Below are 226985 nucleotides of genomic sequence, written 5' to 3'. Positions count from 1 at the left end.
CTGGTGGAGTGGCCCGCGGCGAAGACCACCCGCACCATCAGCGACGGGCTACGCACGCAGTCACTGGGCAAGAGGAACTTCGAGCACATTCTGCGCTATGTGGACGGGATTGTGACCGTGTCGGAGGATGAGATTCTGGAGGCGATGCGGGTGATGCTGCGCCACTCCGACCTGGTGCCGGAGCCGAGCGGCGCGGCTACCACGGCAGCGGCGCTCTTCCACGCCAAGGAGCTGCCTCAGGTGGAGAAGGTCGTCGTGGTGCTGAGCGGGCGGAACGTGGAGCCGGTGCTGCTGGAGAAGCTCCGCGAAGAGGTTGCGACTGGGTAAGAGAAGGACAAAGCAAACGGGGAAAAAGGGATAAAAAGGATCAAGACGGATTAAAACAAAAGCAACATCAAGAGGGATTTGGTCGTGGCCAAGGGTCAATCACTTGCTTTTGCTTGATCCGTTTTAAGTTTTAATCTGTTTTTGCATGACCTGTCTCGGCTTGTTTTGATCCGTTTTGCTTTGTTTTTGCTTGATCCGTCTTGATCCTTTTTATCCCTTTTTCCCCGTTTGCTTTGTTCTTGCATTTGCTTATTTTGTTCTTCGATACCGGAAGGCGAGGATGATGCGAGTCTGGATTGCGGTTGCGTGGGTCTGCCTGCCTTGTGCGCTCGTGGCGCAGAAGAAGCCGAAGAACGGGGAGCCGGATAATCGCTCGGGGTACGACCGCTCGGCGCGGGCCACGCTGCTGCACGACGCCATCGTCTACGTCGGCGCGGACGATGCTGCGCAGAAGGTCTCCGAGGTGACGCCCGGCCACGAGGTCGTGGTGATCCAGCGCAGCGGCCCGTGGATCAAGGTCTTCGCCAACTCGGACACACCGGACCAGCCGGAGGATCGACCCGAGTTTGCGGAGGAGCAGGTGCAGTCGCCGGAGTCGGGCTGGATCAAGGACAAGGGTGTCGTGGACGCGCATACCGAGGGTGGCGACGCCATTCTCTTCGGAACGGCAGCGAACCTCGAGGAGGAGGCCAGCGAGCCTCACGCTCCGAAGGACGCCGCGAGTGCCGCTCATCTGCTGTATCGGCGGGTGTGGGAGTACTTTCCGGATTCGCCCCTGGCATCCGAGGCGGCCTTTCGCTCGGCCGATATCCGCTGGCAGCTCGAGAAGCGGGACGTGAGCACGCTGCCCTCGGCCAAGGAGCAGGAATCCTACCTGCGGCCTCAGCTCTACGAGGGCGAGATGAAGCGGGTGATGAAGATGTATCCGGGGTCGAAGCAGGCGATGCTGGCGGCGTACGACCTGATCGACAACAAGCTGTGCGGCGACTGGCAGGGGCTGCCCAAGTGTCCCGAGATGGAGGCCGTGCTGTACCTGAAGTACGCCGACCAGTTCCCGGAGTCGCCGCGCGCCGCCGAGGCGATGTACCACGCGATCTATCGCAAGGGCGTGCTGGTCTCGATGTACAACTTCGACGAAGACAAGAAGCGGGCCGACGACGCAGCCAAGCAGGTACAGGCGCTGGCGGCGGAGATGAAGGACCGATTCGGCAAGACGGACTACGCGGCCCGCGCGCAGAGCATCGCCTATAAAGTACGTCAGGGCATCCCGATCTTCGGCAGCGACCGGGACTGATAACTAGACACTTACCCCTTCACGGAATCTTGAGAATTCACAGCTAGAATGGCTGCATGACTCTTCTCAAAGTGATCCTCCTCGCGATTGTGCAGGGGCTGGCGGAGCTGCTGCCGGTCTCCAGCTCGGCGCACGTGATTGTGGCTGAAAAACTGATGGGCCTCGACCCGTCTTCCCCGGCGATGACGCTGCTGCTGGTGATGCTGCACACGGGCACGATGTTCGCGGTGATCGTGTACTTCTGGAAGCAGTGGGTGAAGACGTACTTCGCCTCGGCCGACGCCTTCAAGCGGTTCGCGATCCGGGTCATCTGGGCGACGATCCTGACCGGCGTCATCGGCGAGGTTATCAAGAAGATCATCGAGAAAACGCTCTTTCACGGCGCTCCCAAGGCCGAACTGGAACAGCTCTTCGGGCGGCTGGACCTGATCGCTCCGGCGCTGGCGGCGGCGGGCGTCATCATCCTGATCGCCGGGCTGCGTGAGCGGAACCAGAAGGCTGCGGCCTCGTCGTCCACCTCCCTGCTCTCGACGGCGGGCACCAGCGTCACCATGAAGCAGGCGGGCTGGATGGGCGCGGTGCAGGGGCTGGCGCTTCCCTTCCGTGGCTTCTCGCGGTCAGGCTCGACGATCTCGGCGGGAATGTTGGTGGGCGCGAAGAAGGGACCTGCGGAGACCTTCAGCTTTGCGCTGGCGGTGGTGCTTACACCGGCTGTGGTGGGGATGGAGGCGCTGCGGCTGCTGAAGGCTTCGCACGAAGCGGCGGCTACCGGCGCGGCGATTGACCTGAAGGCGAGCCTGGTTTCGAGCCTGTTGGGAATGGTGTTCTCGTTCCTGGCCGGGCTGGTAGCGCTCAAGTGGCTCAGCTCGTGGCTGGAGACGGGCAAGTGGTGGCTCTTCGGGATTTACTGCCTGGTGGCCTCGGGTGTGGTGTATTACCTGTTCACCGCAGGCTATTAGCACTTCGTGCCGTCCCTGGGGCGGCATAGGCGGGTGATCTTCTGAGGTCCTCCCGTTGGCCGGAAGCGAGTATTCTTCGTTTTCGACCAACGGGAGGATTTTGCATTTCAACGTGCTTATTTCGTCTCGTCGCGATGAAGCTTCACGTAACCGTGCGAGGTCTGGATGTGGGCGAACTGCTCGGTCAGCAACTGACGCAGAGGCAACGGCAGCTCCTGCTCGAGCGCCTCGGTGTAGGTCTTCTTGGCCACGTCCTCGCCCTGCTCGGCTGTAGCCAGCAGCTCATGGTCGGAGGAGCCGAAGACCTTGCCCTTCAGATCGCCCCACGCCCGATGGAGAGTGCCGGAGACGGTGCCCGTCTCGTGGACATCCTTGACGCCGTGGCGATGCAGCTCGTTTTCCAGCTCGGCACGGAAGCGGGCACGTTTGAGGCTCTCGGCCAAGAAGTAGCGCTTCAGGGTCTCATCCTTCAGGTGCTCGCCGATATCGGCAAAGCCCTTCTGGCTGTCCTGGAGAACGTTGATGACTGACTTCACGGTGGATTCAAGCGTGCTGTTTTTAACTGCATCGGTCGACATGATGGGTACCCTTGGCTACTACGGATTTGCCAGATCGGGGCGGGTTCGCCGGCTGGGCGCGATTCTCCTGCGCCGGCGGCAAGCGGAAGAAATCGCGAAAACCCCGCGCCCCGCAACCCGTGTTCTGGAGACCGGATCGCATACGCCGCGGTCCGGCTTGCACTGCACAAGGTAGATGCCCGGCGGGGGCAAGGGTTTGCATCCTGATTCCGCAGCTTGCGTAGATCCCCGAAACAATCGGGGCTCTGCTGTAATTGAGACTGGCACCGCTGTCGGCATCCGCCGAGGGCTCTGTCGCGCTTTTCGGGCTTGTTTCAGGATTGGAAGGACTCCCCCATGAAGACCATGCAGACCGTTCGATTCGTCTCCACACCGACCCGCTACCGACGCGTGAACGAGATCCTGGGCATGATCGTGCTGGTGGCCGCCGGGCTGCTGCTGCTGGCGCTGGTCAGCTACACGCCTACCGATCCCTCGTTCAACACCGTGGGCGGCTACGCGACGGGACGGCCTGCGCACAACTGGACCGGCATCGCCGGGGCCTATCTGGCCGACATTCTGCTCCAGATCATCGGAATCGCGGCGTTCTTCCTGCCTCTGCTGCTGGGGCGCGTGGGTATCTGCTGGATGCGGTCGGTCGCGGCGGGCTCGGGCGTGGCCAAGGCCATCGGGATGCTTCTGTGGGTGCTCTTTGCTCCCGCCGCCATCGCGCTGCTGCCGGGACACATGCTGCTGCACAAAGCCCTGCCGATCGAGGGCATGGTGGGCCGGATGGTGGCCGACGGGATGGTGCACTTCCTGAACCTGCCGGGAGCCTGCATCGTCGTGGCCCTGATGGTGGCTCTGTCGCTGTACCTGGCGACGACCTTTACCTTCAATACGGCGCAGGAGTGGACCTCGACGCGCTTCGCCTTTGTGGGCGTGCTGCGCGAGCGGTGGATGGCCTTCCGGAACCGGAAGAGCGAGGCGGCGATCCCCGGCTTCGGCGACGAGGACGAAGAAGAGTACGGCAGCAAGCGGGCCAAGCAGCTCGAAGCAACCAGGAAAGAGCGCGAGAAGACCGAGCGCGAGGCCGCGAAGGAGGCGGCGCGGGCGGCGGGCGCGAACAACACCCTGCTGGGAAGCCTCTTCGGCTGGTGGAGCCGTCGTCGCAAGGGCGAGGTGGCCGCCACGGCGGAGGATGAGGCGACGGTGGAGGCTCCGGCGCAGAGCGTCTGGAACGCCATGCCGCGGCTGATGGTCGATGCGGCCCCGGTGACGGCGCTGGGCACGGCGGCTGCAGCGGCGGCTCCGTATGCGGACGCGCTGGCGGCTGCGGCCGCTCCCCTGCCCCCGCAGATCGACGAGATCAGCTACGAGTACGATGGGCGCGAGTTCGGCGAGCCGGTGGTGGAGGAAGAACCGTTCGGATTTGTGAGCAAGCCGCAGGCGACGGCATGGCCGGAGCCGCAGCGGGTTGCGCCTGAACGGGTTGCTCCCGAGAGGATTGTTCCCGAGAGAGTTGCCCCGCCGGTTCAGGCTCCGGCGTATCAGGCTCCCGCGCCCCAGGCCGAGGCGATCTCGTTCGGACGGCGGGCCGACACCGATATCAAGCCCGTGGCCATGACGGCGAAGTCCGTGCGCGGCTACAAGCTGCCGCCCTCGTCGCTTTTGTACAAGAGCGGCGAAGAGGCCATCGTGCGCGAGGAGGCTCTGCGCGAAGAGGCCAAGGTGCTGGTGGAGAAGTGCGGCGAGTTCGGCGTGGACGGGCAGGTGACCCAGATCAACCCCGGCCCGGTGGTGACGACCTTCGAGTTCCGGCCTGATGCGGGCGTGAAATACTCGCGCGTGACCGGGCTGGCCGATGACCTGTGCCTCGCGATGGCCGCCGAGTCCATCCTGATCGAGCGCATGGCGGGTAAGTCCACCGTCGGCATCCAGGTGCCGAACCACGACCGCGAGACGATCTGGCTGCGCGACGTGGTCGAGTGCGAGAGCTTCGCGCAGTCGAAGAGCAAGCTGGCCATCGCGCTGGGAAAGGACATCAACGGACGCATCGTGACCGCTGATCTGGCCAGTATGCCGCACGTACTGATCGCCGGTTCTACCGGTTCGGGTAAGTCAGTCGCGATCAACGCCATGATCATGTCGGTGCTCTTCAAGAGCACGCCTGAGCAGGTGAGGATGATCCTGGTCGACCCGAAGAGGGTCGAGCTGGGCATGTACGAGGGGATTCCCCACCTCTTCACCCCGATCATCACCGAGGCCAAGCTGGCCGCCAATGCGCTGCGTAACGCGGTGAGGGAGATGGAGCGGCGGCTGAAGCTGCTGGCCGCCAATCACGTCCGCAACATCGACCAGTTCAACAAGCTCTTCGATAGCGGCTCGGAGTACCTGTTCGAGGACGTGAACCAGGAGCCGCTGCCCTACATCATCATCATCATCGACGAGTTGGCTGACCTGATGATGCTGGACCGGTCGAACGTGGAAGAGTCTATTACGCGACTGGCCCAGATGGCCCGCGCGGTGGGCATCCACCTGATTCTGGCGACGCAGCGGCCCTCGGTGGACGTGATTACCGGACTCATCAAGGCCAATGTGCCCACGCGTATGAGCTTCCGGCTGGCGACCAAGGTGGACTCGCGGACGATCATCGACTCGAACGGTGCGGAGAGCCTGCTGGGCAGAGGCGACATGCTGTACCTACCGCCGGGGACGAGCCGTTTGCAGCGGGTTCATGCTCCGTTTGTGACCGAGAAGGAGATCTCGGCGGTGACCGAGTTCTGGCGCGCGCAGGGGCAGGCGGAGTACGTCGAAGGCTTCCTCGAAGGGCCGAAGGACGAGAAGGATAAGGGCGGAGACGGCGAGTCGGATGGGAATGACGACGACCCGATGTACGACGATGCGGTGCGGCTGGTCTTCGAGTTTGGCAAGGCGAGTACTTCCCTGTTGCAGCGTCGGCTGCGCGTGGGTTATGGACGGGCGGCGCACCTGATCGACCTGATGGAGAAGGATGGGCTGGTGGGTCCGGCGGACGGGAGCAAGCCGCGGGAGATCTTGAAGTCGCCGAATTACTTCAGCGAAGTAGACGCGGCTCTGCGGTAGGCGCTTGACGTCTTTACGCGAAGCGTCCAAAGACCGCACGAAGAGCTAGAACAGTTTTCCGGTGGACTTCCTCGAGGACGTCTCCTGGAGCAGCTTGCGCAGCTCCGGGGCCGTCAGGGGTTTGCTGTAGAGCCAACCCTGGCCCGCGATGCCGGGCAGCGTCCTGCGGAAGTACTCGGACTGCTCCGGAGTCTCGATGCCCTCGACGACCACCTGAAGCTCCAGCAGGCGCGCCATCTCGAGGATCTGCAGCACGACCGAAGAGGTAACCGACCTGCTCCCGTCCGCCTGAGCCCCGACCAGGTGGGTGAACGTCCGGTCGATCTTGATGGCGTCCGCCGAGAGCTGGTGCAGGTAGGCCAGGCTGGAGTAGCCGGTGCCGAAGTCGTCGATATACAGGTAGTAGCCCGCCTGCTTCAGCCGCGCGATGGCCCCGGACGACAGCCCGTGGTCAGCGGTAGACCGCTCCGTCAGCTCCAGGCCGATGAGCGAGTGGTGGATCTGGGCCGTGTCCATGCAGAGGTTCAGCTCCTCGAGCAGCGACGGGTTCTGGAGATCCTGCGCGGTGATGTTGAGCGAGATGCGGAGACGGCCCTGGGCAAGCAGGTCGCTCAGCTCCTCGACGACCCGGTGCATCACCAGGCGGGTGATCCCCGTGACAAACCCCTTGGACTCGGCCAGCGCGATGAAGACCTCGGGGCCGATCTCCTCGCCGTCCTCGTCGACCCAGCGGACGAGCGCCTCGGCCCCAGTGACAACTTCGGTAGCCAGGTCCACGATGGGCTGGTAGACCAGCGTAAGGCAGCCGTGGCGGATGGCCCGGCGAAGCTGCGACTCCATGGAGCGGCAGCGGATATCGAGCGTGATGACCGAAAGCGCGAAGAGCGCGCCCAGAATCGCGCCGCCAAGCGTCCGCAGGACCACGCGCGAACGGGTGCGGGCCTCGTACTCCCGGCAGCGCTCGTAGACAACGGTACAGATCGTCGAGGTGGGGGTGCAGAGCGGCTGATAGAAGACGTGGTCGCGCACGAGGAAGCGGCTGGCGGCGATCTCCGCCACCGAGAGCGGGACCGGCTCGCCCGAGACCCGGACCATGCGGCCGGTCGGCTGGTCGTAGAGAAAGCCGGTGGCGTGGTGCGGTGCGGGGTCGAGCACCTCCGTCAGGGTCTCCGGGTTGAGCACGACGAAGACGCCGCCCTGCTCGATCATGAAGCCGTGGGATGCGGGTGAGGCCATCAGGTTGGCCGCAGGCCAGACCTGCGCTCCCCGGACGGTGAAGCTGGGAGCGCCGGGGTCCACCGGCTGGGCCAGCCGCCCCACACCCGCCGCGCAGAGGAGCCTGCCCTCGTGCATACGGCCCACGTCTCGGATGTGCAGCGAGCTGAAGACCAGGTCGCGCATAAAGGCGATGTCGCTGTCGGAGCAGGCGGGCGGAGGGTTCTGGGTCAGGTGGTCGAGGCTCTGGCGGATCTCCATGCCGAGCAGGTTGCCCTGGTCGAGCAGGCGATGGGAGCCGCGAGCCAGCGCGGCCCGTTCGGAGTGCAGCCCTATCAGGCGCGAGAGGGTGAAGGCCAGAAACGCGCCCAGCAGGGTGGCGGAGAAAAACAGGAGGATACGCGCCAGGGGTGTTCGGCTCAACATCAGCACAGGCCTTCGGCTCATGACCAAACATCCTCGCTGCGCAATGTTACCTCACCACTCCTTCGATCCATTTTCAATGAGGTAGCGCCTTTTAACGAAGCTCTTTTACCGGGGCAGGCGTCGCGCAGCACGAAAGGCGACGCCGCTGAGTACACCGATGACGGCGAGAAGAACGATCCAGAGCAGCTCGGGATGACGCTCGGTGAAGGGGCGGGTGTCGGCTCGGGGGGTGAAGGCCGGGTTGACCTGCTCAGGTGCGAGGCGGGCTGTGCGGATGGCGGCAGAGGGCGTGAAGAGGCGAGCGTAGTCGTACACAGGGGCATGGAGGTCGGGGTCGCCGTAGAAGAGCACGGGTTGGGCGGTAGCGCGGGAGGGCGAGCCGGGATCGAAGCAGAGCTGGCGCTGGCGCATCTCGAGATGGACAGCGGCAAGGGGGAGGGGGTGGTCGTCGCCATCGTCGATGGCGACCTGGACAGTGGCGTCCGATTGCAGGTTGGCCCCGAGCGTGGCTGGGACGGTGAGGAGCTGCTCGCGGACGGGGTGGCCTGCGGCGTCGAGGTGGACGCGGCTGATCTCGCCGGAGACCACCTCGTGGGCGGGGTTAGGAGATTTGTCGGCGTAGGCGGTGATCTGGACCGGGCGGCTGAAGTTGGCTTTGAACTCGGGCGGAAGGCGGAAGGCGACGCGCTCCACGGGGACGCGGGCGGGAATGTGCAGCTCGGCGATGGTCTTGCGGTCGCGGTGCGTAAAAGAAGTTACCTCGGCGACCGGAGTGTAGAGGGTCTGGGCCTCGCGGCTGGGCGGAACCGAGGCTCCGGTGACGATGCTTGGCGCGAAGCTCTGGGCGGGGGTGCCGGGCGCGGGGGTGAGGGTCAGCTCGACATGCAGGCGGGGGAAGGTGGACTCCGCGAGGGCCAGCGTGGTGCTGCGGGAGAGGTGCTGGGCGGTCAGGTCGAAGAGGGTGAACTCGCCGAGCTGGGTGCCGGAGGGGGTGGAGACTTTGGCGGTGGCGAGGAAGTCCTTGGCGGCCAGGCCGAGGTCCACGCTGGTGTAGGAGCGGGCGGGCATCTGGAGGTCGAAGACGATGTGACCGGAGCGAGAGCCGAGGTTCTGGACGGTGGCGGGGTCGTCCGTGGGCGTGGCGGCCTCGGACATCGTGAGGGCGTAAGGCTCCTCCGCGGCCCCGTTGTAGAGGCGCAGGTCGGCGAGCGAGCCGGAGGCGTGGGCGAAGAGGTCGGCTCCGAGGACGGTGCAGGCCTGCGGCGCGGCTCCGGGGGCGACGATGACCGGGCGCTGGTAGCGGAAGTGGAGCTGCTCGGGCGGCGGGGCAGCGGCGAAGAGGAAGAGCAGGAGTGCAAGGAAGCTCATGGCTGCGCCTCCTCTGCGTGGGTCGGCTGGGGGGCTTCGCGCAGGCCGAGCAGGTTCTTCTGGTAGGCGAAGCTGACGGCCAGCAGCAAGGCTCCAAGGCCGAGGAAGCTGGCGACCCGATAGCCCTGCGAGAGACCGGAGACGTCGTAGAGGAAGACCTTGGCGATGGTGAAGACGATCAGCGCCAGCGCCTGCCAGCGAAGGAAGGCGGAGCGCCGCCAGAAGCCGATCGCCAGCAAGGCCGCGCCGTATCCGGCCAGAAAGAAGGAGATGGAGAGATCGGACTTGAGTGCCCGCTCCAGGCCGGTGGTGGTGTGCCAGAAGGTGACAATCTCGGTGACGCCGGACTGGAGCGCGGCGAGGTTCAGGGCGAGCGTTCCGGCGATGGCGGTGCGGGTCCAGAAGGGTTCGGGAGCGGCCGTGCGGGCGATGAAGACGCAGAACGCGAAGGCGGCTATCCCCACGAGCGAGGTGGCGAAGCGATCATTGAAAAAAGCCGTGGGGACTTGTCCGAAGAGCCAGAAGGGCAAACTGACGAGGCCGCAGAAGCCCAGCGCCAGCGCCGCCAGGGCCAGCAGGCGCAGGGCTTGGTAAGTAAGCTGAGCGGCGGAGGCCAGGCGGCTGGCCGACCAGAGCAAGGCCGTGCCCTCTACCAGCCAGCCGATGGTGATCCAGCGGCCGCTGGCCTTGAGCGGGATCGCGATGGTGAGGAAGGCGATGGCCAGCGAGAGGTGGACGGCAGCGGCGGCGGCTGTCTTGTGCAGGCGCATCAGGCCCAGGTAGGTGGCGGCGAGCAGGACGGCAGCCCAGGGCAGCAGGGCATGGTGGCCGCTGCCGTCGAGCACCGCGTAGGCCGCCAGGGCCGTAAAGAGGGCGTTGGCCAGCGGGAGCGCGATCTCCAGGATGACGGGGGAGTGGCGCGCGAGGTTGGGTTTGGACGTGATGGAGGCGGCGGCAAAGAGCGCGAAGAAGAGGCCCAGAAAGATGAGGGTGGTGGGGAGCTGGTCCTGCGCGGCGGTTACAGTGGGCGAGAAGAACTGGATGTACCAGCCGGTGAAGTAGACCACGGTGGCGGCGAAGGCCGGGACCAGCAGGCGCGGCCAGGGCTTGAGGCGGACGAGCGCGACTGTGGCCAAGTCCGTGGCGGCGAGATAGGCGAAGAGGAATAGCTCGTTGTTACCGCCGGTAGAGAGCAGTACCGGCGTGGCGAAGGCTCCGATGAGCGCATAGGCGGCGAGCAGCTCGGCGTCCTGAGCCCACGCCATCCACGCGTTCCACGCGGTGACCAGCAGCATGGCCGCGAGCGCGACCGGAGCGGGCAGCAGGTGGTAGAGCTGGAAGGCCGCCCAGAGCGAGAGATAGAGCGCTCCGGAGCCGACGGCCTTGAGGGTGTAGGAGAATGCGGAAAAGCCGGTGCGGCGGAAGCGCTCGGACCAGAGGATGAGAGCCGCTCCGGCCAGAAGGCCGATGAGCACGCGGCCGGTCTGGCCGATCCACTGGTTGTCGATGGCCCACTTGAGGAACCAGGTGGTGCCGACCAGCAACGCGATGATGCCGACGCGGCTGAAGACCTGGGAGCCGAGGCGGTTTTCGAGGGACTGCTTCGGGGGAGGCGGCGGCAGCTCGAGCGGCGGAGCGGGCGCGGCGACAGGCTTTATGGGCAGGCTGGCGCTGGGCCGGAGGCTCACGGGCTGCTGGCGAAGCTCGGCTAGCTGGCGCTCCAGCGATTCGACGCGGGCGGTGAGATCGGCGAGAACGGAAGCCTCCGAAGGGGCTTCCGGCTGGCTGGGCTGCTCCGGTTGTGGATGCTGCGGGGCCATCGCCCTACTGTAACGCGTTGGGATTATTTTTTGCTGCTATGTTTGGCTGTACCGGATGGAACAGACTCCGCATATGCCGGAGTGGGAAAGGGTTATGGCGAAGCGGCTGATGATTGTGGATGACGATGCGGTGAGCCGGGAGGTGCTGTGCCTGTTGGCCGAGGAGGCCGGATTTCAGGCTACAGCCGCCGAATCGGGCGATGCGGCGTTGACGATACTGGCCGAAGGATCGCCTGCGGAGATCATCCTGACCGATCTGCGGATGCCGGGGACCAGCGGCGCTGCCCTGGCTTCGGCCCTGCGTGAGGTCTGCGCGACGGGAACCCGGATCATCGCCATGAGCGCGAGCGGCGATGGCGGAGGCGAGGTCTTCGATGGCTTTCTGCGGAAGCCGTTTGCGATGGAGGAGCTGTCCGCGCTGCTCGACGGCAAAGCGCAGGTGCTGAACGAGAGCACCCTGCGGAGCCTGACGGAAGCGATGGGCGTAGAGCAGCGCCGGGCGATGTATGCGATGTGTCTTGAAGATGCTAAAAAGCGCGTGGCGCGGATGCGGCAATCAGCCGAGGCAGACGACCATGCGGCCTATGTCCGCGAGGCTCACGCGCTGAAGGGCGGATGCGGGCTGGTGGGCGCGACCGAGCTGCACAAGCTGGCGGCGGCTATGGAGGGCATGGAGGAGAATGTCGACCGGGATGTCCGGCTGCGGGCGCTCGACGGATTCCTTGCAGCCTGCGGCAGGCTTCAGCGTATGCTGGACGCTCAGGAATAATGTACTTCTGCTGTACCTGCAGGTTCTCCCCGGATTCAATACAGGAGCGATATAACGCATGAATCCTACTGTTGGCAGCGTCTCGGCGCTTAGCACCCCGGCGACGGCCACGGCTCATACGATACGGATCGTCGTCGCGGACGATCACCCTGTGGTGCGCTTCGGTGTAAAAAACATGCTGCTGAGCGAGCCTGGCTTCGCCGTGGTCGGCGAGGCCGAGGACGGCGACGTCGCCATCACGCAGACGCTGGAGCTGGAGCCGGATATCCTGCTGCTCGACCTGATGATGCCGCGCCTGCCGGGGCTGGAGGCCATGCGGGCCATCATGGCGCGGTCGCCACGAGTGAAGATACTGCTGCTGACGAGCACGATCTCGACCCAGCAGGTCATCGAGGCGTTGCAGATCGGCGCACGCGGCATTCTGCTGAAGGACTCGGTGGCCGGGGATCTGGCGAACGCGCTGCGGGCGGTGGTGGGCGGAGATTACTGGATCGGCGGCGAGCGAGTGGCGAACCTGCTGAAGGCGCTGGCCGAGCTGACCCAGAGGGCCGCCGCGGCGACCGAGCGGAAGACCTACGGGCTGACACCCCGCGAGCTGGAGGTGGTGCGGTGCATCGTGGAGGGGTGCAGCAACAAGGACATCGCTAAGCAGTTCGGCATCAGCGAGGAGACGGTGAAGCGGCACCTGTCGAACATCTTCGACAAGACCGGCGTCTCGACGCGGCTGGAGCTGGCGCTGTTCTCCATCGCGCACAAACTGGTGGAGATGGATTAGGGATTAAGAGCCGCCAGAGCCTGTGCGACCGTGGCTTCCAGCGCGGGGAGTTGATCGTGGATCGCATCCCAGATGATGCCGTCGTCGATGCTGTGGTAGGCATGCCGCAGTACATTGCCCAGATCGCGAATCGCCCTCCAGTCCGGCCCCGGACACAGCAACTCGGCGTCGTCCCCAAGCCTGCGGGCTGCTTCGGTCATGATCTGGAGCTGACGCTCCACGGCGGACTTGGTCTTGATATCGAGCCGATACTCCTCCAGGCTGAGATCAGCTGCGAAGCTGCGTATGAGGGCGATGCTGTCGAGAATGTCCTGAAAGTGTGTGCGGGGATCTCTAAAAGGCAATAATCGCCTCCCGCAGGGCACGCTGGCGGATAGGCTCGCGCATCATCGCGGTGAAGGTCAAGTCGACCTCGGTGCCGAGCAGGGTGTTGACCTGGTGCTGCAGGCCGCCGAGGGTGAAGAGCGTGACCTTCATCGCGGGATCGAGGTCGGCCATCAGGTCGATATCCGAGTGCTCGTTGGCCTCGTCGCGGGCTATCGAGCCGAAAAGGCGCAGGTGAGCTACCCCGGCGGCCTTCAACTCGGGGGCGTGAATGCGCAGAATCTCGAGAACGGTATTCTTGTCCATAATCCAGCCCGACGCTTTCATTTTCGCCCTCTTCTGGCGCGGGAACAAGAGCTATCCCTAGAATAGACACATGAGCATGGATGCGCGAGTTGAGAACCGGATCTACGATGTGCTGGTGATTGGGGCGGGGCCGACGGGGTTGGCGTGTGCGATTGATGCGCAGCGGGCGGGGTTCTCCGTGGTGGTCGTCGATAAGGGCTGCCTGTGCAACTCGCTGTTTCACTACCCGGCGCATATGACCTTCTTTACGACGCCGGAGCTGCTCGAGATCGGCGATATGCCCTTCGCCAGCCCAAACCAGAAGCCCAACCGCAATGAGGCGCTCGAATACTACCGCAAGGTCGCCGAGCACTATCGGCTGGACGTGCGGCAGTACCTGACGGTGGAGCGGGTCTCGGGCGCGGATGGCGAGTTTACCGTGCATATGTCCGATAAATTCGGGCGAGCGGTGGAGGTTCGGGCACGGAAGCTGATCGTCTCGACCGGGTACTATGACCTGCCGAATTACATGGGTATCGAAGGTGAAGAGCTGAGCAAGGTGAAGCACTACTATCACGAGCCTCACCCGTTCTTTGGGCTGAACGTGCTGGTGATCGGGGGGAAGAACTCGGCTGCGATTGCCGCATTGGACCTGTGGCGGCATGGAGCCAAGGTGACTCTGGTGCATCGCGGCGCGGAGATGCACCGGCATGTGAAGTACTGGATTCTGCCGGATATCAATAACCGCGTGAAGAACGGGGAGATTACGGCTTACTTCTCCAGCTCGGTAAAGAAGATTGGAGAGGATGAGGTAGTGCTGTCTACCCCTGACGGAGAGGTAACGATTGCGAATGATTTTGTGTTCGCGCTGACGGGGTATCACCCGGACTTCGAGTTCATCGAGCGGCTGGGAGTGAAGCTGGATGAGGCCAATGCGCGGTGCCCGGTGTGCGATCCGGCTACGCATGAGAGCAATGTGCCGGGGATCTATCTGGCGGGCGTGATCGTGGCTGGGGAGCGGACGAACGAGGTGTTTATCGAGAACGGACGCTTCCACGGGAAGCTGATTGCGGACTCGCTGCGTGCCTCGCTCAGCACTCTAGCGAAGGGCTAATATTTCTCGGGCCTCACGCTGCCGACCAGCGGGAGGCCCTCGGATATTGACTTACCCACGCCCGCCCCGAGGACCGCACGAAGTGCCGCCCGCCCGGCGCGAGGGCGCTTTTTATCTTTACCCGATTACCCTGCGCAGGAAACCGCGCATCCCCAGCCAGCTCAGCAGCACAAGGAAGAAGCAGAGCATCCCGAGGATGAGCGGCTCGGGCATGTGTGCGCCGGGAATCAGTGACGCGCGGAGACCCTCGCTCATGTACACGATGGGGTTGATGAGGACTCCATATTGCAGGTACGGGATCGGCTTGAGCGCGGCCCAGGGGTAGTAGACGCAGCCGAGGAAGGTGATCGGCATGACGACCACGCCGAAGATCAGGCCGATCTGCTGCGGCTTGACCGAGGTGCCGATGGTCAGGCCGAGCGCCCCGGCAGTGAGGCTCGCCAGCACCAGCACCAGCAGCAGGAACGGCCAACTGGAGACGTGGGCGACGACCGGCGTCGAAGGCACGTAGTAGGCCAGCGGGAAGACCACGGCGGCGGCGATCATGCTCTGCATGGCCGAGAAGACGATCTTCTCCGCAGCCACGGCGGCCACGGGCAGCGGGCACATCACGCGGTCGTCGATCTCGCGGGTGATGCCGAACTCCTGCGCCAGCGGCAGGGCCACGGCGGCGATGCCCGAGAACATGATCGCCACCGCCATCAGGCCCGGCAGCAGGATCGTCGAGAAGTTAGAGCCGGTGGCCTCGGCCATGTGGGCCGTGGGGTTCATGCCCGCGCCAGCTCCGCCGCCCGAGATATGCGGCATGATGTACGTGAAGACGAAGAGGAAGAGCAGCGGGTTCATGCAGACGCGGATGACGAAGGGAAACAGCTCGCGGCGCAGCACGTAGAGGTCGCGCAGGAAGAGTCCGGCGAAAGCGCGGGTGTACTGGGTGAGGTTCGAGGCGGGGCTCTCGATGGTGGCCGTGCGGATGGCGGTGGTGCTCATGGGGACCTCTTGGGAGTCGGATTACTCGCGAAGATCGCGGCCGGTCAGTTGGATGAAGACGGTCTCGAGGCTGGTCTCGGTGATGGTCATGTCGCGCAGCCCGAAGGGGTTCGCGGCGGTAACGACTTCAGAGAGTAGCCCGTCGGCCCCGTGAGCTAAGACTCGGATGCCCTCGGGAGTCGGCTCGGCCTTCGTAACGCCGGAGAGCAACTTGAGCGAAGCTGCCAGCGTGGCGATGCCCCGCGAGTCGCGGAGCTGAAGCTCGTAGACCTTCTGCGCACCGACCGAGTTCTTCAGGTTGGCGGGGGTGTCCTCGACCAGGATCTTGCCGTGGTCGATGATGGCGACGCGGTCGCACAGCTCGTCGGCCTCCTCCATGTAGTGCGTGGTCAGGACGACGGTGATTCCCTCCTCGCGCAGGCCGCGCACGGCCTCCCACATGGCGATGCGGGACTGCGGATCGAGGCCCGCAGATGGCTCGTCGAGGAAGAGCACCTTGGGCCGGTGGGCGATAGCGCGGGCGATCTGGACGCGCTGGGCCAGCCCTCCGGAGAGCTGCGAGGGGTAGGCGTTGACGCGCTCGGAGAGATGGAACTGATCGAGGAGCTGGGCCGTGCGGGCCTTGGCCTCGGCGCGGGAGAAGCCGAAGTAGAGGCAGTGGAAGTTGATGTTCTCGGCGATGGTGCAGGCGCGGTCGAGCGTGTTGTACTGGGGCACGACGCCGATAGAGCGGCGGGCAACGGCAGGGTTGGCGACGACGTCCACTCCGGCGATGCGGACCACCCCGGAGCTGGGCAGCACGCGGGTGGTGCAGATGCTGATGGTGGTCGTCTTGCCCGCGCCGTTGGGGCCGAGCAGGCCGAAGATCTGGCCGGAGCCTACTGCGAGGTCGATGCCATCGACGGCGACGACGCGCTGCTTACCTTCGTAAATCTTGTTCAGTCCCTGGACTTCTACGATCACTCGGATTCCCTGTTCTAGTTCCCGGTCTGGGCCTATCTCGCGTGCCTGACCCGATTATAGGCACCTTCGTTGAATCGGAAGCGGTAGAATCGGGATATGGCGCAAGGATGGGAAAGCAAATCGGTCGAAGGACAGCAGGCGGAAGCTACGCAGGCTAAGGCGGCAGCGGCTGAGAAGGCTGCGGCGAAGGTTGTCGCCGAAAATAACATTGTGGCCGACGCGAATCGCCGGCGGAAGGTGCAGGAGCTGGAGTTGCAGCGGGAGCGCATCCTTTCGGAGCGGACGTCGAATGTTCATCGGCGGACGGCGCTGACCAATGCGCTGGCGGATATTGAAGAGAAGCTCGCCGAGCTGGGCTGGACGCTGCACCTGTAGGCGAGAATCTCAGTCCCGACCAGCGGGAGGCCATGCGAAGCAGTAAAAAGGCGTGTGAACGCCCGCCCCGCGCGTAGCGGGCCCGTCCGGCAGGACGTCTTTCCTCTTTTGAAGAAAGCATACCTCGGGGGCTAAAGCCCGCATTGTGCATGGCTTTAAGTGTCCGGGCTAAAGCCCGGACCTACCCCAGAGGCAACAGCAACAACAAAAGCAACGGCAAAAGCAAAAACAGAAGCAGATTCCTCCGCTTCGCTCCTGAATGACAACCAAAAGAACAAGCAACGACAAGAACAGGAACAGGCAACGGCTGGTCGTGGGTGGGGATTGTTTGCTTCCCCACCCGGTTCTGTGGCCGTTTAGGAGTGGCGGTTGAAGACCGTTGAGTTGGCCTGATCGACCGTCGTCATCACGATGTCGTGGATGTTGACGTGAGCGGGGCGGGTCGCTACCCAGACGATGGTATCGGCGACGTCTTCCGGCTGTAGCGGCGTGATGTTGGCGTAGACCTGCGCGGCGCGCTCCTTGTTGCCACGGAAGCGAACCTCCGCGAAGCTGGTCTCGGTCATGCCGGGGTCGATGGAGGTGGCGCGGACGGGGGAGGCGATCAGGTCGATGAGGAGGCCCTCGGTGATGGCCAGCTCGGCAGCCTTGGTGGCGCAGTAGACGGCCCCGTTGGCGTAGGTCTCGTGGCCCGCCGTGGAGCCGAGGTTGATGACGTGGCCCGCACCGCGCGCGACCATGCCCGGGACCACCGTGCGGGTGACGTAGAGCAGCCCCTTGATGTTGGTGTCGATCATCTCTTCCCAGTTCTGGACGTCGTCCTCCCAGAGCTTGGTGAGTCCGCGGCTGAGGCCTGCGTTGTTGACCAGAACGGCGATCTCCTGCCACTCGGGATCGAGGTCGGCGCCCAGCTCGGCCTCAACGGCGGCGCGATCCTGCACGTCGAGCTTGATGTTGAGCACATCTTCGGCTCCCGCTTCGAGGAGCTGGGGCGTCAGCTCGGTGAGGACTTCGAGACGGCGGGCGCAGAGGATGAGTTTAGCTCCGAGAGCCGCGAAGGCGAAGGCAGTGGCACGACCGATGCCCGAGGTTGCGCCGGTGATGAGGACGATCTTTCCGCGAAGAGATAGCATGGTCATACCTTTGTACCAGCTTTGACCATTGCCGTGCATCAATAAGTATCCCCACTGCGGCTCAAGGGTGCGGAGGAGCAGTGGGGACAGTGTTTTACCGAATGGTTACTGAGCCGGAGGAGCCGAGGTCGGCACGCCGATAGCCGCTCCCGAGACGATCAGGTCGACACGGCGGTTCTGCTTGCGGCCAGCGGCGGTGCCGTTATCGGCCACCGGGTTGGCCTTGCCGTAGCCCGCCGAGGTGATGCTGCCCGGGTCCGTGCCCTGGGAGATCAGGAAGTCCTTGACCGTGTTGGCGCGGTTCTCCGAGAGCTTCTGGTTATAGTCGTCGCTGCCGACGCTGTCCGTGTAGCCCTCCACCTGCAGCTTCAGGCTGGGGTACGCCTGCAGGATGACCGCAACCTTGGCGAGCGAGATCTTGGTGTCCTGCTTCAGGGTGTAGCGACCGGTATCGAAGAGCACATCGGACAGGTTGACGATGAGCCCGCGAGCGGTCTCGTTGGTCTGGAGCACCTTGTTGAGCTGAGCGCGCAGGCGCTCGCGGGCGGCGGTTACCTCCGCAGCGGAGCGGGCAGCGGCGTCCTGAGCAGCGGCGGCGGCGTGCTGGGCGCGTAGACGCTCGGCTTCCGCCTGGGCCTGTGCGGCAGCGGACTGGGCGGCAGCAGCCTGGGCCTGGGCAGCCTGGAGCTGCGACTGCTGAGCGGCAAGCTGGGACTGCTCAGCCTCGCGCTGCGCCCGCTCCTTAGCTGCCTGATCGTTGCGGCGGCGCTCGTCGGCCTTCTTGCGCAGGGTGCTGATGCGGGCATCCTCGGCGCTCTGAACGGCTCCGCGGGCGAAGGTGATCTCCATCTTCAGGTCACGCTTCTTGTTCGAGTCCATGTCGGCCGCGTTCTTCAGCGCCAGCTTGGCCTTGGCCATAATGTCGGGAGCGTACTGGTCGGCCCCGGCTGCCTGGGCGATGCGGACCGCGTTATAGGCCTCATACAGCTCCAGCGGCGACTTCTCATTGCGGGTGATGGGGTTCTCGTTGGTGCCCTGGAAGGTGTAGATGCCGCGCGGCATCAGGGTGGCCTTGGTGTTCACCTTCTCGAGCACGCCGTTGGTCTTGTCGTTGATGATGACGTTCTTGACCACGATGACATCGGAGGGCGTGCTGACGGCGAAGTAGGGCTCGGCCGTGATGATGAGGCCGAAGGCCTGGAGCGCGGTGGTGACCTGGATGCTGGACTTGCCGCCCGACGAGGGCAGGATCTCGCCCAGGTTGACGGGGCGGCCCTCCGGCGTGATGGCCCAGAGAACGTAGGTCAGGTACTCGGCGCCGAAGCTGTTGGCGGGGGTGAGACCGGAGAACTTCGCGTCGATGCTGGTCTGGCCGTTCTGGCTCTTGACGACAGCCTCGCCCTTGGCGGCCTGGAGCAGCTCGGTGCCGACGAAGCCGATCTTGGTCGAGCCGCTGCGGTGCAGGTAGTTGACGGCGTCGATGTCGCGCTGGACGACCTTTACCTGGTAGAAGAAGACGTCGCCGTTCTGGGTAACGACGGCTCCGGCGGGTGCGGGAACGCTGGTCGGGTTCGGCTCCTGCGCGGAGACCAGGGCAGGCAGCGAGAGCGAAAGAGCGAAGGCGGCGCCAAGGAAAAAGGCGGGGGTACGGCGGCGTGCGATCGTGCTGAGATTCATGAGTCGTAGTCTCCTGGAGCGGAACCGGCAGTGCTTGCAGACAACGCTGCTTATACGGATGCCCGGAAGAGAGGAAAGGTAGTCCGATGTTGCAGATGCACGTTCGTAGCAAAACGCTCAATCCCGCCCAGAGGGAGGGTCACGCGAAGCTTTAAAAAGGCGTACAAACGTCCGCCCACCGCGCAGGAGACCCGTCCGGGATGACATATCTTTGCAGACACCAAAAAGCCCGGACCATTTAGTCCGGGCTTTTTGGTGACTTGGGTCATCGACTACGCGTGGTGTGCGACCGCGCTGTGGCGCTGGACGAAGTGGTACGGCGGCCAGGGGCCGGAGAGCTGCATACTGCACTCCTTCAGCTCCGCCGTGGCCGAGGTGTACTTGTTCTGGTAACGCTCGACCGTCTTGTTGTCGATCAGATGAGCGATGTCGAGCAGCATCTTGCCGGAGTCGGTGCGCTTGCAGGTGATCTCCTCAGCCAGCGGCAGGAACATCCGGTGCATCTGGATGGACAGCGCGCGGGCGCGGGACTGGCGCTCGCGCTGACGGCTGGCGCTCTCGCGCAGGCTGGTCAGGTACTGCTGGCCGACGGTCATGTCGCGGGCAGAGGTGCCGGGGCAGGTGTCGTCGACGAGCACCTTCAGGTGCATCTCGGCCTTGCCGCGCAGGCGCTCGACATTGGCCAGGAAGTGACGCTGGTTGGAGCGGACGGAGCGACGGAGGCTGTCGTCGTCCTGAAACGTGGTGGAAAACCGGAAGGGCAGGACGGTGGAGAGCTTGAATACCTCGGCGATGACGCGGGCGTGATCTTTGGCGGCCTGCTGGTCGAGACGGGCCTTGTCGTCTTCAGCGTGCTCGGAGACGATAACGGCCAGGTCTCCGGTTGGAAAGAGGAAGGTCTGGTTGTTGAAGATGCCGGTGACGCCGGTAAGGGGCATTGGACGGCGGTGACGAAGCAGTTCCGGAAAAGACATTCTTTCTGCGATGCAGTAGGCGTACCATGCCATGGCGTTGACGCTCCGAGACGCCTGGGGGGTCTAGTGCCCGATCCGGCGTAAGTTGGTGAAATAAGACGGTTAGTATTACCTGGCCTCGAACGAGTTCACCCTGGCGCGTGCGCGAATACCGTACTGAGCCGAGTGCGAAACGGATAGTAAGCCTATGAGTAAACAATTGGCAACAAATTCCTTTAACTGGAACAAATTTTCAGGATTTGGGCGGTTTTTGCGGGACGGATTGTTGTTACGCGAAGCGTCGAGAACCGCACGAAGTACCGTCCGCCCGGCGTGAGGGCGCTTTTGTTGTTGTCTTTGCTTCTGGGGTAGGTCGGGGCTTTAGCCCCGACATTAAAACTCGCCAAAGAACTGGGCTAAAACCCGGACCTACCCTAGAAACAACGGCAAAAACAATGCCTACTTCGCCGGAGGCCCGTTCAGAATCTGCTGGACCGGGTCGGGCAGGGGCTGATCGGCGTTCTTCAGCAGCAGCGTGACCTGCCACATCTGGGTATCCGAGAGCAGGTGCTGGTAGCTGGGCATTCCCGACAGGCGAATCCCGTTTGCGATCTTCCAGTAAGTCTCGCCCGGCTCGTCGTCCGAGACCCCGACGACGCTGCTCGCGGTGTGTTTCTTCCACAGTTGCGGGGCCTTGGGGAACATATAGCGAGCATACGGGCGGTCGTGGCCGGGGGTACCGTGGCACTCGGCGCACTGGGCCCGGTAGACGCGGGCTCCAGCCTCGAAAACATCCTCGCTGATGCCGAACGGAGGGTGCTTCATCTCCCCGGCGATGCGGGCGTGCAGCGGGACATGGACGACCTGGGCCTCGAACGGAAAGGCCGGATCGCCGGTCGAGACAGGCAGATGGCCAAAATGCAGATACGCCCAACCGCCCGCGGCGACTAGCACCAGCGCCAGTAAAAACCCCAGAAAAAACGGGAGAAAGCCGCCGGAACGTCTACCTGAGCTGGATCGTGTGGCCATGGGAGCAGAAAACCTTTCGCAACGAGGTGACTGAGTTTATCGTGTTTGCCGCCAGAATCGAGCGGCGGGTGTTCTAATACAAAGATGCAGCGGCGAAGAAAACTTACCATCGCCGGACCTGTCCGATTACGGTATCAAACTGCGGGAGCGAAGCGTTGAACTCTGTTGGCACGAAGAAAATTCTGGGCGTAAAACGCGCCCTTGTTGCGGCCTGTCTCGCGGCCGCGGTAGTAGCAGCAACGGTTCCGGCCCAGGCGCAGAGCGCAAGCAGAATTCGGCGCGAGAGCAACCAGAACCGGAAGAACCGGATTCAGCGCACGGTCGACGAAACCTACAGCCATCGCTACGAGGCAGGCGGCGGCGGCGGATTCCTGCGCTTCCGCTCGGGCAGCAACCTGCAGCAAAGCTCCGAGGTCTCGTTCTGGGCGAACAATACCTACTATCTGGACCGGAAGCTCGGCATCACCGGCCAGGTAAACGGCTCCTACGGTAACGCCAAGCTGGGGAACAACGGGCTGATCCAGTACAACCCGAAGATCTCCGAGTACACCTTTATGGCGGGTCCGACCTATCGCTTCCGGATGCGGGAGAAGTACGCGCTCAGCGTCTTCGTCACCGGCGGTCTGGCGCTGGGCAAGTTCGACGGCGACTCCAAGGGATTCACCTCGCAGGACTTCCAGGACGCGGGCTATCACCTGTGGAACTCGGGCTACTCGGGCGCGGTCTCGGCCGGGGTGAACTTCGACTACAACTTCTACCCCAACCTGGCCCTGCGTATCTCGCCGCTCTACAAGGCAACGACCTTCGGCGGCAGCGTCCAGAACAACAAGGGCTTCGACATGGGCCTGGTCTACCGGTTCGGCAAGCTCAAGTAGGTACTTCGTACCGTTCTCGGGGCGGTATGGGGGAACGATTTTCTTAGGTCCTCCCGTTGGTCGGAAGCGAGCATCCTTCCAGACCAGCGGGAGGATCTTGCTCTTGATCGAGCCTCCTCAAAATACCTGAATACCCGCGCTAAAATCTTTTCGAGGGAATCACAAACAATGGTCACGGTTAAGCAAGGCGATCTGGTCGAGTCCGTAGCGGACGCGCTACAGTACATCAGCTTCTATCACCCGGTGGACTACATCGAAAACCTGGCGCGAGCCTACGAGCTGGAGCAGTCGCCCGCCGCTAAAGACGCCATCACGCAGATCCTCATCAACAGCCGCATGTGCGCCGAAGGCCATCGTCCCATCTGCCAGGACACCGGCATCGTGACCATCTTCCTCAAGGTCGGCATGGAGGTCCAGTTCGTCGGCGACGACGGTGGCTCGCCCACGCTCTCGCTACAAGAGATGTGCGACGCGGGCGTGCGCAAGGCGTGGCTCGACCCCGATAACAAGCTGCGCGGCAGCATCCTGCGCGACCCCGCCTTCTCGCGCAAGAACACGGTGGATAACACTCCCTCCGTCGTCGAAGTGGCGCTGGTTCCCGGCGCGAAGGTCGATGTGATCGTCGCGGCCAAGGGCGGCGGCAGCGAGGCCAAGACCAAGTTCGCCATGCTGAACCCGTCGGACTCCATCGTGGACTGGGTGCTGAAGACCGTGCCGACGATGGGCGCGGGCTGGTGTCCGCCCGGGATGCTCGGCATCGGCATCGGCGGCACGGCCGAGAAGGCCATGCTGCTGGCCAAGCAGTCGCTGATGGACCCGATCGACATGCAGGAGCTGAAGGCGCGCGGGCCGCAGACGAACATCGAAAAGCTGCGCATCGAGCTGTACGACAAGGTGAACGCGCTCGGCATCGGCGCACAGGGACTGGGCGGGCTGACGACCGTGCTCGACATCAAGATTCTGGACTGGCCGACCCACGCGGCCAACCTGCCGGTGGCGATGATCCCCAACTGCGCCGCGACGCGGCACGCGCACTTTGTGCTGGACGGCTCGGGACCGGTGGCGCTCGATCCGCCGAACCTGGCCTCGTGGCCGAAGCTGACGTACGACGTGCATACGGCTACGCATGTGAATCTCGATACCGTGACTAAGGATGATGTGAAGTCGTGGAAGCCGGGCGAGGTACTGCTGCTGACCGGCAAGCTGCTGACCGGCCGCGACGCCGCCCACAAGCGCATGACCGACATGCTGAACCGCGGCGAGACGCTGCCGGTCGACTTTACCGGGCGATTTATCTACTACGTGGGGCCGGTGGATGCGGTGCGCGACGAGGCCGTCGGACCTGCCGGACCGACGACTGCGACCCGCATGGATAAGTTCACGCGGCAGATGCTCGAGTCCACCGGGCTGCTGGGGATGATCGGCAAGGCCGAGCGCGGGGATGCCGCGATTGAGGCGATCCGCGACAACGAGGCCGTGTACCTGATGGCGGTCGGCGGCGCGGCCTACCTGGTCTCGAAGGCGATCAAGCACTCGCGGGTGCTGGCGTTTGAGGACCTGGGGATGGAGGCGATCTACGAGTTCGACGTGGTGGATATGCCGGTGACGGTGGCGGTCGATTCAAAGGGCACGTCAGTGCATAAGACGGGTCCGGCGGAGTGGTCGAAACGCATTGCGGCGAGCCAGGAGCTGGCTGGTGTCGCGATCCTGGGCCAGTAACTCTCCGAAGTAGAGAGGTGCGGTCTGGTTCGCGGTCAGAAGATGTCGTCGAATCGCGGATTCGGCTGGGAGTAAGAGCAGGAGGGATAGCCGAATTGCATTCAGTCTGCCATGATTTTGGGCGGAAGAATGGCTTATTTTTTTGCTATTTCAAAACGCAGGAGGGGGCTGCAGCCCCGAGCCGGGCTGGCCACGCCGTCGATGGAAGGGGTTCCATCAAGGGTTAGAAGCCTTCGCAAAAGGCCATGAAGACGCTGCCCACCAGGACAACGACTACGGCGCAGATACCAAACAGAAACGGACCTTGTGACAGAGTACGCATGGTTTCCCTCATTCTCTTGTGACAGTTCTTATGGGGTGTTTCAGGGGTCGATGAACTTACTTCATCGACGGGGAGCGCCGCTTACTTGAGCAGCGATCGCCAAAGATAACTTAAAAGCAAGAGACTTGGCCAGGTCGAAAGTACAAAAACAGCGTCCGGCACAGGACGTCTTTGCTTCTGTCTCTGACAAGCCTTTTGAGCTGATCTGTCCGCTAGGAGTTGCCCGCGATAACGGCGGTCTTGTGGAACGCAGCAGGGGCGAGCGTCGCCGGCAGATAGAGGAAGAAGGTCGTTCCCTGCCCCGGCTCGGAGTGGACCTCGATGCTGCCGTGCAGCTTCTCCACATACTGCCGCACCACGTCCATGCCGACGCCGCGGCCGGAGGTCTCGGTGACCTCCACCGCTGTGGAAAAACCTGGGGAAAAGATCAGGCGGAAGATCTCATCCTGCGAGAGCTGAGAGTCGGCCGCGACGATCCCCTGCTCGACCGCGCGGGCCAGAATGCGCTGCGCATCCAGCCCGCGGCCATCGTCGGCGACGGAGACGACGACCTGCCCCGCCTGGTACCCGGCCATCAGACGCAGGTGGGCCACCGGCCGCTTGCCCCCGGCAATGCGCTCCGGCAGCGTCTCAATGCCATGGTCGAGCGCGTTGCGGATCATGTGCGCCAGAGGGTCGGCCAGCTCCTCGGCGATGCTCCGCTCCAGTTCGACGTCCTCCCCCGCCAACTCCAGCGAGACCTGTTTGCCGCTGCGGCGCGACAGCTCCCGCACCATCCTCGCGGACCTCAGGAAGAGAGCGCCGACGGGCATCATGCGCATGCTCATCGCGCAGTGCCGCACCTCTCCGGTAATGTGCTCGAGCCGCGAAAACTCCTCACTCGCGACGGCGGACCGCATGTGGCTGCGCAGCCGCACCTGCACGCTCGCCATCTCGCCGAGCAGTTCCATCAGCCGCTCGATCTTCGCTGTCTCCACCCGGACCGTGCGCTGCTCGAAGTCTTCGCCGGGCTGCTGGCGCACGGCCGGCGCGGTCCAGCGCAGATGCTCGGGCGCGAGCAGCGCGGTGCCGGGCAAGCCGGCGACAATCTTCTGATTCACCCCCCGCAGCGACTCCAGCAGCGAGTTCATCTCGCGCACCGGAGGTTCGGACCTGTGACTCAGCCTGCACTGAAGCGCCTCGACCTCCTGCTTCAGATACTCCGAGACGCCGAGCAGCAGGTCCACAAGATCGGGAGTGATCGTGGTGCGCAGATTTCTGGCGTGATCGAGCAGGGTCTCGACCTCGTGCGTCACCCGCAGCACCTTGACCAGCCCGAGAAATCCGGCCAGCCCCTTGATGCTGTGAAACGCGCGAAAGACGCTGTGGACAACCTGCATCTGCGCGGGGTTACCCTCGAGCAGCAGGATCTGCGCCTCTATGCCGCTCAGGTGCTCGCCCGTATCCAGCAAGAACTCGACCATGAACTCCGGATCGTCCTTGAAGAGGAACGTCTCGGACACCCCGTCTGCCCCCGCAGCCTCTTCCCCGCTCAAGCTCATCGCCCCCTTCCGTTGCCCAGGACTGGCCTGCTGGCTGGGCTTCCTCCATAAGAGGTGTATCGGCAGAGGAGGCAGAGTACTTCAGCGGGAAGTTGAGCCCTGGAGGTATCCTCCGTAACCTGGACGCCAGAACGGCGAGGCAAGCGGCCTAAGATTATGTAACCGATTACGACTCTTGATGCCGCCGCGCCAGGGCTACGCGGGGAATCCCTTGCAAGTCATCGAGGAACTCGACATCCTGCCAGCCCGTCAGCAACTGCGCAATCGGCTCGCGCTGCCCGAAGCCAATCTCCATTGCGAGCAGGCCGCCCGGCCTCAGATGCCGCTCGGCCTGAGGCACCAGCCGGGCGTACACATCCATTCCCGTCGCTCCGGCAAAGAGCGCCTGCGAGGGTTCGTACTCGCGCACCTCAGGGTGCAACGAGGCTGCATCATCCTCGGGGATATACGGGGGGTTCGAGACGATGGCGTCGAAGAGGGCTTCATCTTTCAACGCAGCCAGCAGATCGGACTCGACGAACGTGATCGCGACCTGATTGTGCGCGGCGTTCTCTCTCGCAACAGCGAGTGCCGCTGGAGAAAGATCGACGGCAGTGACAGCCGCATGGGGCAGATATTTAGCCAGCGCAACCGCAATCGCACCCGAGCCAGTGCCCACGTCCACAATGCGGCCAGCGCCGGAAACCCGCGCCAATACTGCCTCTACGAGCAGCTCGGTCTCGGGCCGTGGAATTAGCACCGAAGATGTTACATGAAACGGAAGCCCGTAAAACTCCTGCTCGCCGGTGATGTACTGGATCGGCTCGAAGGTGAGACGTCGCTCGATGGCCCGCTGGTAGGCGGCCTGCTCGTCACGCGTAAAGATCCGCTCCGGGTGCGCGATCAGCGCCGTGCGCGAGATACCGAGCGTGTGCATCAGCAGCAGCGCCGCGTCCTGCAACGCGCGCTCGCGCAACTGCGGGTGCGCCGCAAGCTGGCCGGTGCCCCGGGTCAACGCCTCCTGAACCGTCATGCCTGTCCTCTGCGATCTGTTTAGTTCAGGAACATCATTCTATAGAGCGGATCACGCTGCGCGGGCTTGAAACCGGCGTCGCGGATGATGCGCCGCAGCTCCTCTTCGGTCGCGCCAGACGTGTATCCCGCCGCGCCCGAGAGCGCGCTGCCCACATCATTGCCGCCGAAGCGCAGCCCCATCTGCACTACCTTCAGCCCCTGCGTCTCGACGCTGGCCTGCACGTTCTCGATGTTGTCGAGGTACATGCGCGCGATGGCCAGGGTCTTGAGGTACTCGACCGCCGTGGCCTCTTCGAGACCGCCTGCGCGCTGCGCGCCACTGGGCTGGAAGGTGTAGGGGACGAAGGACGTGAAGCCGCCGGTCTCGGCCTGGAGCTGACGGATCGCCTCGAGCTGGGCCACGCGCTGCTCCATCGTCTCGCCCGCGCCGAAGATCATCGCCGCCGAAGTCTTCATGCCCAGCCGGTGCGCGGTGCGGTGGACGTCCGCCCAGCCTTCCACGTCGGGCGTGCCGGGGATCGAGTCCAACCCAGCGGTCTGGAGCCGCTGGATGGTATCGGCCACGGAGATGCCTGCACGATTGGCCAGAGCGAGGATCTCGCCCGCGCTGAAGCCCTGTACCCACAGTGAGGTAAAGCGGTCTTTGATGGCGGCGAGCAGACCTTCGAGCCGCTCCATCGTGAACTGGCTGGAGGAGGTGCCCGCGAGCCGTATCCCCGTGCCGCCCGCTTCGACGATGGTGCCAATGCGGGTGTAGATGGTGTCGAAGCTCGCGGTCTCGGCGGCCATCTCCGCCACGTCTACCGTCCCATCGACCAGGTAGGAGACCACTCCCTCGGGATGAAGCTGCCGACGCACGGCGTCCGCCTCCATCCCAATCCCGATCAGATCATCACTTGCAAAGCAATCCAGCGCCTGTTCCCGACTGATACCCATAAGGAAATTTTACGCCTCTCGCCGCCGCAGGATCAGCGCCGCGACCGTCGTCAGCAGCAGCACCGTAACGATGCCCTGCGACCAGACGCAGTAGATGCACCACTTCTCCAGCACGAAGGCCTCAAGATAGCTGAGGAAGCAGGCCGCAGCGAAGCCGATCTCGGCCAGTTGCAGGACGATCCAGAACCGGCCCAGCAGCGCCAGCACCAGCATCAGCGAGTAGCCTGCGATCCCCACCGTCGCCACCGGGATGTGCAGCTTCTTGCTGCCCGCGTCCTCGTCGTAGGAACGCGGCGGGAAGACGGCGAAGCGCGAGTGGTTCACCGCGCCGCAGTCCCAGTGCTCGCTGACGGCGCATGGCGGCGCGGCAGCCGGGTCCATGTTGTGCACCCGCAGGGCCATTACGCTTACCACCAGACCGGCCAGAGCCAGCGCAGCAATCAGGACTCGCAACACCATATTTCGCATCCGGTTATTTTATCCTTCGTCTCTTTTATCGAACGCTCTGCTCCTTTGACAGATCTGTGACGCATTCGGCACCATCGTCCGCTATCATTCCCCACATGCCGTCCTCGTTCAATCGCCGCCAATTCCTCTCGCTGCTGGGCGCTGGAGCCGCCGCCGCTGCGCTGCCCTCTTCCGCGCTGGCCTTTGCCGCTCCGAAGCAGGAGGACTTCAGCTTCCTCTTCCTCACCGACTCGCATCTTCAGCCGGAGCTTCGCGGCGTCGACGGCACCACCATGGCCTTCAAGCACGCGCGCAGCCTCCGCGCCGACTTCGCCATCCAGGGCGGCGACCACATCTTCGATGCGCTGGGCACGCCCAAGGCCACGGTGCTCCAGAACTACTCGCTCTACGACAAGGCCGAGCAGGATCTGGGGCTGAAGGTCCACCACACGCTGGGCAACCACGACGTCCTCGGCATCTACCCCAGCGGCGGGGTGCCGCCGACCGACCCGCTCTACGGCAAGAAGCTCTTCGCCGACCGCTTCGGCCCCACCTGGTACTCGTTCGACCACAAGGGTCATCACTTCATCGTGCTGGACTCCATCGGCATCACGGACGACCACCACTACCAGGGACGCATCGACGCCGACCAGATGCAGTGGCTGGCCAACGATCTGGCCGCGACGCCCGCGGGCACGCCGATCATCGTCACCACCCACATTCCGCTGGTGACGGCGATGAACAGCTACACGCCGCCCGCGCCGCAGTCCTCGCCGAGCGGGTTTACCTTCGTCAACGGGCCGGAGGCGATCAAGCTCTTCGAGGGGCACAACGTTCTCGGCGTGTTGCAGGGCCATACCCACATCAACGAGCAGGTGGTCTGGCACGGGGTTCCGTACATCACCTCGGGCGCGGTGTGCGGCAACTGGTGGCACGGCACGCGCATGGGCACGCCGGAGGGGTTCACCGTGGTCAGCGTCGCGAACGGCAGGCTGACGACGCGGTATGAGACGTATGGCTTCAAGTCGGTAGAGCCGCAGAATACGTAACTAGCGGCTCAAACCGGCACGGCGGTCGAGCCAGATGACGGCGCATCCGCACAGCATGAAGCCGATTGCGATCACGATGGCGTTCAGCGCGGTCTGTTGCCAGCCGAGTACGGACACGTTCAAAAACGGATAGGCATAGCGGCCCGTCGCCGCACCACGCGCGAGCGCATACCCCAGGTAGGCCAGCGGATAGATGGCCCACAGGAGAACGTGTCGCCACTCAAGGCCGCCCTTCCGGTAGAACTCTATCCAGAAGAGGGGAACGAGCACCGGCGTGACCATGTGCAGAAGCACATTCGCGACGGCGGAGCCGCCCGACAGCTCCGTCGTGCCATGCAGCAGAAGGGCGTAGATGACGCCGACGAGCAGAATCGCCAGCATCGTCCCCGCGACCACCCAATCCGCCCGTAAGCCGGAGCGAGCGGACGCGATGCTGGTGAAAACCACCGCCACGAGCAGGTTCGTCGTGATGGTAAAGAACGCGAATACGATCCAGAGGGTGAGCAGGATCGACGAGTTCTCGCGATAGACCACAATGCACTGCACCGCCAGGCCCGTCAGGGCGATGGCGGCGATGCAGGAGGCGGCGATCCGGCCTGCGGCTCCGATCTTCATACGTGGAGTCTCATGCCGGATCTACCTTGGCCGAAGTTACTGCAACAGGTCGATCACGTTCGCGATGAAGTAGCTCACAGGATCGTAGACGACCACGTAGCCGTCGTAGTAGCCCATGGAGTAGCCCGGCGGCGGCGGAGGCAACGTGCCGTACAGATCCGGCGGCAGCGGCGAGATGTACGGGATATAGGCGTACGGGAAGAATCCGCCGATGGCGAAGTGCGGACGGTGCGCCCGGTTGATGGAGGCAAAACGGCCCTGATAGAAGCGGAAGAGCACACTCCGGTCATTGGGACGGAAGTTGTACGACGGACGGTTCCGCGGCGGACGTCCCCACTGCGGAGGCCGACTGGGCCGATTCGGACGGCTGGGGCGATTGGGCCGGGCAGGCGGACGATTACCGCCGGGACGGTTGTTCCCGGGATTTGGACGGTTGTTGCCAGGGTTGGGCCGATTATTGCCCGGATTCGGACGATTATTGCCTGGATTGGGACGGTTGTTCCCCGGATTGGGGCGATTGCCGCCGTTGCCGGGCTGCTGCGGTCTTGCCGCCGGAGCGGGCCGCGTCTCCGGACGCTTCCCCTGCTCCTTGCCCCGATCCTGTGCTGCCTGTGACGGCATAGGCAACATCGCCAACGCAACACAGCCGAGAACTATTCTGCCAGCCAACCGACCAAGCTTCATTCCGCCTCCAAACTCAACGAGCAATTGCCAAGAAGCCTAACCCGTCGCCGGGAAGAACGCAAAATAAAGTTTGCTTGCAGACATTCAGGTACTTCGTACCGTGCTCGGGGGCGGTATGGGAGGACCTTAGAAGATTGCTACCGATACCGCCCCGAGAACGGCACGAAGTGCTCAGGCGGCGTCTACTGTTTCGCCCTTCATCTTCTGGGCCACGTCGTGCGCGATCAGCGCATCAATCGTCGGCTGTAACTGGCCTTCCATCACCATCGCCAACTGGTGGTTGGTCAGCCCGATGCGGTGGTCCGTCAGCCGGTTCTGCGGAAAGTTGTAGGTGCGAATCTTCTCCGAACGGTCGCCCGAGCCGACCTGCTGCTTGCGCTCCTTGGCCTGGAGCTGGTGGATGCGCTCCGCCTCCACCTCGTACAGCCGCGAGCGCAGCACGCGCATCGCCTTCTCGCGGTTCTTGATCTGCGACTTCTCATCCTGGCAGCTCACCACCGTATTGGTGGGCAGGTGCGTGATCCGCACAGCCGAGTAGGTCGTATTGACCGACTGGCCGCCCGGCCCCGACGAACAGAAGGTGTCGATGCGCAGGTCCTTGGCCTCGACCTTGATATCGACCTCCTCGGCCTCGGGCAGCACCGCCACCGTGATGGCCGAGGTGTGGACGCGGCCCTGCGTCTCGGTAGCCGGAACGCGCTGCACGCGGTGCACGCCGCTCTCGTACTTCATCTGCGAGTAGACCTTGTCGCCCTCGAAGATCGCCGTCACGTCCTTCAGCCCGCCGCCGATGCCGGACTCCGACTCCGAGAGCACCTGCACCTTCCAGCGGTGCTGCTCGGCGAAGCGCAGGTACATGCGGAAGACCTCGGCGACGAAGAGCGCGGCCTCGTCGCCGCCGGTGCCCGCGCGCAGCTCCACAATGACGTTCTTATCGTCGTTCGGGTCCTTGGGCAGCAGCATGATCTTCAGCTCTTCCTCAATCGGCTCGAGGCGCGGCTCAAGCGATGCCAGCTCCTCCTCGGCCATGGCGCGCAGGTCGGCGTCGCTGTCGGCCAGCATCGTCTTAGCCTCGGCAATACCCTCCGAAACCTTCTTCCACTCGCGGTACTTCTCGACCACCGGCTCCAGGTCGCGGCTCTCCTTGGCCGTGGCCTGAAACTTCTTCTGATCGGTCACCAGCGCGGGGTCGGACATCTGCTGGCTGAGGGCGTTGTAGCGGGCTTCCATTTGGGCAAGGCGGTCGAACATGGTGTCTCTCCTCCTGCCGGTCGCGGCAGGGTATCCATCTGAATTTTCTAAAGGAAAAGGGGGTGCGGGCAGGCGCAGCTAGGCAAAGTCATGACGCGGGGGCGTCATGCGGGAGCAGCTCACCGGGTTTGCGCTGGCAAAGTTCATCGCTCTTTAGATGATACAGCCTGACTTACGGATTCGAACCAGGCATCTGCCGGGATTCCCGGTGATAATGCTGGTATGCAGATCGGCATCGACAGCTTCGCAGCAACCTCCAAAGACCCCGTCACCGGCATTACCGTCAGCCCGGTGGAGCGCATTGCCAACCTGATGGAAGAGATCGAGCTGGCCGACCAGGTGGGCCTCGACCACTTCGGCCTGGGCGAGCATCACCGGCAGGAGTACCTCGACTCGGCCCCGGTGATGCTGCTGGCCGCCGCAGCCGCGCGCACCAGCAAGATCCGTCTGACCAGCGCGGTGACGGTGCTGAGCGCCGCCGACCCGGTGCGGGTCTTCCAGGAGTTCGCGACGCTGGACCTCATCTCGAAAGGCCGGGCCGAGATCATCGTGGGCCGCGGCTCGTTCATCGAGTCGTTCCCGCTCTTCGGGCTGAAGCTCGAGGACTACGACTCCCTGTTTGCCGAGAAGCTGGACCTGCTGCTGGCGCTGCGGGAGAGCACGCACGTCCACTGGAGCGGCAAGCATCGCACCTCGCTGAACGGGCAGGGGGTGTATCCGCGGCCGCTGCAAGACCCGCTGCCGATCTGGCTGGGGGTGGGCGGGACGCCGCAGTCGTTCGCTCGAGCCGGGGCGCTGGGGCTGCCGCTGATGGTCGCGATCATCGGCGGCGAGACGCACCGTTTTCGGCCGCTGGTCGATCTTTACTACGAGGCGGGCAAGCGGGCCGGGGTTCCGCGGGAGCAGTTGAAAGTCGGCGTTCATGCTCTGGGCTACGCCGCCGATACCAATGAACAGGCCGCCGATGACTTCTTCCCCGGCTACGCGCAGGCCTTCACCGAGATCGGCAAGGAGCGGGGCTGGCCGCCGACGACGCGGGCTCAGTTCGATGCCCTGCTGAGGCCTACGGGGGCGCTGCTGGTGGGCGATGCGGAGCGGGTGGCGGAGAAGTTGTTGCAGCATAGCGAGGCGCTGGGAGGCATCTCGCGGATCAGCTTCCAGATGAGTGTGGCGTCGTTGCCACATGCCAAGCTGATGCGGGCGATTGAGATTTTGGGCACGAAGGTAGCGCCGATTGTGCGCAAGGCAACGGCGTAAAAATCTTAGCTGCCGACCAACGGGAGGCCATCAGAAGATCATCCCTCCCATACCGCCCCGAGAACCGCACGAAGTGCCGCCCGCCCGGCGTGAGGGCGCTTTTTATCCTTTGCGGCCTCTAAGCGATATCTGCCGACATATCTCGCACAGCATCTTCCCCACCGGTTCGGCCTTCTGGCTACGCTTGTTCTTTTCTTCGATCGCCTGATACCGCCTGCAACGATCCTTGATATGAAAAAACTCGCTGCCCTCGGCCCAGACCGGGTCCATATCGGGCACATCGCCGAAGAGCGAATCCAGCCCAGCGGTGGGAACCTCGGGGTCACCGGCTACTTCAGCCTCAGGCCGGGGGAACAGGGAACGGGAAAACGAAGCCATTCCCTTAGGTTACTCAAAAACTCGTTTCCGACCATCTCGGTCGTACTTCTTTGAGAGCAAAAGAGGAATCTACCTAATCAGCACCAATCCACGGAGGTTCTGCCATGCTCTCAGTTCACGACGGTCAATGCGGTCTCTGTAGCCACTTCGGCGAAGAACACGCCAGAAACCAGGTTCTCGTCAGCATCCTCACCACCAAGCAGGCACCCGAGTCTCTGGTAGACGCCTGCGGCCTGCCCAAGAACGCCGCACTCCATCTGAAGGTCACCCCCACCAGCGGATGCGACGGCTTCCAGCCGGCGATGATGTCGTAACCCAGCGCCACCCCGGTTCATACACAGGCGACAGCTTCCCCCGTAGAATGCGGGAGACGCTGTCGTGTTGTTTTGCGGCCGCTTAAACTTTCGCGACCATCCAAATCGAAAGGCATCGAACCCACATGGAATACAGAAATCTAGGCAGATCCGGACTCAAAGTTCCCGAGCTATGTTTCGGGGCAGGTACCTTTGGCGCAGGCAACGAGTTCTTCAAGGCCTGGGGCGAGACCTCCCAGGATGAAGCCACCAACATCGTCAGCATCTGCATGGAAGCCGGTCTGAACTTCTTCGACACGGCCGATGTCTACTCGGACGGCGCCAGCGAGACCATGCTGGGCAAGGCCATCGCCCACCTGCACCGCGAAGACGTGCTGATCTCCAGCAAGACGACCTTCCGCCAGGGCAACCTGAAGGGGCCGAACGACGTGGGCTCCTCGCGCTACCACATCATTCAGGCGGTCGAGAACAGCCTGAAGCGGCTGAACACAGACTACATCGACGTCTACCACCTGCACGGCTTCGACGCGCTGACGCCGCTCGATGAGACGCTCTCGGCGCTGAACCACCTGGTGATCTCGGGCAAGGTGCGCTACATCGCCTGCTCGAACTTCTCGGGCTGGCACCTGATGAAGTCGCTCTCGATCTCCGAGCGCTACGGCTGGGCCAAGTACGTTGGGCACCAGGTTTACTACTCGCTGATCGGCCGCGAGTACGAGCACGAGCTGATGCCGCTGGCGCTCGACCAGGGCGTGGGCGCTCTGGTGTGGTCGCCGCTGGGCTGGGGACGCCTGACCGGCAAGATCCGCCGGGGCCAGCCGCTGCCCGAGAAGAGCCGCCTGCACAAGACCGCGGACTTCGGCCCGCAGGTGGAGGACGAGTACCTGTACAAGGTGGTCGACGCGCTCGATGAGGTAGCCACCGAGACCGGCAAGACGGTTCCGCAGATTGCGCTGAACTGGCTGCTGGGACGCCCGACGGTGTCGACGCTGGTGATCGGCGCTCGCAACGAGGAGCAGCTACGCGCGAACCTCGGCGCGGTGGGCTGGAAGCTGACGCCGGAACAGGTAGCCAAGCTCGACGCCGCCAGCGAGCCGACAATCGCTTATCCGTACTGGCACCAGCGCCAGTTCGTAGAGCGCAACCCCAAGCCGGTCTAACCGGCTCTGTCCTGCCGGACGGGCCCGCTACGCGCGGAGCGGTCACTTCGTGACGCGTATACCTTGTCTGGGTCAAGAAAAAGTAAGGGTCCTCCCGTTGGTCGGAATGAATATCTCAATTCCGACCAGCGGGAGGACCTTTGCTGTTGATCCTACCCAAACCGCCCCGAGAACCGCACGAAGTGCCGCCCGCCCGGCGTGAGGGCGCTTTTAGTTCTTTAAAGCTCTCCAGGCAATATCGCGGCGATACTGCATCCCCTCGAAGCGAATCCCCGCCAATGCCCCATAAGCCTTGTGCAGAGCATCTTCGAGCGTCGCGGCGGCGGCGGTGACAGCCAGCACACGCCCACCTGCTGTCACCAACTGCCCATCCTTGATGGCCGTGCCGGAGTGAAAGACAACTTCATCGGACGAGGGCACAGGGACTCCCGTAATGGCCTTCCCCGAGGTGTAGCTACCGGGATACCCCCCACTCGCGGCGATAACGCAGACACTAGCGCCACGCTTCATCCGGATCGGCAGCGAGTCGATCCGGCCGTCGATGGCTGCCTCAAAGACCGTCAGCAGATCGGTCTCGAGCCGCAGCATCAGGGCCTGGGTCTCGGGGTCGCCGAAGCGCGTGTTGAACTCCAGTACCTTGGGACCATCAGGCGTCAGCATCATGCCGCAGAAGAGCACGCCGACGAACGGCATCCCCTCCGAGCGCATCCCGTCCACGACCTTCTGGGCGACGTTCACGCGCAGCCACTCGATCATATCCGGCGTCACCAGGCTGTCGGTCGAGTACGCGCCCATCCCCCCGGTGTTGGGGCCGGTGTCGCCCTCGCCCACGCGTTTATGGTCCTGCGCGACGCCCAGCGTGGCCGCGTGCGTGCCGTCGCAGACCGCGAAGAAGCTGATCTCCGGCCCCACCAGCGTCTCCTCGATCACCAACTGCCCGATCGGCTCGCCCGTGACCACGCCATCGAACATCTGCCCCGCCGCCTCCAGCGTCTCGCGGTGGCTCTCGCACATGACGACGCCCTTGCCCGCCGCCAGCCCGTCGGCCTTGACCACCACCTGCGAGGCAAAGTCCTTCAGCTCGTGCTCGACGTCGGCCACCGAGCGACAAACAGCGTAGGCAGCAGTCGGAATATCGAACCGGCGCATAAACTCCTTGGCAAACGCCTTGCTGGACTCGAGCTGCGCGGCATCCGCCGTTGGCCCAAAGACCCGCACCCCACGCTTCTCGAGCAGATCCACAACCCCCAGCGCCAGCGGCACCTCCGGCCCAATCACCACCAACCCCGGCTGCTCACGCTCGACCAGCGCCAGAGTGCCTTCCAGGTCCGTTACCGCCACCGGCACGCACCGCGCCAGCTCCGCGATTCCGGCATTGCCCGGCATACAAACCACTTCGCTAACCCGCGCACTCTTCTTCAGCGCCCATGCCAGCGCGTGCTCACGGCCACCGCCGCCAATCACCAACACCTTCATCCCAACTCACCTCGTTTGCAAGCCATCCCTTTGAGCCTAGCCGATTTCGTCGCTCCGCTGTAACCCACAGGGGCGAAATCCACCGCTATACTGGACACAATGGAAGGTCTCACTCCTCGCGATCTGCCGAGCGCCTCCCCCAATACAGCCGCCAACGCGGCTCCACCCCCGACGCCCTTCCGCCGCAACGAGATCTGGACCTACTTCGGCCCGGCCTTCGTCGCCTCGGTCGCGTACATCGACCCCGGCAACTTCGCCACCAACATCCAGGGCGGCAGCGCCTTCGGCTACCGGCTGCTGTGGGTGCTGCTGTGGTCGAACGCCATGGCCATCCTGATCCAGTACCTCTCGGCCAAGCTGGGCATCGTCACCGGCCTGACGCTGCCGCAGAACTGCCGCAAGCACTTCGCGCCCGCGATTAACTTCTCCCTCTGGATCGCGGCCGAGATCGCCGCCATCGCCACCGACCTGGCCGAATTTCTCGGTGCCGCAATGGGCATCTACCTCCTCATCGGCCCCATGATGCTGGCCCACGGGCTCTCGCGTACGGGCAGCCTGCTGGTCTCGGCGCTCTTCTCCACCGTGCTCGTCTTCGCCATCCTCGCGCTCGATCTCGCGGGCTACCGCTGGTTCGAGCGCGGCATCATGTTCTTCGTCGGAGCCATCGGCTTCTGCTATGGCTTCGAGGTCTTCCTGGTGCACCCGGACTGGCGGCTGGCGGCCATCCACGCCCTCATCCCCACGCTCGATACCTCGTCTCCACAGGGCTTTCACGACAGCATCTACCTCGCCGTCGCGATGCTGGGCGCGACCGTAATGCCGCACGTCATCTACCTGCACTCGGCGCTGGTACAGCCGCGCCTGACGCAGATGGCGGCGCACGACGCCATCGTGAAGAAGACTCAGCGCAGCCGCTACCTGCGCTTCGAGCTGATCGACGTCTTCGTGGCGATGAACGGCGCGTGGCTCATCAACTCGGCCATGATCGTGATGGCAGCGGTCGCCTTCACCCATATGGCCGAGCCGATATCCGACATCGAAACCGCGCACAAGACGTTGGGACCGCTGCTCGGTCCGGCGTCGGCGACCGCCTTCGCGGTGGCACTGCTCTGCTCCGGGCTTTCTTCTTCGACGGTCGGCGTCATGGCCGGACAGGTCATCATCGAAGGCTTCCTCGCCATTCGCTTCCCAATCTTCTTGCGCCGCCTCATCACCATCATCCCGGCGTTCGTGGTGATCGGCCTCGGTCTCGATGCATTGAAGATTCTTCTTCTCTCGCAGGTCATCCTCAGCTTCACGTTGCCCTTCGCGCTGGTGCCGCTGCTCATCTTGACCAACCGGACCAGCGTGATGGATTCGTTCGTCAGCGCGCTGCATACGCGTATTGCGGGGTGGGTGATCGTCAGCATCATCGTTGCGTTGAACATCGTGCTGCTGGGCCAGATCGCGCACGATGCCTTTGCACACACAACATAAAAGCCTTTCACGCGAAGCGTCGAGAACCGCACGAAGTGCCGCCCGCCCGGCGTTAGGGCGCTGTTGCTGTTGTCTCTATAACTTACCTGTCACCAGAAACTGTTCGAGCTTCCCATCCGGCATCACGTAGGTCGAGATCGAGACGCTGGCTCCGTCCGAAAACACCGCCACAAACGAGCGTTCCGTCATGCCTCCGCGCAACGATTCCTGCTGCTGGATCACGCTGGTCACAGACCCCAGCGGGCCAAGGCTGCTCGAGAAATCCGTCATCGTCTCCGGCGAAAAGTAGAAGTTCGCATCCGGTGTAAACAGGCTGCGGTCGATCTGCCCATGCGTCAGTCCGTTGAGGATCGTCTTCACCTGATCCTCCGCAGCCGTATGGGGCGCAGGCTCCGGCTTCTTCTCCGTAAGCAGCAACGGCAGCACCGCCCGCGCAATCTGCTGCGCCGCCGGGCTGGCCTCCTGGTTGGTCAACACCGCAACCGCCAGCCCGTCATCGGGAAAGACCACGTTCTCGGCGACGAATCCACCCACCTCGCCGCTGTGCTCGAGCATCCGCTTGCCATCGTGCGTGCGCACCGTGATGCCCAGCCCATAACTCGTACCCTTGCCATCCTTCAACTTCACTTCGCTCTCAAAGGCCGCGTAAGACGCGGGTGAGAGCACCGTCCGTCCCAGGATGCTGATATCCCAGCGCAGCAGATCGGCTACCGGCATCGCCAGCGAAGCGTCGCCGAAGTACCACCCCGGAGCCTCCAAAACAGCGGGCCGCAGCGGAGCCAGCGCGTGCCGTTCATAGCCCTGTACTTGCAGCTTGGCGCGGTCGGTGTCGAGGTTCAGAGCCTCGGTGATCCCCGCCGGCTGCAACACCCGCGTCCGCAGAAAGTCGAAGTACGGCATCCCGCTCGCCTTCTCGACGATGAGCGCAGCCAGCACGAAGTTGGTGTTGCTGTACTGCCACTGGGTGCCGGGCGCGAAGTCCAGCGGCTTCTTCGCCCAGGTCTCGACCAGCGCGTGCGGGTCGTTCGGCTGCATCCACGCGGGGATCGTATAGTCCTGCGGGGCGTAGTCCTCGTAGCCCGAGGTGTGCGAGAGCAGCTCGCGCACGGTCACCTCGTTTGCCTGCGTCAGCTCAGGAAACCAGCGGCTGACCGTGTCATCGAGCTTCAGCTTGCCATCCTGTTCGAGCAGCAGAATGCAGCTCGCCGTGAACTGCTTCGAGATGGAGCCGATGGGATAAGCCATTGCGGGCGTGGACTCAAGTGGAGGGCTCAGGCGAGCCTTGCCGTAAGCCGCAGTCATCACGATGTGGCCACCGCGAACAATGCCCACCGAGGCGCTGGGCACGCCCGTCGACTCGACCACCTGACGAATCGCAGCATCGACACGGCCACGCAGCTCCGGCGTCATATCCTGCGCGCTAACTTCCTGCGCATTGGCTACACCTGCCAGCAGGCAGATCACAGCAATCCATCTCATCGCATCTTCTCCTCTACGCCCTGCGGGTCGTCGATCCGGTCTCCGTGGCTCGGCGGCTGGCTCGTTACCAGAAAGCGCACATCGCCGCTGCTGCGATTCATCGCCTGATGCATGGTCTTGGGGGCAATCTCCAGCCCCTGCCCCGTCGTGAGCGTCGTCACCTGCCCATCTACCTCAAGGGTCAACTCCCCGGCCAGCACATAGAAGAACTGCCGTGCCCTCTCGTGCCGGTGCCGCCGTTCCGCCGTGCCCGCGGGCATACGCTCTTCGATCACGCTCAACTGCGGCGCGCGCACCAGATGCCAGCCATCGCACTCGTGGCCCCAGCGATAGTGCTCGGCGTTATCTCTGCTAATCGCGTTCATGCTTCTTCCCACTGCGTTGGAGGTGCTTTCTCGCCAGCATATCGAGCCCGTCGATCAACCGCCGCCGCGTTTCGTTCGGGTAAATCACCGCATCCACATAGGCACGCTCGGCGGCGTTGTACGGATGCGCAAACCGCTCGCGGAACACTGCAATCTTCTCCTCCCGCAGCCGCGTGAGCAGTTCGGACTTCTTCTCTTCGCTGAAGGCCATCCCCTGCGGCCACATGGCCTGAGCGTGCTTTAGATGCTCCTCAAACTCGCGGCGATGAATCACATCGACCGCATCCTCGGGAGCCATCACGGTAATCTCCGCCGACGGCCACGCAAGGCTCAGACCGGCCTTCGCACCCATCACGCAACTGGCCGCGCCATACGCCCGCCGCATCACTACGGTCAACTTCGGCACCGTCGCCTCTGCATACGCGCAGAGCAGTTTTGCACTGTGCTGAATCGTTCCCGGCAGAAAGCCGGGAGCATCCTCGAAGGTGAGAATCGGAACGTTGAACGCATCGCAGAGACGCACAAAACGCGCCCCCTTGGCCGCTGCATCGCCATCCAGCGCGCCGTCCAGATACAGAGGCTGATTGGCTACGATCCCCACCGTCCGCCCCTCCATCCGCGCAAAGCCAACGATTAAATTGCGGGCGTGGTGCTCCTGCACCTGCAACAGATATCCCTTGTCCACGATCTTCGAGATCGCATCGACCATGTCATACGGCTCATCCGCAATCTCGGGAACGTCCGCATCCTGCCCCGCATAGGCGCTCATCGGCGGCACGTCACGATAGCTTGAAGGCAGGAAGCCGAGCAGCTCACGCACCGTTCGAATACAAGCCTCGTCATCGGCCGCAAAGAGGTGCGCAACATCCGAAACATTTTCTGTTACATAATCCCGAGCCACAATAAAATCCGCGATTGAAGCGGCAAGCAGCGTGCCCTCCGTAGCCGGTCCCAGCAGCACAGCGATCTGCGGCACCACCCCGCTGGCCTTAGCACCACTCAGCAGAACCTCCTGCATCCCAGCTAGTGCAGAGATGCCATCCTCAATCCGGATGCCCTGCGAATCGTACAGGCCGATGATGGGCGCACCCACGCTCATCGCACGATTCATCGTCGCGACAATCTTCGCCGCGTTGGCCTCAGAGAGAGTGCCTCCGAAGACGGAAGCATCCTGCGCGAAGACGAAGACCACCCTGCCCTGCACCTTGCCGTGGCCGGTGATGCAGCCATCACCCGGCACGCGCATCTCCTGCATCCCGAACTCAACGGCGCGGTGCGTGACCAGCTTGCCCGTCTCGACGAAGCTGCCCTCGTCCAGCAGAAGGGCAATCCGCTCCCGAGCCGAGAGCCTACCCGCACCACGCGCAGGAGCACCGACACCCTGCTCTGCGAAGCGGTTGCGAATCTCCAACTCGGCGAGACGAGCCTCTTGCGGTGTAGGTTTAGGCAGCTTGGAAGAAGACGGCATAGGCGGCGATTTTATCAGCCGATCCGCTCGAGATCGCCCGTAAGGAACATCCGGATGGCCGCCACCCCCGCAGCACCCGCGTCCAGACAGCTCTGCACCCGATCCGGCGTCACACCGCCCAGCGCAAGCACAGGCATCTCTCCCGCCTCCAGACAGGCCGACCGCAGCGCTCCAAGCCCCGCCGGAGCAACCACCTGTTCGCCGCTGACAGTCTTGCCAAAAACCGGCCCGAACAATACCGCCGATGCCCGCATCTCTCTCGCGCGCCGCGCCTCGTCGAGGCTGTGGCAGGAGACGCTCACAAACGGCTCCGGCAGCCCGACGCGGCGATACTCCAGCCGAATGGCATCCGGCGAAGCCTGCCCCGGCGCGGAACTAAGGTGAACCCCATCCGCGCCGATAGAGAGGGCAAGGTCCACACGGCTATTGATGAGCACCCGCATCGCACCACCCGCAGCCCGAACCGCCGCCAGCAGCCGCCGCGAAAGCTCGGCCAGTTTCTCCGGCGGTAGATCCTTTTCACGCACCTGCAACAGATCCACGCCACTCTGCGCCAGTTGGACGCACCGTGCAATCAACGCTCCAAACCGATCCGACGAATCCACCGCAAACAGGCTTCGATCGGTAATGGCGTAACGCAGCACGTTAACAGTGTAAAGTCCTGCTGCATTTATAGGTCCGTATATCGGAATGTGGTAGTTTCTAGGCAGCGAGTGTCCGGCAACGCTTCCCAAAAGCCGGCCTCGGTTCGCTGGAACTGGCACTCGAATCGCTTGGCGCACAACGGCGCGGGCTAAGGGTCCACTAACTGCAACTGGCCCGTCCAGATGCATGAAGGAAGAGTCCGACCGCGCATGAGCACAGTCTACGATCTGATCGTCATCGGGTCCGGCCCGGCAGGACAGAGAGCCGCTATCTACGCTTCCAAACTTGGCAAAAAAGTAGCCTTGGTGGAGATGCGTGAGGTCGTCGGCGGAGCCTGTATCTCCACCGGCACCATCCCCTCCAAAACCATGCGCGAGGCCGTTCTCCACCTCTCCGGCTACAACTACAAGTCCATCTATGGCATGAACTACCGGGTGAAGGAACGCATCACCATGGCGGACCTCGCCTTCCGGGTACAGCACGTCATCAAGACCGAGATCGACGTCACCGAGGCGCAGCTCTCGCGCAACAACATCGAGATGCTGACCGGCATCGCCAGCTTCGAGGACACCACCCACGTCAAGGTGACCAACTCCCGCGGGTCCACGGTCTACGAGGCGAAGAACATCCTGATCGCCACCGGCACCAAGCCCGCCGCCTCGGCCAAAGTGCCGATCAACGGCCACTCCATCATCAACTCCGACCTGGTACTGGACCTGGTGAACCTGCCCAAGACCATGATCGTGGTCGGCGGCGGCGTCATCGGCGTGGAGTACACCTGCATGTTCGCCGCGCTGGGCGTCCGCGTCACGCTCATCGAGCGCCGCCCGCGCCTGCTCGAGTTCGCCGACCAGGAGATCATCGAAGCCCTCAGCTACCACCTGCGCGACTCCCGCGTGACCATGCGGCTGAACGAAGAGGTGGAGAGCGTCGAAGAGATGCCGGACGGCACCGTCGTCGCCAACCTCGAATCGAAGAAGAAGGTTCAGGGCGATGCCCTGCTCTACGCGGTAGGCCGCCAGGGCAACGTGGACGAGCTGAACCTCGCCGCCGTCGGGGTCGACTCCGACTCGCGCGGCCGCATCCCCGTCGACAAGGACTTCCGCACCAAGCAGCCGACGATCTTCGCCGTGGGTGACGTCATCGGCTTCCCCTCGCTGGCCTCAGTCTCGATGGAGCAGGGCCGCATCGCCGCCGCCCGCGCCTTCGGCGACGACACCGTCATCTCCAACCCCAGCTTCTATCCCTACGGCATCTACACCATTCCTGAGATCAGCTTCATCGGCAAGACCGAGGAGCAACTGACCGAAGAGGACGTACCCTACGAGGTCGGCGTGGCCTACTACCGCGAGATCGCCCGTGGCCAGATTCGTGGCGATACCACGGGCCGTCTCAAGCTCATCTTCCACCGCATGACCCACGCCATTTTGGGCGTTCACATCATCGGCGAGGGAGCCAGCGAGCTGCTGCACATCGGTCAGGCCGTCATGGCTTTAGGGGGCAAGCTGGACTATTTTGTGGAAACCGTGTTCAACTACCCAACTCTGGCCGAATGTTATAAAGTGGCCGCGTTCAACGGGTTGAACCGCGTGAGTAAGTTCGAGTAGGTTGCACACTCTTGCTCACAGAGAAGACCCCCAAATGGCAGACGGAGTAGAGACATGGCTAAGACCATTGGCGTGACCTTATCGGAGCGAATTCTTGCCGGCCTGATCGTCGATCACAAGCTGGCAGGTCCGCTCCAGAGCTATCCGGAGAGCGTGGAGACCGACGATGCACTCGTCCAGATGCACTCCGAAGCCATGATGCGGAAGATCTGCGAGCAGGTGGTCAAGCTGGCCGATGAGGATCGCGATATCGCCGCCGTGGGGGTCGCGCTGCCGGGCTTCGTGCGCAACGGCGTCGTCGAAGAGGCTCCTAACCTGCCCCAGCTCAAGGGTGCGAAGATCCAGGAGAAGCTCACCGAGATGCTGTCCGAGCATGGGATCCGCACCAAGGTCACCGTGCTCAACGACGCCGATGCGGTGGCCGCGGGGCTGGCCGCCACCAAGGGCAAGCTGGACTCGCTGATCCGGGTGTGGACACTCGGGATCGGCATAGGCTACGGACGCTACCCGTTCTCTCCCGGCGTCTGGGAGGGCGGTCACACCGTCGTCACTCTGGATGAAAAAGAGCGCTTCTGCGGCTGCGGCGGGCGCGGCCATATGGAGGGCATCATGGGGCACAGGGCCATGCGGCTGCGCTTCCTCGACATGGAGCCGGAGGAGGTCTTCGAGAACGCCGCCAAAGGCGATCCGCGTTGCGTCGAGTTCAAGAAGCTCTGGCACCGCGCGTTGGCGGCGGGCAGCGCCAGCACCGTCCACATGAGCGGGCCGGGCAAGATCTACCTGACCGGGCTGAACGTGAAGTTCGTGGACATGGCGCTGCTGAAGGAGGAGATGAAGAACATGGTCAAGATGAGCCCGCTGCTCAGCTACTCCTTCGAAATCTGCGACGACTACGCCGAGACCCGCGTTATCGGCGCGGCGGTGGCGGCGGAGCAGGCGGCGGCGCGATAGTTCCTTCCGATCAGCGGGAGGACCATGCGAAGCAGTAAAAAGGCGTGCAAACACCCGCCCTCCGCGCAGGAGGCCCGTCCGGCAGGACAGTGCCGTGCCGAGTAATAGATCGGGCCTTCAGCCCTCATCTTGCCTCTGTACACGGTTACCTAGGGCGTTGCCCTAGGCTGGTATAGAGTGCGCCTTCAGCGCTTTCCGGCGTCCATTCGGGAATGTTTCCCATCCCGAAACGGTCTCCCAAACACACCATAAAAGCCCACAACAAAACCACGCAGAATTACGGGACAAGAGCGCCAACGGCGCGTCCTATACCAGCCTGGGGCAACGCCCCAGGTAACAATCCCGTGCACGGATGAGGGCTGAAAGCCCGACCTATCCCTACCGTCGAACCCAAAGGCTTAAACCCTACTTCTGGCACCCCGGGCAGTACACCGTCGTCCTTCCACCAATCGACAGCTTCTTCAGTTCTGCCCCGCAGTCCTTGCAGGGTTCCCCGGCGCGGCTGTACACCTTGTGCTCGAGCTGGAAGAACCCGCGCACGCCATCGGCATCCACGTAGTCCGAGACCGACGATCCCCCCAGCTTGATCGCGTGCTTCAGCACCGCGACCAGCGCCGTCCGCAGCCGCAGCAACTCCGCCCGGGTCAGGCTCCCAGCCTGTCGCCGAGGGCGAATCCCCGCCCGGAAGAGGCTCTCATCCGCATAGATATTCCCCACCCCATGCAGCAGCGACTGGTTCAGCAGAGCGGCCTTGATGGGCGTCTTGCGCCCCCGGAAGAGCGCCACAAAGTCATCCTCGGAGACGGTCAGCGGCTCCGTCCCCGGGCCTCCATACTCACCATCCGCAACCGACAGCCGCCCAAACCGCCTCGCATCCACAAAGCGCAGCTCCTGCCCGCTGCTCAACGACAGCGCCGCGTGTGTATGCGGCGGCAGCGGCACGTCCGGCGACGAGACCAGCAGCCGCCCGGTCATCCCCAGGTGCACCAGAAACTGCGCCCCTTTTCCCTTCCGCAGCAGGTCGCAGACGATCGTCTTCCCCACCCGCCGCACCCGCTCGATCCGCGCCCCGGTCAGCGCCGCCTCGATCACCTCGGGGGCCGACTTGAAGGTCTGCGGCTTCCCGCTCGTCCACACCGACACCACCGTCACCCCGTGCACGCGCTCGTGCACCCCATTGGCAACGGTCTCCACCTCCGGCAACTCAGGCATCGCAACAATCCCCTTATACGCAGCAGTCTCTTATCGTAGGCGATTGAGCCGCCCCGGTATAACCCGCCACGGTATAAAATGACTTACGGGCGCGATCGAACCTGAACGCGTACTTCCCATTAGAAGTTCCCCCGGAGCAACCCACCTCGTGAGCCACAACCAGCGCCAGTCCGCCGTCATCCTCGGAGCCCAGTGGGGCGATGAGGGCAAGGGCAAGATCGTCGACGTCCTTTCGGAGAAGTTTTCCGTCGTTGCCCGCTATGCCGGAGGCCACAATGCCGGCCACACCGTCATCATCCACGGACGCAAGTTCGTCCTGCAGCTTATCCCCTGCGGCGTCCTGCGCCCCGGCTGCATCGGCGTCATCGGCAACGGCGTGGTGCTCGACCCCCTGGCCTTCCTGAACGAGGTCCGCAAGCTCAAGGAAGCCGGTCTGCCCGTCGATGGCCAGCTCTTTGTCTCCAACCGCGCCCAGGTGATCCTGCCCTACCACCGCATGATCGAGCTGGCCGCTGAGACCGCGCCCGGCCGCACGCCCATCGGCACCACCCGCCGCGGCATCGGCCCCGCGTACGAGGACAAGATCCACCGCAACGGCCTCCGCGTGGCCGACCTGCTGAACCCCTCGCTGCTGCGCACGCACATCCAGAACGCCTGCCACGAGAAGAACACCATCGCCCACGCCCTCTTCGGCACCGAGCCGCTCGATCCCCGCGCCATGTACGAGGAGTACGCGCGCCTGGCCGAGCAGATCGCTCCCTTCGTCACCGACACGGCCGTCATGCTCAACAAGGCCATCGCCGACGGCCAGAAGGTCATGTTCGAGGGCGCGCAGGGCGCACTGCTCGACATCGACCACGGCACCTACCCCTTCGTCACCAGCTCGTCCTCGACGGCGGGCGGCGCGGTCACGGGCACGGGCGTCGGGCCGACCCGCATCGGCACGGTCATCGGCGTCACCAAGGCGTACGTCACCCGCGTCGGCGAGGGTCCCTTCCCCACCGAGATCAGCGACGACACCGCCGACCTGCTCCGCGCACGCGGTCAGGAGTACGGCGCGGTCACCGGGCGTCCGCGCCGCTGCGGCTGGCTCGATCTGCCGCTGCTCCGCTACTCCAACATGATCAACGCCACCGAGTGGCTCGTCGTCACCAAGATGGACGTGATGGACGAGTGCGTCGAGATCCCCGTCTGCGTGGGCTACAAGATCAACGGCAAGGAGACCGACCAGATTCCCGCCGATATCCGAGGCTTCGAGTCGATCAAGCCGATCTACACCACGCTCAAGGGCTGGAACTGCTCCACCGAGGGCATCACCGAGTTCGACAAGCTGCCCAAACTGGCGCAGGATTATCTGCACTTCGTCGAGCGCGAGTCGAACGCGAAGATCGGCATGGTCTCCACCGGCCCCGACCGCACCCAGACCATCAATCTGCCTGAGTTCGAAGAGGCGCTCAACCGCTAACCGGATCATCTAACCAGGAGACGGAACCATGATCAGCTTTACCGTTCGTATGCGCTTCGATCCGGCCGACCACGCCGAGGTTACCGCTCACCTGCAGGCACTGCAACTGGGCTCCCGCAAGGAGCCCGGCTGCGTCAGCTACATCGCCCACTTCATCGAGGACGATCCCAATACCGTCCTGATCTATGAGCAGTATCTGGACGAAGCCGCAGTCGAGTTCCACGGCACCACCCCGCACTTCGCCCAGCACGCCATCGGCGGTCTCTACCAGAAGATGCGCGACCGCTCCCGGGAAGCTCTCATCGCCATCAGCTAAAAAGCAAAAGCGCCCTCACGCCGGGCGGTCGGCACTTCGTGCGGTTCTCGGGACGGTATAGGCAGGATGCTCTTCTGAGGGCCTCCCGTTGGTCGGCAGCTAAGAATTTCGGCCTGTTACCGAGAACCGCTCGAAGTGACCCCGATAGCGGGATAGCAAGCTTTTGGCTTTGCAACAGAAGTTTGTTTTGACTCTGAGCGCGATCCAGACTACTATCCGGTACTCCTATGCGCTGCGCCGCCCCATCCCGTCGGCTCCCCCTCTTCCTCTCGCTCGCGCTCTGCATTGCCCTGCTCGGCGCGTCCCGCATCGCCTTTGCCTCGCTGCCTCACAGCGATAAAAAAGACGAAAAACGCCAGATAGAACAGCTCGAAGAGCAGTGGCGGGTCGCTCAGATCGCCAATGACGTTCCCACCCTGGAACGGCTGCTCTCGGACGATTACATCGGCATCTCGCTGACCGGGCAGGTCAACACCAAGGTCCAGCAACTGGACCGCACCCGCAACCGCACGCTGGTCATCACCAGCATGGCCCTCAGCGACTCCAAGATCAAGCTGCTCGGCCGCATCGCCATCGTCACCTCGCAGGCCGAGATCGAGGGCACCAACGAGGGCATCAGCATGACGGGCACCTACCGCTACACCCGCGTCTATCTGCGCCTGCCCTCCGGCGTATGGAAGATCACCAACTTCGAAGCCACCCGCATCGCCCAGCGCCACCTGAACCCCAAGTCCTAAGCGTCCTGCCGGACGGGCCTCCTGCGCGGAGGGCGGTCACTTCGTGACTTTCACACTTGTCTTGCTGACTCAAAGTGCAAAGGTCCTCCCGTTGGTCGGAAGCAAAGATTGCTCGCTTCCGACCAGCGGGAGGACCTCAGAAGATCACTTCCCTATACCGCCCCGAGAACCGTACGAAGTACCTCAGACGGTCATTAGTTCTTTTTCTTTGGCTTTGAAGAGGTCGTCCAGACGCTTGATCTCGCCGTCCGTCAACTGCTGAATCTCTTCATTGGCGCGCTTTTCGTCGTCGGCCGAGATCAGCTTGTCCTTCGCGGCCTTCTTCACCTGCTCGTTGCCCTCGCGCCGGATGTTCCGCATCGAGGTCTTGTGCCCTTCGAGCACGCCCGCCAGATGCTTCACCGCCTCCTTGCGCCGCTCCTCGGTCATCGCCGGGATGGGCACGCGGATGATCCGCCCATCATGCGACGGGTTGAAGCCCTGCCCGCTGGTCCGGATAGCCTTCTCGATGGCCGTCACCAGCGAGATCTCCCACGGCTGCACCAAAATGAGCTGGGCCTCAGGCGTGGTCACCTGCGCCACCTGCGCGATCGGCGTATCGGTGCCGTAGTAGTCGACCTTCACCTGGTCCAGCATGTGCACGCTCGCCCGCCCGGTCCGGGTCGAGAGCAGGTTCGCCCGAAAGTCTTCCACGGTCTTCTCGAAGCGGCTTTTCAGCTGCTGGTGAACGTCCTTCAAAGCCACAATACTCGCCATCGCCGATGCCATATCTTTACTTGCCTCACAAAGCGCTGAAGCGCCTCAAGCGATTCTACTGAAAAGCCCTTGCCGCTGTCTTAGCGGAGACAAACTATCCCTGCTCCGGCGTGCTCGCCTCGCCCGGCAGCGGCCCGACTCCGAGCCCGCGCACGCCCTTCTTTTTCTTCTTCGCGGGATACACCTTCGGAGCCTCGACAGGCTCCAGCACACCCTGCACCTGCGCCTCGACCGCGCCCCAGTACTTCACATCCGCAGGCCTCGCCGAGGGCACGGACTGCCGCATCCGCGCATACCAGAGCGACCACTCCAGCTCGCGTTTATTGCCGGTCTCAAGTGCTTTCTCGACCCGGACGACCTCAGAAGGCTTCATCGAATCTCCCTAAGCCAGCCCGGTCGATTCCGCCTGCTCCTGCGCGTGATAGCTCGAGCGCACCAGCGGCCCCGACTCCACGTGCTTGAAGCCCATCGCCATCGCCTCGTGCTTCAGGAAGGCGAACTCCTCGGGCGTGTAGAAGCGGCTCATCACGAGATGGTCCTTGGAGGGCCGCAGGTACTGGCCAATCGTCAGGATGTCCACCTTGCGATCCGCCAGGTCGCGGAAGACCGCCAGCAGCTCGTGCATCTCTTCGCCCATGCCGACGATGATGCCGGTCTTGGTCACCTGTGCGGGGTTCATCGCCTTGGCGCGGGCCAGAAACTCCAACGAGCGTGGATACCGTCCGCCCGACTTCGCAATCTTGTAAAGCCGCGGCACCGTCTCGATGTTGTGGTTCAGAATCTCCGGCGCGGCATCGACGACCAGCCTCAGAGCCTCTTCGTTGCCCTGAAAATCAGGCGTCAGCACCTCGACCCGGCACCCCACAGCCTGCAAACGAATCTCGCGAATCACCTCGACGAACGCCCTCGCCGCGCCCATGTTGTCGTCGTCGCGGTTGACGCTCGTAACCACCGCATGATTCAGCCCCAACTGCGCGACCGCATAGGCCACACGCCGTGGTTCGTCAAAGTCGATCGGCTCCGGCTTGCCCTTGGGCACCGCGCAGAAGCCGCACCGCCGCGTGCACAGGTTGCCGAGCATCATGAAGGTCGCGGCCTTCTGGTTCCAGCACTCGCCGATGTTGGGGCACTGCGCGCTCTCGCAGACGGTGTGCAGGTTCAGCTCGCGCGCCATCTTCTTCAGCGAGTGGAAGGTCTCGCCCACCGGAGCCTTGGCCTTCAGCCACTCCGGCTTGCGCACCGGCACCTTCGGACTCAAATCAATCTGTACGAGTTCCGCCACTGGAGGAGTCATCCTCTAAATTGTAGAGCAAAAGCGCCCTCACGCCGGGCGGGCGGCACTTCGTCCGTTCTCGACGCTTCGCGTGAAGACAGCGACTGCCTACCGCATCCGCTCCCGAACCTCGGTCCTGACCAGGTACAGGAACAGGCAGAGGTCCAACGCCGCCATCACCATCATCGCCGGGTTCTTCGTCATGCGGGACATAGCCGCATAGCCGAACGAAAGCATCAGCGTGCCCGCCATCACCAGCGCCCAACCCCACCGGCGCATCCTCAGCAGCCCGAAGACCCCGACCACCACCAGCGTACACATGGGCAGCACCGCATACTTGGCCGCCGCGCCCGGATACTGGCCCCGGATGACCCCGACCACGCCCACCAGCGAGACCGACAGCATGTAGATCGCGATTCCGGCGACTCCCGGCAGCAACTGCCCCTTCACGATCTTCTTCTCTCCAACCGGCTCCATACCGTCCCCTAATCCCTTACAACGTATGTAGATAGGCCAGCAGATCGTCCAGATCGCCCGGCTCCAGATGCTGCCTCATCGCAGGCATGTTGTTGCGCCCCTGCATGATCGTCGCGCTCACGCGCTCGTCCGTGGCGGCGGCCCCGCTGGGCAGCGCTGGTTTCTTGTACAGCCCGGCCAGCGACGGACCGTGCAACACTCCACTCTGCCGATCGTAGTGGCAGACCGCGCACTGCGTCCCAAAGATGGCGTGCCCGTGCGCCTGCTGCGGATTCAACTGCGCCAACGGCAGCGGCGGTGGAGTAGAGCGGCAGCCGACAGCCGCTACCACCACCAGCCCCAGTCCGGCAAAAAACATTCCAGCTTGTAGCCCTCTCATCCCTCAATTCTCGCATCTCTTACAAGAGAACGGCCGACGGCTGCGTCTTCTCGCCGCCAATACCCGTCTGTTGGATGAAGAGTTCTATTTCATTCACGTTAATGAGAAGCGGGAAGTTGCCCATAACTGCAACGATCGCAAACGTTTCTCGTCTACCTCAATGTCCCACGTCCCGTCAGGGCAGACCTTAACCCATGCGCTCGTAGGCAGATCTTTTTTCACGGGCGTTCTTCTGATTCAAAGATCGTAAGCGCCTCTCAGGGAGAATGACACACCAATGAAAAGACTGGCCTCCGTACTGCTCGGCATCTTTACCTGTTTTTGTCTTCTGATTGCGTCGGAGCATCTCGCCTTCGGCTACGTCGATCCCGGCTCGGGCCTGCTCGCCCTGCAAAGCATCGCCTCGGTAGCGGCCGCCTTCGGATACTTCATGCGCCGCCGCATCTTCGGCTTCTTCAGCCGCAAAAAGAGCGATACCGATCTGCCCATCGCAGCCAAAAAATCCAACTCCGCCAACGCCGCGTGAGCGTAATCTTGCACCAGAACGTTGCAAATCGGGCCCCCAGTCAAAGCCAGGTCACACCCACCTTTCGAGACCCAGCGGGCTCCCTCAGCTTTGAGGCGGATCGAGTCGTCCGCAGCATCCACCCCGCAGCCCGCCAGTCCACGCTCGAGTTCCTCGAGTCGGAGTTCTGCCATCAGGCCCAGCAGCGGGGCGACCTCGTAGCCGCCTGCATCGACGACGCTCCCGGCGGCCTGCGCCTGATCCACCCGCGCATCCCCGTTCCCACATACCCGTGGGAGTGGACGCCGTCACAGTGGCTCGCCGCCGCCGAGTTGACGCTCGCCCTCTGCGAAGAGGCTCTCAGCCACGGCTGGATCCTCAAAGACGCCACTCCCCTCAACATCCTCTTCGTCGGCCACCGGCCCGTCTTCGTCGATATCCTCTCGTTCGAGCAGCACGATCCGCACGCCTCCATCTGGCTGGCCTACGGGCAGTACATGCGCACCTTTCTGCTGCCGCTGCTGATGAACCGCGAGCTATCCTGGCCGCTCGCACTCAGCCTCTTCAAGCGCGACGGCTACGAGCCCGCCGAGCTGTACCAGGCCATGAGCTGGCCGCAGCGGCTCTCGCGCTCGGTCTTTTGGCCCATCACTCTGCCCGCATGGCTCGAGCGCGGCAAAAAAGCCGAGGCCACCAGCTCCAACCCGACAATCGGGCACAAAGACGACTCCGAGTTGGCCGCGCACCTGCTCCACCGCACTCTTGCCGACCTGCGCCGCCGCACTCTCCGCGCAATGCCGCGTAACTCCGGCTCCGCCTGGGCCGAGTACCAGCAAACCCTGACCCACTACACCGCCGAACAGGCAGCCAGCAAGCGCGAGTGGGTCCGCGCCGCACTGCTCAAGCACAAGCCCGCGCGCGTCCTCGACATCGGCGCCAACACCGGCGAGTACAGCGCCCTCGCCACCGAAAACGGAGCCGAGGTCATCGCCCTCGAGCGCGACGCCGCCGCTGCCGAGCGGCTCTTCTGCATGAGCCGCGCCCGCTCGCTGCCGATCCAGACCATCCACGCCGACCTCGCCCGCCCCACCCCCGCCGTCGGCTGGGAGAACGCCGAGTCCAGCGCCCTCATCCCCCGGCTCGCGGGCCAGTGCGACCTGGTCCTGATGCTCGCCGTCATCCATCACCTCATCCTGATGGAGCAGATACCCATCCCGGCTATCGTCGATCTCGCCCACCGCCTCGCCGCACGTCACTGGCTGGTCGAGTGGGTTCCAGTCGCCGACCCCATGTACCAGAGCCTGATGCGAGGCCGCGTCAGCCTCTACGGCGCGCTGGCAGAATCCGACCTGCACACGGCCTGCGACGGCCTCTTCACGCTGCTCTGCCGCCAGACGCTCGACAACGGCCGCGTCCTGCTCTTTTTCGAAAAATCCACTCAATAGAAACTCAGTCCTGCCGGACGGGTCCGCTACGCGCGGGGCGGGCGTTTGCACGCCTTTTTACTGCTTCGCGTGCTCCTCCCGTTGGTCGGAAATAAATATTCTCGCTGCCGACCAGCGGGAGGCCCCATGCAAATAATCCCTCCCATGCCGCCCCGAGAACAGCACGAAGTGCCGAAGTACACGAAGTACGCTATCTTGGGGAGCGATGACTCGTGCTTCCATCTTTGCAACACCCTCCGGCCGCGAATGCTGAAGCGGCTCTGCCAGTGCATCGGCCTCTCCTCACTCATCCTCGTCGTCAACTACGGTGACCTGCTCGGCGGCGGCAGCGACGTGCGGATGCACTACCCGCGCTCGCTCACCGGCGTCTGCCTGGCCTCCATCGCCGACATCCTGCTGCTCGGCGTGGCGATCTTCCTCATCCTGCGCCCGCTCGAGCGCACGCGCGCCTACCGCTGGGTGCGCCTCGTCCTGGCCATCGCGATCCCGCCCTACCTGCTCGTCCGCACGCAGTCCATCCTGCCGCTCCAGACGCTCGGCAGCGCGGTGCCTCTGCTGATGCTGGCCTGGGGCGGCGCGCTCCTGATGCTGATGCTGATGTTCCCCGTCTGGTACCGGGTCGTCATGCGCTTCGCCAGCGGACTGGCCGCCTGCTTCGCCATCTTCGCCTTTTCGAGCATTCTGCAGTTGCTCTGGATAGCCCGCTGGCGGCCCGGCGCGCAACAGATCGACGCGCATTGGTCGCAGCAGCAGCCCCCTCGCCAGCACCCGCGTCTCATTTGGGTCGTCTTCGACGAGCTATCTTACGACCAGGTCTACGAGCACCGCGCCAAAGACCTGCCCCTGCCCTCCTTCGATGCCCTGCGCGACCAAAGCACCGTCTTCACCAACGTGCAGCCCTCCGGCATCCGCACCGTCAAGGTCATCCCCTCGCTCTTCACCGGCCGCGTCGTCGACGACTTCCGCTACAGCCTCTCCAACCAGCTCAAGGTCCACTACACCGGCGTTCCCGGCTGGCATCCCGTCACCGGCCGCGAGACCGTCTTCGGCGACGCCAAGGCCGGCGGCTGGCGCACCGCCGCCGTCGGCTGGTACAACCCTTACTGCACCCTCTACGGCGACAGCCTCGACCAGTGCTACTGGAGCAACCACGACAAGATGGACGGCCCCATGGTGCAGTCCGATCCGATCTGGCGCAACGTCGCCCGGCCATTCGTCCAGATGGCCCGCGAGATCCAGTCGCCCTCGAAGGCCGAGCGCGAGCTATGCACCCTCGACGTGCAGCGCCGCCTGGTCACACACCTCGACCTCGAGCAGCACAGCTTCGACGTCCTCCACGGCGATCAGGCCGACTTCGTCTACCTGCACCTGGCCATCCCGCACAGCCCCAACATCTGGAGCCGCATCAACGACAACTACACCGGCACCTGCGACAGCTCCTACCTGGACTCGCTGGCCCTGGCCGACCGCGAGTTGGGCCGTATGATGACCATCCTCCAGGGCTCGCCGCGCTGGAAGGACACAACCGTCATCATCCAGGGCGACCACTCCTGGCGCACTGAGATCTGGGACGGCCTGCCCGCCTGGACCGAAGAGGACGACGCTGCCAGCCGCGACGTCTTCGACCCGCGCCCGGCCCTCATCATCCACCAGCCCGGCCAGTCAAAACCGGAGTTCAACAACACTCCCTGGCCGCTGGTACAGGTCCATGAAGTCATTGAGCAGACCCTAAAAGGCCAGCCCGTGCACTACTAACGCGCCCTCTATCTTCTCCAAAGAAGGGTGCTGCTGCCAGTGCTTGTTTCGTGGTTGCCGTTGTTTGTTTTCTTGGTTGTCATTCAGGAGCGAAGCGGAGGAATCTGCTTCTGCCTTTGTCGTTGCACTTGCTCTTGCTTCTGAGGTAGGTCCGGGCTTTAGCCCGGACATTAAAGCTCACCACCAAAGCGGGCTTTAGCCCCCGAGGTATGCTTTCTTCCACTCCGCCCAGAACATTAAGAGCACGGCTAAAGCCGTGCCCTTAAAACTCATCCTGCCGGATGGGCCTCCTACGCGGCGAGCGGGCCTTCACACGCCTGTTTACTGCTTCGCGCGCGCCTCCCGTTGTTCGGCAACAAAGCCGACCAACGAGAGGCCCATGCCTCAATTCGCTGCCGCGATCGTCGCCACAATCCGGTCCATCACATCCCTGTCCGCACTCGTACCCGGCGCATGGTTCCCCACCATCACCGAGAACGCCACCGTCCGCCCGCTCGCACACACCACATACCCGCTCAGCGCCCGCGCCTCACCCAGCGTCCCCGTCTTCGCCAATACCTTACCGAGAAGCGGAGCCTTGGCGAAGCGCCCCGACAAAGACCCGTCCACGCCACCCACCGGCAGCGAAGCCTTCCACTCCGCAAACCACGGCTGCCGCGCTGCATAGGTCAACAGCCGCACCGTCGCCCTCGGCGTCACCAAGTCGTGCCCGCTCAGCCCCGAGCCGTCGTAGAACACAAAATCGTCCTTATCAAGCCCCACATTGATAAGAAACTGCCGCACCACCCGCGCCCCCTGCGCCGTCGAGCCGTCATTGCCGAAGCTCTTGCCCAACTGGTGCAGTAGCAGCTCCGCATGCAGGTTCTGGCTGACCTTGTTAGCCACGGTCACGTCTTCGATAACCGTGAACGAAGTATGCTCAACCCGCAGCGGGCAGGCATCCATGCAGACGCCCTTCCCGGTAAGCAGCCTGCTCACGCCTCCCAATGGCTCAACAGGCAGGCCGGGCAGAGGCTCCCGCGTCTCCTTCAAAAAACTCACCGGCTCCGGGATCACCCGATGCTCGCTGCGGGCACGTCCATCCACGCGAATCCCGCGAGCCTCCAGCATCGCCTTCAACGCAATCGCGGCGTACTCCGCCGGGTCCTGAATGGCGATCTCCTCCGCATAGACTCCCGACCGCGCCGCAATCGTCCCCGAGACCCGCAGCACCTTCGAGCCGGGGTCGCGCTCGATCTCCACCGCAGCCGCACTCTTCGCCGCCACCGTCCGCACCGACGCGGCAACCGTGTAGTACGGCACCGCCGGATCAAGCTCCACCGTAGCGGCCTCCCCGGCGCTCACACCCGGCGTCACCTTCAGCCGAATCTGGTTGTCGTTCACGCTCAACGCCGAGACGGGCGCACCGTACCCCCACAGCAGGTCGTCCACGGCCCAGTCCGCCCCGTAGGGCTGCCACGGAAAGCGTGTATCGTCGCCCACAATATCCCCGGTGATCCGCTGAACACCCGCCGCCGCGACACCGTCGGCCAGCTCCTCCAGATAACGCAACGCAGCCGCGTCAGCCCCTGCAGGCCCCGCATATGGCACCGTGCGGCCAGAGAGGTTCGCATCGCCCGCTCCGCGCAACGTCAGGTCGCCCCTCAACACCTTTGCCCCAGCCGAACCCGGCGGCCCCTCTACCACCGTAGTAAACCGCTGCGACTCCCCCAGCAGATGCACCGCCGCCGCCGTCGTAAACAGCTTGGCGTTGCTGGCTGGCTGGAAGAGCTGCCCATCGTTCAGCCCGAAGATCCTCTCCCCATCGAGCCCCGCCACGGCCACGCCCCAGTGCGCCCGCACCACGGCAGGCTCGGCGACCAACGCCGCAATCTGCGCGGCCATGCCGTCCTGTGCCGCCGCCGTGCCGCTCATCATCAGCAGCAGGAAAAAACTCGCAATCCGCTTCATCCGTCGAGTCTACCCGGCAAAACCGCACCCGTAGAATTTATGAATGGCCTTCCCGCTCACCCGCCCGCGCTTCGACTGGCAGCTCCGCACCCGCACCCTCGCGCTCGGCGAAGAGACGCTCCTGATGGGCATCCTGAACCTGACCCCCGACAGCTTCTCGGACGGCGGCCAGTTCACCTCCCCGCAGACCGCCCTCGACCAGGCGCTGTGGCTGCTCGACGAGGGAGCCGCGATCCTCGACCTCGGCGGCGAGTCCACGCGTCCCGACTCCACACCCGTCACGGCGGAGGAGGAGCAGGCCCGCATCCTGCCCGTGCTGGCCGCGATCCTGAAGGCCCGTCCCGATGCCGTCATATCCATCGACACCTACCACGCCTCCACAGCCCGCCGCGCCGCAGAGGCCGGGGCCGAGATCGTCAACGACGTCTCCGGCCTGCTGTGGGACGCGGAGATGGCCTCCACTGCGGCGGAGACGCGCTGCGGACTGGTCCTCACCCACACTCGCGGGACTCCACAGGAGTGGGCCACGCAGACGCGGCTCGCCCCATCTGAGGTGATCCCCATAGTCCTCGAAGGTCTCCGCAGCCAGCTCGCCACGGCCAGCGCCGCTGGTATCCCGGCAAACGCCATCGTTCTCGACCCCGGCTTCGGCTTCGGCAAACGCGGGGAGGAAAACTTCGTTCTGCACGCACATCTCGCTGATCTGCAACAACTTGGCCATCCCCTGCTGGTCGGCACCTCGCGCAAAGGCTTTCTCGGCAAGGAGATCCACGCCACCACCGCCTCGAACGTCGCCGCCATCCTCGCGGGCGCGCACATCCTGCGCGTCCACGAGATCCGTCCCGCCGCCGAAGCCGCCGCAGTCGCCGACAAGATTCTGCTCGCGGCGACGCAATCCTGAGCTATCCTTAGGCGAAGGAAAATCGAATGTTGATCGCTCTGCTTCTCCTCCAGATCGTCGTCCTCATCGCGGTAGCCGCGCTGTTTCTGCGCAAGCCGACCGCACCCGAGGCCGACCCACGCCTAGCCCAACTAGCCGAGACCCTGCCCGCCCAGCTCACGCGCCTCGACACCTATCTGGACGCCTATCTGCGCGAGGCCCTGACCCAGATGCGCAGCGACATCCCCGCCGAGGCCAGCCGCACTCGCAAGGACAACGAAGCCGCCGCCGCCGCGCTGCGCAACGAGGTTATCGGCAACATCACCACGCTCGGCAACACTCTCAAGACCGAGTTGGCCAAGTTCGGCGAGAACAGCACCGCCTCCGCCGAGCGCCTGCGCGGCGACGTCGAGCAGAAGATGCGCTCCATCTCACAGAGTTTTGGCGAGCTAAAAGAAGAGACCAGCCGCAAGCACGCCGCCTTACAGGAGTCGCTCAGCACCCGGCTGATCGGGCTGATGGACAGCAACTCCGCCCATCAGGACAAGCTGCGCTCGACCGTCGAGGAGCGCCTGAACAAGCTCAACACCGATAACTCCGCCAAGCTCGAAGAGATGCGCGCCACCGTGGACGAGAAGCTGCACGCCACGCTGAACACGCGGCTCACCGAGTCCTTCAGCCAGGTGACCGACCAGCTCACCAAGGTCCATACCGGCCTGGGCGAGATGTCGAAGCTCTCCGAGGGCGTCGACGGCCTCTCGCGCATCTTCACCAACGTCAAATCGCGCGGCGGCATGGCCGAGGTACTGCTCGGCCAGCTCATCTCGCAGACGCTCGCGCCCAGCCAGTTCGTCCACAACGCACAGGTAAAACCCGGCACGCAAGAGGTCGTCGAGTACGCCGTCAAGTTCCCCGGCACCACGGGCGAGACCCTGCTCCCGATCGATGCCAAGTTCCCCCGCGAGGACTGGGAGCGGCTGGAGACAGCCTACGAGACCGGCATCCCCGAGGAGATCGCCGTGGCAGGCCGGGCCTTCGAGACGGCGATCCGCACCGAGGGCAAGCGCATCTTCAGCAAGTACATCAACGAGCCGGTGACGACGCCGTACGGCATCATGTTCCTGCCCACCGAGAGCCTGTACGCCGAGGTAATCCGGCGCGACGGCCTGCAGGACGACCTGCAACGCAACTACCGGGTCACCATCGCTGGCCCTAGCACTCTCTCGGCGATCCTCATCAGCTTCAAGATGGGCTTCCACATGCTGAACCTGCAAAAGAAGGGCGACGACGTCTGGAAGGTGCTGGCCTCGACGCGCACCGAGTTCGAGAAGTTCGGCGACCTGATGACCTCGATGGAGAAGCAGGTGGGCACGGTGCAAAACACGATCCAGAAGCTGGGCGTGCGGACGCGCGCCATCAACCGCAACCTGCGCGATGTAGGCGAGACCGATGCGATAGAGGACAACGTGCTCAGCTTCGACGGGATCGCACCGCGACTGGTGGCCAGCGGCGAAGAAGAGTAAGCGCTACTTCCTCAGCCCCAGCTTGGCCGCCGCCTCATCCAGCGCGGCCTGCGTCTTGAAGAACGTCTTGCCGGGATTCGACTTCGGGAAGTAGTGGATCACGATCTCCGGGTCGTCCACCGACTGGTCGATGCCGTCTTTGATGGGGTATCCCAGCGCCTGCACCAGCGCCAGCGAGCCTTCGTCGCCGCGCTCGTTGCCCGAGTCGGCCACAATGGCAAACGCCGACTTACCCGTGCGACAACTGTAGACAGTCGCGTAATCTCCCATCACGACACCGGCCTTGCGCGCCACTCGCCCCTGCACCAGGTAGTTGATCTTCGTGGCGTCCACGTACCGGCGCGGGTCCTCCATGCGCGGATTGTCCTTGTCGGCGAAGTCGGTCTGCGAGACGTAGTAGCCGGGATACGGGTCGCCCGGCTTCTGGACCGTCGGCGGGCCGCCCTCGTACTCGGTCATGTACCCCACCACCGCGCCCGGATGCTCGGCATCGGCGGGAGACAGCGAATGCTCGGCGATATCGAGCGCCTTCTTGCCCGGCGGACCGTAGGCGTTAGGCGCGCCGTCCACATCCACGTTCATCTTGGTCACCATCTCGATGGCCTCGCGCCCGTGGTCCATCACCCGGCGCGACGGCCCGGCGAACCGGGGGCACGGCCTGATTCCCGGCACCTTGCGGGGCGGTTTGTACTCCTCCCCCACGCCGTCCGAAGCTGTCCCCAGCACCATCCCAAGCGCAACCGCCGTCAGCAACCACCGTTTTGCTTCGCGAGCCATACCTGTTGGACGCAGTTCATCCGCCGCAGGACCCTCCTCTGCAAAGATGCTCCCAGATGCTCGCAAAAAGCCTGAAATTGCGTCCATAAGACATCAACAGGGGAAAAAGAATCTTCCCTCAGCCGGAAATCCTCATATTCCTTGCGGGCGATTCCTCGCCGTTTGCTTTACACTCGGCAAGGCTCTCAGTATCCTTTGGACTATGCGTGTTTTTGAACGCAGACACATCCAAACTCTGACCCAAGAACGTTCCAGGAGATATACATGGCAGCGGTAGACGAAAAAGTAAAACAGATCATTGTCGAGCAGCTTCAGGTGGATGAGGCCGAAGTGACCCCCGGCGCAAGCTTCCAGGAGGACCTCGGAGCAGATTCGCTCGATGTCGTCGAGCTCGTCATGCAGTTCGAAGAAGCCTTCGACATCCAGATTCCCGACGAAGACGCCGAGAAGATCAAGACCGTCAAGGACGCTGTCGACTACATCGAGAAGAACCAGAAGAAGTAAGCGGGCTGGTCTGCAGAAGCAACACGGACTGCAAGGGCAAGGTCGTCTGTAGAAGCAACGCAGTAGTCGGGAGCAAGGAAGAGCATGGAACAGCGCAGGGTCGTGGTGACCGGAATCGGTCTCGTGTGCGGCGTAGGCAAAACCGTTCCCGAGGTCTGGGAGGGTCTACTGGCCGGCAAGAGCGGAATGGCCGAGATCAAGGCTTTTGATCTCACCGGCCATTCCGTTCGATTTGCAGCGGAGGTCAAGGACTTCGATCCGCTTCTTTTTGTCGAGAAGAAAGAGTCCCGCAAGATGGGACGCTTCATCCACTTCGCGCTGGCGGCCGCCGCCGAGGCGATGGCGCACTCGGGTCTGGTGATCGACGAGACGAACCGCGACCGCTTCGGCGTACACATCGGCTCGGGCATCGGCGGCTTCGACGTGATCGAGCGTGAGCACTCGGCGATGTTGGCCGGTGGACCGCGCAAGATCTCGCCGTTCTTCATCCCCGGCTCTATCGTGAACCTGGCCGCGGGCCATGTCTCGATCAAGTACAACGCGCGGGGTCCCAATGAGGCCACCGCGACGGCCTGCACCTCATCGGCGCACTCCATCGGCGACGCCTTCCGCATCATCCAGCGCGGCGATGCCGACGCTATGATCGCGGGCGGCACCGAGGCCGCCATCACTCCCATGGGCGTCGGCGGATTCGCGGCCATGAAGGCCCTCTCCACCCGCAACGACGACCCCACGCACGCCTGCCGCCCCTTCGACAAGGATCGCGACGGCTTCGTGGTCGGCGAGGGCGCGGGCATCCTCATCATGGAGGAGCTGGAGTTCGCCAAGGCGCGCGGCGCGAAGATTCTGGGCGAGGTGATCGGCTACGGCATGTCGGCCGACGCCTACCACATGACCGGCATGGCCCCCGAGGGCGAGGGCTGCTATCGAGCAATGGCGGCGGCGCTCAAGGTGGCTGGCATCACGCCGGACAAGATCGACTACCTGAACGCTCACGCGACCAGTACCCCGCTCGGCGACGCGATGGAGTCGAAGGCGATCGAGAACCTCTTCGGCGAGCGCGCCATCGAGGGCGAGCTGCTGGTCAGCTCCACCAAATCGATGACCGGGCACCTGCTCGGCGGCGCGGGCGGGCTGGAGGCGGGCATCACGCTGATGGCGCTGCTCAACCAGATCGCTCCCCCGACCATGAACATCGAGGAGCTGGACCCGCAGTGCCGGTTGAACTACGTGCCCAACAAGCCGCAGCCCGCGCGGATCGACTACGCGCTCTCGAACTCGTTCGGCTTCGGCGGCACCAACGGCTCGCTGGTCTTCAAGCGCTGGATGGAGTAAGCACTTCGTGCGGTCCTCGGGGCGGCATAGCCGGGATTATCTTTTGAGGTCCTCCCGCTGGTCGGAAGCGAGCAATCTTTGCTTCCGACCAGCGGGAGGACCTTTGCACTTTGAGTCAGCAAGACGAGTGTGAAAGTCACGAAGTGACCGCCCTCCGCGCAGGAGGCCCGTCCGGCAGGACAAATGCTTACGAGCCGAACAGCCCCAGCGTCTTGCTCATATCCCCCAGCGGCTCGGGCTGCGCGGCGCTCGGCTCCAGCAGGAAGCAGCAGACCCACTCCCGCGTCTCCTCTCCCTCGTCGTCCAGCCGAATCCCCGCAACCACCGTCACCCTGTACCACCCCGGCGTGACCGTAATCCTGCGATCTACAGCTTCTCCACGCTCGGCGTCCCGATCCGGGGCCACCCGATCGCCGCTCCAAAGCTGCAACTCCCCGCTGGCCGTGCCCAGGATGAACCCGGCGGAAAACACGATGTTCGACAGCAGAGCCATCGCCCCTTCAGTCTCGGTGGAGCGCGCCATGACCGTGTAGTACCCCGGCTCCAGCCCAATCGCTGGCACCGCCGCTCCCTCGGCCAGAGCCTGCGGGGTTCGCCGCCGGTCCCCCGCAACCAGCTCACGCAGCAGCCGATCCCCTCCCAGAGCCTCCAGGCGGGCCGCGTCGGCCAGAAACAGCACCTCACCCGCCGCGAAGACCCGTCGCAGCTCCTGCGGGGCAAAGAACGCCGGTATCGTGCCCTCTGGAACCGTTCCTACAGCCGCCATGCTTCCCTCTTTCCTTCCCTCAAGCAAAAGAGGCCTCCCGCACGGGAGGCCTCTTTTGCAAACCGGCCGATCTTCGTCGATCAGCCGACGGCATTTAGTTCATGCTGACGCCGCCGCCAGCCTTTTCTTCCTTCTTCTTCTCGTTTTCCTTGCGAGCGCCCATCGCCTTCTGGGTCCAGGAGTCAGCCTGAGCGATATCCGCCTTGCGCGCGGCATCGTCGTTGCACTCGAGGTCAGCCTTGCGGCGATACATCAGGTTCAGGTACTGCATCGCGTCGTCGTAGCTGGGGTTGATCTCAACAGCCTTCTGAAGGTTCGCCAGACCATCGGCCACCAGGTTGGTGTTGGCCGCCTGCAACGCCGCGCAGGCCTGCTTGCTCTTCTTCACGTTGCCGTTTCCGTCGTCGGTCAGACCGCCGCCGGGGCCGCCCTCGTTTTGGGCCAGGATCTTGCGGGCGTTGTCATACGCCTGGAGCCAGTCCACCACGCCGATGGTGTAGTACGCCTCGGAGTCGTTGGGGTCGAGCGCGATGACCTTCTTCTCGTACTCTTTCGCCTCATCCAGCTTCTTGATGTTGCGGTCGATCGAAGCGATCTGCTTGAGCGCGGTCTGGTTGGTCGGGTCCTTATCGAGCACCGCGTGGAAGCCGTCCAACGCCTTCTGCGCGATCTGCAGGTTCTCCGGCGAGTCCAGGTTCGGAACTACCTGGTAGCTGTACGCGGTGGCAAGGTAGAGCTGGCCATTCGGGTAGGTCGGATCCAAGTTGATCGAGGTCTGGAAGTGGTTGATTGCTTCCTCATACTTGGCGGCCTTGAAGGCCTGCACACCCTTATTCAGCTCGTCGCGAGCCTTAAGCCGGTTGCATCCAGTGGCGGACAGGGTCAAAAGGGCCAGAAGCGCAGCCGTCACCGAAACTCGTGCGGTCAATTTCATGGGGCGTTGGTTCTCCTTAAGCAAGAAGGGCATAAAGTCTGTCAGACGAGGAAAACGGGAGGCGATTAGTGCTTGCCGTTTGATTGTAAAGCGTGGAACCGGATATGCCTAGAGGTATGACTAGTGTATCCGTTTTTTCTTGCGTCCCCGGGCATTATAAAGGTCTGACCATAAGTAAGAAATAAAAAGAGCCGCCGACTTCGGCGGCCCTTCATTTTTACACCAGAAGCCTAGTCTCCGGCGACTGTCTCTTCCTTGTCGACGGCTGGAGCCTCAACCCGGGGTGCCGGCTTGATGCCGCCGATGGCCACGAAACCGCCCTCGGGAGCCTTCTCGCCCAGCACTTCCTTGCGGTAGAGAGCCGCCATCTTGGCGTTCTCGGCGTCCTGCTTCAGCTTCGCATCGCGCGCCCGGATCTTCTCCTCACGCGCATTCTTCGCGATGCCGCTCTTGTCGAACGTGTCGTTTGCCGCCGCGTTCACGTGGCTGTCGTTCAGCACCAGGTCATAGCTCGACTCCTTCTCGAGTCCGACCTTCTTGCCGCCCGCGAAGATCTCATGCCGTCCATGCTCCTCGTACCACTTGGTGAGCGTGCTCGTCATGTGCATCTTCTCGATGATGTTGCGCCAGCCCACACCCGTGTTGTACGCGCAGAAGCTGATCTCGCCCTCCTGCGTCGCGTACGGGATGATGCACTGCTCGGTGCGGCGGAAGTCGTAGTTGAACAGGTCCTGGAACCACATGCCCGCGATGAAGAGGAAGTTCCAGCGGTCCGAGCGGCGCTGCTGAATGTCGGCCATCGTACGATCGGCCGTCACCTTGCCGTAGCTGCGGCCCGTCGCGCCGAAGCTCTTATCGAACTTCTGCATCAGGTCCTTGATCTTGAAGTGCGTGGGCGCGTTCTCCGGCGTGTAGTTGCGCAGCAGGGCCAGCGTCACGCCGAGAATCGAGAGGAACTTGCCGCGGGCGGCGTCGTTGATCTTGGCGACGTCCTGGGCAAGCTGCACAGCGTTCATGAACGCCGTTACCGGAGCCGCTTCCTTCGTTTCCTTGTCGATCATCAGGCCCATGCCGATGCCGCAGTTCGGGTGGCATCCGCAGGAGAGCTGGCCCCAGTCGCGATCCGGTCCGTGAACCAGGTCGGCCCAGTCGGAGAAGGTGCTCATGAACGAGATGGGGAACCAGTCGCGGGTCGGCTCGCCGAGGCCGGTCTGGTTCTTCACATCGTGCGCCAGGTGCGAGAGCGTGTAGCGCTGCGCCATGCGGCGCTCGTCCGAGATCGCCTCGTCGCGGCCCGTGAACGAGACCGGCTGGAACGAGAGGAAGTTGATCTTCTTGGGGTTGTCGAGCGCGAACTCGATGATGCGGCCAACCTGCTCGTTGTTGATGCCGTTGACGATCGTGGTGACCGGAACGATATCCACACCGGCCTCGTGCAGGTTGTGGATCGCCTGCAGCTTCACGTCGAACGCGTTGCCCACCTTGCGGTGCGAGTTGGCGGCGTTGCCGATACCGTCGAACTGCAGGTACGCATAGCGCAGACCCGCTTCAGCCGCGGCCTTCGAGAACTCCTTGCTCTTGGCGAACTCGATACCGTTGGTGGCCGCCTGCACCGAGGTGTAGCCCACCTTGCGGGCATACGCGACAGCGTCCAGGAAGTAAGGCGACAGCGTCGGCTCGCCGCCCGAGAACTGCACCGACATCTGGCGCTTGGGCTTGATCGTCACCGCGTTGTCGAGCATGGTCTTGATCTCGTCCCACGTCAGCTCATGCACGAAACCGACCTGGTTCGCGTCCATGAAGCAGGGGTCGCACATCATGTTGCAGCGGTTGGTCAGGTCGATCGTCAGCACCGAGCCGCGGCCGTGGGTCACGGTCGAGGTGCCGTGGTTGTGCAGCTTCTCGTCGTTGTGGGCGCGGATATCGCGGCCCGGGAAGACGTCCTCGAGATGCTTCATGAAGGCCGGGTCGATGGACATGACATCCTCGAAGTGGCCGTGGATCGGGCAGTCCTTCACCATCAGGATCTGGCCGTCGCGCTCGATGATCTGCGCCTTGATCTCGCCGACCTTCTCGTTGAGCAGGATCTCGTGGGGCAGCTTGCCGTCCACGATCTGCTGGCGGATCTCCGGCAGGCAGCGCGGGCAGAGGGAGTCGGTCGTACGCGGCCAGCCAAGGGGCGGCTTCTCCTTCTGGTAGCTCTTCAGAAGCGGCTTATCGCTCCACTTGGGCGTAAAGCTGTCGTTGGGGCTGATCGAGTTCAGGCGGCTGAAGACAGCCCAACCAACCTTGGCGATCTGAACCATGGACTTCTCGAAAAACTTAGTAGGCGCGGCCTTAGCCATAATGTTTGTCTCCTGACAGACTCCCCGGCGACGGGGTCGGTATAGATGCAAGATACTGAATCCATTCGTGCGGACTCATTTTTTATGCAGGTCAACCGCACCTTCGCGCAGTGGACATGACTCGCACCAGCTTAGTCAGCTACGGCCAGCATTAGAACCACCTACCGTCGAACGGCGAGAATCCGCAGCGAACGGTATTCTCGGGCACTGAACGGGGAACCGCCCCTCAAGCTTCCACCCGTCATAACCCCTGTGTTTATATTCATGGAGTACCTGAACCATCACCCCGTCCGTGACGTTCTATACTGAAACTCTTGGTCAATAAGCTCATCTTCGCGAACCTCGCCCATCGTCCCCTGCGCACCCTTCTCTCTGTAATCGCCATCGGGGTCGAGGTCACCATGATCCTGACCCTGGTCGGGGTCTCCTACGGCACGCTCGACGCCAGCGCCCGCCGTGCGCGCGGCATCGGCGCGGACGTCTTCGTCCGCCCGCCCAGCAGCTCGGTCATGTCGCTCTCCTCCGCGCCCCTCAGCGATAAGGTCGTCCCCGCTCTCGCCGCGCGGCCCGGCGTCGCCCAGGCCACCGGCACCATGGTCCAGAGCATGGGCGGCTTCGACACCATCCAGGGCATCGACTTCCCCTCCATCAACAAGATGGCCGGGGGCTTCAAGTTCGTCGAAGGCGGCCCGCTCGTGGGCCCCGACGACATGATCGTCGACCAGGTCTACGCGCGCCAGAAGAAAATCCACGCGGGCGAGCACCTGACGCTCCTCAACCACGATTGGAACATCGCGGGCGTCTTCGAGTCCGGCAAGCTGGCCACGGTCCTCGTGCGTATCGACACGCTGCAGAACCTTACCGGCAACCCCGGCAAGATCTCCGCCGTCTACCTGAAGCTCACCGACCCCAGCCACGCCGACGACTTCGTCGAGCAGCTCAAGAAAGCCCTGCCGGGCTACATGATCTATACCGTCGAGGAGTTCACCGCACAGATCAGCGTCTCCTCCGTCAAGATGTTGCAGGACTTCATCTACGTGGTCATCGGCATCGCCTCCATCGTGGGCTTCATCGTCGTCTTCATGGCCATGTACACTGCCGTGCTCGAGCGCACCCGCGAGATCGGCATCCTCAAGGCGGTCGGAGCCAGCTCCAGTTACATCGTCAACATCCTCTTCCGCGAGACCATCCTGCTGGCCCTCATCGGCACCGCCGTCGGCATCCTGATGACCTATGGAACCCAGTGGCTGATGGCCCACGCCGTGCCCGCCTCGCTGGTGCAGGAGACGGTCTACTGGTGGTGGCCCATCGCCGGAGCCATCGCCGTCGTCGGAGCCGTCGTCGGCACCATCATTCCCGCCACCAAGGCCGTCAACCAGGATGTTACCGAGGCGCTTTCGTATGAATAATCAGGCCTCGAACCTCGAGCCGCTTAAGGCTCCGCTCGCCAACCAGCCCATCATCCAGGTCCGCAGTCTGGTCAAGACCTTCCACATCGGCGAGGTGGACGTGCAGGCGCTGCGCGGCGTCGATCTTGACATCACGCGCGGGGAGTTCGTCTCCATCGTCGGCACCTCCGGCTCGGGCAAGTCGACGCTCTTCAACATCCTCGGCGGCCTCACCTCGCCGACCTCGGGCACGGTCAGCATCAACGGCATCGACCTCTCGAAGATGACGCCCGCGCAGCGCAACGACCTGCGCAAGCACCAGGTAGGCTTCGTCTTTCAGAAGTACAACCTGCTGCCCACGCTGACGGCCGAGCAGAACATCCAGATCGTCCGCGACATCGCCGGGCGGCCAGTGGACTTCGACGACAAGTTCCTTGAAGTGCTGAACATGCTGGGCATCGCGCACCGGATGCACCACAAGCCGCGCGCGCTCTCGGGCGGCGAGCAGCAGCGCATCGCCATCGCCCGCGCCATCGTGAACGGGCCTGCGATCCTGCTGGCCGATGAGCCGACCGGCAACCTCGACAGCAAGAACTCGGATATTGTGCTGAACCTGCTGCGCGACCTGAACGAGCGGCTGGGGCAGACGATCCTGATGATTACCCACAACCCCGAAGCCGCCGCCTACGCCCACCGCACGATCCAGATGAAGGACGGCAAAATCCTCTAAAGCCGTGCCGAGTGATAGGTCGGGCCTTCAGCCCTCATCTTCCTACTCGGTCGTTTCCCTGGGGCGTTGCCCCAGGCTGGTATAAAGCGCGCCTTCAGCGCTTTCCGAGGCTCGTACGGAGATGTTCCTCCCCAAGAGTATTCTCCCCGCGAGCACACCGTAAAAGCCCACCCCAAAAGCAAAAATCGCCACGGGTCAAAAGCGCCAACGGCGCATCCTATACCAGCCTGGGGCAACGTCCCAGGTAACCGGATGCGTAGAGGCGGATGAGGGCTGAAGGCCCGACCTATCGGCTCCGCCTCCGAATCCAAGAACGTGTTACTTCAGATCAAACAGCAAAAACTCCCCGCCATCCTGACTAGTCACGGTCAACGAGCTTTCTTCTTCAATCTGCAAACCATCCCCCGTCGTCAGCGTCTTTCCAGCCACCTCGACGCTCCCGCGAGCCACCTGCAACCATCCATTCCCCAGCCTGAACCCATGCGTCACGCTGCCGCCCGCCTCCAGCTTCGCGGCCAGCAGCTCCGCATCGGCGTGAACCCGAAACGATCCATCCCGCGCATCGGTCGAAGCCAGCAGATGCAGCTTGTTCGGCTCATCCTGCACCGCAAAACGCTTCTGCTCATACCGCGGCGCGATGCCAAACGCATTGGGAATCAACCATATCTGCAACAGGTGCAGCGTCTCCGTCTCCGACGGGTTCATCTCCGAGTGCTGCACGCCCGAGCCAGCCGTCATATGCTGCAACTCGCCCGGAACCAGCGTCTCACTCGCGCCCGTCGTGTCCTGGTGCTTCACCGCACCTTCGAGCACGTAGGTAAAGATCTCCATGTCCCGATGCGGATGCTTGCCGAAGCCCGTCCCCGGAGCCACATAGTCCTCGTTAATCACACGCAGCGCACGAAACCCCATCTGCCGCGAGTCATAGTAATCCGCAAAGCTGAAGGAAAACCGCGAATCCAGCCATCCGTGATTGGCATGGCCACGCTCTGCCGCCGGTCGTATCGTCACCATTGTTCTTACCTCTGCCCGAATAGATGTTGAAACATCTAAAAACGATGCAGAGGGGGAACTACAGCCTCAATGCAACGCCGGTCCGTCCGCCGCGGGCTTGATCTTCCCGATCACAAACACCAGCGGGATCATGCAGAGGCAGAACACCGCCAGGATCGCAATGATGTCCATGTACGCCAGCATGGCCGACTGCCGGTGCAACTGCTGGTAGATGAACCCTTGCGCCGTCTGCACGCCGCCAAGATCGCGCGAGCCGAAACCCGCCCCCATCCCATTGCCGCCGCCGTGGAAGATCCCCTTCAGCGCATTCACCTGGTTCATGAACCCCTGGCTCCCCGGCGTCAGGTTGCGGACCATGTACGCCTCATGCCGCTGCTGTCCGCGCGAGAGCATCGTGGCCACAAACGCCGTACCCACCGAACCGCCGATGTTGCGCGACAGGTTCGTCAGCCCGGCGACGTCGTTGTTCTGCGCCTGAGCCACGCCCGTGTAGCTGATGGTATTGATCGGGATGAACAAGAACGCCAACCCCGAAGCCTGATAAATACGCACCCACATGATGTACTTGAAGCTCGAATCGAGCGACAGCGTGTGCATCAGCATCATCGAGGTGGAAAGGATCGTGAACCCGAAGGCGATCAGCCAACGCGGGTCCGAGCGCCCGATCAGGAACCCCACCACCGGCATCATCAGCATGATGCACAGGCCGCCCGGTGAGATGACAAACCCAGCCAGTTCGGCGGTGTATCCCAACAGCGTCTGCACCATCTGGGGGATCAGCACAGTCGTTCCATAGAGCGAGAACCCGAGCACAAACATCAGGATGAACGGGATCGTGAAGGTCTTGCGCTTGAAGAGCGTCAGGTTCAGGATGGGCCGCTTGCCGATCTTGAGCTGGTACAGCTCCCAGAGGATCAGCACCACCAGCGAGACCACGCACAGCACCGTAAAGAACGTGATGACGTGCGAGCCAAACCAATCGTCCTCCTGGCCTTTATCGAGAATGAACTCCAGCGAGCCAAAGCCCGTAGCCAGCAGCCCGAAGCCGAAGAAGTCCAGTTTCAGCCCGAACTTGGCCGCCTTCTTTACCTCGCTGACGATGTGCGGTGGGTCTTCCACCAGCCGGTTCGTCAGGAAGAGCGAAAGAATCGCAATCGGCACGTTGATGAAGAAGATCCAGCGCCAGTCGTAGTTATCGGTAATCCAGCCGCCGAGCGACGGCCCGATGGCCGGGGCGCACACCACTGCCAGCCCATAGAGCGCAAACGCCTGTCCGCGCTGCTTGGGGGTAAAGGTATCGGCCAGAATCGCCTGCTCCGACGGAGCCAGCCCGCCGCCGCCCGCGCCCTGCAACACGCGGCAAAGAATAAGGATCGGCAGCGACGGCGCCAGCCCGCACAGCATGGAGCTGATGCCGAAGAGCACCACGCAGATCATGTAGAACTTCTTGCGCCCGATGAAAGTCGTCAGGTACGCGCTCGCCGGCAGGATCACGGCGTTCGAGACCAGGTAGCTGGTCAGCACCCAGGTCGCCTCGTCCTGCGACGCGCCCAGCGACCCGGCGATGTGCGGCAGCGCCACATTGGCGATGGAGGAGTCGAGCACCTCCATAAACGTCGCCAGGGTGACGGTGAGGGCGATGGCCCAGGGGTTGGCGCGCGGCCGCCACAGAGCGGCGGAGATCTCCTGCGAACTGTCGAGCGATACGGTAGCGGCTGCCATGAATGTCTAATTTCGATTCGAGGCCCCGACCCGGCGATTCACTTTCTTCGGCGATCTCACAGAAGAATCCCGACACAAACGAAGGTGGCAGGAACGAGACACGGCGGAAATGCCACACCAGATCTGAGGAAAAGACTATGAACAAAGGCAAGGTGACCGAGTCTTCCCACAAAATGACATTTCTCGGACAATCCTGAGACACAGTAGCGATGGGATCGCTCTATGGTACCCAAAAGATGAATTTATCCATCCGCCGGTCTCTACTTATCTTCAGCATCTGTGCTGCCTGGGCGCTCATTTCCTCTGCCCCCATCTTCAAGTATCTGACTCATGGCAAAGCCATCTCGGCAATGTTGCTCGGAATTCTGTTCATCGCTCTGGGAATGTACTGGCTCGAGCGGCTCAACCAGCAACAACGTCAGATCAGCACCGGCTGGTTCCTGCTTCTTTTTCTCATCCTCACGACAGCATTTGCAGTGCTTTACCCCATATCCCTGAAACACACTCTTAACTCTGGTTCTGACCGAGAAGATGCTCTCCGCATAGAACTCAATGCCGTCCATCACCATCAGTACCCGTATGACACCCATACCTTCCTGGGCAATCCCCCCACCCCTTTGCCCGGAGCCGTTTTGCTAGCCGCACCCTTCTTCGCGTTCGGGCACATCGCCTGGCAAAACTTCCTCTGGCTCGCCCTCTTTTTCATCTTCACGATTAGCTTCTTCCGCTATCGCGCAACCGCTCTCCTCTTCCTCGCCGTGTTTCTTCTGCTAGCACCTGCAAATCTCAGCGACTTCACTTCAGGCGGTGACTACCTCACCAACTTCTTCTACCTCGCAATCGCTGTCGCTCTCTTCATTCGATCGCTTGACCGCACGTTTTACGTCTGCATTCCCGCCGCGCTCTTTCTTGGGGTCACACTCTCTTCTCGCATTGTCTATGCGCTTATTCTGATTCCATTGCTGGCGCTTACTCTGCAACGCACTTCGCGCTCTCGTACTATCGCATTGTTTGCCATCATTCTTATCGCAGCAGCCGCCATTACTCTTCCAGTCTTTACACCTCACGCCTTCACGCATCTCCTCCAACAGCTTGACCAGAATGCCAGCAAGCTGCGGTATATCCCGAGCGCGCTTCATCCTCGCTGGACCCTTCCGGTGCTCGCCGTGATTGTGGCCTGCACCACTTTTTTAGTGCATATGAATCTCCCGCGTATTTTCCTCACCCTCAGCATTACCAGCTTCGTGATGCTGGCGCCGTTCGTTATCGCCTTCTCCCTCCATGCGAAAAAGCTGTCATACGAATTCTCCTATCTAAGCGTCTGCGTCCTGTCTTTCTCTCTATGGGCACTGTCGCGATATGAGCGCCTGCCTGTCTGCGCCCCTCATGAACTCCCTAAAGTTCATAACAGGCTCTAGATACGCCGTCTCGCGATGAATCATCCCGAGCGCAGAGTAACTAGAAGGTGATTTCGAAGAACACGTACCGGCCAACGTCCTTTTTGCCAATAAGCGATTCCTTCGCTCCTCAGCAACCTGAATCCGATCCTCTCCCCCACCTTCCCTGCCCCTTCCGCCCCAAATCCTTCGTACAATAGAAGTATTGTGACACTCGACTTTCTAGGCACCCTGCAGCGCACACATATGTGCGGAGAACTCCGCCCCGCCGAAGCTGGCCAAACCGTAGTCATCATGGGCTGGGTCAACCGCCGCCGCGACCACGGCAACCTCATCTTCCTCGACATCCGCGATCGCTCCGGCATCACCCAGGTCGTGCTCGACAAAGAGCTGGCCCCCGAGGCCCACGCCCGCGCCGAGGCCGCGCGCCCCGAGTACGTCGTCGCCTGCACCGGCACCGTCCGCCGCCGCGACCCCGCGCTCGTCAACCCCAACATGGCCACCGGCGAGATCGAGGTCGTCGCCCAGACCCTGTTGCTGCTCAACGACGCCAAGACCCCGCCCTTCTCGCCCGCCGAGGACGCCATCGCCAACGAGGAGGTCCGGCTCAAGTACCGCTACCTCGACCTGCGCCGCACCGAGATGCAGAAGAACTTCCGCGTCCGCCACGAGGTCGCCCGCGCCATCCGCAACTACCTTTCGGACGCCGGATTCCTCGAGATCGAGACGCCGTTCATGACCCGCTCCACCCCCGAGGGCGCGCGCGACTACCTCGTCCCCAGCCGCGTCCACCAGGGCGAGTTCTACGCGCTGCCGCAGTCGCCGCAGATCTTCAAGCAGATCCTGATGGTCTCGGGCTTCGACAAGTACTTCCAGATCGCCCGCTGCTTCCGCGACGAGGACCTGCGCGCCGACCGCCAGCCCGAGTTCACTCAGATCGACCTGGAGATGACCTTCCCCCAGCAGGAGATCATCTTCAAGACCGTCGAGGGCTTCCTAACCGCCGCCTTCAAGGCCGCCGGGGTCGACCTGCTGCCGCCCTTCCCCATCATGTCCTACGACGACGCCATCCGTCGCTACGGCATCGACAAGCCGGACATGCGGCTGCCCGCGATGGTCGAGCTGACCGACACGCTGACGCCCGAACTGCGCGTCACACTCAAGATCGAGCCGGAGCTGCCCGTCCTCGGCTTCATCATCCCCTCGGTCGGCGAGCTATCCGGCTCGCAGCGCAAGGCGCTCCTCTCGGAGGTCCGCGCCAGCTTCGGCGAGAGCGGACTCGACCTGCTCGACGTCGCCCGCCTGAAGACCAACGAGACCTTCGCCCCGCTCGCGGCCTCCATCGAATCGCAGCTCGGCGCCGGGCCGGACGACCTCGTCACCGTCGTCACCCCCAAGCTGGGCACGCCCGCCATGTGGAACTACGATCCGCAGTGGATCTACAAGCGCGCCGGCCAGCTTCGCCTGGACCTTGCAAAGAAGTACGCCGACAAGCACAAGCTCTTCGAGCAGACCGGCACCGCGGCCGACTATAAGTTCCTCTGGGTCACCGACTTCCCCATGTACGAGTGGGACGAAGAGGCCAAGGTCTGGAACGCGGCGCACCACCCCTTCACCAGCCCGCACGAGGACGACATCACCTCCGGCCGCCTGGTCAACGACAAGGGCGCGGTCCGGGCGCTGGCCTACGACATCGTGCTCAACGGCACGGAGCTGGGCTCCGGCTCCATCCGTATCCACCGCAAGGACGTGCAGGCGGAGATCTTCCGCTCGCTGGGCATGACGGACGAGGAGGCGCACGAGCGCTTCGGCTTCTTCCTCGACGCGCTGGAGTACGGCACGCCTCCGCACGGCGGCATCGCGCTGGGCCTCGACCGCATCGTGATGATCCTGGCCGGTGCGTCCAGCCTGCGCGAGGTCATTGCCTTCCCCAAGACCGCCAAGGCCATCGACCTGATGGTTGACGCCCCCACGCCGGTCTCGGATATCCAACTGCGCGACCTGAGCCTGCGCGTCATCGCAAGGACATAACCCCGCCACAAATCCGGGTGAAACCCATGTCTCGCTTCTAAGACATGGGTTTCACCCGGGGCACGACCTTCCTTTGGAGTCGGCGGTAGGGATAGGTCGGGCCTTCAGCCCTCATCCGGACACGTGAACATTTACCTGGGGCGTTGCCCCAGGCTGGTATAGGACGCGCCGTTGGCGCTCTTGTCCCGTGGCACTTCCTGCTTTTGGGGAACCCTCACGGTGTGCTTTGGGGAGGGCAATAATCTCCGGATGAGCTTCGAAAAGCGCTGAAGGCGCGCTCTATACCAGCCTGGGGCAAAGCCCTAGGTAACCGAACGCATAAGCAGATGAGGGCTGAAAGCTCGACCCTATCCTTGCCACAAACTTGTCCTGCCGGACGGGCCCGCTCGGCGCGGAGCGGGCGTTTACACGCCTTTTAAAGCTTCGCGTGGTCCTCCCGTTGGTCGGAAACAAGAACCGCTCGCTGCCGACCGACGGAAGGCCCTCAAAAGCTAACTTCCCTATACCGCCCCCGAGAACCGCACGAAGTGCCTAATTCATCCAGCTTCGGTCCTTTGGGTCCCGACGCGCCTCATCCGGGTCCACGTACCGGCCATCCTTATCGAAGTGAACCACCCGGTTCTGCTTCCGCATATACACCTCGAACTTACGAGCAGCCCTCCGCCGCTTCATCCGGTAGTACTCATTCCGCAGCGCGAAAAACTGCTCGCTCACCCCAAACGCGATCCCCCGCCGCGGAGCCATCCGCGCATACACAAACCCCACCGCCGCGCAGCAAAGCTCCGTAAGCGCGCCGAACTTGTCGCCGCCCTTCAACAAAATCGCCAGGCTGAACAGCACATAGATCACCACCATGTACTTCGCCTTGAGCGTCAGCACAAAGAACAGCCGCACCTCCTGCTCGCCCGCGAAGACCGCGAACGCCACCATCAGCCCCAGGATCGGCGGCCACGCCCCCAGCATGGGCACGTCCGGCCGCAGCCCCGGCAGATGCGTAAAGGTCAGCGCCGACGAGATCGCCGCGCCCAGCACCGTGCACGCCAGGTAAAACTCCAACAGCCAGCGGCTGCCGAACATCCCCTCCAGGTAGCTGCCCACAAACCACAGCGCCAGCATCCCGAAGAGCGCCCCCAGCAGATCCAGAGGCAGAAAGGCGTACGTCAGAAGCTGCCACACCTGCCCATGAGCCACCGCCAGCGGCTCCAGCAACAGATGTCCCTCCGCGAAGTCCACCGCCGCCGGGGCGAAGTAGTGCAGAATCGGCAGCGCGAAGAACACAACGACGTTGATAAGGATCAGACGCCGGGTCGCCCCCGCGAAGGGGGGCAGAGTCATCGAGATCGGGCTGGAACGTGCCATGCTGCTCTCATTTCACCATATCGGCGGCCGCACCGTACCCAACAGGCTAAAACTTGTCCTGCCGGATAGGCCCGCTACGCGCGGGGCGGGCGTTTACACGCCTTTTTAAAGCTTCGCGTGGTCCTCCCGTTGGTCGAAAACAAAATGCCCGCTGCCGACCAACGGGAGGCCCTCAGAAGATCACCCCACCCATACCGCCCCGAGAACGGCACGAAGTGCTACTTCAAAGGTGGCGGCGCGTACGGCTTTTTCCCCGGCTTCACGCCCGCCAGCGGGTCCGGCATCGGAAACACTGCCGGGCTGCGATGCCCCTTCGCATCCACCGACCGCACCCCGAAGATCACATTGTCCTTCGAGAACTCGGGCAGCTTGCAGTCCGTGCCCGTCACCTTCACCACCGTCTGCCACAGCGGCGACTCGGTCGTCCGCCACACCACCTCGTAGCTCGTGTCCGCCGGAGCGCCCTTGGGGGCCTTCCACAGCAGCTCGGTGTCGTTGTCCAGCCCGCCGGTGGCGACCTTCACGTCCTCCGGCTTGCCCGGCGCACTCGCAAACGTAGCCAGCGACGCCGCGTTCAGCCTAGCCACCCGAGCCACGTAATCCATATCCACGTACTCGATGAAGTCCCCGTACTTCACGCCGTTCTCGGTCCTCGGCGTGTTGTGCTGGTGGTCGTAGTTCTCGCGCCACTCGGTGAACCGCACCGCCGCGAAGCCCTCGTTGTTGAAGCTCGAGTGGTCCCCACCGCGCAGAAAGCGGTCGCGCCGGAAGACCAGCACCGGATGGAACGCGGGCTTGCCCGCCACCGGCTTAAAGTAGCTCTTATCCACCTCGGCGATGGCTCGCGCCAGCTCGCGCGAGCTGGAGTCGCTCTCCCCGCCCAGCGTCTGGATCTGGTGCAACTGCTCGAGCGTCGCATTCGCGGGCACGCCCTCGGAGAAGACCCGGACCACGTTCTTGTCCTCGAACTTCTCCTGTCCCGGAGTGGTGTCGCCGCCGACGATATCGTCGTTCAGCACCTCTTGCAGATCCCACCCCTCGGCCTTGGCCACCTTCGCCAGGTGCCTGCTGCCGATCAGACCCTGCTCCTCCCCGGCCACGGCAACAAACACAATCGTCGAAGGAAACTTCAGCTTCGAGAGCACCCGCGCCGACTCCAGCGAGACCGCCACGCCGCTCGAATCATCGTTCGCCCCCGGAGCCGATACCTTCGTGTCCATCACGTCGGTCGCTCGCGTGTCATAGTGGCCCGTCACCAGCACCCGCCGGTCGGCCTGCTCCGGGTCCGAACCCCGCATCACCGCGTAGATATTCTGCACCCGCGTCGGCTGCTTCACGCGCGAGTTGCCGGCCGCGCTGGCCGGTTCGATGTAGTCGTCGCGCTTCACCTCCAGACACCCGCCGCACTCCACCGAGATGCGCTGAAACTCCGCCGCGACCCAGTCCGCCGCCGCCGTCACACCCTCGCCCGGAGCCAGTTCCTTATCCATGCTCCCGATCGTCAGGCGCGTGCGAAAGCTCACCAGCTTGGCAATATCGGCGCGAATCTGCACCGGCGAGATCTTCGCGAGAGCCGCCGCAATCGCCGGGTCGGCCGGAGCCGGAGCAATCGCCATAGGCTTAGTCTGCGCAGCCTGAGAAAACAAAGGCGTCACCGGCAGCCCCATCAGCAGCCCCAATGCCGCTATCATGAATCGGTTCGTGTGCTCCATACGGTTGCTGGTCGCGGGCTTCAACGTTTGAGTACCTCTCTTTTTCAGGTCAGTTCAGTTAAACCAAATTCAAGCTCTATAGCCAAACCAAATTCAAGCTCTATAGCCAAACCAAATTCAAACTCTATTGCTTGACGTGTCCGCTACTTCGGGAAAAGATTAAGCGGGTGCTTCCTATGTGTTTCTATCATCCCAAGGAGGCCGGGGCGATGGGAAACCCTCTCACCCAGACTGTGGTGTAGTTCAAAAACGCAAAAAAGACAGTAAGGAAAGACGGAAAGGTGGAACCGAGATGGCTGTTGTTTGTCCCGAATGCGATAACCCGATTGTGGTGGATGCGGACGAAGTAGAAGAAGGCGAAACTGTAACCTGCGACGAGTGCGGAACCGACCTCGAGGTCGTCTCCCTCGACCCCATCGAGCTTGCACCGGTCGATATGGAAGGCTACGACGACGAAGACCTCTCGCACGACGACGACGAGGAAGACGACGAATAACTAACCCCAGACGGTCCCTGAGACGGTGAGGAAAGCCCAATGCTTCCTCGCCGAACCTTTTACGCCGCTCGGCCCCGCAACCAGGCGATGCGGGCCGGGTTCTTACCGGCAGCTATACTGGAGCCTATGATGCCAGTCGCACATTCGGTTCGTCGCCTCGCCTTGATCCTCGCCCTCTCTGCCTCCTTACCGGGCCTGTCCATCGTCACGGCCACACCTATGGCTGCCCAGCAGCGCGGCGCCGTGCAGCGCGTCATCCAGGGCAAGGTCGAAGACAAGGACGGAGCCCCCATCAAGGGAGCCATCGTCTACCTTCGTGATGGCCGCACCTCCTCGGTTCGCAGCGCCATCTCCGACACGGACGGCAGCTACCGCTTCGGCCAGCTCTCGCTCAACACCGACTACGAGATCTGGGCCGCGCTCGAAGGCAAAAAGAGCGACTCCAAATCCATCAGCTCCTTCGACAGCAAGAGCCAGTTCAACATCAACCTCAAAATCGACAAGTAGGTACTTCGTACCGTTCTCGGGGCTGTGCGGGGGAACGATCTTCTGAGGTCCTCCCGTTGGGGTCGGAAGCGAGCATCTTTCCTTTCGTCCAGCGGGAGGATCTTTGCCTCAGATCCTGCCCAGGCAAATCCGAGAACGACACGAAATACCTTTAAAACAAAGAAGTTAAACGAGACCTTTCAGTCTCTGATACGTTAAAGAAAAAGACTTCCGGATTTATCCGTGCGGTGTCCTGAGCTTCTCTTCCCGCGCGCCCGTTCCTCGAAGTCCATCTTCGGAATCTGACCTTCAGCTACAACTGCTAGCTGCTCTACGGGCCGAAGTAGAGGACTCCATGTATCCCAGGCTCCAAAATCTCTTCCTGAACTCACTCGGGGAAGCCTCCGACAGTTCAGTGACGGCACTCGCCGACGTAGTCACCCTGCCCGCGCAGAGCATCCTCATCGAGCAGGGTGCGCCCACGCAGTACGTCTACCTGCTCACCTCCGGGCTGGCCTCCATGGTCAACACCATGCCCGACGGCAGCACCGCGGAGGTCGGCGTCTGCGGCCGCGAAGGCCCCATCGGCGCCGCCGACCTCTTCGGCCAGGGCTCCACCGGCTGCATTATGCAGATCGCCGGCGACGGCCTGCGCATCCCCGTCGACGCCTTCCGCCAGCTACTGCACGAATCCGCGGAGGTCCGTGGCCGCACCCTCGAGTTCATGCAGAACACCATCGCGGGCCTCGGCCAGATCTCGGCCTGCAACCGCCTCCACAGCGCCGAGGCGAGGCTCGCACGCTGGCTCCTGATGGTGCAGGACCGCGTCGAGGGCAAGACCGTGCCGGTCAAGCAGGCCTGCCTGGCCCAGATGCTCGGCTCCCGCCGCACCACCATCACGATGGCCGCAGCCATCATGAAGCGCAACGGCTGGATCGGCTACAACCGCGGCCGCATCCAGATCCTCGACCGCCGCCTGCTGAAGTCTGCGGCCTGCACCTGCTACCCCGTACTCGACCGCCTCTACCGCGAGCTATATTCCACCGCCAGCCTGTAGCCCAGCCCAGAGCAAGGCGAAACGGGGATAAAAAGGAAAAAAGGATAAGAGCGGAGCCTGAAGATTTGTGCTGTTACGCGCAGCGTCCAGAACCGCACGAAGTGCCGCCCGCCCGGCGTGAGGGCGCTGTTGCCTGTTCTTTTGGTTGTCATTCAGGAGCGAAGCGGAGGAATCTGCTGTTGCCCTTGCCGTTGTTTCTTGGGTAGGTCCGGGCTTTAGCCCGGACATTAAAACCCGCCACGGATGCGGGCTTTAGCCCCCGAGGTGTGCTTTCTTTTCTCAACCACAACGGCAAAGGCGCCCTGACGCCGGGCGGGCGGCACTTCGTGCGGTCTTAGACGCTTCGCGTAAAAACCTAAACCCCGCGCAACGCATCCTCAATCCCGGAGTTCACCTCAGCCTCGGCAAACTCCGCAGCCACCCGAATCCCATTCATGATCGCCCGCTCATTCGAAGACCCGTGCCCAATAATGCACACCCCACGCACCCCCAACAACGGCGCGCCACCATACTCGGAGTAATCCAGCCGCTTCTTGAAATCGCTGAACGCCTTCCGCGAGAGCAGCGCCCCCACCTGCGAGGTCACCGTCGACTTGAGCGACTGCCGCAGTGACGAGTTCACCAGCCGCGCCAGCCCCTCCGACGTCTTCAGCGCGACGTTCCCCACAAACCCGTCGCACACCACCACATCGGCAGCGCCGTTATAAAGATCGCGGCCTTCCACATTGCCAATAAAGTTAATCCGCTTGATCGCCCGCAGCAGCGGCAGCGTATCCCGCGTCAGGTTGTTCCCCTTGGAGTCTTCCTCACCGATCGAAAGCAACCCCACCCGAGGGCTCGCCACCTTCAAAATACTCGTCGAGTACATCGACCCCATCACGGCAAACTGCACCATGTTATCGGGGTCGGAGTCCACATTCGCGCCCACGTCCAGCAGCAGCGTCGGATAGCCCGTCGTCGTCGGCAGCGTGGCCACCATCGCCGGACGCTCCACCCCCGCCAGCATCCCCAGCACCATCTTGGCCGTGGCCATGGCCGCGCCGGTATTGCCCGCGGTAAAGAACCCCTGGGCCTTGCCTTCGCGCACCAGCTTCAGCCCCACCCTCATGCTGGAGTCGCGCTTGGACCGGACAGCCTGCGCCGCCTTATCGTCCATGCTGATCCACTCACTCGCATGGACAACTTCGATGGCAGGCTTCCACATCATGCCGCGTGTAGCCGCCTCGAGCGCCGGGGCCACCTGATCCTCGGGACCAACCAGCAACACCCGCACATCGAACTCGCGGCACGCAAGAATAGCCCCGCGAATCTCCGATTCCGGGGCCTTCTCCGAACCCATTGCATCGACGACTATATCGACTGGCATCAGGCGCGTTCTGCTTTCATTCGTCTCTTAAGCCGTTGTAGTCGAAGAGCTTGTTAGCTGGCTACTTCTTTGGCCGCAAGCACTGCACGGCCCTTGTACTCACCGCACTTGGGGCATGCGCGGTGCGGCAGCTTGCGCTCCTGACAGTTCGGGCAGAAACCCGAGTTCACCGGGGTAAGAAAGTCATGGCTGCGGCGCTTGGCAGTGCGCTGTTTCGAGTGACGCCGTTTCGGATTAGGCATTTCAGTTCCCTTTCAAACCAGCCGGCACAGAGCGCAGCATGGCCACACAAAAATCTAAATTCGCAGTACCTTACTTCTCGATGTGTCCAGCCAGCCCGGCAAGCGCATTCCACCGCGGATCGACCACGGTTTCGGCACATTTACAAGTGGCAACGTTCAGGTTTTGGCCACAACGCGGGCATAGGCCCTTGCAATCCGGCGTGCAGAGCGTCCGACCGGGCAGGGAAAGCAACACCTGCTCCCGCACGACGTCCTCCAGCAGAAGACCGCTTTTTCCATAATACCCTATTTCGGTCTCATCTTCGGTAATAGATCGCTCTCCGGCCTCAGCATCTGCACTTTCCGGCCTGAAGATCAGGTCGAAGCTCCCCGAAAGCGGCACCGACACGGGGTCCACGCAGCGCGCGCATAGCACCTCGAACTCGCCTTTGTACCCGGCGCGAACCCGAATATCCGAAACCGTATCCTGCGGCCCCCGGTGCTCGAGGATCAGGTCGGCCCGCCCGCCCACCGGCATCTCGCCGATCTGCCGCGTGTCCTCCTGGTAGTCGATCACGCCCGGAGCGATTGTTTCTTCAAAAAATAACGGTTCCTGTTCGAGTTGGAGCGGAATAATCAGCACACTACAAGCCTATGGAGTCCCAGCCCGCAGGTCAACTACCCCAGGCAATTCCGTATCTGTAGAATGGGCGTAATTATCATGAAAGCAACCTCATCGGCATCTCCTGACACATCACACGTCTTTCTGACGCTGGACGCTCTCCGTGGAGTCGCCGCGATTGCCGTCATGACCTTTCACTACAGTGGCGAGTTCGGCCACCAGTTCTTTCCGCACGGATATCTCGCTGTCGATTTTTTCTTCATGCTCAGCGGTTTCGTTCTAACTTTCGCCTACCAGACGAAGCTTGATCGCGGCTGGACTACCCGTTCGTTTCTTGTGACCCGCCTCGTCCGCCTCTACCCCCTTTATTTTATCGGTCTTGTGCTGGGCATCTTTCTCAATACAATGCACGATCACTCCAGCCATCTCCACCCGGGTGCCCGTACCATCTCCATCCTGATACTCGATGGCCTGCTCCTTCTCCCCGCGGTCGGCGTTCCAACCCGGGATCACATCATCTTTCCTTACAACCAGCCTGCCTGGTCCCTCTTCTTTGAGGTCGCAGCCAATATCTTTCATGCCCTTTTCCTGAGAAGGCGAAGCTGGAAGTTTCTTCTTGGAACCCTCGGCGTCGTTGCAATGGCGTTCATTTATTCCATTCGCAAGTTTGGCACGATCGACTTCGGCGTTAGCCAACCGCATGCTTTCTACACCTTCTCCCGCGTCCTGTTCTCTTATCTCATCGGTATGCTCCTGCTCATGGTTTGGAAGTCAGGAAAAGTTCGCTTGCGCGTTCATCCATTCTTCGTTGCCATTCTGCTCCTCCTCTCGCTGGGGGCTCCGGCCATGCCCCAATTCAAAACGATGTACGATCTGCTCCTTGTGGTTCTATTTTTCCCGGTACTGCTCCTGGTGGGCGCTTCGTCGCAACCTGGCCCGCGCCTCGTGAAACTCTGCCATTGGCTGGGTATCTCTTCCTATGCGGTCTACATGCTGCACGTACCGTGCAGCCGCCTCCTGGACGGTGTCAGACACTCCTTAGCTCGAAGCTCAGACAATCAGCATCCCTGGGCAAGTATCATCTCCATTCTGTTCACGATCATGCTCGCTCTCTTACTCGATCGTTTCTATGACATACCCGTCCGAACTTTCCTCCGTAGAAAGCTCGCCAGTACTACTGCATCACCCCGGATCACCACCACGATCGCATCCTAACCCCGGGCAATTGCTGTGCACATAGCCTTCCCCCATCTGCACGATTTACCCTAGCCAGATGAGTTCTCTTTCGAACGGCCTGCCCATCTCCCTGGCCGACGTCCAAGCCGCCCGCGAACGTCTCCAGGGCTCCATCTATCTCTCGCCCTTCCCCCACTCCGAGATGCTCTCCCGCACCACCGGCCAGTCCATCTTCCTCAAGCTCGAAAACCTCCAGATGACCGGCTCCTTCAAGGAGCGCGGAGCCCTCAACCGGCTCTCCCTGCTCACGCCCGAAGAGGCAGCCCGCGGCGTCGTCGCCGCCAGCGCCGGAAACCACGCCCAGGGCGTCGCCTACCACTCCACCAAGCTCGGCATCCGCTCCAGGATCGTCATGCCCCTGGCCACGCCGCTGGTCAAGGTCACCGCCACCCAGCGCTTCGGCGGCGAGGTCGTCCTGCACGGCGCCAACTACGACGAGGCCGCCGCCGAGGCCACCCGCCTCTGCAAAGTCGACGGCCTCACCTTCATCAGCCCCTTCGACGACCCCGCCGTCATGGCCGGACAGGGCACCATCGCCCTCGAGATGCTCCAGCAGGTCCCCGACCTCGACGCCATCGTCGTGCCCATCGGCGGCGGTGGCCTCATCGGCGGCATCGCCTGCGCGGCCAAGGCCCTCCGGCCCGGCATCAAGATCGTCGGCGTCCAGACGGCGCGGCTCGCCTCCATGCCCGCCGCGCTCGCCAACCACGGCCCGGTCACGCTGCCCCCCTCCACCACCATCGCCGACGGCATCGCCGTCCGCCGCGCGGGCGACGTCACCTACCCCATGGTCGCGGCACTTGTGGACGAGGTCGTCACCGTCGAAGAGGACGAAATTGCCTCCGCCATCCTGATGCTGCTGGAGCAGGAAAAAACTCTAGCCGAAGGAGCCGGAGCCTCCGCTTTGGCCGCGCTGTTGCAGCAGAAGACCTCGCTCAAGGGAGCCCGCACCGGCGTCCTGGTCTCGGGCGGCAACATCGACGTCACGCTGCTCTCGCGCATCATCGAGCGCGGCCTCGTGCAGGATGGCCGTCTCATCCGCCTGCGCATCCACCTGCTCGACAAGCCCGGAGCCTTGCAGGACCTCACCCGCGTCATTGCGAGCCATCGTGCCAACATTGTCGACACCCTGTACAACCGCGCCTACTACGGCGTGAACCTGGGCGAGACGGTCATCGACATCACCATGGAGACCCGAGGCCGCGAGCAGGTCATCGAGCTACTGGCCGCCCTCACCGCCGAGGGCTACAAGCACAGCCGCGTGCAATAAAATCCTAAAACGCAAGAGCAAGGCGAAACGGGGATAAGAAGGGAAAAAGGGATAAGAGTGGAGCCTGAAGGTCTTTGCCTTTCACGCGCAGCGTCCAAGACCGCACGAAGTGCCACCTGCCCGGCGTGAGGGCGCTGTTGCTGTCGCCTGTTTTCTTGGTTGTCATTCAGGAGCGAAGCGGAGGAATCTGCTTCTGTTCTTGCCGTTGCTTCTAAGGTAGGTCCGGGCTTTAGCCCGGACATTAAAACCAGCCACAGCGGGCTTTAGCCCCCGAGGTATGCCTTCTTCAACCCCACCACAAATCTGAAGGCCCTTTGGGATTCGGCAGCAAAACCGATAGATCGGGTCTTCAACCCTCGTCCATACGCGGAAACATTTACCGGGGGCCGGGGGCGTTGCCCAGGTATCCGAATGAGCAAAAAGATGAGGGCCGAAGGCCCAACCTATCACCCGGCACGGTTCTGACGCGCCCTTTCAACTCATGTACCAGCCGCCGTTAAGGTTGATAGTCTGCCCCGTCATAAATCCATTTCCCGCCACCATCACCACGGCCTCGGCGACCTCCTCTGCTTCACCGAAACGCCCCACCGGCAGCAACTCCGGCTTCGCCGCGTTATTTCCCCGGATCATATCCGTCACCACCAGCGCCGGGGCGATCGCGTTCGAGGTGATCCCCTCCTTCGCCAGCAGACTGGCATAGCTGTGCGTCAGCCCCAGCATCCCGGCCTTGCTCGCCGCATAGTGCGGGCCAATCACGCCGCCGCTCTGCGCCGCAATCGACGACACAAAGATCAGCCGCCCCCAGCGACGCTCCCGCATCCCCGGCAACACCGCCTGCGAGACCAGAAACGCCGAGGTCAGGTTCTGCGAGATCGACCGCTCCCAGTCGCTGCTCGTAATCTCCGCCAGCGGCCTGCGGATGCTGATGCCTGCGTTATTCACCGCAATGTCGATAGCCCCACACCGGCTCTCGATCGCGGCAACCATCTCCGCCACCTGCGGCTCGCTCGAGACATCGCACTGCACCGCGAAGCCCTCGCCGCCACCCGCATGGATCGCCGCAACCACCTCCTGCGCGGCAGCCTCCGACGCCAGATAGTTCACCGCGACCACACACCCGGCCTCGGCCAGAGCAATCGCGCAGGCCCGCCCGATCCCCCGCGACCCACCCGTCACCAAAGCGACCCTGCCCTTGAGACCGCCCATCTATCCCTCCCGCAACTGCTCCAGAAACTCTACCAACTCCTTCGCCAGCGGAGCCTCCAGCTCAAGCTCTTTGCCCGTCTGCGGATGCGTCAGTTGCAACGAGGCCGCGTGCAGAAAGTTCCGCTCCAGCTCCAGCACGCCTTCACCGCCATCCACCCGGCGAATCACATGCGGAGCGCCATACAAAAAGTCCCCCACCACCGGATGCCCCAGCGACTGCATATGCACGCGAATCTGGTGCGTTCTTCCGGTCTCGATCTTCACCTCGACCATCGTAAACGCGCCGAACGGCGTAGTAATCCGCTCCAGCACGTGCATGTGCGAGACGGCGCTGCGCCCATCCGGCCTCCGCGTCGTCATGCGGATGCGCCGCTGCAAGTCCCGCGCGATGGGCAGCGTTACCGTCGTATCGTCCTTGGCCAGATGCCCGTGCACCAGGGTCAGATAGGTCTTCTTTACCGTTCGTTCGGAGAACATCTCCCCCAGCTTGCGGTGCGTGCTGTCATCCTTCGCCACCACGATCAGCCCGGAGGTCTGCTTATCCAGCCGATGCACGATCCCCGGCCTAAGCTGCCCGCCGATATCCGACAGCTTGGCCAGATGAAAGAGCAGCGCATTGACCAGCGTGCCCTTGTTCCGGTCGTCGTCGGTCGCGCCCGCGCCGGCATGAACCATCATGCCCGCAGGCTTGTTCACCACCGCCAGATACTTGTCCTCGAAGACGATATCCAGCGGAATATCCTCAGCAGTAGCGTGCAGCGGCTCCAACTGCGGCTGGCCCTCGATCTCGACCGTCTCGCCGCCCTTCAACTTATCCTTGGCCTTGGGCGTCTCGCCGTTCACGCATACCTGCCCGGCGTCGATCAGGACCTGCACCCGCGCCCGAGAGATATCCGGCAGCGCCTGCGCCAGGTAAAGGTCGAGCCGCATCCCCGCGGCCACAGGATCGGCCACAAACGTCCGCACGGTAGCGTCGGTCACATCGCCGTCGTCTTCAAAGTCGAGCACCGGCACCACCGGCGGCATCTCCGGGTCCACGCCGCGCGTGGCCACATACTCCGCCCGCACCGAGTGGCGGCGCTGGCCCTTGGGCAACATATTCTTCGAGGGCATCGAACACCTTTCCTTCTTCGCTGCGATAGCGAGACAAACAAAAATCCGTAGCGACCCGCCACGTTAAGGGCACGGCCTCAGACGAGGGACGCCTCTTCCGCCGGTGTAGTCAGCACATAGACCACCGCTCCGGCCAGCATCATCCCCACAGAGACCCATTGCAGCGGATCGAGCATCGAGGTCGATCCAAACATATCCGGCTGCCGCAGAAAACCGATCAGGAACTGCCCCACCCCAGCCGCAAACAGAGCCGCAGCGGTAACCCCTCCCACCGCCGGACGTCGCCGACGCAGCCAGTAGAGCAGCCCATCGGTCAGCAGCAGCGCGTAAAACGCCACATACAGGGCCACCGGATGCAGCGGGGTCGACTCGCCCGGCATCCTGATCCCGAACCGAGCCGGAAGCCCCGCGTCCGAGCCTTCGGCAAAGTGCCCCAGCGCCAGAAACGCCCACGTCAGCGTCGCGCACGGAGCCCACGCGTCCAGCACCTTCCATACCGGCAGATGCTTCCTGCGCAGCCAGATCAGCATCACCACCAGCGTGGCCGCCATCCCCGTGGCGGTCAGCGAAGGCACCATCAACAGCAGCAGCGGAGCCTGCAAAAAGCTATGCACATTCTCAACCACCAGCAGCAGCCGCGAGAGCACAAACGCCGCGATCACCGCGGACAGCCCCGCGTCCCAAACCTCATCGGGAGCCAGCCCTACCCACGCAGCCGTCCGCTGGCTCAGCAGCAACGCCAGCATCAACCCCACCGCAGCCAATACGCCAAAGGTCGGAATCGAGAGGTGCCCGGAATGAAGGAGGTAGGGATACACGGCTTACAACAGTCTATCTGCTCAACAGCAAAAGCGCCCTGGCGCCGGGCGGGCGGCACTTCGTGCGGTTCTCGACGCTTCGCGTGAAAGAAGAAGAGAAGAAGAAAACCGACCCACTGGGCCGTGCGACGAAGCGCAGGTGAACCCGTCTAAGACGGTGGGATCTAGCCGTGGCTCTTTAGGCTTTCCGAACTGGCGGACCTAGCACACCGAGCCATATCTACGAGCCAAACCCCTGTTCAATGAGTATTGGTTCAACCTGCGTTGTTCGCGCACCTGCTTTGCAGGCCGGCGTTCTGGTTTGGATGCTAACCGTGTCCGCAGACAAGCGCAAGTCAAGCGGTCTGGATACGATTTAGACCAGATTAAGACACTTACTGTTTTTCTTTATCCCGCCCGCCGAGCCTCACGGCCCTCAAGCTCCGCATCCAGCAGCTCATCGAGCATCCCCGAGAGCGTCCGCATCGTCGTCTGGCTCGACTGCGACTCGGCTATAGCACTCGCCAGCTCATCGTGCCGCGCCCGCAGCACTGCCAGCTCATCGGCGATATTCAACGAGGCCAGCACCGCCACCCGCAGCGAATCCACCGTGGCCCCCAGCGCCGAGACGGCCCGCATCTTGGCGTCCACAATGGACGCCAGATGCTGAATATAAGCAGGGTCGGTGCCGCGCAGATGATAGACCTGATCGTAGATCTCGACCGACACTGCATCCGCGCGGGCCTGATCTTCACCCATCGCGACCGTGTCCCGAGCCTCTCTCAGATCATCAAATTCACTCAATCCGCATTCCCCTGGCCCAGTTTTAAATCAACTCATCCATCTGCCGCATCAGCTTCTCCACGCGGCTCCGCACCACATCGCGCTCCTGGTTCAGCGCCGTAAGCTGCGTCTGCGTCTCGTTCGACGCACCGATCAGCGCATCGAGCTGCTCGCGCAGGCTGGCAGCCTCGGCCTCTGCCGCGGCGCGCGCCTCGCGCTCCCGCCGCACAATCTCGACGGCGCGAAGGATCTTCTGCTCGATCGCCTGAAAGTCCTCGGCGCTGAAGCTCTGCTTCACTTCCGAAACAGCAGCGGTGTTTGTGCTCTCGTCCATACTCTTCTCTTCCGTATCCACCAGATTCAAGACTGCCGATGTGCTCACGCGGGTGCTCCCTGTCGCGAGTATAGACTCGCCCTCAGTGGATTTCGTAGCCTTAGCCTCAAGGAGTGATTCCAGGTAGAACCTAGCTTGGTTCCCTCGTCTTCCCTTCAAGACCGCATCACCCCGCCCAGCTTCTCCAGAGCCGCGATAATCGCGCCCTGCCACGCCGTCAGGTCCTCTTCACGCAGCGTCCGGTCCGGCGACTGAAAGACCGTCCGCAGCAGCAGCGAGTAGTGGCCGGGGTTCTTCTTCGCGTCGCGGAAGACCTCGACCGGCAGCAGCCGTTGCAGCTCCGCAAACCCCAGCCCTTCGACTGCCTCGGCCACCTGCCGCCACACGACGGCATCAGAAAATGTAACCGAAAAATCACGTTCGACGGCCTGGAAGCGCGACAGCTCCCGCGCCGTCACATGCCGCAACGGAAGCGCCAGCAGAGCCTCGAGATCCAGCTCGGCCAGATACACCGGCTGCCGCAGCTTGCGCGCCTGCTGCTCTGCCTGGGCAAGCTGGCCGAAGCACCCAAAGCTCTTGCCGCCGATCAAAACCGCAGCCGCACGAGTGGCCTCAAGATACCCCGGCACCCCCTCAGTTGCATACGTAACACCCGAAGTAGCAAATAACCCGAGCACCGCTTCCACCACGCCTTTCAGCTCATAGAACGGCGCGTCCGCAGCACTAGCCAGCGCATTCGCGGCCACCTGCCCGGTCAGCCCCAGAGCCAGCGACCGCGACTCCACCACCTCGGCCGTCGATCCCGTAAACCGCGCCCCCGCCTCGAACAGACGCACGTTCAACACGTCGCGATTAAGGTTGTGCGCCAGCATCGCCACCATGCCCGGCACCAGCGACGGACGCAGCAGCGAAGCCTCTTCGTTCAACGGATTCTCCAGCGGAATCGCCGGGCGATCCAGCGCAAACAACACGCTCTCCGACGGGCTGGCAAAGGTCGTGCTCACGGCCTCCGAATAGCCCAGCGCCAGCAGCCGCTGCTGCACGGCCTTCTCCGCACGAGCCGTGGGATACGCCTCAACAATGCCCGGCGTCGGCAGCGTGTTAGCAAAGCCGTTGTAGCCGTAAACGCGCGCCACCTCTTCGATCAGGTCGATCTCGCGTGTCAGGTCCAGCCGCCAGCTCGGCAGCTTCACCTCAAACGCATCATCATCGACCGCCGTGAGCCCACAGCCCAGCGCCGTCAGAAAACGCACCACCAGCTCCCGCGTAATCCCCTCGCTGGCGATGGTGGTCCCAAGGTGCCGCTGCACCTGCTTCACCGAGAGCGTAATCGCCGGACGATCCGCCGTAACCGAGGCCAGCGCGGGCACAATCACATCGACCAACTCACCATCGAGCTGTCCACCGCAAGCCTCAAGAATATGCCGCGTCACCAGCGTGTTGCCGATGGGCGCCGCGTTGAAGTCCGCGCCGCGCTCGTACCGGTGCGAGGCGTCCGTGTGGATCAGGTGCCGCCGCGAGCTGGCGCGAATCCCCGCCGGCTCGAACCACGCCGACTCCACCACGATGTTCTTCGTCTCAGCCGTAATCATCGAGTCCCAGCCGCCCATCACGCCGGCCAGCGAGAGCGCCTTCTTCTCATCTGCGATCACCAGATCTTCAGCGGTCAGCGTGCGCGTGGTCCCGTCGAGCAGACGCAGTTGCTCGCCCGCGTGCGCCAGCCGCACCACGATCCCTCCCTCGATCTTGTCGAGGTCGAAGGCGTGCGTGGGCTGCCCCATGCCCAGCAGCGTAAAGTTGGTCGCATCGACCGCGTTCGAGATTGCCTTCTGCCCCAGCAGCTCGAAGTACTTCGCCGTGACACCCGTCGAAGGCGAAATCGTCGCGCCGCGAATCACCCGCGCCGTAAACCGTCCGCAGCGCTCGGGAGCCTCAATCCGCACCGGCAGCGGCGCGGCGGGCACAGGCTCCGGCAAGTCCAGAGCGAAGGGCATCAGGGGCACGTCGTAGATCGTCGCCGCCTCGCGCGCGATGCCATAGTGGTTCATCGCGTCCACACGGTTGGTCGTAATGTCCATCTCGAAGAGATGGCCCGCGCCCTCACCGAGATCGTGCACGCCTTCCACCGCGATGCCGCGCAGGGTCAGGTCTTCCGCAAGTTGTTGGTCGTCCACGGTGATGCCGGGGACGGAAGAACGAAGCCAGCTTGTAAGAATCTTCATGGTTTGACGCTTTCCAGTGTAACTGCCCGGAGCAGAGGCACTTCGTTATGAAAACTGCTCCAAAAAGCGCATATCGCCCGAATAAAACTGGCCGATATCCGAGACCCCATGCAGGATCATCGCGAACCGCTCGACGCCCATGCCGAAGGCGAATCCGCTGACCTTCGCCGGATCGTACGCGCCGTCGTCCCGGCCTAGCTTGCGCCGCTCGCCGGTCACCGCGTCGAAGACCGCCGGGTCGACCATGCCGCAGCCCAGCAGCTCGATCCAACCCGAGTGCTTGCACTTGCGGCAGCCCGAGCCGCCGCAGAAGATGCACGAGATCTGCACATCGGCCGAAGGCTCCGTGAACGGGAAGAAGCTGGGGAAGAACCGCGTCTTCACCGACGATCCGAAGAGCGCCCGCATAGCATGGTCGAGCGTCCCCTTCAGGTCCGAGAAGGTGATGTTCGTATCGACGCACAGCCCCTCGATCTGGTGAAAGATCGGCGAGTGCGTGGCGTCGGCGGCGTCGTTGCGGTGCACCTTGCCGGGGATGACGATGCGCAGCGGCGGTTGCTCGGCCACCATCGTGCGTATCTGCACGGGCGAGGTGTGGGTCCGCATCAGTAGCCGGTCGCGCCCCGGCTTCGACTCCTGCCCGGCGATCTGGAGCGTGTCCTGCGTGTCACGGGCCGGGTGGTTCGGAGGAAAGTTCAGCGCCTCGAAGTTGTAAAAATCGCTCTCGACCTGCGGGCCGAGCCGCGTGGAGTAGCCCAGGTGATGGAAGACGGTCACGATGGCATCGAGCGTCGTCAACAGCGGATGCGGAATACCCGGCTTATGCGCCGTGCCGGGCAGGGAGACGTCGATTCCCTGCACTACAGCGGCCTTGGCCGCGACCGGCGCGTCGAGCACGGCCTCAATCTGCTGCTTCAACTGGTTGAAGCGCATTCCGAGCGGCTTGCGGGCCTCTGGCGGCGCGTCCTTCAGCCATGTCTCGCTGATCGACTTGAGGCGGCCCTGCTTGCGTCCGAGCCAGAGCAGACGGAAGGCTTCGGGGTCGTTGGCCGCCGATGCTGCGGCGGACGCGCTCACCTCTTCGGCGAGCACGCTGAAGGCTGTGTCCAGCGTCGGCTCGTCGTAGCCGGAGAGGTGGGGAATCACTTGAGAGATAACGTCTTGCATGATCTTTAGAGTTTAGTACTTCGTACCGTTCTCGGGGCGGCATGGACAGGATGATCTTCTGAGGGCCTTCCGCTGGTCGGCAGCGAGCATCGTTTATTTCCGACCGACGGGAGGACCACGCGAAGCAATAAAAAGGCGTGCAAACGCCCGCGGAGTACTATAATCACGCAGCCTCCCGCTCAAACTGAGGGGTAACGTTCATGCAGACAAGTCAATTCTCTGAAGAGCTACGCAGACGACGGACGCTCTCTCGACCGCAGATACGAGCAGAGTTCTGGAAGTATTTTGTGCTTGCCATCTTGAGCTGGGGCGTGGCGGGCGTCATCATCGACCACCTGATAACGCATGTTCACTCGGCCTTCATCGACATACCGGCCTGCTTGCTCACGTCGTTGGTAGCTGCGTTTTTATCTGTCATTAGCTGGATCAAGTTCAGGAATCTGGGTGCGGTGGACAAGCAAGCGAGCTAGGCATGTCCTCCCAGATTCGGGGCACGTTTAGGAACAAAAGCGCCCTGACGCCGGGCGGGCGGCACTTCGTGCGGTTCTCGACGCTGCGCGTGTTTCCTACAGCGCCGACAACACCACCGCCACCACCAGCACGCCCAGCATCAGCGATTTCTTATCCGTAATCGCATACACCACCGGGTCTTCATCGAGCTGCCCCCGCGAAGCCAGCAGCCAAAGCTGCAACAGCCACAGCAGCAGCACCGGCACCATAAACCAGAGCCGCCCCGGATGCAGGTAGAGCCGCGAGTTCAGGTTCGAGATGTACTGGGTAAACACCACCACCGACGCCAGCGCCGTAGCCGTGCCGAAGCTGCGCAGCTGCTCGAGATCCGAGATCAGATACCCGCGCCCATTCGCCGGAGCCTTATCCCGCAGGCGCAGGCTCTCCAACTCCGCGAAGCGCTTCACAAATGCCAGCGACAGGAAGAAGAACACGCTGAACCCGCCCAGCCACGTCGAGACCGGAACCCCGGTCGCCGCCGATCCGGCCATGATCCGAATCGTGTACAGCCCTGAGAGGACGATCACGTCCACCAGCACCATCCGCTTCAGTCGCAGCGAGTAAGCCAGCGTCGTCACCAGGTAGATCCCCATCCAAGCCGCGAACTTGTACGGAGACCCCAGAGCCTCCGACGGCGAGATGGCGGCCAGAATATACGGCAGCCCCAGCGCTAGAGCCAGCGACGCCAACAGCCCCAGCGCCACCACGGCGACGCCTGAAATAGCCGAAAGATTTCCCGCCGCAAAGGGCCGACGCCGCTTGGTGCGGTGCTTCCGGTCGGCCTCGAGGTCCAGCAGATCGTTGACAATGTAGGTGGCCGAGGCACACAGCCCGAAGCTCAAAAACGCAATTGCAGCAGCGACCAGCAGCCCCAGCGAGCGCACGTGCGCCAGCAGCAGCGGCAGAAAGATCAGGACGTTCTTAGCCCACTGGTGCAACCGGACGGCCTTCAGCCACGCCTTCAGGGTCGAGCTGCTGTCCTCAAAGGTCCGGATCGGAACCGTACCCGAACCGGCCAGCGCCGAGCGCAGACCGGATGTGGGATTGGCCACCATAGGCTCCTTGCAGGCCGCCAGCACCGGCCCGTCCGGCGTGGCGTTGCCGATATAGCTGAACTCGTCGCCGAACTCCTGCCGGAACGCCGCCAGCTTATTGCCCCCGGCCAGGTTCAGCTTGCCGTCCGACGCCAGCACTCCCGAAAAGATACCCAGGTGCAACGCCACCCGGCGCGCCAGCGTGGAGTCGGCCGCGGTCGCCAGGTAGATCGGCCGTCCGGCTGCGTGTTCGGCCGTCAGGAACTCCAGCAGCGGCTGATTGTAGGGCAGATGCTCGACATCCAGCTCGACCGCCGAGGTAACGTGCTGCTTAAAAGCGGCCTTACCCTGAGCCAGCCAGCCCGGAATCCGTAGCAGAAGCTCCGGATGCTGCCTCGCCAGAACCAGCACAGAGTCGACCAGCGTATCCGACTTGACCAGCGTTCCGTCAAGATCCACACACAGGGGTAGAGTCGTCGTGAAGCCCTTATCGGTCAGCGATGTAACGGATTTTTCCAGCAATAGTCTGCTCCCCTTTGGAGGGTAGCGCAGCCGGAAGCTCCGCGCCACCCTCTTCATCCATCCGGCTCCAATTGAAATGAAACCTTCTTTACCGTCGATTCGTCAGTTCACCTATACCATTGACATACGTAGCTGATGTAATTTTGAGACACAGCTTCGCGACAAAAAAATAAGATTCCGGCCCCCAGGCCAGAGAACGGTGAATTATCCCTATGGCGTTATTGGAAACAACTCCACACGATCCTGCCGCCTTGCCTGCGTCCCAGCCGCAGAAATCGCAGCCTGAACCCGAGGGCAAGTCAGGCGGCGGCATCGTGCGCCGCGTGCTGATCGTGCTTGTGCTTGTCGGCGTCGCCGCCTTCGCCGTATGGAAGATCCGCCAGAACCAGGCGGAACAGGCCGTGGAGGCCGATCGGACCGTCTTCACCGCCAACCGTCCCATCCCGGTCCAGATGACCGCGGTCGTCCAGAAGACCATGCCGATCTACCTGACGGCCCTGGGCACGGTCACGCCGTACTATTCGGTCACAGTCAAGAGCCGCGTCGACGGCGAGCTGATGAGCGTCAACGTGCGCGAGGGTCAGGCCGTGCGCAAGGGCCAGCTTCTGGCCCAGATCGACCCCCGCCCCTACCAGGCCGCGCTCGCACAGGCCGTAGGCCAGCTCGCCAAGGACCAGGCCGCCGCCAACTACAACGCCGCCGAGGCCAGCCGCTACACCTCGCTCTACCAGGCCGGAGTCGTCTCCAAGGAGAGCCAGCAGACCCAGATCTCGAACGCGGGCCAGAGCACCGGCACGCTCGACGCCGACCGCGCCGCCATCCAGGCCGCCCAGGTCAACGTCACCTACACCCGCATCCTCTCGCCCATCGACGGCGTGGTCGGTCTGCGCCAGGTCGATCCCGGCAACATCGTCCATGCGGCCGACGCCACCGGCCTGATTCTGGTCACGCAGCTCCAGCCCATCAGTGTCATCTTCACCCTGCCCGAAGACCAGCTCCCGCAGGTGCTCAAGCTGATGCGCGCGGGCAGCAAGCTCGCCGTCGAGGCCTATGACCGGTCTGAGACCACCCATCTTGCCAGCGGCTCGCTGCTCACGATCGACAACACCATCGACACCACCACCGGCACCGTCAAGGGCAAGGCCGTCTACGCCAATCAGGACAACGCCCTCTTCCCCAATCAGTTCGTCAACGTCCGCATCGTGCTGCAGCAGCGTCCGAACGCCCTCGTCATCCCGGCCTCGGCTATCCAGAACGGCATTCACGGCACCTTCGTCTACGTCGTCAAGCCCGGCGCGGGCAAGATGGACGCCGAGACCGCGGCCAAGCTGAAGCCCGTCTCCGGCCACAACTTCGAGGCCGAGGACGACAATCACGGCCGTCCCAAGTTCCACGTCGAGGTGCAGCCCGTCGTGGTGGATCTGATCGAAGGCTCGCAGGTCATCCTCAAGAGTGGCCTGGAGGCGGGCGACAACGTCGTCACCGACGGCCAGGAGAAGCTGAAAGAGCAGAGCAACGTCAGCCCCAAGCAGACCGCCGCCTCCGCGAACGGCCCCTCCACCCAGCCCCTCGACCCCGGCAAGCCCTCGCACAAGCCCCGGGGCCTCGACGCCGCCGACAATGCTGATGCTTCAACCGATGGCCGCGGCAAGGGCCACAAAGGACAAAAACCATGAGCCCCTCAAGGCCGTTTATCCTCCGGCCGGTGGCCACCTCGCTTCTGATGGTGGCCATTTTGCTTGCCGGTGCCGTCGCTTATCTCCAACTGCCCGTCTCCGCTCTGCCCCAGGTCGATTACCCCATCATCCAGGTCATGACCTTCTACCCCGGCGCCAGCCCGGACGTCATGGCCAGCTCGGTCACGGCTCCGCTTGAGCGCCAGTTCGGCCAGATCCCCGGCCTGACCCAGATGACCTCCACCAGCTCCGGAGGCGGCAGCGTCGTCACGCTGCAGTTCTCGCTCTCCGAGTCGATCGACATCGCCCAGCAGGACGTGCAGGAGGCCATCAACGCGGCCTTCACCTACCTGCCCAGCGATCTGCCTAACCCGCCGATCTACAGCAAGGTGAACCCCGCCGACGCGCCCATCCTGACCCTCGCGCTGACCAGCGACTCGCTCGCCCTCAGCAAGGTCGAGGACCTCGCCGACACCATCCTGGCGCAGAAGATCTCCCAGCTCTCGGGCGTCGGTCTCGTCTCGATCGCCGGAGGCCAGAAGCCCGCCGTCCGCATCCAGGCCAACCCCACCGCGCTCGCCGGTTACGGCCTCTCGCTCGAGGACGTCCGCGCCGCCCTCGGCACCGCCAACGTCGACCAGGCCAAGGGCAACCTGACCGGAACCCGCCAGGCCTACACCATCGGGGCCAACGATCAGCTCCTCAACAGCGTCGACTACTCCAACGTCATCATCGCCTACCGCAACGGCTCGCCCGTGCGGCTCAAAGACGTCGCCAACTCCGTTGACAGCACCGAGAATCTCTACCAGGCCGCGTGGATGGGCACCTCCGCCCAGCCCGCGACCTCCGAGACCCCGGCCACGAACCTCTCGCTCAAGCCCGCCGTCATCGTCAATATCCAACGCCAGCCCGGTGCCAACATCATCGGCGTCGTCAACGAGGTGCAGGCGCTTCTGCCCACGCTGCGCCAGTCGCTCCCGGCCAGCGTACACCTCGAAGTCCTGACGGACCGCACCAACACCATCCGCGCCTCGGTCAAGGACGTGCAGTTCGAGCTCGTCCTCACCATCGCCCTGGTGGTCATGGTCATCTTCCTCTTCCTGCGGTCGGTGGCCGCGACCATCATCCCGTCGGTCGCCGTGCCGCTCTCGATCGTCGGCACCTTCGGCATCATGTACCTGCTCGGCTACTCGCTCAACAACCTGAGCCTGATGGCCCTCACCATCTCCACCGGCTTCGTCGTCGACGACGCCATCGTCATGATCGAGAACATCGACCGCTACCTCGAGATGGGCGACACGCCTCTCGATGCCGCGCTCAAGGGCTCCGAGCAGATCGGCTTCACCATCCTCTCGCTCACGGTCTCGCTCATCGCCGTGCTCATCCCGCTGCTCTTCATGGGCGATATCGTAGGCCGCCTCTTCCGCGAGTTCGCCGTCACCCTCTCGGTCACGATTCTCGTCTCGGCTGTCGTCTCCCTCACCCTGACCCCGATGATGGCGGCCAAGCTGCTGCGCCACAAACCGGCCAGCGAGCAGGGCATCTTCTACCGCAAGAGCGAAGAGTTCTTCGAGTGGACCATCGCCAAGTACGGCACCGGCGTCCGCTGGGTGCTCAGGCACCAGCGCATCACCCTGCTGGTCACGGTCGCCACCTTCGTCCTCACGCTCTACCTCTACGTCATCGTGCCCAAGGGCTTCTTCCCTGTGCAGGATACCGGCGTCCTGCTGGCCATCACCGAGGCCCCCGAGACCATCAGCTTCGACGCCATGAGCACGCGCCAGCAGCAGCTCGCCAAGGTCATCCTGCAAGACCCCGACGTGCTCAGCATCTCGTCCTTCATCGGCATCGACGGCACCGACACCACGCTCAACAGCGGCCGCATCCAGATCAACCTGAAGGACCGCGAGGATCGCTCGAGCGACGCCATCGCCGTCATCCGGCGGTTGCAGCCCAAAGTCGACGCGGTCGACGGCATCCAGTGCTTCCTCCAGCCGCTACAGGACCTCACGGTCGAAGACCGCGTCTCCCGCACCCAGTACCAGTACTCCATCGAGGACGCCGACGCCAAGGAGCTGAACTACTGGACCGCGGCGCTCGTCGACGAGCTGGCCAAGCATAAGGACGTCGTCATCGACGTGGGCAGCGACCAGCAGCTCGCCGGACTCGAGGCCCACCTGGTCATCGACCGCGACACCGCCAGCCGCCTCGGCATCACGCCGCAGAACATCGACGACACCCTCGACGATGCCTTCGGCCAGCGCCAGGTCTCGACGATGTTCACGCAGTTGAACCAGTACCACGTCGTGCTGGAGGTCGCCGAGAAGTTCCAGCGCAATCCCTCCTCACTCGACAATATCTACGTGAAAAGCTCGAACGGAACCCAGGTGCCGCTCTCGACCTTCACCCACTTCGAGCAGCGCCAGGCCTCGCTCGCGGTCAACCACCAGGGCCAGTTCCCCAGCTCCACCATCTCGTTCAACCTCGCCGCCGGCAAGTCCATCGGCGACGCGGTCGAGCTGGTCAACTCGGTGAAGGCCAAGCTGAACCCACCGGCCAGCGTCAACGCCAAGTTCCAGGGTTCGGCCGCCGCCTTCCAGGCCTCTCTCTCGAACGAGCCGCTGCTCATCCTGGCCGCGCTCATCGTCGTCTACATCGTGCTGGGCGTGCTCTATGAGAGCTACATCCACCCCATCACGATCCTCTCCACGCTGCCCTCGGCCGGTGTGGGCGCCATCCTGGCCCTCATGGTCTTCCACGTGGACCTCTCGGTCATCGCGCTGATCGGCATCATCCTGCTGATCGGTATCGTGAAGAAGAACGCCATCATGATGATCGACTTCGCCCTCGAAGCCGAGCGCGAACACGGCATGGAGCCCATCGAGGCCATCTACCAGGCCTGCCTGCTGCGCTTCCGGCCCATCATGATGACCACGATGGCCGCGCTCCTCGGCGGCGTTCCTCTGGCTCTCGGTACCGGCACCGGCAGCGAGCTGCGCAGGCCCCTCGGCATCTCCATCGTCGGCGGCCTCATCGTCTCGCAGGTGCTCACGCTCTTCACCACGCCGGTCGTCTACCTCTTCTTCGACCGCATCGGCCGCAAGTATCTGCACACCCAGGAAGCCGACGCGGAGTTCCACAAGCACGCGCATGAGCACGAGCAGCACACGCACGCGGCCGGAGACTAAACCGGCCCGCGCCTCAGGAACAGACCTTCACTAACCGACGCAGCTTTCAGCTCGTCGAAGCAGTAAGAACACAGGGGCGCAGCCCCGGCAGCAAGACCGTAGCAACGTCAGGAGATTTGCCCGGAGGCAGGACGCCGGAGCGAATCTCCTGACAGCACGATCCGGATGCGATATCCGGAAGCAAGGCTTACGGGCAGCCCAGAGCCGTCCCGCAAGCGGAGAGACACCATGGCCGAACCATACCAACCCGGCGACCGTACCCCCACCGACCACGCTCTCCCCGGCGATCAGGCCAAGCTCGACGGCCGCGTGCACCAAGGCGGCGACCGCGCCCCGCACGAACACGCCACCGTCGAGGACCAGCAACGGCTCGACCGTCAGTTCCACGAAGAGGGCACGCCGCTCGAATCGGACGTCAACGGCGTCCACTTCTCCGCGCCCTTTATTCAGCGCCCCGTCGCCACCTTCCTGCTCTCCATCGCCATCATCCTGGCGGGCGCGGTCGCCTACATGCTGCTGCCGGTCTCGAGCCTGCCGCAGGTCGAGTTCCCCGCCATCAACGTCTCCGCGTCCTTCCCCGGAGCCGATCCCGAGACCATGGCCTCGGCCATCGCCACTCCGCTCGAGCGCCAGTTCAGCCGCATCGCGGGCGTCAACCAGATGACCTCGTCCTCGCAGGTCGGCAGCACCTCCATCACCATGCAGTTCGACCTCTCGCGCGACATCAACGGAGCCGCGCGCGACGTCCAGGCCGCCATCAACGCCGCCCGCTCGCAGCTTCCCACCAATCTGCCCTCGAACCCCACCTACCGCAAGATCAACCCCTCGGACTCGCCGATCCTCATCCTCGCCCTCACCTCGGACACGATGACGATCCCGCAGCTCTACGACGAGGCAGACTCGAAGCTCGGCCAGAAGATCTCGCAGGTCCCCGGCGTCGGCCAGGTCAACATCGGCGGCTCGGCCAAGCCCGCCGTGCGCATCGAGGCCAACCCCACCCTGCTCACCTCCTACGGCATCGGGCTTGAGGCGCTGCGCGCCGCGCTCGGCACGGTCAACGTCAACAAGCCCACCGGCTACTTCAACGAGGGCGACCGCCGCATGGCCGTCACCACGACCGACCAGCTCTTCGGCGCGGCCGCCTATGCCCCCCTCATCATCTCCACCGACCGCGGAGCCGTCAGCTCGGCCGCCGCCTCAAACGGCCTGCCCGCAGCCGTGGCCGCAGCCGTAGCCGCGGCTGCCGTCAACCCCACCACCACCACGACCGCCGCCCCAGCCGCGACCACCAGCACCGTCACCAGCGGCACCTCCACCCAGGGTCACGGCGCGGTCCGCATCCGCGACGTCGCCGACATCGTCGACAGCGTCGAAGACATTCACACCGGCGGCCTGGTCAACGGCAAGCCGGGCATCCTCATCACGGTCTTCAAGTCGCCCGGAGCCAACGTCATCTCGACGGTCGACAAGATCATCGCCCTGATGCCGCTGCTGCAGGCGTCGATCCCGCCCGCCGTCAAGCTGCAAGTCGCTCTCGACCGTACCACCACCATCCGCGCCTCGGTCAAGGACGTCACCCAGACCCTCGTCCTCTCGATCTTCCTCGTCATCCTGGTCGTCTTCGTCTTCCTGCGCGAGGTCCGCTCCACGCTGATCCCGTCGGTCTCGGTGCCGCTCAGCCTGCTCGGCACCTGCGGCATCATGTACATGCTGGGCTACACGCTCGATAACCTCTCGCTGATGGCCCTCACCATCTCCACCGGCTTCGTCGTCGACGACGCCATCGTGGTCATCGAGAACATCAGCCGCCACCTCGAGATGGGCCTCAGCCCCTACGAGGCCGCCATGATCGGCTCGCAGGAGATCGGCTTCACCGTCATCTCCATGAGCATCTCGCTCATCGCCGTCTTCATCCCCATCCTGCTGATGGGCGGCATCGTAGGCCGTCTCTTCCGCGAGTTCGCGGTCACCCTCTCGGCGGCCATCCTGGTCTCGCTGGTGGTCTCGCTCACCACCACGCCCATGCTCAGCGCGCGCTTCCTCGAACCGCACAACAAGCGCAAGCACGGCCGCATCTACCGCTTCAGCGAGTCCGCCTTCAACTGGATGACCGACGAATACGACCGCGGCCTGCGCTGGGTTCTGAACCACCAGACCCTCGTCCTGATCGTCCTGATCCTGACCATCGCGCTCAACGGCGTGCTCTTCGTCATCGTCCCCAAGGGCTTCTTCCCCCAGCAGGACACGGGCCGCATGAGCGGACAGATCAACGGCCAGCAGGACGTCAGCTTCGACCTGCTCAAGGCCAAGTCCACCGACCTCGTCGCCAAGGTGCGGCAGGACCCCGGCGTCGAGAACGTGATGATGTTCATGGGCGGCGGCGGTGGCGGCGGCGGCTCCAACAGCTCGCACCTCTTCCTCTCGCTCAAGCCCGACGAGGTCCGGCAGAAGAACGGCGACACCGCCGAGGTCATCCTCGACCGGCTCCGCCACTCCACGCACGGCATCCCCGGCGCGCGGCTCTACCTGCAATCGGCGCAGGAGCTGAACATCGGCGGACGCAGCTCCGCCGCGCAGTACCAGTACACGCTCACCTCCGACAACCTGAAGGACCTGAACGAGTGGTCGCCCCAGCTAATGGCCGCGATGGAGAAGATCACCGCCATCAAGGACGTCAACACCGACCAGATGGACAAGGGCCTGCGCGACCAGATCATCATCGACCGCGACACGGCCAGCCGCCTCGGCGTCTCCGCGCTGGCGGTCGACTCGGTGCTGGCCGACGCCTTCGGCCAGCGCCAGGTCTCGACCACCTACATGCCGCTCAATCAGTACCACGTCGTCATGGAGATCGACCCCAAGTGGCAGCTTGACCCCGGCTCGCTCAAGAACATCTACGTCAAGAGCACGACCGGCACCATGGTCCCGCTCAGCGCCGTCACCCGCTACGAGACCCAGCGCATCCCGCTCTCGGTCAACCACCAGTCGCTGACACCCGCCGCCACCCTCAGCTTCAACCTGAGCCCCGGCGCGGCCCTCAGCGACGCCACCGACGCCATCGAGGCTGCGCGCCTCAAGATCGGGATGCCCGTCAGCATCCGCGGCGGCTTCCAGGGCACGGCCCAGGCCTTCAAGGACTCGCTCTCGACTGAACCTGTCCTCATCTGCCTGGCGCTGGTCGCGGTCTACATCGTCCTCGGCATCCTGTACGAGAGCTTCATCCACCCAATGACGATCCTCTCGACGCTGCCCTCGGCCGGTGTCGGAGCCATTCTGGCGCTGCTGGTCACCAACACCGACCTCTCGGTCATCGCCATGATCGGCGTGATCCTGCTGATCGGCATCGTGAAGAAGAACGCCATTATGATGATCGACTTCGCTCTCGTCGCCGAGCGCGAGGAGGGTAAGACGCCACGGGAGGCCATCTACCAGGCCTGCCTGCTGCGCTTCCGTCCCATCATGATGACCACGATGGCGGCGCTCCTCGGCGGTCTGCCTCTGGCTCTCGGCCACGGCACCGGCAGCGAGCTGCGTCGTCCGCTGGGAATCACCATCGTCGGCGGCCTCATCGTCTCGCAGTGCCTGACACTCTTCACTACCCCGGTCGTCTACCTGGCCTTCGACCGGCTGCGCCTCTGGCTGGAAAAGGTCCGGGGCATCAAGCCGGTCACCCTCGGCCACGCCCACCACCACGACCCACACCCCGTCGCCGGAGACTAAACTCCACAATAGAAAAGCCGCTGTCTCTAAAACGAGACAGCGGCTTTTCTATTGTGGAAAGACTCGTTCTGCCGGACAGGCCCGCTACGCGCGGGGCGGGCGTTTGCACGCCTTTTTAGAGCTTCGCATGGTCCTCCCGTTGGTCGGAAGCAAACAATGTTCGCTGTGCCGACCAGCGGGAGGCCCCATGCCAATGACTCACCCATACCGCCCCGAGAACCGTACGAAGTACCCCCTAGATGGCGGCAGCGACTGGTGTTTCTGCCTCTACCTCCGCCTCAATCGCCGGGGTCGCATACGTCGGTTGCTCCTGCGGAAAGTAAGCATTCGCGAAGTACTGCCCCAGCATCCGGTCCGTGTTGAAGAAGCTGCCGTTCATCGCAATGCAGTGCTGCTGCATCCGCGCCCACGCGTTCGGCCTCTGATACAGCGGAGCCACGCGCTGCTCGAGCTTCTCGTACAAGCTCCCCGCCTCCGCCTCATCGTTGTCGCCGTCGTCGATAGCCCAGCCCGTCACGTCCTCCGCGCAGCCCTCGATCCACCAGCCGTCGAGAATGCTCAGCGACGGCACACCGTTCAGCGCAGCCTTCATCCCGCTGGTACCCGAGGCCTCATACGGACGCCGCGGCGTGTTCACCCACACGTCCACGCCCTGCGTCAGCTTCGCGCCCAGCTCCCAGTCGTAGTTTTCGAGATACAGAATCCGCAGCGAGTTCGTGTTGATCTTCCCCGCCAACTCGAAGACCTCGCGGATCAGCCCCTTGCCCGCCGCGTCGGCCGGATGAGCCTTGCCCGCGTAGATAATCTGCAACCCGCCGATCTTGTTTGCCAGCTTGGCCAGCCGCTTCGGGTCTTCGAGCAGCAGATTGGCCCTCTTGTAGGTCGCCACGCGCCGGGCAAAGCCCAGCGTCAACACCCGCTCGTCCAGAAACTCGCCCGTCCGCTCGGCGATCAGCTCCAGAAGCTTCCGCTTGGTGAGGCGATGGCAGTTGGCGATCTTCGCCGGAGTCACCCCGTACACCGAACGGAAGTACTGGTTATCGTGACGCCAACGCGGAATCTCCTTGTCCAGCAGCTCCTGCAACGGCTGCGCCATCCACGTCGCCGCATGCACGCCGTTCGTAATCGACTCCACGTGATAGTCGGGGAACATCGCCTGCGAGACCTTGCCGTGCTGCATGGCCACGCCATTCACCCAACGCGAGAAGCGCAGCGCCACATAGGTCATGTTCAGCAGGTTGTTGTGCAGCCCGCCAAAACGCTCCAGCGCCTTGCTCCGCTCATCACCCAGCACCGCGTACATCTGGTCCAGGCCGAACTGGTCGTGCCCCGCCGGAACCGGCGTATGCGTCGTAAAGACGCAGCGCCGAGCCACCGCCAGCCGATCCTCCTCGGTCGCCGCCATCAGCGACTTGCTGCCGGTGCGGCTCTCCACCTGCGTCTCCAGCAGCGAGAGCGACAGCAGCGACGCGTGCCCCTCGTTCATGTGATAGACCTTCAACTCGCAGCCCAGCGCCGCCAGCAGCTCCGCGCCGCCGATCCCCAGCACCGTCTCCTGACAGAGCCGATAGTACGTATCGCCGCCATACAGGTGGTCGGTGAGCTTGCGGTCAAAGGGATCGTTGCCTTCAATATCGGTGTCGAGCAGAAAGACCGGGATCACGTGTCCGGCCACGCCCACCACGTCAAACCGCCACGCCTGCACCTTCACAGTGCGGCCCTGCATGGTGATCGTGACCACCTGCTCGGCACTGGGCAGCATGGTCTCGGGCGTCCAGGAGACGTCCTCCTCGGTCTGCTGCCCGTTCGCATCCAGATGCTGCTTGAAGTACCCCCGCCGATGGACCAGCGAGACTGCCAGCATCGGCGCGCCCGTGTCCGCGGCCGAGCGCAGCGTGTCCCCGGCCAGCATCCCCAGGCCGCCCGAGTAGGTCGGCAGCGTTGGGGAGAGCGCGATCTCCATCGAAAAATAGGCGACAGACCGGCTCTTCAGGTCGGGGGTGGAGGAGAACTTCGGGGTGGTCGTGGTATTCGCTAGGCTCGGCGGAAGGCTCATACGGATCGATTCCTCGTGTGCCGGTCACCACTCCGCTCTCCGCTCAGATGGACGAGCGCGACGAACGGGATGAGAATCGGCGGGCTGGTCTAAATTCGGTTGTATTGCGTTTGGGCGTCGTCTCTCGGCTCTGAAAGATGCGGCAGCAAAGGAAAGAAAAGTGCGGCAAGTCGTGCCCGAAACTTCTACAGACTACCAAACCCGCTATGCCCGCCGAGCCCTCTTACAGGCGACTCTGGAGGTAACTCCACCTACCTATTGAGTTACAAAACCAAACTTTGCCGCCAGCCCCAGGGCCAGCGCCAGTAGGAAGGCAATCGTTGTGCTGATCGTCATCCGTTTGGTCACAGCCTGAACCAACAGGATGAGGACGTAGACCGCGAGCGCCAGCAGCAGGCCGCCCGGAGCGAAGAACCGTGTGCTTTCCGGCGTAGGATGAGTCACAAACCACCGCATATGCAGAGGGTTCATGAAGCTTCCGACCAGGAACACTCCAAGGAAGAGCAGAAGTTGTACGAAGCTGAAAAGAACTGTTTTCATCACAAGGACTCGCCTAGAGTCTACCGCGCACTGGTCTAACCAACAGTGAAAATTGAGGAAGAACGAGATGGAAGCTCACGACGACGACCTCCAAAGGTTCGAAGCAGAGGGAGCGCTGCCGCTGCCGGTCGCGGATCGCGAGGGCTACGTGGAACACGCGGGGGTCCGCGTCTGGTACGCCACCTACGGTTCCGGCGAGCCGCTAATCCCGCTGATCCTGCTGCACGGCGGCCTCGGCCATAGCGGCAACTGGGGATACCAGGTTCCGGCGCTGATCCGCCGCGGCTACCGTGCCGTGCTGATCGACAGCCGTGGCCACGGCCGCAGCACGCGCGACGAGCAGCCATTTTCCTATGAACTGATGGCCTCCGACGTCCTGGCCGTCATGGATACGCTGTCTCTGGAAAAGGCTGCTCTGGCAGGCTGGAGCGATGGAGCCTGCACCGCCCTGGTCCTCGCCGCGACGGCTCCCTCCCGCGTCTCCGGCGTCTTCTTCTTTGCCTGTAATATGGACCCCAGCGGCGTAAAGCCTTTTGCCGCCACCCCTACCCTGAACCGCTGCTTGGCCCGGCACACCAGGGACTACGCCGCGCTCTCAGACACACCGGATCGCTTCGAAGATCTCGTCCGAGACCTCACTCTTATGCAGCAGACGCAGCCCAACTACACCGCGCACGATCTTGCGCAGATCGGCGTGCCGGTCACGATCGTACAGAGCGAACAGGATGAGTTCATCCGGCTCGAACACGCCGAGTACCTGGCCCGGACCATTCCAAACGCCGAATTGCTCCTCCTCAACGGCGTGAGCCACTTCGCACCGCTCCAGCGGCCCGAACAGTTCAACGCGGCCCTGTTAGAGTTCGCCGATAAGGTTCTATCGAATCCCTGACCATTAAGGGCACGGCTAAAGCCGTGCCAACTCTCACCTGGGTCGAAGGGTATTTTTGCTGTTGTTGTCGTTGCTTCTGAGGTATGTCCGGGCTTTAGCCCGGACATCAAAACCTGCCACCAATGCGGGCTTTAGCCCCCGAGGTATGCTTTCTTCAAAACGGCAAAGACGTCCTGCCGGACAGGCCTCCTGCGCGGAGGGCGGGCGTTTACACGCCTTTTTACTGCTTCGCGTGATCCTCCCGCTGGTCGGAAACAAAGATTCTTGCTGCCGACCAACGGGAGCCCTCAGCAGATCACTCCCCCTCGCCGGTTCGAGAACCATACCGCTTCTCTCCCGCCGCAATCGCCACCGTCAGCCGGTTCTGCTCCGGCGGCAGCGGGCACGTCGCGTAGGGCGTGTAAGCGCACGGCGGATTCGTCGCCAGATTGAAGTCCAGCTCCACCGTTCCGGCCTGTGTCAGCCCATTCGAGGGCAGCGCCGTGTACAAAAACCGCCCCGCCCCATACGTCGTCGCCCGGCTGGTCGCATCGCGGAAGATGAAGAACAAGGCGTTCTTCTCCTCCTGGATCGGAGCCAACCGGATCGTCTGCCCATTCAGCGTGAACTCCGCCACGCCCGGCGAAGGAGCCTGGCTCACCTGTCCCAGCACATTCGGGATCGTCAGCGTCGTCGGGGTCGCCGCCGGAATCCACTTGGCGATCACATGCAGCTTCGGGTCCACCGGATACCAGTTCAGCCGACGGAACTCCACCCGCGTCTTGGCATAGGCATCCTTCACCCGCAGGTACTTGCGGTCGCCACGCCGAATCACCGTGGCCACCAGACTGCCCTGCCGGAATCCGGCGTCGCCATCGGCCTTCGATACAGGCCCGGCGGCCAGCGGATGCCCATTCGCCGTAGTCCCGGCGGCAACCGAGCTGACCGACACCCCGCCGCCCTCATCCACATGCAACGTCAGCCACGCGGCTGGAGCGTGTTCCAGCCGCACCTTGGACCCGGCAGCCGACCCGACGGTCGTCTCCCCCGGCTTCAGCCACTCCAGCGCCACCAGCGAGAGCCAATCCTCCGGCCCAGCCAGCGTGCTCGCCCTCTGCTCCCGCGCCCGCTCCACCTGCGCACGATATCCCGTCGGCGTCGCATCCGTCGGGGCCAACAGCAAACCACTCAATACCAGAGCCAGCATCTTCATAATGCCTCCTGTATCCCAGTGCCTTATCTTCAGTTGTTCGATAATTTTTGCTGGAGAAGCCGGTGCTACTTACCCGCCTCGAAGGCGGCGAACCGGTGCTCCAGCTCCCACTCTTCCGTAGCTCGCAGGTTCTCTTTCAGAAAGGCCCGACAACCAGCGTTCGGCGTCGCGGCCCCGAGAACCTGCCCCGTACAAGCCGTCGCCACCTTGCCGTACACGCCCTTTTCCGCCCACAGCCCGCCTCCGGGCAGGAACGAAAACTCCAGCGCGCTCCGGGCCATCTTCTTCAGGTCCAGATACCCCAGCCCGAACTCCGTCGCGGCCCGCACGTACTCGTGCGTCAGATCGATCCGCGAGACCCCTTCGTCATCGGTCGAGAGCGCCACCGGCACCCCCGCCGCCCGGTACGCGGGCAGCGAGTGCCGATTCGCGGTCACCCCCAGGATCACGTCGTTCGAGGTCAGGTTGATCTCCACCGCGACCTTCTTCGCGGCCATCTCCTTCAGGAGTGCCTTGGGATCGTCCTCGTACATCACATCGACGCCGTGGCCGATCCGATCCGCGTGCCCCAGCTCCACGGCCTGCCGGATATGAAACCGCAGCCCCGCCGGAGGAACCATCCCCGGAGCCAGCTCGCCCGCGTGCAACGAGATGTGCACCTGCGGATAGACAGAATGCAAATAATCCAGCATCAGCATCTGCCGGTGATACTCGCTCATGGCCATGTAGGCATCTTCGGGCTGCACAAAGTTGATCCCCACCACGTTCGGGTCATGCGATGCCACCTCAAAGGCCAGCAGCGTATGCGCGAAGACCTGCTGCGGCGGGAACGCCCGCAGCACCTGGTACAGGAACCGAATCTTGACCGCGCAGGCGGGCTTGGCCGCCGCCGTCCCGCAGCCCTCCAAACGCTCCCGCTCGACCAGCTCGCCGGTAAACTCGCGGCTGTCCTCTTCCGCCTCGGCCCGAACACCGCCTGCCAGCAGCTTCTCCCGCAGAGCCGCCAGCTCCTCGCGCGACGTCCCCGTCAGGTCGTCCCCCGCGCTGGTCTCCGCCGTGGTCACCGGCTTCAACTGCCCCGGCCAGCCCAACTCGTAGCCCAGCTTGACCGAAGCCTGAAAGCTCGGCGTATCCAAAATCTCAAGATACTGCTCGTTCTGCGAGGCCGCACGCGTCGCCACCTCGTCCAGCCACTCGCCCTTATGCGTCGCCGCCAGAGTCCCGAACCGGCCAAAGGTAGCGAAAAACTGGTCGTGCCCGCTCCACCCCTCGCTCGGCGTGTAGCTCTTCATCGAGAAGCCGTCCACCAGCTCGTCGTACAGCTTCTGATCCTTCAGCACCGAGGCCGCCGAGACACTCCCCTCGGCGCACACCGCCTGCGGAGGCATCCGCCGCGTCGTCCCCACATTCTTGGTCAGGGAGAGCGTCGCCGGGTTCACGCACAGCAGCTCCTCCGCCGCCTCCTTGATGTAGGTCTCGGCGTAGACCGCGCCGCTCAGGTGCATATGCAGCTCGCCGCCCTTGGGCATCTCGCGCAGAAACGCGTTCAGCTCCAGCGGCCCACCCGCCTTGGCCTTATCGAACGCCCTCGCGGTCCGCAACTCCGAAGCTGAGTTAGGCGCATGCGCCGCCACCTGGGCACCCAACGGCACTCCCAGCAGCAGACCAGCGGCAACGCAAACGGACCAGAGCTTCATCGGCGATTCCCTTAAACCTGTGGACTCGCATCAGAATAACCTGCCCATGCCCTGAGTCCCTACTTTTCCGCATCAACTTACCTACTTCCATCCACCCCACCCTGCCCTATACTGTTGATAAGCCAGCGGCAGACCTGTTCGCCTGCCCGAACGTCCGCTTCAACATCGAAGATCCCTGCGGTCCAGTCGTCTCGATTCAGTCAACGGAGAGCAATCGCATGGCCCACCACGAGCCAATCCGAAGAGGTAGCGGCAGCTCCCCCCGCGGCTCGGGTTCGGGCAGCTCCGGCTCCTCCAGCTCTCGTCAGGAGATTCCCGACAAGCTCTACTTCCGCATCGGCGAGGTCGCCAAGCTCTGCGCCGTGCCCGCCTACGTCCTGCGCTTCTGGGAGGGCGAGTTCCCCCAGCTCCGCCCCAACAAGGGCGGCACCGGACAGCGCCTCTACCGCCGCCGCGACGTAGAGATGGCCCTCCGGATCAAGACCCTGCTCTACGACGAGGGCTACACCATCCCCGGCGCGCGCCAGGCATTCAAGCTCGAGCTGCGCAGCAGCAAAGACCCGCAGCAGACCGCTCCGGACGACACCGCAGCCCCCGACACCCCGCCCAACGCGGTAGGCGCACACCATCTCCAGGCCATCCGCAAGGAGCTGGCCGAGCTGCACTCCCTGCTCTCGCGTCCGGCCTCGGCGAAGTCCACCGTCCAGCCCATCCGCCGATCCGCTCCCGAGCCGGCACCTAAGCCCAAGCCCGCCCCGCGCGTACTATCTAAACCGATCCCCTTCGAGAGCCTCTTCGATCAGCTCGACGAGCCTGAACCGAATTCTTAAGCACTTCGTGCGGTTCTCGGGGCTGCGTGGGTGAACGATCTTCTGAGGGCCTTCCGTTGGTCGGCAGCGAGAATCTTTCTTTCCGACCAACGGGAGGACCACGCGAAGCAGTAAAAAGGCGTGTGAACGCCCGCTTCGCGTAAAGGCAACCGCAGTTAGACTAACGACAGTGCCTCCCTCAGCCTCCAAACCGGCCCCCCGCTTCGGCTTCCTGAGCCTCTCTCACCAGCACACAGCCCTCTCCGCAACCATCTTCCTCACCGCCTTCGCCCTGCTCTCGCGCGTCATCGGCCTCATCCGCGACAAGTACATCGCCTACACCTTCGGCGCAGGCCCCGGCACCGACGCCTACAACGTCGCCTTCGTCCTCCCCGACCTCATCAACTACCTGCTCGTCGGCGGAGCCGCCAGCATCAGCTTCGTCACCATCCTGAGCCGCTACAAAGAGGCGGGCAAGCAGGAGGAGGGCGACCGCGCCCTCTCCGTCATCCTCAACACCATGCTCGTCGTGCTCGGCGCAGCCATCCTCCTCGCCGAGATCTTCGCCCCGCTCTTCGGCCGCTTCTACTTCCCCGACAACCCCTCCGAAGCCGCCCTCTGCACCACTCTCACCCGCATCATCCTCCCCGGCCCCATCTTCTTCTTCTCGGGAGGAGTCCTCGCCTCGGTCGCCCTCGTGCGCAAGCAGTTCGGCTACCAGGCCATGGGCAGCCTGCTCTACAACGTCTTCATCATCCTCGGCGGCGTGCTGCTCTCGCGCACCCTCGGCATCCCGTCTCTCGCCATCGGCGTGCTGGCCGGAACCATCGGCGGCCCCTTCCTGGTCAACGCCTACGCCGCCCGCAAGGCCGGTGTCCGCTACCAGCCGGTGCTCGACTTCAAGAACCAGGGGCTCCGCGACTGGGTCGTCATGTCCCTGCCCCTGATGCTCGGCGTCACCGTCGTCTTCATGGACTCGAACATCCTCTCCTGGTTCGCCAAGCACACCGCCGGAGACATCACCCGGCTGCTCAACGCCAAGAAGCTCTTCACCGCACCCATGGCCATCGTCGGCCAGGCCGCCGGAGCCGCGTCCTTCCCCTTCTTCGCCTCGCTCTACAACCGGGGCATGTTCGAGGACTACGCCGCCGCCGTCAACCGCTCGGTCTCCCGCATCCTGTCGGCCTCGTTGCTGCTGTCGTCGGCCATGTTCGCGCTGGCGCTGCCCATGGTCGACCTCATCTTCCGCGGCGGCAAGTACACCCGCACCGACACCGCCTCCACCGCCATCTACTTCGCCGTCTTCTCCATCTCTCTGGCCCTCTGGTCGGCCCAGAGCATCTACTCCCGCGCCTTCTTCGCCGCGGGCGAGACCCGCGCCCCCATGCTTGCCGGAACCCTCATCACCGCGATCTCGCTGCCCGTCTACTGGTTCCTGCACCAGCACTTCGGCTCGCTCGGCCTGGCCTGGGCGTCAAACATCGCCATCCTGATCCAGACCCTCACGCTGGCGGTCCTGGCTCACCGCCGCTACCTGGTCCCGCTCTTCGGCCTCGACCGCGCCGACATCGCCAAGACCGCCGCCGCCGCGCTGGTCAGCGGAGTCGGCCTGCGCCTGCTCTCGCCCGTCATCCCCCACGGCCTCTCGCGCACGGGCGACCTAGCGGTCCTCATCGCCGGAGGTCTGATCTGGGCAGCCCTCTGCTTCGCCACACTGCGCCTCACCCGCGCCACCTTCCTCGACGAGATCCTCCGGAGACTTCATCGCTGACGATCTCGTCTATAAGAAACAAACGTCCTCTTAATCACCGAACGATATACTCGGGGACCAGGAAGCAATCAGGAGCCGCCTTGAGCTTCAACACTGTCCTCCGCCGCCTCGCAGCACTCGCCCTGTTCGCCGCCGCAACCACCCTGCCTGCCCAGCAGCCATCCGAGCCTGCATCCGCCGCCCAGCCCCCAGCTCCCGTTCCCTACACCATCCGCACCAGCACCCGCCTGGTCATACTGGACCTCGTCGTCGAAGACAGCAAAGGGCACGTAGTCGATGACCTCAAGCGCGAGGACTTCCACGTCACCGAGTCCGGCGAGCCGCAGACCGTCCTGAACTTCGATCCCTCCGGAGCCCACACCCCGGCCCCCGAGCTCAACATCAACTCCACCGCCGAGCTGGACCAGCAGGCTCCCCGCGCGCCCGTCAACATCATCCTGCTCGACGAGTTCAACACGCGCTTCGAGGACATGGCCTTCGCCCGCTACTCCCTGAAGAAGTTCCTGGAGCGGCAGCCCGGCAAGCTCGCCATCCCCACCATGCTGATCGCCGTCAGCCTGCAGAACTTCACCGTCCTGCGCGACTACACCCAAAATAAAGACGAGATTATCTCCGCACTCGATCACCACTTCTCCGGCAACCCCTGGCAGGCCCACCAGTACTCCTGGGTAGGAGAGCGCTACGCCACCGCCTTCGAGTCGCTGCGCCGCGTCGCCCAGGCCGTCGTCGGCCACCAGGGCCAGAAGAACATGATCTGGATCGGGCGCGGCTTCCCCGCCGTCAACTTCGCCAACATGCCCGTCGATACCGAAAACCGCGTCTACAACGCCGTGCAGGAGTGCGTGAACGTGCTGCGCGACGCGCGCGTCACCCTCTACACCATCGACCCCGCCGGGCTACAGGTCTACAACACCTACGGCCCCGCCGCCGAGTTCAACGACCCCTTCGGCGGCAACTACCAGTTCGCCAAGCTAGCCACGGCCACCGGAGGCCGCACGCTCTACGGCCGCAACGACGTCGACGCCGAGATCGGCACCGCGATCCGCGACGGCTCCAGCTCCTACACCCTCACCTACCGCCCGACGGCCACCGTGCCCAACCCCACCCGCTTCCGCAAGATCGTCGTTACGGTGGACCGTCCCGGCGTAAAGGTCTACACCCGCGAGGGCTACTACCTGCAACGCGGCCCGGGCCGGGTCGATCCCGTCAACCCGTCGCGCAGGCTGATGGCCGACCTCGCCGCCGCCGACAGCAGCACGATGGTCTACGACGGCGTCCCGCTGCGCCTTGAAAACCTGCCCGAGAAGCCGGATAGCTACGTCATCCACATCGAGCCGCGCTCTCTGGCCTGGACGTACGCCACCGACACGGAGCCGCGCCGCGCCGAGGTAATCCTGATGGTCACCACCTACGACAAGAAGGGCAAGGAGCTGAAGCGCGAAGCCAGGGTTATCAAGGGCTCCGCACCCCCGACCGTGCCGCCCACGGGACGTCTGGAGCGCGGCCTGAACCTGAGCTACGACCTCATCCCAGACCCCAAGGCCGTCCGCGTGCGCTTCACCGTCCGCGTCACCGCCTCGGGCCGGATCGGCACGGTAGACGCCGTGCCCGGCCAGCCGGTGGTGGCCGCGGCCACCACCCACCCGGCAGCCCCATCGCAGCAAAACTAGCTGTTCGAGCGGCGGATTACCCCGTCATCCTCCGGTCTGTTCCAACATCCGCCGCTCGACCGCATCCCACCCGCCCAGCATCACCCGCCGCGACATCCGCCCCGCCTGCACGCCCAGCCACTTTCTGCGCGAGGCGCTCCTGGCCAGAAACTCCCGCATCATCCGCTCGACCTCGGCCGCGCTCCACCCGGTCCAGTTTTTCTCGGCAGCCTCATCGAGCTGCTCATAAAACACCGGCGCGACCTCGTGCACCAGGATGTGCCGCGCCGCCGCCGCATCGAGCCCCGCGCCGCGCAGCACCGCCGAGACGGCATCGTAGTCCGCCCCCTGCATCTTGTTATCGCTGAAGAGCTGCGCCAGCGCGGTCCACACCGGCACCCGCGCCACGATCTCGCTCTCACTCAGGAAGCTCTCATCCGCTGGATCGAAGTCATTCATGCGATGGTCCTCCTTTAGAGGAAGCTACTCGCCTGCCCCGAGAACCGCAATGGAACCACAATCGACGCCCTACCGCGCGTCCTCGTACTCCTCGTTCCACGCCGTCTGGATCGCCTCGAGGATCGGCTCGGTCGACTTCAGCGGATCACCCACAAACCCTTCCAGCTCCGTCACATAGCGATGCAGGTCGGTAAACCGCACGCTGTACGGCTCAACCTCCGGAAACTTCTCCTGCAACTGAATCCCAATCTCCGCCGTATCGGTCCAGCTAATCTCACGCGCCATTGCAATCGCCTCTCTGATGCCAGTCTAACTAAAAACCATGTCCTGCCGGCCAGGGCACTTCGTGCTGTTCTCGGCTTCGCGTGGCCCTCCCGCTGGTCGGGAACAAAGATGTTCACTGCCGACCAACGGGAGGCCCTCAGAAGATCATTCACCTATATCGCCCCGAGAACCGCACGAAGTGCCGCCCGCCCGGCGTTAGGGCGCTTTTTATCCTTGCCACACCGGCGGCCGCTTCTCCAGAAACGCCGCAATCCCCTCACGAAAGTCCGGCGTCTCCCTTGCCGCGGCATTCACCTTCATCGCCTCAGCCAAAGCCGCATCCAGCCAAGCCTCATTCTGCGCCGCCAGCAACCCCTTCGTAGCCCGCAGCGCCGCCGGACTGCACTCCATCAGCTCCCGAGCCACAGCATCCACCCGCGCCCGCAGCTCCCACGGCACCACCTCATTCACCAGCCCCATCCGGAACGCCTCCTCCGCCGTCACAATCCTCCCCGTCAGCAGCAGCTCCCGCACATGCTTCTCGCCCACCTGCAACGTCATATAAGCCGACACCAGCGCCGGCACAAACCCGATCTTCGTCTCCGTATACCCCAGCTTCGACCCCGCCAGCGCCAGCGTGTAGTCGCAGATCGACGCCAGCCCCGCGCCGCCCGCGATGGCGTATCCATGCACCGCCGCAATCGTCGGCACCGGCACCTCGTACAGTGCCTGGAAGACCCGCGCAATCCGCCGCGAGTCCGCCTCATGCTCCTCGGCGCTCTTCGTCGCCATCGCCTGCAACGCCGCAAGGTCCAGCCCCGCGCAGAAGACCTCGCCCGCCCCGGCCAGCACCAGCACCCTCACCTCCGGGTCCCGGCCCGCCGCCTCGAACTCGGCGATCAGCTCGTCCTGCATCTCCGGCGTCAGCGCGTTGCGCCGCTCCGAACGGTTCAGCGTCAACGTCCTCACCCCGCCCTGCTCCGACCGCAACACCAACTGCTCGCCCATCACTTCCTCCTCGAAATCCCTTACTGAATCTTCGGCCCAAACCTCTTCGCAATCTCCGCGCTTCCGGCGATCAGGCTATCGAGCGGAGCCAGCTCCGGCAGCTCCGCACCCAGCCGCTTCAGCTCGGCCAGCAGCGTCTCCGTCGCCACATTGCCCACCAGAGCGTCCTGCGCAAACGGACACCCGCCCAGCCCGCCGATCGCCGAGTCAAACCGGCGGCATCCGGCCCGGTAAGCCGCTTCGATCAGTGCCGGAGCCATCTCCGGCCGTGCGTGCAGGTGCACCCCAATCTCGATGCGGTCGTGCACCGCCATCACATCGCTCACCACGTCCTCAATCTGACGCGGCGTGGCCAGCCCCACCGTATCGGCCAGCGAGATCTGGCTCACCCCGCAGTCCACCAGCAGATCGCACGCCGCCACCACCTCTTCGATATCCCACGCGTCCCCATACGGGTTGCCGAAGGCCATCGAGAGATACGCCACCACGTCCAGCCCCGCCTTGTACCCCAGCGTCCCCACGGCTTCGAGGGCCTCGAGCGACTCCTCCGGCGTCTGGTTTTGATTGCGCTTCAGGAACTCCGTCGAGATCGAGTAGGGGAACCCCAGCGTCGAGACCGCGCCGGTCTTCACGGCACGCTCCGCGCCCTTCTCGTTGACCACGATTCCGATGATCTCCACGCTCTCCGGCGGGTCGAGGTACTCGAGCACCCGCTCCGAGTCGGCCATCTGCGGCACCGCCTCCTTCGAGACGAAGCTCACTGCGTCGATGTGCTTGAACCCTGCCTCTACCAGCACCCGCAGGTAGTCGGCTTTGACCTCGGCGGGCATCACGCCCGGCAACCCCTGCCACGCGTCGCGCGGACACTCCACAATCTTGACCATCTGAAAAACTCCCACCACCACCCTAAACCAACCGCGCGGGATCATCACTAGGACAAAGGACAAAGCAAACGGGGATGAAAAAGGAAAAAGGGGATAAGAGCGGAGCCTTGAAATCTTTGCCTTTACGCAAAGCGTCCAGTACCGCACGACGTGCCGCCCGCCCGGCGCGAGGGCGTTGTTGCTGTTGCCTGTTCTATTTGTTGTCATTCAGGAGCGAAGCGGAGGAATCTGCTTCTATTGTTGTTTTTGCTTTCGTCGTTGTCGTTGCTTCTGAGGTAGGTCCGGGCTTTAGCCTGGACATTAAAACTCACCACAGAAGCGGGCTTTAGCCCCTGAGGTATGCTTTCTTTTCTCAACCTCAAAAGCAACGACAAGAGCGCCTTAACGCCGGGCGGGCGGCACTTCGTGCGGTTCTCGACGCTTCGCGTGTTTCAATCTACTTGCCCGTGTAATACCCATCCCGCGTCTGCACGGTATATCCCTTCTTCGCATCCTTCAGGGTCAGATCGATCTGGTGATACCCGTCCGACGCCATATCCGCATCCGGCGTATATCCCAGCCGGTACTGCGCCCGCAGCTCCTCGCCGATCTGCCCATAGATATCCGCCAGGTTGTTCTTCTTCCCCTCGAACATCCGCCCGCCGGTCTCAGCCGCCATCTGCGACAGAATCTTCTTTCCGTCCACCCGGTTCGGCAGGTTGTTCCCACCACCGCCGCTGGGACGTCCGCCCCCCGGAAACCGTCCGCCTCCACCCGGGTATCCGCCCCCCGGATAGCCCCCGCCGGGATACCCTCCACCCGGATAACCGCCACCGTGCTGCCGCCCGTTGTTGTTGTAATCCTGATGCGGCTCCTCGCCCTTGAAGTAGATCGCGTAGATGATCGTGTCCGCCCGCTGCGCCGCCTCAATCGCCTTATTCAGCGTCTCGCGGCTGTTGCGGTCGCCGCCGTCGGTCAGCAGAATCAGCGCCTTGCGCCCCTTCACCGGCTTCATCACCTCATCGGCGGCCAGAAACGCCGCGTCGTACAGCACCGTTCCGCGCCGCGACGAGCGCGAGTTGCTGTCGTCGTCGTTGCTGCTGGAGCCGGAGGTGCTGCCAATCTCCTTGAGCGCCTGCTGCAGCTTGGGCCGCGAAGAGGTCAGGTCCTGCAACAGCTCCGTCTGGCTGCCGAACTGGACCACGAACGCCTTGTCCCGATCCGGCGCCAGCATCTTGTCGAGAAACGCCGAGCTGGCCGTCCGCTCCTCGTCAATCACGCTGCGCTGGCTCTCGCTGATATCGACCAGCAGCCCCAGAGTCAGTGGCAGATTCGCATCCTGATCGAAGTAGCGGATGACCTGCGGCTTCGCGTCCACCTTCAGGACGAAGTCGTCTTTGGTGAGCGAATGGATCAGCCCGCCCTTCTTGTCCCGCACCACCACCGGCAGATTCACCAGCCGCGCCTGCGTGCTGATCGTCGTAATGGCGCTACTGTCCGCCGTCGCGGGCTTCGCGGCCTGCGCGTGCGCGGCCAAACAAACAACGGACAAGGCAAGACCAACGGAGAAGCAGCGAGCCAGAGAAAACCGCAGCTTGGCAATCATGCGAAGTTAGACGATATATGTCCGGCGAAGTCGCAGCTCAGACGATCAGCCCGTTCTTCCACAACGCCAGAACCACGTCCATCTGGCTGCCGTGCTCCACGTTCTCGCCATCGGTCACCGCAGCCCAAAGCGACGAGACCGTCTTATGCGTCCCGGCCTTCAACAGCTCCACGGCCTGCACCGCGTAAGCCTTGTTACGATTGCCGTTCGAGGTCCAGGAGGCATACTGCCCAGCCGGAATATCCTTCACCAGCCCCGCCTCGCAGAGGCCCAGGAACGCGTTGCGCGGACCCGCCTTCTTCTGCCCGATCGGCGTCGTGGGATACAGCTTGCCGACCGCATCCTGCCAACGCTCCTCCGGCGTATACGCCTTGCCGAAGGTATCCATCTTCACCGCCATCAAGGCGGCCTCACCATACCGATTTGCCATCTCTATAGCGTACCGGAAGGATGGATAGAACGTGGATAGCGGACGGTAAAACATGGTGAGCCGACGTGGTGGATTGCACTTGAAGTAGTGCAGTTCATCTGCCGAGGCAGGGGAGCATGTCGAGGATATGGGTAAGGTCCTTGTCGGTGGCGAGGGGATACCTGTCCTCCACCCCTTCGGAGATGGTGGGGGCCTGCCAGTGGCCCTCGATGTAGAGGAACGAGACCAGCTTGGTCGAGCCGTCGGGGCTGGGATAGGTCATATACCGCCGGGGAACGGTGCCGACCTCGCTGGCGTACTCGCGAACGTTGTTCTTGACGGGATAGCCGCAGTGGTCGATGAGCCAGATCGGCGTCATGGTGTTGAGCTGGCTGCGCCGGATGATCGACCACTCGCGGCGGGCAGAGGGGTCGGATGGACCATAGGCGGTAGCGGGAGCCGCCTTGCGCAGCCTGATTCCAGCTAACACGCCGACGACAACCAGCACTGCGAGAGCCACCAGCCAGCGAAGCTTGCCGGAGTGGAGACTCGCGCTGCCTCTGATGCCGGATGGCATAGCCGCAAGCGTACACCAAGGTCTCGCGCCGCGAACCGGAAAAACGCCTGTTTACGCCACTTTCTTGCGGCGTGTCCGCCTATTTGGTGTTCAGGAAGCCGAGCAGGTTGTTGATGTCGTCGGCGGAGAGCTTGTCCGCGAACGACGGCATGGGCGGCTTGCCTGTGGGGATGCCGGTCGTGACCACGCTGCGGATGTGGTCCTCACCCACCTTGTCCACGATACCGATCAGCGCGGGGATCACGGGAGGCATACCGGCGCGGGTGGGCTGGTGGCACATGGAGCAGTTCTTCATGTAGATGGCCTGGCCCGCCGCGACGTCTCGCTTGGGAGCGGCATGGACCACCGGCTTGGGTTCAGCAGGGGCTTCGGCCTTGGCGGTTGCTGCTCCGGCTGCTGAGGCGGTCTGCTTCGCCGTTGGGATGGGAACCGTGGGGGATGCGGTGGTCGCCGAAGGTGTGGGTGTGGCCGCGGGCGGCATGGGAGTGGAGCTGGCCAGCTCTGGGGTCGCGATGGGAGCGGCGTGGATGGCCTGCACTGCGGTCTGGACGGAGGTCATCGCGGGTGCAGTCCAGGGCTCGGCGAAGCTGTCGGGGAGACCTTCGCGGGCGGCGATGTCCTTCAGGTTCTCGACCGGGGTGCCTGCGGGGACGTCGGCGCGGGTGGCGTGCTGGCTCAGTTGCAGGGCGCGGATGTAGGCGGCGACGGCCCAGCGGTCTTCGGGCGTAAGCTGCGCGGCGTAGTCCGGCATGGCTCCGAGGCCGTTGGTCATGACCGTGAAGAAGTGGCCGAGGGGAGCGGACTGGAGGCGCAGGGTGTGGAAGTTGCCCGCCGGGTAGTAGCCGCGCTGGACGATCATGCCGACGCCGTTGCCGACGCGGGAGTGGCAGGGGGTGCAGTAGATGTTGTAGCGCTCCTGGCCGCGGGCGAGGACGTCAGCCGTCGCGGCGAAGGGCATCACGTCGCCCTCTTTGCCGTCGATCATGCCGGTGTGCAGGTAGCTGGTGGGGTCGCCCTGCGAGCGGGCGACGGTGCCGGTGACCTGCGGGCGGACGGAGCGCCCGTCGGCGTAGAAAGAGGTGCCGCGCTGGGGGAAGAACTTCGGCTGGTCGTGCATGTCCTGACGGCAACCGGCTGCGGTGAGTATGGACAGCAATCCTAGAAAGCTCAGCGTGTTGCGCAAGCCACGGCTCTGAATCTCGAAACCACCCCTCATGCCCACCCCTGCTCCAGCGATTGATGTTCGTGGCCTGATTGTAATTCAGGAGGCGCAACCTCTGTTGCGTCAGATGATGGTCAGACCATTGGCAAAGAGAATATTTGCGTTCAAAGTGGATTTGTCCGGCGGGATGGATTTGTGCCGGGGATAGGTCGGGCCTTCAGCCCTCTTCTCTTTTATGCGTTCGGTTACCTAGGGCTTCGCCCTAGGCTGGTATAGGACGCGCCTTCGGCGCTTTTCGTCCGTCAGGATTTTGGGGTGAGGAGAGGAAAGCATACCTCGGGGGCTAAAGCCCGCTTCTTGGGTGAGTTTTGATGTCCGGGCTAAAGCCCGGACCTACCCCAGGAGCAACAGCAAGAACAACGGCAACAGCAAGAACAACGGCAACAGCAAGAACAACGGCAACAGCAAGAACAACGGCAACAGCAAGAACAACGGCAACAGCAAGAACAACGGCAACAGCAAGAACAACGGCAACAGCAAGAACAACGGCAACAGCAAGAACAACGGCAACAGCAAGAACAACGGCAACAGCAAGAACAACGGCAAAGACAGAAGCAGATTCCTCCGCTTCGCTCCTGAATGACAACCAAGAAAACAAACAACGACAACAGCAACAGTCGAAGTGGAAGTATCAGTGGCAAACCCACCTCTCAGAAGCGAGACATTGGGCATCCGGGCCTTGTGCTTGCACCAGCTCGGAGTGGCAGCAAACAAAAAGCGGGCCGACTCTTTCGAGTCGACCCGCCTTTGTTGTTGCTGTCTTTTAAGGTTTCACGCGAAGCGTCGAGAACGGCACGAAGTGCTATTCGGCGGCCATTTCTTCTTGTTCGCCTTCCATCCGCATCTGCTCCAGCTCTCGCTCCTCGGCTTCGATGGCTGCCGTGACCTCCTGCTGGACCTGGGCGGCTGCCTCCTCGAGTTCGGGCGACAACTGCACGTTGCGGTAGTACTCCATGCCGGTTCCGGCAGGGATGAGGCGACCGACGATGACGTTCTCCTTGAGGCCGCGCAGCGTGTCGATCTTGCCGCTGATCGAGGCTTCGGTGAGGACGCGGGTGGTCTCCTGGAAGCTGGCGGCCGAGATGAAGCTGTCGGTCGAGAGCGACGCCTTCGTGATACCGAGAAGAAGCGAACGCCCGATGGCAGGCTTGCCGCCCGTCATCAGAACACGCTGGTTCTCGCCGTTGAAGCGGAAGCGATCGGTCTGCTCGTCGACGAGGAAGGACGTATCGCCCACCTCTTCGATCTTGACCCAGCGCAGCATCTGCCGAACGATGGTCTCGATGTGCTTGTCCGAGATGGTCACACCCTGCAAGCGGTAGACCTCCTGGATTTCGTTCACGAGATACATCTGCAGAGCACGCTCGCCGAGCACCTCGAGGATGTCGTGCGGGTTGCGCGGTCCGTCGATGAGGGCGTCGCCTGCACGCAGACGCTCGCCTTCCTGGACGTTGACGTACACACCACGCGGCACCGAGTACTCTTCCTCCTGCCCGTTGTCGGCCGTGACGTAGACCTTGCGCTGGCCCTTGGACACATCGCCGAAGCGGACGACACCGTCGATCTTCGAGATGATCGCGGGATCGCGAGGCTTACGCGCTTCGAACAGCTCAACGACGCGCGGCAGACCTCCGGTGATGTCCTTGGTACGGGTGGTCTCACGCGGGATCTTCGCGAGGATATCGCCGGGGAAGACCTCGTCGCCGTCCTGCAACATAAGGTGAGCACGCGACGGCATCAGGTAACGCTTGTTGCCGTTGACGCCCTTGATGATGATGGCGGGCTGACGCTTCTCATCGGGAGAGTCGGCGACGACCAGACGCGAGAGGCCGGTGACTTCGTCGACCTCTTCGTTGAGCGTGACGCCTTCCTGAAGGTCCTTGAACTGGACCGTTCCGGCGATCTCGGTGAGGAGCGAGAAGGTGTAAGGGTCCCACTCGCCGATGACCTGTCCCTGTGCAACCTGCTGGCCCTCTTCGACCTTCAGCTTGGCGCCGTAGACGATCGCGTAACGCTCCTTCTCGCGGCCCTTGTCGTCGATGACGGCGATAGAACCATTACGGTTGAAGGCCACCAGGCCGCCGTCCTTCGAGCGCACCGTGACGAGGTTGATGAAGCGGATCGAACCCGCGTTCTTGGCCTCGAGGTGCGACGCATCGGAGACGCGCGAAGCGGTTCCGCCGATGTGGAAGGTACGCATGGTGAGCTGGGTTCCCGGCTCGCCGATGGACTGCGCCGCGATGACACCGACGGCCTCGCCCATCTCAACCATCTTGCCCGAGCCGAGGTTACGGCCGTAGCAGAGGATGCATACTCCCCGCTTCGATTCGCACGTCAGAACAGACCGGATCTTCACCTTCTCGATACCCGCGGCCTGGATGGCCGAGGCGAGATCTTCGTCGATCTCCTGGTTCACTTCGACGATGGTCTTGCCCTCGAAGTCCTTGAGCTTCTCGAGCGAGACGCGGCCGATGATGCGGTCGCGCAGCGGCTCGATGGTCTCACCGGCTTCGATGATCGGGGTGACGTAGATGCCGTCGACCGTGCCGCAATCGACGTGCGAGATGATGACGTCCTGGGCCACGTCGACCAGACGGCGGGTGAGGTAACCCGAGTCCGCGGTCTTGAGCGCCGTGTCGGCCAGACCCTTACGGGCTCCGTGCGTGGAGATGAAGTACTGGAGCACGGTGAGACCTTCACGGAAGTTCGCCGTAATGGGGGTCTCGATGATCTCGCCCGAGGGCTTGGCCATCAGACCGCGCATACCGGAGAGCTGACGGATCTGCTGCTTCGAACCACGAGCACCGGAGTCGGCCATGATGTAGATCGGGTTCATGGCTCCTTCCTTGTCGGCGCGCTTCATGTTGTTGAACATCTCATCGGCGACGCGCTCGGTGACTCCCGACCACATCTGGATGACCTTGTTCGAACGCTCGCCGTTGGTGATGGCTCCGTCGAGGTACTGCTGCTGCATGGTGAGGACGGTCTTTTCGGCGTCGCCAACCAGCGTGTACTTCGAATCCGGGATGACCATGTCGTCGAGCCCGACCGAGAGACCGGAGCGCGTGGCATAGCGGAAGCCGAGATCCTTGACGCGGTCGAGGGTCTTGACGGTCACTTCGAGTCCGAGGTTCAGGTAGCAGTAGTTGATGAGCTGCCCGATTCCCTTCTTCTTCAGCAGACCGTTGACGAAGGGCATTCCCTCCGGCAGCGAGTCGTTGAGGATGGCGCGGCCGACGGTGGTCGAGATGAACTGGTTGTTGTACTCGACGGCCTCGGTGTGGACGAGATCCTGATCGTCGTACGCGGTGGTCATGTCGAGCACCTTGCCAGTGTAGCGCAGGCGGATCGGCGAGAGCGTCTCGACCTGCTGGGCCTCGAGCGCCATGAAGACCTCTTCGATGTTCGCGAAGACGCGGCCTTCACCCTTGGCGTTCACCTTGGCCTTGGTGAGGTAGTAGAGGCCGAGGACGAGGTCCTGCGTGGGCACCGTGATGGGCTGTCCTGAGGCGGGCGAGAGGATGTTGTGCGCGGCCAGCATCAGGACCGAAGCCTCGATCTGAGCCTCGGGCGAGAGCGGGATGTGTACAGCCATCTGGTCGCCGTCGAAGTCGGCGTTGAACGCCGTGCAGACGAGCGGATGGATCTTGATGGCCTTGCCTTCGACGAGCACCGGCTCAAACGCCTGGATACCCAGACGGTGGAGGGTCGGAGCGCGGTTCAGCAGGACCGGGTGATCCTTGATGACCTCTTCGAGGATGTCCCAGACGATGGGCTCCTGCATCTCCACCATCTCCTTGGCCTGCTTGATGGTGGTGCAGTGGCCGGTCTGCTCGAGGCGGTGATAGATGAAGGGCTTGAACAGCTCAAGCGCCATCTTCTTGGGCAGACCGCACTGGTGCAGCTTCAGCTCGGGGCCGACGACGATGACCGAACGGCCGGAGTAGTCGACGCGCTTGCCGAGCAGGTTCTGACGGAAGCGGCCCTGCTTGCCCTTGAGGGTGTCGGAGAGCGACTTCAGCGGACGGTTGTTCGCGCCACGCAGCACGCGGCCACGGCGGCCGTTGTCGAAGAGCGCGTCGACGGCCTCCTGCAACATGCGCTTTTCGTTGCGGACGATGACCTCGGGAGCGTGCAGGTCCATCAGCTTCTTGAGGCGGTTGTTGCGGTTGATGACGCGGCGGTACAGGTCGTTCAGGTCCGACGTGGCGAAGCGGCCGCCATCGAGCGGAACCAGCGGACGCAGTTCGGGCGGGATCACGGGGATCACGTCGAGGATCATCCACTGCGGCAGGTTGTCGGACTTGCGGAAGGCCTCGACGATCTTCAGACGCTTGGAGTACTTGAGCTTCTTCTGGAGCGAGGTCTCGGTCTTCATTCTTTCCCGAAGCTCGATGCTAAGCTCGAGGATCTCGACGCGCTTGAGCAGCTCCTTGATGGCCTCTGCGCCCATCATGGCCTTGAAGCCGGAGGGGCGGTACTGCTGGTCGAGCTCGCGGAAGCGGTTCTCGTCCTTGATGACCTCGCGCTCCTTGACCGGCGCGTCGCCCGGATCGACGACGACGTAGGACTCGAAGTAGAGGACGGCCTCAAGCTCGCGCAGCGAGATGTCGAGAAGGTGGCCGATGCGCGACGGCAGGCCCTTGAAGAACCAGACGTGCGAGCAGGGCGAGGCCAGCTCGATGTGGCCGAGGCGCTCGCGCCGGACCTTCGAGAGGGTGACCTCGACGCCGCACTTGTCGCAGATGACGCCGCGGTGCTTCATGCGCTTGTACTTGCCGCACAGGCACTCCCAGTCGGTGACGGGTCCGAAGATGCGCGCGCAGAAGAGGCCGTCACGCTCGGGCTTGAACGTGCGGTAGTTGATGGTCTCGGGCTTGGTGACCTCGCCATGCGACCAGCTACGGATCTTCTCCGGGCTGGCGAGCTGAATCTTAATGGCGTCGAAGTCGGCGATGGGGCCGGTCAGTTCAAAGGGGCTGGAGCGAAACATATATGCGTCTCCGTATGGTGCAGCTCCTGGTTGCGGAGCTGCGGGTCTGGTGCGGTTCAATGCTGAGCGATGGAGGTGGTGCTTTAAGTCTCATCGCCTTCTTCTATTTCGTGCCGGGGTCCCTCGGGCGAGCCCTCCTGAACATTGAGCAGATGGCCTTGCTCAGGAGGAACTCGCCATGGGTCCGGCGAGTCTTGCCAGGAGCTAATGGCCTGAGGCCAGTAGCTCGGATTCGTTAGTCGGCGGCCGCAATCGACGGCAGCGGAACCTTCTTCTGGTCCGACTGCTTGATCAGCTCTACGTCCAGGCACAAAGACTGAAGCTCTCTGATCAGCACGTTGAACGACTCCGGCACGCCCGGCTCGATCGCCGCCTCGCCCTTGACGATGGCCTCGTAGATCTTGGTACGGCCAAAGACGTCGTCGGACTTGGCGGTGAGCAGCTCCTGCAGGATGTAAGCAGCGCCATAAGCTTCGAGCGCCCAGACCTCCATCTCACCGAAGCGCTGTCCGCCGAACTGCGCCTTACCACCCAGCGGCTGCTGCGTGATGAGCGAGTACGGCCCGATGGAGCGTGCGTGGATCTTGTCGTCGACAAGGTGCGACAGCTTGAGCATGTAGATGTAGCCGACCGTGGCGGGCTGCTCGAATGGATCGCCGAGCATACCGTCAAAGAGCTGCGTCTTACCCGAGCTGGGCAGGCCCGCCGACTTCAGCAGAGCCTTGATCTCGGTCTCGCGTGCGCCGTCGAAGACCGCCGTGCCGAACCAGATGCCGCGCTTCATACCGGCGGCGACGCGCAGGGTCTGCTCGTCGTCGAGGTTGAGCAACTGGTTGAGAGCAGCCGTGCCCGCGAAGCGCGCCTTGAAGAGCTCGCGAACCTCGTTGGCCGACTCCATCTTCTCCGCAAGCTCGGCGACCTGCTGGCCGAGGGTGTGAGCCGCCCAGCCGAGGTGCGTCTCGAGGATCTGTCCGACGTTCATACGCGAAGGCACACCGAGCGGGTTCAGCACGATCTCGACCGGGGTTCCATCGGGCAGGTACGGCATATCCTCTTCGGGCAGGATGCGCGCGACCACACCCTTGTTACCGTGGCGGCCGGCCATCTTGTCTCCGACCGACAGGCGGCGCTTCATCGCGATGTACACCTTGACCATCTTGATGACGCCGGGCGCAAGCTCATCGCCCTTCGACATCTTGCTGATCTTCTCGTTCGTGATCTTGCGCAGAACGTCGATCTGGCGAGAGGTCATCTCTTCGATCTCGTCGATCTGCTCGTTCACGCGCGGATCCTTGTCGGCGTAGCGGATGCGCTTCAGGTTGCGGGTGCTGATCAGCTCGATCATGTCGCGGTCGAGGATCTCGCCCTTGTTGAGCAGCTTCTTGTTGGTGCGCTCGTCATGCAAATCAGCCAAGACTTCCTTAGCTCCCAGGATCGCCTCAAGACGCTTCAACCGCTCGTCGGTGAGAATACGAATCTCGTCGGCCAGGTTGCGCTCCAGCTTCTCGACCATCTCCTGCTCGATCTGCTTGGCGCGCTCGTCTTTCTCCTGTCCCTTGCGGGAGAAGATGCGGACGTCGACGACCGTGCCTTCGATGCCCGGAGGGCACGTGAGCGAGGCGTCGCGAACGTCTCCGGCCTTTTCGCCGAAGATGGCGCGCAGCAGCTTCTCTTCAGGGGTCAACTGCGTCTCGCCCTTGGGAGTTACTTTGCCGACCAGGATGTCGTTGTGGCCGATCTTGGCGCCGATGCGGATGATGCCCGACTCGTCCAGATCACGCAGCGCGTGCTCGGAGACGTTGGGGATATCCCGCGTGATCTCTTCCGGTCCCAGCTTCGTGTCGCGGGCCTCGATCTCGAACTCCTCGATGTGGATCGAGGTGTAGTAGTCCTCGCGGACCAGCTTTTCGGAGATCAGGATCGCGTCCTCGAAGTTGTATCCGCGCCAGGGCATGAAGGCCACCAGCACGTTACGTCCGAGACCCAGCTCTCCCTGCTCGGTGCAAGGACCGTCAGCGATTACCTGCCCCTTCAGCACGCGGTCACCCTTGCGGACGATCGGCTTCTGGTTGATGCAGGTGTTCTGGTTGGAGCGCTTGAACTTGGTGAGCTGATAGATGTCCGAACCCACCTCACGCGAGAGCTGCGTGGGGTGATGCTCGCCCTCTACACGGACGATGATGCGCTCCGAGTCCACCGAGTCGATGATGCCGTTGCGCTTGGCCAGGATGACGGCGCCCGAGTCGCGGGCGGTGACGCCTTCCATACCGGTTCCGACGAACGGAGCCTCGGCCACCAGCAGAGGCACCGACTGGCGCTGCATGTTGGCTCCCATCAGAGCGCGGTTGGCGTCGTCGTGCTCGAGGAACGGCACGAGCGAGGCGGCCACGGAGACGAGCTGCTTCGGCGACACGTCGACGTAATCGACCTCGGACTTGTTGACCAGGACAAAGTTGCCCTGACGCCGCGCATCGACGATGTTCTGAACGATGTTCAGGTGCTCATCGAGCTCGATGTTGGCCTGAGCGATCGTGTGGCGATCCTCTTCCCACGCCGAGAGATAGAAGCTGAAGGGCTCCAGATCCATCGTGCGCTTGCCGGCCTTGCGCAGCTCTTCGTTCTTGGCTGCGGCCTCGCTGGTCTCGAGGTGATCGCCCTGGCGCAGACCGGACTCGCCCGCGTTGGTGACCGCAACGTAATCCAGCGCCTGACCGTCCTTCACGCGGCGGTACGGGCTTTCGATGAAGCCGTACTCATTGATGCGCGCAAAGCAGGAAAGCGACGAGATGAGACCGATGTTCGGACCTTCAGGCGTCTCGATCGGGCAGATGCGTCCGTAGTGGGTCGGGTGCACGTCGCGGACTTCGAAGCCAGCGCGCTCACGCGATAGACCACCAGGCCCAAGGGCGGAGAGGCGACGCTTGTGCGTGATCTCCGACAGCGGGTTGGTCTGGTCCATGAACTGTGAGAGCTGCGACGAACCGAAGAACTCGCGGATCGCGGCCATGACGGGCTTGGCGTTGATGAGGTCGTGCGGCATCGCCGTCGACATCTCCTGATAGACCGACATCTTCTCCTTGATCGCGCGCTCCATGCGAACCAGGCCGATGCGGAACTGGTTCTCCATGAGCTCACCGACCGCGCGGACGCGGCGGTTGCCAAGGTGATCGATATCGTCCACCGCGCCGATGTTCTTGCGCAGCTTCAGCAGGTAGCGGATAGTGCCGTAGAAGTCCTCGGGGGTCAGCGTGCGGTGGTCGAGCCCCTCGGGCGACTGATCCTCGTACAGCTTGATGTTGAACTTGAGACGGCCCACGCGCGAGAAGTCGTACTTGCGCGGATCGAAGAACATGCCCTCGAAGAGCGCGGTCGCGGTGTCGAGCGTCGGCGGGTCGCCCGGACGCAGCTTGCGGTAGATCTCGATCAGGGCCTCTTCAGGCTTGCGCACCGAGTCGCGCCGCAGCGTGTTGGTGATGATGTTGCCCACGTCATCGCGCTCGGGGAAGAAGACCTCGAGGGTGGTGACGCCGGACTGGATGATCTTGTGCAGCTTGTCGGCGCTCAGCTCCTGGTTGGCCTCGTAGAGCAGCTCGCCAGTGGTCATATCGACGATGTCCGAGGCCGTCATCGCGCCCTCAAGCTCGGTGGTCTCGACCTCGACCGACTCGATCTTGTTGGTGCGAAGAGCCTTGAGCACGCTCGGGCTGATCTTGCGCCCGGCGACGCCGATCTCCTCGCCCTTGTGCTTGACCGCGGCCGCGGGCTTGGTGCCCAGCAGGTTGGTCGGCTTGCCCTCTTCGGCTACCTTCCAGCTCAGCTTGCCGTCGGCGATGCCGATGGTGTCGACCGTGTAGAAGGTCTTGAGGATCTCCTCATCGGTACGCAGGCCGAGCGCGCGCAGGAAGATGGTGCCGAGGAACTTTCGCTTGCGGTCGATGCGGACGTAGAGGGTGTTCTTCTGGTCGTACTCGAACTCGACCCACGAGCCGCGGTACGGAATGATCTTGCCCAGGAAGTAGGTGCGGTTGTTCGCCGTCTCGAAGAAGACGCCGGGCGAACGGTGGAGCTGCGAGACGATGACGCGCTCTGTGCCGTTGACGATGAAGGTGCCGTTCTGGCTCATCAGCGGGATATCGCCGAAGAAGACCTCCTGCTCCTTCATGTCGCGCAGGGTCTTGACGCCGGTCTCGGCGTCCTTGTCGTAGATCTTCAGGCGGATCGTCACCTTGAGCGGAGCCGAGTAGGTCATGCCGCGCTCTTCGCACTCGGCCTGATCGTACTTGAGCTGAAGGCCCACGGGGTCTCCGCACTTGGTGCAGAAGTCGGGGGTGTTCTTGTTGTAGGTGCCGCAGAAGTTACAGAGGACGTCGCCCGGATGGAAGGGGTCGGTGATGACCATGTGGCCGCAGTGCGAGCAGGCCGTGCGCAGGTGGTTGAGGCCCTTGAGGTAGCCGCACTTGCACTCCCAGTTGCCGATGGAGAAATCAACGAACTCCAGCTCGGACACGTTGCGGAAGTCGGTGATCGGGAAGACCGAGGTGAACACCGACTGCAGGCCGTTGTCCTCGCGCTCCTGAGGCAGCTTGTCCATCTGCAGGAAACGCTCGTAGCTGCGGCGCTGGACCTCGATGAGGTTCGGAATCTGGATGGAGGTGGGAATCTTGGAAAAATCGAGACGGCTGCGGATCGCGCGCATTTCTTTCTTTGGACCGGACATGCTCTCTCCTGAAGATCGCGTCGAGGCCTCTCCAGCTAAACTCCCGGCATCGTATGACCGATGAGGGAACCAGCCTTCGAGGAGCAGAGCCACACTGCGGCTCTGCGGGTTACGTGCTGTGCGCTGTCCTGATTCGACTCCGGGTCCGACCGCCCTCGCGTGCGGCCTACCCTCTGCGCATACTCTCTCCGGTCATCACGACCGGCCTTCTTCTTGCTGCTGGGTGAAATCACCCGGAACAGAGACCCCGAAGCACTCTGGGGTCATGCTGAACTCAAACTTGGGTCCTGCTGAAAAATCTCCGGAACAAGCGGTTTAGAGGATTAGACCGACCAAACAACTTTTCGCTTTCCGTACCGTTATGGAACTGCTATAAACACCGCATTGCACCACGTTGAAACTCGAAGCCAGGCATAAAACTAACTGGCAGGGACGACAAAAACGCCCACAGGAACAAAGTGTCCCGAGAGCGCAAAAGACGAGTTTCGCACCGAACCTATCGTGATCAGAGTAATTGATGCCGCCCTTTGAGACTCGCCGTGTCTCAAGAGTTCGCTGCCGCCTGCCCGTTTCACACCAGCCATCCGCCGCTTGACGCCTGGTATGGCCGACCTCGTACACCGCACAACGCGGCATAGGCCGGAATAAAACCTGATAACAACCTGAAGTTAGGTAGTTTCCCAGTAAGGTAGTTAGTAGAGTTGCCTGATGTCACACGATCAGGCGGAAGCCAGTATCCTCATCGCTAAGGATACCGCTTTCCGCCTGAAAGTGCAACTAGGAATAACTACTTGATCTCGACTGCCGCGACGCCTTCGAACTTCTTGGCAATGGCTTCCGCGTCCGCCTTGGAGATGTTCTCCTTGAGCGGCTTCGGTGCGCCGTCGACCAGGTCCTTGGCTTCCTTGAGACCGAGGGCCGTGATCTCGCGAACCGCCTTGATGGTCGCGATCTTGTTGGCGCCGCCGTCCTTCAGGATGACCGTGAACTCGGTCTTCTCTTCCACGGGAGCCGCCGCCGCAGCGCCGCCGCCCGCAGCCGGAGCTGCAACTGCCGCCGCCGCCGAGACGCCGAGGCGCTCTTCAAGCTTCTTGACCAGAGCCGATGCTTCGAGCAGGCTCAGGCTAACGATCGAATCTTCCAACTGCTGTAGGTCCGCCATGTGATTTCTCCGTTTCTAATGTTGTTGCTGAACTTCATTTGTGATCTCCGAAGCCTCGTTCCGCTTCGGCTGCCATCCCCTCCCGGGTTTCCGTTGCGCCCAGACTGGCGCCCCCGTGACGGAACAGCGAAACTTGTTAGCCCTCGACCGCAGGAGCCTCTGCCTCTGCAGCAGGAGCCTCTTCGACAGCCGTCTCCACAACAGGAGCAGCAGCCTCGGCTACGGGAGCCGCAACAGCGGCCGGGGCCGAACCCGAGAACTTCTCCTTCTCGACGCCCTGGTTGATAACCACCGCGAGATCGCGGCCCGTGGCGTTGATGACGGTCGCCAGGCGCTGCGCCGGGGACTGGATGAGGAACAGCAGCTTCGAGAACAGCTCTTCCTTGCCCGGCATCGTGGCCAGGTCGCCAATCTCCTGCACCGAGATCACCTTGCCGTCGACGATGCCCAGCTTGAAGGTGAACTCCGCGTTGTCCTTGACCCACGCCGCCAGCGCCTTCGCCAGCGCGACGGGATCGCCCGAGGTGTAGGCGACCGAGGAGACGCCCTTGAGACCCTGGAGAGCGGCCTCAACCTTCGAACCCTGGCTCGCACGCGCGGCCAGCTTGTTCTTGACGACGTGATAGCTTCCGCCCGCGCCGCGAACGACCTTGCGCAGATCGAAGTCCTTGGCGGCGGTCATACCCTTGAAGGTGCCGATGATAGCGGACGTGGAAGACTCAAGCTCCTTGGTGAGGACCTTGACCTTCGCCGCTTTGGTTGCCCTGCTGATTGCCATAAAAACCTAGCCTTTAGCTGCCGGATCTTGCACCGGCTGTCTTGAATATCTGCCCGCAGACTCGCGGGGAAAATCGTCCCAGCCGGCGAACTAAGCCTTGGCTGCGAGATCCGTGACCGCGTCGTCGAGCTTGATGCCAGGCCCCATCGAGGAGCTGAGCGTGATGCCCTTGACGTAGCGTCCCTTGGCGGCCGAAGGCTTCGCCTTCATGACGCTCGAGATGACGACCATCGCGTTGTCGACCAGCTTCTGCGGATCGAACGAGAGCTTGCCCACGGGAACGTGAACCAGAGCCGTCTTATCCGTGCGGAACTCGACCTTACCAGCCTTGATCTCGCGGATGGCGCTGGCGACGTCGGTGGTGACGGTGCCGGTCTTGGGGTTCGGCATCAGGCCCTTGGGTCCGAGAACCTTGCCGAGACGTCCGACCGACTTCATCATGTCGGGGGTCGCGATCAGCGCGTCGAAGGCCGTCCAGCCTTCCTTCTGAATCTTCTCGACCAGCTCTTCGCCGCCGAAGAACTCGGCGCCGGCAGCCTCGGCATCCTTGATGCGGTCGCCCGAAGCGATTACCGCGACAACCTTGGACTTGCCGCCCAGACCGTGGGGCAGAACGACGGTGCCGCGCACCATCTGGTCCGCGTGACGGGGATCGACGCCCAGACGCAGGGTCAGGTCGACGGTCTCGTCAAACTTCACATACTTGGCCTTCTGGAGCAGGGGAACCGCATCGACCAGCGTGTAGGGACGCGGCTCAACCAACGCGCGCGCCTTCGCCAGGTTCTTGGAGATCTTCTTTGCCATGAGTGTTTCTTCCTTTATCTTCCACCCGCGATACTCACTTCCGCATCGGCGTGGTTCGACTGCACTCAACGGGAGTTGAGGCAACTTTATGAGTATGGCGGAAAATTAACCCAAAGTCAAGATTTTGCCTGCTGCGTCACGACTGGACGGCGCAGATCGTCGATCACCGGCATCGCCGCGAGCACCAGCAGGACCACCGCCAGCGGCAGCGTAAAGAAGAAGCCCGCGTACTTGAACCCCGTCGCGCCGGTGACGCCGCCGACGAAGAACATGGCGATGAGCGACAGGTGGAGTTGCAGCGTGGTCAGCTCCGGTGGGGGAGACGACTCGTGCTGCGCCACCGCCCTAAACGCCAGTCGGCCCAGCGCGATGCCGATATCGGTCACCATGCCCGTCAGGTGCGTCGTGCGGATCACCGCGTTCGACAGCTTGGTGATGATCGCGTTCTGCAGCCCCATCGTCAGGCAGAGCAGCATCACCGTGCCCAGCACGCGTCCACCCGCGAAGACTCGTCCTGTAAAGCCGAAGAGCACCAGCAACAACGCCTCGAGGACCAGCGGCAGCGCGTACTCGCTCTCGAGCGACCGCGAGCGCGCCCAGCGGATCAGCAGTGTCGTCAGGAACGCCCCCATCAGGAACGAGAAGACCGCGGCCAGCCCGGTGAAGACCGGCTCCAGATCCCCGGCGGCGAGGTTGTCTGCCATGGCCGAAACAATGCCCGACATGTGGGAGGTGTACTGCCGGACCGCGAGGAATCCCCCGGCGTTCGCAGCCCCGGCCACAAAGGCCAGGTAGCGGGCCAGGTGGCGGTTGGCGATCTCCGTTCGATGCGTACCGGTCAGGCGGCGCAGATAAAAGAGTGGCACGTCTTTATCATTACAGATTTGCCGCCATTCGTTACACCCCGGGGACCGTCGACGTCACCTACCCGCCCTCACAGGAAAATCCACAACCAGATTCCCATTGACGCCGCAGATAGCGGAGAGCATAGTACTCAAAAGGCGAATAAATGGCGAAAATAAAACCCAACTCGGAGACGCTCTTCCCTATCCTCAATGCCGTTCCCACCGGCCTCGCCCGCCTCGCCGCCGAGGCCGCCCATACTGCCGACGGCCACCTGATCGAGTTCAAAGCGATCAAGAGCCGATCCATCCTGAACCGCTCTATCTCCAAGCGCCGCCTCTCCATCGCTTGGTCGATCAACCCCTACCGCGGCTGCGAGTTCGCCTGCCGCTACTGCTTCGCCCGCTACACCCACGAGTTCCTCGAACCCGGCCCGCTGGGCAGCAGCGACGGCGATCCCGACGCGATTCAACCCTGGGCCACCGCCTTCGAACGCCACATCTTCCTGAAGCAGAACGCCGCCTGGCTGCTCGAGCAGGAGCTGCGCAAGCTCGACCGCACCGACCCCCTCGGCGAGATCGTCATCGGCACCGCCACCGATCCCTACCAGCCCATCGAGCGCACCGCCCGCATCACGCGCTCCCTGCTTGAAGTGCTGGCCCGCCGCTCGGGCCGCAGGCTCGGCATTATCACGAAGTCCACCCTGATCGCCCGCGACATCGACCTGCTCACCGAGATCGCGCGCCGCAACACGCTCGTGCTGCACATCACGGTCACCACTCCCGATGCCCGGCTCGCCCGCATCCTCGAGCCGCGTGCTCCCCGGCCCGACCTGCGCCTTGCGACCGTCCGGCGGCTGCGGGAGGCGGGGCTCATCACCGGCATCCTCTGCTCGCCGCTGCTGCCCGGCATCACCGACACCGCCGAGGCCATCGACCGCATGGCAGCCCACGCCGCGAAAGCCGACGCCAGCTTCTTCGCCGCCAACCCCTTGTATTTGAAGTCGTGCTCACGTCCAACGTTCCAGAGCTTCGTTCGTGAGCACTACCCCCACCTCGCCGTCGAATATGCCGAACGCTTTGCCCAACGGGCCTTTGCAGAAAAGCCTTACCAGGAACGGCTGCAAGCCCTGGTCCAGGAGTCCTGCCAGAGGCACCGGGTAGGCGAGCGCTCCGGCGAGGTGATGATATTGCGAGCCGTCGGAGAGAACAAAAAGCCGCCAACCGGTATAGGGATTCCAATCCAGACCAAGCTCTTCGGCTGATGGAAGACGTCCTGCCGGACGGGCCCGCTACGCGCGGGGCGGTCACTTCGTGACTTTCATACTTGTCTCGGCAAGATCAACTGCTTCGGTCCTCCCGCTGGTCGGGAGGAAAAGAAAAAGCGCAGAGCCATTGGCTCTGCGCTTTTTTACTCAAACATATCTAGAAACTAACCGACAATCTCGATACCCATCGAGCGAGCCGTACCGCGAATGCTCCTCGCCGCTGCCTCAACCGTGGTCGAGTTCAGGTCAGGCATCTTCTGCGTGGCGATCTCGATGATCTGCTGCTCGGTGACCTTGCCCTTCTTCTCCTTGTTCGGAGTGCCCGAGCCCTTCTCGATGCCGGCGGCCTTCTTCAGCAGAACCGCAGCCGGAGGGGTCTTGGTGATGAAGCTGAACGTACGGTCTGCGTAGACAGAGATGACGACCGGGATCGTCAGGCCAGCCATCGAAGGATCCTTGGTCCGGTCGTTGAACTGCTTGCAGAACTCCATGATGTTGACCTGCGCCTGGCCGAGGGCCGGGCCGATCGGCGGTGCGGGGGTGGCCTTGGCGGCCATAACCTGTAGCTTGACGTATCCAGTAATCTTCTTCGGTGCCATTGCGGGAATCCTCTTTACGCTTTGTGGCAGCGGCTGCCGATAAGGCGCCGTCTGCGGAATAGTGGTGCAGTTTCTGTCTTAAGTTCCCCTAAGACTTATCTTAAGCAGCGTTCCGAGAAGCCCGGTGGAGACAACCCATTCGGCGGACCGCAAGCCCTACTTCAAACTCTCTGATCGACGTGGAGAAGACTAAATCTCTACCTTGTCGACCTTCGAGAACTCGATCTCGACCGGCGTCGAACGTCCGAAGATGCTGACCATGACCTTCAGGGTCTGCTTGTCCTCGTTCACGTCGTCGACCGCGCCGTTGAAGTTTGCGAACGGTCCCTCATTGATTCGGACCTGCTCGCCCTTCTCGAACTTGATCTTCATCACCGGCTTGTCCTTCGACACGTCGGACCGGAACAGGATGGAGCTGACCTCCTGCTCGCTCAGCGCGACCGGGTTATCACCCGTGCCGAGGAAGCCCGTCACCCGCGGCGTGTTCTTGATCACGTGCCACAGGTCGTTATCGAGGTCCATCTCCACCAGCACGTAGCCCGGCAGGAAGACGCGCTCGATGGTGTACTTCTTGCCATTGCGCAGCTCAGTCACCGGCTCGGTCGGGATCATGATGCGCCCGATCTTGTTCTGCAGGTTATAGGCGTGGATCCGGCTCTCCAGGGACTCGCGCACCTTGCGCTCGAAACCTGAGTAAGCGTGGATGATGTACCACTTAAAATTCTCGTTGACCGGCGGCTCGAGGTGCTCGCCCTCGACTGCTGCACCTTCGGCGGCCGGAACTACTGGCTCCTCGGGGAGAAGATCGTCCGGATTTGTCTCTTTCACTGCCATAATTGTGCCTTTTTCGTCGAGCTTGGGTCTAGCCGTGCCGTACTACCTGGTGATCAGCTTGTGCAGCAACATCTCGATGCCGCGACCGATGATGTTGTCCACCAGCCAGAAGTACGCGGCGAAGATGAACACCGTCACGATGACCACAATCGTCGTCGTCTGGACCTCGGCGCGCGAAGGAACGATTGCCTTGCGCATCTCCGCCCGAACATCTTTCAGGAACTCGTTCAGCCGCGCCGGAGCCGACTTGAACTGCTCCATTCCCGAGTTTTGCTGCTCTTCCGCCACTGCTAATCCCTTGGCCATCGCCGTGTCTCAAACCTTCGTGCTCGACTGAGCCCATCTAGATACTACTTGTTACCGTCCGGCATCAACTGCGCGGAGCAAAACTGGCGGGGGAGCTCGGATTCGAACCGAGAAGTTCGGTTTTGGAGACCGACAGTTTAACCGTTGAGCTTACTCCCCCCAGGGAGCCGTTAGCTTCTGGCCTCAGCTCTCAGCTAAAGACCGGAAGCCGCCCCAAACTTACTTCGTTTCCTTGTGGTCCGTGTGCTTGCGGCAGGTATTGCAGAACTTCGAGAACTCCAGACGGCCGGTGGTCGTCTTCTTGTTCTTCGTCGTGGAGTAGTTCCTGTTCTTGCACTCGGGGCACTGCAGTGTAATAATTTCGCGCATCTCTTTATCCTATCCGATTTCGCAAGCTAAGGGTACTGGCAGGATTGCTCCCAACCAGTACCCGCTTGCTCATCCCTATTCCGTACTGCCTGATCCCAGCCGACTACAGTTACTTGATGATTTCCGAGATGGTACCTGCACCGACGGTGCGACCGCCCTCGCGGATAGCGAAGCGGAGGCCCTTCTCCATCGCGACCGGCGTGTGCAGCGAGATCTCGAGCTGGATGTTGTCACCCGGCATACACATCTCGGTGCCCGCAGGAAGCTTCGCCGAACCCGTCACGTCCGTCGTCCGGAAGTAGAACTGCGGACGGTAGCCGTTGAAGAACGGAGTGTGACGTCCGCCCTCTTCCTTGCTCAGAACGTAGACCTCGCCCTTGAACTCGGTGTGCGGCTTGATCGAACCCGGCTTCGCCAGGACCATCCCGCGCTCCACCGCTTCCTTCGCGATACCGCGCAGCAGAAGACCCGCGTTGTCGCCCGCAAGACCCTCATCGAGCTGCTTCTTGAACATCTCGACGCCGGTGCAGACCGTAGCCTGCGTGTCGCCGAAGCCCACGATCTCGCAAGCCTCGCCAACCTTCACCTTGCCGCGCTCGATACGGCCCGTCACCACGGTGCCGCGGCCCGAGATCGAGAAGATATCCTCGATAGGCATCAGGAACGGCAGATCCACGGCGCGCTCAGGCTGCGGAACGTACTTGTCCACCGCCTCCATCAGCTCGTCGATCTTGGCCTCCCACTGCGCCTCGCCGTTCAGCGCGCCCAGGGCGGAGCCGCGGATGATCGGGGTGTCGTCGCCGGGGTAGTCGTACTTCGACAGAAGCTCACGAACCTCCATCTCGACCAGCTCGATCAGCTCTTCGTCCTCGACCGCATCGCACTTGTTCAGGAACACCACGATGTACGGAACGCCGACCTGACGCGCCAGCAGAACGTGCTCCTTGGTCTGGGGCATCGGGCCGTCGGTCGCTGCGACCACCAGGATCGCGCCGTCCATCTGCGCAGCTCCCGTGATCATGTTCTTGATGTAGTCCGCGTGGCCAGGGCAGTCGACGTGCGCGTAGTGCCGGTTCGGCGTCTCGTACTCCACGTGCGAGGTCGCGATCGTAATACCGCGCTCGCGCTCCTCGGGTGCGTTGTCGATCGTGTCGAACGAGCGGAACTTGTTCGAAGGATTATGCTTCGACAGAACCTTCGTGATCGCAGCAGTCAGCGTCGTCTTGCCGTGGTCGATGTGACCAATCGTTCCAATGTTTACGTGCGGCTTTGAACGGTCAAACTTTTCCTTACCCATTGCTATCTCCTTAGATCTTTTGCAACAAAACTTGTAGGTGGATTCTCTACCGATAGAGGCGTCCGGCTGTCTCTCAGTAGTACGCGTAGAGCTTGAAGAACTTCGTCCTCAGCTCCGGCGCCACGCGCTCGAGCTGTGCCAGGTAGAACTCGCGGATCTGTCCCTGGTCGCCGTTTTCGAGCTTGTCGTAGCTGGCTGCCATCGTCGCGCCCAGCAGACCCTGCTTCAGCACCTGCTCGAACTGGCGAATCCGTACCTTGCCCCGCTCCAGCGAGCGGAGAAAGTTGGCTACGTTGGCCGTCGAATAGGCCTTCTCGATCGCGGCTCGAACCGCGCCATAGGCCTGCGGATCGCTGATCGGCATTACCGGCTGCTCATACGTCGTGCTCAAACGTGGACTCCTGCGCTGCTACTTGGAACGGATGGAGCGGGAGACGGGAATCGGACCCGCGACCAACAGCTTGGAAGGCTGTGACTCTACCACTGAGTTACTCCCGCCCTGCTTGTAAAACCCCTGCTACTAAACTCTGGAGCTGACGGAGAGGATTGAACTCTCGACCTCTCCCTTACCAAGGGAGTGCTCTGCCACTGAGCTACGCCAGCCAAACTGCAACAACAAAACTATCCTACCGCGAACGAAGCCTACCGAGCATCACGCGTGCGGCAAAAAAAGCTAACAGGATCAACGTCAGTGTCCGATACTTGCCTGGCTCCATCGTCGCCCAGGCCGACACCGCAAGCAGACCCATCAAAACCAGCGCGATGGCCATTCGTCCGTTGCTGCCGGGGCTCAGGTCCATACGCTCTGTCCTTCTACATCTCGTGCCAAATCGGGAAAGGTAAGTGGTGCACAGGGGAGGATTCGAACCTCCGTAACTCGAAGAGTGGCAGATTTACAGTCTGCTGCCATTAACCGCTCGGCCACCTGTGCACTTCCCTGCCCGAACCTTGTCGCCACGCAGGACTCTCACCAACCACTCAAGAAAGCGAACCTTCTTTTCGAGGGGAGTGGCTTGAGATCTGCAGCCACGAAAGGGACAAGCAGCACAACCAAATCCGTCCTGCAAACTGCATGTACTGGCTTTAAGGTAACTGGAGCTGACGAAGGGATTTGAACCCCCGACCCTCTGATTACAAATCAGATGCTCTACCAGCTGAGCTACGCCAGCCCAAACAGCCTTGAATCTACTCTACTCGAACCCTTCCTGTCGTTACAGCCAGAAGAACTCCAGCCAACGACGCAGAACCGCCCGCGCAGAGCTTGCCGCAAGACCTGACTTTATCACAAATCCGGCCGCGCACAAAACGCCAGCCGGAAGCCCTTCCCGGAAGGGTAGAATCTCCACAATTCACCTCTTCGCCGGACATCCATTTATGCGCCGTATCCTCGCTCTCGCACTGCTGCTCTCCTTCGGTTTCGCCGCACAGGCACAGCTCCAAACGCATACCGCCGACGCCCCGCAGATTCTCGAAGGCCCGCAGGCTCCCGGTGTCGCGCCACCGCCGCCCGCGGACTCCGGCCCGGCGGTGATGAACAACGATTCCGTCCTCAAGATGTTCCATGCGGGACTCGGCGACGACCTTATCGTCCAGACCATCGGCACCCAGCCCGGAGCCTACGACACCGACTCCGACAACCTGGTCAAACTCAAGCAGGCGGGCCTCTCGGACCCCATCCTGAAGGCCATGATCGCCGCCAACCGTCGCCTGCTGACGCCCGGCTCGAAGCCGCCCGTCGTCCGCGTCTCCGAGGTCTCGGAGCCCGGCCTCTACTACAAGGACCGCAACGGCCAGTGGGTTCCGATGGACTCGGAGACCGTCCACGTCGTCTCGGGCGGCTTTATCAAGTCCACCGTCACCAACGGCATCATCAAGCCGGACCGCAACGGCCGCGTCTACGGGCGCGAGTCGAAGCTGGTGCTGGCGCGGCCGATCGAGTTCCTCATCTGCACGCCCGAGGGCGTCACCGCCAGCGAATACGACCTGATCCTCTTCCGCCTGAACAGCAAGGACCGCGAATTCCGCACGCTGACCGGCGGCGTCATCCACTCGACCGGCGGGGCCAAGAGGGACGAGATGCCGTTCTCACCCGTGCAGACCGCGCCCCATACCTACACCTTCACGCTGGACCAGAAGACGCCCGGCGGAGAGTACGGCATCCTGCCGCCCGGCACGGGCAATGTGACCAACGGCGGCAAGATTTATACCTTCGCCATCGTCGAGTAGGCACGTAACACGCGAAGCGTCGAGAACCCCACGAAGTGCCGCCAGCCCGGCGCTAGGGCGTAGTTGTCGTTGCTTGTAAACTCAAACCCACCATGCGTAAGCGCACCACTCTTATTCTCGGCGTTGCTGTAGTCCTGATCGCCATCGCGGCCCTGGCCTTCTATCTCCACGCCAAAGCCGCCCCCCGAGCCGCACGTCTCCTCCCCGAAGCCGACGCCATCGTCTTCCTCGATGTCGCTCCGCTGCGCCTGGCCACCCACTTCGACCGCGACCCCATCACGCGCTCGCCCGACTTTCAGCAATTCATCGACGCCACCGGCATCGTGCCCGAGCGCGACCTGGACGCCGCCGCCTTTGCGCTCCACGCCATGCCCAACCCTCATGGCCCCAACGGCCCCGTGGCCTTCTCCGAAGTCTTCGTCGGACGCTTCGACGCCGCTCGCTTGACCCGCTACCTGGCCTCCATCGCCAGCGCGCAGGAGACCTACGCGGGTCACACCCTCTACCTCATCCCCAGCGACGGCCGCACCCTGCGCGTCGCGCAACTCGACGCCACCACCATCGCCGCCTCCAACTGCCCCACGCCGGAGCAGATCCACGCCATCCTCGACCGCAGCCGAGGCAGCTTCGTCAGCGGCCCACTGCTCCTGTCCGCTCGCTACGCTGATGTACCGTCCTTCGCTTCAGCCTGGGCCATCGGGCGCATCGGCCTACCGTTCGCGGAAGACGGTCATATCAGCGTCATGGGCCTCGGGCTGCCGCTGGCCAGCGACACCGACTTTGTCGCCAGCCTCCGCTACACCTCGCAGCTCCACCTGCGCATCGAGCAGCTCGCCCCCAGCGATGCCGACGCGCAGCAGTCCAGTCAGGCGCTGACTGGACTGCTGGCCGTTCTGCGCACGCTAGAACCTGTACCAGCCCGCACCGATAGCGACCGCACCCTGCGGGACCTGACGGCCTCGATTCACATCCAGCAGAAGAAGAACCGGGCCATCCTCACAGCCGACCTGCCCGCCGATCTGCTTAAGAGGCTTGGCCAGTTGCACTAAGAGGACCACGCGAAGGGATAGGTCGGGCCTTCAGCCCTCACCTTGCCTATGCACACGGTTACCTAGGGCTTTGCCCTAGGCTGGTATAGAGCGCGCCTTCAGCGCTTTTGGATAGCAGGATTTTGTGGATAGGTTGAAGAGAGCGTAGCTCAGAAGCAACAGCAAAAGCGCCCTCACGCCGGGCGGGCGGCACTTCGTGCTGTCTTGGACGCTGCGCGTGTTTCCGCGGCTCAGACCTACTGCGCTCCCGGCAACCCGCCACCCAACTGCGCCAGCGTCTGCCGCAGGTACTTGTGCGGATTGACCGGAGTATTCCTGATCCGAACCTCGTAGTGAACGTGGTTGCCTGTCGTGCGGCCGCTATGGCCCACATAACCGATCACCTGGCCCCGGCTCACCTGCTGGCCCGCCGTCACGGCGAAACCGCTCATGTGCCCGTACATCGTCACCAGTCCGTGCCCGTGGTCCACCGCCACCATGCGCCCGTAGCCATTCACGAACTCGGCCGACTGCACCACGCCGTCCGCCGTCACGTGGATCGGCGTTCCCTGCACCGCCGAGATGTCGATGCCCGGATGGAACTCACCCTCACCGTTGCCAAGCACCGGGTCCTCCCGCTGGCCGAAGCTGCTGGTGATCGGTCCCGTAACCGGCCAGAGCGACGGCGAATCCGCCACGTCCAATCCGCTGTCCAGACCGCCGAACTCCCGGCCACGGCCCAGCGGATGCAGCATCCCGCCGAGCGGGGTATCCACCGGCGTAGCGAGGAAGCGCGACGTATCGCCGCTCATCGCGTTCGAGCGCAGGGTATAAAAGGCGTCCAGCGACTTGGTATAGCTGTCGTCCGCCAGGCTGGCTACATTCGTCTCGCTGATATCGGCCAGAGGAGCCGTCCCAGCCGACTTGGCCGCATCGACGACGACCGGCTTCGCGCCCTTGGTCGTCCGTCCCCGGTTCACCGCGGCCAGCTTGCTGGTCGTCAGGCCGTACAGCGCCGAGACCTCGCTCGCCAGAGAACCCAGCGAGGCCGCCTGAATATCCTTCTCGTGCGCCTGTTTCTCCAGGTGCGCGTAGTCCTTCTGGAGCGAGTTGTGATCGGCCCGCAACTGGTTGAACCGCGCCGTTTTAATCAGCATCCGCGAGTAAGACCCAGCCATTCCCGTGATGGTGAACATACCGATAACCGCTGCCGCCACAAATAGATAGGCATAGCGCAGAGGCACCGGAACCTTGTGCAGGTTTCCGTCCGTGTCGCGGCTGACGAAGAGGATGTAAAAGCGTTTTTTCGGGTTTGCTGGCAAGCGGCGTCCTATTCAGATGAGTTTGACGGACCGCCGCGCCAAGAAGTCTACGCTTAAGCCTTCGGTCCAGAATTGCACTCGATCCGCGCGAATCACTTCTTCCGTTTGCCATTTGCAAACGACATTCAGAACTCGCAGATCAAATTCTGGCTATTCGTGAGATTTTATCGGTTCCCGCCACCCGGCGCAACCGGCAGGTGTCCTGCCGGACGGCCCTCCTGCGCGGAGAGCGGGCGTTTGCACGCCTTTTTAAGGCTTCGCGTGGTCCTCCCGTTGGTCGGAAACAAAATATGCTCGCTGCCGACCAGCGGGAGGCCCAAAGAGGATAATCTTGCCCATACAACACCGAGAACGGTACGAAGTACCATGCCCATTGGCCGCGTCATCCTCGAGATCGAAATTCCCCACGCGCAGTCGTTAAAAGATCGCCGCCAGGTCGTCCGCTCGCTCAAAGACAAGCTCCGCCACGGCTTCAACATCTCCGTCGCCGAGCTGGATGAGGCTGTGGCCTGGAACCGCGCCACCATCGGCATCGCCGCCATCTCCGGCTCGACCAACTACCTCACCGGCCAGCTCCAGCAGATCGATGAGGCCGCGCATCGCATCTGCACCACCCTGAGCGCCGAGATACGCGACTCCTACGCCGAAATTCTGCCCGATTAGTCCCTGTTGCAACCGTAAAAATTATCGAAAAAACGGCAAATTTGCTAGGCTGGTTCTTTAGGGAAGTGAAACATGCCTGAACCACGCGCCAGAACCTACCACCGCAACCGGGTCGCCCATTCATTCTCCGAGGAGATCGGCGCGATGCTCGAAGGAGAACTCTCCGACCCGAGAATCTTCCCCTCCGTCGTCACCGAGGTGGTACTGACGCCCGGCGGCAAGTCCGCACGGGTCTTCGTCGCGGTCCACGGCGGCGAGGCCGAAGAGGCGTCCACACTGGCCGCCCTGACTACAGCCCGCGGCTTCATACGGGCGCAGATCCGCGAGCGCATGGGCGTCCGCCATGTGCCGGAGCTGGTCTTCGCCATCGACCGCTCCGAGAAGATGACCGGCCGCATGGACGAGCTGCTGGGGCGGATGAAGAAGCGCGATCGCAAGCGCGCTACGGAAGAAGCCGTCTCGACCGCCCCAAGCCCCCAGGAAGCCCCGGTATCCGAGAAATAATGACTGAGGCCGCAATCATCGCGGAGTTTGTTGCCGCCTTCCGGGCGCATCCCCGCTTTCTCATCACCTCCCACGCCCGGCCGGATGGCGACGCCGTCGGCTCGGTGCTGGCGCTGGGCGGGCTGCTGGAGCAGATCGGCTGCACCGTCGACATGGTGCTGGCCGGGCCTATCCCGGCGAACTTCGACGCGCTGCCGGGGATCGAAAAGATTCGCATCGCCGACCACGCCGGGGATGAGACCTGTCCGGCGATCCTGCTGGAGTGCAACAGCACCCAGCGCACCGGGATCGCGGGGCTGGAGCGGCGGATGCTGCTGAACATCGACCACCACAGCAGCGGCCGCGACTTCGCCGCGCTGAACTGGATCGACGCGGGAGCCTGCGCGGTGACCGTGATGGTCTACCGGATCGCGCTCAGCTCGCCCGACTTCCAGATCACGACAGCCATCGCCAAGTGCCTGTACACCGGGCTGCTGACCGATACCGGCGGCTTCACCTACTCCTCCACCAATGCCGAGGCCTTCGCCATGGCGCACGACCTGACCCAGCGCGGCGTCGAGCCGGGCCGGATCGCGCAGGCCGTCATCTTCTCCAATCCTCTGAGCCGCCTGCGCGTTCTCGGCATCGCGCTGAACAAGATGCAGCGCGAGGGCGCGGTGGCGTGGACGTCGATCAGCGACCGCGAGCTGCGCGAGGCGGAAGCGACATCGGAGGACTGCGAAGGGATCGTCAACACGCTGATCGGCATCGCCGGGATCGAGCTGGCGGCCTTCTTCCGCGAGCTGGACGGCCCGAACGAGATCCGCCTGAGCCTGCGCAGCAAGGGAGAGGTCAACGTCGCCCAGGTGGCCGAGCACTACGGCGGCGGCGGCCACCGTAACGCCAGCGGCGTCACCCTGCCCGGAACCATGGACGAGCTGGCGCAGGGCATTCTTAGCCGTCTATCGAGTGCAACTCTGTTAGCCTTGTCTCGCCCAGCCTGACCAAAGTGAACGACTTTCTCCAACCCGCCTCCACCGGTGACGGTGCCGCGCAAATCAGTGCGAAGCTGCCGTGGTATCGCCGCCTCTTCCATCACCCGGAGCTGCCTTCGCCGTGGGAGATCCTGACCCTGTGCCTGATCGGCGGCTTCCTGCTGCTGTACGGGCTTATGCCCGTCACCGGCGGCGCGCAGCTCGGACTGGTCGGCGCGGATGAGCCGCGCTATGCCCAAGTGGCCCGCGAGATGCTGAAGGTGCATGACACCACCTGCGCCCAGCTCCACACCGACATGGTGCCGCACAGCCTTCGGCGCGACGACATCACCCGCGCCACGCAGTGTCTACTGGCAGGAACCGTAACACCGATCCTCTACGGCCAGCCGTGGCTGGAGAAACCGGCCCTCTACTACTGGCGCGCGATGAGCTTCTTCCGCGAGTTCGGCGTCTCGGACTGGTCGGCGCGGCTGCCCTCGACCTCCGGCGCGGCGTTCCTGATCGTGCTGATCTTCCTGCACATGCGGCGTTTCCGGCCGGGCGGGCATCTGGACGCGGCGCTGATTACCTGCTCCTGCGTGGGCATCCTCTCGTTCTCGCGCGGAGCCTCCACCGATATGCAGCTCGCCGCGCCGTTCTGCATCGGGATGCTGGGCTGGTACGCCTGGTACGAGACCGGCAAGAAGTTCTGGCTCTTCGACCTCTACTTCTTCGGCGCGGCGGCCACGCTGGCCAAGGGGCCGGTCGCGCCCTTCATGGCGCTCATCATCATCTTCCTCTTCGTAGCGCTGCGCCGGGAGTGGACGCTGCTGCGCCGGACGATCTGGCTGCCGGGAATCATTCTCTACCTGCTGATGGTGCTGCCCTGGTACATCGCCGTCCAGCGCCGTAACCCGGACTTCTACCGCCAGTTCTTCCTCGAGCACAATCTCGAGCGGTTCGCCACCAACCGCTACCAGCACCATCAGCCCTTCTGGTACTACCTGGCCGTGCTCATCATCGCGCTGATGCCGTGGACCGTGCTGGCGGGCCGTGCGCTGATCGACGCCATCAACACCTCGGTCGCCGAGTGGAAGGTGCGCCGCAAGCCCCAGCCGTACCTCGGCCACTCGCGCGCGGGCGACGCCTTCCCCGAGTTCCTGGTGCTGTGGGCGCTCTTCCCGATCCTCTTCTTCTCGTTCTCCGGGTCCAAGCTGCCGGGCTACATCCTGCCCTCGCTGCCGCCCCTGACCATCCTGACCGGCGACTACCTGAACCGCATCCGCCGCGAGGGCCTGCCGCCGTGGCTGCTCTGGTCGCACGCCGTCTTGAGCGCCGTGCTGGTCTTTGTGCTGACGCTGGCCCCGCAGCACATGCAGTACGAGACCCTGGTGCCCTCCGCGGGCTGGCTCGCCGCCGCTACCGCCGCTGCCGTACTCATCGGCATGGTGATGGTGCTGCTGATCCGCCGTTACGGCATCCCGGCAGTGCGTAACGCGACGCTGATCCCGGTGGTGTTGACGCTGATCTTCCTGCTCGGCTTCCACGGACGCGAGCTGGACCTGAACTACTCGGCGCGGCCCCTGGCCCAGGAGATCGAGCGCCACGCCCCCGGTGTCAAGCTGCTGGCGGTACAGTCGGTCAAACGCGATATGGACTACGGGCTGGCGTTCTACCGTAACGAGCCGCTGGTTCACTACGACTCCGACGGCGTGCCCAGAGCCGAGCACCTGCTCGTCATCCGCAGCGCGGACGAGGGCGAACTCGACCGCTGGCTCGCCGGGCGCATGTACAAGCCGCTCTTTCTCTATGACGAGCAGGGACTTGCGGTATACCGGGTCTACGCACAGCCATAGCCGTTTTCCCAATTAGCCGATAAGCTCAATCAACGAGGCTTCGCGCTTCGGCGACCGCTATGGCCACCGTCCCCCAGACCGCCGCCTCCTCCCTTGCCCGCGTCGAGGTGCTGGATCTGCGGCATTTTTCCGCCTACGACCTGCGTCCGCTACTGCAACAGGAGGCAGCCGCGTGGCAGCAGAGGCTGCTCTGGGACTACCGCGACTCCATCGAGCTGTTGCTGCAGTATCTGGACTCGCGCATGTTGCCGGGCTTCGTCGCCACGCTGCGCGGACAGGTCATCGGCTACATCTTTTGCGTGTACGAGGGCTACAAGGCAGTCATCGGCGACATCTACGTCTCGCACGCCATCGACCCGGAGTGGCGTCTGCCGGAGCTGCTGCTGAAGCACCTGCTGGAGGTCGCCTCGGCCTCGCCCGACCTCGACCGCATCGAGTCGCAACTGCTGCTCTACAACGAGTTCGAGTTGGCCGAGCCCTTTCGTCAGGCGGGCTTCGTGCGCTTTCCCCGGCTCTACCAGGAGTGCGATCTGGCGGCGCGTTCGCGGAGCTGGTCTCCGGCGATTGCGATGCCGCCCGATATGGAGCTGTGCCCGTGGACGCCCTCCGCATACCAGCCGGTGGCCGAGCTGATCCATGCCGCCTACGCAGGGCACCTGGACGCGGAGATCAACGACCAGTACCGAACGCTGCACGGCTCGCTGCGGTTTCTGCACAATATCGTGCGCTTTCCCGGCTGTGGGCAGTTTGATGCGGAGGCCTCGTGGCTGCTGCGCGACCGCGGGACGCAGGCGCTGGCAGGCGTGGTGCTGGGTTCGCGGATCGCGGCGGATGTGGCGCATATCACGCAGCTCTGCATGGCTCCCGAGTACCGTGGGCGCGGGCTGGGGCGGCTGCTGCTGGAGCACTCGATGAAACGGCTGGCCGCGCTGCGGTATGAGGCAATTACCCTGACGGTGAGCGAGCAGAACAGCGCTGCGGTACAGCTTTATCTGGCCTCGGGATTTCGGACACGGCATCGGTTCGATGCGATGGTGTTGAACAAGCCGTATCGTCCGTTCGATCTATCCGGCAGCACCTAAAACACGCGCAGCGTCGAGCACCGCACGAAGTGCCGCCCGCCCGGCGCAAGGACGTCTTTGTTTTTGTTCCTGGAAAACAACGGCAAAAACAGAAGCAGATTCCTCCGCTTCGCTCCTGAATGACAACCAAGAAAACAGGCAACCGCAACGACGCCCTTGCGCCGGGCGGGCGGCACTTCGTGCGGTTTTGGACGCTTCGCGTGAAAGGCTTAATTTAACTGCTCGGCAGGACTCTTCAACCATAGAAAAAGCCAGACCAGCAGGAGCATACAAAGCCCACCACAGCTATCGAGCAGCACATCCCACGGCGTGCCCGTGCGGTTCGGCAGCATCGTCTGATGAAACTCATCGAGGCTGGCAATGCAGGCCGTCGAGAACAGAGCCGCAGCACTCGCACGCACCCGCCAGCCGCGCAGGCTGACATCCACCTGCCCCGCCAGCGTAATCAGCCACGAGCGCAGGAACGCCAGGCAGACCAGCCCGTATCCCGTAAAGTGGCCGGTCTTGCGCAGGTGATGATGCATCTCCTCCCAGCGGCTCTCGGACATCGCCCCCATAAACCGCTCGAAGATCGGACGCAGCCAGCCGCTCGTCTGCTGCGCCCCAAAGGTGGGCGTCGACTCTATCGCGATGACGCCCATCGCCAGGAGCGTCGGCAGCCATACGCCGACTTGTCCCAGGCCAGAGGTGCGCAGCCGGATCGCCAGAGGATCCGGCCTGTAACGGAAGATGTTGGGCATGAACCTTAACGGTAACAGCAGCAGAGGGCCTACTCGGCGTGATAGTTCGGAGCCTCGCGGGTAATCACCACATCGTGCACGTGGCTCTCGCGCAGTCCGGCGTTCGAGATGCGGATGAAGCGTGCGTTCTGCTGCAGCTCCGGGATGCTTCCGCAGCCCAGGTAGCCCATGCCCGAGCGCAGTCCGCCGACGAGCTGGTAGACCATCGCCTCGAGCGGCCCACGATGAGGCACGCGGCCCTCGATGCCCTCGGGAACGTACTTGGCCAGCCGGTTCTGCGAGGCTCCCTCGCGCGCCGTCAGCGAAGGCCGGTCGCCCGCCGTGAACTCGTTCATGTCTTCCTTGCCCTGGAAGTAACGCTCGCCCGAACCCTGCGCCATCGCGGACAGAGAACCCATGCCGCGATACGCCTTGAACGAGCGGCCCTGGTAGAGGATCGTCTCGCCGGGGCTCTCGTCCACACCGGCGAAGAGCGAACCCATCATGACCACGCTGGCTCCCGCCGCGATGGCCTTGGTGATATCGCCCGAGTACTTGATGCCGCCGTCGGCGATGATGGGGATACCGCGCTCCTGCGAGGCCCGGAAGGCCTCGGAGATGGCGGTGATCTGCGGCATACCCGCGCCCGTGACCATGCGCGTGGTGCAGATAGAGCCTGGTCCGATGCCGACCTTCACGGCGTCCGCGCCCGCGTCCATCAGGGCCAGCGCGCCGTCGTAGGTGGCTACGTTTCCGGCCAGCAGGTCGATGTGCGGGAAGGCCGCCTTGCACTCGCGAACGGCCTCGAGCACACGCGAGGAGTGGCCGTGCGCGGAGTCGATAGCGAGAGCGTCCACGCGGTACTTAATCAACTCGGCGGCGCGCTCGAGGAAGTCTCCCGTCGCGCCGATGGCCGCGGCCACGCGCAGACGGCCCTGCGAATCCTTGGCGGCGTTCGGGTACTTCAGCTTCTTCTGGATGTCCTTAACGGTGATGAGGCCCTTCAACTCGTACTCGTCGTTGACGACGAGGAGCTTCTCGACGCGGTGCTGGTGCAGGATCTGTTCGGCCTGTTCGAGGGTTGTCCCAACAGGGACCGTGATGAGGTTGGTCTTGGTCATCACCGAATCGACCGTGAGGTCGGTGCGCGAGACGAAGCGCAGGTCGCGGTTGGTCAGGATGCCGACCAGTTTGCGGTTCTTGGTGACCGGCACGCCGGAGATCTTGTACTGCCGCATCACGTCGAGGGCGTCGGAGACGCGCTGCTCGGGCGAGATCGTCACCGGATCGACGATCATGCCGCTCTCAGAACGCTTCACCTTGTCGATCTCCATCGCCTGCTGCTCGATCGAGAGGTTGCGGTGCACGACGCCCATGCCGCCCTGCTGCGCCATCGCAATGGCGAGGCGCGACTCGGTGACGGTGTCCATGGCGGCCGACATCAGCGGCGTGTTCAGGGTGATGTTGCGGGTGAGCTGGACCTGGGTGCTGACCTGGGTCGGAACGACTTCGCTATAGGCAGGGACGAGGAGGACGTCGTCAAAGGTAAGTGCTTCGGGAATCGGTGCGATGATCATGGTTACTCGATTTTCTAGGCCGGGCGACTGTTGGCCGGGCTCGTCTGGGGCTCATTGGCCGGTTCGGATTTGCTCGATTGTAGAGAGGTCCCGGGCTGAGAGCAAATAAACTTATCGAGATTTGATGTGTTCTGTGCCGTTTCGACGCACCAATACGGCCAAAACCATATTGGAATCAGCGGTTCTGGTAATCGGGAGACTACTCTCAGCTCGTCAAGGCTTCGAGACAGTCCGGTTAATCCAGAGAATGTTGTCCCAGCTCAAGACCTTTACCGTGCTGTCGAGCAGCTTGTCGTAGCTGCCGCCGGATGCCTTGAGCGTGAACTCCTTGACCCGGTCCGGCGGATTCGTCGTGGTGTTGCGCAGGATATCGAGCACCTGTTCCTGATGAGAGATCTGGTAAAGCGCAGGGGATTTGGCCGAGTAGAACTTCGCGTCAGACGCGGCTCCACGATTCCCCACGCCGCGCTCGTACTTGATGTGCAGCTCCAGATGCTCTCCGGAGCTGGCCGCGAAGACCCAGTCCTGCGTCTCCAAAATGGGGCCGGAGGCTCCAGCAGTGGTGGTCTTGTGCATCTCGTGTGTCGTTGCGGGCAGATAGTTGCCAAAGGGGCCGGGCGCGTCGTTCGGGTCTTCGGTGATGCCGCCGATGACCACCTGGACGCTGGCTCCGGCGGCGTCTTTGGCGGGTGCAACCAGGTAGGCCAGCCGGTTCGACCCCTTGCCGAGGGGCTTGCCCTCGGGGGCGTTTACGGTAATGCGGTCGATAAAGACGAGGCGCAGGTTGCAATCCTTCGCCGGGCCCTGCGCGGCGACGCTCGAGGTAAATCCCCCTGGCAGCATGGCCTTAAGCGCGGCATCCGGAACCTTCAGGTCGAGCTGGAACCGCGTCTCCGAGCTGCTCTCGACGGGCGTCTGGGCAGAGAGGGCACGCGTAGCGATGAAAAGAAGACCTACATGACAGACAATGATTCCAAGGCGTCTTTCAACTCCACGCATATTCTCTTTCTCTCCCGTCCCTTGTTTTACTGGATGTCGATTCGGACGAAATCTTACAGGAAAAGCAATTTGCCGGAGAGTCGATCCCAGACTTCTCGTTTCTGCTGGCCCGACGTGTCCTCCTGAGTTCCCTTTTCCTCTACCCGATTGAAATCGGCCCGAAATTCGGATATCATCAAGATTGCGACGAATTTGTTCCGTCAGATAGACCCGCGTGAACACACCGGGGGAGGGCGGAAGGGAGGAGTGGGCTGACGCCCACTTTTTCTTTGCTCCAAAGGTTTTAGAGAGCGAAAGATTTCAAGGCTATGGCAATTCAGTTGGATGAAATTCGGGCAGTAGCGCAGCGGGTCGCCGGGTCGCACCATCTGGAAGTGGTCGACGTGGAGTTCTCGGGCGGAGCCAAGTTCCGCACGCTGCGCATCTATATCGAGAAGGACGCCGAGGGACGCGCCAAACTGGCCGAGCTGGCCAAGGCCGCGGAGGCGGGCGAGGGCGACGAAGAGGCCCCGCAGCTCCCCAAGGGCGTTCCCGTCGAGATGCTCTCGGGCGTGACGCATGAGGACTGCGAACAGTTTGCCCGCGACTTTGGGACGCTGCTCGACGTCGAAGACATTATCCCCGGCGCGGAGTACACTCTCGAGGTCTCCTCTCCGGGCATCGAGCGCAAGCTGACCAAACCCGCAGATTACACGCGGTTTCAGGGCAGCCTGGTCAAGCTCCAGACGTTTACGCCGGTGAACCAGAGCCGGCAGTTTCAAGGCCGTCTCACCCGGTTCGAGGGCAATAACCTGACCCTCGACCTGGCGGCGGTGAAGCAGAAGGGCAAGGCGCGTAAGTCCGCAGCAGCCCAGGACCAGACGGTCGAGATTGCCCTTTCGAACGTGGAAAAGGCCAGCCTGATCGCAGAGATATAGCCCCCTTTTTCTCCAGGGCGAACCGGCACGGCGGACGATCGCCGCAGCCTCGCAGGAAAGCATCCGAACAGATGCAATGTGCAAAGTAAGGACGAGTGAGCAATGGCAAGTGTTCTGTACCAGACTATCGAGACGTTGAGCCGGGACAAGGGTATCGAAGCGGATGTCGTCATCGGCGCCGTAGAAGACGCGATCGCGCTCGCGACCCGCAAGTTCTACAAGACGCAGGAAAACATGCGCGGCGAGATGGATCGCGAGACCGGTGAGATTCGCGCCTACGTCTACAAGACCGTCGTCGAGTCGACCGAGCAGGTCGACGACGAGGTCAACCAGATGACGCTCGAGCAGGCGCGCGAGCTGGCCCCCGAGGTCGAAGTCGGCGGTGAGCTGCGCTTCTACAAGGACACCACTCCGCTGGGCCGCATCGCCGCCCAGATGGCCAAGCAGGTCATCTTCCAGAAGGTGCGCGAAGCCGAGCGCGACACCGTCTATAACGAGTACAACCACCGCGCCGGTGAGGTTCTGAACGCCACCGTCAAGCGGCTGGAGCCGATGGACGTGATCTTCGATCTGGGCAAAGCCGAGGCCCGCATGCCCAAGCGCGAGCAGTCGCGGCTGGAGCAGTTCGCCATCGGCGAGCGCGTGCGCGTGGTGCTGCTGCGCGTGGACCGCGCCGCCAAAGGTCCGCAGGTGATCGTGAGCCGCGCGGCTCCGGCGCTGGTGCAGAACCTCTTCCAGAGCGAGGTTCCCGAGATTTACGACGGGACTGTTTCGATCCGCGCGATTGCGCGTGAAGCGGGTGAGCGCACCAAGATCGCCGTGATGAGCCGCGACAAGGACGTCGATCCGGTGGGCGCGTGCGTGGGCATGAAGGGTATGCGCGTGCAGTCGATCATTCGCGAGTTGCGCGGCGAGAAGATCGACATTATCGAGTACTCGGACGAGATCACGACCTTCGCCGAGAAGGCGCTGCAACCCGCGAAGGTCAGCCGCGTCTCCATCACCGACCTGGCCGACAAGCAGATCGAGGTCATCGTCGATGACACGCAGCTCTCGCTGGCCATCGGCAAGAAGGGCCAGAATGTGCGGCTCGCAGCCAAGCTCTTGCAGTGGAAGATCGACATCAAGAGCGAAGAGGAGAAGCGCCAGGAGGTCGAGCAGCAGATGCAAGCGATGTCGGGCGGACCGACCACGCCCATCGAGCAGGTGACCGAGCTGGGCGAGCAGATCCTCGAGAAGCTGATTACGGCGGGCATCACCACGGTCGAAGAGCTGGCCGATATGACCGCCGAGGAGCTGCAGCAGGTTCCGGGCATCGGCGAGAAGACCGTCGAGAAGATCTCGGTCGCGGTGCGCCACTACTTCGGCCAGTACGAAGAGGGCGAGGAGCGTCCTGTTGTTGCCGCAACCGCCGAAGCCGCCGCGCAGACGGAGACCACGGACCCGGCTTCGACCAACGAGCACAACGAGGTGAGTTCCATGTCCAAGACTCCCGAAGAGATTCTCTCCGAGCAGGCCGGTCACGGTGATCTCGAAGAGGTAAGCGGCGTTTCGAGCGAAGATATCGCCGAAGAAGAGGACCGCGAATCGACGAGCGACAGCTTCAGCGAAGCCGATCGCCGCGAAGAGCGGATCGAGCTGGACAACGACAGTGTGGATGAGCTGGTGAACGAGGCGCAAGAGGTCTCGGACGAGGGCATCGATATGGACGGAAACGACCGTGGCTAGCTTCTCCAGCCACGCAAGCAAACATACTTTGAATCGCGATTGCCGCGATTTCAGTGATAATAGAGACGAATCGCAATTTGCTCCGAACGAGGCTGATATGAACAGCTAGCGCCGCGGGTGGAGTAAATGAAAAGGGACGGATGAGTAAAGTTCGCATTAACGATCTGGCACGGGAACTGGAAGTAAAAAGCAGGCCGATTCTTGACGCGCTCGAAGCGCTCGGGGTGACGGGCAAGACCCACTCGAGTTCGATCGAAGAGGATCAGGCCGAGCGGGTCCGTGGATACTTCAACGGCGGCAACCGTGGCAGCAGCGCCAACCGTCCCGCAGAGCCAGCGCGCCGGTTCAACCTCTCGAACGTATCGAAGCCAGGTGATGCCATGCGGGCAATCCTCGAGCGCAAGCAGGCTGAGAACGCAGCCAAGAACGCCCCGCCGCAACGGCCCGCTGTCGTAGCGGCCCCGGTAGCGGCTGCTCCGGCAGTTTCGGTAGCCCGGCCTGCGGTCGCTGCCCCCGTTGCGGGTGCACCCGCAACTTCGGTGGTTGCGGCTCCGGCACCAACTGCCGTTCCCGTGGCCCCGGCAGCTCCCGCCGCCGCAACTCCGGTTGCGACTGCTCCGGTTGCCCCTCGGGTTCAGCCGCCGGTTGCCGCCGCTCCCGCACCTAACACTCCTCCGGCTCCCCGGCGCATCGTGCCGCTGCCGAACCAGGGCGCTCGCATCGTCGCTCCCCCGCCCGCTGCTGGCGGACCGGCGATCGCCAGCCGTCCCCCGGCCCAGACCGTCGTCGTTCGGCCTCCGGTCGCCGGAGCAACTCCAGCTAACTCGCCGCTCTCGCGCCCTGCCGGGACTGCCCCGGTCGTCGTCGCGGCTCCGGCCCCCAGGCCCGCCGTGGCCGCTCCTGTAGCTGCCGCCTCTCCGACTCCAGCCGCGACTCCTGTGGCCGCAGCTCCGGCTGCTCCCGCAGCAGCCCAGCCCGCCGCACCGGCTCCCGCAACACCCGTAGCCGAGCCGGTAGCAGCAGCCACTGCTCCAGCCGCCGAAGCCCCTGCGGCTCCGGCACCACCCGCCACTCCGGCCGCTCCGGCGCGCCGCATCATCATGCCGCAGACCGGCCCGCGCCCCATCTACACCGCGCCCGCGCCGGTTCCCGGAGCACCTCCGCGCGGCCGTCCCATCTTCGAGCGTCCCCGACCCGGCTCCATGGGCGGACCCGGCGCTCCCGGCTCACGCCCCGGCATGGGTGGCCCCATGGCCCCCGGCGCACGCCGCCCCATGCACCCCACCCGCAGCTATCCCGGCGGGCCTTCGGGTCCTGGAGGTCCGGGTGGACCGCCGCGCCCCGGCTTTGCCCCCGGCTCCCGTCCCGGCTTCCCGCCGCGTCCGGGCTTCGGTGGACCGCGTCCCGGCGGAGCGCCCGGCGCTCCCGGAGCCATGCCCGGACCGGGTGAGACTCCCGGCGGACAGCGCCCGGCACGTCCCGGCCAGCGCCGCGGCGGACAGCGTTACGAGAAGGTGAAGGAAGGCCCGATGAAGGGCTTCCAGCCGCCACCGCGTTACGGCGGCATCCAGATGTCGCGCGAGCCCCTGCCGATCACCAAGACCATCACGGTGACCGAAGGCATCAGCGTGAAGGATCTGGCCGAGAAGCTCGACGTGCGCGGCAAGGATCTCATCGCGATCCTGCTGATGAAGGGTGTATTCGTCACGGTCAACCAGTCGCTCGACGGCGAGCTGGTGAAGGATGTCGCGCGCCAGTTCGGAGCCGACGCCCAGGTCATCTCGGTCGAAGAGCAGCTCGAGAACGAGGCCATCGAGGGCTTCCTCGAAGACACGACCGGCATGGTCGAGATCGTCCGCGCCCCGGTGGTCACCATCATGGGTCACGTCGACCACGGTAAGACCTCGCTGCTCGACGCGATCCGCTCGACCGACGTTGCAGGCGGCGAAGCGGGCGGCATCACGCAGCATATCGGAGCCTACAAGGTCCATGTGACGAAGCCGGATTCCCCGGCCTTCGGACGCGAGATCGTCTTCCTCGATACCCCTGGTCACGAGGCCTTCACCCGTATGCGTGCTCGCGGAGCCAAGGTGACCGACATCGTCGTCATCGTGGTCGCGGCCGACGACGGTGTGATGCCCCAGACGCTTGAGGCCATCGACCACGCACGCGCGGCCAAGGTGCCGATCATCGTCGCGGTCAACAAGATCGACAAGCCCGACGCCAACCCGGCCAAGATCATCCAGCAGCTCGCCGCACGCGGCCTGCAGCCTTCGAATCAGGGCGGCGACACCGAGTTCGTCGAAGTCTCGGCCAAGAAGCACCTGAACCTCGACAAGCTTGAGGAGATGATCTGCCTGGTCGCCGACGTGAACGAGCAGAAGGCGCAGCCGGATCGTCCGGCCGTCGGTACGGTCATCGAAGCCAAGCTCGACCGTGGCCGCGGTGCGGTCGCCTCGATCCTGGTGCAGAACGGAACCCTGAAGCTGGGCGACAGCTACATCGTCGGCAACACCTTCGGTAAGATCCGCGCCATGTTCGACGACCGTGGACGTCCCATCGAAACCGCAGGCCCCTCGACCCCGGTCGAGATCCTTGGACTCGAAGGGATGCCGGACGCAGGCGATACCTTCATCGTGATGGCGGACCGCGACAAGGCCAAGGGCATTGCGCAGTACCGCAAGATGAAGGAGCGCGAGGCGCAGTTGGCCAAGAGCGCGCGTGTCTCGCTCGAGGGCCTGGCGGAGCAGATCAAGCAGGCCGGAACGAAGGACCTGAACCTGATCGTCAAGGGCGACGTGCAGGGTTCGGTGGAGGTCATCGCCGAGGATCTGCAGCACATGTCGACCGAGAAGATCCGGGTGCGCGTACTGCACTCCGGCGTCGGCGCGATCACCGAGTCGGACGTACTGCTTGCCTCCGCTTCGAACGCCGTCATCATCGGCTTCAACGTGCGGCCCGACCGCAACTCTGCCGAGGTTGCCGCTCGCGAGAACGTCGAGATTCGTCTGCACTCGATCATCTACGAGCTGCGCGACGAGATCGAAAAGGCCATGTACGGTCTGCTCGATCCGGTCTTCAAGGAGAACTACTCCGGACGGGCCGAGGTGCTCAACGTCTTCAAGATCACCAAGGTCGGTCAGATTGCGGGTTGCCGCGTGACCGACGGCCTCATCAAGCGCAGTTCGCAGGCTCGCCTGCTGCGCGATGGTGTGGAGGTCTGGAAGGGCAAGATCAGCTCGCTCAAGCGCTTCAAGGACGACGTCTCCGAGGTTCGCGATGGCGTCGAGTGCGGTATCGATCTGGCCGGCCACAAGGATATCCGCGTGGGCGACATCATCGAGACCTACACGACCGAGAAGCTGGAGGCCGAGCTGGGGCAGAACACCCTGGCAGCCAAGAAGGCGGAAAAGGCCGAGAAGGAACGCGAGGCGCTCGCCACCAACGCGTAAGTTGGTATTGGAAAGACGAAGGGCCGGGATCACTCCCGGCCCTTCGTCTTTTTAAAGCAAAAGCGCCCTAACGCCGGGCGGGCGGCACTTCGTGCGGTTCTCGGGGCAGCATGGGCAAGTTATCTGCTGAGGGCCTCCCGTTGGTCGGCAGCGAGCAATATTCGTTTCCGACCAGCGGGAGGACCACGCGAAGCAGTAAAAAGGCGTGCAAACGCCCGCCCTCCGCGCAAGAGGCCCGTCCGGCAGGACACGTTTTGTTCATCTAAATGCGGTATCTTGCAGAGATGCTGAACAAGTCCCTGCTCATCGCTGCCGTGGCGCTGTTCCCGGCCCTGTCCGCCTTTGCCCAGAAGCCCGCGCCGCTGGTCATCATCTCGCTCGACGGCATGAGGCCTGATTACGTTACCCACGCCGATGAGCACGGCCTCAAGGTGCCCACTCTCCGCACCTTCCTCACCCAGGGCACCTGGGCCGAGGGTGTCGAAGGCGTCATCCCCACCGTCACCTACCCCAGCCACACCACCATCGTCACTGGCGTCTGGCCGGTCGAGCACGGCATCTATAGCAACGTGCGCTTCGACCCGCTCGGCGAGCACCCCGGCGTCTGGTACTGGGAGTTCAGCGCCATCGAGGTCGAGACGCTCTATCAGGCTGCCAGCAAGGCCGGGCTTCGAACCGGTGCCGTGAGCTGGCCGGTGACGGTCGGCGCGCCCATCGACTACAACATCGCCGAGCATGCGCAGTCCGAGGAGACGGCCACGCCCGCCATCTCGCCCTACAACCCGCCGGACATCCTTGAGCGGCTGCACATCCACCCCGCCAAAGACGCCGATACAGACGAGACCAAAACCGCCGAGGCAGTCGCGATTCTGCGGCAGGACAAGCCCGACCTGATGCTGGTCCATCTGGCCAACCTCGACCATCAGGAGCACCAGCACAGCCCCTTCAGCCCCGAGGCCAACGCCGCGCTCGAGAAGCTCGACGTGCAGGTCCACCAGATCGAGCAGGCCGCGCTGGCGGTCGATCCCGCGACCCGGATCGCCATTGTCTCCGACCACGGCTTCTACCGCATCGATCACATCATCCACCTCAACGCGCTCTTCACCAAGGCTGGGCTGATTACGCTGGGGCACAGGAAAGCCGGAGAGGATGACGCCCCTGTACTCTCCTGGAAGGCCGAGGCATGGACAGCGGGCGGAAGCTGCGCCATCCTGCTCCACGACACCGACGACGCCGCCACCCTGGCCAAAGTAAAGGCCGTACTGGACAAGGCGAAGGCCAACCCGAAGCTCGGCATCGCGCAGATCCTTTCGCACGACGAGATCGCGGCCCGCGGAGGCTTCCCCAATGCGGCGTTTCTGGTCGAGTTCAAGGAGGGCTTCGGCTCCGGCGGCAACACCAGCGGAGCCGTCGTCGAGGACTCGCCCCACACCGGCACGCACGGCTATCTGCCTTCGACCCCGGCGATGCGCTCGGCGTTCATGCTCAAGGGCCGGGGCATTGCCGCTGGCCGCGACCTGAAGGTGATCGACATGCGCCAGATCGCGCCAAGCTTCGCCGAGATGCTCGGCGTTACGCTTCCCGCAGCCAAACAACCGCCCGTGCATTACCAGCCATAAAGGCTTGTCCTACCGGACAGGCCCGCTACGCGCGGGGCGGGCGTTCACACGCCTTTTTACGGCTTCGCGTAGTCCTCCCGTTGGTCGGGAAGAAAAGATACTCGCTGCCTACCAGCGGGAGGCTCTCAGAAGCTAACTTCCCCATACACACCCAAGAACGGTACGAAGTACTATCGACCTATGAACATCGACAAGATTCAGTCGGCGCTGCGGCAACAGAACCTCGATGGCTGGCTCTTCTACGACCACCATCACCGCGACCCGCTGGCCTACCGGATCCTCGGCCTGGACGCGAACGCGCACGTCACCCGGCGCTGGTTCTACCTCATCCCCGCCACGGGCGAGCCGCGCAAACTGGTCCACCGGATCGAGTCGGGCCGTCTCGATTCCCTGCCCGGCACGCTCGCCGCTTACTCTTCGTGGCAAGAACTGGAGTCCGAGCTGAACACCCTGCTCTCAGGTACTACCAAGCTCGCCATGCAGTACTCCCCGCGCAACGCCATCATGTACGTCTCGATGGTGGACGCGGGCACCGTCGAGCTGCTGCGCGAGATGGGCAAGCAGATCGTCAGCTCCGCCGACCTGGTCAGCGAGTTCGAGGCCGTCCTGACCGACGAGCAGCTCGAGACCCACTACGCCGCACAGAAGCTGGTCGATGAGATCCTCGCCGAAGCATGGCTCGAGATGGGCCGTCGCGTCCGCAGCACGGGCACCAACGAATACGAGATGGTCGAGTACCTGCGCCAGCAGATGCAGGCCGTCGGCCTCGTCTGGGAGCACGGCCCCAACGTGAGCTGCGGCCCCAACAGCGCGGACTCGCACTACGACCCTACGCCCGAAAGCTCGCGGCCCATCCGTCGCGGCGACTTCGTCCTCATCGACCTCTGGGCAAAACTCGACCGCCCCGACTCCATCTTCTACGACATCACCTGGACCGGCGTCGTCGACCGCGAGCCGACCGAGCGCGACCAGCTCATCTTCACCACCGTCCGCGACGCCCGGGACGCGGCGATCTTGACGGTCGAAGCCGCCTTCCGCGAAGGCCGCCCCATCGCCGGTTGGGAGGCGGATGACGCCGCCCGCGCCGTCATCCGTGAAGCCGGATTCGGCGAGTGGTTCACCCACCGGACTGGTCATAATATCGCCGCCGAGCTGCACGGCAGCGGCGCCCACCTCGACAACCTCGAGACCCACGACGAGCGCCTGATCCTGCCCAACACCTGCTTCTCGGTCGAGCCGGGCATCTACTTCCCCGGAGAGTTCGGCGTGCGCAGCGAGGTCAACATGATCGCCCGCCGCACCTCCGCCAGCGTCACCGGCCGTATCCAGCGAGAGCTGGTAAGAATCTGAAACTGCTATCATTGAGGACGAATGACAACCAACGTCAAAACCCCGGCCAGAGCCGCCGGTAACGCCTCCGCACTGGCAACCATCGTCCTCATCGCGGGCTGGCTCATCCCCGGAGCGGGCCACCTGATCCTGAAGAAGTGGGTCCGGGCGCTGCTGCTGTTCGTCTCGGTCGTCTGCATGTTCTCGATCGGCATTGCGCTCCAGGGCAAGATCTACTCGCCCAACACGGGCGAGCTGCTGGACATGCTGGGCTTCGCCGGTGACCTCGGCTCCGGCCTGCTCTATGTGCTGGCGCGGCTCTTCGACTGGGGCATCACCCCGCCGCAGATCGCAATGGCCGACTACGGGACCAAGTTCATCGTGGTCGCGGGGCTATTGAACATCGTCTCCGCTGTCGATGCGCACTCGCTGGCCAACGGAAGGAAGGCATCGTGATCCTCTCTCACTTCAGCGCGCTGCTGCTCTTCTCGCTCTTCACGTCGATCGTATTCGGCATCACCCAGCGTTCGCAGCCCAGGCGGATGATCCAGTTCGGCGCACTCTGCTTTGCTCTGTTCGTCGGCTGCACCATCGCCGCCAGCTGGATCATGTGGCTCATCCGGCATTAGCACTTTGCTGCCGAACGAAGTGCCGCCCGCCCGGCGTGAGGGCGCTTTTCATCTTTTGTCTTCACCAAGAAAAACCGGCAAGCCATCACTGGCTCGCCGGTTTCTTTGTTCCTGTTGAAGCCTGAAACTACTCGGTCGGCTCGGCAGGCGGATTCTGCTCTTCCATCTGCTTTTGCAGCTCCTCGCGCTTCTTCTCGCGAGCCTCTGCGCGCTTCTGTGCCTTCTCGTTCAGCTCCTGCTCGGCTCCGAGCAGCTCGACCACAGCCAGCTCGGCTGCGTCGCCCTTGCGGGTGCTGGTGCGGACGATGCGCAGGTAGCCACCCGGCCGGGTCGCGTAGCGCGGCGAGACGACGCTGAAGAGACGCGTAACGGCCTCGTCGGTCATCAGGTAAGCCAGCGCCTGGCGACGCGAGTGAACGTCACCCTTCTTGCCGAGCGTAATCATCTTCTCGACGATAGGACGGCTGGCCTTGCACTTGGTGATGGTGGTCTCGACACGGTCGTGCAGGATGATCGAGGTAACGAGGTTGCGCAGCATGGCGCGACGGTGTGAGGTGTTGCGGCCAAGCTTAAAGCCGCCGTTGCGGTGACGCATGGTGGAATCTCCTTCGACTTGACCTTCTGGCCTGAGTCGGTTTGCTTCAGTGTTGCGGGTGAAAAGGTGGAGGAAGCAGCTCAGAGCTACCCCCTCCGCCTAAAGTAAAAGTTAGAAGCTCTCAGGCTCGATGGGGAGGTCGAGATCGTCGTCCTCATCATCGTCCTCGTCGTCATCATCGTAGTTGCCGAAGCTGGCGGCGAGCGTAGCAGCAGGCAGGACCGAGGTCGGACCGGGCTGCGGGTTGCCGTTCTCGTCGATCTTCATGCCGAGCGACAGACCCATCTGCGCGAGGATCTCCTTGATCTCGTTCAGCGACTTGCGGCCGAAGTTCTTGGTCTTCAGCATCTCGGCTTCGGTCTTCTGGATCAGCTCGCCGATGGTGGCGATGTTCGCATTCTTCAGGCAGTTGTAGCTGCGCACCGAAAGCTCGAGCTCCTCAACCGAACGGTTCAGGTTCTCGTTGCGGATCGCGGGACCATCGTGCAGGCCATCGTGACCGGCCTCCATCTCCTCCTCGAAGTTGATGAAGATGGTCATGTGGTCCTTCAGCAGCTTGGCCGAGAGGCCGAGAGCATCGGCGGGAAGCACCGTGCCGTTCGTCCAGATCTCGATCGAGAGCTTGTCGTAGTCGGTGATCTGACCGAGACGAGCCGCCTCGACGACGTAGTTGACCTTACGAACAGGCGAGTGAACCGAATCCACGGGAATGAAGCCCAGGCCCAGGTCGGCGTCGAAGTTCTTGTCCGCCGAGATGTAGCCGCGACCGCGCTTCAGCCGCATCTCCATGTCGATCTTGCCGCCCTCGGAGATGGTGCAGATGTACACGTTCTTGTCGAGGATCTCGACATCGCCATCAGCCTCGATCAGGCCCGAGGTGACCACGCCAGCCGCATCCGAACGCAGATAGAGCGCCTTGGGGCCATCGCCCGCGAGCTTGAACGGAATCTGCTTCAGGTTCAGGATGATGTCGGTCGCGTCTTCAACCACGCCGGTGATCGACTGGAACTCGTGCAGCACGCCTTCGATGCGGACGGCCGTAACCGCCGCGCCCTCGATGGACGAGAGCAGCGTGCGCCGCAGCGCGTTGCCGATGGTCGTACCGAAGCCGCGCTCAAAGGGCTGAGCGCTGAACTTGCCGTACTTATCGGTGAGAGTCTCGGTCTCGACGGCGAGACGCTTGGGCTTTTGGAAACCTCTCCAGAGCATAGGTAATTCTCCTTTTCCGTCACGCACCGCGATGCATTTTGCGATGGGCGGATACTGCGGTTGCCTGCTGAATTGTTAGTAAAGCCGGATACAACGATTGACTGGTAAAACAACTTTGCAGCCGTCAGCCCTTGGCTTGCGCCAGAGGCTAACGGCTGCCTTACAAAAAACTACTTGCTGTACAGTTCGACGATCAGCTGCTCGTTGACCGGGAGCTGAACATCCTCGCGCTTCGGCAGGGCAATGACCTTGCCGGAGAGGTTGTCGCGGTTGATATCCAGCCAGGTGACGGACTGGAGACCACCTGCGAACTCCTTCGCGGTCTCGAGGATTCCGAGAGCCTTCGAGCCCTCGCGAATCGCGATCTCATCGCCGACCTTGCACTGGAAGCTCGGGATGTTCACCTTGCGGCCGTTGACCTGGATGTGTCCGTGACGGACGACCTGGCGGGCCTGACGGCGGCTGGTGGCAAGACCGAGGCGGTAGCAGACGTTGTCGAGGCGGGTCTCGAGCTGCTGCAACAGCAGTTCGCCGGTGACGCCGGTGCGGTTCGACGCCTTCTCGTAGTAGGCGCGGAACTGGGTCTCGAGCGTGAAGTAGATGCGCTTGGCCTTCTGCTTCTCGCGCAGTTGCAGACCGTAGCCCACAACCTTCTTTACCTTGCGCGACTGGCCGTGCTGGCCGGGAGGAAAGTTACGCTTCTCCACGGGGCACTTCTCGGTAAAGCACTTGGGTCCTTTGAGAAAGAGCTTGACGCCGTCGCGGCGGCAGAGCCGGCAGACGGGTCCGGTATAACGTGCCATTGTGAAATCTCCTGAATTCGGGTGTCGATCGTTTTACGCGCTGGCTGCGCTTCGTCACGATCCAGTTGAGTTGTAAGTTCTGAGCTGCCTGTCGTGTGTCTTTACTCCAGAACACACGACAGACAACCCGAAAAGAAAAGAAAGATCAGACGCGGCGGCGCTTCGGCGGACGGCAGCCGTTGTGCGGCATCGGCGTAACGTCGCGGATGCTGCGCACATCGATACCGGCGGTCGCGAGCGCGCGGATCGCGGACTCACGGCCCGAGCCGGGGCCCGAGACGCGCACATCGACCGAACGGAGACCGTGGTCGCGGGCCGCATTGGCAGCGCCCACAGCGGCCTGCTGCGCGGCAAACGGGGTTCCCTTGCGGGAGCCGCGGAAGCCGAGCGAGCCCGAGCTCTTCCAGCTCAGCGTGTTGCCGGTCTGGTCGGTGATGGTGACGATGGTGTTGTTGAACGAAGCCTGAATGAAGACCAGGCCGTACGGAACATTTTTCCGCTCGCGCTTCTTGAACTTCTTGCCCTTGCCAGCGGCAGCCTTGCCGCTCTTCTGCTGATTCTGTGTCTTCGCCATTTACTTGGTCGCTTTCTTCTTGCCGGCAACCGTGCCCTTGCGGGGGCCCTTGCGCGTGCGAGCGTTGGTGTGGGTGCGCTGGCCGCGGACAGGGAGCGAGCGGCGATGGCGGAGGCCACGGTAGGACTGGATCTCGATCAGACGCTTGATGTTCAGCGAGATCTCCTTGCGGAGGTCGCCTTCGATCTGGCCGCCCTTCTCGATGATCTGACGGATGACGTTGAGCTGATCTTCATCGAGCGTGCCGACCTTGGCGATCGGATCGATGTTGGCCTCGGCCAGGATCTTCGCTGCGCGCGAGTCCCCGATACCAAAGATATAGGTGAGGCCGATGCGTACCTGCTTGTTGTTCGGTACGTCGACTCCGGCAATACGTGCCATGAGAGTTCCTTTTCGGTTGCGGCTCTCGGGTCTGGCCCGAGGAGCGGGGTGATTGGTTTACGGTGCTTCCACCAGGTTCAACGCAAGCCTTGACTTCGGCTAACTAGCCCGGCGGGGCCGTTTCAAAAGATGACCAGCCCAGATTAGCCCTGGCGCTGCTTGTGCTTGGCGTTCTCGCAGATGACGCGAACCACGCCACGGCGATGGATCACCTTGCACTTGTCACAGATCTTCTTTACTGACGCACGGACCTTCATTGTGGTTCCCTTCTGGTTGGTGAGCAACGGCCTCACACTTTTTGCACACGGCTTCCACACCCGAAGGTGGAAAAACCACGCTTACAAAACTCTTAGAGCCAACTCGCAACGGCTTGGATTGGCCGGGATGCTGACGTCCATCGCGATAGTTACGCTGACTACTTATAGCGGTAGACGATGCGCCCGCGGTTGAGATCGTAGGGGCTGAGCTCGATCGCGACCCGATCGCCGGGGAGGATGCGGATGAAGTTCTTGCGCATACGTCCAGAGACGTGGGCGAGAGCCTGGTGCTTATTCTCAAGCTCCACCTTGAACATCGCATTGGGCAGCGTCTCGACGACTACCGCCATAACCTCAATTGCATCTTCCTTCGACAAACGAATCTCCTTTGGAAAGGGTGCGCCTTTGGGGATTGCTCTCTGCCTGCGGCAGATTTACCCTTCAAAGACCCACGGTTCCGCACCGCGCTTCGCTGCGCAGCACTTCTCATGATAACCCAGAATCGATCCCGGCGCGAACCAATGTTATTAATGACCGAGATGCTTGTCGAAGAAGGCCGTGATCTCTCCAAAGGCCTCCTTCGTCTCCGGCACTCGATCATTCGAGCCGTACTGGGCATGTGACTGCCCCTCAAAGACCTCCAGCTCCGCCTCCACTCCAGCCTGGCGCAGCTTGCGGTGGACCCGGACGGTGTTGCTGAGTAGCAGGTCACGGGTGCCGGTAGTCAGAATCGCTGGAGGGAAACCATGCATATCGCCGTAGACGGGCGAGAGCAGCGGGTCCCTGAGGTCGTGCCCATGGGCGTAGATCTTGACCGCCGCATCGCAGAATCCATCCCGCGAGACCAGCACGTTGTCGACCTTCTCATTGGTATAGAACGAATCGCCCACCTTCGTCACGTCGGACATCGGCGTTCCGGAGGAGATCGCACCCGGCATCGGCAGCCCCATCGCCTTCGCCTCGAGCATCATCTCGAGCGTCAGAGCGCCGCCGGCCGAGGTGCCGAAGACTCCGACATTCTTCGGCGCAGTCATCTTGAGCGCGGCCTGATAGACCTTCATCGCATCGTCCAGCGCACCGGGAAAGTACGCCTCGGGCGGCATGCGGTAGTCGACCGAGATCACCTTGAAGTGCCCCAGACCCGCCATGATGATCGCCTCCGACGTTGCCGCCTCGCCGGGCGAGAGCACATAACAGCCGCCATGGACGTGAACCAGCAGCTTGTCGCGATGTTCGGGGGCAATGGTATCGGGCGTCACGACAAAGACCCGTACGCCGTCGATCACCTGCGGCTTGACCGTGACGTGCAGGCGTTCGCGCATTGCGGCAAGGTTCGGAATAGCCTTAGCGGCGGCGGCATCGGCTGCCTTGCGCGCCTCTTCACCGGTCTTCCACTGCGCGTCCCAGTCCGTGCGGAGCGGTGCGGCGATCAGCCTCTGCATCTCAGGGCTGACGTCTGTAGGTACAGGCAGGCTCTTCGCTGGAGCATCGCGCGGAGTCAGCGGAACATCGGAACTCTGCGCGTATCCCGTGCCGCAGGCGAAGGCACACGAGGCGGCAATAACAAGTCGTAGAAATACCATTAGAAGGAGTCCTCTCGAACCGGACTATTATTCCAGAAGACGTGTTCTTCTAGCGCGTGAGAACGTACGGGCCGTCTTTGGTGATCGCCACCGTGTGCTCAAAGTGCGCGCTGTACCCACCGTCGATCGTCACCGCTGTCCAGCCATCCTTCAGCACCTTCACCTCAGGCCCACCGGCATTAATCATCGGCTCAATCGCCAACACCATGCCCGCCTTCAGGCGCGGCCCCTTGCCCTTGGCACCGTAGTTCGGCACCTGCGGGTCCTCGTGCATCGCCTTACCGATCCCATGCCCCACAAACTCCCGCACCACGCCAAACCCCGCAGCCTCGCAGTGCTCCTGCACCGCCGCCGAGATATCCCCCAGCCGACCACCGACCACCGCCTGCTTGATCGCCAGTTCCAGCGACTGCTTCGTCACCTCAAGCAACTTCGTCGTCTGCTCCGAGACCTTACCCACCGGGTAAGTAACCGCCGCGTCGGAGTAATAGCCATCCAGAATCACGCCGCAGTCGATCGAAACGATATCCCCATCCTTCAGGACGGTCTTCGCATTGGGAATCCCATGCACCACCTGGTTGTTCACCGAGGTGCACAGCGCCGCGGGAAACCCGTGGTATCCCTTGAACGCCGGAATCGCTCCCAGCTCCTCGATCTTGCGGCACGCAGCCTCTTCGAGATCCATTGTGGTCGCGCCTGGGACCACCAGCGGCGCAATTGCGTCATGCACCTGGCGCAGCAGGATGCCGGACCGCCGCATCTTCTCAATCTCCGCCGTCGTTTTAATCATGATCGCCATGCTACCGATTCCCTGCCGTCTCTATAGATTCACTCGCCTGCGCCCGCAGCCGCTCCAGCTCCGTGCGGATCGCCTCGGTCACCTCGTCTACCGACCTAAGCCCATCCACCTCGGCAAACCGGCCCTGGCCCTGGTAGTGCGGCACCACCGGGGCGGTCAGTTCGTGGAACTCCTTCATCCGCTGCTCGAACGCGGCCTCGGTATCGTCGTTCCGCTGCGTCAGCGCCTTGCCATCCACATCGCAGATCCCCTCAACCCGGGGCGGCTGCGTGTAAATGTTGTAAATATGCCCATCAGGACAGATGCGCCGCCCGGTGATTCGTTGCAGAAGGTCGTCATACGGCACCCTTATGCTGATGACCACCACGGGCCACGCCGACTCCGTCCGCTCCAGGTAATCGTCCAGCCACGCCGCCTGCGCCAGCGTCCGGGGAAAGCCGTCGAGAATATACCCACGGTCGCAATCCGCTTGCGCCAGCCGCTCGGCCACCATCTGGTTCACCAAGTCGTCCGGAACCAGCTTGCCCTGCTGCATCAGCTCATCGGCCATCATGCCGAGCGGCGTATGCTCGCGCCGATGCTGGCGCAACAGGTCGCCGGTCGAGATCTGCGGAATCGCAAACTCGGCCATCAGGACCTTGGCCTGCGTTCCCTTGCCGACACCCGGAGCCCCCAGCAGCAGCACTGGACCAGGATGAAAACTCTTACTTGACGCTAGCGAATTAGGTTCCGTACTCAAAATAGGCAGTCCCGAAGTAAGGAAGCCTCCTCAATCCGAAAGCTTCCCTGCGAAGTTCAAGCGGCACGGCATAGGCCGCACCGCTTGGTTGAAACAGTAGAACGTGAAACTAAGCGTACCAACTTACCAGCTACGCCGTCCCTTGATGCGACCCGACTTGGGGCTGAAGCCGTCGTAGTGCCGCATAATCAACTGCGATTCGATCTGCTGCACCGTATCCATCGCTACACCGACGACGATCAGGAGCGAGGTACCGCCGAAGTAGAAGTTGACTCCCAGACCGTTCGTAACCCAGGTTGGGAAGTGGTCGAAGACGCCGCCGATCAGGGGCAGGTGGTTGAAGTGAATACCGCTGATGAGGAACGTCGGCACCAGCGAGATGATGATGAGGTAGATCGCCCCGACCAGCGTGATGCGCGTCAGAACATCGTTGATGAAGTCCGAGGTGCGCTTGCCCGGCCGGATGCCCGGGATGAAGCCACCGTACTTCCGCATGTTGTCCGCGATGTCGTCCGGACGGAAGACGATCGAGATGTAGAAGTAGGCAAAGAAGATGATCGCCGCCATGTAGGCCAGCTCGTAGAGCGGCTCACCCGGCGCAATCGAGCGCAGGATGGGACCGAAGAACTTCGTGTCCGAGAGCTTCTCGGAGCCGAAGAAGCTCATGCCCGAGAAGAGCAGCGGAGCCGAGAGGATCGAGCTGGCGAAGATGACCGGCATCACGCCGCCCGAGTTCACCTTCAGCGGCAGATGCGTCGACTGCCCGCCCATCATCTTGCGGCCGACGATGCGCTTGGCATACTGCACCGGAATCCGGCGCTCCGAGCGCTCGACGAAGATGATGAAGGCCACAACAGCAATCATCATCGCAATCAGGATCACGATGGCGATAGGGGTAAACGCGCCCCAGGCGTTGGTGCTTGCCTTCTGGTAAAGCTCGTCGATGCCCTTGGGCAGACCGACCACGATACCCGTAAAGATCAGCAGCGACATACCGTTGCCGATACCGCGCTCGGTGATCTGCTCGCCCAGCCACATGATGAACGCCGTGCCGGTCGTCAGGGTCAGCACGCACATCGGGATGAAGGCAAACTTCGAGATCGTCACCATCGGCGCGCCGGTCGAGGTGCTGGTCAGGGTCAGAGCAATCGCGAACGACTGCACAATGGCCAACAGCACTGTGACGTAGCGGGTCCACTGGGTGATCTTGCGGCGGCCCAGTTCGCCTTCCTTCTGGAGCTTCGCCAACGGCTCATAGATGACCGTGAGCAACTGGAAGATGATCGACGCCGTGATATACGGCATGATGCCCAGCGCGAAGATCGTCAGCTTGCGCAGGTTTCCGCCTGAGAACAGGTCGACCAGGCCCAGTGCCGAGCCGGAGTTCGCATTGAAGAACTGTGCCAGCATCTCCGCGTTGATACCGGGGGTCGGGATGTGCGCACCCAAACGGTAGACGGCCAGCAGGCCCAGCGTAAAGAAGACGCGCTTGCGGAGATCGGGAATCCGAAAGATGTTTAGGATTTTCTCGAACATCGGAGTCTTGGGGTCCTTAGTCGTTCGTGCTGCAAAGAACTTGAAATACCAGGGTGGAAGCCCTGAGCCTAAACTCTCAGGCATCTCCCATGCTAACTGAAACAGAGCACCAACAGAAATGGAGCGCCGACAAGCGGCGCCCCGTCTCAGAGAACTAAGCGGCTGCTTCCGTCTCGCCACCGATCAGGACGGCCTTACCACCGGCCTTCTCGATCGCGGCCTTGGCAGCGGCCGAAAACTTGTGCGCATGAACCGTGATCGCGGCGGTGATCTCGCCGTTGTTCAGCACCTTGACCAGCGAGCTCTTGCGGCGGCGCAGGCCCAGCTCGACGATCTTGTCGAGCGTGAACTCGCTCTCACTGGTAGCTGCGTTGATCTCAGCCAGACGGTCGAGGCCAACCACGGTGTACTCCACGCGGAAGATGTTGGTGAAGCCGCGCTTGGGCAGACGGCGGTGCAGCGGCATCTGGCCGCCTTCAAAACCGCGCATCAGGGACGAACCCGAACGCGAACCCTGGCCCTTATGGCCGCGGGTCGAGGTCTTACCCATGCCCGAACCCATACCGCGGCCGACACGCTTCTTGTTCTCATTCGCCTTTTTGGGGGCGCGCAGATTGGAGAGATTACGAATTGCCATTGTGTTTCCTCGCTCAACGCCGGCGTTATCGGCCGACTCGCATATGGTTAATACATCTGATAACGACTAACGAATTGCTTAGTCTACGATCCGTACGAGGTGAGGAACCTTCTTCACCATGCCGTGGATGGAGGGCGTATCCTCGCGCTCGACGATCTGGTTCAACCGCGTGAAGCCCAGACCCTTGATGGTCAGCTTCTGCTTGGTTGGCGCGCAGATCATGGAGCGGAAGTACTGGAGCTTGATCTTCGGGGTCTCTGCCATGATAGTTCTCCGTTTACCTGAAACTTACAGCTCGTCTACCGACTTGCCGCGCAGCGCAGCAACCTCGGCGCGGTCGCGGAGCTGAGCGAGCGCATCGAAGGTAGCCTTGATGACGTTGTGCGGGTTGGCGGTTCCGAGCGACTTGGTGAGGACGTTCTGGATGCCAGCCGAGGTCATGACGGCGCGAACCGTCTTACCGGCGATGACTCCGGTCCCTTCGGGAGCCGGCTTCAACATCACCTCGCCGGCGCCGAAGTGGCCCAGCACCTGGTGAGGAATCGTGGTCTCGGTCAGGTTGACCTTCAGCAGGTTCTTCTTCGCCGACTCGATACCCTTGCGGATCGCCTGCGGAACCTCCTTGGCCTTGCCCGAACCGTAGCCGACAACGCCCTCGGCCGGGTCGCCGACGACGACCAAGGCCGCGAACGACATGTTCTTACCGCCCTTGACGACCTTCGTGACGCGATTGATGGAGACAACCTCATCCTTCAGGTTGAGGCGGTTGGCGTCGAGTTTCTTGCGGATTGCCATAGTGTTTATCCTGTCTAATCTCTTGAAAGCTGGAAGATGGAGAGCCGTTTAGAAGTCGAGGCCGGCTTCGCGAGCTGCGTCGGCCAGAGCCTTGATGCGGCCGTGATACAGGTAGCCGCCACGATCGAAGACCACCTTCTTGATGCCCTTCTCGAGGCCGCGCTCGGCGATCAGCTTGCCCACTTCCTTGGCCGCGGCGATGTTTCCGCCGGAGACCTTCTCCTCACCCTTCTTCGCCATCGACGAAGCCGAGGCGATGGTCACGCCGTTCAGATCGTCAATGAGCTGGGTGTAGATTTGGTTGAGCGAGCGGTAGACGTTGAGGCGCGGACGCTCCGGGGTGCCGGACATCTTCTCGCGGATACGGGTGTGAACGCGCTGGCGAATGACATTGCGTTGACGTGGTGTAATCATGGCTCTCTTCCTTCCTAGTAGCGTACCCAGAGTGCTGAGTACGTTCGGTGACTGATGCAGCCGCTAACCGCCAGCATCCCGCTGACAGCTAGCGGCTAAAAATTACTTAGCGCCGGTCTTTCCGACCTTCTTCTTCAGCTTCTCGCCGGTGTAGCGAACGCCCTTGTTCTTGTACGGATCGGGCTTACGCAGCGAGCGCATATCGGCGGCCACCTGGCCAACCTTCTGCCGGTCGATGCCGGAGACGGTCAGGTGCGTCTGCTTCGGGTCGATCGTGACCTCGATGCCGGTGGGCAGCGGGAACTCGATCGGGTGCGAGTAGCCGAGCGTGAACACGACCATGTCCTTGCCCTTCATCTCGGCGCGGTATCCGATACCGACGATGTCGAGATCCTTGGTCCAGCCCGTCGTCACACCGGTGATGGCGTTGTAGACCAGGGCGCGGGTCAGGCCGTGAAAACCGGCCAGCGAGTCGTTCTGCCGCTCCACCACGATCTGACCGTTGTTCTCGACCAGGGTGATGCCGGTTGCGATCAGCGCCGTTACCTTACCCTTGGGGCCTTCGACCATCAGGGTGTTGCCCTGCTGCGTGTACTTCACGCCTGCGGGAATTGCGATCGGCTTCTTTCCAATACGTGACATGCTTGAGATCCTTATGTGGCTTGCGAGTCCTGCGGGTTCAGCCCACATTCCACTGCAGCCGTGCTGCTAGAAAACCAAAAACTTTGCTAAGAGAATTTCTCTTTACCAGACTTCGCAGAGGATCTCGCCGCCAACGCCTTCGCGGCGAGCCTGGCGACCGGTCATGACACCCTTGGGGGTGGTCAGGATCGAGATGCCGAGACCGCCCTGTACGCGGCGAATCTCGTTCTTGCCCAGGTACACGCGGCAGCCGGGACGCGAGATGCGCTTCAGGTCGCGGATCACAGCCTCATTGTTCGGGCCGTACTTCAGGTACACGCGAATGACCTTCATGCCGTCCTCTTCGGTCGGCTTGTAGTTCGCGATGTAGCCCTCTTCCTTGAGGATACGGGCGATCTCGGCCTTCAGCTTCGAGGCGGGTACGTCAAGCTTCTGGTGGCGGGCACGCATCGAGTTGCGGATACGGGTCAAAAAATCTGCTACGGGATCGGTAAGATTCATTGCTTCTCCTGCACTCCCCGTTCGCTCGAAGTGTCTCTCCGAGAACCAGCGGGAGTGTTTGTTGCGGGTGCTGCATGGCCTCAGGAGTGAACTCCCCTTAGGACGGCATGTGGCAACAGGGTCAAAACCCAAGTCCTGAACATGACGGCCGAGGCCATAGAAAAATAAACAGAAAGCTCTTCAGCTCTCCAACATCCAGCTTACCAGCTGGACTTCACGACACCCGGAATCTCACCCTTGAGGGCGAGGCTACGGAAGCAAAGACGGCATACGCCGAACTTGCGGAGGAACGCGCGAGGACGTCCGCAGAGCTGGCAGCGGTTGTGCTGGCGGGATTTGAACTTCGGCTTCTTTGCGTCTTTTACGCGCTTTGCGGTTGTTGCCATGGTCTGCGGATCCTATCTTCTTTGATACGTGAGAGAAAACGAAAATTGATTAGGCGCCTACGCGGAAGGGCATTCCAAACGCCTTCAGCAGCGAGCGTGCACCGTTGTCGTCCGTGGCCGTCGTCACAATCGTGACGTTCATGCCCTTGATCTTGTCGACCTTCGCATAGTCGATTTCAGCGAAGATCAGCTGATCGCGCAGACCCAGCGTGTAGTTACCGCGGCCGTCGAAGCTCTTCGACGAGACGCCGCGGAAGTCACGAACGCGGGGCAGAGCAATCGAGATCAGACGATCCAGAAACTCGTACATGTTATCGCCGCGCAGGGTAACCATCGCGCCGATCGGCATTCCCTCACGCACCTTGAACTGCGCGATGGACTTCTTGGCCTTTGTGGTAACCGGCTTCTGGCCGGCGATGGCGGCAAGGTCAGCCACCAGCGGGTCCATGATCTTGACGTTCTGGGTCGCTTCGCCCAGACCCATGTTGATCACAATCTTCTCAAGCTTGGGAATCGCCATCACGTTGGTGATTCCGAGTTCCTTCTTCAGGGACTCCTTGATCTCGTTATCGTACTTCGCGCGGAAACGTGCTGCCATGATCGTTACTTCGCTTTCTCCACGGCTTCGGGGTGGTGAGATCACCGTATACCGTTTCGTGGGGTGAACCGTCTGTTAGTTTACCGGGAAATTACCCGGTTTGTCACGAAAAACCTGCTCAGAAGCGTTTAATTAACGCTTCTTGGTGGGCAGAACCGCGCCATTGGTCTTGGCGAAGCGTACCCGCGTGTCGCCTTCGACGCGCGATCCAACCCGGGTCTTGTTGCCCTCGGAGTCCACCAGCATGACATTCGAGATGTGGATGGTCGACTCCTGCTCGATGACGCCGCCCTGCGTGCGCTTGGAGGGATCGGCCTTCACGTGCTTCTTCATCATCATCACGCCCTCGACAAGCAGGCGGTTCTTCTCGGCGAGCACGCGCAGCACGCGGCCCTTCTTGCCTGCATCCTTACCGGCAATGACGACGACCTGGTCGTTCTTCTTGATCTTGAGTTTGACGCGCTGCTTGGGCTGTACACGAACTGGCATGATACTTCCTTCCTCGACGATCCATTACTGCGGGCGGAGCCGGAATCCGCCGTTTGGGAGAGTTGCGGGTTGAGAACACATAGTTCGCAACCCGCAACCCATAACTAGATGACTTCGGGCGCGAGCGAGACGATCTTCAGGAACTTCTTCTCGCGGAGCTCACGGGCGACGGGCCCGAACACACGCGTTCCGACCGGCTCCATACCGTCGTTGATGACGACGGCGGCGTTCTGGTCGAAGCGGATGTACGTGCCATCCCGGCGGCGATACTCCTTGCGCGTCCGGACGATTACGGCCTTGACGACCTTGCCCTTCTTGACGGTGCCATCGGGAGACGCTTCCTTGACGGCCGCGGTAACGACGTCGCCCAGGCCAGCCTTCTTGCCGAGACCACCGCCGAGCGGCAGGATTACCTGCAGCTTGCGTGCGCCGGAGTTATCGGCAACCTCAAGCATGGTGCGCATTTGTACGGACATGATTCAAACTCCTGGGCAGGATGCCCGGGGCTAAGCCCCTGTAAGTTACAAAACGAAAGACTACAAAATCACAAACCGGGAAAGTGGGGCTTGCGCCCCCAAAATTACTTGGTCACGGTCTTGGTCGTAACCGGCTCCGACAGCGAGGAGCGGCGAACGATCTCTTCAAGCGACCAGCGCTTCAGCTTCGACAGGGGACGTGCCTCGCGGATGCGAACCACATCGCCTACGCGGGCCGAGTTCTGCTCGTCGTGCGCGTAGAACTTCTTGTTCGACTTCATGACGCGCTTGTACTTCGGGTGCGCCTTGCGCATCTCGATCTCGACGACGATGGTCTTCTGCATCTTGGTCGAAACCACGATGCCGACCTTCTCGTTGCGACGCGTGGTGGCCGTGGTCTCGGCAGGAGTGGTCGCCGTTACTTCAGCGGTGGTAATCGTTGTCTCTGCCATGATTAAGCCTTCGCTTTCTTACGCTCGGTGCGTGTGCTCTTCGCCGGGGCGGCGTTCTTGACGATCGGATTAGCCTTCTTCTCGGCCTCAATCGTGCGCTCGCGGGCGACCGTCTTGGCGCGGGCGATATCGAGCTTCAACACGCGGAGCTTCTTGATGCCTTCCTGGTTTCCAAGGCTCTTCTGGAAACGCAGGCGGAAGAGCTGCTCGGCGGCCGAGTTCTCGGTCGTCTTCAGCTCTTCGTCACTGAGGTTGCGGATCTTTTCGAGTTCCATTGCTTCTCTTTTCTTGCCTGAACGGCATTGCAGTAGTACGGAATTTGAAGCTACTTCGCGGCGACAGTGGCCTTCACATCATGACGCTGGACGAAGCTCGTCTTCAGCGGCAGCTTGTGAGCAGCCAAGCGCATCGCTTCCTTCGCGAGCTCAGGCGTAACGCCTTCCATCTCGAAGAGAATACGGCCAGGGCGAACGACGCAGACCCAGTGATCCGGAGCGCCCTTACCCTTACCCATACGGGTTTCGGCAGGCTTCTTGGTGATCGGCTTGTCCGGGAACAGACGCAGCCAGACCTTGCCGCCGCGCTTGATGAAGCGCGTCATGGCGATACGGCTGGCCTCGATCTGGCGGTCGGTGATGTAACCGCACTCCATGACCTTCAGACCGAAATCGCCGAACGATAGATCCGAGCCGCGCCACGCCTTGCCGCACATGCGGCCGCGCTGCTGCTTGCGGAACTTGACCTTCTTTGGCATCAACATAACGGAGATCCTTTAGACAAAAGCTCTTGTTTATTTTTCTTTAGGAAGCAAACACGCCCGAAGTGGTAACGGCGCTGCCCTGATCGCGACGCTTCTTCTGCTCGTAGATATCGCCGCGGTAGACCCAGGTCTTCACGCCGATGATGCCGTACGTGGTGTGAGCCTCGGCGAAGCCGTAGTCGATATCGGCGCGCAGCGTGTGCAGCGGCAGACGACCCTGCAGATACCACTCCGAACGGGCGATCTCGTTACCGTTCAGACGGCCCGACACGCGGACCTTGATACCCTTGCAACCGAAACGCAGAGCCGAGTCAACCGACTTGCGCATCGCGCGGCGGAAGCTGACGCGCTTCTCGAGCTGGAGCGCGATATTCTCGGCGACGAGCTGAGCATCCAGCTCCGGCTTGTTCACCTCGAGGATGTCGATAAACACCTCGCGCGCCGTGCGCTTCTGGATATCGGCCTTGAGCTTGTCGATCTCGGCGCCCTTGCGGCCGATGATGATGCCCGGACGCGCGGTGCGGATAATCAGACGCAGCTTGTTGCCCGGACGCTCGACCTCGACCGAGCTTACGCCCGCGGCCTTCAGCTTCTCGCGCAGTTCAGCCTTCAGCTTTACGTCTTCGACCAGCAACTTGTCATAGCCACGCTCGACGAACCAACGCGACTTCCACGGCTTGTTGATGCCGAGGCGAAACCCATACGGATGGACTTTCTGTCCCATAGCTTCCCTTTACTCCGGCCGGCCGGTTGAGCCGGCGGGGCGTTCTTTCTGTGTTGCAAACTTTAATTTTACCGCAATCCGCAGTTACTTGGCGGCTGCCGTCTTCTTGGCGGTGGCCTTCTTTGCGGCCGGCTTCTTAGCTGCGGGAGCCTTGGTGGTCGCGGCAGCAGCCTTCTTCGGCTTGCCCGCGGCCTTCACCGGCGCGGCTTCGATCGGGACGACAGCCTCAGCGGCCTTGCCCTTCTCCGCCACCGTCACGATGATGTGGCACAGGCGGCGCTGGTACCGGAACGCCCGGCCCATCGGCGCAGGGCGAATCCGCTTCATGCGCGGGCCTTCGTTCGCCACTGCCGTACGCACGTACAGGTTGTCCACATCGACATCCAGGCCCTGCTCCTGCGAGACGTAAGAAGCGTTCTGAATCGCCGAGCGCAGAACCTTCTCAATCACCGGAGCCATACGCTTGGTGCTGAAGTGAATCGTGTTGATCGCAGCCTCGACGCGCAGACCCTTGATCGTGTCAAGGACCAGCTTCGCCTTCTGCGGACTGGTGCGCTGAAACTTGGCCTCAGCGCGGAACTCTCGAACTTTTGCTACTGCTTGCTTCGCCATGATGGGCTTCCTTCAAAATCGTGTGCCGTACGCGGACGGCCTGAACATCGAATCAATCGAAACTGCGGACAACTGCCGTTTAGCGGGGCTTCGCAGAGCTTTCGGTCTTGGCGGAGTGGCCCTTGAACGTGCGGGTCGCCGAGAACTCACCGAGCTTGTGGCCGACCATGTTCTCGGTCACATACACCGGAATGAACTTGCGGCCGTTGTGCACGGCGATCGTGTGGCCGACGAAGTCGGGGAAGATGGTCGAGCGGCGAGACCAGGTGCGAACGACCTTCTTGTCGTTCGTCTGGTTCATGGCCGTGACCTTATCCATCAGGTGGCCGTCGATGAAGGGGCCTTTCTTTGCGGAACGTGACATGCTTGACTCCAGTTACTACGGGGCTGAATACGACGAATCTCTCAGGTGCGAGACTTGGTGAAGAAAAAGCTTCTCAGCAAAGTGCCTTACGAAATCCAGCAAATTGCTGAGAGCTTTCACGGAGTGGCTAGTCTTACGGTTACTTGCTCCGGCGGTTGACGATAAATACGTCCGTCCGCTTGTTGTTGCGAGTCTTGTATCCACGAGTCGGCTGACCCCACGGCGTCACCGGGTGACGTCCGCCCGAGGTCTTACCTTCTCCTCCACCGTGCGGGTGATCGACAGGGTTCATCGAGACTCCACGGTTGGCAGGACGGATTCCCTTCCAGCGGTTGCGGCCTGCCTTACCGATCGTCACATTCTCGTGATCGGTGTTGCCCACCTGGCCGATGGTCGCCATGCACTCGACCTGGACCCGACGGGTCTCACCCGAAGGCAGCTTCAGCAGCGCGTACTCGCCTTCCTTGGCGATCAGGTTGACCTGCGCGCCGGCCGAGCGGGCCATCTGCGCGCCCTTGCCCGGACGCAGCTCGATGTTGTGCACGATCGTACCGGTGGGGATGAACTTGAGCGGCAGAGCGTTGCCGACGAGAATATCCGCATCCGGGCCCGACATGATCTTCTGCCCGACCTTCAGGCCGATCGGCTGGATGATGTAGCGCTTCTCGCCGTCCGCATAGTGGACGAGCGCAATGCGCGAGCTACGGTTCGGATCGTACTCGATCGTCGCGACGGTCGCGGGAATCCCGAACTTGTCGCGCTTGAAGTCGATCAAGCGCAGCTTCTGCTTGTGACCGCCGCCCTGGTGGCGAATGGTCATCTTACCCGAGCTGTTACGTCCGCCCGTGCGCTGCTTCACAGAGAGAAGCGGCTTGTAAGGCTCGTTCGTCGTAATGTCGTCGTTGACGAGCTTCGTCTGGAAGCGGAGCGTCGGTGTAATCGGGCGGAATGATTTAATCGGCATCGTCTTGTTCCTTGCCTGCCCGGCGATAGTTTGTTCCGCCGGGCGTGCTGCTTCAATTTCGTTAAGAGCTTCAGTAAAAGCCGTACTAGATGCTGTTCAGGTACTCAGGCATCTTCTCGCCCGCCTTCAGGCGAACATAGGCCTTCTTCCAGTCGGGGCGGTAGCCGGCGAACTTGCCGCGGCGGCGCTCCTTGCCTTCGACGATCGCGGTGCGAACACCCTCGACCTTGACCTTGAACAGGGTCTCGACGGCCTGCTTCACTTCAGTCTTGGTGGCCTTCTCGGCGACCTCGAAGACCAAGGTGTTCTCGGTCTCCTTGATGGTCATGCCCTTCTCGGTGATGAGAGGCCGGCGGATAACGGTATAAAGGGTAGGCATTTATGCAACCTCCTTGGTCGCTTCAGCAGCGTGTGCCGCGTGCTGACGCTTCGAAACAGCCTTCTTCAGCGTCTCCTGGATCGCTTCCATCGCGTCCTTCGAGAAGATGGCGTGCTCGTAGCGGAGCAGGTCGTAGGGGTGAACCTCAGAGGAGAGGACCAGCTCGACGCCCTGCAGGTTGCGGGATCCGAGATACAGCTTCTCTTCGAGCCTGCGGCTCGACTCGACCAGCAGAGTGGTCTTACCGGCCTCGAGCTTATTGAGCGCCTGACGGTAGAGCTTGGTCTTACCCTCAGCCAGCTCGAACGTGTCGACGATCGTGAACTTGCCATCGGCGATCTTCGCCGAGATAGCCGAACGCAGCGCGCCCATCAGCTTCTTCTTGGGGAACTGGTACTCGTAGCTGCGGGGCTGAGGTCCGTGGACCGTACCGCCTCCACGCCAGAGCGGGGTGCGGATCGAGCCGACGCGCGCGCGGCCCGTGCCCTTCTGCTTCCAGAGCTTCTTGCCTGCGCCCGAGACGTTCTTACGCGTCTTCGTCGCGGCCGTACCCTGGCGCAGCGAAGCGCGGTAGTGCTTGACCGCCTCCCAGAGGAGCGCGTCGTTGATCTCCGCGGAGAAGACCTCATCGAGGAGTTCGAACTCCCCGACCTTGGTCCCACCGAGATTCACTACATTGATGTTTGCCATTTCGTCCTTCTTGCCTGGCATCTGTGCGCCAGGCCCTAACCTTGTTTGTCCGCCAAACCCGCGGCTGGGTCGTTCTCAATCCAAGAACTTGATAACCGGGAAGCCCGTAAAATCACGAACTTCTAATTTTACCTTTTATTTACTGCATCCCGGTTATTTATTTCTTTCTGCCTGCTTACTTCTTCTTGCTGGGAGCAGCCTTCTTCGAAGCCTTCAGAGCGTCCTTCGTAGCGGCACCGGCAAATCCACGACGCTCACGCGGCGGGTTCTTTGCCTTCGAAACCAGAACGAAGCCATCGCGGTGTCCGGGCACAGCGCCCTCGACCAGGATGAGGTTCTCTTCCACATCAATTCCGCGAATCCGCAGGTTGCGCACCGTGATCTGCGCCGCGCCCATGTGACCAGGCATACGCTGACCAGGGAATACACGCGAGGGGAACGACGAAGCGCCGATCGAACCCTGCACCTGGAACATGTGACCGTGCGACTTGGGGCCGCCGCCGAAGCCGTGGCGACGAATGACGCCGGCAAAGCCGCGTCCCTTCGAGGTGCCGATGATATCGACAAAACGCTCATCCTCGAAGATGTCGACCAGCACGCGATCGCCAGCCTTGACGCCCTCTTCCTCGCCGCTCACCTTCTCGATGGCAACTTCCTTGATGACCTTGACCGGGGGAACGTTCGCCTTCGCGAAGTGACCGTTCATCGCCTTGGTGACCTTCGACGCCTTGATGAAGTCGACGTAGCCGATCTGGGCGGCCTCATAGCCGTCCTTCGCCAGCGTCTTCAGCTGCGTGATAACACAAGGGCCAGCCTTGATGACGGTGATCGGGTGAACATCACCGCGCTCATCGAAGATCTGGGTCATGCCGATTTTCTTACCGAGAATCCCAACTACTGACATATCTGTTTCCTTTCCTCATCAAGCCCGTCTGGGCTCTGCCGGTCCTGCTATCGAAAAATAAGTAATGGCTTTTGTGTCTTACTTTTTTAGTAACGACTTTTATGCCTTACTTCTTTTATGTAACTACTTCTGTACAGTCTTGATCTCAACGTCAACACCCGCGGGCAGATCGAGCTTCATCAGCGCGTCCACGGTCTGCTGGGTCGGCTCAAGGATGTCGATCAGACGCTTGTGCGTGCGGATCTCGAAGGCCTCGCGCGACTTCTTGTCGACGTGGGGCGAGCGCAGAACGCAGTACTTGTTCTTCATCGTCGGCAGCGGAATCGGACCGGCAACCTGGGCTCCGGTACGCTTGGCGGTCTCGACGATCTCGCCGGTGGATGTGTCGAGGACGCGGTAGTCATACGCCTTCAAACGGATTCGAATTCTCTGTCCAGCCATGTCACTTCTCTTTTCGTCTTACAAAGATCGTTTGGAGTAGCTGCCGGCGATGAACTTCTGCACCAACCGGCAGCCCTCGTTTATCGGGAACTACTTGATGATTTCCGAGATGGTACCTGCACCGACGGTGCGACCGCCCTCGCGGATAGCGAAGCGGAGGCCCTTCTCCATCGCGACCGGCGTGTGCAGCGAGATCTCGAGCTGGATGTTGTCACCCGGCATACACATCTCGGTGCCCGCAGGAAGCTTCGCCGAACCCGTCACGTCCGTCGTCCGGAAGTAGAACTGCGGACGGTAGCCGTTGAAGAACGGAGTGTGACGTCCGCCCTCTTCCTTGCTCAGAACGTAGACCTCGCCCTTGAACTCGGTGTGCGGCTTGATCGAACCCGGCTTCGCCAGGACCATCCCGCGCTCCACCGCTTCCTTCGCGATACCGCGCAGCAGAAGACCCGCGTTGTCGCCCGCAAGACCCTCATCGAGCTGCTTCTTGAACATCTCGACGCCGGTGCAGACCGTAGCCTGCGTGTCGCCGAAGCCCACGATCTCGCAAGCCTCGCCAACCTTCACCTTGCCGCGCTCGATACGGCCCGTCACCACGGTGCCGCGGCCCGAGATCGAGAAGATATCCTCGATAGGCATCAGGAACGGCAGATCCACGGCGCGCTCAGGCTGCGGAACGTACTTGTCCACCGCCTCCATCAGCTCGTCGATCTTGGCCTCCCACTGCGCCTCGCCGTTCAGCGCGCCAGGGCGGAGCCGCGGATGATCGGGGTGTCGTCGCCGGGGTAGTCGTACTTCGACAGAAGCTCACGAACCTCCATCTCGACCAGCTCGATCAGCTCTTCGTCCTCAACAGCATCGCACTTGTTCAGGAACACCACGATGTACGGAACGCCGACCTGGCGCGCCAGCAGAACGTGCTCCTTGGTCTGGGGCATCGGGCCGTCGGTCGCAGCGACCACCAGGATCGCGCCGTCCATCTGCGCCGCTCCGGTAATCATGTTCTTGATGTAGTCCGCGTGGCCCGGGCAGTCGACGTGCGCGTAGTGGCGGTTCGGCGTCTCGTACTCCACGTGCGAGGTCGCGATCGTGATACCGCGCTCGCGCTCTTCGGGAGCGTTGTCGATCGTGTCGAACGAGCGGAACTTGTTCGAAGGGTTGTGCTTCGACAGAACCTTCGTGATCGCAGCAGTCAGCGTCGTCTTGCCGTGGTCGATGTGACCAATCGTTCCAATGTTTACGTGCGGCTTTGAACGGTCAAACTTTTCCTTACCCATAATGCTCTCCGTATCTCCGACTTCAGTTATGAAGCAAACCTGTATGTGTAACCGCTATGGTTACTTGACTTCCTTACCCTGAACCTTGGCGATAATCTCTTCGGACACCGACCGCGGCGCTTCTTCATACTGCTTGAACTGCATGCTGTAGTTGGCACGGCCCTGCGTGGCTCCGCGCATGTGCGTGGCGTATCCGAACATCGTCGACAGCGGCACACTGGCGCGAATCGCCTGCGTGTTGCCCACCATCTCCATACCTTCAATGCGTCCGCGACGGCTGTTCAGGTCTCCGATGATCGTACCCATATAATCCTCGGGCACCGTCACCTCGACCGCCATCACCGGCTCGAGCAGCACAGGCTTCGCCTTGCGCGCGGCTTCCTTGAACGCCATCGAACCGGCGATCTTGAACGCCATTTCGTTCGAGTCCACGTCGTGGTAGCTGCCGTCGTACAGCGACACCTTGATATCGACCATCTCGTACCCGGCCAGAATTCCGCCCTGCATGGCCTCCTGGATACCCTGGTCGATCGGCTTGATGTACTCCTTCGGCACCGTACCGCCCTTGGTGTCGTTGGTGAACTCGTAGCCCTTGCCCGGCTCGTTCGGCTCAATCCGGATCTTCGCGTGGCCGTAGTTACCCGAACCACCCGTCTGCCGGATGTACTTGCCCTCAGCCTCCGCATTGCCACGAATCGTCTCGCGGTAGTTCACCTGCGGCTTACCAACATTGGCCTCGACCTTGTACTCGCGCATCATGCGGTCGACGATGATCTCAAGGTGCAGCTCGCCCATTCCGGCGATGATCGTCTGGCCCGAATCAACGTCCGTACGCACGTTGAAGGTGGGATCTTCCTGCGCCAGCTTGGCCAGCGCCATACCCATCTTCTCCTGGTCGGCCTTGGTCTTCGGCTCCACCGCAACCTCGATAACCGGCTTCGGGAAGTCGATCGACTCGAGCACAACCGGCGACTTGTCGGTGCAGATCGTGTCGCCCGTGATGAGGTTCTTCAGTCCAACGGCGGCGCAGATATCGCCCGCCAGAACCTCGGTAATCTCTTCACGCTTGTTCGCGTGCATCTTCAGCAGGCGGCCGATACGCTCGGTCTTACCGGTACGCGGGTTCAGAACCGAATCGCCCGTCTTCAGCACGCCCGAGTACACACGGATGAAGATCAACTGGCCAACGAACGGGTCAGTCATGATCTTGAATCCGAGCGCCGACAGAGGCTCGCTATCATCCGGCTTGCGGACGATCTCCTCTTCCATATTGTCGGGGTTGTGCCCGATCATGGGAGGAATATCCAGCGGGCTGGGCAGGTAGTCCACCACCGCATCGAGCAGCGTCTGCACGCCCTTATTCTTGAACGACGAGCCGCAGAGCACCGGGAAGATGTTCATCGCGATGGTGGCCTTGCGGATGCCAGCCTTGAGCTGTGCAACCGTCGGCTCCTGACCCTCGAGGTACAGGTTCATGATCTCGTCATCCGAGTCCGCAACCGCCTCGATCAGAGCTGCGCGAGCGATCTTGGCCGTCTCGAGCAGGGTCGCCGGAATCTCTTCCACCGAGTACTCCGCGCCCATCGTCTCGTCGTGCCACAGGATCGCCTTCATGATGACCAGGTCGACCACACCGGCAAACTTCGCCTCGGCGCCGATCTGAATGTTGATCGGCACCGCACGCGCGCCCAGACGATCCACAATTGTCGAAGTCGCATACACCGCATCGGCACCGGCCTTGTCCATCTTGTTAATGAAGCAGACCCGAGGCACCTTGTACTTGTCAGCCTGACGCCACACGGTCTCAGACTGGGGCTGCACACCGGCAACCGCATCGAAGCAGGCAACCGCACCGTCGAGCACGCGCAGCGAACGCTCGACTTCAGCGGTGAAGTCCACGTGGCCCGGCGTGTCGATGATGTTGATCCGGATGTCCTTCCAGGTGCAGGTCGTCGCGGCCGACGTAATCGTAATTCCGCGCTCCTGCTCCTGCTCCATCCAGTCCATGGTTGCAGTTCCCTCGTGCACCTCTCCGATACGGTGCGTGATGCCCGTATAGAAGAGGATGCGCTCGGTCGTCGTTGTCTTACCGGCGTCGATGTGCGCCATGATCCCGATATTCCGGCAACGATTGAGAGGTATAGTGCGTGCCACGGTTATCTCTTATCTGCAGGCTAAGCCTGCGGTTAGAACCCAAAATCTAAAAGCAACAGACTTTCAGCGAAGCCCTGCTTTACCAGCGATAGTGCGCGAACGCCTTGTTAGCCTCAGCCATGCGATGAACGTCTTCCTTCTTCTTCATCGCGGCTCCACGGCCATTGGCGGCATCCAGCAGCTCGGCGGTCAACTTGTCGACCATGCCCTTCTCGCCACGCGCGCGGCCATACGTCACCAGCCAGCGGATCGCGAGCGAGGTACGACGCTCCGGCAGCACTTCGATCGGCACCTGGTAGTTCGCGCCGCCCACACGCCGGCTCTTTACCTCGAGCAGCGGCTTGCAGTTCTCAATCGCCTTCTTGAACAGCTTCAGGGCCTCGTCGCCACCCTTCTGCTCCAGGTTCGTCATCGCGGTATAGAAGATGCCCTGCGCGGTCGACTTCTTGCCGCCCCACATCATCGAGTTCACGAACTTCGTTACCAGCGTCGAACCATAAACGGGGTCAGGGCTGACCTCACGCTTCGCGATATAACCTTTTCTCGGCATTGCTCTTCTCTTCTTCCTTCAGGGCCGTTGACTTCTCAAGACCTGAACTTGTTTTGCAGCTCGTACACACATACAAGCGGCCGAATCGCTTCGGCCGCTCGCAAAAAATTTACTTAGCCTGCGCCTTCGGACGCTTAGCGCCGTACTTGGAACGGCTCTGCATCCGCTTGGCCACGCCGACCGAGTCGAGCGTACCGCGCACAACGTGGTAACGCACACCCGGCAGGTCCTTCACACGGCCGCCGCGGATGAGCACAATCGAGTGCTCCTGCAGGTTGTGGCCGATGCCCGGAATGTAGGTCGTCACTTCGATCCCGTTCGTCAGGCGAACGCGCGCAACCTTGCGGAGCGCCGAGTTCGGCTTCTTGGGGGTCTGGGTGTAGACGCGGGTGCAGACGCCGCGACGCTGAGGCGAGCCCTGCAGCGCGGGGCTGGCAGTCTTGTAACGGGTGGGCGTGCGGCCCTGCTTGACGAGCTGATGGAACGTAGGCACTCAAAGCTCCTTGTATTGCGGTACAGATATTGCGGTACAGCAAATGTTGCACACTGCGACTTCAGGGAGTGCGCGCTCAACCTCTCGCGCACAGAGACATCTAAACTTGTCGCGTACATCCCGGGTCCGCCGCGATTTCGACTCCCTTACGCATAACGCGCAAAAAAGTGAGGACGCTCAAAGCGCCTCTCGCAAGGATTGTTCCCAAGCTGTACGTCTGGTACTACATTCAGACGAAATACAGTCGACGGTGACCGAGCGCCCCTTTGGGCCTTTGAAGATCGCTCTCAAAGACTAGCCGGAGGGCCGATTCCGTTTCGCTGTTCCGGCCCGCATAGCCCATCCAAGGTGGAGGGTGGCGCAGACACGATGGCGAAGGGCCGCATAAAACAGGCTTTTCCGAGAGTAAATCCAGACAAACGGAAGGCCATGCGGTAAAACTCTTGCCTACCAGTGTAGCGCAGAATGACTTGCTCTTGCTGCGCTGCACACCCGTAGGGATTGCAACCTTCTTACGATACCAAGGGTTTTCCTCAGGGTCAAGGATTCCGAGCTTTTTTTCTGGAGTTTTCCCTGAAAAAACGCCCTTCCAGCCCTGTCCCCCTTGCCAGCCCCCGCCCACCCATGCGTTAGCCTAAAGAGACTGCTTCCTCACTTTGTAACAAACACCGCATAACCTCAGTCAATCAACGAAAAAGGACCCTCTCACTATGAAGCTCTCCCTTCCCGACGGCCCCTTCAAAGCCTATCTCTTCGACTGCGACGGCACCATCGTCGACTCCATGCCGCTGCACTGGATCGCCTGGAACAAGGCCCTCGCCGAGTGGAGCTGCGAGTTCCCCGAAGACCTCTTCTACGCCTGGGGCGGGATGCCGGTAGCCGAGATCATCTCCACGCTCAACCAGAAGCACGGCCTCTCCATGCCGGTCGCTGAGGTCGCCCAGCGCAAGGAGGAGCACTACTTCGAGGTCCTGCCGCAACTCCAGGCCGTCCCCGAGGTACTCGAGCACATCCACCTCACCCACGGCAAGATCCCCTTCGCCGTAGTCTCAGGCAGCACCCGCGACTCGGTCGTCGCCTCACTCGAGACCCTCGGCATCCTCGACCGCTTCGAAACCCTGGTCTGTGCGGGCGACTACAAGCGCGGCAAACCTGATCCCGAACCATTCCTGCTGGCCGCCGAGCGCCTCGGCATCGCCCCCAAGGACTGCCTCGTCTTCGAAGACACCGACATGGGCATCGAGTCCGCCACCCGCGCAGGCATGTCCTCGGTCAAGGTCCTCCAACCCTGGGAACGCCCCAAAGACTAAGCACCACCAATCCGGGAGGGCTACGGCCTGCTCTTGCTGTTGCCTGTTTTCTTGGTTGTCATTCAGGTTTCTTGGTTGTCATTCAGGAGCGAAGCGGAGGAATCTGCTTCTGTTTTTGCCGTTGCTTCTGGGGTAGGTCCGGGCTTTAGCCCGGACATTAAAACCTGCCCCAGACGCGGGCTTCAGCCCCCGAGGTATGCTTTCTTCAACCCAGCCCAGACCATTAAGGGCACGGCTTCAGCCGTGCCATCTGAGCACGCCGATAAACCGGCTTTAGCCGCTGAGGAACTCTTTCTGTAAAAGATGCAAAGACTGTCCTGCCGGACGGTCCTCCTGCGCGGAGAGCGGGCGTTCACACGTCTTTTTACTGCGTCGCTCGGTCCTCCCGCTGGTCGGGATCAAAATCCTTCCCCCTCAAAAGACCCCTCCGCCCACGCTGCAAGGTGATACGTTCAAAAAATGACCTCGCGTGCCCTCACCCTCCTCTGTTCCCTCCTCCTCACCGGAACATCCATCGCCCAAAGCGGCAATCCCGCCCCCATGCCGCCGCTCGCCCACCACGACCCGCGCCTCACCGCCCTTCTGGCCCAGGCAGGCCGCACCAAAACCCCATCCGCAGTAGCCCTCTCGCCCGACGGCACCACCCTCGCCTGGACCCTACGCGGCTCTCTCCGCCTGACGGACCTGGCCCAGCCCAAGCAGGAAAAAACCATCACCCCATCCAGCGCCGCCGAGTGCGCCAACTCCGCCCCCGTCTGGTCCCCCGACTCCCAGACCCTGGCCTTCACCTCCAACTGCCTGCCTGAAAAAGAAAAAGAGCAGCCCCAGCTCTTCCTCTACACCCGCGCCACGGGAGCCATCCGCCAGCTCACGCACCTCACCGGCATCTTTCAGCAGGCAGCCTTCACCCCCGACGGCAAATCCCTAGCCTTCCTCTTCGTAGAAAACGCCACCCGCTCCGCCGGAGCCCTCGCCCCCATGAAACCCTGGTCCGGCGTCATCGGCGAAGACGGCGTCGAGATCCAGCGCGTCTACTCGGTCTCGCTCGCCGACGGCAAAGGCCAGTTCCTCACCCCCGCCAGCCTCCATGTCTACGAGTTCGACCACGCGCCTGACTCGAAGAGCCTGACCTTCATCGCCGCCAACCCGCCCGGCGAAAACACCTGGTGGATCGCCAAGCTCTACAGCATCGCCCCCGGCGCGCAGCCCACCGTAGTCTTCGACCCCAACACCACCTCCACGGCCCTCCACGGCCTCCAGATCGCAGTCCCCCGCTTCTCCCCCGACGGCAAGAACATCGCCTTCATCGGCGGCCTCATGTCCGATCAGGGCTCCACCGGCGGCGACATCTGGGTAGTCCCCGCCACCGGCGGCGACCCCACCGACATCACCCCCGACATCGACGGCACCCCCACCTACCTCGTCTGGCAGAACAGCCACACCATCGGCTTCGCCGAAGACCGCAGCGGCCACTCCCTCCTCTCCGCCTACAACACCGACTCCCACACCGAAGAGGGCTCCATCGACCTCGGCGAAGCCAACATCACCGGCGGCCCCATCAAGATGGCCGTCTCCGTCTCCCGCACCGGCACCCTGGCCTTCGTCCGCTCCAGCCACGCCACGCCGCCCGAGATCTGGGCCGGCGACCCGCAATCTCTTCACCAGATCACCCACCTCAACGACGGTCTCAAGCCCCAGGCCCGCGTCGAATCCATCGAGTGGCAGAACGAGGGCTTCCACGTCCAGGGCTGGCTCACCTACCCGGCTGACTACGACTCCCACAAAAAATACCCTCTCATCGTCACCGTCCACGGAGGCCCGTCCGCCTCGGCCAGCGCCCGCTGGGACGGCTCCACCTGGTCGCAGCTCGGCTACTTCGAGTTCCAGCCCAACCCTCGCGGCAGCTTCGGCCAGGGCGAAAAGTTCACCGCCGCCAACCGCAAGGACTTCGGCTACGGCGACCTCAGCGACATCCTCAAGGGCATGGACGCGGTCGAGCAGAAGGTCTCCATCGACCCTGAGCGCGAAGCCCTCAACGGCTGGAGCTACGGCGGGTTTATGACCATGTTCGGCGTCACCCAGACCCACCGCTTCCACGCCGCTGTCGCCGGGGCAGGCATCTCCAACTGGAAGAGCTACTACGGCCAGAACTCCATCGACCAGTGGATGACGCCGTTCTTCGGCGCCAGCGTCTACGACGATCCCGCCGTCTACGCCAAGTCCTCGGCCATCGAGTTCATCAAGCGCGTCACCACCCCGACGCTGGTCCTGGTCGGCGACCGTGACGGCGAGTGCCCGGCTCCGCAGTCGTTCGAGTTCTGGCACGCCCTCCGCGCCCAGGGCGTCAAGACGCAGCTTGTCATCTACCCCAACGAGGGCCACGGCTTCCGCGACCCCGACCACATCCGCGACCGCATCGAGCGCGAGTTGGCCTGGTTCGAATCCCAGATGCCCGCAAAATAAACCGCTACCAAAACCAATGGGGCCATGTCTCAAACCCGAGACATGGCCCCATTCTCTTTACCGTCGCCCGTTCTTTGCCCTTACCGCTGGGAGGACACAAAGATTCCTGCTGCCGACCAACGCGAGGCCGATGCTGCTGATCCCTCCCATACCGCTCCGAGAACGGTACGAAGTACCTCAGTGGAAGAGCTTCAACGCACTCTGCACGGTATAGTTCAAACCCCAGGCCGCAGGCACAATCACCAATATCCAGGCGGCCGCAATCAAGATCGGCGATGACTTCTTAACGTCTGCCATAACAATCCTCCTCGTACACGGGGATCAATGCCCCGCCCCCACCGGCTCCAGGTTCTGTTCCTTCATCCAATGCCGCTCCGCCACCGGCCGAACCAGCAGGTTAGCCACAAATCCGACGATCAGCAACGCCGCCATAATGTGCTGAATGATCGGATAAGCCTCCTGCTTGTTCAGATGATTCTCCACATAGTGGTCCAGAATCCCATTCACAATCAGCGGCCCGACAATTCCCGCAGTCGACCATGCCGTAAGCAGCCGCCCGTGAATCGCCGAGACGTTATACCCACCAAACAGATCCTTCAGGTAAGCCGGAATCGTCGCAAACCCACCCCCGTACATCGAGAGAATCACCGCCGCAACCCCCACAAACAGCGGCACCGAGTTCATATGATCCCCGCGCGTCAGCGGCAGCAGGAAGAACAGCCCCGTCCCCAGCACAAAGAAGATAAAGTAAGTCACCTTGCGCCCAAGGAAGTCCGACATCGACGCCCAGAAGAACCTTCCGGCCATGTTGAAGATGCTCAGCAGCCCCACAAACCCGCCCGCCGCCACCGGCCCCACCGACCCCTTGAAGAAGTCCTGAATCATCGGTGAAGCCTGCTCCAGAATCCCGATCCCGGCTGTCACGTTGGTAAACAAAATCACCCAAAGCAGCCAGAACTGCGGCGTCTTCCAAGCCTCCGTCACGGCCACATTGTGGGTCGAGATCAGCGCCGAGGTCTTGTTCTGCCCCGACCACCCCTCCGGCTTCCATCCCTCGCGCGGCACGCGGATCGTAAACACCCCGAACATCATAAAAAAGAAGTACAGCAGCCCCATCGTCACAAAGGTGTAGGGGATCGCAGGCTGCCCCGCCGCCTTGAAGTGCGCCATCAACTGCGTAGCCAGCGGCGATCCGATCATCGCGCCGCCGCCGAACCCCATAATGGCCAACCCCGTAGCCAGCCCCGGACGATCCGGAAACCACTTGATGAGCGTCGACACGGGCGAGATATACCCCAGCCCCAGCCCGATCCCGCCGATCACCCCATACCCCAGATAGATCAGCGTCAGGCTGTGCATACTGGCCCCGGCCGCGGCGATCCAGAACCCCGCGCCGAAGCAACAGGCGGCATAAAACATCGCCCGCCGCGGCCCGGCCTTCTCCAGCCAAGCCCCAAACAACGCCGCCGAGATCCCCAAAAACGCAATGGCAATGGAGAAGATGTACCCCACCGCCTTCAGGTTCCAGCTCGACCCATCCGCCGCGTGCAACGCCAGCAGTGGATTCTTGAAGACGGAGAACGAGTAAACCTGCCCGATGGAGAGGTGGATGGCCAGTGCGGCGGGGGGAACAAGCCAGCGGCTGTAGCCCTCTGGGGCGATGGAGCGGCTGCGGTCAAGAAAGGAAAGCGCCATGTCGGGGCTCCAGGTTACTCAGTCTTTGATTCATTGGCGACGCTCCGAGATACTTCGTCCGCCATCGAATTGTGCTCCCCTCTTCTACGGCAACCGGAGCAGCTTTGGCCAGCGATATTCCCTGATTCCGCAGCCCAAAGGTCATAACTCTTCGGGTTCATCCCCTTTCGATTCACGCCTTCGCCGAGCGCCATTTGCTCATCGTTGATGGCGTAGCGTACCTTTTTTGCGAGAACAATTCAGGGGAGACTCGTTTGCCGAAGAATGCAGAGCCCGCACACGTAGAAGCTGAACCGCACAACGAAAACATGCAATCCATGCTGCGCGAAAACCGCGTCTTTCCTCCTCCGGCGGAGTTTGCCGCCAAGGCCCACATTCAGAACCTCCCACAGTGGGAGGCCATGTACCGCCGCAGCGTCGAAGAGCCGGAGGCCTTCTGGGCCGACGCCGCCCGAGAGCTGGACTGGTTCACCCCCTGGACGACAGTCCTCGAAGGCACCATGGGCAACGCTACCTGGTTCAATGGCGGCCGCCTCAACCTCAGCCACAACTGCGTCGACCGCCACGCCCTCGGCTCGCGCCGCGACAAGATCGCGATCCTCTGGGAGGGCGAGCCCGGCGAGGTCCGCCGCCTCACCTACGGCGAGCTGCACGAGCAGGTACAGCGCTTCGCCAACGTCCTCCTCGGCCTCGGCATCCGCAAAGGCGACCGCGTCGCCGTCTACATGAGCATGTGCCCCGAGCTGGCCGTCGCGCTCCTCGCCTGCGCCCGCATCGGCGCAGTCCACTCCGTCGTCTTCGGAGGCTTCGCCGCCCACGCCCTCGTCGACCGCATCAACGACTCCGAGTGCGTCGCCGTCCTCACCCAGGACATCAGCTACCGCCGCGGCACCGAGATCACCCTCAAGGCCATCGTCGACGAGGCCGTCGTCCGCTGCCCCAGCATCCGCAACGTCATCGTCTACCGTCGCGACACGGTAGAGGGAGCACCGGTCACCAAAACCCAGACCACCATGCACCCCGGCCGCGACCACTGGTGGCACGACCTCATGGCCGCCGCCTCGCCCATCTGCCCGCCCGAACCGATGGACGCCGAAGACCCTCTCTTCATCCTCTACACCTCGGGCACCACGGGCACGCCCAAGGGCCTGGTCCACACCACCGGCGGCTACTCGGTCGGCAGCTACCTGACGACCAAGTACATCTTCGACATCCGCGACGAAGACGTCTACTTCTGCACCGCCGACATCGGCTGGATCACCGGCCACAGCTACGTCGTCTACGGCCCGCTGCAAAACGGCGCGACGGTCATGATCTATGAGGGCGCGCCCAACTGGCCCGAGCCGGACCGCTTCTGGAAGCTCATCGACAGCCACAAAATCTCCATCCTCTACACCGCCCCCACGGCCATCCGCGCCTTCATCAAGTGGGGCGACCACTGGGTCAAGCCTTACTCGCTGGCCTCCCTGCGCCTGCTCGGCACAGTAGGCGAGCCCATCAACCCCGAGGCCTGGATGTGGTATCACCGCGAGATCGGCCACGAGCGCTGCCCCATCGTCGACACCTGGTGGCAGACCGAGAACGGAGCCATCATGATTACGCCGATCCCCGGAGCCATCGCCACCAAGCCCGGCTCAGCCACAAGGCCCTTCTTCGGAATTGTGCCTGAAATTGTTACAAAAACGGGAGAGCCCGTCCCTGTTGGTCAAGGCGGCCTTCTGGTCATCCGCAAACCTTGGCCTTCGATGGCCCGGACGGTCTACGGCAACCCCGCCCGCTACCAGGCAGCCTACTTCGACCACATCCCCGGCTGCTACTTCACCGGCGACGGCGCACGTCAGGACGCCGACGGCTACTTCTGGATCATGGGCCGCGTCGACGATGTCATCAACGTCAGCGGCCACCGCCTGGGCACGATGGAGATCGAGTCGGCCCTGGTAGCCCACTCGAAGGTAGCGGAGGCCGCAGTAGTAGGCCGTCCCGACGACCTGAAGGGACAGGCCATTGCCGTCTTCGTCACGCTGGAAGAGGGCCACGAACCCACCGATGCATTGAAGCAGGAGCTGCGCCAGTGGGTAGCGAAAGAGATCGGAGCACTAGCCCGCCCTGACGACGTGCGCTTCACCCAGACTCTCCCCAAAACTCGCTCCGGCAAGATCATGCGCCGCCTCCTCCGCGAGCTGGCCACGACAGGCACGGTCACCGGCGACACCACCACCCTAGAAGACTTCGCCGTCATAGCCCGCCTCCGCAGCGACGAAGAGTAACTTGTAACCAAAGAAGTAACAAGAAAAAATGAGTAACCAATTAGGTGTCAAATAGGAATACCCCATGTCTCATCTCTGAGACATGGGGCCACCCACTACACCCTGTCCACACACCTTCCGAGTGCCCCACCCTCACGACGGCATCATCGCCGTTAGGGTAGGAAGGCACACAATCCCCCAGCCACGACCAGCCGTTGCTGCTGTTGTTGCCTGTCCTTGTTCCTGCTGTTGCTTGTCCTTGTTCTTGCTGTTGCCTGTACTTGTTCTTGCTGTTGCCTGTTTTCTTGGTTGTCATTCAGGAGCGAAGCGGAGGAATCTGCTTTTGCCGTTGCCGTTGCTGTTGCTTTTGCAGTTGTTGCTGTTTTTGCTGTTGCTGTTGTTTTTGCCGTTGCTGTTGTTTTTGCCGTTGCCGTTGCTGTTGCCTCTGGGATAGGTCCGGGTTAAAGCCCGGACCTACCAACCTACCCAGAAGCAAGCGGGCTTTACCCCCGAGGCATGTTTTCCTCACCCCACCCCAAAATCCTGCCGGACGAAAAGCGCTGAAGGCGCGTCCTATACCAGCCTAGGGCGAAGCCCTAGGTAACCGTATGAACCGGAACCCGAGGGCTGAAAGCCCGCCCTATCCCTGCCACAAACCTGTCCTGCCGGACGGCCCTCCTGCGCGGAGGGCGGTCACTTCGTGACTTCCACACTTGTCTCAGCGCCTCAAACACACACCGTTGGTGGGAAACAAAAGATATTGCGATGACACTCACTCCCCCGCCGTCTTCTACAATCAAACTTATGATTAAAGGAATAACCCTCGTCCAGCAGATCGCCGCACCTAACGAGCTCGACGAACTGACGAGCCTGTTTACTGCGCTTGGATTCGAACAAGGCAAGGGCTGGCAGAACGCCGAGGGCCGCGGCTCCGCCCTTCTCGCTCCCGTCGGCAACCTGGAGCTGGTCACCGGCCGCATCCCCTCCGTCCCCCCGGTTCTCATCGAGACCACCCAACTGGACCACCTCCATGCCACCCTCTCAAAGTGGCTGAGCGCCCGCTACCCGGCCGAAGAGGTCTCCACCCGCCTCTCCGTAGTTGAGGAGACCCACTGGAACTCGCGCCTCTTCACCGTTCGGCTTTCAAGCGGCCTCGAACTAGGCTTCTGGCAGTCGGAGAACCCCCTTCACGGCCAGCCCGACGCGCTCGAAGGTGACCTCTCCGCTGTAGGGATGAAGTTTGCGGTCATCACCACCCGCTGGAACACGGTCATCACCGACCGCCTGCTGCAAGGCTCGCTCGACTGCCTGCACCGCAGCGGCGCGGCCCGTGCCGACGTGCAAGTCGTTCGCGTCCCCGGAGCCTGGGAGATTCCCAACGCCGCCCGTACCCTGGCCGAGTCGAAGCAGTACGACGCCATCATCACCCTGGGCTGCCTTCTGCGCGGCGAGACCGCTCACTACGAGGCGATTTACAACGAAGTAGCCCGCGGCATCGGCCAATCCCAGCAGGAGACCGGCATCCCCCACGCCTTCGGCGTGCTCACCTGCGAAACACTCGAACAGGCGCTCGACCGTGCCGGACTCAAGGCGGGCAACAAGGGCTTCGAGGCCGCCAGCGCGGCCATCGAGATGGTGTCTATCCAGCGCAAACTAGGAAAGAAAGCGGCCGGGGTGGACGCATAATGGGCACCCGCCGCAAATCCCGCGAACTGACCATGCAGATGCTCTTCCAGGGCGATCTGGGCAAGCAGAACCCCAACGAAGTCCGCAAGCTCTTCTGGGCCTCCGTGACCGATGTAGATGAGGAAACTCGCGGCTTCGCCGAAGACCTCTACCGTCTGGCCACCTCGCGCCAGACCGAGATCGACGCCCTCATCGAGGGCCACGCGCAAAACTGGCGGCTGGAGCGTATGCCGGTGGTGGACCGCAGCCTGCTGCGAGGCGCTGTAGGCGAGATGCTCGGTTACCCCAAGACCCCGGCAGCGGTCATCATCAACGAGAGCCTCGAGATCGCCCGGAGGTATGCCGCGCCGGAGTCGATCCACTTCCTGAACGGGGTGCTCGATGCCATCGCCCGGGATCTGTTGAAGGCCCGGCTGGGGTAGTTCACCACGTTTTTCCGTGTCACCTGACCACGTTAGAACGACAAAACACCGTGTTCTACGGACCACAAAAAAGCCCCGCGACGGATCGTCGCGGGGCTTTTTCGTGGCTTGCAGCCGATTAGCTGGTGAGCTTGCGTGGCCGCTGTGCCAGCAGATTCGGCGTGGCAAAACCGCTGCCCGTGATGGAGGGAAGCAGAGGAGCCAGCGGAATCGGGATGCCGGTGGTGGAGGTGGAATCCGCGAATCCACTGGTTCCGCGGGTCAGAATGTGAATCAGGTTGTCGCCCGAGGTGCCGACGAAGACCAACTGGTTATCCGTGCTGATGACCGCAGCCACAGGAGCCGTGGCCGTACCGCTGAGCGTGATGTTGCTCAGCGTGGAGGTCGCGGGATCGTACTGCGGGATCACGCCGCCCGTGCCGGTATAGGTGACAAAGCCGTAGGCCGAGTCCGAGGTAGCGACGACGCCCGTGATGCTGTCGGCGGTGACGCCGGCCAGCGCGGGAGTGACCACGGTCTGCGGAGCGAAGGTGGGTGTGCCGGAGGTGGGGCAAGCTCCACGCGGAACGCTGACCTTGATATCGGCGAACTGGGTCGTGTTCGCGCTGAGGATGTGCTGGCCGTCGTTGGTTGCGGCTACGCCGTTCGACGTGACGCTGGTGGTGTCGGCGAGCGGGTAGAAGACGTTGGTCACGGTCTGGGCCACGCCGGTTCCGCTGCCGGGAGTGCTGTTGGGGCAGACCGTGCGCGCGGTCTCCGGCGCTCCGGCGAGGAAGACGCCGGAGTTGGGCACCGTGATGGCGAGGTCGCTGACGGCGGTGGTGGTTCCGGTCAGGTCGGTCAGGTTCCAGCCGGTGTAGGTGGAGTAGGTGAGCAGGTGGTTGTCGTTGGTGACGATGTAGACCGTGTTGCTGTCCGGCGTCCACTCGGCCTTGATGCCCACGGCTCCGTACTGGGTGGCGACACTGCCCGAGGAGTTATAGAGGTAGGTCAGCTTGCGGACAGGGTCGGAGATGACGACGACAGCGTTGTTGGGCGAGACGGCGAGCACCGAGCCTGAGACCGTGTTGTTCTCGCTGGTCAGGGCTGTGGTGGCGGCGTTCATCACCATCAGCTCGGTCGTTGAGCCCATGTAGAGGGTCGTCAGGTCCTGGCTGAGCACCATGGAGTTGGGCGCAAAGGGCAGGCGCACCGGGGTTCCGGCGTTCTGGTTAGTGAAGTCGACCGGCAGGATGTACTGGGAGTCGGTGCTGCCGACATAGAGTACAGAGCTGCTGGTGCCGGGGGTGTTGATCGTCAGCGGGTTCGAGGTGACCGGAAGACCGTTGCCGAAGAGGCCGATCTGGTTGAACGGCGCGGTGTTGCAGGCCGGGGGCTGGCAGAGGGCCGTGACGGCCGCCGCACCGGGGAAGGCCGGGGTAGCGACGGCTCCGGCGATGGGAATAATGGTCGGAGCGGTGGAGACATACTCCAGGCTCACGTTGGTCATGGGGTTGTTGTTGGTGTCGACCACCGTGGACACAACCTGCTGCGGATTGTTCTGGTTGACGTTGATGCTGGAGCCGGTCGCGCCGGGGTAGGCGAGCGTGATGGTCTTGGGCGGGCAGGTGGAGAAGAATCCGGCCGAGCTGGAGGAGTCCGACGTCGAGGCGTTGATGACGACCGAGCCGGGCTGGCCCGCGGTCGCCTGGCCGACCTGGTTGATGGTGACGATGTTCGAGGCCGTGACCGTGGAGCCCGTGGTCGTGGACTGGGCCGAGAAGGTGAGCGGGCCTACAAGGCAGCTAATGTTGTTGGACGAGAGGCCGGTGTTGCTGCCCTTGTAGACGCGGGCGGCGAGCTGAACGATCGCCCCCTGGGAGACGCAACTGGTCTCGTTGTAGTTGGGGAAGCCCGAGGAGGAGACGGCGGCGGTGCTGCAGCCGTTGGTCTGGGTGGGATCGAGGGCGCAGTTACTGGCCGGATCTGTGACGCAGTTAGTCGAGGGCAGGCCGAGGATGATGCTGGTGACGATGGGGTGTACGTAGACGGCGAGCGGGTTGCTGGTGACGCCGTCGGCCGTGGCGGTGACGTAGGTGGTCCCGGTCAGGTTGTTGGGGATGCAGGTGGTGTAGTCGGGGATGGCGCCGCCGGTGTTGCGGTTCCAGGTACCGGCGCAGAGACGGCCGGTGGTGGGCTGGACGTCGACGAGGGCCTGGTTCTGGGTACCGTAGGTGAAGCTGCTGACCGAGACGTTGCTGCCTTTGCAGTCGGCCCCGGTGGGCGTGGAGATCTGCCCGATCTCACCCTGATTGAGCGAGATGCCGGTGAGTCGGGGCTGGAGCGTCAGGAGGGTTAGCTGCCCCACCACCAGACCGGCGCTGCCGTTGCAAAAAGTGACGGCAGTTTTCTTGCCACAACCGGCGATGGATGCTCCAAAGGGGAGCGTGAAAAGGAGCAGTATAGCTAACGTAACGAAACGACGCATCGAACCTCCCCGTGCTGCCCGGCGAATGCTGTGTAGACGGATCCGCCTGCAGAACGGTAACTGCCAATAATAAACTGAGCTTTCGCAGCCCTTAGTCTAAAAGCTAGGGTCAGCATAAGCAAATAGCACTTCGGCACTTCGTGCGGTTCTCGGGGCAGTGTGGGGAAATCAAAGGCTTAAGGCCTCCCGCTTCAACGCCTTTCGAATGGCAACAAGAGAACAGGCAACGACAACGGCGCCCTTGCGCCGGGCGGGCGGCACTTCGTACGGTTCTCGGCGCTTCGCGTGAGAGACGACGACGTAATATGTCGGTACACCTCGCTCCCAGGAGAGAGGCGGAGGAAGCCCTTTGATCCAAAGCATGTCTCAGAGCATGTTCCAGATGCAGTTGCCGCTCCTTGAGAAGATCGTGCGCCCCATGATCGTGTACGTCGTGCTGATCTTCTTCCTGCGGCTCTTCGGCAAACGGGAGCTGGCGCAGCTCAATCCGTTTGACCTGGTGGTGCTGCTGAGCCTCTCGAATACCGTGCAGAACGCCATCATCGGAAACGATAACTCCGTGAGCGGAGGCATCATCGGGGCGTTCTCTTTGCTGACCGTCAACTGGGTTCTCTCCCGAATCCTCTTCCGGCTGCCGCGGTTAAACCAGGCGCTCGAAGGCACGTCCACGACGCTCATCGTCGATGGCCGCGTGGACGAGGCGGCGCTGAAGCGCGAGGCCCTGACCGAGACGGAGCTGCTCTCGGTGTTGCACAGGCAGAGCTTCGATCACTTCCACGAGGTGCGGCGGTGCGTGCTGGAGCCGAGCGGTACGTTTTACGTGGAGGGGATACAACCCTCGCCCGAAGAGGCTCAGAACACCGAGATACTGGAGTCGCTGGCGCGGCTAACGCGCGAGATCGAAGACCTGAGGGCAGAGCTTACGGGCAAGAAGGGCTAGGAGTGCGCGGCACGGGCCAGCTCTTTGGTGAGCCGCTCCGGAGCTACCGGCAATAGCTGATCCTTCAGCGCGGCGCGGTAGCCGCCCATGTAGATCGAGTACATGACGGCAAGCGCGCAACCGACGCCGAAGGCGAAGCCGAGAAAGAAACCGATCGCTGCTGGCCAGTAGAAACCCATGATGATGCCATTTTACTCCGGCCAGAAATAGGGTTACACGCGCAGCGTCGAGAACCGCGTGAAGTGCCGCCCGTCCGGCATTAGGCTTTTGTCGCTGTCTTCAACAACAAAAGCCTAATGCCGGGTGGGATTGAATTAGCGGGCGTCCCGCTGGTGCCACTTCCAGGCGCTGGCGATGATGGCGTCCAGCTCGGCGAACTTCGGCTTCCAGCCCAGCTCGCGCTTGATCTTCTCCGATCCGGCCACCAGCACCGCCGGGTCGCCGGGGCGGCGGTCGCAGACCTCGACCGGGATCGGACGGCCGGTGACGCGCTTGACCGACTCGATGACCTCGAGCACGGTGAAGCCCTCGCCGTTGCCGATGTTGTAGACCAGCCCGTTCGCTCCCTCGGGCGTGTTCAGGGCCGCCAGCGCCAGCAGGTGAGCCTCGGCGAGGTCTTGAACGTGGATGTAGTCGCGGATGCAGGTGCCGTCCTTGGTGGGGTAGTCCTGGCCGAAGATCTTGATCTGCGCCCGCTTGCCCAGAGCCACGTCGAGGATCAGGGGGATGAGGTGCGACTCGGGCTCGTGGTTCTCGCCGTAGCCGTCGATGGCTCCGGCGACGTTGAAGTAGCGCAGGCTGGCGTAGCGGAGACCGCGCTGCGTGTTCATCCAGCGGAGCATGTGCTCGACCAGCAGCTTGCTCTCGCCGTAGGCGTTGGTGGGGGCGAGTTTGGCGTCCTCGAGGATCGGGGTCTTCTCCGGCTCGCCGTAGCAGGCGGCGGTGGAGCTGAAGACGATGCGGTTCTGGCCGGTGGCCTGCATGGCCTCGAGCAGGGTGAGCGTGCCCGCGGTGTTGTTGCGGAAGTAGATCTCGGGCTTCTGCATGCTCTCGCCCGCCTCGATGAGCGCGGCGAAGTGCATGACGCCGTCGAAGGGAGCGCCGGAGAGGGTCTTTTCGAGCAGGGCGCGGTCGGCGAGGTCGCCTTCGACCAGCGTTACTCCCTGGGCCAGGGCGGTGCGGCGGCTGTGGCAGAAGCTGTCGTAGACCGTGACCGAGTGCCCTTGGGCGAGCAAAAGCCGACAGAGCGTGCCGCCGATGTAGCCGGCGCCTCCCGTTACAAGAATATTCATCAAGATATCTCCGGAAACTTTCTGGACCCCTTTTGGAATCCCTTTTTGGGTCGTGCGCAACCAAAGTATAAGTGCAGCGTGCGAAACCTCCCTCTCTCTGGCACACTTAGACTCAGAAAACGGACGAACAAGTCGATAGGGAGAGCAGCAGCATCCTTGTTCAGGTCAAAGATTTCATTAGGTTTTTCATATTTGCCAACATGCAATTATGAATTCGGCATCTAAAAACAAATAAGATCAATACACATAGAGTGTGATTCGTTCTAAAGTCCTTGCCTCACTGCTTCCCCTGTCTCGCTGCTCGACGACCCGACCTGCCGAAGTTTTTATCAGCGCTGCTGTATAGCTCTATGTTCGGTAGCTCCACTTTCTCTTTTTTCACACAGGGCCTGCTTGCACCAGGACCTTCAGCAAGGATCCGGATCGATGGCGAAACCGCTCCAGAGTGAAGAACATGTCCAGGCCGAGAACAAACAGTTCTCCCATTTTGGCGTGCTCAATACAGGCAGTCAGGGCAAGGGATCGCTCGTTACCTCCATCACGATCAATGTGATCCTGGCGATCATCGCGATCATTATTGGAGCCGCCGCCAAGGTAACGATCGACAAGACCCAGAAGGTCACCGAGCTGGTGGCGCCGCCGTTGCCCAAGCCGCCGGTCGAGCTGCCCAGGCCTCCCAAGTTCATCCGCCAGCCGCCACCGCCCGTCATCAAGCCGGTCGAGCCCAAGATCACGCTGCCTGAGGTAAAGATCGAGGCTCCCAAGCCCGTGCCGGTGCCCAAGGTGGAGCGGCCGCAGCCCGCGGTGGCTCCCGCGCCGCCGAAGCCCGTGGTCGCGGCAGCGGCTCCCAAGCCCACCACCGTGAATCTGGGACGGTCCGCCGCCGTGGTCAATAACTCGCCGCACCCTGCCCCTGTGGCGCTGGGACAGGCTAATAACCCCATTGCACCATCCAACCGGCCCGCTACTGCCTCGGTTGACCTGGGCCAGCGCGGCCTGGCCGGGATGCCTGCCGGGAATACCGGCACGGGACCGGCGTCCACCAAGGTGCAGCTCGGATCGGGCCAGCCCGGAGGATCGGTTGCCGGTGGAGGGGCGCGGGCGATTCAGGGCGTCAAGCTGGGCGGCGTGACCGGGGGCACCGGCACCGCGCCGGGCAACGGAGTGGGCACGCGTCCGGCTACCGTGCAGTTGGGACAGGCTGCGGCCGCGCCGCAGGTGAGGTCGGTTACCGCCTCCGCGCCCGCCAGCACCGCGCCGAAGGTGCTCTATAAGCCCAAGCCCGCGTATACACCTGAAGCCACCGCGATGCACCTCGAAGGTGTCGTCTCGGTCCGCATTCACGTCTCGGCAGCGGGCGCTATCCAGATTTTGGGCGTCACCAGCGGCCTCGGCCACGGTCTCGACCAGTCCGCCGAACGAGCGGTCACGGGGATGCGTTTCCAGCCCGCGACCGACGCCTCGGGACATCCTGTGGACTGGGAGGGCATCGTCAATATCACCTTCCAGATGGCCAATTGACCTGCCGAAATCGTGTTCTGTCTCAACTTTATGTCTCGTTCTGTCTTAGCGTTGCGTCTTAGTAGTAAGAGTTCGGCATCTAAGTAGTATCGAGTTATGACTAATATCCGCCCTTCTTTTCGGGCGTTCGCCGGTATCGAAAAACACAGGAGCTCGTACAACATGATCTCAATCAAGAAGGCAATCGCAGGACTCTCGATGGTAGTCCTCCTAGCCTCCGCACTCCCTGCCCACGCGGCAGGCATCGACCTGTTCAAAAAGAAGAAGGACAACGCACTCGACGGCCGCAAGCTGACCCCGGCCCAGAATGCCCTGATCGACAAGTCGATCGCGCGCGAAAAAGAGGTCATCAAGGTCGTCAGGGAGCGGGCTCCGCTGGTGGAGACGTACATCCAGAACATGAAGCCCGATGCGGTGATGCTGCAGGCACCGGAGTCGGACCAGCACTTCCTGGGCCGGGTCGAGTTCGGCAAGGTGATCGGCGACGATAGCTACAAGGCCGGTCCGAAGGCGGGCGACAAGGGCAGCAAGGGCGGGTTCTTCAAGAACTCGCTGGGATTCCTGGGGGGGCTGGGCGGGTCGCTGCACCTGCAGTTCAACCAGGTCGGCTTCGTCCAGATGATCCTGATGGACTCGAACGGGTTCGACCGTCAGCACTACCAGTTCGCCTTTGTGCGCAATGACTTTCTGGGCAATGTGCCCACCTCGGTCTTCGATGTAACGCCCGCCAACGGCAAGAAGGATCTGGGCCGCTTCTTCGGACGTATCTGGATCGAGAACCATAACGGCAATGTCGTCCGCTTCAACGGTGACTTCGACGGCTCCGATAAGGACCACGCGGAGTTCTACCACTTCGATAGCTGGCGCACGAACGTGCAGCCCGACCTGTGGCTGCCGACCTCGGTGTACGTTGAGGAGAGCGACCCGCGCAGCCGGACCAACACGCTGAAGTTCAAGGCGATCAACTACGTTTGGGGCTACCAACTGAAGGTTCCGGCGGGCGATGCGGAGAACACCTCGGTCGACGTGGTGGGGGCTACCGACGTCTCGAACGACGCGCAGGATGTAAGCCCGCTGGGGGCGCAGCGCGCCTTCATCAAGCAGGCAGAGGACAATGTCGTCGAGCGCCTGTTCCAGGCCGGTCTGCTGGATGCGCCCAGCGACTTCGACAAGACGCTCGAGGCTCTGGCGAACAACATCCTCGCCTATAACAACATCGCCATCGGCGGCCAGATCCGCGTGCGTACGCTGCTGACCGAGCCGCTGGAGTCGCTGGCTATCGGCAACACGATCATTCTTTCGAAGAGCCTGATCGACACCACTGCGGTCATTACGCAGGACGGCGCGCAGCAGATGGGCAACCTGAACGCGCTGCTGGCCTTCCAGCTCGCGCATATCGTCAGCGGCCACCGGCTGGACACCAAGTATGCCTTCAATGACCGGCTGCTCTTCCCGGATAACTCGGCGTTCAAGCGCATCCCCATGCACCACACGGATGCCGACAACACCGAGGCCGCCAAGAAGGCCCTGGAGCTACTGAACGCCAAGGAGCTGGTGGACGGGCAGCAGTACTTCGGCCTGTACCTGCAGCAGTTGGCGCAGCGGACCAAGGCCCTGAAGGCCCTGAACGAGCCGATGCTCGGCGATGCGCTGGTAAAGAGCGACACCGACCCCACCTTCTGGATGCAGGCGATGGTGGCCAAGGGCACCAAGCTCGACGTGAAGGACATCAAGCAGCAGGCCGCTATGCCGCTGGCCAGCTTCCTGCGCTTCGATCCCTGGAGCGACCGGGTGATTACCATGCACACCGCCTTTGAGCCGATCCTGAACGCACGCGACAAGATGCCGTTCGAGGTGACGCCGGTGTACATGAAGCTCGGCTACTACAAGGAAGCAGCCGCGCCGACCGCCGTCCCCGGCGCTGTTGGTCCGGCTACTCCGGCTGATAACGCTGCTCCGGCTCCGGCCAACGCGGCCCCGGCCGCACCGGCTCCTGACGCGGCTCCGGCGGCCGCTACGCCGCCTCCGGCTCTTCAGCAGTAGTCCAGCAGTACCCTTCCCGAAACGGGGCAGACCGCACTCCGGTCTGTCCCGTTTTTTCTTGTGCATATCACTTTTTAGAGATGTCGACGCGCTTTCTGTCGATGAGTACACCGTGAAGCGGAATCCCCGGCGCAGACCACCTGCCTGCCGCCTCCTGACCCACGGAGTTCTCTTTTGCGAAATCGCCTGCGCGTCGTCTTCCTTGTATCCGCAGCCCTGGCCAGCTCGGCCACCATACTTCAGGCCCAGGCCAGAGCTGCCGCCTCGCGCCTGGGGGACCTGCAGATCGGCGGCGGCTTCACCCTGGCCGACTCCGACTACGACCGGCCCAGGTTTATTGGTGCGGCGGTTTATATTGACTTCGATCCGGACCGTCGCTGGGGCATCGAGCTGGCGTTGCACCAGGTGCATACGACCTCGAACGCCAAGTACACCAGCGACCTTTACGAACGTACCTATGAGGTTGGGGGCCGGTATCTGCTGCGTCGCTATGGCAGGCTGGTTCCCTACGCCAAGGGGATGGTCGGGCGCGGCGTCTTCAACTACCCGCTGGTCTACGTTACGCCCACGAAGCTGACCGCCGAGGCCAACGAGGCTTATAACCTGCTGGCCGGGGGTGGCGGGGGGGACTATCGGCTGACGCGCCATGTTCATCTGCGGGCGGAGTACGAGTATCAGCAATGGTTTAGGTTTCCGCCACATGGGCTTAGCCCGCAGATGATTACGTTTGGGGCGGCTTATCACTTTGCGGGGGAGCTGAGCCGGTAAGAGGAGGCTTGTTGTTACGCGAAGCGTCCAAGATCGCACGAAGTGCCGCCCGCCCGGCGTAAGGTCGCTTTTGCCTTTGTGGAGGGGCATATCTCGGGGGCTAAAGCCCGGACCTACCCCAGAAGCAACAGCAAAGGATTCCAAGCAATAGCAAAGGGCTTCGGATTACTCCGAAGCCCTTTATTTTCTGCAGAAACCGATCTGGCTAGAAGTGGTACGCCACGCCGAGAGCCGGGGTCATGATCACGTTATAGCGGTTGGTCTTGAAGTCGTCCACGAAGTTCGGCGACTTGACGAAGAAGCCGCGGAATTCGGCGCGCACGTCGAAGCTGGGGCTGATCTCGTAAGCCACACCACCGCCGAAGAGGCCGCCGATGTTCGAGTTCCGCTTCGCGTCCAGGCGGCCCGTACCAAAGTCCTTGATCGGCGAAAAGAACATGACGCCCGGTCCGACTTCGAGGAAGGGGCTGTACTTGTGGAAGTTCAGGCTGTACACGTAGGCCGCCGAGAACTCCTGCTGCATGGTGTGGATAGGAATGAACACCTGCAGACCGGCGTACTGGTAGTAGTTCGTGTTCTGCGCCCAGGAGTAGTTCAGTTCGAGCGCGCTGTGCGGCGTCAGCATGTAGCGGTAGCTGCCCAGCACGCCGGCGGTGTTCGAGATCACCTGCGCCACCGGAGTATTTCCATGGACGCCCGGCGTAATCACGTCAATTCCGCTGATACTTGCATCCTGCCGGCTCTCTTGCGCGAATCCGGCCACGGCCGACAACACCAGTACGGCCAACACCATCGTCTTCTTCATTCTTGGTCAAACCCTTTCGAAGTCAAGCGACCGTCTGTCGGTCATCAGGCGTCGCACTCACTCTGTCGCGGAACGGCGAGGCCACTGCTTCCGATTGTACCCGTTACTCCCCCTTAGACGTACGCGACACGGCGAAAGAACCGCAGAAACACGGCGGGCCGACCCCGAAAATCTGGGGTTGCGGCCCGGTTATGAGGAGTTTAGGGGCTTTTGGGGCTACTGGGAGGGGTATCGACCCGGTTACAGTTGCGGGGGTGGGCCGCCCTCGCCGCCGCGACGCTGCTGCATCCGCGCCTGCATGGCGTCGAACTTGGTCTTCTGGTCGTCGGTCAGGGTCGCGCGGATCTTGGCCTGGGTGGACTGGCGGATGCTCATCATCTGCGAGCGCCGGTCGCCCTGGGCGTCGCCGCCGCCGTTCCGCAGAGCCGACATCTGCTGGCTCTCGGTGTCCAGAAGGGCCTTGACCTGGGTGACCTGGTCGGGTGAGAGGCTCAACTGCCTGGTCATCATGTCGAGACGGCGCTGCTCCATCTCGGCCGGGTTGCGACGGCCGCCACGGCCCTGCTGCTGATCGTCCTGCTGGGCCGCGGGCGCGCCGGATGCGTCCTGCGCCAGCATGGGCACTACGCCCGCCGTGGCCACGCAACAGGCCAGCACTGCAATCCGCATCTTCGTTGCCAACTTCATGCGATCTGTCATCTTCAAGTCCCCGCTTTCGTATCCTGCTCCGATGCTGCGCCTGTCTCGGCCGGATAGGAAAATCCCCGGCCCTGCTTTCTCCTGTAGAGACGTGTTCTCTGGGGAAAAGTTCCGGGTTGGGCTTTTGTATCTGGGCCTTTGACTGGGAAAGGAAAGCACACCTCGGGGGCTAAAGCCCGGACCTGCTCCAGATACAAAGGCAGAAGCAGATTTCTCCGCTTCGCTCTTGCATGGCAACCAAGAAAACAGGCAACAACAAAAGCGTCCTCACGCCGGACGGGCGGCACTTCGTGCGGTTTTGGATGCTTCGCGTGTTTTCTTTGTCTCCTAAAAAGCTCGCTCGGGTTGGTAGGAGTAGGGGTCGCCATGTTTGGCTGCGTAGGCTTCTACTACCTTCAGAAACGCAACTGCTGCGTGCGACAGCGTGGCCTGACGGCGATGCACCAGACGCAGTTTACGCTCGATCTGCAACTCCTTGACCCGCACCCGCACCAGTGCGCCCGAGGCCAGCTCCGCCGCCACCGAAAGCCCCGGAACCAGCGCCACACCGTTGCCCATCTCCACGAACCGCTTGATCGCCTCGATCGTCGGCAGCTCCACGCCCATCTGGAGCGGCGTCTTATGGCGGCGGAAGGCCTGGATCACCTTCTGCCGCTGCGGCGACGCGATGTTGTGCGCGACGAAGTTCAAGGCTCCCAACTGCCGGATCGAGACCTCGCCCGAGCGAGCCAGCGGGCTTTTAGGGTTGACGACCAGCGCCAGCTCGTCGCGGAAGACCACGACCGAGTGGACCTGCGCGTCCTCCGGGCGGAAGGAGAGGACGCCGATCTCGACTGAGTGCATCAGCACCTCGTCGGTGATGCGGCTGGCCAGCGCACGCTGTACCGTGACCTTGATCTGCGGGTTCTGGCGGCGGAACTCGTCGAGCAACGGCAGCAGGTAGAGGCAGGTGTACTCGTTCGCGGCCAGGTTCAGGCGGCCGCGGTGCAGGGAGCGCAGCTCGGTGAGGGCGCCGGCGGCCTCGGACCGCAGGTTCAGCAGCTTCAGCGCGTACTCCTTCAGGACGTGCCCGGCGTCGGTCAGGGTGCCGTCGCGCGAGGACCGATCCAGCAGCACCTCGCCCAGTTCGGCCTCCAGCTTGGCGATGGCCTGGCTGACCGCGGGCTGGGTACGGTGCAGCCGCGCCGCGGCCCGGGAGAAGCTGCGCTCCTCGGCCACGGCCAGAAACGTCTCCAGTTGAAACAGATCCATGCGCTTTGCTCCTTAACCTGTCAGGCTCCGCAACCTATCTCTCGCGGTGCCGCTGGGTTTACCATTCGGTTGTCGGATCCCTTACGGACCGGACTCTTGCCGCGCAATAGCGCGATAAGAAATGATGATACTAGCTGAAACAGACATAAGGCTGCATTATGCTTTTGTTAGCCGAGAGTGACCCGTCTATGAACATCGACCCGAACCAGATCGTCTTCTTCGACACCACCCTGCGCGACGGCGAGCAGTCGCCCGGATGCACCATGCACCACGACGAGAAGCTCCGCATGGCGCACAAGCTGGCCGAGCTGGGCGTCGATGTGCTCGAGGCCGGGTTTGCCATCGCCTCGCAGGGTGACCTCGACTCCATCCGCGCCATTGCCAAGGCTGTGCGTGGGCCGCGCATCACCTCGCTGGCCCGGTGCAAGCGTGAGGATATCGAAGCAGCCGCGCGCGCTGTGGAGCCTGCTCCGTCGAACCGCATCCACGTCTTTCTTGCCAGCTCCGACCTGCACCTTGAAGCCAAGCTTCGCATCACGCGGGCGCAGGCGCTTGAGCAGGCGGCGGAGTCCGTTCGGCTGGCTCGCAGCTTTGTCGATAACGTGGAGTTCTCCGCTGAGGACGCTACCCGCTCCGACTTCGCCTTCATGGTGCAGCTCGTGACCGTTGCGGTGCAGGCGGGGGCCACGACGATCAACCTGCCCGACACCGTCGGCTACACCACTCCCGATGAGTACAAGAGCCTCTTTCAGCGCATTCGCGCCGAGGTTCCCGGCAGCGAGAACATCATCTGGTCCACGCACTGCCACAACGACCTGGGTATGGCTGTCGCCAACTCGCTGGCCGGGGTTGAGGGCGGGGCGCGGCAGATCGAGTGCACCATCAACGGTATCGGTGAGCGTGCGGGCAATGCGGCGCTTGAGGAGATCGCCGCCGCGCTGGCTACGCGCCGCGACAAGTTTCCCTACACCAACAACATCGTGCTGTCGCAGCTCTATCCCACCAGCCAGATGCTGGGCGAGATCATCAGCTTCGGTGCAGCGCCCAACAAGGCTATCGTGGGGGCCAACGCCTTCGCGCACGAGTCCGGCATTCACCAGCACGGCGTGCTCGCTAACCCTCTGACCTACGAGATTATGACGCCTGAGTCTGTCGGCGTGCCCGCCAACAACATGGTGCTGGGCAAGCACAGCGGCCGCAGGATGCTCGAGCAGCGACTGACCGAGCTGGGACATCCGCTCACGCGCGATGAGCTTGATATCGTGTACCACCGCTTTACCGAGCTGGCCGATCGTAAGAAGTCCATCTATGACCAGGACCTGATTGGCCTGCTCAGTGAAAAAGTAACTACAGCGGTTACACATTAAAAATATCTGTAACAAGAGAAGAGAGACCTTGCAATGAAGCTGAAGATCGCGATCCTCGCCGGAGACGGCATCGGCCCTGAAGTTACCCTTGAAGCCACCAACATCCTGAAGGCTGTCGCCGACCTGGGTGGGCATGACTTCACCTTCACCCCGGCGCTCATCGGCGGCGTCGCCATCACTGAGTCCGGCTCGCCGCTGCCGCAGGCTACGCTTGATGCCGCGCTCGACTCCGATGCTGTACTGCTGGGCGCGGTGGGTGACAACAAGTTCGGCGCGCTGCCACCGGACAAGCGTCCCGAGGCCGGGCTGTTGCAGATTCGCCAGGCGCTGGGCGGCTATGCCAACCTGCGGCCGTCGGTTGCCTATCCTGCGCTCTCGGGCAACTCGCCGCTGCGGCCTGAGGTTACGGAAGGCGCGGATATTCTCTTCGTCCGCGAGCTGCTGGGTGGACTCTACTTCGGCGCTCCGCGCTGGTGGAATCGCGAGTCGAACGAGGCCATCAACACCATGCGCTACACGCGCGACGAGGTGGCACGCATCGCACGCATCGCCTTTGAGCTGGCGAGCAAGCGCCGTAAGAAGGTCACCTCCGTCGATAAGGCCAATGTGCTTGAGGTCTCGCAGCTATGGCGCGCGACCGTTACCGAGATTGCGCGGGACTACCCCGATGTCAAGCTGGAGCATCAGCTCGTCGACTCGATGGCCATGCACCTGATGAACACGCCGCGTAATTTTGACGTGGTGCTTACAGAGAACCTTTTTGGTGACATTCTCTCGGATGAGGCCGCAGTGATTACCGGATCGCTTGGCATGTTGCCCTCGGCTACCATCGGCGGCACGGTCAATCTTTATGAGCCTGTACACGGCTCGGCCCCCGATATCGCCGGTCAGGGCAAGGCTAATCCGCTGGGAGCGATCCTGACTGCGGCTATGATTCTGCGCCACTCCGCGAGGCTTGAGGAAGATGCCGCCGCTGTTGAGGCTGCGGTGCAGAAGGTACTCGCCGATGGCCACCGCACCGCCGATATCGCCACTGGCTCGGGCTCGTCGCAGCCCATCGCGACGACGCAGCAGATGGGCAAGCTCGTTCACAATGCACTGGCCGAGGCGATCGACCGCCGCCACGCCATGCACGCCGTATAACGGATAACCATGGTCAGCCGCAGGCTCCAATACGTCTTGCTCAACGCGGCCATTGTGACCGCGAGCCTTACGCAACTGTTTCGGCATACGCCGCTCGTCATCGTGATCGTCGCCGCGCTTACTTTTCTACTCGTCGGCAACCTGACCATCTACCTCGCTGGCAGCAAGCAGCGAGCTTTGAACCGTCAACGCAAGATTGATTACTACCGCAACTGATGCCGACTCTCTCCAACTCGATCAGGCTCCTCGGGGTGGCACTTCTGCTTGCGGTGTCCACTGATGCCCAACTGATACCGCCTCCCGCGATACCGGCCAAGCCCGAAAAGGTCGATAAGAAGAAGCAGCCCAAAGAGGATCTTGAGTGGCTCTGGCAGTACTCGCCACCGCCAGAAGAGGGCCGCGAACATGAACTGATTCAGGACCCTGAGTTCCGCCCGTTTCTGGAGCGCAACTTTACAGCTCCGCAGTCCTTCTGGGGGCCGGAGAAGCCGCGTAAATCGCTGCCCGATACCATCGAGAGCTTTCTTGCTATTCCTAACCGGGTCGTCGCGGATGAGGAGCGGTACATCACCGCGACGGGATGTGTCTTTCACTTCTGTCCTTCGCGTGGACTGATCTTTGCGGACCTCAATAACCCGCATCCGCTGGTTGTGTTTGCGGCTATCGACTGGATCCGCGACTCGCGCCCGACTACCGATCCCGCAGCCGAGTACACACTGTGGATCTTTCCCAACCACGCGCCGGGCACGGCCGAGAACCCCACTGCCCTGCCCCCGCCGCTGGTCCGTTCGCTGACGCGTTGGATGGCCGAACCGATCAAGCGCACCGGCATCCACCAGCAGATTACCCATGCCATCCTGGTTGATCCCGATGGCACACCGCACCAGATTCCCGTCCCCACGGCCAGCCCTGCCGATACGACAGAGGCTCCCCAACTTCCGAAGCGTCACTAAACAGACTCGAGAAACTTATGACTGAAGCAGCAAAGACACCGCGCACCCTCTTTGAAAAAGTATGGCAGCAACACCTGGTCGCCGCGCCCGCAGGCGAGCCGTCGATCCTGTACATCGACCTGCACCTGGTCCACGAGGTCACCAGCCCGCAGGCGTTTGATGGGCTGCGCATGGCGGGCCGTAAGCTCCGTCGGCCTGACCGTACTGTGGCTACGGTAGACCACAACGTGCCGACCTCATCTGTTCAGGATCGGTTACATATTGTGGATCAGATCGCGTCGAACCAGATTGAGGCGTTGCGCCGTAACTGTGCTGAGTTCGGGGTTGAGCTGTACGATGTGCAGGCTCCTGAGCAGGGCATCGTTCACATCATCGGACCAGAGCTGGGGCTGACCAAGCCGGGCATGACCATTGTGTGCGGTGACTCGCACACCAGCACCCACGGGGCGTTTGGCGCGCTGGCCTTCGGCATCGGCACCAGCGAAGTGGAGCATGTGATGGCTACGCAGACGCTGCCGCAGGATAAGCCGAAGACCTTCCGCATCAACGTCGAAGGCGAGCTGCCGATTGGCGTCACGGCGAAGGATATTGTGCTGCACATCATCGGCGAGATCGGCACTGCCGGGGCTACCGGCTACGTCGTCGAGTATGCTGGTTCGGCTATTCGCGCGCTCTCGATGGAGGGCCGCATGACCATCTGCAACATGAGCATCGAGGCTGGCGCGCGTGCGGGCATGATCGCGCCTGATGCTACGACCTTTGCTTATCTGATGGGACGCCGCTTCTCGCCGCAGGGAGAGGCTTGGGATAACGCTGTGGCGCACTGGGCTGAACTTGTAACCGATTCAGGAGCAATCTTCGACCGCGAGCTGACCATTGATGCGGCTACGCTGACACCCACTGTCTCGTGGGGCACGTCGCCGGGTATGGTCGCGGGTATTGATGCCACTGTGCCCACGCTTGAGGCCGACGCCAGCGAGGCGGATCGCAACAACTTCAACCGTGCGCTCGAATACATGGGACTTGAAGCCGGGACGCCGATCCAGAAGATCACGATTGACCGCGTCTTTATTGGCTCCTGCACGAATGCCCGCATCGAAGACCTGCGTGCTGCGGCTGGGGTTATTCGTGGCTATCACGTGGCCACTACGGTCAGCGCGATGGTCGTGCCGGGATCGCAAGCAGTGAAGGCGCAGGCAGAAGAAGAGGGTCTCGACAAGATCTTTACCGAGGCTGGGTTCGACTGGCGCGAGCCGGGTTGCAGCATGTGTCTGGGCATGAACCCCGATATTCTCTCGCCCGGTGAGCGGTGCGCTTCGACCAGCAACCGCAACTTTGAAGGCCGCCAGGGACGCGGGTCTCGCACGCATCTCGTCTCGCCGGTGATGGCCGCTGCGGCCGCTATTACGGGTCACTTTACCGACGTTCGCCAGTGGAAGTTCAACAACTAGCCGTTAGCAAGATCAAGGAATCTTATGCAGCCCATTAATGTTCTTACCAGCATCGCTGCTCCGCTCGATATCTCGAACATCGACACGGACCAGATCATCCCCAAGCAGTTCCTCAAGCGCATCGAGCGCACGGGCTACGGCGAGTTTCTTTTCTATGACTGGCGGCGGATCCAGGAAGGCCCGCAGGCCGGTGAGCCGAACCCCGAGTTCGCGCTGAACAAGCCGGAGTACAAGGGCGCGAAGATCCTTATCACCGGGAAGAACTTCGGCTGCGGCAGCTCGCGTGAACACGCGGCATGGTCGCTGACCGACTTTGGATTTCTTGCCGTTGTTGCGCCGAGCTTCGCCGATATCTTCTTTTCGAACGCGGGTAAGAACGGCATGATTCTTGTGCGCCTGTCGGAAGACGATGTGAACCTGCTGACTCATCGCAGCACGAAGAATCCGAACCACACCATCACCATCAACCTGGAGGCCCAGACCATCACCGACGATGAGGGCTTCTCCGCCAGCTTCGAGATCGACCCGTTCCGCAAGTATTGCCTGCTGAATGGCCTCGATGATATCGGTCTTACGCTTCGTCATGAGTCGGAGCTTGATAGCTATGAGTCGAAGCATGATGCCGAGTTCTGGCTGAAACCGCGCGCGGCCTAAACAGTTTTTAGAAGTGGGGCCTCAGCCCCCGAGGGAGTCGTACCAGTGAGCAACGAAATCAATCCGAAGAAGTACTCCGTTCCCCTGACCGAAGGCCCCAACCGCGCCGCTGCACGCTCGTATCTGCGTGGCGTTGGTTTCAGCAAAGAAGATCTGCACAAGCCCATCATCGGCGTGGCCAATACCTGGACGGAGATTGGCCCTTGTAACTTCCATCTGCGCGACGTGGCTGCTGCCGTGAAGCAGGGTATTCGCGATGCGGGCGGCACTCCGATGGAGTTCAACACCGTTACGATCTCGGACGGCATCACGATGGGTACTGAAGGTATGAAGGCGAGCCTGATCTCGCGTGAGGTCATCGCCGACTCGATTGAACTCGTCGCTCGTGGCAACCTCTTCGACGGCATCGTCTGCATCGCGGGCTGCGATAAGAACATGCCCGGCACCATCATGGCTATGGCGCGGCTCGATATCCCCGGCATCATGCTCTATGGCGGCTCCATTGCGCCTGGGCATCTGAAGCAAGCCGATGGCAGCAGCAAGGACATCACCATTTTGAATGTCTTTGAGGGCATGGGCGCGCACTCGGCGGGCAAGATCAACGACGATCAGCTTGAGGCGCTCGAGGCTGCGGCCTGTCCTGGGCCTGGGGCCTGTGGTGGCCAGTTCACTGCGAACACGATGGCCATGGCTGGGGAGTTTCTTGGCATCTCGCCCTTCAACCTGACGGGCGTACCTGCTATGTCGGCCGAGAAGGCCGAAGCCAGCCGCGAGGCGGGGCGGATGATTCTTGAGCTGTGCAAGCATGACGTGCGGCCGTCGAAGATCCTGACTCGCAAGGCGCTCGAGAATGCTATCGCTGCTGTCTGCGCGAGCGGCGGCTCGACCAACGCGGTGCTGCACCTGATCGCGATTGCGCGTGAGCTGGGTATCCCGCTCGATATGGATGACTTCGATCGCATCAGCGAGCACACGCCGTTTATCTGCGACCTCTCGCCGGGCGGCAGGTATGCGGCCACGGATTATCAGAACGCGGGTGGCTCGCGCGTGCTGGCCAAGCGCCTGATCGAGAAGGGGCTGATCGACGGCTCGCTGCCGACGGTCTCGGGCCGAACGCTGGCCGAAGAGGCCGCGCTGGCGGTGGAGACGCCGGGCCAGCCTGTGATTCACGAGTGGGCTAATCCGCTGAAGCCTACGGGCGGACTCGTCATCATGAAGGGCAATCTTTCGCCCGAGGGTTCGGTCATCAAGGTGGCGGGGCACGAGCGCATCTTCCACCAGGGCGTTGCGCGTGTCTTCGACTCCGAGGACCTGTGCCATGCCGCGGTTGAGGCTGGGAAGATCAATCCGAATGACGTGCTCGTCATCCGCTACGAAGGCCCCAAGGGTGGGCCGGGTATGCGGGAGATGCTCGCCGTCACTGCTGCCATCAAGGGCATTCCTGAACTCTCCGAGACCGTGGCGCTGCTGACTGATGGCCGCTTCTCTGGTGCTACGCGTGGGCTGATGTGCGGACACGTCGCGCCTGAGGCTTTCCTCGGCGGTCCCATTGCGGCGGTGCAGGAGGGTGATCTCATCACCTTCGATATTCCTAATCGCGAGCTGCGGCTTGAGGTTGCGCCGGAGGAGATCGCTCGGCGCATGAGTACCTGGAAGGCTCCTGAGCCACGTTATAAGCGCGGTGTGTTTGCCAAGTACGCAGGCTCTGTGAGCAGCGCCAGCGAAGGGGCCATCACTACATAATGCGAGGAGTGGGGGTTCGATTCCCTCCCTCTCCACCACCTTCAATGCAGTAGCACGATCCATTCCAGACCGCAGCAGATGCAGCACGTAAAGGAGAACAAGATGGCTAACACGAATCCCACCCTCACCGGCTCCGAGATCCTCTGGGCCACCCTCGCCGGCGAGGGCGTCACGACCGTCTTCGGGTATCCGGGCGGCGCCATCCTCCCCATCTACGATGCCCTGCGCAACTTCCCCACCATTCACCATGTGCTGGTGCGGCACGAGCAGGGAGCCTCGCACATGGCCGACGGTTATGCGCGGGCGTCGGGCAAGGTGGGCGTGTGCCTGGCGACGTCAGGACCGGGTGCGACCAACCTCGTCACCGGCATTGCGACCGCTATGCTGGACTCGATCCCGATGGTCTGCATCACCGGGCAAGTGTCTTCGAAGGTGCTGGGATCGGATGCGTTTCAAGAGGTCGATATCACCGGCATCACGCTGCCCATCACCAAGCACAACTACCTTGTGACTCGTGCTGAGGATATTGCACCTACGATTCGGCAGGCGTTTCAGGTGGCCCAGCAGGGTCGTCCGGGTCCGGTGCTGGTCGATATCACCAAGGACGCCCAGCAGGCCTCCGCGCTCTTCTCATTTGAAGACGCCGCGCCCGCTGTGCATCGTCCTCACCCGATGCTGAAGGCTGAATCGAGTGCTATTCGGCAGGCGATTCAGTTGATCTTGTCTGCCAAGAAGCCGGTGATCCTTGCGGGGCACGGCATCGTCGAATCCGGCGCACGGGAGCAGGTGATCGCCTTCGCCGAAGGGCAGCAGATTCCGGTGGCCAGCACCCTGCTTGGGCTTGGTGCCTTCCCGACCTATCACCCGCTCTCGCTGGGCATGATGGGGATGCACGGTGAGTCGTGGGTGAACAATGCTATTCAGAACGCTGACCTGCTGCTGGCATTCGGGATGCGTTTTGATGATCGTGTGACTGGGAACCTCGCTCATTACGCGCCTGACGCGAAGAAGATTCATATTGACATCGACCCCTCCGAGGTCAACAAGAACGTCAAGGTCGATGTGGCGCTGATTGGTGATCTCAAGGAAGTTCTCGACCTGCTGCTGCCGCTGTTGCCTGCGCCTGCGTCGCAGCCCACGGTAGCAAGCTCGAGCTGGCTGCGCGAGATCAATGCCAGCAAGGGCGATGCCGCTGTGCGCGACATCATCAACCTGCCGGACAATGGGCACCTCTATGCCGCGCATGTGATCCACGATATCTGGCGCGAGGCACGCGAGGCCGGGCGGCTCGAGGAGACCGTCATCGTGACCGACGTGGGACAGCACCAGATGTGGGAGGCGCAGTACTTCAAGCACGATGCGCCGCGCTCGCTCATCACGTCCGGCGGGCTGGGGACGATGGGCTTCGCGCTGCCCGCGGCCATTGGGGCCAAGGCCGCTTGCCCGGAGAAGGACGTCTGGGTGATCGCCGGGGACGGCGGATTCCAGATGACCGCCTCGGAGCTTTCGACGATTCAGCAGGAGGGGCTGGCGATCAATATCGCCATCATCAACAACGGCTTCCTCGGCATGGTAAGGCAGTGGCAGGAGACCTTCTACGAGAAGAACTATGCCGCCTCGCCGATCCTCTCGCCCGACTTTGTGATGCTGGCCGGGGCGCATGGGATTGCTGGTGAGCATGTCTCCGAGCGGAAGAATGTAATCCCAACAGTTACAAAAGCCCGCACCAGCGGCAAGGCGTTTCTGATCGAGTTCCAGGTGGAGAAGGAAGATGGGGTTTACCCGATGATCGCGCCGGGCGCGGCTCTGCATGAGATGGTCCGTCGGCCGGTGCATGATCCGCTGCTTGAGACTGCGGAGGATGAGTAGGTGCTCTTTATGACCACCAAATTGGAGTGGAGGCAAGCGCCAACGGCGCGCTCTATACCAGCCTGGGGCGAAGCCCCAGGTAAGCGTCCCCATGCCACGAGAGGGCTGCAGGCCCGGTCTATCCCGGCGTCAATCCCACATGTACCGCTCGTCGAATTCGACACCGTATCGTTTCAAAAACGCCCGGAACTCATCCTGAAATGTCTGCTTGCGATGGTGAACTTCCTGGCCGTCGATATATCCGATCAACGCGTTCAGATCCGCGGGGCCAACAGAAAACACGCCATACCCGCGTTGCCAGGCGAACTTCGCCAGACGAGGCGACTGCGTCTTGATCCACTTGGAGGAGGAGACCTTCAACTGCTCCACGATCTCCGCGACGGTTGCCGTGCGCGGCATACGCAGGGCGAGATGAACGTGGTCCGCAACGCCTCCCACACGGAAGCACTCGCACTCGGCGTTGCGGGCAACCGTGGCCAAGTAAGCGTAAAGGGCGGGACGCAGATCGTCCTTGAGGACAGGCGTACGATCCTTCGTGCTGAAGATCACATGGACGAGCAAAAACGCGAGCGATTGGGCCATCGCGGTGATTATAGATCGGGCCTTCAGCCCTCACGTTCTTCCGCCGATGGTTACCTGGGGCTTCGCCCCAGGCTGGTATGGGACGCGCCTTCAGCGCTCTCTGCAGTTCCCGCCTTGGAGGTCGCAATGCGTCGCATCCTCACTTCTATCTCCTTTGCCATGGTACTAGTCGCTGGTTGTAAAGCGCCTGCGCCTCCTGTGCCTGCGCCGAAGACGGAGCCGCAGAAGGCTACGTATCCGGCTCGGCCCAGTGTGGCTGCGCCTGCTACTAAGGTCTTTCATCAGGATGAGGACACCTATACGTTGGTGACCAAGGCCGATGCCTCGGATGATGAGATCGTCGCGATTCTGTGGCAGTTTCGCGACGCCGCTCACAACCATAGCTTCGACAAGCTCGGACTTTCGCAGAAGTTCATCGATGCGCGGAAGCCTATCGTCTGGATTCACGTCTACCGGGGCGCGAAGTGCGCCAACGAAAAGTTCACCACCGGCAAGTATCCCTGCGGCGCCAGCTACCACGGCGCCGGGGACTACACGCTCGGCGACTACAAGAACCCCCTGTGGGATAACGGCATTCTGCATCACGAGAATGCGACCGAGACCCCGCTCTGGGACTCGAACGCACCTTATACTCCGACCTCGTCGCAACAGAACTGAAAGGCCCCAATGCTGCACACCTTCGTAGCTCATGTATCCGACAAGCCCGGCGTCCTGACCCGCGTGGCCTCGCTCTTTCGCCGCCTGAACATAAACATCGTCTCGCTGACGGTCGGTGAGTCCGAGCGGCCCGAGGTCTCGCGCATGACCATTGTTTGCGAGGCTCCTGAGACCGCCGCGCACCGCATTCGCGCCTCGCTCTACAAGCTCGAGATCACCGTGGACGTCGATGAGGTCGGGCGCTCGGAGGCCGTCATCCGCGAGCTGTGCCTCATCAAGGTCGCCGCCGGTCCGTCGCACCCGCTCGGGCAGCACTCGCGCTCGCAGATCTTTGAGCTGGCCAATGTCTTCCGCGCACGGGTGGTCGATCTTGCGCCTGAGTCCATCATGCTCGAGATGACCGGCTCCTCCTCGAAGATCGAGGGGCTGATCCAGGTCATCACCGAGAGCGGCTACACCATTCTTGAGGTCTCGCGCACGGGCCGCATGGCCATGCGTCGTGGCCAGCACACCAGCCGCGTCCTGAAGGCGCTGGGCACGAGCGACGCCGCCAAGAACGGACTGGTCGCGACGCTCGACCGCGACGACCTGATTCCCAACGAGTTTGAAGACGTTCACGAGGAAGAGGCTTAGCACTGATCGGGAGACCGACTGATGGCGCTCCCCTGAAGCCTGCCGAATCGGAGCAAAGTGCAGTAGACGCATCGCAGGTCCGGACCCAAGTAGGATGTTCGTAAGACCTTGCGCAATATAGACGGGGCAAAGGGGTCTCCCCAGCCCAACACCAACCGAAAAGGATTGAAGCAAAACATGGCAAAGGCATATCACGACGCAGACGCAGACCTCTCTCTTATCCAGGCGAAGAAAGTCGCCATCATCGGCTACGGCTCGCAGGGCCACGCTCACGCGCTCAACCTGAAGGACTCGGGCGTGGACGTGCGCGTCGGCCTGCGTGAGGGTTCGCCCTCGGCCGAGAAGGCCCGCAAGGCTGGCCTCGAGGTCATGTCTGTCGCCGACGTTACCAAGTGGGCCGACGTCATCATGAACCTGACCCCGGACCAGACCGCCGCCAAGGTCTACCACACCGATATCGAGCCGAACCTGCGTGCGGGCCAGACCCTGATGTTCGCGCACGGCTTCAACATCCGCTTCCGCACCATCACCCCGCCCGCGACCGTCGACGTCTCGCTGGTTGCGCCCAAGGGACCCGGCCACCGCGTGCGTGAGGTCTTCACCGAGGGCGGCGGCGTTCCGGCGCTCGTGGCTGTCGAGCAGGACGCCAGCGGCAATGCTCTCGCTGTCGCTCTCTCGTACGCCAAGGCCATCGGCGGAACCCGCGGCGGCGTGCTCGAGACCACCTTCACCGAAGAGACCGAGACCGACCTCTTCGGCGAGCAGGCTGTGCTCTGCGGAGGCACCTCCGCGCTGGTGAAGGCGGGCTTCGAGACTCTGGTCGAGGCTGGCTATCAGCCCGAGCTGGCGTACTTCGAGGTGCTGCACGAGCTGAAGCTCATCGTCGACCTGATGTACCGCGGCGGACTCGAGTACATGCGCCACTCCATCTCGGACACGGCGGAGTGGGGCGACTACGTTGCCGGACCGCGCATCGTCACCTCCGAGGTAAAGAAGGCGATGAAGGGCCTGCTCAACGATATCCAGGACGGCACCTTCGCGAAGAAGTTCATCGAGGAGAACGAGACCGGACGCCACGAGTTCGCCCGCATCCGCAAGGAAGAGGCCGCGCACCAGATCGAGACCGTCGGTGCGGCCCTGCGCAAGTCGATGCCCTTCCTCGACCCCGTCGTGGTCAAGGACGGTACCGTCGTCAAGGCGTAATCGCCTCCGGCGCGGAACGTAACGCGCCGGACTGACGTATCCTTGCCGAGATGCTGTGCTGCTCCTTTATCGGGGAAGCGCCGCATCTCGGCATTTTCTTTCTGATGAATGCAGCATTACGCCATTCGCTGCCAACACTTACCAACGCACAGCATTACCGGATACCATCACACTATGCCGCGCATACTGGACCCCCTCTCGGCCACCGACTCCCCACGTGTCTTCACGCCACAGGTTCCCACGCCTGTGCCCGAGATCGTCGAGGCGCTGCGCACCATCACGCCGCTGCAGGGGTTGACGGACGAGGAGTACACCTGGCTGGCGATCCACGGCAAAGAACGCTGCGCCGAACCCGGAGCCCTCATCTTCCGCGAGGACGAGCCCGCCGAGAACCTGAACTTCATTCTGAGAGGCGAGATCCACGTACACCGCCGCAACGCGGGGCCGCTGGCGCTGTTCATCGGGCGATCGGGCCAGATGACCGGCAAGCCGCCCTACTCGCGCATGAAGACCTATGGGGGAGAAAGCTCGGCGGTCGGGGACTGTTGGGTGCTCGATATCCACGAGAGCCTCTTCCCGGCCATGCTCGCCGCGATTCCCTCCATGGGGCAGCGATCGGTCAACGTGCTGCTGGACCGCGTGCGCGAGGTGACCCGCATGGAGCAGCAGGCCGAAAAGCTCTCGGCCCTGGGCAAGCTGGCCGCCAACCTGGCGCACGAGCTGAACAACCCGGCCTCCGCCGCCCAACGCTCGGCCGCCTCGCTCTTCAGCGAGCTGCGTCAGTACGGCGAGCACCGCTACTCGCTGGGCGCGCTCTGTCTCTCCCCCGAGTACGACAAACTGCTGCGCTCCTGGGTGGAAAAAGCGCGGCGCAAGGTGGTCGAGTTCGCCCAGAACCCTCCCGACTCGCCGTTGGGGCAGTCGGACCGCGAGGAGCAGGTCTACAAGTGGCTGACGGCCCACAATGTGCCGGACGCCTGGAATATCGCGCCGCCACTGGCCGAGACCCACATTCCGATGAGCGACCTTGAGGAGTTTGCCACGCTCTTTCCCGAAGAGGTGATCGCACCGGCCTTCCGCAGCTTCGCCAGCGCGCTGCGCGTGGAGCGCATCACCGCGACCATCGTGGCCTCGACGGCGCGGATCTTCGACCTCATCTCAGCCATCAAAGACTACTCGTACATGGACCAGGCGCCGATCCAGACCTTCGACCTGTCGCAGTCGCTGGAGACGACGCTGGCCATGTTCGGTTCCCGGCTCACCGGCATTAAGGTCGAGACGGACTTCGATCCGGAGCTGCCGCCCATCAACGCCTACGGCTCGGAGCTGAATCAGGTGTGGACCGTGCTGTTAGAGAACGCCATCGACGCCATGCCCGACGGGGGCACGCTCCGGCTCACGACCCGGCTCGCGGGCCAGATGGCCCTGACCGAGATTACCGACAGCGGCAGGGGCATCGACCCCGCCATCCAGTCGCGCATCTTCGAGCCGTTCTTCACCACCAAGGCTCCGGGCAGCGGCCTGGGGCTGGGGCTCGACACGGCCAAGCGCATCGTCAACCGCCACTCGGGCTTCCTGACCGCCGAATCGGTACCGGGCAAGACCTGCTTCCAAGTGCGGCTGCCGCTCGAGCAGGCCGAGGCTTATTGATAAAAAATCACTTACGGATTATTTTGTAATTTCGACGCCGCGCCAAAAGGCTACGTGGTGCTTGACGCTGCGGGCGGAGGGTTTGGGATCGGGGTAGTACCAGGCGGCGTCGGGGTTCTCCTGCCCATCGACCACCAGTGTGTAGTACCGGGCCTGGCCCTTCCACGGACAGCTCGAGGTCGTCGAGCTGGAGCGCAGAAACTCGCGCTTGACCGACTCCTCCGGGAAGTAGATATTGCCCTCGATCGTCTCAAATGTCTCGCTATCAGCAATTAGCTGACCGTTCCACATCGCCTTCGCCATCTCTAGGGACCCAATCTGCTGCAACAATATGAGGTGCCAAAAGCACTTTGGGTTTGGTAACCCCAAAATATAGTACGTTTGTAACAGAAATTGGCACAAGACGAAAGCTGGCCTGGGATGGGCCGTCTCGAAATGAATCCAGAACACGCCGTTGCTTACCTGGAGCCGACCCAGGACGCGGGACGCGACTTTGTGATGCGCCAGCTCAAGGGCGGCATCGTCACGCTGAATCTGCTGCGTTTCCGCGAGATTGCCGATTACTCCGCGACGCCCGAACTAGCGCCGGAGGCGGCGATCAGCGGTGAGACGGCCTTTCGCCTGTACATCGAGCACACCCTGCCCTACCGTGGCTGATCGGGCCGCCCGGCGAGCGCTGGGACATGGCGATGCTGGTTCGGCAGAGCAGCGTGGAGTCGTTCCTGGCCTTCGCCACTCATGCGCCCTATCTGGCCGGAATCGGCCACCGGACGGCAGCTCTCGAAGACTCCCGTTTGTTGCCGCCGTCAGAGGCTAGACCGCAAGTCTAAGCCTTGGCCCGGCGTGCCTCGACGGCCTTCAGGGCTCCTTCAAAGCCAGCCCGAGCCGCAGGGAACTTCTCGATCAGCTTGCCGGTCCGGGCCATCATGCGGCGGCCCGTGGCCTGCTCATGCTCCTCCTGGAAGTGGTGGAACTTGGCGCAGAGAAAGAGGTTCTCGCTGTTCGACTCGAAGAACAGGTCCGGATCAACCGCCCCGCGCAGCACGAACGAGGCGGCCATCTCCCAGTAACTCATCACCTGCCGGTAGTAAGCGTTCTCCTGCGTGCCCAGGCCGGTCTGCACCGCGCGCAGCTCCTCGAAGGTCGCCGGGTTGAACTCGATACCGACGAAGTGACGTGCTTTGCGCATCGTCTCCTCGGTACGGATGGTGTACAGCTTCAGGATCAATTCTGCATCAGCGTGCGTTGCCAAGTGACTCTCCAGACTATAGTTATGCTACGTTTGCGACTTCTTCTTCGGCCACTTCCGCCACCTTCGGACCGCCGATGCGGCGCTCGTAGGTGCACTCAGGCGTCGTCGGCTCTTCTGCCGGAGCGCCCTTGCGAGGACGGCGTTTGGGCAGGAACTCGCGGTTGTTCGGGCAGACCAGGTACGTCCCCTCCTTGTTGCCGTACTCCAGCAGGTAGGCCGAGTCGCACTTGGGGCAGGTCTCGTTGACCAACTTCAGGTTCGAGGAGAAGTCGCACTTGGGGTAGTGGACGCAGCCGTAGAAGGTGTCGCCCCGCTTGGTCTTGCGCACGGCGATGTCGCCGCCGTCCTTCGGGCACTTGACGTCCAGCAGCTCCTGCTTGACGTACTTGCACTTCGGGTAGCCGGAGCAGGCGATAAACTCGCCGTACTGGCCGTCGCGCTGGAGCAGCGGCTTGCCGCACTTCGGGCACGGCTCGTCGAGCGTCACCGGAGGCTTCGACTGCACCTTCTGGGTCAGCTTGCGGATCGTCTTGCACGGCGGGTCGTCCGAGTAGCCGGGACAGCTCATGAACGGTCCCCAGGGGCCATTCTTCAGCACCATCAGCCGCCCGCAGTTGTCGCAGTACTCCTCCTCGGGAGCCTCGTCCGCGCCCGGGGCCGAGAGGTCCGGCTTGGCCGCGAAGTTCTCCTTGGTGAAGTCGCAGCTCACCGGCTCAGCGACGATCTTCTTGCCCTTGCCCTCGGCCTCCTTGACCGCGGCGGCGAACTCCTTCGCATCCGCCACCTCCTTCTGGTACTCGGTCATGTCGAAGGTCACGGCCTTGACGATCATGGGGAAGTGGAAGGCGGCCAGCACCTTCTTGAGCACCGCTTTGGGGTCCTTCTTCCACGGGCCGAGCGCGATGGTCACGGGCTTCGCTTTCGAGAAGGCACTACAGGCGTAGAAGCTGCCGAACTTGCCCCACTTGAGGATCAGCGGGCTGCCGCACTTGTCGCAGACCTCGGTGGTGACCTCCTCGCGGCGCTTGATGTCCTCCATGCTGGTCTCGGCGACCTTCAGCTCCTTCTGGAAGTGGCCGTAGAAGCCCTTGAGCAGGTCGGTCCACTTCTCCTCGCCCTGCTCGACCGCATCCAGCTCACCTTCGAGGTTGGCAGTGTAGAGCGTGTCGAAGATGTAGGGGAAGTTTTTGACCAGCAGCTCCGTCACGACGACGCCGATCTCGGTGGGCACGAAGCGCGCGCTGATCTTCTTGACGTAGTCGCGGTCCTGGATCGTGTTGATGATCGACGCGTAGGTCGAAGGCCGTCCGATTCCCTTCTCTTCGAGCGTCTTGACCAGCGAGGCTTCGTTGTAGCGCGGCGGCGGGTCGGTGAACTTCTGCTCGGGTGAGAGGCCGCCGAGCGTCAGCGCCTGACCGTCGTTCATCTCCGGCAGCCGCTTGTCGGACGCGTCTTCGTCTTCGCCTTCCTTCGGAGCGGCTTCCTTGCCGCTGGCCGGAACCACCGCGTCGTAGACCTTCAGGAAGCCGTCGAACTTGAGCACGCTGCCCGTAACACGGAAGTTGTAGGTGCGGTCGGCCTTGGCGGCAATCTCGACCGTGGTCTGGTCGAAGATGGCCTGGGTCATCTGGCTGGCGACGAAGCGCTGCCAGATCAGCTTGTAGAGGCGGTACTGCTCGTCCGAGAGGAAGGACCGGATCTCGTCCGGCACGAAGTTGACATTGGTCGGGCGGATGGCCTCGTGGGCATCCTGCGCGTCCTTCTTGGACTTGTAATCGTTGGGCTTGGCGGGCAGGTAGCGGTCGCCCAGCTTGCCGATGTAGGCGCGGGCGTCGGCGATGGCGTCCGGCGAGACACGGGTGGAGTCGGTACGCATATAGGTGATGAGACCGACGGTCTCCCCCTTGATGTCGATGCCCTCGTACAGCCGCTGGGCCACGCCCATCGTGCGGCGCACGTTGAAGCCGAGCCGTCCGGCGGCGTCCTGCTGGAGCTTGCTGGTGGTGAAGGGCGCGGCGGGGTTGCGGCGGCGCTCCTTGCGCTCGACCGAGGCGACGCTCCAGTTGGCCTTTTCGAGCTGGGCGACGACGCGGTCGGTCTGCTCCTTGGTGCCAAGGGCGTTGGCGAGGAAGGTGTCCTTGCCATCCTTGTCCTTGCCGTTGGCCACGCGGGCCGGGGTGCCGTCAATGCCCGTGAACCGGGCGGTAAAGCCTGCGGATTTGGCCTTCAGGTCGGCGTCGATGGTCCAGTACTCAACCGGCTGGAAGGCGTTAATCTCACGCTCGCGCTCCACAATCAGGCGTAGCGCAACCGTCTGGACACGGCCCGCGCTGAGGCCGCGGCGCACCTTGTCCCACAGCAGCGGGGAGATCTGGTACCCCACCAGGCGGTCGAGCACGCGGCGGGTCTGCTGCGCGTCCACCAGATTCTCATCCACGTCGCGGGCGTGGGCAAAGGCGGCCTTCACGGCCTTCTGGGTAATCTCGTTGAAGGTAACGCGCTGGATCGTGGCCTTGTTCTTCAGCATCGGCCGCAACTGGATCGCCAGGTGCGCGGCGATGGCCTCGCCCTCGCGGTCAGGGTCGGGGGCCAGATAGACGCTGTCCGCCTTGGCCGCCAGCTTCTTCAGCCGGTCGACGATCTTCTCCTTGCCCGGCGACACGATCAGGGTCGGCTCGAAGGTCAGGTGCTTCAGTTCCACGCCAATGTCGTTCTTGGGCAGGTCCATGATGTGGCCGATGGAAGCCTCCACAATATAGTCGTCCCCGAGATATTTGTTGATCGTCTTCGCCTTTGCCGGCGACTCCACGATCACGAGCGATTTACCCATTGTTTCCCTTCGTCCCACGGAGTGGCGGCCGTAGCCCACGACTCCCTTTACTACCCATTTGCCAACTCACATCCGAATGGCAACTTCACTGCGAACCTAACACGACATTTGTAGACGCGCCAAATCGGTGGATTTCTCGCTTCATGAAAAATTTATGGTTTTGGGCCTGTCCCTACCCTCTGAGACTCTCAGTGAGACTCACGCAAAACCGATCCGTTTGTCACTATTTTTAAGATCGATTAGAAAGCCCGGACGTAGTTCTTACCCGGCATCGACCGTACCCGGCCCGCGAGTTCCAGCTCGAAGAGCGCCGTAAAGACCTCGGGGGAGCCAAGCTGCCCCTCGAGCGTCTCCATGAGCGTGTCGAGCTGAACCGGCTCATCGTGCCGGAGCTGCGAGAAGACCAACCTCTCGTGCTCCGCCATCTGTGGCCCCTCGGCGAATAAAGATGCGGCCCCAGCAGGTTTGGATTCATTTGCTCCCCGCGAGGCCCCCTGCGCGGCCCGGTCCGCATCCTGCTCATCTTCAAGCAGCAGACGGACTTGCGAGGCCAGATCCTCCCACACATCCTCCCAGGTGGCCGTCAGCTTGGCCCCCTGCTTGATGAGCGTGTTCGGCCCCCAGGCGTTCTTGTTGGTCACGTTCCCCGGCACCGCGTAGACGTCGCGGTTCTGGTCCATCGCGCACCGCGCCGTGATCCGCGTGCCCGAGTACTCGGCCGCCTCGATGACCAGCACGCCGATGCTCATGCCGCTCAGGATGCGGTTGCGGATGGGGAAGTTTTGCGGGGCCGGAAATGTCCCCAGAGGGTTCTCGCTGACAATGGCTCCGCCAGCCTCGATGATCTGTTCGGCCAGTCGCTTGTTCTCCTTGGGGTAGACGACGTCCAACCCGGTGCCCCAGACCGCGACCGTCTTGCCCGCGACCCCGCCCACGGCCTGCAATGCCCCCTTGTGAGCAGCGGTATCGACCCCGCGGGCCATGCCGCTCAGGATCGTCAGCCCCCGGTTGGCCAGGTCGCGGGAGAGCATCTCCGCCATTCCCGCCCCGTAGGGCGAGGGCGACCGCGTCCCCACCACGGCGATGCCGGGCCGATTCAGCAGCCGCAAATTGCCCCGCACCCACAGCACCGATGGAGGATCGTAGATCTCGAGCAGACGCTGGGGGTAGTCCTCGTCCTCGGGCGTGACGTAGTGGGCTCCCTGCTCGACCACGCGGCTGGCCTCTTCCAGCGCCGCCTTCCGCGCCCGGCCGTCGGAGAGGAACTGCGCCGACTGCGCGGGCATCCCCAGACCTTCCAGCTCGGTCAGCGACGCGTGAAAGACGCGTTCGGCTACCCCCAGCTTCCGCATCGCCCGGATGATCCGCGTCGGCCCCAGGCCGGGCGTGAGCGTCATCGCCAGCCATGCCAGGCGGGACTCCCCTGCGGCGTGCGACTCGACCCGATTTCCGTTTCCTCCGCCACTCATTGCGCCGAGAGTACCACGCGAGGGATGCCCTATCGGCACTAGAATTGGGCCGATTCCCAACTTGGGAAAAACATGCCCCAGCTATACTTAAATGCGACGCTGAACCCCATACGAACCTGCCTCATCTAACCTCTGTGCCTTCTGAAAACCAAGCTCCACTCCGCGTCGCGGCCATCAGCTTCCTGAACCCCGCGCCGCTCATGTACTCGTTTGAACATACGCAGCAGCTCGCCGGGCGCTACACGCTCGAATACATGGTGCCCTCTCAGTGCGCGGCCAACCTGCTCGCCGGACGCGCCGACCTGGGACTGATCCCCATCGCCGCACTGACGCCGGAGTTGGCCATCGTTCCCGGCTGTGTCATCGCCTCGCTGGACCATGTGCGCTCCATCCTCCTCATCGTTAAAGCTCCTCATACGCTCGCCACGGTGAAGACAATGGCCGCCGACACCGCCTCGCGCAGCTCAGTCGCCTACTCTCAGGTGCTCTTCCGCCACTTCTTCGGCACCGACCCGGCCGTCATACCGACCCCGGCGGACGTGGCCGCCATGCTGGCCCAGGCGGACTCCGCGCTGGTGATCGGCGACGCCGCCCTGCTGGCGCTCGAGAACCGCGAGGTCATCGAGAGCGCCGTGGGGCCATGCACCTGGCTCGACGTGGCCCACGAATGGCGCAGCCTGACCGGATTGCCCTGGGTGGCGGCGGTGTGGGCAGTGCGGCCCGAGGCGGTGGCCGATCCGGCGCGGCTGGTGGCCGACCTGAACCGCTCGCGCGAGCTGGGGATGGAGCATATCGACGCCATCGTCGAGGCCTGGACGCCGCGGATTGCGCTATCGGCTACGTCGATACGGAGCTACCTGACCGAGAACATTCATTACACGCTCGACGACGAGTGTGCGCAGGCGATCCAGCTCTTCCGGCGGCTGGCTGCCGAGACCGGGACACTGCCGGAGTTGCCGCAGCTTCGCTTTCTGTAATCGTCTGTAACATCAAAAACCGCTACAAGCCGCGACTTCATGCCCGTGGCAGGCGTCTTACCAGCCATGAGCCACATTGCGGCCAGCGGCGGGGCGGTCGTCTCCACGAAGCTGCCGCAGGCTGGTGGGCTGGCTGGACTGGTGATCGCCACGGGCCGAATCAGCGGCCGGACCAGCGGCGTGGTGGTGCATCTGCTGGTCTCGCTCGGGCTCTTTGGGCTGTTCCTCGTATCCGTTGTGGACAGCTCGTTTGTGCCGCTGCCGGTACCGGGCATGACCGACATGATGATCGTCGGGTTTGCGGCACAGCACACCAACCCCATCCTGCTGGTACTGGTGGCGACGGTCGGCTCGGCCCTGGGCGGATACCTCTCCTACCAAGTAGGCCAGGCGGGAGGCATGGCGTTCATCGAAAAACGCACGCCGCCGAAGACCTTCAATCGCGTGTGCGGCTGGATGGAGGATCATGCGATCCTCGCCATCGCGCTCCCGGCCATCCTGCCGCCGCCGATGCCGCTCAGCCCGTTCGTGCTGGCTGCGGGTGCGCTCAGGATGTCGCAGCGCAAGTTTATGGTCACCTTCACCACGAGCCGGATGGCCCGGCACGCCATCGCGGCGTGGCTCGGCATCGCCTATGGCAGGCAGGTGCTGCGCTTCTGGCATCACTTCTCGGAGAGGTGGGGGACGACGTTCCTGATCGTCGTGTGGGGAGGCATCGCCCTCAGCGTGGGCTACGCGATGTGGCAGCTTTGGAAGACTCGGAACAGCGTCGGGATGCACCCGCAGGAAGATCCGCAGCGGCCAACAACCGCTTAAAAGCAACAGCGTCCTCACGCCGGACGGGCGGCACTTCGTGCTGTTTTGGACGCTTCGCGTGAAAAGCAAAACCCCATGTCTTATTTCAAAGACATGGGGTTCATCTGCTTAGATTTCCCAGCGCAAGAGGGTTGCTCCGACCGTGAAGCCAGCTCCTACGCTGGTCA

At 62.8% G+C, this 226985-nt stretch carries 214 protein-coding genes, 5 tRNA genes, 1 other RNA gene and 1 pseudogene (2 of these 221 running past the window's edge); 86 read left to right on the top strand and 135 right to left on the bottom strand.

What is annotated here, in order from left to right:
- From FTO74_RS03350 to FTO74_RS03340, 3 genes are all read left to right on the top strand, one after another.
- A protein-coding gene (locus tag FTO74_RS03350) for a threonine/serine dehydratase (protein WP_162536872.1) crosses the window boundary here: on the top strand, nt 1–327 show its 3' portion. The gene continues 666 nt to the left of window position 1, outside the view; the window shows 327 of its 993 coding nt (coding positions 667–993); the start codon falls outside the window, past its left edge; it ends in the stop codon at nt 325–327.
- Nucleotides 328–607: 280 nt separating this feature from the next.
- Nucleotides 608–1621: a hypothetical protein gene (locus FTO74_RS03345; RefSeq protein ID WP_255462472.1), complete on the top strand. Its 1014-nt coding sequence runs from the start codon at nt 608–610 to the stop codon at nt 1619–1621.
- 56 nt (nt 1622–1677) lie between these two features.
- Nucleotides 1678–2580 carry an undecaprenyl-diphosphate phosphatase gene (locus tag FTO74_RS03340; RefSeq protein ID WP_162536871.1) on the top strand — a complete coding sequence of 301 codons (903 nt, stop codon included), beginning with the start codon at nt 1678–1680 and terminating at the stop codon, nt 2578–2580.
- 116 nt (nt 2581–2696) lie between these two features.
- On the opposite strand, the gene FTO74_RS03335 is transcribed toward FTO74_RS03340, so the two are convergent.
- Nucleotides 2697–3158, bottom strand: a complete 462-nt coding sequence (locus FTO74_RS03335; protein WP_162536870.1) for a PA2169 family four-helix-bundle protein — start codon at nt 3156–3158, stop codon at nt 2697–2699.
- A gap of 345 nt (nt 3159–3503) precedes the next feature.
- Between FTO74_RS03335 and FTO74_RS03330 the strand changes: the two genes are divergently transcribed.
- On the top strand, nt 3504–6242 hold the full coding sequence (locus FTO74_RS03330; protein WP_162539666.1) for a DNA translocase FtsK: 2739 nt from the start codon (nt 3504–3506) through the stop codon (nt 6240–6242).
- 45 nt (nt 6243–6287) lie between these two features.
- Here FTO74_RS03330 and FTO74_RS03325 read toward each other — a convergent pair whose 3' ends face one another.
- The 3 genes from FTO74_RS03325 to FTO74_RS03315 all read right to left on the bottom strand — a co-directional run bounded on the left by FTO74_RS03325 (nt 6288) and on the right by FTO74_RS03315 (nt 11071).
- The gene (locus tag FTO74_RS03325) at nt 6288–7904 is read right to left on the bottom strand and encodes an EAL domain-containing protein (RefSeq protein ID WP_162536869.1); all 1617 of its coding nucleotides are present in this window, start codon (nt 7902–7904) and stop codon (nt 6288–6290) included.
- A gap of 84 nt (nt 7905–7988) precedes the next feature.
- Nucleotides 7989–9251, bottom strand: a complete 1263-nt coding sequence (locus FTO74_RS03320) for a hypothetical protein (protein ID WP_162536868.1) — start codon at nt 9249–9251, stop codon at nt 7989–7991.
- Nucleotides 9248–11071, bottom strand: a complete 1824-nt coding sequence (locus tag FTO74_RS03315) for a DUF2339 domain-containing protein (protein ID WP_162536867.1) — start codon at nt 11069–11071, stop codon at nt 9248–9250. Before FTO74_RS03315 ends, FTO74_RS03320 begins: the two co-directional genes overlap by 4 nt.
- 94 nt (nt 11072–11165) lie before the next feature.
- On the opposite strand from FTO74_RS03315, the gene FTO74_RS03310 reads away from it, so the two are divergent.
- Together FTO74_RS03310 and FTO74_RS03305 are read left to right on the top strand one after the other, a co-directional pair.
- Complete coding sequence (locus tag FTO74_RS03310) at nt 11166–11840, top strand: response regulator (RefSeq protein WP_162536866.1); 675 nt, start codon at nt 11166–11168, stop codon at nt 11838–11840.
- A gap of 58 nt (nt 11841–11898) precedes the next feature.
- The gene (locus FTO74_RS03305; protein ID WP_162536865.1) at nt 11899–12615 is read left to right on the top strand and encodes a response regulator transcription factor; all 717 of its coding nucleotides are present in this window, start codon (nt 11899–11901) and stop codon (nt 12613–12615) included.
- On the opposite strand, the gene FTO74_RS03300 is transcribed toward FTO74_RS03305, so the two are convergent.
- The gene (locus FTO74_RS03300; protein WP_162536864.1) at nt 12612–12959 is read right to left on the bottom strand and encodes a HepT-like ribonuclease domain-containing protein; all 348 of its coding nucleotides are present in this window, start codon (nt 12957–12959) and stop codon (nt 12612–12614) included. The genes FTO74_RS03305 and FTO74_RS03300 overlap by 4 nt on opposite strands.
- Complete coding sequence (locus FTO74_RS03295; RefSeq protein ID WP_162536863.1) at nt 12949–13266, bottom strand: nucleotidyltransferase domain-containing protein; 318 nt, start codon at nt 13264–13266, stop codon at nt 12949–12951. The genes FTO74_RS03300 and FTO74_RS03295 overlap by 11 nt, the downstream gene beginning before the upstream one ends.
- A 49-nt stretch (nt 13267–13315) precedes the next feature.
- On the opposite strand from FTO74_RS03295, the gene FTO74_RS03290 reads away from it, so the two are divergent.
- Nucleotides 13316–14338, top strand: a complete 1023-nt coding sequence (locus FTO74_RS03290; RefSeq protein WP_255462471.1) for a YpdA family putative bacillithiol disulfide reductase — start codon at nt 13316–13318, stop codon at nt 14336–14338.
- A 117-nt stretch (nt 14339–14455) separates the two neighbouring features.
- Here the strand turns inward: FTO74_RS03290 and FTO74_RS03285 are convergent, their stop codons facing one another.
- Entirely contained in the window at nt 14456–15328 is an 873-nt protein-coding gene (locus FTO74_RS03285; RefSeq protein WP_162536862.1) for an ABC transporter permease, read from the bottom strand.
- A gap of 21 nt (nt 15329–15349) precedes the next feature.
- The gene (locus tag FTO74_RS03280; protein ID WP_162536861.1) at nt 15350–16291 is read right to left on the bottom strand and encodes an ATP-binding cassette domain-containing protein; all 942 of its coding nucleotides are present in this window, start codon (nt 16289–16291) and stop codon (nt 15350–15352) included.
- 96 nt (nt 16292–16387) lie between these two features.
- Here FTO74_RS03280 and FTO74_RS03275 point away from each other — a divergent pair, with 96 nt between their 5' ends.
- Nucleotides 16388–16666 carry a hypothetical protein gene (locus FTO74_RS03275; RefSeq protein ID WP_162536860.1) on the top strand — a complete coding sequence of 93 codons (279 nt, stop codon included), beginning with the start codon at nt 16388–16390 and terminating at the stop codon, nt 16664–16666.
- 356 nt (nt 16667–17022) lie between these two features.
- Here the strand turns inward: FTO74_RS03275 and FTO74_RS03270 are convergent, their stop codons facing one another.
- The 4 genes from FTO74_RS03270 to FTO74_RS03255 all read right to left on the bottom strand — a co-directional run bounded on the left by FTO74_RS03270 (nt 17023) and on the right by FTO74_RS03255 (nt 21458).
- A complete protein-coding gene (locus FTO74_RS03270; protein WP_162536859.1) occupies nt 17023–17799 on the bottom strand; it encodes an SDR family NAD(P)-dependent oxidoreductase in 777 nt (258 codons plus the stop codon).
- A 105-nt stretch (nt 17800–17904) separates the two neighbouring features.
- Nucleotides 17905–19476, bottom strand: coding sequence for an OmpA family protein (locus FTO74_RS19895; RefSeq protein WP_162536858.1), 1572 nt, complete (start codon nt 19474–19476; stop codon nt 17905–17907).
- A gap of 272 nt (nt 19477–19748) precedes the next feature.
- Nucleotides 19749–20483 (bottom strand): GvpL/GvpF family gas vesicle protein, encoded by a 735-nt coding sequence (locus FTO74_RS03260; RefSeq protein ID WP_162536857.1) that lies wholly within the window; start codon nt 20481–20483, stop codon nt 19749–19751.
- Nucleotides 20484–20888: 405 nt separating this feature from the next.
- Nucleotides 20889–21458 (bottom strand): cytochrome c, encoded by a 570-nt coding sequence (locus FTO74_RS03255; RefSeq protein ID WP_162536856.1) that lies wholly within the window; start codon nt 21456–21458, stop codon nt 20889–20891.
- 155 nt (nt 21459–21613) lie between these two features.
- Here FTO74_RS03255 and FTO74_RS03250 point away from each other — a divergent pair, with 155 nt between their 5' ends.
- Nucleotides 21614–22333: a hypothetical protein gene (locus tag FTO74_RS03250; RefSeq protein ID WP_162536855.1), complete on the top strand. Its 720-nt coding sequence runs from the start codon at nt 21614–21616 to the stop codon at nt 22331–22333.
- Between the two features lie 168 nt (nt 22334–22501).
- Entirely contained in the window at nt 22502–24052 is a 1551-nt protein-coding gene (locus tag FTO74_RS03245) for a fumarate hydratase (protein ID WP_162536854.1), read from the top strand.
- 534 nt (nt 24053–24586) lie between these two features.
- Here FTO74_RS03245 and FTO74_RS03240 read toward each other — a convergent pair.
- From FTO74_RS03240 to FTO74_RS03225, 4 genes are all read right to left on the bottom strand, one after another.
- Nucleotides 24587–25915 (bottom strand): ATP-binding protein, encoded by a 1329-nt coding sequence (locus FTO74_RS03240; protein WP_162536853.1) that lies wholly within the window; start codon nt 25913–25915, stop codon nt 24587–24589.
- A 166-nt stretch (nt 25916–26081) separates the two neighbouring features.
- Nucleotides 26082–26927, bottom strand: a complete 846-nt coding sequence (gene prmC / locus FTO74_RS03235) for a peptide chain release factor N(5)-glutamine methyltransferase (RefSeq protein ID WP_162536852.1) — start codon at nt 26925–26927, stop codon at nt 26082–26084.
- Nucleotides 26928–26947: 20 nt separating this feature from the next.
- Nucleotides 26948–27865: a dehypoxanthine futalosine cyclase gene (locus tag FTO74_RS03230; RefSeq protein ID WP_162536851.1), complete on the bottom strand. Its 918-nt coding sequence runs from the start codon at nt 27863–27865 to the stop codon at nt 26948–26950.
- A 9-nt stretch (nt 27866–27874) separates the two neighbouring features.
- On the bottom strand, nt 27875–28333 hold the full coding sequence (locus tag FTO74_RS03225; RefSeq protein WP_162536850.1) for a vitamin K epoxide reductase family protein: 459 nt from the start codon (nt 28331–28333) through the stop codon (nt 27875–27877).
- A 95-nt stretch (nt 28334–28428) separates the two neighbouring features.
- Here FTO74_RS03225 and FTO74_RS03220 point away from each other — a divergent pair, with 95 nt between their 5' ends.
- Nucleotides 28429–29361 (top strand): metallophosphoesterase, encoded by a 933-nt coding sequence (locus FTO74_RS03220; RefSeq protein WP_162536849.1) that lies wholly within the window; start codon nt 28429–28431, stop codon nt 29359–29361.
- Here the strand turns inward: FTO74_RS03220 and FTO74_RS03215 are convergent, their stop codons facing one another.
- The 3 genes from FTO74_RS03215 to prfA all read right to left on the bottom strand — a co-directional run bounded on the left by FTO74_RS03215 (nt 29362) and on the right by prfA (nt 31911).
- Complete coding sequence (locus tag FTO74_RS03215) at nt 29362–29976, bottom strand: Pr6Pr family membrane protein (protein ID WP_162536848.1); 615 nt, start codon at nt 29974–29976, stop codon at nt 29362–29364.
- 36 nt (nt 29977–30012) lie between these two features.
- Entirely contained in the window at nt 30013–30606 is a 594-nt protein-coding gene (locus FTO74_RS03210) for a hypothetical protein (protein WP_255462607.1), read from the bottom strand.
- Between the two features lie 225 nt (nt 30607–30831).
- Nucleotides 30832–31911 (bottom strand): peptide chain release factor 1, encoded by a 1080-nt coding sequence (gene prfA, locus FTO74_RS03205; RefSeq protein ID WP_162536846.1) that lies wholly within the window; start codon nt 31909–31911, stop codon nt 30832–30834.
- Between the two features lie 222 nt (nt 31912–32133).
- Between prfA and FTO74_RS03200 the strand changes: the two genes are divergently transcribed.
- Nucleotides 32134–33168: an LLM class flavin-dependent oxidoreductase gene (locus FTO74_RS03200; protein ID WP_162536845.1), complete on the top strand. Its 1035-nt coding sequence runs from the start codon at nt 32134–32136 to the stop codon at nt 33166–33168.
- A 102-nt stretch (nt 33169–33270) separates the two neighbouring features.
- Here FTO74_RS03200 and FTO74_RS03195 read toward each other — a convergent pair whose 3' ends face one another.
- A complete protein-coding gene (locus FTO74_RS03195) occupies nt 33271–33546 on the bottom strand; it encodes a hypothetical protein (protein ID WP_162536844.1) in 276 nt (91 codons plus the stop codon).
- A gap of 104 nt (nt 33547–33650) precedes the next feature.
- Here FTO74_RS03195 and FTO74_RS03190 point away from each other — a divergent pair, with 104 nt between their 5' ends.
- Nucleotides 33651–33860: a hypothetical protein gene (locus tag FTO74_RS03190; RefSeq protein ID WP_162536843.1), complete on the top strand. Its 210-nt coding sequence runs from the start codon at nt 33651–33653 to the stop codon at nt 33858–33860.
- Nucleotides 33861–33985: 125 nt separating this feature from the next.
- Nucleotides 33986–35020 carry an aldo/keto reductase gene (locus FTO74_RS03185; RefSeq protein ID WP_162536842.1) on the top strand — a complete coding sequence of 345 codons (1035 nt, stop codon included), beginning with the start codon at nt 33986–33988 and terminating at the stop codon, nt 35018–35020.
- Between the two features lie 210 nt (nt 35021–35230).
- Here FTO74_RS03185 and purD read toward each other — a convergent pair whose 3' ends face one another.
- Nucleotides 35231–36496, bottom strand: coding sequence for a phosphoribosylamine--glycine ligase (purD, locus tag FTO74_RS03180; protein ID WP_162536841.1), 1266 nt, complete (start codon nt 36494–36496; stop codon nt 35231–35233).
- A gap of 99 nt (nt 36497–36595) precedes the next feature.
- Here purD and FTO74_RS03175 point away from each other — a divergent pair, with 99 nt between their 5' ends.
- On the top strand, nt 36596–37972 hold the full coding sequence (locus FTO74_RS03175; protein ID WP_162536840.1) for an Nramp family divalent metal transporter: 1377 nt from the start codon (nt 36596–36598) through the stop codon (nt 37970–37972).
- A 75-nt stretch (nt 37973–38047) separates the two neighbouring features.
- On the opposite strand, the gene FTO74_RS03170 is transcribed toward FTO74_RS03175, so the two are convergent.
- From FTO74_RS03170 to FTO74_RS03155, 4 genes are read right to left on the bottom strand one after another with little or no spacing between them, the layout of a single operon-like run.
- Nucleotides 38048–39451, bottom strand: a complete 1404-nt coding sequence (locus FTO74_RS03170) for a serine hydrolase domain-containing protein (RefSeq protein WP_162536839.1) — start codon at nt 39449–39451, stop codon at nt 38048–38050.
- Nucleotides 39448–39816 (bottom strand): cupin domain-containing protein, encoded by a 369-nt coding sequence (locus FTO74_RS03165; RefSeq protein WP_162536838.1) that lies wholly within the window; start codon nt 39814–39816, stop codon nt 39448–39450. The genes FTO74_RS03170 and FTO74_RS03165 overlap by 4 nt, the downstream gene beginning before the upstream one ends.
- Complete coding sequence (locus FTO74_RS03160) at nt 39803–41284, bottom strand: carboxyl transferase domain-containing protein (RefSeq protein WP_162536837.1); 1482 nt, start codon at nt 41282–41284, stop codon at nt 39803–39805. The genes FTO74_RS03165 and FTO74_RS03160 overlap by 14 nt, the downstream gene beginning before the upstream one ends.
- Nucleotides 41285–41298: 14 nt before the next feature.
- Nucleotides 41299–41928: a thiamine phosphate synthase gene (locus FTO74_RS03155; protein ID WP_162536836.1), complete on the bottom strand. Its 630-nt coding sequence runs from the start codon at nt 41926–41928 to the stop codon at nt 41299–41301.
- 210 nt (nt 41929–42138) lie between these two features.
- On the opposite strand from FTO74_RS03155, the gene sthA reads away from it, so the two are divergent.
- The gene (gene sthA / locus FTO74_RS03150) at nt 42139–43536 is read left to right on the top strand and encodes a Si-specific NAD(P)(+) transhydrogenase (RefSeq protein WP_162536835.1); all 1398 of its coding nucleotides are present in this window, start codon (nt 42139–42141) and stop codon (nt 43534–43536) included.
- A gap of 54 nt (nt 43537–43590) precedes the next feature.
- Nucleotides 43591–44487, top strand: a complete 897-nt coding sequence (locus tag FTO74_RS03145; protein ID WP_162536834.1) for an ROK family protein — start codon at nt 43591–43593, stop codon at nt 44485–44487.
- A gap of 405 nt (nt 44488–44892) precedes the next feature.
- Here FTO74_RS03145 and mutM read toward each other — a convergent pair whose 3' ends face one another.
- The gene (gene mutM / locus FTO74_RS03140) at nt 44893–45699 is read right to left on the bottom strand and encodes a bifunctional DNA-formamidopyrimidine glycosylase/DNA-(apurinic or apyrimidinic site) lyase (protein WP_162536833.1); all 807 of its coding nucleotides are present in this window, start codon (nt 45697–45699) and stop codon (nt 44893–44895) included.
- Between the two features lie 148 nt (nt 45700–45847).
- Between mutM and FTO74_RS03135 the strand changes: the two genes are divergently transcribed.
- The 3 genes from FTO74_RS03135 to FTO74_RS03125 all read left to right on the top strand — a co-directional run bounded on the left by FTO74_RS03135 (nt 45848) and on the right by FTO74_RS03125 (nt 48217).
- Entirely contained in the window at nt 45848–47164 is a 1317-nt protein-coding gene (locus tag FTO74_RS03135; protein ID WP_162536832.1) for an adenylosuccinate synthase, read from the top strand.
- Between the two features lie 28 nt (nt 47165–47192).
- Nucleotides 47193–47480 carry a putative quinol monooxygenase gene (locus tag FTO74_RS03130; protein WP_162536831.1) on the top strand — a complete coding sequence of 96 codons (288 nt, stop codon included), beginning with the start codon at nt 47193–47195 and terminating at the stop codon, nt 47478–47480.
- Nucleotides 47481–47707: 227 nt separating this feature from the next.
- Nucleotides 47708–48217, top strand: a complete 510-nt coding sequence (locus FTO74_RS03125) for a nuclear transport factor 2 family protein (protein WP_162536830.1) — start codon at nt 47708–47710, stop codon at nt 48215–48217.
- 183 nt (nt 48218–48400) lie between these two features.
- Here the strand turns inward: FTO74_RS03125 and frr are convergent, their stop codons facing one another.
- From frr to FTO74_RS03100, 5 genes are all read right to left on the bottom strand, one after another.
- Complete coding sequence (gene frr / locus FTO74_RS03120; protein ID WP_162536829.1) at nt 48401–48985, bottom strand: ribosome recycling factor; 585 nt, start codon at nt 48983–48985, stop codon at nt 48401–48403.
- Between the two features lie 82 nt (nt 48986–49067).
- On the bottom strand, nt 49068–49346 hold the full coding sequence (locus tag FTO74_RS03115; protein WP_162536828.1) for a hypothetical protein: 279 nt from the start codon (nt 49344–49346) through the stop codon (nt 49068–49070).
- Between the two features lie 9 nt (nt 49347–49355).
- Nucleotides 49356–50267 carry a lipoyl synthase gene (gene lipA, locus FTO74_RS03110; RefSeq protein ID WP_162536827.1) on the bottom strand — a complete coding sequence of 304 codons (912 nt, stop codon included), beginning with the start codon at nt 50265–50267 and terminating at the stop codon, nt 49356–49358.
- 87 nt (nt 50268–50354) lie between these two features.
- Nucleotides 50355–50723 carry a hypothetical protein gene (locus FTO74_RS03105; protein WP_162536826.1) on the bottom strand — a complete coding sequence of 123 codons (369 nt, stop codon included), beginning with the start codon at nt 50721–50723 and terminating at the stop codon, nt 50355–50357.
- Nucleotides 50724–50739: 16 nt separating this feature from the next.
- Nucleotides 50740–51102 (bottom strand): c-type cytochrome, encoded by a 363-nt coding sequence (locus FTO74_RS03100; RefSeq protein ID WP_255462470.1) that lies wholly within the window; start codon nt 51100–51102, stop codon nt 50740–50742.
- 277 nt (nt 51103–51379) lie between these two features.
- On the opposite strand from FTO74_RS03100, the gene FTO74_RS03095 reads away from it, so the two are divergent.
- The 3 genes from FTO74_RS03095 (at nt 51380) to FTO74_RS03085 (ending at nt 54807) form a co-directional block, all read left to right on the top strand.
- Nucleotides 51380–51628, top strand: a complete 249-nt coding sequence (locus FTO74_RS03095) for a hypothetical protein (RefSeq protein ID WP_162536825.1) — start codon at nt 51380–51382, stop codon at nt 51626–51628.
- Nucleotides 51625–53052: a class I SAM-dependent methyltransferase gene (locus FTO74_RS03090; RefSeq protein WP_162536824.1), complete on the top strand. Its 1428-nt coding sequence runs from the start codon at nt 51625–51627 to the stop codon at nt 53050–53052. The genes FTO74_RS03095 and FTO74_RS03090 overlap by 4 nt, the downstream gene beginning before the upstream one ends.
- A gap of 246 nt (nt 53053–53298) precedes the next feature.
- Nucleotides 53299–54807 (top strand): sulfatase-like hydrolase/transferase, encoded by a 1509-nt coding sequence (locus FTO74_RS03085; RefSeq protein WP_162536823.1) that lies wholly within the window; start codon nt 53299–53301, stop codon nt 54805–54807.
- 384 nt (nt 54808–55191) lie between these two features.
- Here the strand turns inward: FTO74_RS03085 and dacB are convergent, their stop codons facing one another.
- The gene (gene dacB, locus FTO74_RS03080) at nt 55192–56757 is read right to left on the bottom strand and encodes a D-alanyl-D-alanine carboxypeptidase/D-alanyl-D-alanine-endopeptidase (RefSeq protein ID WP_162536822.1); all 1566 of its coding nucleotides are present in this window, start codon (nt 56755–56757) and stop codon (nt 55192–55194) included.
- Nucleotides 56758–56800: 43 nt separating this feature from the next.
- Here dacB and folP point away from each other — a divergent pair, with 43 nt between their 5' ends.
- Together folP and rmuC are read left to right on the top strand one after the other, a co-directional pair.
- Nucleotides 56801–57658: a dihydropteroate synthase gene (folP, locus tag FTO74_RS03075; RefSeq protein WP_162536821.1), complete on the top strand. Its 858-nt coding sequence runs from the start codon at nt 56801–56803 to the stop codon at nt 57656–57658.
- Between the two features lie 26 nt (nt 57659–57684).
- Nucleotides 57685–59160 carry a DNA recombination protein RmuC gene (gene rmuC, locus FTO74_RS03070; RefSeq protein ID WP_162536820.1) on the top strand — a complete coding sequence of 492 codons (1476 nt, stop codon included), beginning with the start codon at nt 57685–57687 and terminating at the stop codon, nt 59158–59160.
- Between the two features lie 3 nt (nt 59161–59163).
- Here rmuC and FTO74_RS03065 read toward each other — a convergent pair whose 3' ends face one another.
- Nucleotides 59164–59937, bottom strand: coding sequence for a hypothetical protein (locus FTO74_RS03065; protein WP_181955721.1), 774 nt, complete (start codon nt 59935–59937; stop codon nt 59164–59166).
- A gap of 264 nt (nt 59938–60201) precedes the next feature.
- On the opposite strand from FTO74_RS03065, the gene FTO74_RS03060 reads away from it, so the two are divergent.
- The gene (locus FTO74_RS03060) at nt 60202–60441 is read left to right on the top strand and encodes an acyl carrier protein (protein ID WP_162536819.1); all 240 of its coding nucleotides are present in this window, start codon (nt 60202–60204) and stop codon (nt 60439–60441) included.
- A gap of 84 nt (nt 60442–60525) precedes the next feature.
- Entirely contained in the window at nt 60526–61776 is a 1251-nt protein-coding gene (fabF, locus tag FTO74_RS03055; RefSeq protein WP_162536818.1) for a beta-ketoacyl-ACP synthase II, read from the top strand.
- Between the two features lie 187 nt (nt 61777–61963).
- Here the strand turns inward: fabF and FTO74_RS03050 are convergent, their stop codons facing one another.
- From FTO74_RS03050 to FTO74_RS03040, 3 genes are all read right to left on the bottom strand, one after another.
- A complete protein-coding gene (locus tag FTO74_RS03050; RefSeq protein WP_162536817.1) occupies nt 61964–62542 on the bottom strand; it encodes a hypothetical protein in 579 nt (192 codons plus the stop codon).
- Between the two features lie 94 nt (nt 62543–62636).
- Nucleotides 62637–63476: a hypothetical protein gene (locus tag FTO74_RS03045; protein WP_162536816.1), complete on the bottom strand. Its 840-nt coding sequence runs from the start codon at nt 63474–63476 to the stop codon at nt 62637–62639.
- Between the two features lie 230 nt (nt 63477–63706).
- Nucleotides 63707–65821, bottom strand: a complete 2115-nt coding sequence (locus FTO74_RS03040) for a radical SAM protein (RefSeq protein WP_162536815.1) — start codon at nt 65819–65821, stop codon at nt 63707–63709.
- Nucleotides 65822–66135: 314 nt separating this feature from the next.
- On the opposite strand from FTO74_RS03040, the gene FTO74_RS03035 reads away from it, so the two are divergent.
- Nucleotides 66136–67230, top strand: a complete 1095-nt coding sequence (locus tag FTO74_RS03035; RefSeq protein ID WP_162536814.1) for an FtsX-like permease family protein — start codon at nt 66136–66138, stop codon at nt 67228–67230.
- The gene (locus FTO74_RS03030) at nt 67223–67939 is read left to right on the top strand and encodes an ABC transporter ATP-binding protein (RefSeq protein ID WP_162536813.1); all 717 of its coding nucleotides are present in this window, start codon (nt 67223–67225) and stop codon (nt 67937–67939) included. The genes FTO74_RS03035 and FTO74_RS03030 overlap by 8 nt, the downstream gene beginning before the upstream one ends.
- A 318-nt stretch (nt 67940–68257) precedes the next feature.
- Here the strand turns inward: FTO74_RS03030 and FTO74_RS03025 are convergent, their stop codons facing one another.
- Together FTO74_RS03025 and FTO74_RS03020 are read right to left on the bottom strand one after the other, a co-directional pair.
- A complete protein-coding gene (locus FTO74_RS03025; protein WP_162536812.1) occupies nt 68258–68953 on the bottom strand; it encodes a pirin family protein in 696 nt (231 codons plus the stop codon).
- Between the two features lie 66 nt (nt 68954–69019).
- Entirely contained in the window at nt 69020–70675 is a 1656-nt protein-coding gene (locus FTO74_RS03020) for a DHA2 family efflux MFS transporter permease subunit (RefSeq protein WP_162536811.1), read from the bottom strand.
- 209 nt (nt 70676–70884) lie between these two features.
- Here FTO74_RS03020 and FTO74_RS03015 point away from each other — a divergent pair, with 209 nt between their 5' ends.
- The gene (locus tag FTO74_RS03015) at nt 70885–72093 is read left to right on the top strand and encodes a hypothetical protein (RefSeq protein ID WP_255462469.1); all 1209 of its coding nucleotides are present in this window, start codon (nt 70885–70887) and stop codon (nt 72091–72093) included.
- A 186-nt stretch (nt 72094–72279) separates the two neighbouring features.
- Nucleotides 72280–74103 (top strand): aspartate--tRNA ligase, encoded by a 1824-nt coding sequence (aspS, locus tag FTO74_RS03010; RefSeq protein ID WP_345933975.1) that lies wholly within the window; start codon nt 72280–72282, stop codon nt 74101–74103.
- A 531-nt stretch (nt 74104–74634) separates the two neighbouring features.
- On the opposite strand, the gene FTO74_RS03005 is transcribed toward aspS, so the two are convergent.
- Together FTO74_RS03005 and FTO74_RS03000 are read right to left on the bottom strand one after the other, a co-directional pair.
- Nucleotides 74635–75462: a rhomboid family intramembrane serine protease gene (locus FTO74_RS03005; RefSeq protein WP_162536810.1), complete on the bottom strand. Its 828-nt coding sequence runs from the start codon at nt 75460–75462 to the stop codon at nt 74635–74637.
- A 218-nt stretch (nt 75463–75680) separates the two neighbouring features.
- Nucleotides 75681–77198 carry a M28 family metallopeptidase gene (locus FTO74_RS03000; protein WP_255462468.1) on the bottom strand — a complete coding sequence of 506 codons (1518 nt, stop codon included), beginning with the start codon at nt 77196–77198 and terminating at the stop codon, nt 75681–75683.
- A gap of 268 nt (nt 77199–77466) precedes the next feature.
- On the opposite strand from FTO74_RS03000, the gene FTO74_RS02995 reads away from it, so the two are divergent.
- From FTO74_RS02995 to FTO74_RS02985, 3 genes are all read left to right on the top strand, one after another.
- A complete protein-coding gene (locus FTO74_RS02995) occupies nt 77467–77670 on the top strand; it encodes a hypothetical protein (protein ID WP_162536809.1) in 204 nt (67 codons plus the stop codon).
- A gap of 126 nt (nt 77671–77796) precedes the next feature.
- Nucleotides 77797–78177 carry a carboxypeptidase-like regulatory domain-containing protein gene (locus FTO74_RS02990; RefSeq protein WP_162536808.1) on the top strand — a complete coding sequence of 127 codons (381 nt, stop codon included), beginning with the start codon at nt 77797–77799 and terminating at the stop codon, nt 78175–78177.
- 334 nt (nt 78178–78511) lie between these two features.
- Nucleotides 78512–79213 carry a Crp/Fnr family transcriptional regulator gene (locus FTO74_RS02985; protein ID WP_162536807.1) on the top strand — a complete coding sequence of 234 codons (702 nt, stop codon included), beginning with the start codon at nt 78512–78514 and terminating at the stop codon, nt 79211–79213.
- Between the two features lie 355 nt (nt 79214–79568).
- Here FTO74_RS02985 and plsX read toward each other — a convergent pair whose 3' ends face one another.
- The 3 genes from plsX to FTO74_RS02970 all read right to left on the bottom strand — a co-directional run bounded on the left by plsX (nt 79569) and on the right by FTO74_RS02970 (nt 81443).
- The gene (gene plsX / locus FTO74_RS02980; protein WP_162536806.1) at nt 79569–80579 is read right to left on the bottom strand and encodes a phosphate acyltransferase PlsX; all 1011 of its coding nucleotides are present in this window, start codon (nt 80577–80579) and stop codon (nt 79569–79571) included.
- Between the two features lie 53 nt (nt 80580–80632).
- On the bottom strand, nt 80633–80821 hold the full coding sequence (rpmF, locus tag FTO74_RS02975) for a 50S ribosomal protein L32 (protein WP_162536805.1): 189 nt from the start codon (nt 80819–80821) through the stop codon (nt 80633–80635).
- Nucleotides 80822–80891: 70 nt separating this feature from the next.
- Nucleotides 80892–81443: a DUF177 domain-containing protein gene (locus FTO74_RS02970; RefSeq protein WP_162536804.1), complete on the bottom strand. Its 552-nt coding sequence runs from the start codon at nt 81441–81443 to the stop codon at nt 80892–80894.
- A 78-nt stretch (nt 81444–81521) separates the two neighbouring features.
- Between FTO74_RS02970 and FTO74_RS02965 the strand changes: the two genes are divergently transcribed.
- Nucleotides 81522–82637 (top strand): acyltransferase, encoded by a 1116-nt coding sequence (locus FTO74_RS02965; RefSeq protein ID WP_162536803.1) that lies wholly within the window; start codon nt 81522–81524, stop codon nt 82635–82637.
- 58 nt (nt 82638–82695) lie between these two features.
- On the top strand, nt 82696–83928 hold the full coding sequence (locus FTO74_RS02960; RefSeq protein WP_162536802.1) for a threonine ammonia-lyase: 1233 nt from the start codon (nt 82696–82698) through the stop codon (nt 83926–83928).
- Nucleotides 83929–84402: 474 nt separating this feature from the next.
- On the opposite strand, the gene FTO74_RS02955 is transcribed toward FTO74_RS02960, so the two are convergent.
- The 8 genes from FTO74_RS02955 to pheS all read right to left on the bottom strand — a co-directional run bounded on the left by FTO74_RS02955 (nt 84403) and on the right by pheS (nt 91550).
- Nucleotides 84403–85134: an SDR family NAD(P)-dependent oxidoreductase gene (locus FTO74_RS02955; protein WP_162536801.1), complete on the bottom strand. Its 732-nt coding sequence runs from the start codon at nt 85132–85134 to the stop codon at nt 84403–84405.
- Nucleotides 85135–86247 (bottom strand): RluA family pseudouridine synthase, encoded by a 1113-nt coding sequence (locus tag FTO74_RS02950; protein ID WP_162536800.1) that lies wholly within the window; start codon nt 86245–86247, stop codon nt 85135–85137.
- A 77-nt stretch (nt 86248–86324) separates the two neighbouring features.
- Nucleotides 86325–87065, bottom strand: a complete 741-nt coding sequence (locus FTO74_RS02945; protein ID WP_162536799.1) for a prolipoprotein diacylglyceryl transferase family protein — start codon at nt 87063–87065, stop codon at nt 86325–86327.
- A gap of 106 nt (nt 87066–87171) precedes the next feature.
- A non-coding RNA gene (ssrS, locus tag FTO74_RS02940) (6S RNA) lies at nt 87172–87358 on the bottom strand.
- Between the two features lie 94 nt (nt 87359–87452).
- The gene (locus FTO74_RS02935) at nt 87453–87848 is read right to left on the bottom strand and encodes a cell division protein ZapA (RefSeq protein WP_345933969.1); all 396 of its coding nucleotides are present in this window, start codon (nt 87846–87848) and stop codon (nt 87453–87455) included.
- 22 nt (nt 87849–87870) lie between these two features.
- Nucleotides 87871–88209: a hypothetical protein gene (locus FTO74_RS02930; protein WP_255462467.1), complete on the bottom strand. Its 339-nt coding sequence runs from the start codon at nt 88207–88209 to the stop codon at nt 87871–87873.
- Nucleotides 88210–88316: 107 nt separating this feature from the next.
- On the bottom strand, nt 88317–90383 hold the full coding sequence (gene pheT / locus FTO74_RS02925; RefSeq protein WP_162536798.1) for a phenylalanine--tRNA ligase subunit beta: 2067 nt from the start codon (nt 90381–90383) through the stop codon (nt 88317–88319).
- A 45-nt stretch (nt 90384–90428) separates the two neighbouring features.
- A complete protein-coding gene (gene pheS, locus FTO74_RS02920; RefSeq protein ID WP_162536797.1) occupies nt 90429–91550 on the bottom strand; it encodes a phenylalanine--tRNA ligase subunit alpha in 1122 nt (373 codons plus the stop codon).
- 200 nt (nt 91551–91750) lie between these two features.
- On the opposite strand from pheS, the gene FTO74_RS02915 reads away from it, so the two are divergent.
- Entirely contained in the window at nt 91751–92020 is a 270-nt protein-coding gene (locus tag FTO74_RS02915) for a hypothetical protein (RefSeq protein ID WP_162536796.1), read from the top strand.
- 96 nt (nt 92021–92116) lie between these two features.
- On the opposite strand, the gene FTO74_RS02910 is transcribed toward FTO74_RS02915, so the two are convergent.
- Entirely contained in the window at nt 92117–93616 is a 1500-nt protein-coding gene (locus FTO74_RS02910; protein WP_255462466.1) for a UbiA family prenyltransferase, read from the bottom strand.
- A gap of 251 nt (nt 93617–93867) precedes the next feature.
- On the opposite strand from FTO74_RS02910, the gene FTO74_RS02905 reads away from it, so the two are divergent.
- The 3 genes from FTO74_RS02905 to FTO74_RS02895 all read left to right on the top strand — a co-directional run bounded on the left by FTO74_RS02905 (nt 93868) and on the right by FTO74_RS02895 (nt 102200).
- Nucleotides 93868–95292: an efflux RND transporter periplasmic adaptor subunit gene (locus tag FTO74_RS02905; protein ID WP_255462465.1), complete on the top strand. Its 1425-nt coding sequence runs from the start codon at nt 93868–93870 to the stop codon at nt 95290–95292.
- Nucleotides 95289–98480, top strand: coding sequence for a multidrug efflux RND transporter permease subunit (locus tag FTO74_RS02900; protein ID WP_162536793.1), 3192 nt, complete (start codon nt 95289–95291; stop codon nt 98478–98480). The genes FTO74_RS02905 and FTO74_RS02900 overlap by 4 nt, the downstream gene beginning before the upstream one ends.
- Nucleotides 98481–98708: 228 nt before the next feature.
- Nucleotides 98709–102200 carry an efflux RND transporter permease subunit gene (locus tag FTO74_RS02895; RefSeq protein WP_162536792.1) on the top strand — a complete coding sequence of 1164 codons (3492 nt, stop codon included), beginning with the start codon at nt 98709–98711 and terminating at the stop codon, nt 102198–102200.
- A 235-nt stretch (nt 102201–102435) separates the two neighbouring features.
- On the opposite strand, the gene glgP is transcribed toward FTO74_RS02895, so the two are convergent.
- Nucleotides 102436–104256, bottom strand: a complete 1821-nt coding sequence (gene glgP / locus FTO74_RS02890; RefSeq protein ID WP_162536791.1) for an alpha-glucan family phosphorylase — start codon at nt 104254–104256, stop codon at nt 102436–102438.
- Between the two features lie 255 nt (nt 104257–104511).
- Entirely contained in the window at nt 104512–104796 is a 285-nt protein-coding gene (locus tag FTO74_RS02885; protein WP_162536790.1) for a hypothetical protein, read from the bottom strand.
- A 67-nt stretch (nt 104797–104863) separates the two neighbouring features.
- Between FTO74_RS02885 and FTO74_RS02880 the strand changes: the two genes are divergently transcribed.
- Nucleotides 104864–105685, top strand: a complete 822-nt coding sequence (locus tag FTO74_RS02880) for an alpha/beta hydrolase (RefSeq protein WP_162536789.1) — start codon at nt 104864–104866, stop codon at nt 105683–105685.
- Between the two features lie 295 nt (nt 105686–105980).
- On the opposite strand, the gene FTO74_RS02875 is transcribed toward FTO74_RS02880, so the two are convergent.
- The gene (locus tag FTO74_RS02875; protein ID WP_162536788.1) at nt 105981–106877 is read right to left on the bottom strand and encodes a DUF1684 domain-containing protein; all 897 of its coding nucleotides are present in this window, start codon (nt 106875–106877) and stop codon (nt 105981–105983) included.
- A 65-nt stretch (nt 106878–106942) separates the two neighbouring features.
- Nucleotides 106943–108574 (bottom strand): adenosine deaminase, encoded by a 1632-nt coding sequence (locus FTO74_RS02870; RefSeq protein ID WP_162536787.1) that lies wholly within the window; start codon nt 108572–108574, stop codon nt 106943–106945.
- A 218-nt stretch (nt 108575–108792) separates the two neighbouring features.
- Here FTO74_RS02870 and FTO74_RS02865 point away from each other — a divergent pair, with 218 nt between their 5' ends.
- The 3 genes from FTO74_RS02865 to FTO74_RS02855 all read left to right on the top strand — a co-directional run bounded on the left by FTO74_RS02865 (nt 108793) and on the right by FTO74_RS02855 (nt 112824).
- Nucleotides 108793–109404, top strand: a complete 612-nt coding sequence (locus tag FTO74_RS02865) for a MerR family transcriptional regulator (RefSeq protein WP_162536786.1) — start codon at nt 108793–108795, stop codon at nt 109402–109404.
- Between the two features lie 169 nt (nt 109405–109573).
- Nucleotides 109574–111154: a lipid II flippase MurJ gene (locus tag FTO74_RS02860; RefSeq protein ID WP_162536785.1), complete on the top strand. Its 1581-nt coding sequence runs from the start codon at nt 109574–109576 to the stop codon at nt 111152–111154.
- A gap of 80 nt (nt 111155–111234) precedes the next feature.
- The gene (locus tag FTO74_RS02855) at nt 111235–112824 is read left to right on the top strand and encodes a VWA domain-containing protein (protein ID WP_255462464.1); all 1590 of its coding nucleotides are present in this window, start codon (nt 111235–111237) and stop codon (nt 112822–112824) included.
- Between the two features lie 24 nt (nt 112825–112848).
- Here the strand turns inward: FTO74_RS02855 and FTO74_RS02850 are convergent, their stop codons facing one another.
- The 8 genes from FTO74_RS02850 to FTO74_RS02815 all read right to left on the bottom strand — a co-directional run bounded on the left by FTO74_RS02850 (nt 112849) and on the right by FTO74_RS02815 (nt 119205).
- Nucleotides 112849–113262: a hypothetical protein gene (locus FTO74_RS02850; protein WP_162536784.1), complete on the bottom strand. Its 414-nt coding sequence runs from the start codon at nt 113260–113262 to the stop codon at nt 112849–112851.
- Between the two features lie 69 nt (nt 113263–113331).
- A complete protein-coding gene (gene iscX / locus FTO74_RS02845; RefSeq protein ID WP_162536783.1) occupies nt 113332–113547 on the bottom strand; it encodes a Fe-S cluster assembly protein IscX in 216 nt (71 codons plus the stop codon).
- A gap of 207 nt (nt 113548–113754) precedes the next feature.
- The gene (locus FTO74_RS02840) at nt 113755–114534 is read right to left on the bottom strand and encodes an enoyl-CoA hydratase-related protein (protein ID WP_162536782.1); all 780 of its coding nucleotides are present in this window, start codon (nt 114532–114534) and stop codon (nt 113755–113757) included.
- A gap of 20 nt (nt 114535–114554) precedes the next feature.
- Nucleotides 114555–115418, bottom strand: coding sequence for a hydroxymethylglutaryl-CoA lyase (locus tag FTO74_RS02835; RefSeq protein ID WP_162536781.1), 864 nt, complete (start codon nt 115416–115418; stop codon nt 114555–114557).
- 436 nt (nt 115419–115854) lie between these two features.
- Nucleotides 115855–117003, bottom strand: coding sequence for a VWA domain-containing protein (locus tag FTO74_RS02830; protein WP_162536780.1), 1149 nt, complete (start codon nt 117001–117003; stop codon nt 115855–115857).
- A gap of 37 nt (nt 117004–117040) precedes the next feature.
- Entirely contained in the window at nt 117041–117433 is a 393-nt protein-coding gene (locus FTO74_RS02825) for a hypothetical protein (protein WP_162536779.1), read from the bottom strand.
- A gap of 94 nt (nt 117434–117527) precedes the next feature.
- A complete protein-coding gene (locus FTO74_RS02820) occupies nt 117528–117989 on the bottom strand; it encodes a hypothetical protein (RefSeq protein ID WP_162536778.1) in 462 nt (153 codons plus the stop codon).
- A gap of 79 nt (nt 117990–118068) precedes the next feature.
- Nucleotides 118069–119205: a c-type cytochrome gene (locus tag FTO74_RS02815; RefSeq protein WP_162536777.1), complete on the bottom strand. Its 1137-nt coding sequence runs from the start codon at nt 119203–119205 to the stop codon at nt 118069–118071.
- Nucleotides 119206–119512: 307 nt separating this feature from the next.
- Between FTO74_RS02815 and FTO74_RS02810 the strand changes: the two genes are divergently transcribed.
- Entirely contained in the window at nt 119513–119794 is a 282-nt protein-coding gene (locus FTO74_RS02810) for a hypothetical protein (RefSeq protein ID WP_181955720.1), read from the top strand.
- A 219-nt stretch (nt 119795–120013) separates the two neighbouring features.
- Here FTO74_RS02810 and rpoC read toward each other — a convergent pair whose 3' ends face one another.
- From rpoC to FTO74_RS02780, 6 genes are all read right to left on the bottom strand, one after another.
- A complete protein-coding gene (rpoC, locus tag FTO74_RS02805; protein ID WP_162536776.1) occupies nt 120014–124204 on the bottom strand; it encodes a DNA-directed RNA polymerase subunit beta' in 4191 nt (1396 codons plus the stop codon).
- Between the two features lie 235 nt (nt 124205–124439).
- Nucleotides 124440–128921, bottom strand: a complete 4482-nt coding sequence (rpoB, locus tag FTO74_RS02800; protein ID WP_162536775.1) for a DNA-directed RNA polymerase subunit beta — start codon at nt 128919–128921, stop codon at nt 124440–124442.
- A gap of 787 nt (nt 128922–129708) precedes the next feature.
- Entirely contained in the window at nt 129709–130083 is a 375-nt protein-coding gene (gene rplL / locus FTO74_RS02795) for a 50S ribosomal protein L7/L12 (protein WP_162536774.1), read from the bottom strand.
- A 136-nt stretch (nt 130084–130219) separates the two neighbouring features.
- Nucleotides 130220–130861, bottom strand: a complete 642-nt coding sequence (gene rplJ / locus FTO74_RS02790) for a 50S ribosomal protein L10 (protein WP_162536773.1) — start codon at nt 130859–130861, stop codon at nt 130220–130222.
- A gap of 90 nt (nt 130862–130951) precedes the next feature.
- Nucleotides 130952–131665 carry a 50S ribosomal protein L1 gene (rplA, locus tag FTO74_RS02785; RefSeq protein WP_162536772.1) on the bottom strand — a complete coding sequence of 238 codons (714 nt, stop codon included), beginning with the start codon at nt 131663–131665 and terminating at the stop codon, nt 130952–130954.
- A gap of 116 nt (nt 131666–131781) precedes the next feature.
- Nucleotides 131782–132531 (bottom strand): YoaK family protein, encoded by a 750-nt coding sequence (locus FTO74_RS02780; protein WP_162536771.1) that lies wholly within the window; start codon nt 132529–132531, stop codon nt 131782–131784.
- Nucleotides 132532–132674: 143 nt separating this feature from the next.
- Here FTO74_RS02780 and FTO74_RS02775 point away from each other — a divergent pair, with 143 nt between their 5' ends.
- Nucleotides 132675–133772, top strand: a complete 1098-nt coding sequence (locus FTO74_RS02775; protein ID WP_162536770.1) for a radical SAM protein — start codon at nt 132675–132677, stop codon at nt 133770–133772.
- Nucleotides 133773–133939: 167 nt separating this feature from the next.
- Here FTO74_RS02775 and rplK read toward each other — a convergent pair whose 3' ends face one another.
- The 12 genes from rplK to FTO74_RS02715 all read right to left on the bottom strand — a co-directional run bounded on the left by rplK (nt 133940) and on the right by FTO74_RS02715 (nt 138349).
- Nucleotides 133940–134374 (bottom strand): 50S ribosomal protein L11, encoded by a 435-nt coding sequence (gene rplK, locus FTO74_RS02770; RefSeq protein WP_162536769.1) that lies wholly within the window; start codon nt 134372–134374, stop codon nt 133940–133942.
- Between the two features lie 189 nt (nt 134375–134563).
- Nucleotides 134564–135208, bottom strand: a complete 645-nt coding sequence (nusG, locus tag FTO74_RS02765) for a transcription termination/antitermination protein NusG (RefSeq protein WP_162536768.1) — start codon at nt 135206–135208, stop codon at nt 134564–134566.
- A gap of 42 nt (nt 135209–135250) precedes the next feature.
- Complete coding sequence (gene secE / locus FTO74_RS02760; protein WP_162536767.1) at nt 135251–135514, bottom strand: preprotein translocase subunit SecE; 264 nt, start codon at nt 135512–135514, stop codon at nt 135251–135253.
- A gap of 84 nt (nt 135515–135598) precedes the next feature.
- Nucleotides 135599–135674: transfer RNA gene (locus tag FTO74_RS02755), tRNA-Trp, on the bottom strand.
- Nucleotides 135675–135733: 59 nt separating this feature from the next.
- Nucleotides 135734–135883: a 50S ribosomal protein L33 gene (rpmG, locus tag FTO74_RS02750; RefSeq protein ID WP_013579310.1), complete on the bottom strand. Its 150-nt coding sequence runs from the start codon at nt 135881–135883 to the stop codon at nt 135734–135736.
- A 109-nt stretch (nt 135884–135992) separates the two neighbouring features.
- Nucleotides 135993–137180 carry an elongation factor Tu gene (gene tuf, locus FTO74_RS02745; RefSeq protein ID WP_162536766.1) on the bottom strand — a complete coding sequence of 396 codons (1188 nt, stop codon included), beginning with the start codon at nt 137178–137180 and terminating at the stop codon, nt 135993–135995.
- A gap of 73 nt (nt 137181–137253) precedes the next feature.
- Complete coding sequence (locus FTO74_RS02740; RefSeq protein WP_255462463.1) at nt 137254–137571, bottom strand: hypothetical protein; 318 nt, start codon at nt 137569–137571, stop codon at nt 137254–137256.
- A 32-nt stretch (nt 137572–137603) separates the two neighbouring features.
- Nucleotides 137604–137678 (bottom strand) — tRNA-Gly (locus tag FTO74_RS02735).
- Between the two features lie 30 nt (nt 137679–137708).
- Nucleotides 137709–137783: transfer RNA gene (locus FTO74_RS02730), tRNA-Thr, on the bottom strand.
- Nucleotides 137784–137806: 23 nt separating this feature from the next.
- Nucleotides 137807–137980 carry a hypothetical protein gene (locus FTO74_RS02725; RefSeq protein WP_162536765.1) on the bottom strand — a complete coding sequence of 58 codons (174 nt, stop codon included), beginning with the start codon at nt 137978–137980 and terminating at the stop codon, nt 137807–137809.
- 44 nt (nt 137981–138024) lie between these two features.
- Nucleotides 138025–138111 (bottom strand) — tRNA-Tyr (locus FTO74_RS02720).
- Between the two features lie 162 nt (nt 138112–138273).
- Nucleotides 138274–138349: transfer RNA gene (locus FTO74_RS02715), tRNA-Thr, on the bottom strand.
- A 205-nt stretch (nt 138350–138554) separates the two neighbouring features.
- Between FTO74_RS02715 and FTO74_RS02710 the strand changes: the two genes are divergently transcribed.
- Nucleotides 138555–139406, top strand: a complete 852-nt coding sequence (locus FTO74_RS02710; protein WP_255462462.1) for a hypothetical protein — start codon at nt 138555–138557, stop codon at nt 139404–139406.
- Between the two features lie 92 nt (nt 139407–139498).
- Nucleotides 139499–140455 (top strand): hypothetical protein, encoded by a 957-nt coding sequence (locus FTO74_RS02705; RefSeq protein ID WP_162536764.1) that lies wholly within the window; start codon nt 139499–139501, stop codon nt 140453–140455.
- 236 nt (nt 140456–140691) lie between these two features.
- Here the strand turns inward: FTO74_RS02705 and FTO74_RS02700 are convergent, their stop codons facing one another.
- Nucleotides 140692–141756 carry a M23 family metallopeptidase gene (locus FTO74_RS02700; protein ID WP_162536763.1) on the bottom strand — a complete coding sequence of 355 codons (1065 nt, stop codon included), beginning with the start codon at nt 141754–141756 and terminating at the stop codon, nt 140692–140694.
- 366 nt (nt 141757–142122) lie between these two features.
- Between FTO74_RS02700 and FTO74_RS02695 the strand changes: the two genes are divergently transcribed.
- The 5 genes from FTO74_RS02695 (at nt 142123) to FTO74_RS02675 (ending at nt 146814) form a co-directional block, all read left to right on the top strand.
- Nucleotides 142123–142419 (top strand): DUF503 domain-containing protein, encoded by a 297-nt coding sequence (locus FTO74_RS02695; protein WP_162536762.1) that lies wholly within the window; start codon nt 142123–142125, stop codon nt 142417–142419.
- A gap of 72 nt (nt 142420–142491) precedes the next feature.
- A complete protein-coding gene (gene rbfA, locus FTO74_RS02690) occupies nt 142492–142923 on the top strand; it encodes a 30S ribosome-binding factor RbfA (RefSeq protein ID WP_162536761.1) in 432 nt (143 codons plus the stop codon).
- Complete coding sequence (locus FTO74_RS02685; protein ID WP_162536760.1) at nt 142923–143906, top strand: bifunctional oligoribonuclease/PAP phosphatase NrnA; 984 nt, start codon at nt 142923–142925, stop codon at nt 143904–143906. The genes rbfA and FTO74_RS02685 overlap by 1 nt, the downstream gene beginning before the upstream one ends.
- Before the next feature lie 5 nt (nt 143907–143911).
- A complete protein-coding gene (locus tag FTO74_RS02680) occupies nt 143912–145732 on the top strand; it encodes a glycosyltransferase family 39 protein (protein WP_255462461.1) in 1821 nt (606 codons plus the stop codon).
- Nucleotides 145733–145791: 59 nt separating this feature from the next.
- A complete protein-coding gene (locus tag FTO74_RS02675; RefSeq protein ID WP_162536759.1) occupies nt 145792–146814 on the top strand; it encodes a GNAT family N-acetyltransferase in 1023 nt (340 codons plus the stop codon).
- 209 nt (nt 146815–147023) lie between these two features.
- On the opposite strand, the gene FTO74_RS02670 is transcribed toward FTO74_RS02675, so the two are convergent.
- From FTO74_RS02670 to FTO74_RS02660, 3 genes are all read right to left on the bottom strand, one after another.
- On the bottom strand, nt 147024–147554 hold the full coding sequence (locus tag FTO74_RS02670; protein WP_162536758.1) for a VanZ family protein: 531 nt from the start codon (nt 147552–147554) through the stop codon (nt 147024–147026).
- Between the two features lie 29 nt (nt 147555–147583).
- Entirely contained in the window at nt 147584–149110 is a 1527-nt protein-coding gene (guaB, locus tag FTO74_RS02665; RefSeq protein WP_162536757.1) for an IMP dehydrogenase, read from the bottom strand.
- A gap of 213 nt (nt 149111–149323) precedes the next feature.
- Nucleotides 149324–150109 carry a hypothetical protein gene (locus FTO74_RS02660; RefSeq protein ID WP_162536756.1) on the bottom strand — a complete coding sequence of 262 codons (786 nt, stop codon included), beginning with the start codon at nt 150107–150109 and terminating at the stop codon, nt 149324–149326.
- Between the two features lie 308 nt (nt 150110–150417).
- Between FTO74_RS02660 and rimP the strand changes: the two genes are divergently transcribed.
- From rimP to FTO74_RS02625, 7 genes are all read left to right on the top strand, one after another.
- Nucleotides 150418–151026, top strand: a complete 609-nt coding sequence (gene rimP, locus FTO74_RS02655) for a ribosome maturation factor RimP (protein WP_162536755.1) — start codon at nt 150418–150420, stop codon at nt 151024–151026.
- 102 nt (nt 151027–151128) lie between these two features.
- On the top strand, nt 151129–152754 hold the full coding sequence (gene nusA, locus FTO74_RS02650) for a transcription termination factor NusA (protein ID WP_162536754.1): 1626 nt from the start codon (nt 151129–151131) through the stop codon (nt 152752–152754).
- Nucleotides 152755–152894: 140 nt separating this feature from the next.
- Nucleotides 152895–156206 (top strand): translation initiation factor IF-2, encoded by a 3312-nt coding sequence (gene infB, locus FTO74_RS02645; RefSeq protein ID WP_162536753.1) that lies wholly within the window; start codon nt 152895–152897, stop codon nt 156204–156206.
- Nucleotides 156207–156490: 284 nt separating this feature from the next.
- Nucleotides 156491–157825: an ectonucleotide pyrophosphatase/phosphodiesterase gene (locus tag FTO74_RS02640; protein WP_255462460.1), complete on the top strand. Its 1335-nt coding sequence runs from the start codon at nt 156491–156493 to the stop codon at nt 157823–157825.
- Nucleotides 157826–158005: 180 nt separating this feature from the next.
- The gene (locus FTO74_RS02635; protein ID WP_162536751.1) at nt 158006–159175 is read left to right on the top strand and encodes a Xaa-Pro peptidase family protein; all 1170 of its coding nucleotides are present in this window, start codon (nt 158006–158008) and stop codon (nt 159173–159175) included.
- 21 nt (nt 159176–159196) lie between these two features.
- Nucleotides 159197–159610, top strand: coding sequence for a DUF6677 family protein (locus tag FTO74_RS02630; protein ID WP_162536750.1), 414 nt, complete (start codon nt 159197–159199; stop codon nt 159608–159610).
- On the top strand, nt 159607–159783 hold the full coding sequence (locus tag FTO74_RS02625) for a hypothetical protein (RefSeq protein ID WP_162536749.1): 177 nt from the start codon (nt 159607–159609) through the stop codon (nt 159781–159783). Before FTO74_RS02630 ends, FTO74_RS02625 begins: the two co-directional genes overlap by 4 nt.
- A 127-nt stretch (nt 159784–159910) precedes the next feature.
- Here the strand turns inward: FTO74_RS02625 and rplQ are convergent, their stop codons facing one another.
- From rplQ to rpsL, 36 genes and pseudogenes are all read right to left on the bottom strand, one after another.
- Nucleotides 159911–160378 carry a 50S ribosomal protein L17 gene (gene rplQ / locus FTO74_RS02620; RefSeq protein WP_162536748.1) on the bottom strand — a complete coding sequence of 156 codons (468 nt, stop codon included), beginning with the start codon at nt 160376–160378 and terminating at the stop codon, nt 159911–159913.
- Nucleotides 160379–160489: 111 nt separating this feature from the next.
- Nucleotides 160490–161587, bottom strand: coding sequence for a DNA-directed RNA polymerase subunit alpha (locus FTO74_RS02615; RefSeq protein ID WP_162536747.1), 1098 nt, complete (start codon nt 161585–161587; stop codon nt 160490–160492).
- Nucleotides 161588–161757: 170 nt separating this feature from the next.
- Nucleotides 161758–162390, bottom strand: a complete 633-nt coding sequence (rpsD, locus tag FTO74_RS02610; protein WP_162536746.1) for a 30S ribosomal protein S4 — start codon at nt 162388–162390, stop codon at nt 161758–161760.
- Between the two features lie 145 nt (nt 162391–162535).
- Nucleotides 162536–162964 carry a 30S ribosomal protein S11 gene (gene rpsK, locus FTO74_RS02605; protein WP_162536745.1) on the bottom strand — a complete coding sequence of 143 codons (429 nt, stop codon included), beginning with the start codon at nt 162962–162964 and terminating at the stop codon, nt 162536–162538.
- Complete coding sequence (rpsM, locus tag FTO74_RS02600; RefSeq protein ID WP_162536744.1) at nt 162965–163345, bottom strand: 30S ribosomal protein S13; 381 nt, start codon at nt 163343–163345, stop codon at nt 162965–162967. It lies immediately after the preceding gene.
- Nucleotides 163346–163488: 143 nt separating this feature from the next.
- Nucleotides 163489–163602 (bottom strand): 50S ribosomal protein L36, encoded by a 114-nt coding sequence (gene rpmJ / locus FTO74_RS02595; RefSeq protein ID WP_013581269.1) that lies wholly within the window; start codon nt 163600–163602, stop codon nt 163489–163491.
- Nucleotides 163603–163760: 158 nt separating this feature from the next.
- Complete coding sequence (infA, locus tag FTO74_RS02590; protein ID WP_013581270.1) at nt 163761–163979, bottom strand: translation initiation factor IF-1; 219 nt, start codon at nt 163977–163979, stop codon at nt 163761–163763.
- A 150-nt stretch (nt 163980–164129) separates the two neighbouring features.
- A complete protein-coding gene (locus FTO74_RS02585; protein ID WP_162536743.1) occupies nt 164130–165185 on the bottom strand; it encodes an alpha/beta hydrolase in 1056 nt (351 codons plus the stop codon).
- A gap of 49 nt (nt 165186–165234) precedes the next feature.
- Nucleotides 165235–165984: a type I methionyl aminopeptidase gene (map, locus tag FTO74_RS02580; RefSeq protein WP_162536742.1), complete on the bottom strand. Its 750-nt coding sequence runs from the start codon at nt 165982–165984 to the stop codon at nt 165235–165237.
- A 1-nt stretch (nt 165985) separates the two neighbouring features.
- The gene (locus FTO74_RS02575) at nt 165986–166669 is read right to left on the bottom strand and encodes an adenylate kinase (RefSeq protein ID WP_255462459.1); all 684 of its coding nucleotides are present in this window, start codon (nt 166667–166669) and stop codon (nt 165986–165988) included.
- Between the two features lie 177 nt (nt 166670–166846).
- A complete protein-coding gene (gene secY, locus FTO74_RS02570) occupies nt 166847–168259 on the bottom strand; it encodes a preprotein translocase subunit SecY (RefSeq protein ID WP_162536740.1) in 1413 nt (470 codons plus the stop codon).
- Nucleotides 168260–168413: 154 nt separating this feature from the next.
- Nucleotides 168414–168896 carry a 50S ribosomal protein L15 gene (gene rplO, locus FTO74_RS02565; RefSeq protein WP_162536739.1) on the bottom strand — a complete coding sequence of 161 codons (483 nt, stop codon included), beginning with the start codon at nt 168894–168896 and terminating at the stop codon, nt 168414–168416.
- A 78-nt stretch (nt 168897–168974) separates the two neighbouring features.
- Complete coding sequence (gene rpmD, locus FTO74_RS02560) at nt 168975–169160, bottom strand: 50S ribosomal protein L30 (protein ID WP_162536738.1); 186 nt, start codon at nt 169158–169160, stop codon at nt 168975–168977.
- Nucleotides 169161–169184: 24 nt separating this feature from the next.
- Nucleotides 169185–169691, bottom strand: a complete 507-nt coding sequence (gene rpsE / locus FTO74_RS02555; protein ID WP_162536737.1) for a 30S ribosomal protein S5 — start codon at nt 169689–169691, stop codon at nt 169185–169187.
- 48 nt (nt 169692–169739) lie between these two features.
- Complete coding sequence (gene rplR / locus FTO74_RS02550) at nt 169740–170105, bottom strand: 50S ribosomal protein L18 (protein WP_162536736.1); 366 nt, start codon at nt 170103–170105, stop codon at nt 169740–169742.
- Nucleotides 170106–170207: 102 nt separating this feature from the next.
- Entirely contained in the window at nt 170208–170747 is a 540-nt protein-coding gene (rplF, locus tag FTO74_RS02545) for a 50S ribosomal protein L6 (protein ID WP_162536735.1), read from the bottom strand.
- Nucleotides 170748–170849: 102 nt separating this feature from the next.
- Nucleotides 170850–171248 (bottom strand): 30S ribosomal protein S8, encoded by a 399-nt coding sequence (gene rpsH / locus FTO74_RS02540; RefSeq protein WP_162536734.1) that lies wholly within the window; start codon nt 171246–171248, stop codon nt 170850–170852.
- A gap of 200 nt (nt 171249–171448) precedes the next feature.
- A complete protein-coding gene (locus FTO74_RS02535) occupies nt 171449–171634 on the bottom strand; it encodes a type Z 30S ribosomal protein S14 (RefSeq protein ID WP_035352312.1) in 186 nt (61 codons plus the stop codon).
- Nucleotides 171635–171683: 49 nt separating this feature from the next.
- Nucleotides 171684–172232 carry a 50S ribosomal protein L5 gene (gene rplE, locus FTO74_RS02530; RefSeq protein WP_162536733.1) on the bottom strand — a complete coding sequence of 183 codons (549 nt, stop codon included), beginning with the start codon at nt 172230–172232 and terminating at the stop codon, nt 171684–171686.
- A 132-nt stretch (nt 172233–172364) separates the two neighbouring features.
- Complete coding sequence (gene rplX / locus FTO74_RS02525; protein ID WP_162536732.1) at nt 172365–172721, bottom strand: 50S ribosomal protein L24; 357 nt, start codon at nt 172719–172721, stop codon at nt 172365–172367.
- Between the two features lie 104 nt (nt 172722–172825).
- A complete protein-coding gene (gene rplN / locus FTO74_RS02520; RefSeq protein ID WP_162536731.1) occupies nt 172826–173197 on the bottom strand; it encodes a 50S ribosomal protein L14 in 372 nt (123 codons plus the stop codon).
- 104 nt (nt 173198–173301) lie between these two features.
- Entirely contained in the window at nt 173302–173649 is a 348-nt protein-coding gene (gene rpsQ / locus FTO74_RS02515; protein WP_162536730.1) for a 30S ribosomal protein S17, read from the bottom strand.
- A gap of 2 nt (nt 173650–173651) precedes the next feature.
- Nucleotides 173652–173924 carry a 50S ribosomal protein L29 gene (gene rpmC, locus FTO74_RS02510; RefSeq protein WP_162536729.1) on the bottom strand — a complete coding sequence of 91 codons (273 nt, stop codon included), beginning with the start codon at nt 173922–173924 and terminating at the stop codon, nt 173652–173654.
- A 50-nt stretch (nt 173925–173974) separates the two neighbouring features.
- Nucleotides 173975–174409, bottom strand: coding sequence for a 50S ribosomal protein L16 (gene rplP / locus FTO74_RS02505; RefSeq protein WP_162536728.1), 435 nt, complete (start codon nt 174407–174409; stop codon nt 173975–173977).
- Nucleotides 174410–174449: 40 nt separating this feature from the next.
- Nucleotides 174450–175133 carry a 30S ribosomal protein S3 gene (gene rpsC / locus FTO74_RS02500; protein ID WP_162536727.1) on the bottom strand — a complete coding sequence of 228 codons (684 nt, stop codon included), beginning with the start codon at nt 175131–175133 and terminating at the stop codon, nt 174450–174452.
- Between the two features lie 84 nt (nt 175134–175217).
- Nucleotides 175218–175745 carry a 50S ribosomal protein L22 gene (gene rplV / locus FTO74_RS02495; protein WP_162536726.1) on the bottom strand — a complete coding sequence of 176 codons (528 nt, stop codon included), beginning with the start codon at nt 175743–175745 and terminating at the stop codon, nt 175218–175220.
- A 79-nt stretch (nt 175746–175824) separates the two neighbouring features.
- Nucleotides 175825–176109, bottom strand: a complete 285-nt coding sequence (rpsS, locus tag FTO74_RS02490) for a 30S ribosomal protein S19 (RefSeq protein WP_162536725.1) — start codon at nt 176107–176109, stop codon at nt 175825–175827.
- Between the two features lie 139 nt (nt 176110–176248).
- Nucleotides 176249–177073 (bottom strand): 50S ribosomal protein L2, encoded by an 825-nt coding sequence (rplB, locus tag FTO74_RS02485; RefSeq protein WP_162536724.1) that lies wholly within the window; start codon nt 177071–177073, stop codon nt 176249–176251.
- Nucleotides 177074–177158: 85 nt separating this feature from the next.
- A complete protein-coding gene (locus FTO74_RS02480) occupies nt 177159–177452 on the bottom strand; it encodes a 50S ribosomal protein L23 (RefSeq protein ID WP_162536723.1) in 294 nt (97 codons plus the stop codon).
- A complete protein-coding gene (gene rplD, locus FTO74_RS02475; protein ID WP_162536722.1) occupies nt 177453–178142 on the bottom strand; it encodes a 50S ribosomal protein L4 in 690 nt (229 codons plus the stop codon).
- 175 nt (nt 178143–178317) lie between these two features.
- Nucleotides 178318–179046 (bottom strand): 50S ribosomal protein L3, encoded by a 729-nt coding sequence (rplC, locus tag FTO74_RS02470; protein WP_162536721.1) that lies wholly within the window; start codon nt 179044–179046, stop codon nt 178318–178320.
- A 123-nt stretch (nt 179047–179169) separates the two neighbouring features.
- Nucleotides 179170–179487, bottom strand: coding sequence for a 30S ribosomal protein S10 (gene rpsJ, locus FTO74_RS02465; protein ID WP_013581294.1), 318 nt, complete (start codon nt 179485–179487; stop codon nt 179170–179172).
- 90 nt (nt 179488–179577) lie between these two features.
- Nucleotides 179578–180764, bottom strand: a pseudogene (tuf, locus tag FTO74_RS02460) (elongation factor Tu).
- 60 nt (nt 180765–180824) lie between these two features.
- Nucleotides 180825–182918 carry an elongation factor G gene (gene fusA, locus FTO74_RS02455; protein WP_162536720.1) on the bottom strand — a complete coding sequence of 698 codons (2094 nt, stop codon included), beginning with the start codon at nt 182916–182918 and terminating at the stop codon, nt 180825–180827.
- Nucleotides 182919–182997: 79 nt separating this feature from the next.
- Nucleotides 182998–183468: a 30S ribosomal protein S7 gene (gene rpsG, locus FTO74_RS02450; RefSeq protein ID WP_162536719.1), complete on the bottom strand. Its 471-nt coding sequence runs from the start codon at nt 183466–183468 to the stop codon at nt 182998–183000.
- A gap of 109 nt (nt 183469–183577) precedes the next feature.
- On the bottom strand, nt 183578–183961 hold the full coding sequence (gene rpsL / locus FTO74_RS02445; protein WP_162536718.1) for a 30S ribosomal protein S12: 384 nt from the start codon (nt 183959–183961) through the stop codon (nt 183578–183580).
- 710 nt (nt 183962–184671) lie between these two features.
- On the opposite strand from rpsL, the gene FTO74_RS02440 reads away from it, so the two are divergent.
- Both FTO74_RS02440 and FTO74_RS02435 read left to right on the top strand, forming a co-directional pair.
- Nucleotides 184672–185271 (top strand): HAD family phosphatase, encoded by a 600-nt coding sequence (locus FTO74_RS02440; protein ID WP_162536717.1) that lies wholly within the window; start codon nt 184672–184674, stop codon nt 185269–185271.
- A gap of 459 nt (nt 185272–185730) precedes the next feature.
- Nucleotides 185731–187734 (top strand): S9 family peptidase, encoded by a 2004-nt coding sequence (locus FTO74_RS02435; protein WP_162536716.1) that lies wholly within the window; start codon nt 185731–185733, stop codon nt 187732–187734.
- Between the two features lie 321 nt (nt 187735–188055).
- On the opposite strand, the gene FTO74_RS02425 is transcribed toward FTO74_RS02435, so the two are convergent.
- Nucleotides 188056–189429, bottom strand: coding sequence for an OFA family MFS transporter (locus FTO74_RS02425; RefSeq protein ID WP_162536714.1), 1374 nt, complete (start codon nt 189427–189429; stop codon nt 188056–188058).
- 317 nt (nt 189430–189746) lie between these two features.
- Here FTO74_RS02425 and acs point away from each other — a divergent pair, with 317 nt between their 5' ends.
- From acs to nusB, 4 genes are all read left to right on the top strand, one after another.
- On the top strand, nt 189747–191696 hold the full coding sequence (gene acs / locus FTO74_RS02420) for an acetate--CoA ligase (protein ID WP_255462458.1): 1950 nt from the start codon (nt 189747–189749) through the stop codon (nt 191694–191696).
- 216 nt (nt 191697–191912) lie between these two features.
- The gene (locus tag FTO74_RS02415) at nt 191913–192140 is read left to right on the top strand and encodes a hypothetical protein (RefSeq protein WP_162536713.1); all 228 of its coding nucleotides are present in this window, start codon (nt 191913–191915) and stop codon (nt 192138–192140) included.
- 339 nt (nt 192141–192479) lie between these two features.
- A complete protein-coding gene (gene ribH, locus FTO74_RS02410; RefSeq protein ID WP_162536712.1) occupies nt 192480–193361 on the top strand; it encodes a 6,7-dimethyl-8-ribityllumazine synthase in 882 nt (293 codons plus the stop codon).
- Nucleotides 193361–193783: a transcription antitermination factor NusB gene (nusB, locus tag FTO74_RS02405; protein WP_162536711.1), complete on the top strand. Its 423-nt coding sequence runs from the start codon at nt 193361–193363 to the stop codon at nt 193781–193783. Before ribH ends, nusB begins: the two co-directional genes overlap by 1 nt.
- A 118-nt stretch (nt 193784–193901) precedes the next feature.
- Here the strand turns inward: nusB and FTO74_RS02400 are convergent, their stop codons facing one another.
- Nucleotides 193902–196250: a hypothetical protein gene (locus tag FTO74_RS02400; RefSeq protein ID WP_162536710.1), complete on the bottom strand. Its 2349-nt coding sequence runs from the start codon at nt 196248–196250 to the stop codon at nt 193902–193904.
- Between the two features lie 361 nt (nt 196251–196611).
- Between FTO74_RS02400 and FTO74_RS02395 the strand changes: the two genes are divergently transcribed.
- A complete protein-coding gene (locus FTO74_RS02395; RefSeq protein WP_162536709.1) occupies nt 196612–197190 on the top strand; it encodes a YetF domain-containing protein in 579 nt (192 codons plus the stop codon).
- Here FTO74_RS02395 and FTO74_RS02390 read toward each other — a convergent pair.
- Nucleotides 197187–197369: a hypothetical protein gene (locus FTO74_RS02390; protein WP_162536708.1), complete on the bottom strand. Its 183-nt coding sequence runs from the start codon at nt 197367–197369 to the stop codon at nt 197187–197189. The two genes, FTO74_RS02395 and FTO74_RS02390, sit on opposite strands and share 4 nt — an antisense overlap.
- A 135-nt stretch (nt 197370–197504) precedes the next feature.
- Nucleotides 197505–198482, bottom strand: coding sequence for a UDP-glucose 4-epimerase GalE (galE, locus tag FTO74_RS02385; RefSeq protein ID WP_162536707.1), 978 nt, complete (start codon nt 198480–198482; stop codon nt 197505–197507).
- A 426-nt stretch (nt 198483–198908) separates the two neighbouring features.
- Between galE and FTO74_RS02380 the strand changes: the two genes are divergently transcribed.
- From FTO74_RS02380 to FTO74_RS02370, 3 genes are all read left to right on the top strand, one after another.
- Nucleotides 198909–200003, top strand: a complete 1095-nt coding sequence (locus tag FTO74_RS02380) for an energy transducer TonB (protein WP_162536706.1) — start codon at nt 198909–198911, stop codon at nt 200001–200003.
- A gap of 162 nt (nt 200004–200165) precedes the next feature.
- Nucleotides 200166–202046, top strand: a complete 1881-nt coding sequence (locus FTO74_RS02375; RefSeq protein WP_174242206.1) for a hypothetical protein — start codon at nt 200166–200168, stop codon at nt 202044–202046.
- Nucleotides 202047–202220: 174 nt separating this feature from the next.
- Complete coding sequence (locus FTO74_RS02370) at nt 202221–202814, top strand: outer membrane beta-barrel protein (protein WP_162536705.1); 594 nt, start codon at nt 202221–202223, stop codon at nt 202812–202814.
- A 205-nt stretch (nt 202815–203019) separates the two neighbouring features.
- On the opposite strand, the gene FTO74_RS02365 is transcribed toward FTO74_RS02370, so the two are convergent.
- The 3 genes from FTO74_RS02365 to FTO74_RS02355 form a co-directional block, all read right to left on the bottom strand.
- Nucleotides 203020–203619, bottom strand: a complete 600-nt coding sequence (locus tag FTO74_RS02365) for an outer membrane beta-barrel protein (RefSeq protein WP_162536704.1) — start codon at nt 203617–203619, stop codon at nt 203020–203022.
- Between the two features lie 240 nt (nt 203620–203859).
- Nucleotides 203860–204306, bottom strand: a complete 447-nt coding sequence (locus FTO74_RS02360) for a hypothetical protein (RefSeq protein ID WP_162536703.1) — start codon at nt 204304–204306, stop codon at nt 203860–203862.
- A gap of 339 nt (nt 204307–204645) precedes the next feature.
- Complete coding sequence (locus FTO74_RS02355) at nt 204646–205569, bottom strand: LysR family transcriptional regulator (RefSeq protein WP_162536702.1); 924 nt, start codon at nt 205567–205569, stop codon at nt 204646–204648.
- 158 nt (nt 205570–205727) lie between these two features.
- On the opposite strand from FTO74_RS02355, the gene FTO74_RS02350 reads away from it, so the two are divergent.
- From FTO74_RS02350 to ilvB, 8 genes are all read left to right on the top strand, one after another.
- Nucleotides 205728–206936, top strand: coding sequence for a 2-isopropylmalate synthase (locus FTO74_RS02350; RefSeq protein WP_255462457.1), 1209 nt, complete (start codon nt 205728–205730; stop codon nt 206934–206936).
- Between the two features lie 33 nt (nt 206937–206969).
- A complete protein-coding gene (gene leuB / locus FTO74_RS02345) occupies nt 206970–208079 on the top strand; it encodes a 3-isopropylmalate dehydrogenase (protein ID WP_162536701.1) in 1110 nt (369 codons plus the stop codon).
- Nucleotides 208080–208088: 9 nt separating this feature from the next.
- The gene (locus FTO74_RS02340) at nt 208089–208295 is read left to right on the top strand and encodes a hypothetical protein (RefSeq protein ID WP_162536700.1); all 207 of its coding nucleotides are present in this window, start codon (nt 208089–208091) and stop codon (nt 208293–208295) included.
- 35 nt (nt 208296–208330) lie between these two features.
- Complete coding sequence (locus FTO74_RS02335) at nt 208331–209032, top strand: hypothetical protein (RefSeq protein WP_255462456.1); 702 nt, start codon at nt 208331–208333, stop codon at nt 209030–209032.
- Nucleotides 209033–209049: 17 nt separating this feature from the next.
- The gene (leuC, locus tag FTO74_RS02330; protein WP_162536698.1) at nt 209050–210483 is read left to right on the top strand and encodes a 3-isopropylmalate dehydratase large subunit; all 1434 of its coding nucleotides are present in this window, start codon (nt 209050–209052) and stop codon (nt 210481–210483) included.
- A 24-nt stretch (nt 210484–210507) separates the two neighbouring features.
- Nucleotides 210508–211137 (top strand): 3-isopropylmalate dehydratase small subunit, encoded by a 630-nt coding sequence (leuD, locus tag FTO74_RS02325; protein WP_162536697.1) that lies wholly within the window; start codon nt 210508–210510, stop codon nt 211135–211137.
- Nucleotides 211138–211182: 45 nt separating this feature from the next.
- Nucleotides 211183–212880: a dihydroxy-acid dehydratase gene (ilvD, locus tag FTO74_RS02320; protein WP_162536696.1), complete on the top strand. Its 1698-nt coding sequence runs from the start codon at nt 211183–211185 to the stop codon at nt 212878–212880.
- A gap of 102 nt (nt 212881–212982) precedes the next feature.
- Entirely contained in the window at nt 212983–214749 is a 1767-nt protein-coding gene (ilvB, locus tag FTO74_RS02315; RefSeq protein WP_162536695.1) for a biosynthetic-type acetolactate synthase large subunit, read from the top strand.
- Between the two features lie 129 nt (nt 214750–214878).
- Here the strand turns inward: ilvB and tnpA are convergent, their stop codons facing one another.
- Nucleotides 214879–215331: an IS200/IS605 family transposase gene (tnpA, locus tag FTO74_RS02310; RefSeq protein WP_162536694.1), complete on the bottom strand. Its 453-nt coding sequence runs from the start codon at nt 215329–215331 to the stop codon at nt 214879–214881.
- A 126-nt stretch (nt 215332–215457) separates the two neighbouring features.
- Here tnpA and FTO74_RS02305 point away from each other — a divergent pair, with 126 nt between their 5' ends.
- The 4 genes from FTO74_RS02305 to FTO74_RS02290 all read left to right on the top strand — a co-directional run bounded on the left by FTO74_RS02305 (nt 215458) and on the right by FTO74_RS02290 (nt 219474).
- On the top strand, nt 215458–215988 hold the full coding sequence (locus FTO74_RS02305) for a hypothetical protein (protein ID WP_162536693.1): 531 nt from the start codon (nt 215458–215460) through the stop codon (nt 215986–215988).
- A 9-nt stretch (nt 215989–215997) separates the two neighbouring features.
- Nucleotides 215998–216621, top strand: coding sequence for an acetolactate synthase small subunit (gene ilvN, locus FTO74_RS02300; protein WP_162536692.1), 624 nt, complete (start codon nt 215998–216000; stop codon nt 216619–216621).
- 177 nt (nt 216622–216798) lie between these two features.
- Nucleotides 216799–217824, top strand: a complete 1026-nt coding sequence (gene ilvC / locus FTO74_RS02295; RefSeq protein ID WP_162536691.1) for a ketol-acid reductoisomerase — start codon at nt 216799–216801, stop codon at nt 217822–217824.
- Between the two features lie 174 nt (nt 217825–217998).
- Complete coding sequence (locus FTO74_RS02290) at nt 217999–219474, top strand: ATP-binding protein (RefSeq protein WP_162536690.1); 1476 nt, start codon at nt 217999–218001, stop codon at nt 219472–219474.
- Nucleotides 219475–219492: 18 nt separating this feature from the next.
- Here the strand turns inward: FTO74_RS02290 and FTO74_RS02285 are convergent, their stop codons facing one another.
- Entirely contained in the window at nt 219493–219777 is a 285-nt protein-coding gene (locus tag FTO74_RS02285) for a DUF427 domain-containing protein (RefSeq protein WP_162536689.1), read from the bottom strand.
- Between the two features lie 132 nt (nt 219778–219909).
- Here FTO74_RS02285 and FTO74_RS19470 point away from each other — a divergent pair, with 132 nt between their 5' ends.
- Nucleotides 219910–220131: a hypothetical protein gene (locus FTO74_RS19470; protein WP_220399063.1), complete on the top strand. Its 222-nt coding sequence runs from the start codon at nt 219910–219912 to the stop codon at nt 220129–220131.
- Between the two features lie 26 nt (nt 220132–220157).
- Nucleotides 220158–220304 (top strand): hypothetical protein, encoded by a 147-nt coding sequence (locus FTO74_RS19465; protein ID WP_220399062.1) that lies wholly within the window; start codon nt 220158–220160, stop codon nt 220302–220304.
- Here the strand turns inward: FTO74_RS19465 and FTO74_RS02275 are convergent.
- The 3 genes from FTO74_RS02275 to dprA form a co-directional block, all read right to left on the bottom strand.
- Nucleotides 220301–220726: a hypothetical protein gene (locus FTO74_RS02275; protein WP_162536688.1), complete on the bottom strand. Its 426-nt coding sequence runs from the start codon at nt 220724–220726 to the stop codon at nt 220301–220303. The two genes, FTO74_RS19465 and FTO74_RS02275, sit on opposite strands and share 4 nt — an antisense overlap.
- Nucleotides 220727–220745: 19 nt before the next feature.
- Nucleotides 220746–223556 carry a type I DNA topoisomerase gene (gene topA, locus FTO74_RS02270; protein WP_162536687.1) on the bottom strand — a complete coding sequence of 937 codons (2811 nt, stop codon included), beginning with the start codon at nt 223554–223556 and terminating at the stop codon, nt 220746–220748.
- 239 nt (nt 223557–223795) lie between these two features.
- Nucleotides 223796–225025 (bottom strand): DNA-processing protein DprA, encoded by a 1230-nt coding sequence (gene dprA, locus FTO74_RS02265; RefSeq protein ID WP_162536686.1) that lies wholly within the window; start codon nt 225023–225025, stop codon nt 223796–223798.
- A 134-nt stretch (nt 225026–225159) separates the two neighbouring features.
- Here dprA and FTO74_RS02260 point away from each other — a divergent pair, with 134 nt between their 5' ends.
- Nucleotides 225160–226002 (top strand): menaquinone biosynthesis protein, encoded by an 843-nt coding sequence (locus FTO74_RS02260; RefSeq protein ID WP_255462455.1) that lies wholly within the window; start codon nt 225160–225162, stop codon nt 226000–226002.
- Between the two features lie 66 nt (nt 226003–226068).
- Nucleotides 226069–226818 carry a VTT domain-containing protein gene (locus FTO74_RS02255; protein ID WP_162536684.1) on the top strand — a complete coding sequence of 250 codons (750 nt, stop codon included), beginning with the start codon at nt 226069–226071 and terminating at the stop codon, nt 226816–226818.
- Nucleotides 226819–226926: 108 nt separating this feature from the next.
- Here FTO74_RS02255 and FTO74_RS02250 read toward each other — a convergent pair whose 3' ends face one another.
- Nucleotides 226927–226985, bottom strand: the end of a protein-coding gene (locus FTO74_RS02250) for a beta-ketoacyl-ACP synthase III (protein ID WP_162536683.1). 958 nt of this gene lie beyond the right edge of the window; 59 of the gene's 1017 nt are visible here — the last part of the coding sequence; its start codon lies beyond the right edge, outside the window — the gene reads right to left on this strand; its stop codon occupies nt 226927–226929.

The sequence above is a fragment of the Granulicella sp. WH15 genome (genome assembly GCF_009914315.1).
Classification (GTDB): domain Bacteria; phylum Acidobacteriota; class Terriglobia; order Terriglobales; family Acidobacteriaceae; genus Edaphobacter.
This window is presented reverse-complemented; position numbering and strand designations above follow the sequence as displayed.

What these genes read in the sequence shown, in the direction of transcription:
- FTO74_RS03015 (WP_255462469.1), top strand. Translation starts at nt 70,885, where the DNA reads ATGGGATCGCTCTATGGTACCCAAAAGATGAATTTATCCATCCGCCGG.
- FTO74_RS02775 (WP_162536770.1), top strand. Translation starts at nt 132,675, where the DNA reads ATGGCGAAAATAAAACCCAACTCGGAGACGCTCTTCCCTATCCTCAAT.
- rplV (WP_162536726.1), bottom strand. Translation starts at nt 175,745, where the DNA reads ATGGCGAAGCAAGCAGTAGCAAAAGTTCGAGAGTTCCGCGCTGAGGCC.
- rplE (WP_162536733.1), bottom strand. Translation starts at nt 172,232, where the DNA reads ATGGCAGCACGTTTCCGCGCGAAGTACGATAACGAGATCAAGGAGTCC.
- rplD (WP_162536722.1), bottom strand. Translation starts at nt 178,142, where the DNA reads ATGGCAAACATCAATGTAGTGAATCTCGGTGGGACCAAGGTCGGGGAG.
- FTO74_RS02880 (WP_162536789.1), top strand. Translation starts at nt 104,864, where the DNA reads ATGGAAGCTCACGACGACGACCTCCAAAGGTTCGAAGCAGAGGGAGCG.
- FTO74_RS02440 (WP_162536717.1), top strand. Translation starts at nt 184,672, where the DNA reads ATGAAGCTCTCCCTTCCCGACGGCCCCTTCAAAGCCTATCTCTTCGAC.
- FTO74_RS02885 (WP_162536790.1), bottom strand. Translation starts at nt 104,796, where the DNA reads ATGAAAACAGTTCTTTTCAGCTTCGTACAACTTCTGCTCTTCCTTGGA.
- FTO74_RS02915 (WP_162536796.1), top strand. Translation starts at nt 91,751, where the DNA reads ATGCAGACAAGTCAATTCTCTGAAGAGCTACGCAGACGACGGACGCTC.
- FTO74_RS02725 (WP_162536765.1), bottom strand. Translation starts at nt 137,980, where the DNA reads ATGGACCTGAGCCCCGGCAGCAACGGACGAATGGCCATCGCGCTGGTT.
- FTO74_RS02870 (WP_162536787.1), bottom strand. Translation starts at nt 108,574, where the DNA reads ATGAAGCTCTGGTCCGTTTGCGTTGCCGCTGGTCTGCTGCTGGGAGTG.
- FTO74_RS03255 (WP_162536856.1), bottom strand. Translation starts at nt 21,458, where the DNA reads ATGGCCACACGATCCAGCTCAGGTAGACGTTCCGGCGGCTTTCTCCCG.
- FTO74_RS02695 (WP_162536762.1), top strand. Translation starts at nt 142,123, where the DNA reads ATGCCCATTGGCCGCGTCATCCTCGAGATCGAAATTCCCCACGCGCAG.
- FTO74_RS03335 (WP_162536870.1), bottom strand. Translation starts at nt 3,158, where the DNA reads ATGTCGACCGATGCAGTTAAAAACAGCACGCTTGAATCCACCGTGAAG.
- FTO74_RS02480 (WP_162536723.1), bottom strand. Translation starts at nt 177,452, where the DNA reads ATGCCTACCCTTTATACCGTTATCCGCCGGCCTCTCATCACCGAGAAG.
- rpsK (WP_162536745.1), bottom strand. Translation starts at nt 162,964, where the DNA reads ATGGCGAAGACACAGAATCAGCAGAAGAGCGGCAAGGCTGCCGCTGGC.
- leuD (WP_162536697.1), top strand. Translation starts at nt 210,508, where the DNA reads ATGCAGCCCATTAATGTTCTTACCAGCATCGCTGCTCCGCTCGATATC.
- glgP (WP_162536791.1), bottom strand. Translation starts at nt 104,256, where the DNA reads ATGAGCCTTCCGCCGAGCCTAGCGAATACCACGACCACCCCGAAGTTC.
- rpsE (WP_162536737.1), bottom strand. Translation starts at nt 169,691, where the DNA reads ATGGCAATCCGCAAGAAACTCGACGCCAACCGCCTCAACCTGAAGGAT.
- plsX (WP_162536806.1), bottom strand. Translation starts at nt 80,579, where the DNA reads ATGCCAGTCGATATAGTCGTCGATGCAATGGGTTCGGAGAAGGCCCCG.
- FTO74_RS02865 (WP_162536786.1), top strand. Translation starts at nt 108,793, where the DNA reads ATGGCCCACCACGAGCCAATCCGAAGAGGTAGCGGCAGCTCCCCCCGC.
- secE (WP_162536767.1), bottom strand. Translation starts at nt 135,514, where the DNA reads ATGGCCAAGGGATTAGCAGTGGCGGAAGAGCAGCAAAACTCGGGAATG.
- FTO74_RS03330 (WP_162539666.1), top strand. Translation starts at nt 3,504, where the DNA reads ATGCAGACCGTTCGATTCGTCTCCACACCGACCCGCTACCGACGCGTG.
- FTO74_RS03340 (WP_162536871.1), top strand. Translation starts at nt 1,678, where the DNA reads ATGACTCTTCTCAAAGTGATCCTCCTCGCGATTGTGCAGGGGCTGGCG.
- leuB (WP_162536701.1), top strand. Translation starts at nt 206,970, where the DNA reads ATGAAGCTGAAGATCGCGATCCTCGCCGGAGACGGCATCGGCCCTGAA.
- rplL (WP_162536774.1), bottom strand. Translation starts at nt 130,083, where the DNA reads ATGGCGGACCTACAGCAGTTGGAAGATTCGATCGTTAGCCTGAGCCTG.
- rpmD (WP_162536738.1), bottom strand. Translation starts at nt 169,160, where the DNA reads ATGGCAGAGACCCCGAAGATCAAGCTCCAGTACTTCCGCTCCATGATC.
- FTO74_RS03060 (WP_162536819.1), top strand. Translation starts at nt 60,202, where the DNA reads ATGGCAGCGGTAGACGAAAAAGTAAAACAGATCATTGTCGAGCAGCTT.
- rpmF (WP_162536805.1), bottom strand. Translation starts at nt 80,821, where the DNA reads ATGCCTAATCCGAAACGGCGTCACTCGAAACAGCGCACTGCCAAGCGC.
- FTO74_RS03030 (WP_162536813.1), top strand. Translation starts at nt 67,223, where the DNA reads ATGAATAATCAGGCCTCGAACCTCGAGCCGCTTAAGGCTCCGCTCGCC.
- rpsQ (WP_162536730.1), bottom strand. Translation starts at nt 173,649, where the DNA reads ATGGCAGAGACAACGATTACCACCGCTGAAGTAACGGCGACCACTCCT.
- map (WP_162536742.1), bottom strand. Translation starts at nt 165,984, where the DNA reads ATGGCGATCATGATTAAAACGACGGCGGAGATTGAGAAGATGCGGCGG.
- rimP (WP_162536755.1), top strand. Translation starts at nt 150,418, where the DNA reads ATGGCAATTCAGTTGGATGAAATTCGGGCAGTAGCGCAGCGGGTCGCC.
- FTO74_RS03345 (WP_255462472.1), top strand. Translation starts at nt 608, where the DNA reads ATGATGCGAGTCTGGATTGCGGTTGCGTGGGTCTGCCTGCCTTGTGCG.
- acs (WP_255462458.1), top strand. Translation starts at nt 189,747, where the DNA reads ATGCTGCGCGAAAACCGCGTCTTTCCTCCTCCGGCGGAGTTTGCCGCC.
- FTO74_RS03020 (WP_162536811.1), bottom strand. Translation starts at nt 70,675, where the DNA reads ATGGCAGCCGCTACCGTATCGCTCGACAGTTCGCAGGAGATCTCCGCC.
- FTO74_RS02990 (WP_162536808.1), top strand. Translation starts at nt 77,797, where the DNA reads ATGATGCCAGTCGCACATTCGGTTCGTCGCCTCGCCTTGATCCTCGCC.
- rplN (WP_162536731.1), bottom strand. Translation starts at nt 173,197, where the DNA reads ATGTCCGTACAAATGCGCACCATGCTTGAGGTTGCCGATAACTCCGGC.
- FTO74_RS02640 (WP_255462460.1), top strand. Translation starts at nt 156,491, where the DNA reads ATGCTGAACAAGTCCCTGCTCATCGCTGCCGTGGCGCTGTTCCCGGCC.
- FTO74_RS02660 (WP_162536756.1), bottom strand. Translation starts at nt 150,109, where the DNA reads ATGCGTGGAGTTGAAAGACGCCTTGGAATCATTGTCTGTCATGTAGGT.
- frr (WP_162536829.1), bottom strand. Translation starts at nt 48,985, where the DNA reads ATGGCATCGGCGATGGCGAGTATTGTGGCTTTGAAGGACGTTCACCAG.
- FTO74_RS02305 (WP_162536693.1), top strand. Translation starts at nt 215,458, where the DNA reads ATGCGTCGCATCCTCACTTCTATCTCCTTTGCCATGGTACTAGTCGCT.
- FTO74_RS02290 (WP_162536690.1), top strand. Translation starts at nt 217,999, where the DNA reads ATGCCGCGCATACTGGACCCCCTCTCGGCCACCGACTCCCCACGTGTC.
- FTO74_RS03315 (WP_162536867.1), bottom strand. Translation starts at nt 11,071, where the DNA reads ATGGCCCCGCAGCATCCACAACCGGAGCAGCCCAGCCAGCCGGAAGCC.
- tuf (WP_162536766.1), bottom strand. Translation starts at nt 137,180, where the DNA reads ATGGGTAAGGAAAAGTTTGACCGTTCAAAGCCGCACGTAAACATTGGA.
- ilvC (WP_162536691.1), top strand. Translation starts at nt 216,799, where the DNA reads ATGGCAAAGGCATATCACGACGCAGACGCAGACCTCTCTCTTATCCAG.
- FTO74_RS03160 (WP_162536837.1), bottom strand. Translation starts at nt 41,284, where the DNA reads ATGCCGTCTTCTTCCAAGCTGCCTAAACCTACACCGCAAGAGGCTCGT.
- purD (WP_162536841.1), bottom strand. Translation starts at nt 36,496, where the DNA reads ATGAAGGTGTTGGTGATTGGCGGCGGTGGCCGTGAGCACGCGCTGGCA.
- FTO74_RS02535 (WP_035352312.1), bottom strand. Translation starts at nt 171,634, where the DNA reads ATGGCAACAACCGCAAAGCGCGTAAAAGACGCAAAGAAGCCGAAGTTC.
- FTO74_RS03225 (WP_162536850.1), bottom strand. Translation starts at nt 28,333, where the DNA reads ATGCGAAATATGGTGTTGCGAGTCCTGATTGCTGCGCTGGCTCTGGCC.
- FTO74_RS02900 (WP_162536793.1), top strand. Translation starts at nt 95,289, where the DNA reads ATGAGCCCCTCAAGGCCGTTTATCCTCCGGCCGGTGGCCACCTCGCTT.
- FTO74_RS03185 (WP_162536842.1), top strand. Translation starts at nt 33,986, where the DNA reads ATGGAATACAGAAATCTAGGCAGATCCGGACTCAAAGTTCCCGAGCTA.
- folP (WP_162536821.1), top strand. Translation starts at nt 56,801, where the DNA reads ATGGCCTTCCCGCTCACCCGCCCGCGCTTCGACTGGCAGCTCCGCACC.
- rpoC (WP_162536776.1), bottom strand. Translation starts at nt 124,204, where the DNA reads ATGTTTCGCTCCAGCCCCTTTGAACTGACCGGCCCCATCGCCGACTTC.
- rplR (WP_162536736.1), bottom strand. Translation starts at nt 170,105, where the DNA reads ATGATTACACCACGTCAACGCAATGTCATTCGCCAGCGCGTTCACACC.
- rpsM (WP_162536744.1), bottom strand. Translation starts at nt 163,345, where the DNA reads ATGGCACGTATTGCCGGAGTCGACGTACCGAACAACAAGCAGGTACGC.
- FTO74_RS03165 (WP_162536838.1), bottom strand. Translation starts at nt 39,816, where the DNA reads ATGAACGCGATTAGCAGAGATAACGCCGAGCACTATCGCTGGGGCCAC.
- ilvN (WP_162536692.1), top strand. Translation starts at nt 215,998, where the DNA reads ATGCTGCACACCTTCGTAGCTCATGTATCCGACAAGCCCGGCGTCCTG.
- FTO74_RS03050 (WP_162536817.1), bottom strand. Translation starts at nt 62,542, where the DNA reads ATGGCGGCTGTAGGAACGGTTCCAGAGGGCACGATACCGGCGTTCTTT.
- FTO74_RS03085 (WP_162536823.1), top strand. Translation starts at nt 53,299, where the DNA reads ATGCTGAAGCGGCTCTGCCAGTGCATCGGCCTCTCCTCACTCATCCTC.
- FTO74_RS02635 (WP_162536751.1), top strand. Translation starts at nt 158,006, where the DNA reads ATGAACATCGACAAGATTCAGTCGGCGCTGCGGCAACAGAACCTCGAT.
- ribH (WP_162536712.1), top strand. Translation starts at nt 192,480, where the DNA reads ATGATTAAAGGAATAACCCTCGTCCAGCAGATCGCCGCACCTAACGAG.
- guaB (WP_162536757.1), bottom strand. Translation starts at nt 149,110, where the DNA reads ATGATCATCGCACCGATTCCCGAAGCACTTACCTTTGACGACGTCCTC.
- FTO74_RS02985 (WP_162536807.1), top strand. Translation starts at nt 78,512, where the DNA reads ATGTATCCCAGGCTCCAAAATCTCTTCCTGAACTCACTCGGGGAAGCC.
- FTO74_RS02670 (WP_162536758.1), bottom strand. Translation starts at nt 147,554, where the DNA reads ATGCCCAACATCTTCCGTTACAGGCCGGATCCTCTGGCGATCCGGCTG.
- sthA (WP_162536835.1), top strand. Translation starts at nt 42,139, where the DNA reads ATGAGCACAGTCTACGATCTGATCGTCATCGGGTCCGGCCCGGCAGGA.
- FTO74_RS03065 (WP_181955721.1), bottom strand. Translation starts at nt 59,937, where the DNA reads ATGGCTCGCGAAGCAAAACGGTGGTTGCTGACGGCGGTTGCGCTTGGG.
- FTO74_RS02830 (WP_162536780.1), bottom strand. Translation starts at nt 117,003, where the DNA reads ATGATTGCCAAGCTGCGGTTTTCTCTGGCTCGCTGCTTCTCCGTTGGT.
- FTO74_RS03005 (WP_162536810.1), bottom strand. Translation starts at nt 75,462, where the DNA reads ATGGCACGTTCCAGCCCGATCTCGATGACTCTGCCCCCCTTCGCGGGG.
- FTO74_RS02585 (WP_162536743.1), bottom strand. Translation starts at nt 165,185, where the DNA reads ATGGTATTTCTACGACTTGTTATTGCCGCCTCGTGTGCCTTCGCCTGC.
- FTO74_RS02400 (WP_162536710.1), bottom strand. Translation starts at nt 196,250, where the DNA reads ATGCGTCGTTTCGTTACGTTAGCTATACTGCTCCTTTTCACGCTCCCC.
- FTO74_RS03125 (WP_162536830.1), top strand. Translation starts at nt 47,708, where the DNA reads ATGCGCTGCGCCGCCCCATCCCGTCGGCTCCCCCTCTTCCTCTCGCTC.
- FTO74_RS02705 (WP_162536764.1), top strand. Translation starts at nt 139,499, where the DNA reads ATGCGTAAGCGCACCACTCTTATTCTCGGCGTTGCTGTAGTCCTGATC.
- prmC (WP_162536852.1), bottom strand. Translation starts at nt 26,927, where the DNA reads ATGACGGTTCAGGAGGCGTTGACCCGGGGCACCGGCCAGCTTGCGGCG.
- FTO74_RS02375 (WP_174242206.1), top strand. Translation starts at nt 200,166, where the DNA reads ATGATCTCAATCAAGAAGGCAATCGCAGGACTCTCGATGGTAGTCCTC.
- FTO74_RS19470 (WP_220399063.1), top strand. Translation starts at nt 219,910, where the DNA reads ATGAATCCAGAACACGCCGTTGCTTACCTGGAGCCGACCCAGGACGCG.
- rpsG (WP_162536719.1), bottom strand. Translation starts at nt 183,468, where the DNA reads ATGCCGAGAAAAGGTTATATCGCGAAGCGTGAGGTCAGCCCTGACCCC.
- nusG (WP_162536768.1), bottom strand. Translation starts at nt 135,208, where the DNA reads ATGGCAGTGAAAGAGACAAATCCGGACGATCTTCTCCCCGAGGAGCCA.
- FTO74_RS03040 (WP_162536815.1), bottom strand. Translation starts at nt 65,821, where the DNA reads ATGGCTAAGGCCGCGCCTACTAAGTTTTTCGAGAAGTCCATGGTTCAG.
- fabF (WP_162536818.1), top strand. Translation starts at nt 60,526, where the DNA reads ATGGAACAGCGCAGGGTCGTGGTGACCGGAATCGGTCTCGTGTGCGGC.
- secY (WP_162536740.1), bottom strand. Translation starts at nt 168,259, where the DNA reads ATGTTCGAGAAAATCCTAAACATCTTTCGGATTCCCGATCTCCGCAAG.
- rplJ (WP_162536773.1), bottom strand. Translation starts at nt 130,861, where the DNA reads ATGGCAATCAGCAGGGCAACCAAAGCGGCGAAGGTCAAGGTCCTCACC.
- FTO74_RS03115 (WP_162536828.1), bottom strand. Translation starts at nt 49,346, where the DNA reads ATGAAGCCTTCTGAGGTCGTCCGGGTCGAGAAAGCACTTGAGACCGGC.
- FTO74_RS03190 (WP_162536843.1), top strand. Translation starts at nt 33,651, where the DNA reads ATGCTCTCAGTTCACGACGGTCAATGCGGTCTCTGTAGCCACTTCGGC.
- galE (WP_162536707.1), bottom strand. Translation starts at nt 198,482, where the DNA reads ATGAATATTCTTGTAACGGGAGGCGCCGGCTACATCGGCGGCACGCTC.
- FTO74_RS02355 (WP_162536702.1), bottom strand. Translation starts at nt 205,569, where the DNA reads ATGGATCTGTTTCAACTGGAGACGTTTCTGGCCGTGGCCGAGGAGCGC.
- iscX (WP_162536783.1), bottom strand. Translation starts at nt 113,547, where the DNA reads ATGGCGCGTGAGATTAGCTGGACCGATACGGCGGAGATTGGGATTCAG.
- FTO74_RS02955 (WP_162536801.1), bottom strand. Translation starts at nt 85,134, where the DNA reads ATGGGCGGTCTCAAGGGCAGGGTCGCTTTGGTGACGGGTGGGTCGCGG.
- leuC (WP_162536698.1), top strand. Translation starts at nt 209,050, where the DNA reads ATGACTGAAGCAGCAAAGACACCGCGCACCCTCTTTGAAAAAGTATGG.
- nusB (WP_162536711.1), top strand. Translation starts at nt 193,361, where the DNA reads ATGGGCACCCGCCGCAAATCCCGCGAACTGACCATGCAGATGCTCTTC.
- dacB (WP_162536822.1), bottom strand. Translation starts at nt 56,757, where the DNA reads ATGAAGCGGATTGCGAGTTTTTTCCTGCTGCTGATGATGAGCGGCACG.
- FTO74_RS03230 (WP_162536851.1), bottom strand. Translation starts at nt 27,865, where the DNA reads ATGGGTATCAGTCGGGAACAGGCGCTGGATTGCTTTGCAAGTGATGAT.
- FTO74_RS03290 (WP_255462471.1), top strand. Translation starts at nt 13,316, where the DNA reads ATGAGCATGGATGCGCGAGTTGAGAACCGGATCTACGATGTGCTGGTG.
- FTO74_RS03025 (WP_162536812.1), bottom strand. Translation starts at nt 68,953, where the DNA reads ATGGTGACGATACGACCGGCGGCAGAGCGTGGCCATGCCAATCACGGA.
- FTO74_RS03285 (WP_162536862.1), bottom strand. Translation starts at nt 15,328, where the DNA reads ATGAGCACCACCGCCATCCGCACGGCCACCATCGAGAGCCCCGCCTCG.
- pheT (WP_162536798.1), bottom strand. Translation starts at nt 90,383, where the DNA reads ATGAAGATTCTTACAAGCTGGCTTCGTTCTTCCGTCCCCGGCATCACC.
- FTO74_RS03220 (WP_162536849.1), top strand. Translation starts at nt 28,429, where the DNA reads ATGCCGTCCTCGTTCAATCGCCGCCAATTCCTCTCGCTGCTGGGCGCT.
- rplB (WP_162536724.1), bottom strand. Translation starts at nt 177,073, where the DNA reads ATGCCGATTAAATCATTCCGCCCGATTACACCGACGCTCCGCTTCCAG.
- FTO74_RS03100 (WP_255462470.1), bottom strand. Translation starts at nt 51,102, where the DNA reads ATGAGAGGGCTACAAGCTGGAATGTTTTTTGCCGGACTGGGGCTGGTG.
- pheS (WP_162536797.1), bottom strand. Translation starts at nt 91,550, where the DNA reads ATGCAAGACGTTATCTCTCAAGTGATTCCCCACCTCTCCGGCTACGAC.
- rpsD (WP_162536746.1), bottom strand. Translation starts at nt 162,390, where the DNA reads ATGGCACGTTATACCGGACCCGTCTGCCGGCTCTGCCGCCGCGACGGC.
- rplF (WP_162536735.1), bottom strand. Translation starts at nt 170,747, where the DNA reads ATGTCACGTATTGGAAAGAAGCCGATCGCAATTCCCGCAGGCGTGAAG.
- FTO74_RS02350 (WP_255462457.1), top strand. Translation starts at nt 205,728, where the DNA reads ATGCTTTTGTTAGCCGAGAGTGACCCGTCTATGAACATCGACCCGAAC.
- FTO74_RS03305 (WP_162536865.1), top strand. Translation starts at nt 11,899, where the DNA reads ATGAATCCTACTGTTGGCAGCGTCTCGGCGCTTAGCACCCCGGCGACG.
- FTO74_RS03310 (WP_162536866.1), top strand. Translation starts at nt 11,166, where the DNA reads ATGGCGAAGCGGCTGATGATTGTGGATGACGATGCGGTGAGCCGGGAG.
- FTO74_RS02435 (WP_162536716.1), top strand. Translation starts at nt 185,731, where the DNA reads ATGACCTCGCGTGCCCTCACCCTCCTCTGTTCCCTCCTCCTCACCGGA.
- FTO74_RS03200 (WP_162536845.1), top strand. Translation starts at nt 32,134, where the DNA reads ATGCAGATCGGCATCGACAGCTTCGCAGCAACCTCCAAAGACCCCGTC.
- mutM (WP_162536833.1), bottom strand. Translation starts at nt 45,699, where the DNA reads ATGCCTGAGTTGCCGGAGGTGGAGACCGTTGCCAATGGGGTGCACGAG.
- FTO74_RS02835 (WP_162536781.1), bottom strand. Translation starts at nt 115,418, where the DNA reads ATGGTCAAGATTGTGGAGTGTCCGCGCGACGCGTGGCAGGGGTTGCCG.
- nusA (WP_162536754.1), top strand. Translation starts at nt 151,129, where the DNA reads ATGGCAAGTGTTCTGTACCAGACTATCGAGACGTTGAGCCGGGACAAG.
- FTO74_RS02685 (WP_162536760.1), top strand. Translation starts at nt 142,923, where the DNA reads ATGACTGAGGCCGCAATCATCGCGGAGTTTGTTGCCGCCTTCCGGGCG.
- FTO74_RS02285 (WP_162536689.1), bottom strand. Translation starts at nt 219,777, where the DNA reads ATGGCGAAGGCGATGTGGAACGGTCAGCTAATTGCTGATAGCGAGACA.
- FTO74_RS02995 (WP_162536809.1), top strand. Translation starts at nt 77,467, where the DNA reads ATGGCTGTTGTTTGTCCCGAATGCGATAACCCGATTGTGGTGGATGCG.
- rmuC (WP_162536820.1), top strand. Translation starts at nt 57,685, where the DNA reads ATGTTGATCGCTCTGCTTCTCCTCCAGATCGTCGTCCTCATCGCGGTA.
- rpsC (WP_162536727.1), bottom strand. Translation starts at nt 175,133, where the DNA reads ATGGGACAGAAAGTCCATCCGTATGGGTTTCGCCTCGGCATCAACAAG.
- rpsH (WP_162536734.1), bottom strand. Translation starts at nt 171,248, where the DNA reads ATGAATCTTACCGATCCCGTAGCAGATTTTTTGACCCGTATCCGCAAC.
- rplX (WP_162536732.1), bottom strand. Translation starts at nt 172,721, where the DNA reads ATGCCAGTTCGTGTACAGCCCAAGCAGCGCGTCAAACTCAAGATCAAG.
- FTO74_RS02875 (WP_162536788.1), bottom strand. Translation starts at nt 106,877, where the DNA reads ATGAAGATGCTGGCTCTGGTATTGAGTGGTTTGCTGTTGGCCCCGACG.
- tnpA (WP_162536694.1), bottom strand. Translation starts at nt 215,331, where the DNA reads ATGGCCCAATCGCTCGCGTTTTTGCTCGTCCATGTGATCTTCAGCACG.
- FTO74_RS03145 (WP_162536834.1), top strand. Translation starts at nt 43,591, where the DNA reads ATGGCTAAGACCATTGGCGTGACCTTATCGGAGCGAATTCTTGCCGGC.
- topA (WP_162536687.1), bottom strand. Translation starts at nt 223,556, where the DNA reads ATGGGTAAATCGCTCGTGATCGTGGAGTCGCCGGCAAAGGCGAAGACG.
- FTO74_RS02895 (WP_162536792.1), top strand. Translation starts at nt 98,709, where the DNA reads ATGGCCGAACCATACCAACCCGGCGACCGTACCCCCACCGACCACGCT.
- FTO74_RS03045 (WP_162536816.1), bottom strand. Translation starts at nt 63,476, where the DNA reads ATGAAATTGACCGCACGAGTTTCGGTGACGGCTGCGCTTCTGGCCCTT.
- rplP (WP_162536728.1), bottom strand. Translation starts at nt 174,409, where the DNA reads ATGTTGATGCCAAAGAAGGTCAAGTTCCGCAAGCAGCAGCGCGGCCGC.
- rbfA (WP_162536761.1), top strand. Translation starts at nt 142,492, where the DNA reads ATGCCTGAACCACGCGCCAGAACCTACCACCGCAACCGGGTCGCCCAT.
- FTO74_RS02255 (WP_162536684.1), top strand. Translation starts at nt 226,069, where the DNA reads ATGAGCCACATTGCGGCCAGCGGCGGGGCGGTCGTCTCCACGAAGCTG.
- FTO74_RS03095 (WP_162536825.1), top strand. Translation starts at nt 51,380, where the DNA reads ATGAAAAGACTGGCCTCCGTACTGCTCGGCATCTTTACCTGTTTTTGT.
- rpmG (WP_013579310.1), bottom strand. Translation starts at nt 135,883, where the DNA reads ATGCGCGAAATTATTACACTGCAGTGCCCCGAGTGCAAGAACAGGAAC.
- FTO74_RS02960 (WP_162536802.1), top strand. Translation starts at nt 82,696, where the DNA reads ATGAGTTCTCTTTCGAACGGCCTGCCCATCTCCCTGGCCGACGTCCAA.
- FTO74_RS03175 (WP_162536840.1), top strand. Translation starts at nt 36,596, where the DNA reads ATGGAAGGTCTCACTCCTCGCGATCTGCCGAGCGCCTCCCCCAATACA.
- rplK (WP_162536769.1), bottom strand. Translation starts at nt 134,374, where the DNA reads ATGGCACCGAAGAAGATTACTGGATACGTCAAGCTACAGGTTATGGCC.
- FTO74_RS02675 (WP_162536759.1), top strand. Translation starts at nt 145,792, where the DNA reads ATGGCCACCGTCCCCCAGACCGCCGCCTCCTCCCTTGCCCGCGTCGAG.
- FTO74_RS03195 (WP_162536844.1), bottom strand. Translation starts at nt 33,546, where the DNA reads ATGGCTTCGTTTTCCCGTTCCCTGTTCCCCCGGCCTGAGGCTGAAGTA.
- FTO74_RS03240 (WP_162536853.1), bottom strand. Translation starts at nt 25,915, where the DNA reads ATGAGCTTGAGCGGGGAAGAGGCTGCGGGGGCAGACGGGGTGTCCGAG.
- FTO74_RS03130 (WP_162536831.1), top strand. Translation starts at nt 47,193, where the DNA reads ATGATCAGCTTTACCGTTCGTATGCGCTTCGATCCGGCCGACCACGCC.
- FTO74_RS03105 (WP_162536826.1), bottom strand. Translation starts at nt 50,723, where the DNA reads ATGGAGCCGGTTGGAGAGAAGAAGATCGTGAAGGGGCAGTTGCTGCCG.
- FTO74_RS03260 (WP_162536857.1), bottom strand. Translation starts at nt 20,483, where the DNA reads ATGGCATGGTACGCCTACTGCATCGCAGAAAGAATGTCTTTTCCGGAA.
- FTO74_RS02340 (WP_162536700.1), top strand. Translation starts at nt 208,089, where the DNA reads ATGGTCAGCCGCAGGCTCCAATACGTCTTGCTCAACGCGGCCATTGTG.
- FTO74_RS02840 (WP_162536782.1), bottom strand. Translation starts at nt 114,534, where the DNA reads ATGGGCGAGCAGTTGGTGTTGCGGTCGGAGCAGGGCGGGGTGAGGACG.
- dprA (WP_162536686.1), bottom strand. Translation starts at nt 225,025, where the DNA reads ATGAGTGGCGGAGGAAACGGAAATCGGGTCGAGTCGCACGCCGCAGGG.
- FTO74_RS02395 (WP_162536709.1), top strand. Translation starts at nt 196,612, where the DNA reads ATGTCTCAGAGCATGTTCCAGATGCAGTTGCCGCTCCTTGAGAAGATC.
- FTO74_RS02825 (WP_162536779.1), bottom strand. Translation starts at nt 117,433, where the DNA reads ATGGCAAATCGGTATGGTGAGGCCGCCTTGATGGCGGTGAAGATGGAT.
- rpsJ (WP_013581294.1), bottom strand. Translation starts at nt 179,487, where the DNA reads ATGGCTGGACAGAGAATTCGAATCCGTTTGAAGGCGTATGACTACCGC.
- FTO74_RS02950 (WP_162536800.1), bottom strand. Translation starts at nt 86,247, where the DNA reads ATGCCCTCGAAGAATATGTTGCCCAAGGGCCAGCGCCGCCACTCGGTG.
- FTO74_RS03295 (WP_162536863.1), bottom strand. Translation starts at nt 13,266, where the DNA reads ATGAAAGCGTCGGGCTGGATTATGGACAAGAATACCGTTCTCGAGATT.
- FTO74_RS02380 (WP_162536706.1), top strand. Translation starts at nt 198,909, where the DNA reads ATGGCGAAACCGCTCCAGAGTGAAGAACATGTCCAGGCCGAGAACAAA.
- FTO74_RS03170 (WP_162536839.1), bottom strand. Translation starts at nt 39,451, where the DNA reads ATGAGATGGATTGCTGTGATCTGCCTGCTGGCAGGTGTAGCCAATGCG.
- lipA (WP_162536827.1), bottom strand. Translation starts at nt 50,267, where the DNA reads ATGACTCCTCCAGTGGCGGAACTCGTACAGATTGATTTGAGTCCGAAG.
- FTO74_RS19465 (WP_220399062.1), top strand. Translation starts at nt 220,158, where the DNA reads ATGGCGATGCTGGTTCGGCAGAGCAGCGTGGAGTCGTTCCTGGCCTTC.
- FTO74_RS19895 (WP_162536858.1), bottom strand. Translation starts at nt 19,476, where the DNA reads ATGAATCTCAGCACGATCGCACGCCGCCGTACCCCCGCCTTTTTCCTT.
- FTO74_RS02425 (WP_162536714.1), bottom strand. Translation starts at nt 189,429, where the DNA reads ATGGCGCTTTCCTTTCTTGACCGCAGCCGCTCCATCGCCCCAGAGGGC.
- rpsS (WP_162536725.1), bottom strand. Translation starts at nt 176,109, where the DNA reads ATGTCACGTTCCGCAAAGAAAGGCCCCTTCATCGACGGCCACCTGATG.
- infB (WP_162536753.1), top strand. Translation starts at nt 152,895, where the DNA reads ATGAGTAAAGTTCGCATTAACGATCTGGCACGGGAACTGGAAGTAAAA.
- prfA (WP_162536846.1), bottom strand. Translation starts at nt 31,911, where the DNA reads ATGTTCGACCGCCTTGCCCAAATGGAAGCCCGCTACAACGCCCTCAGC.
- FTO74_RS03245 (WP_162536854.1), top strand. Translation starts at nt 22,502, where the DNA reads ATGGTCACGGTTAAGCAAGGCGATCTGGTCGAGTCCGTAGCGGACGCG.
- FTO74_RS02630 (WP_162536750.1), top strand. Translation starts at nt 159,197, where the DNA reads ATGACAACCAACGTCAAAACCCCGGCCAGAGCCGCCGGTAACGCCTCC.
- rplQ (WP_162536748.1), bottom strand. Translation starts at nt 160,378, where the DNA reads ATGCGTCACCGCAACGGCGGCTTTAAGCTTGGCCGCAACACCTCACAC.
- FTO74_RS03325 (WP_162536869.1), bottom strand. Translation starts at nt 7,904, where the DNA reads ATGAGCCGAAGGCCTGTGCTGATGTTGAGCCGAACACCCCTGGCGCGT.
- FTO74_RS03210 (WP_255462607.1), bottom strand. Translation starts at nt 30,606, where the DNA reads ATGTTGCCTATGCCGTCACAGGCAGCACAGGATCGGGGCAAGGAGCAG.
- FTO74_RS03215 (WP_162536848.1), bottom strand. Translation starts at nt 29,976, where the DNA reads ATGAAGATCGGAGCCGCAGGCCGGATCGCCGCCTCCTGCATCGCCGCC.
- FTO74_RS03320 (WP_162536868.1), bottom strand. Translation starts at nt 9,251, where the DNA reads ATGAGCTTCCTTGCACTCCTGCTCTTCCTCTTCGCCGCTGCCCCGCCG.
- FTO74_RS02850 (WP_162536784.1), bottom strand. Translation starts at nt 113,262, where the DNA reads ATGAATGACTTCGATCCAGCGGATGAGAGCTTCCTGAGTGAGAGCGAG.
- FTO74_RS02710 (WP_255462462.1), top strand. Translation starts at nt 138,555, where the DNA reads ATGCGCCGTATCCTCGCTCTCGCACTGCTGCTCTCCTTCGGTTTCGCC.
- ilvB (WP_162536695.1), top strand. Translation starts at nt 212,983, where the DNA reads ATGGCTAACACGAATCCCACCCTCACCGGCTCCGAGATCCTCTGGGCC.
- FTO74_RS03270 (WP_162536859.1), bottom strand. Translation starts at nt 17,799, where the DNA reads ATGCTATCTCTTCGCGGAAAGATCGTCCTCATCACCGGCGCAACCTCG.
- FTO74_RS02390 (WP_162536708.1), bottom strand. Translation starts at nt 197,369, where the DNA reads ATGGGTTTCTACTGGCCAGCAGCGATCGGTTTCTTTCTCGGCTTCGCC.
- FTO74_RS02965 (WP_162536803.1), top strand. Translation starts at nt 81,522, where the DNA reads ATGAAAGCAACCTCATCGGCATCTCCTGACACATCACACGTCTTTCTG.
- rpoB (WP_162536775.1), bottom strand. Translation starts at nt 128,921, where the DNA reads ATGTCCGGTCCAAAGAAAGAAATGCGCGCGATCCGCAGCCGTCTCGAT.
- FTO74_RS02365 (WP_162536704.1), bottom strand. Translation starts at nt 203,619, where the DNA reads ATGAAGAAGACGATGGTGTTGGCCGTACTGGTGTTGTCGGCCGTGGCC.
- rpmJ (WP_013581269.1), bottom strand. Translation starts at nt 163,602, where the DNA reads ATGAAGGTCCGTGCGTCAGTAAAGAAGATCTGTGACAAGTGCAAGGTG.
- FTO74_RS02615 (WP_162536747.1), bottom strand. Translation starts at nt 161,587, where the DNA reads ATGCTCTGGAGAGGTTTCCAAAAGCCCAAGCGTCTCGCCGTCGAGACC.
- FTO74_RS03275 (WP_162536860.1), top strand. Translation starts at nt 16,388, where the DNA reads ATGGCGCAAGGATGGGAAAGCAAATCGGTCGAAGGACAGCAGGCGGAA.
- rplO (WP_162536739.1), bottom strand. Translation starts at nt 168,896, where the DNA reads ATGGCAATTCGTAATCTCTCCAATCTGCGCGCCCCCAAAAAGGCGAAT.
- FTO74_RS02820 (WP_162536778.1), bottom strand. Translation starts at nt 117,989, where the DNA reads ATGCCATCCGGCATCAGAGGCAGCGCGAGTCTCCACTCCGGCAAGCTT.
- rplA (WP_162536772.1), bottom strand. Translation starts at nt 131,665, where the DNA reads ATGGCAAAGAAGATCTCCAAGAACCTGGCGAAGGCGCGCGCGTTGGTT.
- FTO74_RS02360 (WP_162536703.1), bottom strand. Translation starts at nt 204,306, where the DNA reads ATGAAGTTGGCAACGAAGATGCGGATTGCAGTGCTGGCCTGTTGCGTG.
- FTO74_RS02815 (WP_162536777.1), bottom strand. Translation starts at nt 119,205, where the DNA reads ATGAGGGGTGGTTTCGAGATTCAGAGCCGTGGCTTGCGCAACACGCTG.
- rplC (WP_162536721.1), bottom strand. Translation starts at nt 179,046, where the DNA reads ATGTCAGTAGTTGGGATTCTCGGTAAGAAAATCGGCATGACCCAGATC.
- rpmC (WP_162536729.1), bottom strand. Translation starts at nt 173,924, where the DNA reads ATGGAACTCGAAAAGATCCGCAACCTCAGTGACGAAGAGCTGAAGACG.